General features: G+C 42.4%; 191 protein-coding genes, 2 tRNA genes, 3 rRNA genes and 1 pseudogene (2 of these 197 cut by a window edge). 52 read left to right on the forward strand and 145 right to left on the reverse strand.

Annotation, left to right across the window (positions count from 1 at the left end):
• The 3 genes and pseudogenes from C825_RS24605 to C825_RS24615 form a co-directional block, all read left to right on the forward strand.
• Positions 1-793: pseudogene (locus C825_RS24605) on the forward strand (glycoside hydrolase family 3 protein) (it extends 706 nt beyond the left edge of the window).
• A 104-nt stretch (positions 794-897) separates the two neighbouring features.
• Positions 898-2,091 carry a serine hydrolase domain-containing protein gene (locus tag C825_RS24610; RefSeq protein ID WP_250690619.1) on the forward strand — a complete coding sequence of 398 codons (1,194 nt, stop codon included), beginning with the start codon at positions 898-900 and terminating at the stop codon, positions 2,089-2,091.
• Positions 2,092-2,143: 52 nt separating this feature from the next.
• Complete coding sequence (locus tag C825_RS24615; RefSeq protein WP_009859514.1) at positions 2,144-3,172, forward strand: aminotransferase class I/II-fold pyridoxal phosphate-dependent enzyme; 1,029 nt, start codon at positions 2,144-2,146, stop codon at positions 3,170-3,172.
• Between the two features lie 422 nt (positions 3,173-3,594).
• Here C825_RS24615 and eno read toward each other — a convergent pair whose 3' ends face one another.
• Positions 3,595-4,881: a phosphopyruvate hydratase gene (gene eno, locus C825_RS24620; protein WP_010800546.1), complete on the reverse strand. Its 1,287-nt coding sequence runs from the start codon at positions 4,879-4,881 to the stop codon at positions 3,595-3,597.
• Between the two features lie 235 nt (positions 4,882-5,116).
• On the opposite strand from eno, the gene C825_RS24625 reads away from it, so the two are divergent.
• From C825_RS24625 to C825_RS24655, 7 genes are all read left to right on the forward strand, one after another.
• Positions 5,117-5,515: a hypothetical protein gene (locus C825_RS24625; RefSeq protein ID WP_010800547.1), complete on the forward strand. Its 399-nt coding sequence runs from the start codon at positions 5,117-5,119 to the stop codon at positions 5,513-5,515.
• A 128-nt stretch (positions 5,516-5,643) separates the two neighbouring features.
• Positions 5,644-6,453 (forward strand): MotA/TolQ/ExbB proton channel family protein, encoded by an 810-nt coding sequence (locus tag C825_RS24630; RefSeq protein WP_010800548.1) that lies wholly within the window; start codon positions 5,644-5,646, stop codon positions 6,451-6,453.
• 5 nt (positions 6,454-6,458) lie between these two features.
• Positions 6,459-7,067, forward strand: coding sequence for an ExbD/TolR family protein (locus C825_RS24635; RefSeq protein ID WP_009859518.1), 609 nt, complete (start codon positions 6,459-6,461; stop codon positions 7,065-7,067).
• A 12-nt stretch (positions 7,068-7,079) separates the two neighbouring features.
• Positions 7,080-7,754: an ExbD/TolR family protein gene (locus C825_RS24640; RefSeq protein WP_009859519.1), complete on the forward strand. Its 675-nt coding sequence runs from the start codon at positions 7,080-7,082 to the stop codon at positions 7,752-7,754.
• Between the two features lie 37 nt (positions 7,755-7,791).
• Complete coding sequence (locus tag C825_RS24645; RefSeq protein WP_044215307.1) at positions 7,792-8,607, forward strand: energy transducer TonB; 816 nt, start codon at positions 7,792-7,794, stop codon at positions 8,605-8,607.
• Positions 8,608-8,805: 198 nt separating this feature from the next.
• Positions 8,806-9,744, forward strand: coding sequence for a PstS family phosphate ABC transporter substrate-binding protein (locus C825_RS24650; protein ID WP_010800549.1), 939 nt, complete (start codon positions 8,806-8,808; stop codon positions 9,742-9,744).
• Between the two features lie 21 nt (positions 9,745-9,765).
• Complete coding sequence (locus C825_RS24655; protein ID WP_010800550.1) at positions 9,766-11,346, forward strand: tetratricopeptide repeat protein; 1,581 nt, start codon at positions 9,766-9,768, stop codon at positions 11,344-11,346.
• 87 nt (positions 11,347-11,433) lie between these two features.
• On the opposite strand, the gene rplQ is transcribed toward C825_RS24655, so the two are convergent.
• The 34 genes from rplQ to C825_RS24825 all read right to left on the reverse strand — a co-directional run bounded on the left by rplQ (position 11,434) and on the right by C825_RS24825 (position 31,256).
• Positions 11,434-11,931 carry a 50S ribosomal protein L17 gene (gene rplQ / locus C825_RS24660; RefSeq protein ID WP_010800551.1) on the reverse strand — a complete coding sequence of 166 codons (498 nt, stop codon included), beginning with the start codon at positions 11,929-11,931 and terminating at the stop codon, positions 11,434-11,436.
• Between the two features lie 8 nt (positions 11,932-11,939).
• Positions 11,940-12,932 carry a DNA-directed RNA polymerase subunit alpha gene (locus C825_RS24665; protein WP_009859525.1) on the reverse strand — a complete coding sequence of 331 codons (993 nt, stop codon included), beginning with the start codon at positions 12,930-12,932 and terminating at the stop codon, positions 11,940-11,942.
• A gap of 12 nt (positions 12,933-12,944) precedes the next feature.
• Positions 12,945-13,550, reverse strand: a complete 606-nt coding sequence (gene rpsD, locus C825_RS24670) for a 30S ribosomal protein S4 (RefSeq protein ID WP_009859526.1) — start codon at positions 13,548-13,550, stop codon at positions 12,945-12,947.
• A gap of 123 nt (positions 13,551-13,673) precedes the next feature.
• Positions 13,674-14,063, reverse strand: coding sequence for a 30S ribosomal protein S11 (gene rpsK, locus C825_RS24675; protein ID WP_005634781.1), 390 nt, complete (start codon positions 14,061-14,063; stop codon positions 13,674-13,676).
• 11 nt (positions 14,064-14,074) lie between these two features.
• Complete coding sequence (rpsM, locus tag C825_RS24680; RefSeq protein ID WP_009859527.1) at positions 14,075-14,455, reverse strand: 30S ribosomal protein S13; 381 nt, start codon at positions 14,453-14,455, stop codon at positions 14,075-14,077.
• A 34-nt stretch (positions 14,456-14,489) separates the two neighbouring features.
• Complete coding sequence (ykgO, locus tag C825_RS24685) at positions 14,490-14,606, reverse strand: type B 50S ribosomal protein L36 (protein ID WP_005645768.1); 117 nt, start codon at positions 14,604-14,606, stop codon at positions 14,490-14,492.
• 12 nt (positions 14,607-14,618) lie between these two features.
• Entirely contained in the window at positions 14,619-14,837 is a 219-nt protein-coding gene (gene infA, locus C825_RS24690) for a translation initiation factor IF-1 (protein WP_009318521.1), read from the reverse strand.
• Positions 14,838-14,847: 10 nt separating this feature from the next.
• On the reverse strand, positions 14,848-15,633 hold the full coding sequence (map, locus tag C825_RS24695) for a type I methionyl aminopeptidase (RefSeq protein ID WP_009859528.1): 786 nt from the start codon (positions 15,631-15,633) through the stop codon (positions 14,848-14,850).
• Between the two features lie 4 nt (positions 15,634-15,637).
• Positions 15,638-16,978, reverse strand: a complete 1,341-nt coding sequence (gene secY, locus C825_RS24700) for a preprotein translocase subunit SecY (protein WP_009859529.1) — start codon at positions 16,976-16,978, stop codon at positions 15,638-15,640.
• Positions 16,979-16,981: 3 nt separating this feature from the next.
• Positions 16,982-17,428 carry a 50S ribosomal protein L15 gene (gene rplO / locus C825_RS24705; RefSeq protein WP_009859530.1) on the reverse strand — a complete coding sequence of 149 codons (447 nt, stop codon included), beginning with the start codon at positions 17,426-17,428 and terminating at the stop codon, positions 16,982-16,984.
• Positions 17,429-17,457: 29 nt separating this feature from the next.
• Positions 17,458-17,634: a 50S ribosomal protein L30 gene (gene rpmD, locus C825_RS24710; RefSeq protein ID WP_009859531.1), complete on the reverse strand. Its 177-nt coding sequence runs from the start codon at positions 17,632-17,634 to the stop codon at positions 17,458-17,460.
• 16 nt (positions 17,635-17,650) lie between these two features.
• Positions 17,651-18,169, reverse strand: coding sequence for a 30S ribosomal protein S5 (gene rpsE, locus C825_RS24715; protein WP_009859532.1), 519 nt, complete (start codon positions 18,167-18,169; stop codon positions 17,651-17,653).
• Positions 18,170-18,174: 5 nt separating this feature from the next.
• Positions 18,175-18,519 carry a 50S ribosomal protein L18 gene (gene rplR, locus C825_RS24720; RefSeq protein ID WP_009859533.1) on the reverse strand — a complete coding sequence of 115 codons (345 nt, stop codon included), beginning with the start codon at positions 18,517-18,519 and terminating at the stop codon, positions 18,175-18,177.
• 21 nt (positions 18,520-18,540) lie between these two features.
• Positions 18,541-19,092 carry a 50S ribosomal protein L6 gene (gene rplF, locus C825_RS24725; RefSeq protein ID WP_009859534.1) on the reverse strand — a complete coding sequence of 184 codons (552 nt, stop codon included), beginning with the start codon at positions 19,090-19,092 and terminating at the stop codon, positions 18,541-18,543.
• 16 nt (positions 19,093-19,108) lie between these two features.
• A complete protein-coding gene (rpsH, locus tag C825_RS24730) occupies positions 19,109-19,504 on the reverse strand; it encodes a 30S ribosomal protein S8 (protein WP_009859535.1) in 396 nt (131 codons plus the stop codon).
• Positions 19,505-19,558: 54 nt separating this feature from the next.
• A complete protein-coding gene (rpsN, locus tag C825_RS24735; protein WP_009859536.1) occupies positions 19,559-19,828 on the reverse strand; it encodes a 30S ribosomal protein S14 in 270 nt (89 codons plus the stop codon).
• A 3-nt stretch (positions 19,829-19,831) separates the two neighbouring features.
• Entirely contained in the window at positions 19,832-20,389 is a 558-nt protein-coding gene (gene rplE / locus C825_RS24740; protein WP_010800552.1) for a 50S ribosomal protein L5, read from the reverse strand.
• Positions 20,389-20,709, reverse strand: coding sequence for a 50S ribosomal protein L24 (rplX, locus tag C825_RS24745; protein ID WP_009859538.1), 321 nt, complete (start codon positions 20,707-20,709; stop codon positions 20,389-20,391). The genes rplE and rplX overlap by 1 nt, the downstream gene beginning before the upstream one ends.
• Before the next feature lie 18 nt (positions 20,710-20,727).
• Positions 20,728-21,093, reverse strand: coding sequence for a 50S ribosomal protein L14 (gene rplN, locus C825_RS24750; RefSeq protein ID WP_010800553.1), 366 nt, complete (start codon positions 21,091-21,093; stop codon positions 20,728-20,730).
• Between the two features lies 1 nt (position 21,094).
• Positions 21,095-21,352: a 30S ribosomal protein S17 gene (gene rpsQ, locus C825_RS24755; RefSeq protein ID WP_009859539.1), complete on the reverse strand. Its 258-nt coding sequence runs from the start codon at positions 21,350-21,352 to the stop codon at positions 21,095-21,097.
• A gap of 9 nt (positions 21,353-21,361) precedes the next feature.
• On the reverse strand, positions 21,362-21,559 hold the full coding sequence (rpmC, locus tag C825_RS24760; protein ID WP_009859540.1) for a 50S ribosomal protein L29: 198 nt from the start codon (positions 21,557-21,559) through the stop codon (positions 21,362-21,364).
• A gap of 5 nt (positions 21,560-21,564) precedes the next feature.
• On the reverse strand, positions 21,565-21,999 hold the full coding sequence (rplP, locus tag C825_RS24765) for a 50S ribosomal protein L16 (protein ID WP_005634742.1): 435 nt from the start codon (positions 21,997-21,999) through the stop codon (positions 21,565-21,567).
• A gap of 19 nt (positions 22,000-22,018) precedes the next feature.
• Positions 22,019-22,756 (reverse strand): 30S ribosomal protein S3, encoded by a 738-nt coding sequence (gene rpsC, locus C825_RS24770; RefSeq protein ID WP_009859541.1) that lies wholly within the window; start codon positions 22,754-22,756, stop codon positions 22,019-22,021.
• A 6-nt stretch (positions 22,757-22,762) separates the two neighbouring features.
• The gene (rplV, locus tag C825_RS24775; RefSeq protein ID WP_009859542.1) at positions 22,763-23,173 is read right to left on the reverse strand and encodes a 50S ribosomal protein L22; all 411 of its coding nucleotides are present in this window, start codon (positions 23,171-23,173) and stop codon (positions 22,763-22,765) included.
• A gap of 53 nt (positions 23,174-23,226) precedes the next feature.
• Positions 23,227-23,496: a 30S ribosomal protein S19 gene (rpsS, locus tag C825_RS24780; protein WP_005634738.1), complete on the reverse strand. Its 270-nt coding sequence runs from the start codon at positions 23,494-23,496 to the stop codon at positions 23,227-23,229.
• Between the two features lie 20 nt (positions 23,497-23,516).
• Positions 23,517-24,341 carry a 50S ribosomal protein L2 gene (gene rplB / locus C825_RS24785; RefSeq protein WP_009859543.1) on the reverse strand — a complete coding sequence of 275 codons (825 nt, stop codon included), beginning with the start codon at positions 24,339-24,341 and terminating at the stop codon, positions 23,517-23,519.
• Between the two features lie 8 nt (positions 24,342-24,349).
• A complete protein-coding gene (gene rplW, locus C825_RS24790) occupies positions 24,350-24,643 on the reverse strand; it encodes a 50S ribosomal protein L23 (RefSeq protein WP_009859544.1) in 294 nt (97 codons plus the stop codon).
• An 11-nt stretch (positions 24,644-24,654) separates the two neighbouring features.
• A complete protein-coding gene (gene rplD, locus C825_RS24795) occupies positions 24,655-25,284 on the reverse strand; it encodes a 50S ribosomal protein L4 (protein WP_009859545.1) in 630 nt (209 codons plus the stop codon).
• Positions 25,284-25,901 carry a 50S ribosomal protein L3 gene (gene rplC, locus C825_RS24800; RefSeq protein WP_009859546.1) on the reverse strand — a complete coding sequence of 206 codons (618 nt, stop codon included), beginning with the start codon at positions 25,899-25,901 and terminating at the stop codon, positions 25,284-25,286. The genes rplD and rplC overlap by 1 nt, the downstream gene beginning before the upstream one ends.
• Before the next feature lie 21 nt (positions 25,902-25,922).
• The gene (gene rpsJ, locus C825_RS24805; protein WP_005634728.1) at positions 25,923-26,228 is read right to left on the reverse strand and encodes a 30S ribosomal protein S10; all 306 of its coding nucleotides are present in this window, start codon (positions 26,226-26,228) and stop codon (positions 25,923-25,925) included.
• A 21-nt stretch (positions 26,229-26,249) separates the two neighbouring features.
• Positions 26,250-28,379, reverse strand: coding sequence for an elongation factor G (gene fusA, locus C825_RS24810; RefSeq protein ID WP_009859547.1), 2,130 nt, complete (start codon positions 28,377-28,379; stop codon positions 26,250-26,252).
• A gap of 29 nt (positions 28,380-28,408) precedes the next feature.
• A complete protein-coding gene (rpsG, locus tag C825_RS24815; RefSeq protein WP_009859548.1) occupies positions 28,409-28,885 on the reverse strand; it encodes a 30S ribosomal protein S7 in 477 nt (158 codons plus the stop codon).
• Between the two features lie 154 nt (positions 28,886-29,039).
• Positions 29,040-29,441, reverse strand: coding sequence for a 30S ribosomal protein S12 (gene rpsL / locus C825_RS24820; protein ID WP_009859549.1), 402 nt, complete (start codon positions 29,439-29,441; stop codon positions 29,040-29,042).
• A gap of 456 nt (positions 29,442-29,897) precedes the next feature.
• Positions 29,898-31,256, reverse strand: a complete 1,359-nt coding sequence (locus C825_RS24825; RefSeq protein WP_010800554.1) for a VapE domain-containing protein — start codon at positions 31,254-31,256, stop codon at positions 29,898-29,900.
• A 296-nt stretch (positions 31,257-31,552) separates the two neighbouring features.
• Here C825_RS24825 and C825_RS24830 point away from each other — a divergent pair, with 296 nt between their 5' ends.
• Positions 31,553-32,164 (forward strand): HU family DNA-binding protein, encoded by a 612-nt coding sequence (locus C825_RS24830; protein ID WP_009859561.1) that lies wholly within the window; start codon positions 31,553-31,555, stop codon positions 32,162-32,164.
• An 86-nt stretch (positions 32,165-32,250) separates the two neighbouring features.
• On the opposite strand, the gene C825_RS24835 is transcribed toward C825_RS24830, so the two are convergent.
• From C825_RS24835 to tig, 16 genes are all read right to left on the reverse strand, one after another.
• Positions 32,251-34,356: a hypothetical protein gene (locus C825_RS24835; RefSeq protein ID WP_010800555.1), complete on the reverse strand. Its 2,106-nt coding sequence runs from the start codon at positions 34,354-34,356 to the stop codon at positions 32,251-32,253.
• Between the two features lie 17 nt (positions 34,357-34,373).
• On the reverse strand, positions 34,374-35,996 hold the full coding sequence (locus C825_RS24840) for a RagB/SusD family nutrient uptake outer membrane protein (protein WP_009859563.1): 1,623 nt from the start codon (positions 35,994-35,996) through the stop codon (positions 34,374-34,376).
• 12 nt (positions 35,997-36,008) lie between these two features.
• Positions 36,009-39,287: a SusC/RagA family TonB-linked outer membrane protein gene (locus C825_RS24845; RefSeq protein ID WP_010800556.1), complete on the reverse strand. Its 3,279-nt coding sequence runs from the start codon at positions 39,285-39,287 to the stop codon at positions 36,009-36,011.
• A 185-nt stretch (positions 39,288-39,472) separates the two neighbouring features.
• Complete coding sequence (locus tag C825_RS24850) at positions 39,473-40,480, reverse strand: FecR family protein (RefSeq protein ID WP_010800557.1); 1,008 nt, start codon at positions 40,478-40,480, stop codon at positions 39,473-39,475.
• Positions 40,481-40,563: 83 nt separating this feature from the next.
• On the reverse strand, positions 40,564-41,100 hold the full coding sequence (locus C825_RS24855; protein WP_009859567.1) for an RNA polymerase sigma-70 factor: 537 nt from the start codon (positions 41,098-41,100) through the stop codon (positions 40,564-40,566).
• A 41-nt stretch (positions 41,101-41,141) separates the two neighbouring features.
• The gene (gene mutL, locus C825_RS24860) at positions 41,142-43,040 is read right to left on the reverse strand and encodes a DNA mismatch repair endonuclease MutL (RefSeq protein WP_010800558.1); all 1,899 of its coding nucleotides are present in this window, start codon (positions 43,038-43,040) and stop codon (positions 41,142-41,144) included.
• The gene (locus tag C825_RS24865) at positions 43,037-43,342 is read right to left on the reverse strand and encodes a hypothetical protein (RefSeq protein WP_010800559.1); all 306 of its coding nucleotides are present in this window, start codon (positions 43,340-43,342) and stop codon (positions 43,037-43,039) included. The genes mutL and C825_RS24865 overlap by 4 nt, the downstream gene beginning before the upstream one ends.
• A gap of 25 nt (positions 43,343-43,367) precedes the next feature.
• The gene (locus C825_RS24870) at positions 43,368-44,990 is read right to left on the reverse strand and encodes an OstA-like protein (protein WP_009859570.1); all 1,623 of its coding nucleotides are present in this window, start codon (positions 44,988-44,990) and stop codon (positions 43,368-43,370) included.
• Positions 44,987-46,351 carry a peptidylprolyl isomerase gene (locus C825_RS24875; RefSeq protein ID WP_009859571.1) on the reverse strand — a complete coding sequence of 455 codons (1,365 nt, stop codon included), beginning with the start codon at positions 46,349-46,351 and terminating at the stop codon, positions 44,987-44,989. The genes C825_RS24870 and C825_RS24875 overlap by 4 nt, the downstream gene beginning before the upstream one ends.
• Positions 46,352-46,372: 21 nt before the next feature.
• On the reverse strand, positions 46,373-47,227 hold the full coding sequence (locus C825_RS24880; RefSeq protein WP_010800560.1) for a hypothetical protein: 855 nt from the start codon (positions 47,225-47,227) through the stop codon (positions 46,373-46,375).
• Positions 47,228-47,240: 13 nt separating this feature from the next.
• Positions 47,241-48,830: a peptidylprolyl isomerase gene (locus tag C825_RS24885; RefSeq protein WP_009859573.1), complete on the reverse strand. Its 1,590-nt coding sequence runs from the start codon at positions 48,828-48,830 to the stop codon at positions 47,241-47,243.
• 109 nt (positions 48,831-48,939) lie between these two features.
• Positions 48,940-50,415: an IMP dehydrogenase gene (guaB, locus tag C825_RS24890; RefSeq protein ID WP_009859574.1), complete on the reverse strand. Its 1,476-nt coding sequence runs from the start codon at positions 50,413-50,415 to the stop codon at positions 48,940-48,942.
• A 138-nt stretch (positions 50,416-50,553) separates the two neighbouring features.
• The gene (recQ, locus tag C825_RS24895) at positions 50,554-52,737 is read right to left on the reverse strand and encodes a DNA helicase RecQ (RefSeq protein ID WP_009859575.1); all 2,184 of its coding nucleotides are present in this window, start codon (positions 52,735-52,737) and stop codon (positions 50,554-50,556) included.
• 28 nt (positions 52,738-52,765) lie between these two features.
• A complete protein-coding gene (gene clpX / locus C825_RS24900; protein WP_009859576.1) occupies positions 52,766-53,995 on the reverse strand; it encodes an ATP-dependent Clp protease ATP-binding subunit ClpX in 1,230 nt (409 codons plus the stop codon).
• Between the two features lie 62 nt (positions 53,996-54,057).
• Positions 54,058-54,726, reverse strand: coding sequence for an ATP-dependent Clp endopeptidase proteolytic subunit ClpP (gene clpP, locus C825_RS24905; RefSeq protein WP_009859577.1), 669 nt, complete (start codon positions 54,724-54,726; stop codon positions 54,058-54,060).
• A 190-nt stretch (positions 54,727-54,916) separates the two neighbouring features.
• A complete protein-coding gene (gene tig, locus C825_RS24910; protein WP_009859578.1) occupies positions 54,917-56,269 on the reverse strand; it encodes a trigger factor in 1,353 nt (450 codons plus the stop codon).
• A 325-nt stretch (positions 56,270-56,594) separates the two neighbouring features.
• Between tig and rbp the strand changes: the two genes are divergently transcribed.
• Positions 56,595-56,840: an RNA-binding regulator gene (rbp, locus tag C825_RS24915; RefSeq protein ID WP_009859579.1), complete on the forward strand. Its 246-nt coding sequence runs from the start codon at positions 56,595-56,597 to the stop codon at positions 56,838-56,840.
• An 82-nt stretch (positions 56,841-56,922) separates the two neighbouring features.
• Entirely contained in the window at positions 56,923-57,813 is an 891-nt protein-coding gene (locus tag C825_RS24920) for a CPBP family intramembrane glutamic endopeptidase (protein WP_010800561.1), read from the forward strand.
• A 12-nt stretch (positions 57,814-57,825) separates the two neighbouring features.
• Here the strand turns inward: C825_RS24920 and lptB are convergent, their stop codons facing one another.
• The 23 genes from lptB to C825_RS25035 all read right to left on the reverse strand — a co-directional run bounded on the left by lptB (position 57,826) and on the right by C825_RS25035 (position 81,058).
• Positions 57,826-58,578, reverse strand: coding sequence for an LPS export ABC transporter ATP-binding protein (lptB, locus tag C825_RS24925; RefSeq protein ID WP_009859581.1), 753 nt, complete (start codon positions 58,576-58,578; stop codon positions 57,826-57,828).
• A 128-nt stretch (positions 58,579-58,706) separates the two neighbouring features.
• Positions 58,707-60,209 (reverse strand): leucine-rich repeat domain-containing protein, encoded by a 1,503-nt coding sequence (locus C825_RS24930; protein WP_228100068.1) that lies wholly within the window; start codon positions 60,207-60,209, stop codon positions 58,707-58,709.
• A gap of 232 nt (positions 60,210-60,441) precedes the next feature.
• On the reverse strand, positions 60,442-60,885 hold the full coding sequence (locus C825_RS24935; protein WP_010800563.1) for a hypothetical protein: 444 nt from the start codon (positions 60,883-60,885) through the stop codon (positions 60,442-60,444).
• Positions 60,882-61,367 carry a D-Ala-D-Ala carboxypeptidase family metallohydrolase gene (locus tag C825_RS24940; RefSeq protein WP_010800564.1) on the reverse strand — a complete coding sequence of 162 codons (486 nt, stop codon included), beginning with the start codon at positions 61,365-61,367 and terminating at the stop codon, positions 60,882-60,884. Before C825_RS24940 ends, C825_RS24935 begins: the two co-directional genes overlap by 4 nt.
• Positions 61,364-61,558: a hypothetical protein gene (locus C825_RS24945; protein ID WP_009859585.1), complete on the reverse strand. Its 195-nt coding sequence runs from the start codon at positions 61,556-61,558 to the stop codon at positions 61,364-61,366. The genes C825_RS24940 and C825_RS24945 overlap by 4 nt, the downstream gene beginning before the upstream one ends.
• Before the next feature lie 11 nt (positions 61,559-61,569).
• Positions 61,570-62,013: an HU family DNA-binding protein gene (locus C825_RS24950; protein ID WP_009859586.1), complete on the reverse strand. Its 444-nt coding sequence runs from the start codon at positions 62,011-62,013 to the stop codon at positions 61,570-61,572.
• A 211-nt stretch (positions 62,014-62,224) separates the two neighbouring features.
• Positions 62,225-62,692, reverse strand: coding sequence for a hypothetical protein (locus tag C825_RS24955; protein WP_224264352.1), 468 nt, complete (start codon positions 62,690-62,692; stop codon positions 62,225-62,227).
• 78 nt (positions 62,693-62,770) lie between these two features.
• Positions 62,771-63,712 (reverse strand): beta-barrel domain-containing protein, encoded by a 942-nt coding sequence (locus C825_RS24960; RefSeq protein WP_009859588.1) that lies wholly within the window; start codon positions 63,710-63,712, stop codon positions 62,771-62,773.
• Between the two features lie 15 nt (positions 63,713-63,727).
• Positions 63,728-65,617, reverse strand: a complete 1,890-nt coding sequence (locus tag C825_RS24965; protein WP_009859589.1) for a glycosyltransferase — start codon at positions 65,615-65,617, stop codon at positions 63,728-63,730.
• An 11-nt stretch (positions 65,618-65,628) separates the two neighbouring features.
• The gene (locus C825_RS24970) at positions 65,629-67,824 is read right to left on the reverse strand and encodes a peptidase domain-containing ABC transporter (RefSeq protein WP_009859590.1); all 2,196 of its coding nucleotides are present in this window, start codon (positions 67,822-67,824) and stop codon (positions 65,629-65,631) included.
• A gap of 6 nt (positions 67,825-67,830) precedes the next feature.
• Complete coding sequence (locus tag C825_RS24975) at positions 67,831-69,045, reverse strand: glycosyltransferase (protein WP_009859591.1); 1,215 nt, start codon at positions 69,043-69,045, stop codon at positions 67,831-67,833.
• Complete coding sequence (locus C825_RS24980) at positions 69,042-69,728, reverse strand: lanthionine synthetase LanC family protein (RefSeq protein WP_009859592.1); 687 nt, start codon at positions 69,726-69,728, stop codon at positions 69,042-69,044. The genes C825_RS24975 and C825_RS24980 overlap by 4 nt, the downstream gene beginning before the upstream one ends.
• An 8-nt stretch (positions 69,729-69,736) precedes the next feature.
• Entirely contained in the window at positions 69,737-70,963 is a 1,227-nt protein-coding gene (locus C825_RS24985) for a TIGR04150 pseudo-rSAM protein (protein ID WP_009859593.1), read from the reverse strand.
• A gap of 4 nt (positions 70,964-70,967) precedes the next feature.
• On the reverse strand, positions 70,968-72,218 hold the full coding sequence (locus C825_RS24990; protein WP_009859594.1) for a radical SAM peptide maturase: 1,251 nt from the start codon (positions 72,216-72,218) through the stop codon (positions 70,968-70,970).
• 25 nt (positions 72,219-72,243) lie between these two features.
• The gene (locus C825_RS24995) at positions 72,244-73,557 is read right to left on the reverse strand and encodes a DUF4934 domain-containing protein (RefSeq protein ID WP_009859595.1); all 1,314 of its coding nucleotides are present in this window, start codon (positions 73,555-73,557) and stop codon (positions 72,244-72,246) included.
• A 161-nt stretch (positions 73,558-73,718) separates the two neighbouring features.
• Positions 73,719-73,955, reverse strand: coding sequence for a TIGR04149 family rSAM-modified RiPP (locus tag C825_RS25000; protein ID WP_009859596.1), 237 nt, complete (start codon positions 73,953-73,955; stop codon positions 73,719-73,721).
• 247 nt (positions 73,956-74,202) lie between these two features.
• Positions 74,203-74,451, reverse strand: coding sequence for a hypothetical protein (locus C825_RS25005; RefSeq protein ID WP_010800567.1), 249 nt, complete (start codon positions 74,449-74,451; stop codon positions 74,203-74,205).
• A 25-nt stretch (positions 74,452-74,476) separates the two neighbouring features.
• Complete coding sequence (locus C825_RS25010) at positions 74,477-75,796, reverse strand: DUF4934 domain-containing protein (RefSeq protein WP_016213105.1); 1,320 nt, start codon at positions 75,794-75,796, stop codon at positions 74,477-74,479.
• Positions 75,797-75,923: 127 nt separating this feature from the next.
• Positions 75,924-76,160, reverse strand: coding sequence for a TIGR04149 family rSAM-modified RiPP (locus C825_RS25015; RefSeq protein WP_009859599.1), 237 nt, complete (start codon positions 76,158-76,160; stop codon positions 75,924-75,926).
• 163 nt (positions 76,161-76,323) lie between these two features.
• The gene (locus C825_RS25020; protein ID WP_009859600.1) at positions 76,324-76,674 is read right to left on the reverse strand and encodes a LytTR family DNA-binding domain-containing protein; all 351 of its coding nucleotides are present in this window, start codon (positions 76,672-76,674) and stop codon (positions 76,324-76,326) included.
• A 23-nt stretch (positions 76,675-76,697) separates the two neighbouring features.
• On the reverse strand, positions 76,698-78,740 hold the full coding sequence (locus C825_RS25025) for a glycosyltransferase (RefSeq protein ID WP_009859601.1): 2,043 nt from the start codon (positions 78,738-78,740) through the stop codon (positions 76,698-76,700).
• Between the two features lie 129 nt (positions 78,741-78,869).
• On the reverse strand, positions 78,870-79,226 hold the full coding sequence (locus tag C825_RS25030; RefSeq protein ID WP_009859602.1) for a DUF3244 domain-containing protein: 357 nt from the start codon (positions 79,224-79,226) through the stop codon (positions 78,870-78,872).
• Positions 79,227-79,345: 119 nt separating this feature from the next.
• Entirely contained in the window at positions 79,346-81,058 is a 1,713-nt protein-coding gene (locus C825_RS25035) for a tetratricopeptide repeat protein (RefSeq protein ID WP_009859603.1), read from the reverse strand.
• 85 nt (positions 81,059-81,143) lie between these two features.
• Between C825_RS25035 and C825_RS25040 the strand changes: the two genes are divergently transcribed.
• Together C825_RS25040 and C825_RS25045 are read left to right on the forward strand one after the other, a co-directional pair.
• Complete coding sequence (locus C825_RS25040) at positions 81,144-83,030, forward strand: glycosyltransferase family 10 domain-containing protein (RefSeq protein WP_010800570.1); 1,887 nt, start codon at positions 81,144-81,146, stop codon at positions 83,028-83,030.
• Between the two features lie 220 nt (positions 83,031-83,250).
• The gene (locus C825_RS25045) at positions 83,251-83,844 is read left to right on the forward strand and encodes an HU family DNA-binding protein (protein ID WP_009859605.1); all 594 of its coding nucleotides are present in this window, start codon (positions 83,251-83,253) and stop codon (positions 83,842-83,844) included.
• Positions 83,845-84,286: 442 nt separating this feature from the next.
• On the opposite strand, the gene C825_RS25050 is transcribed toward C825_RS25045, so the two are convergent.
• Positions 84,287-85,441, reverse strand: a complete 1,155-nt coding sequence (locus C825_RS25050; protein ID WP_009859606.1) for an AAA family ATPase — start codon at positions 85,439-85,441, stop codon at positions 84,287-84,289.
• Positions 85,442-85,613: 172 nt separating this feature from the next.
• Here C825_RS25050 and C825_RS25055 point away from each other — a divergent pair, with 172 nt between their 5' ends.
• The 4 genes from C825_RS25055 to C825_RS25070 all read left to right on the forward strand — a co-directional run bounded on the left by C825_RS25055 (position 85,614) and on the right by C825_RS25070 (position 90,612).
• A complete protein-coding gene (locus C825_RS25055) occupies positions 85,614-86,924 on the forward strand; it encodes an ATP-binding protein (protein WP_009859607.1) in 1,311 nt (436 codons plus the stop codon).
• A 12-nt stretch (positions 86,925-86,936) separates the two neighbouring features.
• Complete coding sequence (locus C825_RS25060; protein WP_010800571.1) at positions 86,937-89,006, forward strand: cation:proton antiporter; 2,070 nt, start codon at positions 86,937-86,939, stop codon at positions 89,004-89,006.
• An 82-nt stretch (positions 89,007-89,088) separates the two neighbouring features.
• Positions 89,089-89,835: an MlaE family ABC transporter permease gene (locus C825_RS25065; protein WP_044215279.1), complete on the forward strand. Its 747-nt coding sequence runs from the start codon at positions 89,089-89,091 to the stop codon at positions 89,833-89,835.
• Positions 89,836-89,838: 3 nt separating this feature from the next.
• The gene (locus C825_RS25070) at positions 89,839-90,612 is read left to right on the forward strand and encodes an ABC transporter ATP-binding protein (RefSeq protein WP_010800573.1); all 774 of its coding nucleotides are present in this window, start codon (positions 89,839-89,841) and stop codon (positions 90,610-90,612) included.
• A 91-nt stretch (positions 90,613-90,703) separates the two neighbouring features.
• Here C825_RS25070 and C825_RS25075 read toward each other — a convergent pair whose 3' ends face one another.
• Positions 90,704-93,616, reverse strand: a complete 2,913-nt coding sequence (locus C825_RS25075) for a M16 family metallopeptidase (RefSeq protein ID WP_010800574.1) — start codon at positions 93,614-93,616, stop codon at positions 90,704-90,706.
• 504 nt (positions 93,617-94,120) lie between these two features.
• Between C825_RS25075 and C825_RS25080 the strand changes: the two genes are divergently transcribed.
• The 3 genes from C825_RS25080 to C825_RS25090 are packed head-to-tail and all read left to right on the forward strand — an operon-like array spanning position 94,121 to position 99,124.
• On the forward strand, positions 94,121-95,056 hold the full coding sequence (locus C825_RS25080) for a carboxypeptidase-like regulatory domain-containing protein (protein ID WP_250690620.1): 936 nt from the start codon (positions 94,121-94,123) through the stop codon (positions 95,054-95,056).
• Positions 95,044-97,260: a SusC/RagA family TonB-linked outer membrane protein gene (locus C825_RS25085; protein ID WP_250690634.1), complete on the forward strand. Its 2,217-nt coding sequence runs from the start codon at positions 95,044-95,046 to the stop codon at positions 97,258-97,260. Before C825_RS25080 ends, C825_RS25085 begins: the two co-directional genes overlap by 13 nt.
• Positions 97,261-97,273: 13 nt before the next feature.
• Positions 97,274-99,124, forward strand: coding sequence for a RagB/SusD family nutrient uptake outer membrane protein (locus C825_RS25090; RefSeq protein WP_010800576.1), 1,851 nt, complete (start codon positions 97,274-97,276; stop codon positions 99,122-99,124).
• Between the two features lie 299 nt (positions 99,125-99,423).
• Here the strand turns inward: C825_RS25090 and metK are convergent, their stop codons facing one another.
• From metK to miaB, 22 genes are all read right to left on the reverse strand, one after another.
• A complete protein-coding gene (gene metK, locus C825_RS25095) occupies positions 99,424-100,710 on the reverse strand; it encodes a methionine adenosyltransferase (RefSeq protein WP_009859617.1) in 1,287 nt (428 codons plus the stop codon).
• Between the two features lie 247 nt (positions 100,711-100,957).
• Complete coding sequence (locus C825_RS25100) at positions 100,958-101,149, reverse strand: hypothetical protein (protein ID WP_009859618.1); 192 nt, start codon at positions 101,147-101,149, stop codon at positions 100,958-100,960.
• 55 nt (positions 101,150-101,204) lie between these two features.
• A complete protein-coding gene (folK, locus tag C825_RS25105) occupies positions 101,205-101,654 on the reverse strand; it encodes a 2-amino-4-hydroxy-6-hydroxymethyldihydropteridine diphosphokinase (RefSeq protein ID WP_010800577.1) in 450 nt (149 codons plus the stop codon).
• 10 nt (positions 101,655-101,664) lie between these two features.
• Positions 101,665-102,714, reverse strand: coding sequence for a tRNA preQ1(34) S-adenosylmethionine ribosyltransferase-isomerase QueA (queA, locus tag C825_RS25110; RefSeq protein WP_010800578.1), 1,050 nt, complete (start codon positions 102,712-102,714; stop codon positions 101,665-101,667).
• A gap of 114 nt (positions 102,715-102,828) precedes the next feature.
• On the reverse strand, positions 102,829-103,536 hold the full coding sequence (gene truB / locus C825_RS25115) for a tRNA pseudouridine(55) synthase TruB (protein WP_010800579.1): 708 nt from the start codon (positions 103,534-103,536) through the stop codon (positions 102,829-102,831).
• A 6-nt stretch (positions 103,537-103,542) separates the two neighbouring features.
• A complete protein-coding gene (locus tag C825_RS25120) occupies positions 103,543-104,343 on the reverse strand; it encodes an undecaprenyl-diphosphate phosphatase (protein WP_009859622.1) in 801 nt (266 codons plus the stop codon).
• Positions 104,340-104,582, reverse strand: coding sequence for a DUF3098 domain-containing protein (locus C825_RS25125; RefSeq protein WP_009859623.1), 243 nt, complete (start codon positions 104,580-104,582; stop codon positions 104,340-104,342). The genes C825_RS25120 and C825_RS25125 overlap by 4 nt, the downstream gene beginning before the upstream one ends.
• Before the next feature lie 13 nt (positions 104,583-104,595).
• Positions 104,596-105,474 (reverse strand): cell division protein FtsX, encoded by an 879-nt coding sequence (locus C825_RS25130; RefSeq protein WP_010800580.1) that lies wholly within the window; start codon positions 105,472-105,474, stop codon positions 104,596-104,598.
• A gap of 267 nt (positions 105,475-105,741) precedes the next feature.
• Positions 105,742-106,257, reverse strand: coding sequence for a hypothetical protein (locus C825_RS25135; RefSeq protein WP_010800581.1), 516 nt, complete (start codon positions 106,255-106,257; stop codon positions 105,742-105,744).
• Between the two features lie 55 nt (positions 106,258-106,312).
• Positions 106,313-106,765 carry a hypothetical protein gene (locus tag C825_RS25140; protein WP_135033538.1) on the reverse strand — a complete coding sequence of 151 codons (453 nt, stop codon included), beginning with the start codon at positions 106,763-106,765 and terminating at the stop codon, positions 106,313-106,315.
• Between the two features lie 105 nt (positions 106,766-106,870).
• Positions 106,871-107,365: a hypothetical protein gene (locus C825_RS25145; RefSeq protein ID WP_010800583.1), complete on the reverse strand. Its 495-nt coding sequence runs from the start codon at positions 107,363-107,365 to the stop codon at positions 106,871-106,873.
• 6 nt (positions 107,366-107,371) lie between these two features.
• Complete coding sequence (locus tag C825_RS25150; RefSeq protein ID WP_010800584.1) at positions 107,372-108,640, reverse strand: hypothetical protein; 1,269 nt, start codon at positions 108,638-108,640, stop codon at positions 107,372-107,374.
• Positions 108,641-108,874: 234 nt separating this feature from the next.
• A complete protein-coding gene (locus C825_RS25155; protein WP_010800585.1) occupies positions 108,875-110,389 on the reverse strand; it encodes a RagB/SusD family nutrient uptake outer membrane protein in 1,515 nt (504 codons plus the stop codon).
• 23 nt (positions 110,390-110,412) lie between these two features.
• Entirely contained in the window at positions 110,413-113,370 is a 2,958-nt protein-coding gene (locus C825_RS25160) for a SusC/RagA family TonB-linked outer membrane protein (protein WP_173012309.1), read from the reverse strand.
• Between the two features lie 657 nt (positions 113,371-114,027).
• Positions 114,028-116,289, reverse strand: a complete 2,262-nt coding sequence (locus tag C825_RS25165; RefSeq protein WP_010800587.1) for an alpha-N-acetylglucosaminidase — start codon at positions 116,287-116,289, stop codon at positions 114,028-114,030.
• 140 nt (positions 116,290-116,429) lie between these two features.
• Positions 116,430-117,137, reverse strand: coding sequence for a DUF4998 domain-containing protein (locus tag C825_RS25170; RefSeq protein WP_010800588.1), 708 nt, complete (start codon positions 117,135-117,137; stop codon positions 116,430-116,432).
• A 21-nt stretch (positions 117,138-117,158) separates the two neighbouring features.
• Entirely contained in the window at positions 117,159-118,340 is a 1,182-nt protein-coding gene (locus tag C825_RS25175; protein WP_010800589.1) for a DUF5000 domain-containing lipoprotein, read from the reverse strand.
• Positions 118,341-118,367: 27 nt separating this feature from the next.
• A complete protein-coding gene (locus C825_RS25180) occupies positions 118,368-120,260 on the reverse strand; it encodes a RagB/SusD family nutrient uptake outer membrane protein (RefSeq protein ID WP_010800590.1) in 1,893 nt (630 codons plus the stop codon).
• 11 nt (positions 120,261-120,271) lie between these two features.
• Positions 120,272-123,703, reverse strand: a complete 3,432-nt coding sequence (locus C825_RS25185; RefSeq protein WP_009859637.1) for a TonB-dependent receptor — start codon at positions 123,701-123,703, stop codon at positions 120,272-120,274.
• A 146-nt stretch (positions 123,704-123,849) separates the two neighbouring features.
• Positions 123,850-124,923: a FecR family protein gene (locus C825_RS25190; RefSeq protein WP_010800591.1), complete on the reverse strand. Its 1,074-nt coding sequence runs from the start codon at positions 124,921-124,923 to the stop codon at positions 123,850-123,852.
• 66 nt (positions 124,924-124,989) lie between these two features.
• Entirely contained in the window at positions 124,990-125,592 is a 603-nt protein-coding gene (locus C825_RS25195) for an RNA polymerase sigma factor (protein WP_010800592.1), read from the reverse strand.
• 269 nt (positions 125,593-125,861) lie between these two features.
• Positions 125,862-127,232, reverse strand: coding sequence for a tRNA (N6-isopentenyl adenosine(37)-C2)-methylthiotransferase MiaB (gene miaB, locus C825_RS25200; protein WP_010800593.1), 1,371 nt, complete (start codon positions 127,230-127,232; stop codon positions 125,862-125,864).
• Between the two features lie 251 nt (positions 127,233-127,483).
• On the opposite strand from miaB, the gene C825_RS25205 reads away from it, so the two are divergent.
• Together C825_RS25205 and C825_RS25210 are read left to right on the forward strand one after the other, a co-directional pair.
• On the forward strand, positions 127,484-127,909 hold the full coding sequence (locus C825_RS25205) for a hypothetical protein (RefSeq protein WP_010800594.1): 426 nt from the start codon (positions 127,484-127,486) through the stop codon (positions 127,907-127,909).
• 79 nt (positions 127,910-127,988) lie between these two features.
• A complete protein-coding gene (locus C825_RS25210) occupies positions 127,989-129,485 on the forward strand; it encodes a butyryl-CoA:acetate CoA transferase (RefSeq protein WP_009859642.1) in 1,497 nt (498 codons plus the stop codon).
• Positions 129,486-129,609: 124 nt separating this feature from the next.
• Here the strand turns inward: C825_RS25210 and C825_RS25215 are convergent, their stop codons facing one another.
• From C825_RS25215 to C825_RS25235, 5 genes are all read right to left on the reverse strand, one after another.
• The gene (locus tag C825_RS25215; RefSeq protein ID WP_044215275.1) at positions 129,610-130,737 is read right to left on the reverse strand and encodes an AAA family ATPase; all 1,128 of its coding nucleotides are present in this window, start codon (positions 130,735-130,737) and stop codon (positions 129,610-129,612) included.
• Positions 130,738-130,888: 151 nt separating this feature from the next.
• Complete coding sequence (locus tag C825_RS25220; RefSeq protein WP_010800596.1) at positions 130,889-131,680, reverse strand: gluconate 5-dehydrogenase; 792 nt, start codon at positions 131,678-131,680, stop codon at positions 130,889-130,891.
• Positions 131,681-131,804: 124 nt separating this feature from the next.
• Entirely contained in the window at positions 131,805-132,647 is an 843-nt protein-coding gene (kduI, locus tag C825_RS25225; protein WP_009859645.1) for a 5-dehydro-4-deoxy-D-glucuronate isomerase, read from the reverse strand.
• Positions 132,648-132,693: 46 nt separating this feature from the next.
• Complete coding sequence (locus C825_RS25230) at positions 132,694-133,914, reverse strand: DUF2264 domain-containing protein (RefSeq protein ID WP_010800597.1); 1,221 nt, start codon at positions 133,912-133,914, stop codon at positions 132,694-132,696.
• 7 nt (positions 133,915-133,921) lie between these two features.
• Positions 133,922-135,124, reverse strand: coding sequence for a glycoside hydrolase family 88 protein (locus C825_RS25235; RefSeq protein ID WP_010800598.1), 1,203 nt, complete (start codon positions 135,122-135,124; stop codon positions 133,922-133,924).
• A 335-nt stretch (positions 135,125-135,459) separates the two neighbouring features.
• On the opposite strand from C825_RS25235, the gene pstC reads away from it, so the two are divergent.
• The 9 genes from pstC to C825_RS25280 all read left to right on the forward strand — a co-directional run bounded on the left by pstC (position 135,460) and on the right by C825_RS25280 (position 147,497).
• The gene (pstC, locus tag C825_RS25240; protein WP_010800599.1) at positions 135,460-136,647 is read left to right on the forward strand and encodes a phosphate ABC transporter permease subunit PstC; all 1,188 of its coding nucleotides are present in this window, start codon (positions 135,460-135,462) and stop codon (positions 136,645-136,647) included.
• Positions 136,648-136,654: 7 nt separating this feature from the next.
• On the forward strand, positions 136,655-137,542 hold the full coding sequence (pstA, locus tag C825_RS25245) for a phosphate ABC transporter permease PstA (RefSeq protein ID WP_009859649.1): 888 nt from the start codon (positions 136,655-136,657) through the stop codon (positions 137,540-137,542).
• Between the two features lie 38 nt (positions 137,543-137,580).
• The gene (gene pstB / locus C825_RS25250) at positions 137,581-138,333 is read left to right on the forward strand and encodes a phosphate ABC transporter ATP-binding protein PstB (protein ID WP_010800600.1); all 753 of its coding nucleotides are present in this window, start codon (positions 137,581-137,583) and stop codon (positions 138,331-138,333) included.
• Positions 138,334-138,368: 35 nt separating this feature from the next.
• Entirely contained in the window at positions 138,369-139,043 is a 675-nt protein-coding gene (gene phoU, locus C825_RS25255) for a phosphate signaling complex protein PhoU (protein WP_010800601.1), read from the forward strand.
• An 84-nt stretch (positions 139,044-139,127) separates the two neighbouring features.
• Positions 139,128-139,709, forward strand: coding sequence for an RNA polymerase sigma-70 factor (locus tag C825_RS25260; RefSeq protein WP_044215285.1), 582 nt, complete (start codon positions 139,128-139,130; stop codon positions 139,707-139,709).
• Between the two features lie 95 nt (positions 139,710-139,804).
• Positions 139,805-140,809 carry a FecR family protein gene (locus C825_RS25265; protein WP_010800603.1) on the forward strand — a complete coding sequence of 335 codons (1,005 nt, stop codon included), beginning with the start codon at positions 139,805-139,807 and terminating at the stop codon, positions 140,807-140,809.
• 143 nt (positions 140,810-140,952) lie between these two features.
• Positions 140,953-144,240, forward strand: a complete 3,288-nt coding sequence (locus C825_RS25270; protein ID WP_010800604.1) for a TonB-dependent receptor — start codon at positions 140,953-140,955, stop codon at positions 144,238-144,240.
• Positions 144,241-144,260: 20 nt separating this feature from the next.
• Positions 144,261-145,874 carry a RagB/SusD family nutrient uptake outer membrane protein gene (locus tag C825_RS25275; protein ID WP_010800605.1) on the forward strand — a complete coding sequence of 538 codons (1,614 nt, stop codon included), beginning with the start codon at positions 144,261-144,263 and terminating at the stop codon, positions 145,872-145,874.
• A gap of 15 nt (positions 145,875-145,889) precedes the next feature.
• Positions 145,890-147,497, forward strand: a complete 1,608-nt coding sequence (locus C825_RS25280) for a LamG-like jellyroll fold domain-containing protein (protein WP_010800606.1) — start codon at positions 145,890-145,892, stop codon at positions 147,495-147,497.
• A 190-nt stretch (positions 147,498-147,687) separates the two neighbouring features.
• Here C825_RS25280 and C825_RS25285 read toward each other — a convergent pair whose 3' ends face one another.
• The 7 genes from C825_RS25285 to C825_RS25315 form a co-directional block, all read right to left on the reverse strand.
• Positions 147,688-151,761 carry a hybrid sensor histidine kinase/response regulator transcription factor gene (locus C825_RS25285; protein ID WP_010800607.1) on the reverse strand — a complete coding sequence of 1,358 codons (4,074 nt, stop codon included), beginning with the start codon at positions 151,759-151,761 and terminating at the stop codon, positions 147,688-147,690.
• A gap of 65 nt (positions 151,762-151,826) precedes the next feature.
• The gene (locus C825_RS25290) at positions 151,827-155,597 is read right to left on the reverse strand and encodes a heparinase II/III domain-containing protein (RefSeq protein ID WP_228100069.1); all 3,771 of its coding nucleotides are present in this window, start codon (positions 155,595-155,597) and stop codon (positions 151,827-151,829) included.
• Positions 155,598-155,675: 78 nt separating this feature from the next.
• Positions 155,676-156,275 carry a fasciclin domain-containing protein gene (locus C825_RS25295; RefSeq protein ID WP_009859660.1) on the reverse strand — a complete coding sequence of 200 codons (600 nt, stop codon included), beginning with the start codon at positions 156,273-156,275 and terminating at the stop codon, positions 155,676-155,678.
• A 12-nt stretch (positions 156,276-156,287) separates the two neighbouring features.
• Complete coding sequence (locus tag C825_RS25300) at positions 156,288-157,745, reverse strand: RagB/SusD family nutrient uptake outer membrane protein (RefSeq protein ID WP_010800609.1); 1,458 nt, start codon at positions 157,743-157,745, stop codon at positions 156,288-156,290.
• Positions 157,746-157,757: 12 nt separating this feature from the next.
• A complete protein-coding gene (locus C825_RS25305) occupies positions 157,758-160,835 on the reverse strand; it encodes a SusC/RagA family TonB-linked outer membrane protein (RefSeq protein ID WP_010800610.1) in 3,078 nt (1,025 codons plus the stop codon).
• A 21-nt stretch (positions 160,836-160,856) separates the two neighbouring features.
• Positions 160,857-161,546, reverse strand: coding sequence for an SGBP N-terminal domain-containing protein (locus tag C825_RS25310; RefSeq protein ID WP_228100070.1), 690 nt, complete (start codon positions 161,544-161,546; stop codon positions 160,857-160,859).
• Between the two features lie 38 nt (positions 161,547-161,584).
• The gene (locus tag C825_RS25315) at positions 161,585-162,682 is read right to left on the reverse strand and encodes a glycoside hydrolase family 88/105 protein (RefSeq protein ID WP_010800611.1); all 1,098 of its coding nucleotides are present in this window, start codon (positions 162,680-162,682) and stop codon (positions 161,585-161,587) included.
• A gap of 224 nt (positions 162,683-162,906) precedes the next feature.
• On the opposite strand from C825_RS25315, the gene C825_RS25320 reads away from it, so the two are divergent.
• On the forward strand, positions 162,907-164,004 hold the full coding sequence (locus tag C825_RS25320) for a porin (protein ID WP_010800612.1): 1,098 nt from the start codon (positions 162,907-162,909) through the stop codon (positions 164,002-164,004).
• Here the strand turns inward: C825_RS25320 and C825_RS25325 are convergent.
• Both C825_RS25325 and C825_RS25330 read right to left on the reverse strand, forming a co-directional pair.
• A complete protein-coding gene (locus C825_RS25325; RefSeq protein ID WP_173012310.1) occupies positions 164,001-166,379 on the reverse strand; it encodes a glycoside hydrolase family 95 protein in 2,379 nt (792 codons plus the stop codon). The two genes, C825_RS25320 and C825_RS25325, sit on opposite strands and share 4 nt — an antisense overlap.
• Before the next feature lie 120 nt (positions 166,380-166,499).
• On the reverse strand, positions 166,500-168,347 hold the full coding sequence (locus C825_RS25330) for an ABC transporter ATP-binding protein (RefSeq protein ID WP_010800614.1): 1,848 nt from the start codon (positions 168,345-168,347) through the stop codon (positions 166,500-166,502).
• Between the two features lie 121 nt (positions 168,348-168,468).
• On the opposite strand from C825_RS25330, the gene C825_RS25335 reads away from it, so the two are divergent.
• The 4 genes from C825_RS25335 to C825_RS25350 all read left to right on the forward strand — a co-directional run bounded on the left by C825_RS25335 (position 168,469) and on the right by C825_RS25350 (position 172,438).
• Positions 168,469-168,957, forward strand: a complete 489-nt coding sequence (locus C825_RS25335; protein WP_010800615.1) for a radical SAM-associated putative lipoprotein — start codon at positions 168,469-168,471, stop codon at positions 168,955-168,957.
• Positions 168,958-169,064: 107 nt separating this feature from the next.
• Complete coding sequence (locus tag C825_RS25340; protein WP_010800616.1) at positions 169,065-169,547, forward strand: radical SAM-associated putative lipoprotein; 483 nt, start codon at positions 169,065-169,067, stop codon at positions 169,545-169,547.
• On the forward strand, positions 169,547-170,617 hold the full coding sequence (locus C825_RS25345) for a TIGR04133 family radical SAM/SPASM protein (RefSeq protein ID WP_010800617.1): 1,071 nt from the start codon (positions 169,547-169,549) through the stop codon (positions 170,615-170,617). The genes C825_RS25340 and C825_RS25345 overlap by 1 nt, the downstream gene beginning before the upstream one ends.
• Positions 170,618-170,683: 66 nt before the next feature.
• A complete protein-coding gene (locus C825_RS25350; protein WP_010800618.1) occupies positions 170,684-172,438 on the forward strand; it encodes a DUF4091 domain-containing protein in 1,755 nt (584 codons plus the stop codon).
• 266 nt (positions 172,439-172,704) lie between these two features.
• On the opposite strand, the gene C825_RS25355 is transcribed toward C825_RS25350, so the two are convergent.
• Positions 172,705-173,004: a hypothetical protein gene (locus C825_RS25355; protein ID WP_010800619.1), complete on the reverse strand. Its 300-nt coding sequence runs from the start codon at positions 173,002-173,004 to the stop codon at positions 172,705-172,707.
• A 119-nt stretch (positions 173,005-173,123) separates the two neighbouring features.
• On the opposite strand from C825_RS25355, the gene C825_RS25360 reads away from it, so the two are divergent.
• Positions 173,124-173,951, forward strand: a complete 828-nt coding sequence (locus C825_RS25360) for a DUF6261 family protein (RefSeq protein WP_010800620.1) — start codon at positions 173,124-173,126, stop codon at positions 173,949-173,951.
• 33 nt (positions 173,952-173,984) lie between these two features.
• Here the strand turns inward: C825_RS25360 and C825_RS25365 are convergent, their stop codons facing one another.
• From C825_RS25365 to C825_RS25435, 15 genes are all read right to left on the reverse strand, one after another.
• Positions 173,985-174,908 (reverse strand): hypothetical protein, encoded by a 924-nt coding sequence (locus tag C825_RS25365; RefSeq protein WP_009859675.1) that lies wholly within the window; start codon positions 174,906-174,908, stop codon positions 173,985-173,987.
• A 214-nt stretch (positions 174,909-175,122) separates the two neighbouring features.
• A complete protein-coding gene (locus C825_RS25370) occupies positions 175,123-175,353 on the reverse strand; it encodes a hypothetical protein (protein WP_009859677.1) in 231 nt (76 codons plus the stop codon).
• A gap of 123 nt (positions 175,354-175,476) precedes the next feature.
• Positions 175,477-176,790 (reverse strand): ribosome biogenesis GTPase Der, encoded by a 1,314-nt coding sequence (der, locus tag C825_RS25375; RefSeq protein WP_009859678.1) that lies wholly within the window; start codon positions 176,788-176,790, stop codon positions 175,477-175,479.
• 24 nt (positions 176,791-176,814) lie between these two features.
• Entirely contained in the window at positions 176,815-177,705 is an 891-nt protein-coding gene (gene era / locus C825_RS25380) for a GTPase Era (protein ID WP_010800621.1), read from the reverse strand.
• Complete coding sequence (locus C825_RS25385) at positions 177,689-178,693, reverse strand: beta-ketoacyl-ACP synthase III (protein ID WP_010800622.1); 1,005 nt, start codon at positions 178,691-178,693, stop codon at positions 177,689-177,691. The genes era and C825_RS25385 overlap by 17 nt, the downstream gene beginning before the upstream one ends.
• A 106-nt stretch (positions 178,694-178,799) precedes the next feature.
• A complete protein-coding gene (gene rpmF / locus C825_RS25390) occupies positions 178,800-178,985 on the reverse strand; it encodes a 50S ribosomal protein L32 (RefSeq protein ID WP_009859681.1) in 186 nt (61 codons plus the stop codon).
• 12 nt (positions 178,986-178,997) lie between these two features.
• Positions 178,998-179,582: a YceD family protein gene (locus C825_RS25395; protein WP_009859682.1), complete on the reverse strand. Its 585-nt coding sequence runs from the start codon at positions 179,580-179,582 to the stop codon at positions 178,998-179,000.
• A gap of 88 nt (positions 179,583-179,670) precedes the next feature.
• Complete coding sequence (locus C825_RS25400) at positions 179,671-180,828, reverse strand: sensor histidine kinase (protein WP_010800623.1); 1,158 nt, start codon at positions 180,826-180,828, stop codon at positions 179,671-179,673.
• A 146-nt stretch (positions 180,829-180,974) separates the two neighbouring features.
• Positions 180,975-181,085, reverse strand: a 5S ribosomal RNA gene (gene rrf, locus C825_RS25405).
• A gap of 104 nt (positions 181,086-181,189) precedes the next feature.
• A 23S ribosomal RNA gene (locus tag C825_RS25410) occupies positions 181,190-184,068 on the reverse strand.
• 131 nt (positions 184,069-184,199) lie between these two features.
• Positions 184,200-184,273 (reverse strand) — tRNA-Ala (locus C825_RS25415).
• Between the two features lie 23 nt (positions 184,274-184,296).
• A tRNA-Ile gene (locus C825_RS25420) sits at positions 184,297-184,370 on the reverse strand.
• A 147-nt stretch (positions 184,371-184,517) separates the two neighbouring features.
• A 16S ribosomal RNA gene (locus C825_RS25425) occupies positions 184,518-186,044 on the reverse strand.
• Together the 16S, 23S and 5S rRNA genes with 2 tRNA genes alongside form the textbook arrangement of a ribosomal RNA operon.
• A 661-nt stretch (positions 186,045-186,705) precedes the next feature.
• The gene (locus C825_RS25430) at positions 186,706-187,851 is read right to left on the reverse strand and encodes a DUF4934 domain-containing protein (protein ID WP_044215100.1); all 1,146 of its coding nucleotides are present in this window, start codon (positions 187,849-187,851) and stop codon (positions 186,706-186,708) included.
• A gap of 150 nt (positions 187,852-188,001) precedes the next feature.
• A complete protein-coding gene (locus tag C825_RS25435) occupies positions 188,002-189,693 on the reverse strand; it encodes a hypothetical protein (protein WP_010800626.1) in 1,692 nt (563 codons plus the stop codon).
• 139 nt (positions 189,694-189,832) lie between these two features.
• On the opposite strand from C825_RS25435, the gene C825_RS25440 reads away from it, so the two are divergent.
• On the forward strand, positions 189,833-191,122 hold the full coding sequence (locus C825_RS25440; RefSeq protein ID WP_009859687.1) for a 3-keto-disaccharide hydrolase: 1,290 nt from the start codon (positions 189,833-189,835) through the stop codon (positions 191,120-191,122).
• Positions 191,123-191,182: 60 nt separating this feature from the next.
• Here C825_RS25440 and C825_RS25445 read toward each other — a convergent pair whose 3' ends face one another.
• The 6 genes from C825_RS25445 to C825_RS25470 all read right to left on the reverse strand — a co-directional run bounded on the left by C825_RS25445 (position 191,183) and on the right by C825_RS25470 (position 201,171).
• Complete coding sequence (locus C825_RS25445; protein WP_010800627.1) at positions 191,183-191,548, reverse strand: Spy/CpxP family protein refolding chaperone; 366 nt, start codon at positions 191,546-191,548, stop codon at positions 191,183-191,185.
• A 108-nt stretch (positions 191,549-191,656) separates the two neighbouring features.
• Positions 191,657-193,252, reverse strand: a complete 1,596-nt coding sequence (locus tag C825_RS25450) for a beta-N-acetylhexosaminidase (RefSeq protein WP_010800628.1) — start codon at positions 193,250-193,252, stop codon at positions 191,657-191,659.
• A gap of 165 nt (positions 193,253-193,417) precedes the next feature.
• Positions 193,418-194,848 (reverse strand): FAD-dependent oxidoreductase, encoded by a 1,431-nt coding sequence (locus tag C825_RS25455; RefSeq protein ID WP_010800629.1) that lies wholly within the window; start codon positions 194,846-194,848, stop codon positions 193,418-193,420.
• Positions 194,849-194,921: 73 nt separating this feature from the next.
• The gene (locus C825_RS25460; RefSeq protein WP_010800630.1) at positions 194,922-196,577 is read right to left on the reverse strand and encodes a RagB/SusD family nutrient uptake outer membrane protein; all 1,656 of its coding nucleotides are present in this window, start codon (positions 196,575-196,577) and stop codon (positions 194,922-194,924) included.
• An 11-nt stretch (positions 196,578-196,588) separates the two neighbouring features.
• A complete protein-coding gene (locus C825_RS25465; protein ID WP_160257427.1) occupies positions 196,589-199,780 on the reverse strand; it encodes a TonB-dependent receptor in 3,192 nt (1,063 codons plus the stop codon).
• 332 nt (positions 199,781-200,112) lie between these two features.
• Positions 200,113-201,171, reverse strand: coding sequence for a FecR family protein (locus C825_RS25470; RefSeq protein WP_010800632.1), 1,059 nt, complete (start codon positions 201,169-201,171; stop codon positions 200,113-200,115).
• Between the two features lie 164 nt (positions 201,172-201,335).
• Between C825_RS25470 and C825_RS25475 the strand changes: the two genes are divergently transcribed.
• Both C825_RS25475 and C825_RS25480 read left to right on the forward strand, forming a co-directional pair.
• Complete coding sequence (locus C825_RS25475) at positions 201,336-201,899, forward strand: RNA polymerase sigma-70 factor (protein WP_010800633.1); 564 nt, start codon at positions 201,336-201,338, stop codon at positions 201,897-201,899.
• Between the two features lie 731 nt (positions 201,900-202,630).
• On the forward strand, positions 202,631-205,432 hold the full coding sequence (locus C825_RS25480) for a TonB-dependent receptor (protein ID WP_044215152.1): 2,802 nt from the start codon (positions 202,631-202,633) through the stop codon (positions 205,430-205,432).
• A 90-nt stretch (positions 205,433-205,522) separates the two neighbouring features.
• Here the strand turns inward: C825_RS25480 and C825_RS25485 are convergent, their stop codons facing one another.
• The gene (locus tag C825_RS25485) at positions 205,523-206,809 is read right to left on the reverse strand and encodes a Gfo/Idh/MocA family protein (RefSeq protein WP_009859702.1); all 1,287 of its coding nucleotides are present in this window, start codon (positions 206,807-206,809) and stop codon (positions 205,523-205,525) included.
• Between the two features lie 107 nt (positions 206,810-206,916).
• Positions 206,917-207,510, reverse strand: a complete 594-nt coding sequence (locus tag C825_RS25490; RefSeq protein ID WP_010800635.1) for a rhomboid family intramembrane serine protease — start codon at positions 207,508-207,510, stop codon at positions 206,917-206,919.
• 96 nt (positions 207,511-207,606) lie between these two features.
• Here C825_RS25490 and cls point away from each other — a divergent pair, with 96 nt between their 5' ends.
• Complete coding sequence (gene cls / locus C825_RS25495) at positions 207,607-209,046, forward strand: cardiolipin synthase (protein WP_010800636.1); 1,440 nt, start codon at positions 207,607-207,609, stop codon at positions 209,044-209,046.
• Here cls and rsmD read toward each other — a convergent pair.
• From rsmD to C825_RS25510, 3 genes are read right to left on the reverse strand one after another with little or no spacing between them, the layout of a single operon-like run.
• A complete protein-coding gene (gene rsmD / locus C825_RS25500; protein WP_010800637.1) occupies positions 209,043-209,591 on the reverse strand; it encodes a 16S rRNA (guanine(966)-N(2))-methyltransferase RsmD in 549 nt (182 codons plus the stop codon). The two genes, cls and rsmD, sit on opposite strands and share 4 nt — an antisense overlap.
• A complete protein-coding gene (locus C825_RS25505) occupies positions 209,579-210,406 on the reverse strand; it encodes a DUF3822 family protein (protein ID WP_009859706.1) in 828 nt (275 codons plus the stop codon). Before C825_RS25505 ends, rsmD begins: the two co-directional genes overlap by 13 nt.
• A 10-nt stretch (positions 210,407-210,416) precedes the next feature.
• The gene (locus C825_RS25510) at positions 210,417-211,043 is read right to left on the reverse strand and encodes a hypothetical protein (protein ID WP_010800638.1); all 627 of its coding nucleotides are present in this window, start codon (positions 211,041-211,043) and stop codon (positions 210,417-210,419) included.
• Positions 211,044-211,137: 94 nt separating this feature from the next.
• Between C825_RS25510 and C825_RS25515 the strand changes: the two genes are divergently transcribed.
• From C825_RS25515 to C825_RS25535, 5 genes are all read left to right on the forward strand, one after another.
• Positions 211,138-212,553 carry an ATP-dependent DNA helicase gene (locus tag C825_RS25515; RefSeq protein WP_010800639.1) on the forward strand — a complete coding sequence of 472 codons (1,416 nt, stop codon included), beginning with the start codon at positions 211,138-211,140 and terminating at the stop codon, positions 212,551-212,553.
• Between the two features lie 129 nt (positions 212,554-212,682).
• The gene (locus C825_RS25520; RefSeq protein ID WP_010800640.1) at positions 212,683-213,369 is read left to right on the forward strand and encodes a DUF8457 domain-containing protein; all 687 of its coding nucleotides are present in this window, start codon (positions 212,683-212,685) and stop codon (positions 213,367-213,369) included.
• 13 nt (positions 213,370-213,382) lie between these two features.
• On the forward strand, positions 213,383-214,087 hold the full coding sequence (rsmI, locus tag C825_RS25525; protein ID WP_009859710.1) for a 16S rRNA (cytidine(1402)-2'-O)-methyltransferase: 705 nt from the start codon (positions 213,383-213,385) through the stop codon (positions 214,085-214,087).
• A 19-nt stretch (positions 214,088-214,106) separates the two neighbouring features.
• Positions 214,107-214,979 carry a Cbp1 family collagen-binding glycoprotein adhesin gene (locus tag C825_RS25530; RefSeq protein ID WP_010800641.1) on the forward strand — a complete coding sequence of 291 codons (873 nt, stop codon included), beginning with the start codon at positions 214,107-214,109 and terminating at the stop codon, positions 214,977-214,979.
• Positions 214,979-215,671, forward strand: a complete 693-nt coding sequence (locus C825_RS25535) for a YjjG family noncanonical pyrimidine nucleotidase (protein ID WP_173012325.1) — start codon at positions 214,979-214,981, stop codon at positions 215,669-215,671. The genes C825_RS25530 and C825_RS25535 overlap by 1 nt, the downstream gene beginning before the upstream one ends.
• 869 nt (positions 215,672-216,540) lie before the next feature.
• Here C825_RS25535 and C825_RS25540 read toward each other — a convergent pair.
• From C825_RS25540 to C825_RS25555, 4 genes are all read right to left on the reverse strand, one after another.
• On the reverse strand, positions 216,541-218,121 hold the full coding sequence (locus C825_RS25540; RefSeq protein ID WP_010800643.1) for a peptide chain release factor 3: 1,581 nt from the start codon (positions 218,119-218,121) through the stop codon (positions 216,541-216,543).
• 86 nt (positions 218,122-218,207) lie between these two features.
• On the reverse strand, positions 218,208-219,068 hold the full coding sequence (rfbD, locus tag C825_RS25545; protein WP_010800644.1) for a dTDP-4-dehydrorhamnose reductase: 861 nt from the start codon (positions 219,066-219,068) through the stop codon (positions 218,208-218,210).
• 4 nt (positions 219,069-219,072) lie between these two features.
• Positions 219,073-219,621 carry a DUF4924 family protein gene (locus tag C825_RS25550; protein ID WP_010800645.1) on the reverse strand — a complete coding sequence of 183 codons (549 nt, stop codon included), beginning with the start codon at positions 219,619-219,621 and terminating at the stop codon, positions 219,073-219,075.
• Positions 219,618-220,544, reverse strand: a complete 927-nt coding sequence (locus C825_RS25555) for a Mur ligase family protein (protein ID WP_044215151.1) — start codon at positions 220,542-220,544, stop codon at positions 219,618-219,620. The genes C825_RS25550 and C825_RS25555 overlap by 4 nt, the downstream gene beginning before the upstream one ends.
• Positions 220,545-220,639: 95 nt before the next feature.
• On the opposite strand from C825_RS25555, the gene C825_RS25560 reads away from it, so the two are divergent.
• The 4 genes from C825_RS25560 to C825_RS25575 all read left to right on the forward strand — a co-directional run bounded on the left by C825_RS25560 (position 220,640) and on the right by C825_RS25575 (position 228,463).
• Positions 220,640-221,470, forward strand: coding sequence for an MBL fold metallo-hydrolase (locus tag C825_RS25560; RefSeq protein WP_010800647.1), 831 nt, complete (start codon positions 220,640-220,642; stop codon positions 221,468-221,470).
• A 125-nt stretch (positions 221,471-221,595) separates the two neighbouring features.
• Complete coding sequence (locus tag C825_RS25565; RefSeq protein WP_010800648.1) at positions 221,596-223,917, forward strand: glycoside hydrolase family 20 protein; 2,322 nt, start codon at positions 221,596-221,598, stop codon at positions 223,915-223,917.
• Positions 223,918-224,012: 95 nt separating this feature from the next.
• Positions 224,013-225,872 (forward strand): sensor histidine kinase, encoded by a 1,860-nt coding sequence (locus C825_RS25570; RefSeq protein WP_010800649.1) that lies wholly within the window; start codon positions 224,013-224,015, stop codon positions 225,870-225,872.
• 104 nt (positions 225,873-225,976) lie between these two features.
• A complete protein-coding gene (locus C825_RS25575; RefSeq protein ID WP_010800650.1) occupies positions 225,977-228,463 on the forward strand; it encodes an alpha/beta hydrolase family protein in 2,487 nt (828 codons plus the stop codon).
• A 171-nt stretch (positions 228,464-228,634) separates the two neighbouring features.
• On the opposite strand, the gene C825_RS25580 is transcribed toward C825_RS25575, so the two are convergent.
• Both C825_RS25580 and ahpF read right to left on the reverse strand, forming a co-directional pair.
• Positions 228,635-229,993 (reverse strand): hypothetical protein, encoded by a 1,359-nt coding sequence (locus tag C825_RS25580; protein WP_010800651.1) that lies wholly within the window; start codon positions 229,991-229,993, stop codon positions 228,635-228,637.
• Positions 229,994-230,117: 124 nt separating this feature from the next.
• On the reverse strand, positions 230,118-230,686 hold the final stretch of the coding sequence (gene ahpF / locus C825_RS25585; protein WP_010800652.1) for an alkyl hydroperoxide reductase subunit F. The gene runs 982 nt beyond the window's last position; the window shows 569 of its 1,551 coding nt (coding positions 983-1,551); its start codon lies off the right edge, out of view — the gene reads right to left on this strand; the stop codon is at positions 230,118-230,120.

Here is a 230,686-nt window from a genome sequence, read left to right on the forward strand (position 1 = left end):
AGGTGCTACGACTAAAAAATCGGATAATCCGTCAGTAAAAGCATTACTGGCTGGGAATGATATATTGCTGGCCCCGGCTGCCCCGATTAACGATTTCACAGCAGTGAAAGAAGCGATCGACGAAGGTATTTTATCCATAGAGGATATCGAAGCCAAATGTATCAAGATACTCCAGTATAAATATATTACCGGACTGGATAAATACCGACCGATTGAAACGAAAGGATTAAGCAAACGGCTGAACTCACCGCATGCTGCCTGGCTGGCCGCCAAACTCAATGCAGAAGCAATTACATTATTAAAGAACGAATCCGACATGGTCCCGCTCAGACAGCTGGATAAAAAGAAGATTGCCGCCTTGTCAATCGGTTCGCCTGCCGGAAATGAATTTCAGGAAATGCTGGGACGTTACGACAGTATTGCCTGCTTCAGCATCAGCCGTAGTTCAACAGCTGCACAAATCCAACATGTTTACAGACAGTTGGAGAAATACGATGTAATCATCTGCGGCGTACACACAGTCCGCATCCCTGAAAGCCTGCAACTCCGCCAGCTGGCGACTAAGAAAGAGCTCGTTTATGCCTTCTTTACCCTGCCCTATTTCTGTAAGGAATATAAAAGTTCCATTATGAAAGCGAAGGCGGTAGTGATGGGATACGAAGGAACGCCTCTTGCTCAGGAATATGCCGCCCAGGTTATCTTCGGGGGATTCCAGCTAAAGGCAAACTACCGGTTACCATCCCAGGCGTATTCCATGCCGGAGCCGGTATCTTCACGGAAAAAACACGGTTAGGTTATCACGAACCGGAGGAAGTCGGAGCCAATCCCATACGCCTCGATGTAATCGGATCCATTGCAGAAGAAGGACTTGAAGAAAATGCCTATCCGGGTTGCCAGGTGCTGGTTGCCAAAGACGGTATGATTATTTACGACAAGGCCTTTGGTTACTTTGACTACGACCAAAGCCGGAAGGTACAGGAAAATTGCGTCTACGACCTGGCGTCTGCCTCCAAAGCGGCCGGGACTTTACTTGCCGTAATGAAAGCGTACGATGAAAAGAAATTCACCCTCAATAATAAAATAGCGGACTTTCTCCCCGAACTGAAAGGTTCCAACAAGAAAGACCTGAATATAAAAGAATTGCTTTACCATCAGTCAGGAGTTGTCTCCACAATCAATTTCTATCTGAATGCCATCGATAAGGATAGTTACAAAGGCAGCCTTTACAGCAGTGTAAAGAACGCTACCCATCCGGTACGCTTCGATGCCAAAACATACGTACGCAATGATTTCAACTATCTGCCCGACCTGGTTTCTACTGAGAAGAAACCGGGATTCACCACCGAGGTAGCCCGCAACTTCTACCTGCACGATTCCTTCAAAGACAGTATCATGCAGGAAATAAAAGACTCCCGCCTCGGAACACGCGGCAAATATGTGTATAGCTGCGTCAACTTCATCATGCTGAAAATGATGGTGGAAAACCAGATGAAGCAACCGATGGACCAGCTGTTGCATAACGACTTTTATAGCCGGCTGGGAGCCTGGCACACCACTTATAACCCGCTGAAAAGAATAGACAGCCTTCAGATTGTCCCGACCGAGAACGACCAGTTCGTGCGCCGCCAGTTACTTCGTGGCTATGTGCACGACGAAGCTGCCGCTTTCCAGGGGGGCGTCTCCGGCAATGCCGGCCTGTTTTCGAATGCCAATGACCTGGCGAAAGTATTACAGCTTTTCCTTAATCAGGGCACTTATGGCAACGAACAATACTTATCAACAGAAACCTGTCGTCTTTTCACCCAAAGTAAAAGCCCGACAAGCCGCCGCGGACTGGGTTTCGACAAGCCTGCCCCGGGAACACATAAAGGTTCTCCTTGCAGCAGCCTGACGCCACCTTCCGTCTATGGACACACCGGCTTCACCGGGACTTGTTTCTGGGTGGATCCGGACAACCAGTTACTTTATATCTTCCTTTGTAACAGGGTCAATCCGTCGCGTGCCAATAATAAACTCAGCCAGTTGGATATCCGCAAACGAATACAGGATGCAATCTATAAGGCAATTGATAGGAAAAGCCAAAAAGATTAGTATTTTTGCACCACCTTTTAGAACAACATTAATTACATAAAACAAATAAAGTATGCTATTCGGACACGGTGATGACTTTTACAATTCGCAGAACGAAGTAAAGATTAACTTCAGTTCTAACGTATGGCACGGTGCTAACCTCGATAAACTCAAGGAACATCTCAATGAGCATTTCAGTAAACTGACACGTTATCCGGAACCGGATGCTGCTTCACTTAAAAGGTTGCTTGCCCGCCGGTATGAGATAAAAGAAGAAAATGTAGTTGTAACCAATGGTTCGATTACCGCCTTCTATCTGTTGGCACAGGCTTGGAGAGGGGCTAAATCAACGATTGCCGTTCCTTCCTTCTCTGAGTATGAAGATGCCTGCCGCCTACACGAACACGAGATAAATTTCTTCCCAACCTCCGACGACCTTTCGGAGCTTTCTCTGGAAGGGCAGGATTTCTGCTGGATATGCAATCCTAACAATCCGGATGGTAAATTGATTCATCGTACGGAATTACTCCGGTTGATTGCAGCCAACCGCAATACAAAATTCATCATCGACCAGGCTTATGTTGCCTTTACCACCGAAGATATGCTAAAGCCTTCAGACGTTAAGAATCACCCAAACCTGATTCTTATCCAGTCTATCTCTAAGGCCTACAACATTCCGGGATTACGTATCGGTTACCTGGTGGCTTCTCCAGAAATAACAGCCGAAGTAAATAAGTATATCATCCCCTGGTCGGTAAACGCTATTGCGCTTGAAGCCAGTAAATATATCCTGATTCATCCGGCCCAGTTTACTTTGCCTATCCGTAAGTGGCAGCGTGAAACAGCCGAATTGATTTATCAGTTAAGCAAATTCGATAACCTGGAAGTCATTCCTACTTCAACAACCTTCTTCCTTGTCCGCCTAAAGAAAGGCACAGCGGCAGAACTAAAGAAATACTTGTGGGAGAAGAATGGAATCCTGATTCGTGATGCCTCCAACTTCCGCGGACTGGATGAAACATACATCCGCCTGTCCACCCAAACAAGTGCTGAAAATCAGATATTGATTGATGCTATCCGTGAATGGTTCGCTCAATTATAATAGTATAAAATAGAATAGCCGGAGTAAAGAGATTGTTTTTGCTCCGGCTATTTCATCTCTCACATGCATTAATTCGAATAAAAACCATTCACCTTTTATCTGCCTGTCATCTATCGCTCCCCCTACTGACTATTCCTGCATAGCATACTGTCTTTTACTATAAAAGATATGACTCATTCTCTTTTCCATCGCCGTCGCAAAGCTTACCGACGGACGTGGATAAGCTTGCTGACGTCCGTCGGTAAGCTTTGCGACGGTCGTGAAAAAGACAAGATATAATATGCTTTCGATTAGAAATAAATAACCTCCGGGATAGTTACTACTAGCCTTTCTGATAAAGGTAAGGGACATAAACACCAAAAGGCCACCTCTTTGGGAGGCAGCCCTTCAGTCTATTACATCTGATTCTGTAAGTGTCAGAATTATTTTTTGTACGTCTTATAGCCATAAACAGCCAGATCGCCCAATTCTTCCTCGATACGAAGCAACTGATTGTACTTAGCCATACGATCCGAACGGCTTAAGGAACCAGTTTTGATCTGTCCTGAATTAGTAGCTACAGCGATATCGGCAATCGTTGCATCTTCCGTTTCACCGGAACGGTGCGACGTCACTGAAGTATAGCCGTTACGGTGAGCCATTTCAATAGCATCCAGTGTTTCACTTAATGTTCCGATTTGATTTACTTTAATCAGGATAGAGTTGGCACAGCCTTCTTCGATACCTTTCTTCAAGAATTCAACATTAGTTACAAACAAGTCGTCACCAACCAACTGAACACGGTCACCTAAAGCTTTGGTAAGATGCTTCCATCCTTCCCAGTCGTTTTCGTCCATACCGTCTTCGATAGAGTCGATCGGATATTTGTTAACCAAATCCAACAGGTAAGCCACCTGTTCGGCAGCAGTCCGTTTGGCACCGTGGACACCTTCAAACTTCGAATAATCGTAGATACTCTTCTTATCGTAAAACTCGGAAGCAGCACAGTCCATAGCGATTGTCACATCTTTACCCGGTTCGTATCCGGCAGCTTTAATAGCGGCCATAATAGAACCCAAAGCATCTTCCGTACCGTTGAGAGCCGGAGCAAAACCACCTTCGTCACCAACTGCCGTACTCAGACCGCGGTCGTGCAACACCTTCTTCAAGGCATGGAATACTTCTGCTCCCATACGCAAGCCTTCACGGAAACTCTTTGCACCTACCGGGCGAATCATAAATTCCTGAAATGCTATCGGAGCATCACTATGCGAACCGCCATTGATAATATTCATCATCGGAACAGGCAATACATACGTATTTGTTCCGCCTATATAACGATATAACGGTAAATCGAGATAACTGGCAGCTGCTTTAGCTACGGCCAGCGAAACGCCTAACATGGCATTGGCACCGAGTTTCGACTTTGTCTTTGTTCCGTCCAACTGAAGCAGTTTATGGTCGATTGCACGTTGGTTTAATGCACTCATTCCGATGATAACCGGTGCAATTACATTGTTAACATTATCCACAGCTTTCAGTACACCTTTGCCTCCGTAGCGTTTTTTATCACCGTCACGCAGTTCTATTGCTTCATTTTCACCAGTAGAAGCACCGGATGGAACGGCAGCACGACCAAAAGCGCCGCATTCAAGAAGCACATCTACCTCTACTGTCGGGTTACCACGGGAATCAAGAATCTCTCTACCTATTACTTTTTCAATTTTCATAACCTAAATATTTAGTATTCTGTATTTTTTTCACTCAGTACAAATATAACAAACGGTTCACTAAGATTGTTGCCAAACCCTTATAAAGATTTTCAATGAATAAATAGAGGACTGCCTTTCTGAATACTATACTTTATCTATATTTATCCCCCGAATCAACAGGCATTTTTTCTTAAAAAGTTACAACCTTTTGCATTAACAAAATGTTTTAACATAAAAAGTTTATTGTCGAATCATGAAGAAAGTTCTGTCCATATTAACACTCCTTATCCTGATCTTTACAGGGCAGGAGATTGCGTTTAATATCGACAACGAAGAGATGATTCAACCATGTAACCTTAATGGCGAAGAAAAGAGCCTCTCCTACGATAATAAATTAAAACAGTTTGAATTAGGAAAAATCCCTCTTGAGTCTCTTGATATAACTGCACGTACCAAACCGGCTTTCGATAACTACGAACGGCTATTCAAATTATCGAACAGCAATAAGAGTCTTCTTCTCTTGAAGTTGAAAGAGCAGGCCTCACAATATAAAATATCGGAGACATTATCTATTATCCATACAATAAACTACCTCTCGCTTCGCAAATGCGGAAATCAATGGATCTACGTTTTGCGAAAACTCATTATTTGATATTATTATAAGACATTTATAATTGTTGATTATGCCTTCGAATACGGCATGATCCGGGTGTGCATTTCCTTTTTTGTACACTAAGACTATTATTTTCTGTTTTTTATCTCTTTAATAATATCAAAATTATGAAAACAAATCAATCTGTTATATCGAAAACATCTAATGGCGTTTCAGCCGGCATCGTCATTATCATTTGCTTTATCCTGGCAGTATGCTTCTTTCATTTCGTACTGGGCAATCCTTCCAACTTCATGGATAATAATCCGGATAATCATCCGCTTCCCGGCAACTATGCTGGTACGATTTATAAGGGAGGTTTCATTGTCCCCGTTGTTATCACTCTTTTACTTACTGTAATCACCTTGAGTGTAGAACGTTTTATTGCCATCAACCGGTCTAAAGGGAAAAAAGCCCTGCTAGGATTTGTACGTACTATAAAAAAAGACCTTGAAGACGGGAATCTGGACGCAGCTCAAAAGGCTTGTAAAGAACAGCAGGGTTCTGTGGCCAATGTGGTTAACGCCGCATTGACCCGTTACACTGATGTAGAAAACAGGGCGGATCAGACCAAAGAACAAAAGATGGTCATCATACAGAAAGAGATCGAAGAGAGCACGGCACTGGAATTACCGTCTATGGAACAGAACCTGCCGGTTATTGCTACAATCTCGACATTGGGAACTCTGTTCGGGTTGCTTGGAACCGTACTGGGTATGATCCGTTCGTTTGCCGCCCTGGCCAATGCCGGAGCTCCCGACTCGGTAGCATTGTCGACCGGTATTTCCGAAGCTCTGGTCAATACGGCCTTAGGTATCGCCACCGGTGCCATGGCTATTATCTCGTACAACTATTTCACCAGTAAAATAGATAATATCACCTATGCCATCGATGAAATAGGTTTCTCTATCGTACAAACATTTGCGGCTAAACACTGAAACATATGCCTAAGATTATAGTAAAACGAAAAAGCACATTCATCGACATGACGGCGATGAGTGATGTAACGGTGTTACTGCTTACTTTCTTTATGCTGACATCTACCTTCATCCAGAAAGAACCGGTCGTGGTTACTACTCCGGCTTCCGTTTCCGAAATAAAAATACCGGAAACGAATATTCTTTCCATCCTGGTAGATCCGGAAGGGAAAGTATTTATGAGCATGGACAAACAAGAGGATAAGGCAAACGTATTAAAGAAGCTGGGACAAGACTACGGTATTAACTTCAGCGACAAAGAAATATACGAATTTAGCCTTCTTCCTTCCTTCGGTGTTCCTATCCAGAATATGCAGGAATTTCTGAATCTTCCGTCTTCCGAACAAGACCGTCTGACGCAGAATTACGGAATCCCTGCCGATAGCACGAACAACCAATTCAAAGCCTGGGTACAACATGCCCGCGAAGTGAACCGCGACCTGGTGATCGCCATCAAAGCCGACCAACAGACGCCGTATCCTAAAATCAAAAATATAATGAACACATTGCAGGACCTGAGAGAAAACAGATATAATCTCATAACAACTCTCAAGAATGTGCCCGACAATGTTTAAACAACAAGCAGTATGGCAGAAGTAAATACAGATAAAGGAAAAGGCGACGGCAAGAAAGGCAAACAAAAGAAAGTCAATATCCGTGTCGACTTTACGCCGATGGTGGATATGAATATGTTGCTGATCACGTTCTTCATGCTTTGTACTTCGCTGAGTAAGCCGCAGACCATGGAGATCAGTATGCCGTCGAAAGACCATGTCACGGAAGCCGAACAGACAAAAGTGAAAGCCTCTAAAGCCATCACCCTTATATTGGGTGAAGACAGCAAGGTGTACTACTATTTCGGTGAACCGGATTATGAACATGTAGAATCACTGAAAACAACCGATTTTTCTCCTACCGGATTACGTAACATCCTACTGGAACGCAATTCCGACGCTGTACAACAAATATCGGAGTTGAAAGTGAAAAAGCTAAACAAAGAAATATCCGAAGATGAGTTTAAAAAGCAGGCTACAGAGATAAAAGGAGGCAAAGATGCCCCGGTCGTACTGATCAAGGCGACCGACGATGCTTCTTATAAAGACCTGGTAGATGCGCTCGACGAAATGCAGATATGCAATATTGGTAAATATGCAATCGTCGATATAACCGACGGAGATAAATTTCTGGTCGACAACCTGAAAAGCGGCGGAGAACTCGCTAAACAAATAGCAGAGGCTAATGCCGGCCCTAAAAGAAAATAATTCGTATCACCAATAAAAAAGAACGATCATGATTAATATGAACAATATAAATCTGAATTCACCGGAGTGGTGCGAATTGATCTTCAACGGGAAGAATAAAGACTACGGAGCATACGAGTTGCGTAAAAATTCTTCCGGCAGACATATCCGCGCATTGATCATTGTAGCTATCGGAGCTATTCTGGTCATGACAATCCCGGTTTTGATCAAATCGGTTATTCCCCAGCACGCCAAAGAGCAGGTACTGGAAGTAACGACACTTTCCAACCTGCAAATGGAAACGAAGGTACCGGAAGAAAATCAAATCCGTAATTTAGAGGCTCCACCTCCTCCCGTACTGAAAAGTACAATCAAATTTACCCCTCCTGTTATTAAGGCGGATAAAGATGTAAGGGAGGAAGAGGAAATCAAGACACAGGAAGAACTGACAACCTCAAAACTGGCTATCTCAGTGGCAGACGTAAAAGGTTCCGAAAGTGAAGATGCCATCGACATTGCAGACCTGAAAGACAACAAGGAAGTGATTGAAGAAGAAACCGAACCTTATGTTGCCGTTGAACAAATGCCGCAATTCCCCGGTGGAAACGAGGCTTTACTGAAGTTCATCAGTACACATTTGAGATACCCGGTAATCGCTGCCGAAAATGGTATTCAGGGAACAGTTACCCTCCGCTTCGTTGTAAGCCCAACGGGAGAGATCACGAAAGTGGAAGTTCTAAGACAATTGGATCCGGCTTGCGACAAAGAAGCATTACGCGTTATCAAGTCTCTGCCACAATGGGTTCCGGGGAAACAGAATGGTAAACCGGTACCGGTCTACTTTACAGTTCCGGTACGATTTAAATTGCAATAAGATGGAGGTAAAGTGTATAAATATGAAGTTTGTCTGGGGTATATTCATGGTCATGATATACCTCGGAATGACTTTCCTGCTGGTTTTCACTAACTTGTTTAATGAGAATATGTCATTCCCTATGCGAATAACAGTTGGTATTCTGTTCTTCTGCTACACTTTATTCAGAGGTTACAGGCTCATAAAAGACGGCAAACGATGAAAAGTTTATTCTATATAACAGTATGTATAGTTCTGTTGGTTTCTTGCGGAAACAAGAAAACAGAAACACCGGATGATACACCGACCAGTGGCGTTATCGCTATAGCTTCCGATGGCTGCTTTGCCCCTGTCGTAGAAGAAGAAATCGCCGTTTTCGAAAGTATTTATAAGGAAGCCGGGATTGTTCCTTACTTTTCCGGTGAAACAGAAACTATCAACAGGTTGCTGCGCGATAGCATCCGGCTGGCCATTACTTCACGCCCGCTAACCAAAGAAGAGACGGAATTTATGAACACTAAAAAATTATTCCCCAGAAACATTCAAATAGCAACAGATGCCATTGCATTGATTGTGAATAAACAAAATACAGATTCTCTGATTGGTATCCCTGCATTGAGAGACATACTGACGGGAAAAATAAAAGAATGGAAAGAACTCTGTTCCGATAACCAATCGGGAAGGATCGAAGTTGTATTCGATAACCCTAATTCCGGAACTGTACGCTATGCTATCGATTCAATCTGTAACGGAAAATCATTTTCCGGGGATTTACATGCAATGAAAGAAAACCGGCAAGTAATAAACTATGTATCCCAAAACCGTGGAGCGTTAGGTATCATCGGAGTAAACTGGATCAGTAATCCGTCCGATACAAGCAACATGAGTTTTTCTGAGAATATAAAAGTAATGGCAGTCAGTCCTTACAGACATGCCACTGCAACAAATAGTTTTAAACCGTATCAGGCCTACATCGCATTAAAAAAGTATCCGATGAGCAGGCCTGTCTATCTGATATTATCAGACCCCCGCATGGGCCTGGCTTCCGGTTTTACAACTTTCATAGCTAGCGACCGGGGACAGCGGATCATTCTTAAATCAGGTATTCTTCCGGCTACACAACCTGTAAGGTTGGTGAATGTCAGAAATCAGTTATAAACCTTATAAATATTTACAGTCATGAAAAAGGATTTATATATAATCATTTTAAGTTTTATCGCTATTGCCGTTTACGCAGATAACCGGCAAGGCATTGACTTTTACAAAGCCGGCGAACCAACCATAGCAAGCCGGCTTTTTGAGAAACAGCTGAACAGTTCTCCTGCCGAGCAGGCTGAAGCTTTATATTATCTGGGAGAAATTGCCTTTGATGAAAATAAAACTTCCGAAGCTCTGGCTAATTACCAGAAAGGATGGACGACATTTCCTGATTATGCCTATAATAAAGTAGGTGAAGGTAAAGTGCTACTCAAAACAGATAAATCTACTGCGCAAAAAGCATTTGATGCAGCAATCAAAATCAATAAAAAAGATGCTTCTGTTTATGTCGCTATTGCTAAAGCCTACTCAATGAACGGAATGGAGGCAGAAGCCCAGGCGGCTCTCGATAATGCAAAGAAATATAATGCTAACGACCCCGCCATTTATTTGTATGAAGGCGATTTACTTATCAGCAAAGATAAACCAGGAGATGCCGCCGGAAGATATGAACAGGCTATCCACTTCGATCCGGCCTGCAAGGAAGCTTATATCAAATATGCAAACGTATATCAGGGAGTCACTCCAACATTATCAATAGAAATGCTTCAGAAAGTAATTTCAAACTATCCGGATTACTTGCCGGCGTACTGCCATTTGGGAAACATCTATTCATTACAAGGGAATTATCCTAAAGCTGTAGCAGCTTATAAAACCTACATGGCAGGAGGTCTTTACTCAACAGACAATCTGGTTCATTATGCCTCTGCTTTGTTCTTCAATAAACAATACGCTGAATCCGGTAAAATAATCAGTGAAGGACAAGCTATTGACCCTGATAACTTTTTATTGAAACGTCTGGCCATCTATAATGATTACGAAAGCAAAGCCTACGAAAAAGGACTGGAAGAAATAGAGACTTTCTTCAATAATCCGGATGCTAAATATATCTGGCAGGACTATTTATATTACGGTCGCCTGCTGAATAAAGCAAAACAATATGATCAGGCAGCAGATGCATTACAGAAAGCTATAAAAGAAAGTTCTTCGCATACAGAAATCTATAAGGACCTTGCTGAAGTTTATAGTAACAGCGAAAATAATGCTGAGGCCATCAAGGCTTATACACAGTATATAGAGGCACTGGGAGAAGAATCGGAAGCTGCTGATTACTATCAATTAGGTAAATATTACTATACAGCAGCTGCAAAAGATAATATTGCAGCACAAAAGTACCTGTTCAAAGCTGATAGCTTATTTGCTATTGTAAAAGAACGTGTACCGGATAGCCACCTTGGTAGCCTATGGCAGGCACGTACACAATCTCAACTGGACCCCGAGACAGAACAGGGTTTAGCCAAACCCTATTACGAGTCTTGCATTCCCATTCTTGAAAAAAACAAAGAGAAATATAGCAATGAATTAACCGAATGTTACCGTTACCTGGGCTACTATTATTACTTGAAACAAGATATGGATAACTCCAAAATTTACTGGAACAAGATTTTATCAATCGATCCATCTAATGCTACAGCGCAGGAAGCTTTAAAAAATATCAAGTAAGTAAACAAATAAATTAATTTGTTTATATACAAAAACAGCCGGCATAAAAATGTCGGCTGTTTTTGTATCGTATATAAGTTACAGAAATTATTCTGCAGCTTTTTCTTCTGTTGCTTCTGCTGCAGGAGCTTCAGCAACCGGAGCAGCTGTTTCAGCAGCTGTAGATTTCTTACGAGAACGTCTTGTTTTCGTAGTTTTCTTAGCTGTAGTATCCTTCAACATGTTTTCGTTGTAATCAACTAATTCAATGAAGCACATAGCAGCGTTGTCACCTAAACGGTTACCAGTCTTAATAATTCTGGTATAACCACCCGGACGATCACCGATCTTCTGAGCTACTTCCTTAAAAAGTTCTGTTACAGCGTTCTTATCCTGTAAAGTACTAAATACCACACGTCTTGAGTGAGTTGTATCCTCTTTGCACTTTGTGATCAGAGGTTCAACAAACTTACGAAGCGCTTTAGCTTTTGCTGTTGTCGTAAAGATTCTCTTATGCTTGATCAAAGAAGAAGCCATATTAGACAGCATTGCTTCACGGTGAGTATTTGTACGACCTAAATGATTGAATTTCTTATTATGTCTCATCGCTTTACTTACTCTTTATCTAATTTATATTTCGTGATATCCATACCGAATGAAAGGTTCAGGCTTTCAAGCAGTTCATCAAGTTCAGTGAGCGACTTCTTACCGAAGTTACGGAATTTCAACAAATCATTCTTGTTGAATTTAACCAGTTCACCCAATGTTTCAACATCTGCAGCTTTCAAGCAATTCAAAGCACGAACGGAAAGGTCCATATCTGCTAGCTTGCTCTTAAGCAACTGGCGCATGTGAAGTACTTCTTCATCGAATTCTTCATTGCCGTCAGTATCTACTGTCTCGATCGCAATCTTTTCATCTGAGAACAACATGAAATGATGTATCAGAATCTTAGCAGCTTCTTTCAACGCTTCCTTCGGATGAATAGAACCATCTGTGGCTATTTCAAGAACCAACTTTTCGTAGTCCGTCTTTTGCTCAACACGGAAGTTCTCGATTGAATACTTAACATTACGTATAGGAGTATAAATAGAGTCGATGGCAATAACGTGAACGTCTGCATTCGGGTCTCTATTTTCATCAGCGGGAACATATCCGCGTCCTTTATTTATTGTTAATTCAATCTGGAAACCAGCGTTCGGATCCAAACGGCAAATAACCAAGTCTGGATTCAATACTTCGAATCCGGTCAGCTGTTTACCTATATCACCGGCTTTGAACACTTCCGAACCCGAAACAGTAATACTTACTTTCTCATTCTCTATGTCGTCTACAATATGCTTGAACCGTACCTGTTTCAGGTTCAAGATAATGTTTGTTACATCTTCAATAACACCGGGAATTGTACCAAATTCATGGTCAACACCTTCGATCTTAATGGATGTAATAGCAAAACCTTCAAGCGACGACAGGAGAATACGGCGCAGAGCATTACCTATAGTAATACCATAGCCGGGTTCCAACGGACGAAATTCAAACTTTCCGAAGAAATTGTCCGCTTCCAACATTAATACTTTATCGGGTTTTTGAAATGCTAATATCGCCATGGAAATCAATTATTATTTAGAATACAATTCTACGATCAACTGCTCTTTAATGTTTTCAGGAATGTCAGTTCTTTCGGGCAGATGCAGTAATTTTCCGCTTAAAGAAGACTGATCCCACTCAATCCAAGGATATTTACTGTGGTTGAATCCTGATAATGCATCAGCAATCACTTCCAAAGACTTGGATTTCTCTCTAACACCAACGATCTGACCGGCTTTCAAAGAGTAAGAAGGAATGTTTACAACCTTACCATCAACTGTAATGTGACGGTGAGAAACCAACTGACGTGCAGCAGCTCTCGTAGGAGCAATACCCAAACGATAAACTACATTGTCCAAACGACCTTCCAGTAACTGAAGCAGAACTTCACCGGTAATACCCTTTGAACGCTGCGCTTTGTCGAACAGGTTTCTAAATTGTTTTTCCAATACACCATAAGTGTATTTAGCTTTTTGCTTCTCGCGAAGCTGAATTCCGTATTCAGAAGTTTTTCTTTTTCTGGCGTTACCATGTTGTCCGGGAGGATAATTCTTTTTAGAAAGAACTTTATCCGGTCCGAATATAGCCTCACCAAACTTACGGGCAATTCTTGTTTTTGGTCCAGTATATCTTGCCATTTTTTTATTGTTTTAATTTTTCTGTCTGAATCTGGAACCGTGCAGCCGCGATTACAGAGAGGATAAGGTCTTTATGCAATCTATTCACAATTCCGGATTCAATGTTCAAGAAACTATAGTTAATTATACTCTTCTCTTTTTCGGAGGACGACAACCATTGTGAGGCAGCGGAGTAACGTCTACGATTTCAGTTACTTCGATTCCGGCACCGTGGATAGTTCTGATAGCAGACTCACGTCCGTTACCCGGTCCTTTTACGAATACTTTTACTTTTCTCAAACCAAGATCATAAGCTACCTTAGCACAATCTTGTGCTGCCATCTGAGCGGCATACGGAGTGTTCTTTTTAGAACTTCTGAATCCCATCTTACCTGCAGAAGACCAACTAATTACCTGACCTTCACTGTTGGCAAGAGACACAATAATGTTATTGAAAGAAGAATGAATATGAGCTTGACCGTAAGCGTCAACTTTTACGTTTCTCTTCTTTGCTGCGACTGTTTTTTTTGCCATATCAACTCTTATTATTTAGTAGCTTTTTTCTTATTTGCAACAGTTTTCTTCTTACCCTTACGAGTACGAGCATTGTTCTTTGTGCTCTGGCCTCTCAAAGGCAAACCAATACGGTGACGAACACCTCTGTAACATCCGATATCCATCAGACGCTTGATGTTTAGTTGAACTTCAGAACGAAGATCACCTTCTACCTTGTACTCAGCGCCAATGACTTCACGTACTTTTGCAGCTTGATCATCTGTCCAGTCTTTTACTTTGATATCACGATCAACGCCTGCTTTCTCTAAAATAGATTTTGAAGCACTCCGACCGATACCGTAGATATAAGTCAAAGCGATTTCTCCTCTTTTATTTTGTGGCAAGTCTACACCAACTATTCTTATAGCCATATTACTTACTTAATTATTTTGCAAAAATAATAAATTATCCCTGACGTTGTTTATACTTAGGGTTTTTCTTGTTAATTACGTATAAGCGACCCTTTCTTCTTACAATCTTACATTCAGGTGTACGCTTCTTTAAAGATGCTCTTACTTTCATATCTAGTTATTTTTATTTATATCTAAAAGCAATTCTACCTTTTGATAAATCATACGGAGACATTTCTACTCTAACCTTATCACCAGGAAGAATTTTAATATAATGCATACGCATCTTTCCTGATATGTGGGCAGTAATTTCATGTCCGTTCTCTAATTCCACACGAAACATTGCATTTGACAATGCTTCTACTATAACTCCATCTTGTTCAATAGCTGCTTGTTTAGCCATATAAATCAAATTAAATTGCGTTATTTCCTAGAACTTCTTCTACAAATTCAAATGAAGATAAAATCTGAGGACCATCGGGTCTTATCGCTATACAATGCTCAAAATGAGCAGAACATTTTCTGTCTTTTGTACGCACCGTCCAACCGTCCTTTTCAAAAACGACATTTTTGCTTCCCATATTGATCATAGGTTCAATGCAGATGCACATACCACTACGCAATAAAGCTCCGCAACCATATCTTCCATAATTGGGTACTTCAGGTTCTTCATGCATCTTGCGTCCGATACCATGTCCCACCAGTTCCCTTACAACAGAGTAACCTTTCGATTCACAGTATGTCTGCACCGCATGACTAACATCTCCTACTCGTTTTCCTTCTACAGCTTGTTGAATACCTTGATAAAGAGATTCTTTTGTCGTCTTCAACAAATTCTTCACTTCCGGTGCCACTTCACCTACACAAAAAGTATAAGCTGAATCGCCAACAAAGCCATTCAATATGGTACCACAGTCAACTGATATGACATCACCTTCTTTTAAAACTGCTTTTGAGGAAGGAATACCATGCACTACCTGCTCATTTACAGAAGCACATATTGAATTTGGAAAACCACCATACCCTAAAAAAGCTGGGACTGCTCCATTATCCCTAATGAATTCTTCAGCAATCTTATCGAGTTGAAGAGTTGTAACCCCGGGAGCAATATGCTTTGCCAATTCTCCCAGTGTCCGGCCTACCAATTGATTGGCCGAACGCATCAACTCGATTTCTTCATCTGTTTTTAAATAGATCATCCTATTAATAAGCGGCAACTGAGCCTGTACGACCTTTAATTCTTCCTGACTTCAACAAACCGTCATAATGACGCATCAACAAATGACTTTCTACTTGCTGCAATGTATCCAACACTACACCAACCAAAATCAACAAAGATGTTCCTCCAAAGAACTGAGAGAACTCCATACTCACACCAGCGATTCTTGCAAAAGCAGGCATAATAGCTACCAATGCCAAGAAGAATGCACCCGGAAGAGTAATACGATCCATGATTGTATCCAGATAGTCTTTGGTGCTTTTTCCAGGTTTAACACCCGGAATAAACCCATTGTTTCTCTTCAAATCATCAGCCATCTGGGTCGGATTGATCGTGATAGCTGTATAGAAATAAGTAAAGAGGATAATCAATACCGCAAATACAAAGTTATACCAGAAACCGGTATTATCCATAAATGCAGCCCAAAAACCACTTTGATCACCTGTACTGGAGAATCCTACAATAGAAATAGGAATAAACATAATTGCCTGAGCAAAGATGATAGGCATAACGTTTGCAGCATTTACCTTTAAAGGAATATACTGACGAGCGCCACCATATTGTTTGTTACCTATAATTCTCTTAGCGTACTGTACGGGCACTTTACGAGTTCCCTGAACCAATAAAATAGCACCGGCAATAACAAGTAAAAGAAACAGCATTTCAAACAAGAACATAACCAGACCACCTGTTTTTTCACTTGTTCTTGAAATAAATTCCTGGAACAATGAATGCGGTAGACGGGCTATGATACCAATCAAAATGATAAATGAAATACCATTTCCAACACCTTTATCTGTAATTCTTTCACCTAGCCATAAGATAAACATACTTCCTGCAGCCAGAATAATAGTAGAAGATATAGTAAACAGAATACCCGGAGGTAAAGCTGCACCAGCGGCCTTCAACTGAACACTTAAGTTCACCAGATACGTCGGTCCCTGGAATAACAGGATAGCTACTGTGAGGTAGCGAGTCCATTGATTGATCTTTCTACGACCACTCTCCCCTTCTCTCTGTAATTTCTGAAAAGAAGGAACTGCAATGGCTAACAACTGCATAACAATTGAAGCGGAAATATAAGGCATAATACCCAATGCAAAAATAGAAGCATTAGAGAATGCACCACCTGAAAACATATCCAACAGTGCAAGCAATCCGCCTCTTGTCTGCGCCTGTAAAGCGGTTAACGCTTGAGGATCAATACCAGGAAGTACTACATACGTTCCGAAGCGATATATAGCCACCAATAAAAGAGTGGTGAGGATCCGATTTCTCAGATCCTCAATCTTCCAGATATTTTTTATTGTTTCAACTGCTCTCATGACTTAGAGTTTAACAACAGTTCCACCTACGGCCTGGATAGCTGCTTCTGCACTTTTAGAGAAAGCATGAGCTTCAACATCTAATTTAACAGTCAGGCTACCATTACCAAGAATCTTAACCATTTGAGATGATGAAATAAAACCAGCTTCGATCAATTCGTTAACACCTATTTTAGTTAAGTTCTGAGATTCAGCCATTAACTGTAATGTAGCGATATTGATAGCTTTATATTCAACACGATTAATATTCTTGAAACCAAATTTAGGCAAACGTCTCTGAATAGGCATCTGACCGCCTTCAAATCCGATCTTTTTTGAATAACCAGATCTTGACTTTGCTCCTTTATGACCTCTTGTTGAAGTTCCTCCTAATCCTGAACCCGGACCACGGCCGATTCTTTTTCTGGTCTTAGTAGATCCTTCAGCAGGTTTTAAATTTGATAAGTTCATATCTTATAATTTATTTTTTCAACCAATTATTACTTTTCTACTGAAACCAAATGTTTCACTTTCTCAACCATGCCTAAGATAGCCGGAGTAGCTTCATGCTCTACTACACGGTTCAACTTTGTCAGGCCCAGTGCATCAAGTGTTCTTTTTTGGTCTTTCGGGCACTTAATTCTACTCTTAACTTGTTTAATTTTAATAGTCGCCATAATTTTTCCTCCCTAATTAACCTCTAAACACTTTTTCTACAGATACACCTCTGTTCTGAGCTACAATAAACGGACTTCTCAATTCACCCAGCGCAGCAATAGTAGCTTTTACCAAGTTGTGAGGGTTTGATGATCCTTTTGATTTAGCCAAAACGTCAGTAATACCAACACTCTCCAATACAGCACGCATAGCACCACCGGCTTTTACACCAGTACCATGAGATGCCGGTCTGATCAGCACCTGTGCACCACCGAATTTAGCAAGCTGTTCGTGAGGAATAGTACCTTTATGAACAGGAACCTTGATCAAATTCTTTTTAGCAGCTTCTACACCTTTAGCGATAGCTGTCGTTACTTCACCAGCTTTACCTAAGCCCCAACCGATGATACCGTCTTCGTTTCCTACTACGACAATAGCAGCAAAACTAAAAGTACGTCCACCTTTCGTTACTTTAGTTACGCGGTTGATTGCAACTAATCTGTCCTTCAACTCTAAGTCGTTGGTCGATTTAACTCTATTATTAACTCCTGCCATCTTCATTAAAATTTAAGGCCGCCGTTACGTGCAGCATCTGCTAATTCTTTAATTCTACCGTGATACAGATAACCATTACGATCGAAAACAACAGCCTGAATACCAGCTTCCTGAGCGCCTTTAGCGATCAATTCACCAACCTTGGCAGCGATTTCTTTTTTGGGAGCCTTAACATCTAATTTCAAAGATGAAGCAGCAGCCAAAGTTTTACCTGTAGTATCATCTATAACCTGTGCATAGATCTGCTTGTTGCTTCTAAACACAGTAAGGCGTGGACGTTCAGGTGTTCCTGCAACTTTTCCACGTATTCCTCGTTTTATTTTTAATCTTCTTTCTTCCTTCGTTGTCATGATAATTTCAGTTTACGTAGATTACTTACCTGCTGATTTACCAGACTTTCTGCGAATTTCCTCACCCACAAACTTAATACCCTTACCTTTATACGGTTCCGGCATTCTGAATGAACGAATCTTAGCACAAATCTGACCCAGTAATTGTTTATCAGCTGATTCAAGGATAATAAGAGGATTCTTATTTCTCTCAGTCTTCGTTTCAACCTTCACCTCTTTAGGTAACTGCAAATAGATGTTGTGAGTATAACCTAAAGAAAGATCCAACAGCTGTCCTGTGTTAGTAACACGGTAACCAACACCGACCAGTTCCAGTTCTTTTTTGTATCCTTCAGATACACCGATCACCATATTGTTGATCAGAGAACGATACAAACCATGTAATGCACGATGGTTCTTATCATCTGTCGGTCTTGCTAAATGAATAACTCCATCTTCCAGAGTTACATTAATATCAGGATTAACAGCCTGAGTCATTTCGCCCTTAGGACCTTTTACAGTCACCACGCTATCCTTAATCGTAACCGTTACACCGGCCGGCACATGAATTGGTAATTTTCCTATTCTTGACATTCTTCTTTCCTCCTAATTAATAAACATAACATAATACTTCACCACCGATCTTCAGATCGCGGGCTTCTTTGTCTGTCATCACACCCTTAGAAGTCGAAAGAACGGCAATACCTAAACCATTCAATACTCTCGGCATTTCTTTGTAACCAGTGTACTTACGCAAACCTGGAGTAGAAACTCTCTCAAGTTTCTTGATTGCATTCACTTTGTTTACCAGGTCATACTTCAAGGCAATCTTAATTGTTCCCTGAGGACCTTCTTCTACAAACTTAAAATTAAGAATGTAGCCCTTTTCGAAAAGGATCTTAGTGATCTCTTTCTTTAAATTTGACGCCGGCACTTCAACAACTCTGTGCTTCGCTTTAATTGCATTACGCAATCTTGTCAAATAATCTGCAATAGGATCTGTCATATATAAATGAATTAAATTGATCCGGCCACCCGGACAATATTTAAATAAAAAAACTTACCAACTTGCTTTCTTTACACCCGGGATTAAACCATTGGATGCCATTTCACGGAATTGAATACGTGAAATGCCGAACTGGCGTACATACCCTTTCGGACGACCTGTAATTTTGCAACGGTTGTGCAAACGTACAGGAGAAGCATTTTTAGGTAAAGCCTGCAAAGCTTCGTAGTCACCAGCAGCTTTCAGTTCAGCTCTTTTAGCGGCGTATTTAGCTACTAGTTTTGCTCTTTTAACCTCGCGGGCTTTCATTGATTCCTTAGCCATAACTTAGTCTTTTTTTGCATTTTTAAAAGGCAACCCAAATTCTCTCAACAGAGCATACCCTTCTTCATCTGTTTTCGCAGAGGTCACAAAGGTAATATTCATTCCTAATATTTTAGTAATATTATCGATATTTATTTCAGGAAAAATAATTTGTTCCTGAATACCCATGGTATAATTACCTCTACCATCTAACTTACTTTCAATACCTTTAAAGTCACGAATACGCGGAAGAGCGATACGAACTAATCTTTCCAAAAATTCGTACATCTGCTCACGACGCAATGTTACCATCACGCCGATAGGCATTTTTTTACGCAACTTAAAGTTTGAGATATCCTTTTTAGATACTGTCGCAACGGCCTTTTGACCAGTAATTGTAGACAATTCGCTGATTGCGATATCGATGATCTTCTTGTCGGCAGCAGCCATACCCAAACCTTGATTGATTACAATCTTCTTCAATACGGGTACCTGCATTACTGATTTATATCCGAACTCTTTTGTCAAAGCAGGAACAATTCTGTCCTGATATTCTTTTTTAAGACTGGCAGTATTGCTCATTACTTAATTTCCTCCCCTGATTTTTTAGAATAACGAACTAAAGCACCTTCAGCATTTTCTTTACGTCCGATACGTGTCGGTTTACCTGATTTCGGGTCAACCACGTTCAGGTTTGAAATATGAATAGGAGCTTCCTTCTTTTCAATTCCTCCTTGCGGATTCTTTGCATTAGGCTTGGTATGCTTTGATACCATATTAACGCCTTCAACAATAGCACGGTTCTCGTCTACGAGCACCTGTAAAACACGACCTGTTTTACCTTTGTCTTCGCCGGCATTAACAAAAACTATATCGCCTTTTTTGATATGTAATTTACTCATTACCTTAAATTTTACGAATTAAAGTACTTCAGGTGCAAGTGAAACAATTTTCATATTTGTTGCACGAAGTTCTCTGGCAACCGGACCGAAGATACGGCTTCCACGAATATCACCACCGGCATTCAACAATACGCAAGCGTTATCATCGAAACGGATGTATGAACCATCCGGGCGACGGATTTCCTTTTTAGTGCGAACAATGATAGCCTTAGAAACAGCACCCTTCTTCACATCACTTGACGGGATTACACTCTTAATTGCTACTACAATTACATCCCCAACAGAAGCATAACGTTTTCTGGTTCCGCCTAAAACACGGATACATAAACATTCTTTTGCGCCACTGTTATCTGCTACTACTAGTCTTGATTCTTGTTGTATCATGTTACTTAGCTCTTTCGATTATTTGAACTAATCTCCATCTCTTTGTTTTGCTCAAAGGACGAGTTTCCATAATTTTTACGGTATCACCGATATTGCACTCATTCTTTTCGTCGTGAGCATGATATTTCTTCGTTTTGTTAACGAACTTACCATAAATGGGGTGTTTTTCCTTCCATTTAATAGCAACAGTGATGCTTTTATCCATCTTGTTGCTAGTAACCACGCCCGTTCTTTCTTTTCTTAAATTTCTAGTTTCCATCAGGCTCAATTATTTGTTGTTAAGTTCTCTCTGGCGCAATTCTGTTCTCATGCGCGCAATCATCCTGCGTTGTTGTTTAATCTGTGCAGGGTTGTCTGTCGGAGAGATAGTGTGGTTAATAACCTTCTGATCGTAGGCAGCAACCTCAGCATCTACTCTTTCAAGCAATTCTTTTGTGCTTAATTCTCTAATTTCTGCAATCTTCATAACAATTACGCATTTTGATTAGCCATATCATAATCACGTCTCACAACAAATTTCGTTGTTACCGGAAGCTTCTGTGCTGCTAAGCGCAAAGCTTCTTTCGCAATATCAAAGGGAACACCTTCAATTTCGAAAATCAGACGACCTGGAGTAACAGGCGCAACAAAGCCTTCCGGGTTACCTTTACCTTTACCCATACGTACTTCGGCCGGTTTCTTTGTAATAGGTTTATCCGGGAAAATCCGAACCCAAACCTGACCCTGACGTTGCATATAACGAGTTACCGCGATACGGGCAGCTTCAATCTGGCGACCGGTAATCCATTTATTCTCTAACGCTTTTATACCGAACGAACCGAATGCCAGCTGGTTGCCACGTTGAGCTTCACCCTTCATGCGACCTTTCTGCTGTCTTCTGAACTTGGTTTTCTTTGGTTGTAACATCTCTTCTTAATTCTAACGTTTAACGATTAGCTTTTTTTCTCTTGAAGTTCTTATCTCCTCTGTTGCCACCGGCATTGTCATTTCTGCGGCCTGAATCTTTAGAGGCTGTGAATGAAGGAGCAAGATCTCTCTTACCATAAACTTCACCACGGCAGATCCATACCTTGATCCCCAGCAAGCCAACTTTCGTCAACGCTTCAGCCAAAGCGTAATCGATATCTGCTCTCAGAGTGTGTAACGGAGTTCTTCCTTCTTTGTACATTTCAGAACGAGCCATTTCAGCACCGTTCAAACGACCAGATACTTGCACTTTAATACCTTCTGCACCCATTCTCATGGTAGAGGCGATAGCCATCTTAATAGCACGACGGTAAGCAATTTTTCCTTCAAGTTGACGAGCAATATTGTTTGCAACAATGACTGCGTCTAATTCGGGTCTTTTTACCTCAAAGATGTTGATCTGAACTTCTTTGTCGGTAATTTTTTTCAACTCTTCTTTCAATTTATCAACTTCCTGACCACCTTTACCGATGATGATGCCCGGACGTGATGTGCAAACTGTTATTGTGATCAACTTAAGCGTACGTTCAATAACGATACGAGATACACTAGCTTTAGCAAGACGAGCATTCAAGTATTTACGGATTTTGCTATCTTCCAGCAAAGTATCTCCGTAATTTTTGCCGCCATACCAATTGGAATCCCAACCACGGATGATTCCTAAACGATTACTAACCGGATTAACTTTTTGTCCCATCTACAATTAATTTTGACTATCGTTTTTACTAAGTGTATCAACAAACAAGGTTACATGGTTCGAACGTTTACGAATTCTGTATCCTCTACCCTGGGGAGCCGGACGCATTCTCTTCAATGTAGTAGCGCAATCAACGCTGATTGAAGAAACAAACAACTCACCAGTTTCTGCTTTACGTTCATTTTTCTGCTCCCAATTGGCAATTGCTGAACGAAGCAATTTTTCTACTCTTGCTGCAGCTTCCTTGTTAGAAAACTTCAAAACACCAAGTGCACGGAATACTTCCATACCACGGATCATGTCTACAACGAGACGCATCTTACGCGGAGAAGTAGGTACGTTACGCAACTTTGCGAAGTACATGGTCTTTTGGGCTTCTTTTCTTGCTTCAGCTGATATTCTTTTTCTAGCACCCATTTTTATTGATTCTTTTTATTTTCAGATTCCTGAATTCCTGTTACTACCGATAATTATTTTTTCTTGTTACCGGCGTGACCACGGAACGTACGAGTTGGTGAAAATTCTCCCAACTTGTGACCTACCATATTTTCGGTTACAAAAACAGGAATAAATTTATTTCCATTATGAACTGCAATAGTATGGCCTACAAAGTCAGGCGAAATCATTGAAGCTCTTGCCCATGTCTTAACTACGGCTTTCTTTCCTGACTCATTCATAGCCAAGACTTTCTTTTCCAGCTTTACGTTAATATACGGGCCTTTTTTTAGTGAACGACTCATAGTTTACTTAATTAATCAGATTATTTCTTTCTTCTTTCAATAATATACTTTGAAGAATGCTTCTTCGGAGCTCTTGTCTTCAAGCCCTTAGCATACAAGCCTGTACGAGATCTTGGATGACCTCCGGAAGCACGACCTTCACCACCACCCATTGGGTGATCAACCGGGTTCATAACAACACCACGGTTGTGAGGACGACGACCTAACCATCTAGAGCGACCGGCTTTACCTGATTTTTCAAGACCATGGTCTGAATTACCTACACTACCAATTGTAGCCTTACATGCAGCAAGAATCTTTCTGGTTTCGCCAGAAGGCATCTTAATAATTGCATAAGCACCTTCTTTAGAAGTCAACTGCGCAAAAGCACCAGCAGAACGTACCATTTTGGCACCCTGTCCGGGACGAAGCTCAATATTATGAATAATAGTACCAACGGGAATATTTGCCATAGGCAAAGTATTACCTACCTCAGGAGCGGCATCGCTACCTGAAACCACTGTCTGGCCAACTTCCAAGCCGTTCGGAGCGATAATATAGCTCTTTGCTCCGTCAGCATAATACAATAAAGCGATGCGAGAAGTACGGTTTGGATCGTACTCAATAGACTTTACTGTTGCAGGAATGCCATCTTTATTTCTCTTGAAGTCGATAATTCTGTACTTTTGTTTGTGACCGCCACCAAGATAACGCATTGTCATCTTACCTGTGTTGTTACGACCACCAGTACTGCTCTTACCTACCACAAGAGACTTCTCTGGTGTACTTGCAGTGATTTTATCAAATGCACCAATAACTTTGTGTCTCTGCCCCGGTGTTGTGGGCTTTAATTTACGTATTCCCATTTCTTTTTTTAGATATTACTAAAGAAATCAATTGTTTCTCCTTCTTTCAACGTTACGATTGCCTTCTTAAAAGCTGCCTGTTTACCATTGATAATACCTGATTTTGTATAACGGCTTTTCTGCTTGCCGGAGTAGTTGATGGTGTTAACATCAACTACAGTTACATTATACATATCCTGTACAGCTTTTTTGATCTCCAACTTGTTGGCATCAGGAGAAACACGAAAACCATAGCGATTAGCCATTTTTTCAGTAATCGCTGTTTGCTTCTCTGTTACTATAGGTTTAATAATAATTCCCATTTCCTTACTCCTTATGCATTAAAAAGTTTTTCTATAACAGCAACAGAACTTTCAGTCAAAACCAAATTAGCTGCATCAAGCACTTTGTATGTGTTTAATTCAGAGGCTGTTATAACATTTGTCTTTTCTAAATTACGAGCCGACAAATATACAAAATTATTTTTCTCCGGTAAAACCATAAGTAACTTTTTATCAGCCACTTTCAGGTTTTTAGCAATTGTTACAAATTCTTTAGTCTTCGGAGCTTCCAGAGCGAAATCTTCTACAACTACAATTGCATTATTTTTAGCTTTATAAGCCAAAGCAGACTTACGAGCCAGACCCTTTACCTTCTTGTTCAATTTGAACTCATAATCTCTCGGTTTCGGACCGAAAACGCGAGCACCACCAACCAATACAGGAGAGTTGATATCACCACGACGGGCTCCACCACCACCTTTCTGACGGATCAGTTTGCGTGTACTACCAGAGATCTCACTTCTTTCTTTCGATTTGTGAGTACCCTGACGCTGGTTTGCCAAATACTGCTTTACATCCAGGTAAATGGCATGATCATTGGGTTCAATGCCGAAGATAGCATCGTTTAAAGTTACCTTTCTTCCGGTATCTTCACCTTTAATATTAAATACGCTCAGTTCCATTACTTTTCAATTAATACGATTGAACCTTTTGCTCCTGGAACAGATCCTTTAACCAATAAAAGATTATGTTCCGGCATTACCTTGATCACTTCCAGGTTCTGAACTGTTACACGTTCATTACCCATCTGTCCGGCCATACGCATGCCCTTGAATACCTTTGCAGGGTATGAACAAGCACCGATACCACCGGGAGCACGCAAACGGTTATGCTGACCGTGAGTAGTCTGACCTACACCACCGAAACCATGACGTTTTACTACACCCTGGAAACCTTTACCTTTTGATGTACCAACTACATCAACGAAACCTGCATTTTCCAGATAATCCACAGTGATCACATCACCCAGATTGTATGCAGTTTCAAAATTCTTGAACTCGGCCAAGTATCTCTTGGGAGTTACACCGGCTTTCTTGAAGTGGCCCATTTCCGGCTGAGTTGTATGTTTCTCTTTTTTGTCTTCGAAACCCAACTGTACAGCTTCATAGCCATCTTTTTCCAAAGTCTTAATCTGTGTAACAACACAAGGACCCACTTCGATAACAGTGCATGGAAGATTTTTTCCCTCGGCACTGAAAACGGATGTCATTCCGATTTTTTTTCCTAATAATCCTGGCATTTCACTTAATTTTTAAATAACTCACACTTTAATTTCTACTTCAACACCACTGGGTAATTCCAGCTTCATCAAGGCGTCAACTGTTTTTGCAGTTGAGCTGTAAATGTCTATCAATCTTTTGTAAGATGACAGTTCGAACTGCTCACGAGATTTCTTATTAACGAAAGTAGAGCGGTTCACAGTAAAGATACGTTTGTGTGTAGGCAGAGGAATCGGTCCGCTAACAACAGCACCTGTAGCCTTTACCGTCTTCACGATCTTCTCGGCAGACTTGTCTACCAAAGAATAATCGTAAGACTTTAATTTAATTCTGATCTTTTGGCTCATATTGTTATATATGTTTCTAAATTATTTGATCAAATCAGCACGACCCTGTACTTCTGTCAGTACCTGCTTAGCAATAGAAGAGGATACCTGAGCATAGTGAGAGAACTGCATTGAAGATGTTGCACGACCTGAAGTGATAGTACGCAGTGCAGTAACATAACCGAATGTTTCAGCCAAAGGCACTTTAGCTTTTACAACACGTGCACCAGTACGGCTTGTTTCCATACCTTCTACCTGTCCACGACGTTTGTTCAAGTCACCGATAACATCACCCATGCTTTCTTCCGGAGTAACAACTTCCATCTGCATGATTGGCTCCATCAAAGCAGGACCTGCCTTTTCTGATGCGCTCTTGAATGCCTGGATAGCACAGATTTCGAATGACAACTGGTCAGAGTCAACCGGATGGAATGAACCATCGATCAATGTAACTTTCAGCTTATCCAACGGATAACCGGCAAGAATACCGTTCTTCATTGCTTTTTCGAAACCTTTCTGTACTGAAGGAATAAATTCCTTAGGAATGTTACCACCCTTTACTTCATCAATAAACTGAAGTGTTCCTTCGAAACTTTCGTCAGCCGGTTCGATACGAACGATGATATCAGCAAACTTACCACGACCACCAGACTGTTTCTTATAAACTTCGCGAAGTTCAACAGATTTAGTGATAGCTTCTTTATAAGTAACCTGAGGTTTACCCTGATTACATTCAACCTTGAATTCACGACGCAGACGATCAACGATGATATCCAAGTGAAGCTCACCCATACCGCTAATTACAGTCTGACCTGTTTCTTCGTTAGTCTGAACACGGAAAGTAGGATCTTCTTCAGCCAGCTTAGCCAATCCCATACCCAGTTTATCCAGGTCTTTCTGAGTCTTAGGCTCTACTGCGATACCGATAACCGGGTCCGGGAATTCCATAGATTCCAGTGTAATCGGATGTGCTTCGTCACAAAGAGTATCACCAGTACGGATATCTTTGAAACCAACACCAGCACCGATATCACCACAACCGATAGCTTCCATCGGGTTCTGCTTGTTTGAATGCATCTGGAACAGACGAGAAATACGTTCTTTCTTGCCTGAACGAGTGTTGTATACATAAGAACCAGCCAATAAAGAACCTGAATATACACGGAAGAAACACAAGCGGCCTACATACGGGTCGGTTGCAATCTTAAATGCCAATGCTGTCAACGGCTCTTCGAACAACGGTTTACGCACGACTACAGTATCAGGATCACGTGGGTCTGTACCTTCGATAGCTTCTGCATCAGCAGGGCTAGGCAGGTAAGCACAAACAGCATTCAATAAAGTCTGAACACCTTTGTTCTTGAAAGAAGAACCACAGATCATCGGATTGATCTGCATAGCGATAGTACCTTTACGGATAGCAACTCTGATTTCATCTTCTGTAATAGTTGCAGGATCATCAAAGTATTTTTCCATCAAAGCATCGTCGCATTCAGCCAGAACTTCCAACATCTTATCTCTCCATTCTTCAGCTTCATCCTTCAGGTCTGCCGGAATTTCTTCAACAGAATATTCAGCACCCATAGTTTCGTCATGCCAAAGGATAGCCTTCATTGTTACCAGGTCGATTACACCTTTGAAAGTTTCTTCTGCACCGATAGGTATCTGAATAGGACAAGGATTAGCACCCAATACATCCTTCACCTGACGAACTACTTCAAAGAAGTTTGCGCCGGAACGGTCCATTTTATTTACATAACCAATTCTGGGTACATTATATTTATCAGCCTGACGCCATACTGTTTCAGACTGAGGTTCTACACCTCCAACCGCACAGAATGCAGCAACTGCACCATCCAGAATACGCAGTGAACGCTCTACTTCAACAGTAAAGTCCACGTGCCCCGGAGTGTCAATCAAGTTGATTTTATATTTGTCATTAGCGTAATTCCAGAAAGTAGTAGTCGCAGCAGAAGTGATAGTGATACCACGTTCCTGTTCCTGCTCCATCCAGTCCATTGTTGCAGCACCGTCATGAACCTCACCAATTTTGTGAGTCAGACCTGTGTAGAAAAGGATACGCTCTGAAGTCGTAGTCTTTCCTGCATCAATGTGCGCCATGATACCGATGTTTCTGGTATATTTTAATTGTTCGTCAGCTTTTGTTGCCATCTTTCTTTTATTCTCCTAAATTTGCTAAATTAAAATCTGAAGTGTGCAAATGCACGGTTAGCTTCAGCCATACGGTGCATATCTTCTTTTCTTTTGAATGCGCCACCCTGGTTGTTGTAAGCATCTACAATCTCTGCAGACAACTTATCAGACATAGTCTTACCACCTCTCTTGCGTGAGAAGATGATCAGGTTCTTCATAGAAATTGATTCTTTACGATCGGGGCGAATTTCAGTAGGTACCTGGAAAGTAGCACCACCAACACGGCGTGACTTCACTTCGACTTGGGGGGTAATATTGTCGAGTGCAGCTTTCCAAATTTCGAGAGCAGACTTTTCCTCGTTAGGCAATTTAGCCTTAACGTTTTCCAGAGCGGAATAGAAAATTTCGAAGGCAGTATTTTTCTTGCCATCATACATTAAATGGTTTACGAATCTCGTAACCTTTACATCACCGAAAACAGGATCCGGGAGGATCTGTCTTTTCTTTGGTTTTGCTTTTCTCATTTTGTTTTCAAAAATTTCGTTTTTGTCTTTGGTTGCCTTTTAATTTTGTCTTCAACGGTTCCGCTGAACCATTTACTCAACCTTGTAGCCTATCCAAATAACTCAAACCAGCTTTAATACTTAAATTTAAATTCTCAGTTTGAAAGGGTGATTTTTACTTCTTTCCTTTTGCTGGAGCAGCACCCGCTTTTGGACGTTTTGCACCGTATTTAGAACGACGCTGAGTACGACCATTAACGCCAGCTGTATCCAAGGTACCACGTACAATGTGATAACGTACACCAGGAAGGTCCTTCACACGACCACCACGTACTAATACGATTGAGTGTTCCTGCAAGTTGTGTCCTTCTCCCGGAATGTAAGAGTTTACTTCTTTACCATTTGTCAAACGAACTCTCGCTACTTTACGCATTGCAGAGTTAGGCTTTTTCGGGGTTGTAGTATAAACACGTACACAAACGCCACGTCTCTGAGGACAAGCATCCAATGCAGGTGATTTACCTTTTACCACCAAAGTTTCCCTTCCTTTTCTAACTAATTGCTGAATTGTAGGCATTTCTTTTCTTTTTTAAACTTTGAATGTGTTATAATTTTATTTATCTCTTTTTTCTATTTCAGGCTGCAAAGATACGCATTATTTCCGTATAACCAACGAGTTACATCTGTTTTTCTGCATAATCTGCGCTAAAAACGGTGCAAAGTTACATAATAGTTCCCGTTTGTTTCTGTTCTACAACATGTGAATTCAAACTATTTATTATTATTTAACACGAAGCCCCGCCGGCTTAAAACCAACAGGGCTTGTCTTGTGTCTGTTTTCTCTCTTCACAAAGGTACTGACATATATAATACAACAAATCACCTTTCAGGTTTCAGCCGATATATCACACTGATTATCAAGCCAAAACAATGAAAGATGATTTATCAAGAATCTTTCTCTTATCCAACCACATTTTCCCTATTTTTCAGAGTCAAATGTTAATTGGCCCTTTTTACACCTTAAAAGACCATTTTACACCAGTGCTACCACCCTATAATAATTACCGGATTCGGTATGTTTCCGTTCAATCCCCAGGGAAGAAAGGAACTTTCCGAAATTACCTGCCGATACCGAGCGCATAGCTGCCGGATTATGCTTTTTCAACCGCTGGAAAATCTCCGCAGCAGAAAGCATCAATGCCTTCTCTCCATATTCGGCCGGACGAAAACAACTCCTGAACACATCTTCTTCAACAGGATGCTTGTAATACGATTCGTTGGCCGCCATGATCTCCGCTTCCTCTTCAGAAGTGAACCAATACCGTTCGCCGGCCAGTAATTCGGCTTTCAGCTGAGCATAAAGCTGACGATAATCAAGCGGAGAACAATCTATTTTATTTTCTATTTCAACACACAGGAACCGACGACTTCCAGTGGGATCAGTCAGCAACTCCTTCTGATTAGACGTTGCGATGAAAGAAGCGACACGGGGTAACGGACGATAATTTTTCTGGTGTGCTTTGCGAACACATGGATTGACAACCTGCATCAGGTTCTTCAACAATGCCATCTTGCGAGGAGTAAACTTATCAAATTCATCCATATTGATCAAGCCGAATTCCGTTAGCTTACATTCTGCCGCCGATTGGGCGGACAGATCGTAGCTGTCCGTATAATACCGCTGCAACTCACGGGGAAGCAATAATTTACAAAACGTAGACTTCTGTTTTCCCTGTGTACGACTGACTAATACCGGTGATACACTGTTTGCATGCAGCCGGTCTGTCTCCAACCATTGTGCCGCCATCCCCAACAACCAGCGATGAAAACATTTTACCCACAACGGAACAGAAGAAACCCTGCGTGCCAGGCTATCGATCCGGTCGATCCCATCCCAGTCCGGTAACTCATCCATATAAAGGCTGAACGGATGATATTCAGGAATGCTATCGGAAAACACATAACGCGACACATCCCTGTCCCAACAATCTATCCCTTGCTTTCGCGCTTCTATACAGAAACTGTTCAACTCGCGCTGTCCCACAGGCTGGAAGCAGGCTCCGGAAAGATTCCGCTTCCTGAATTCCGTCTCCGATGTCAGCTTGTTGAAACGGAGATCGTACTGTTCACCCAGAAACTGCTCCATTGCCATCATCGCCCGGGTCGCTTTTTGCAAAGGGGTATCCGTTGCTGCAAGGGGCACAACATTACCTGCATTATTCACACCCGACACTTCCTGCATCATTGTCGAGTGTTTTTCCGGTAGCTCTTCTGTTGCCACTACCGACATCACCTCCGATACTGCATTTGCTATCACTTCCGTTTCATCCGAAAACCGTCCGTGCATCACCAGGTCACACAGCTTTTCAATAAGATTTTTAATCGCATTCATATTCGTTTTTTTTAGTTATTTTCAGCGAATATAATACCGTATATCAAGGTTTTACAAATTAACAGACTACTATTTTCCAACAATCTCATCTACCGGAAAAGTAGGCAAAAAGTATTGCTTAAGTCATATACATCTATTACCTTTGTAGTCATTCAATAATCACTCCACAGTTGTAGGGCGTAAGAACCACTGCTGTTAAGCAATAGCCTTACACTTGTGAGTCTTACGCCCTACAATTGTCAAGCGATGAATAGACAAGCATTTAAACAGGAGTTATTCATTAAACAAGTAAGAATATGTCAGCAGAATACGACTTCTATAAAAACCCCATACCGAAAGGGAGTAACCGCAAACCACGCCTGCATGCCCGGATTGTGCCGCGAGGAGTTATCACCACCGAAATGCTCTCAGAAGAGATACACGATGCCAGCAGCCTGACAACCGGTGATGTAGAAGCAACTATAACCATGCTAAGCAAAGCGATCATCCGTAATCTGAAACAAGGAAAAAGAATACATATCAAAGGATTGGGTTATTTGGAAATGACACTGCAATGTCCTCCTATAAAAGACCCGAAAGAGATACGGGCCGAATCCATCCAGTTCAAGTCGGTGGCGTTTCGTCCGGAAATAGCGTTAAAAAAGGAATTGAGTACCACCCGGTTTGTCAGGGCAGCACATAAAAATCATTCGAAAAGTCGCTCGGAAACAGAAATTGACAACTTATTAACCATCTATTTCTCAACCCATGAATATATCACCCGCCTGGAGTTCCAGCAAGTTTGCAGATTTACGAAAGGGACAGCCAATCGTCGTCTGACAGAAATGGTAAAAGCCGGGAAATTAAAGAAAGAAGGATTAGATAGATTCCCGATTTATGTACCTGTGCCCGGGAACTACAAAAAATAAGACAAATCAGCCACCCTTCATCCCTACATGTTGTTTTACAAGGCTGAAAGGTGGCTGAAAGCTGAAAGGATAAACACCGTATCTACTTACAGTGATTTATTAAAACCTTCATATTTTACAGTCCACGAACCATCTTTTGGAAAACCCGGAGCGTTAATAGCCGGACAACCGTCCCATCCCCCTGCCATCATGGCAACAGCCGTGAGTAATCCACCGTTACCGGGAAAATAAGGGAAAGGAGCCCTTCCTCCTCCAACAAGACCATGTTCGTCGAAGTCGAAGGCCGGATAATTTAACAAATAGTCGACAGCCTTATCCGGATGGGATAAACGGGCCGCACACATGGCAAGCATAGGAAAATCCCATCCCCATGTATCATTCAACTTCCAGGTATTATGAACTTTGGATAATGTTTTATCCATAACAGAGATATCGACTCCGTCTCCCGGTAACATGCCATAGGTTCCGATCAAAGCCGGATGTTCAAAAGCATACTTGGTCCACATATCCCGAATACCTTCATGAGTCACATATACACCGTCTTCAACCGGCAGCGGAGACAATTTTTCTTCAACAAGCTTCCAGTTTTCCTCTACCGGAAGTGAAAGACGTTTACGCCATTCGTTGGCTACCCGTAAACCGAATTTCCAATAACTCAGTTCAAAGGCCGGATTCATCGTTTCTTCCGGCTTTGTATTTTCAGAAACAATAAATACAGGAGGACCTAAGACATACTGATCCCTATCTTTCACATAGAAAGCATAATCGGTCATAAAATCAGCCGTACCGAAAATAACCTGTTTCCATTTCTCCAGGGTTTCCCGGGTAGGATGCAATCTATAATCCAACTCTGCAAAATAAATCGGATGGGGTTGTTGCCAGATCAGTGTCGCATGTATCAGGTTAGGCCATTCACGATCAAAATCAGCCGTACATTTCGGCCAACGGGCACCCTGGTACCCCTGTCTTTTAGCCCTCTCTATGGAAGTCGGCAAATAATCACGGTAAACGGAAAGCGATTTATCCAGCAAGTTCCAACGGTTCCATAACGCATAATGAACACCATGCCACCAGATCATTTCAAAATGAAAACGTCCGTACCAGCCATTATTGACCAGTCCGCTTTCCTGAGGAGGAAGCGAACCTGCCTCATTTATCTTCATTACGAATTGGGACAATACGATCCTTCTCTCCAATTCTTTCCAGCGAAGATCTTTACTGGCAGACAGGTCGATTGCCGCTCCCGATTCCCAGAAAGATTTCCAACCAGCGGAACTTTCCCTGAATATCTGGTCCGCAACCAACCCTCCATTGGTTTCCTCACGGGAATAAAGGCAGGAGAATTCAAGCCGATCGGTATTTTCAGGACAGAGTTCAAAATGATGGGGACTATCCCCGGCTGCCTGTTCAAGGCGTGCCGGAGATGTCCATCTCAATGCTGTATAGTAATGTATATCGTCCATGTTTCTGGCGATCAGTACCCGGTCTTTCTCTTGCTTTTTAAGAACGGACTGATGGGCACCTGGTTGGTCATAGGTTCCCAGACAGTCCTGAAACTGATCATCTTTAGGATAAGGAAAATCCAGAAATACCGATAATTGCCCTTTACGAATCAAAGGACTTTCCACGGAAACTGCAACTGCATCTGATGTAGGGTGACAAGCTGTTTTCACCGATACGGGGATACCATCCAGTTTAAACTGACTGTAAATAATGCCTGTCCACAAATCAACCTCCTGTCGGGTATCCGACAAATCGGTTTCAGTCACCGGAGTACCATCCGGCTTCGTCAACTTAAATCCGATACGTCCCAGGTTAAAACGGTGCGGATTTCCTGCCAGCCACGCCGAAAGTTCCGGTTGTTCGGGATTTGGAAGCTCATAAGGAACATCCCTTCCATGCGTATCCATCGTAAGTCTTTTAAAATCCTCCACCTTACAACCCTCCGGCAAAGGAAAACTATGCCAACTCCACTGTGACATCGTATTGAAAGGAACAAAAGTCTGTAACCCGGTAATATCCACAGAAAAGGCAAACTCTCCGTTACCTACCTGAGCCGGACTCCGGGGATTGGTCTTCGTTGTCACGATACGATGCCTGTCAACAACAGCTTTGCGGTCGATCTTCGCCTGACCGCTTATGCCTACACTTGCAAACAAAACACAAATAAGAACACTAATCAGTTTTTTCATTGAGAATCAATTTATTATTAATAACCTGGATTTTGCACCAGCGAACCTTCACTCTTATCTATCTCCGTACGAGGAATAGGAACCAGTTTATGTTGCTCTAAAAACGACCGCTTCAATAACATTGTAACTTCATATGTTTTAGTACCATCTGCCTGCTTTTGAATATTCATTGCCAATAGGTCCCTATTCTCTGTTTCATCAGCAATACACCATCTTCTTACATCAAAAAAGCGATGTCCTTCAAAAGCAAGCTCCACACGACGTTCATTCCGTATCTTATCTCTCAGCTTTTCGCCGGAAGCGGTAACAGGCGGCATATTCACACTTTGACGGGCACGTACCTTATTAACATATTCACGGGCTTGTTCCTCATTGCCCAACTCATACATGATCTCTGCATAATTCAGATAAAATTCTGCTAACCGGAAGAATATCCAGGGATTTTCAGGTTTTACGGATGACCCTGAGGGCGGAATGGATTCGACCATGAACTTTTTAAACGCATAAGCCGTCTTCGAGGCATTCCATGAACCGATGCTACTCTCCGGTGAATCAAGTCCGCCGTGCCAGGTTTCTGTCTCCCGTCCGGCCCACATAGAACCATCATGCAAGATCGAAGCATCCAGACGCGGATCACGTCCGGCATATGGATTCGACTCATCATAGCCGGAAGCCGGATTTATCTTCAACGGCAATTCCTCATTCAGATATGGTAATTCACCATTTGTCATCTCATAAGCATTCACCAGATTCTGCGTCGGGTTCTCTCCGGTCCATCCATTTGAACCATTCCGACCGTTAAACAGCATAAAGTCGGTAGAATTGGCCTGCGTAAAGTAACGCGCAAAGATTATTTCATCATTATCTTCCAGGAAGACAGACTGATAATCATTACCCAAACTATATCCGGCATCCAATACGGCCTTTGTCGCTTCTGCCGCTGCTTCCCATTTTTCTTTTGAATGGGAAGGATTATTCTGCTCGCTGGCAGCATATAATAGAACTCTCGCTTTTAAAGCCTTACAAGCATCCCCTGTAGCACGTCCCAACGTTTCACTGCTCGATTTTGCAGGTAACCAAGTCATCGCTTCATCCAGTTCTTTTGTAATGAAATCCACACAATCGCTATAAGAATCACGTTTCACCTTATAATCCTGATTCAACTCGAACAAGTCTGTGATCAGGGGAACATCGCCATAACGCCAAATCAGATTCGCATAGATCCAGGCACGGATAAATTTCATCTCGCCTTTCATTCTGTTTTTTAGATCTGTCTCAACCGGAGCATCATCAATCCGGTCAAAGAAAACATTGATCGTACGGATGTTACTATATGCAGACTTCCAATAATTAATCTTCTCTGAAATACCCGTTACGTTATCAGAAGTCATTTCTCCTTTTTGAATCACCCAGAAATTAGCCCAATTATGAATACAATAAGTTTCGTCACTCGCATCACTTAACATATGCTGACTAAATTCATGATTGATAGAATTATAAGAAGCATTCACATAAAGTTCTATCAATGCACTGTCTTCCCATACATCAGCATCCGAAACTTTATCCAGAGGTTTCATGTCCAGCACATCACATGAGTTCAAAGCTAAAATAGCCACTAATATATAAATTATCTTTTTCATATCAAATAGTATTTAGAATGTTACATTTACGCCAAAGTTATAGGTACGCTGTTGCGGGTAATACCAAAAGTCTGTTGTTTCCGGATCAAATCCCAATTCCTTCATATGATCGTAAATAATAAAGAGATTATTGGCACTAAAAGAAACGCGCAGATTCTTTACCCATAACTTCTCACAGATAGAAGCAGGTAGCGTATAACCGAATTCCAGATTTTTCAAACGAAGAAAACCGGCATTCAACAGCCATTGGGTCGAAGCTTCCGTATTATTATTCCACATACTCGAACTACCTCTCGGCATAGAAGCCTTTGTATTTTCTGGTGCCCACCTATCCTTGGCACGCCATTCCATAAAGTTTCCCAATGAATAACTCATTACCGGAAAATAACTTCCGAAATATTGTTTTGCATTCTCCTGTCCCTGGAACAGCAACGAGAGGTCGAATCCCTTATATTCGAAATTCGCATTAAAAGAATAAACTATTTCAGGAGTATTAGTCTGGTTCACACGGATACGGTCCCTTGAATCAATCTGACCATCTTTGTTGACATCTTCATAAATGATATCTCCCGGTTGTGTATTCAATAAATGAGGCAATGACTCTATCTGCTCTTCCGATTCAAAAATACCAATTGCATTATAGTACAATCCCGATCCGATCGGGCGACCGGTTGCATACTGATAGGGCTCAGCCGCAGGTTGCTCATCACTGAAAACAACTTTATTACGAGCAAAAGACACATTAGCAGACAACCGATATTTCAGAGGATTTGAATAGTTCTCATGGGAAACGATCATTTCAAAACCTTTATTATCTACTATACCGATATTCTCATCCGGCAACTTCAATCCTGTATAATCCGGAATAATAGCAGAACGCTTCGTCAATATATTGGAACGTCTGGTTTTAAAATAATCAAACTCAATTCCTAACAGACCATTCCATAAACGAGAATCAAAACCAATATTGGTTGTCTTGGCAACTTCCCAGGTGATATTAGGATTGGGTACACCGTTTTGAACTAACCCGGTTACATCATTCTTCCCTATTACATAGTTGCTACCATAACTATAAGTCGTCAGATACTGATAAGCCCCAACCTGATCGTTCCCCATTTTGCCATAAGAGCCGCGTATCTTCAGGTTATCCAGGAAAAGCAAATTCTTCATAAACGGTTCTTCCGAGATTCTCCACCCTAAAGAAAAGCCAGGGAAGAATCCATATCGTTTGTTTTCCGGAAAATTAGGAGATCCATCCCGACGGAAAGTGAACTGGGCCAAATATTTCCCAGCGTAATCATAAGACAAACGTCCGAAAATATTTTGCCTCGCCGTTTGTGACGAACTCCCATCATTACTTTGTTTGTTTTTATCACTGCTTCCGGCAAAGATCTCCGGTATTGAAATGGAAACATAATCCCCTCTATAGGCCTGAAGATAATTTCCTTTTGTTTCACTTTGTTCATAACCGACCATGGCACCAACATGATGAACACCAAAGGTATGATCATAGTTCAACTTTGCAGTCATGTACAAATTAGTCGGATTCTCATACTTCTCAGAAAGATTGGCCTTATCGCTTCCCATACCGGAACGTCCTTTATACAGTTCACCTGTCTTTTCATCCTTATAATAAACATAATCAGGTGTCTGAAAATCTTTGGTAAAGACATAACCTGCATCATAACTGGCACTACCGTCCAGCCACAAACCTTTCACCCAAGGGATATCCAGTTTAAAAGAAACCGTACTCTGAAGAGCTGTAGTCTTTATATCCCGTGTTCCACCAGCGTCGCTTACCATATTCATGATATTTTCACTTCCCCGGTTTGGCATTAACTTGTCCGTCCCGGGCCAATAAGGCTGCCAACTGGGCAAATATAAAAAGATATGACTATATGTCTCATTCGTCGAGAAATACGGATAATGATTATCATCGACCTTTCCTGCCAGGTTCATTCCTACCTGAAGATATTTAGTAACCTGAACATCAATATTGGAACGTAAATTATATAATCTGACATCTGTTGTCCCATTTTTATAATGTCCGCTCTGATGTGACTCACCCAACGATAAATAATATTTCAAACGTTCATTACCACCTGATACTGACAAATTTACACGATGTTGCGGAGTTAACTTCTTGGTGATAAAGCCATACCAGTCCGTGTTCGGATAATCTGGATCCGAACCGTTTCTGTATTTTTCCAGTTCTTCTGCAGTATATCTCGGAGCACGTCCTTCTCCTTCCTCTATTTCATTATATACTTTAGCATAAGTATAAGAGTCTGCCATCTTTGGTGTACGCGTCGATTCCGAAAATCCCTGATTATAAGAGAAACTTACAGAGGGTTTCATGGTGTTCCCACGTTTCGTAGTCACCAGTAAAACACCATTGGCAGCTCTTGCTCCATAAATCGCTGCAGAGGCATCTTTCAACACTGAAATATTTTCGATATCATTGGGATTTATTTCGCCTAAACCTCCACGTTCCACACCATCGATCAGGACTAAAGGAGAAGAGTCGCCCGTCGTACTTTTACCACGGATAAAAATGGACGGATCGTCTCTGCCAGGCTCTCCTGAACGGTTATTTATAATAACACCAGGTAAACGTCCGATCAAAGAATTGGCTACATTAATCGACGGACTTTTCATTACCTCGTCCCCCTTCAATGAAACAACAGATCCGGTAACAGATATCTTTTTCTGTGTACCATATCCTATAACGACAATCTCTTCTATTTGTTTTGAATCTTCTTCTAATTGAATAGCTACCGGCTGCCGGGAACTTGCAGAAACTTCTTTCGGGTTATAACCAATATATGTAACCTGTAAAACAGCATCAGCAGCAACTGAGAATTCAAAATATCCGTTCATATCCGTAACCGTACCATTGGTTGTTCCTTTCTCAACTACATTCGCACCAATAATACCTTCTCCACTATCGTCTTTGACAAATCCACTCACTTTTTTCAGAGTCCGTTCCATTGCTTTTTTCAGGATCAAATGATTCCCTGAAACTTCAAAAGAGATTTCAAGCGGAGGTAGAACTTTATCCAATACAGATTTCAGAGCCTCATTATTAGATGTAACAGAGACAGGTAAATCCGAATTGATCTCATTATAAAAAACAAATGTATAGTTTGTTTGTTTTTCAACGGAAGAGACAAGCTCTTTCAAGGTACTATTCTTTAGCGACAACGTCACTTTCACGGATTGGGCAAATCCTACATTGGTAAAAATTATTGATAATAACGTAACAATTAACGTTTTTCTTATCTTAAACATCTTCTTAAAATTTAAGGTTATAATAAAAATCGTATCTTTGCCCTTGAATATAAGCTCCCTATTCTATTCATTACGATGAATAGAATCTTCGAACAAGAGTTATATTGAAGGTCGCAGGCATTATGAATAGCGGTTCATAATGCCTCTTCTTTACTACACCAATAGAAAAGTAAAGGGGGAATCTGTTATTTATATCTTATGGTCACCTCCTCTCCGTTTATTTTATAGTCTATAGGAGTTATCTGGTTGATCAGATTCAACATCTCAGTCAATGATTCCGTTTTCAAAGTAAACCAATAAGAATAAGACGGATTTTCATTTTCCAACCTGATCTTAACCCCATACCAACGCTCTATTTTTCTAAAGACATCGTAAAGGGATTCTCCTTTAAACTGTAATTTATTCAACATCCAGATATTATAAGCCTCTGCATCAAAAGCGGAAACATTCCAGCTAATATCCGATTTAGCGATCTGCACTTTCTGCCCCGGCACCAATCTGGTCAGTAAATCACGCTCCCGACTGGTTTCTACCGAGACACTCCCCTTATCCAGAGCCACTGAAATAAAGGAATCGGCAGGATAATCAGTCACTGAAAAACTTGTACCGTGCACCAGTACATTGACCGTACTGGTATTCACTATAAATTTTTTATTCTCATCATGTACGACATCAAAATAAGCTTCACCCTCCAATTTTACCAATCGGCGTTTTTTAGAAAAGTCTACCGGGTAAGTCAATTTTGAATCGGAATTCATCCAAACTTTCGTTCCATCAGGCAATATAAGCTGGGATTTTTGTCCGGAAGGAACAATAAATACAGCCTCCGCAGCCAAATAATTTCCATCCGAACGGTAATAAGCAGAAAGCCAGACAGAAAAAGAAAGTCCAACCAATAAAGCAATTGAAGCTGCAACAGCAATGGCTTTATAAAGTTTCTTCTTAGTATATAATATTGTTTTAACAGGTTCATTGATCCGGGACAATATGTTTCCCCACATCTTATCACTATCTGGTAGCACGAACCGGGAAAAATCAGCATGTGCAATTTCCCATTCATGTAGATATTCCTGGTACAATTTTTCATTCTCAGGTGATTGGGCACGCCACCTCCTCACTTCCTTTGATTCTTCTACGGAAGTTTGGTTTACGAAGTGTTTCGCCAATAATGTATGAGGTATTTTCTGATCCATCTTTTTATATTTCTATATAATAGACACATCCCATCAAAGAATACCCTTAAAACAAAATAATATTTTTTCTGATTTTCGAATAATTATAGCAGAGTTAGCAAAAAAACGAAGATATCCCCTCCTTCTTTATAAGATGAAAGCATCTTTTCTCTTATTCTTTTTAATGCGATACCCATCTGGGCTTCAACAGTTTTGACTGAAATACCTTTCTCTTCCGCAATTTCTTTATAAGTTTTTCGCTCATCGCGGCTCATCAAAAAAATTTCCCGACATTTTGGAGGTAGAGCTTCGATCGTATCCTGTAATAATAAAAAAAACTCCGCCCGGTCAATGCAATCCTGCGCTTGTCTTTCCTCCAATTCCATTTGAGCCCATCGCTCCAATATGATCGTCCGCGTATGTTCATTCCGTAGATAATTCAACATCCTATTCCGGGCACTGCTATACAGATAGGTTTTGAGATAAGTTATATTCAAATTGTCAGATTCTTTCCAGAGGTATACAAAAACATCTTGTACAACTTCCTCAATAGCTTGCTCATCGTGAGTATAGTAATTGAGAAAATAGCATAGTTTTTTATGATACTGCTTGTATATGCTGCGGAACTCCTGCTCACTCATCTCCTTAGTTATTAGACGAGCAAATATACTATATTATTTACTTATCTGAACCGTTTCTCCAGTTCTTCGTCAGTCAGCATGGAAATGATCGTCTTTCCGTCGGGAGTCAGGTTGGAATCCGGGCAGGAGAACAAGGTTGCGATCAGGTGATCCATCTCGTCGGCAGACAATGTTTTACCCGGACGGATGGCTGCTGCTTTTGCCAGAGACAAAGCGATTGCTTCACAGATCTCTTCATGTACTTCACATCCTGTCTCGATAGCACGGTTGACAATATCCTTTATCAGAACCAGCTGGTCTACATTCTCAAGTCCGGCAGGCAGGCCGTTGATCGCATAACTGTTATTTCCCAGATTCGACAAGTCGAAACCGATAAAACGCATATCTTCCAACAGAACAGGCAAGACAGCAGCTTCTGCTGCCGTGAACTCAATGATTTCGGGGAAAAGAACCTGCTGCGATGCACCTTTCTGCTGTCGCATATTATTCAGATACTGGTCGAACAAGATACGTACATGAGCTCTGTACTGGTCGATCAGGGCCAGGCCGGACTTCAGTGAAGTAACGATATAACGACCTTTGTACTGATAGCATGGAGTAGTCGTTTCGGCAAACAAGGCTTCGCCTCCAACAACAGAAGCTATCGGTTCCGGCTTCTCATCAGCATCCGTCTCAATCACCTCTCCCATCATTTCCAAATCTTTACGCACGGCATCGCGGTCGCTTTCAAACCCCTGATAGAGTTGTGACCAGTCGAACTCCGACTTCCCGGAAGACGAAGGAGATGGCGAAGACGGAGAATAAGAAGACGGGGTAGAAGATGCCTTGAAGGGATTATAACCCGAATCAAGCTGCACGGTCGGTGCTCTAAATCCGTCCGGTTCTTTGACCGGGTTGTAAACCGGGATGTCTATCGCATCTTCCACATCAAAATCAATGGTAGGGATAGCACTCGACTTTGCCAACGCCTCACGGGTTGCCGCCATCAGTATCTGCCAGATAGGCTGCTCGTTCTCAAACTTAATCTCGGTCTTAGTCGGGTGGATATTTACATCGATCGTAGAAGGATCAAGCGTGAAATAGATAAAATAATTGGGTTGTTCGCCGGGAGGGATCAACTGTTCATAAGCCTGCATAACGGCCTTATGAAAATAGGGATGCTTCATGAAACGTCCGTTCACGAAGAAATATTGCAGTGCACCACGCTTCTTGGCAGAGTCGGGGCGACCTACAAAACCGGAAATAGTGACCAGCGAGCTTTGTGCATCCACAGAAAGCAACTTCTGGTTCAGGTTCTTGCCATATACATTTATAATACGCTGGCGGAGACCTGACTCCGGTAAATTAAATATCTCGGTATCATTGTGGTTCAACACCAGGGCTACCTGCGGGTTGACCAGGGCGATACGTTCAAATTCATTGATTATATTACGGAACTCCGTTTCATTCGATTTCAGGAATTTACGGCGCGCGGGTACATTAAAGAATAGGTTCTTGATCGAAAAAATACTTCCCTCTGTACAAGCATCGGGGCTAATATCTTCCAATGTGGAACCGGCGATGGATAGCTTCGTACCCAACTCAGTTCCTCTCAAACGGGTACGCAGTTCCACATGGGCTACCGCAGCGATAGAAGCCAGCGCCTCTCCGCGAAATCCCATCGTATGGAGGGAAAACAGATCTTCAGCCGAAGATATCTTGGAAGTAGCATGCCGTTCAAATGCCATACGGGCATCTGTCTCAGACATACCTTTCCCGTCATCGACTACCTGGATCAATGTACGGCCGGCATCCTTAATGTTCACCTGGATATGTGCGGCTCCGGCATCGATCGCATTTTCAACCAGTTCCTTTACAACGGAAGCAGGCCGTTGAATGACTTCACCGGCCGCTATCTGATTGGCTATACTATCGGGTAATAAATGAATTATATCGCTCATGACCAAAACAAAAACCAGAGTAAAGCACCCAGGACTGCGATCCCCACGATCAGTTTTGCGCTCTTATATTTACGGCTACGCGCATCGTCGCCTCTGTCAAGGCTTTTCTTCAGATGCGAAGTACCCTCAATAAAAGTTCCTTTGATCTGCGGCTTGTAATCTTCCAGCGATTCTTCCATGCCCATCTCGCGTTTCATTTTACGCACACGTTCTTCCATCGCCTCTTTATGGGGATCCCAATAAATAGGTTTATGATTGAACTGCCGGGGTTTACGTACATTATAAAATGAGAAAAGTGCCATAACTCAACAAATTTAATAATAAATGCTATTGCTCGTGCTTAAACTTATTGCTTCGAACCGGTGCGTCTTCGACTCTCCTCTTCACTACCTGATAAATATCATCTTTATTTTTCGGACGCAAGTAATCAAACCAATAAAAATCTTTCAGTGTTTTCTGTTCCGGCTTCAGATCGGGTATAGGGGTAAGACTTCCCTGCGGACTGGGCCATATCTTCAGCCGTTCCAACGCATTGTCTTTCACCCAAATTGTCAGGAATCCGCTCTTGGTTTCATTTAAACCGATCATCGCACCGTTATCCAACGGATAAAAGATGGATTCCGCATTCCCTTCGACATCGATCTGCCGGACAGCCTGACCTTCAAAATATGCTTTCAGGTCATTCCCTTTCAATTGATTATAATAAGTCGAATCGAGATGCTGCACTGCAAATGCATATTGTATCACATGTGCATAATCGATCGTACTGTCATTCATATAGATAACTATCGTATCACCGGATATCTGGTACTGCTCATTCCACAGAATCGGATCCCTATACATATATAATATGGAATCACGCGTATTAAACTGCATGGAATCACAAACACCCTGCATATCGGTGCGATAGAAACGCACACCATAAAATGCCTTTATTTCGCGGGCCGTCGAATCGATCGACATCATTTCCAGCGTATCGGCATGCAGATATAACGTGTCGCCCTGCGAATATTCAAGGAAACGGGCACTGTCGGTTGCAAACGCATATTCCGTCCGCTCATTATAGAAACCGTACTGTCCCTCCAGCATTACTTTCTGAGCCGTATCCTGCAAGCACATATTCCCGAAGGCTTCACCGAAACCGGCATTCTGGTCATATGATATAGAATCGCCGATCAGGACCCTGTTGCCCGAATAAACTTCGGAACGGTCTAGCAACAGCGAAGTGTTAGCTTCCGTATTGTACCATCCGCGGGAAGAATGGATCGTCCCGCTGTCTGAAACAATGATGGAAGGTCCCAGTATTGTTGCAATCTTCGATTCGGTATCGTAATGAAGCGTATCCGAATAGAGTGTAAAATTCGGATTCTCCAGACGCACACTATCATTAAATATAGCCAGTTTCGTGCCCGGAGAATATTGACCGTAGAAAGAGGACAACTGATTCAGCGAGTCAACGATCAAACCGCCGTCAAAATAATAACCGATATCGGGAATACGCTCATAGTTCAAACTATCGGTAAAAAGCGTTACCTGCCCGTTCTCCATACGGACATTTTCACGCAGGTAAGCAATCTGGGTATCCCCGTCATAAAACAAGTAATTGCCGTATACAAACAAAGTATCTCCTTGTTCCATACGGACATTACTGAAAGCCTCCAGCGAATTAGTCGCCTCAAAAAAGTATGCACTGTCGCAATACATATACGAACTATCGTGCCGGAAACTGACATTTCCCTCCAGAAACTGTGCATCAGCCTTCATCACTTCCTTATCATAGGATACAGTATCGGCATGCAGCAGATAAACCAGTGTCTTTTTAGTTGTGACCGTATCGGCTGTAGGAGTCTCTCCCTGCTTGACGGATATGGAATCCTGCGTTTGTGCAAAAACACAAACAGCCAGCAGACAAAGCAGTCCTGTAAGAAAAAACTTTTTTACAATCTTCATTCTTTAACCCAACCCGGATATTTGAAATCGCAGTTACGCCATCCTTCGGCAATACGGACATACGTAGTTTTTTGCTTTTTCTTGATCCACTCATCCAACAATTCTTCTCTTTTCTGTTGTTCCACCATATTCTTCATTGCCTGGAAGTCATCAGAAAGATTTGCCTTATGCTGTTCCGTACGGGATTTCAATTTAACGATGGCAACCACTTCCTTCTGTTTGTTGGAAATCATAGTAAACGGTTTGGAGATTTCACCCACCTGCATGTTGTATACCACTTTACCGACTTCCTGGGGAAGTTCCTGCATTTCAAACTTCGGAGTACCGAAATTGTTTCCTTCATGATTCTGGTTAACCATCAACCCTTTGTTGTTACGGGTATCCTTATCGTATGAAACGAATGTTGCAGCTTCCTCAAACGAGAATTTGTTTGCCTGCAAGTCCGCATATAATGAGTCCATGCGGGCAGTCGCTTCCGTCAATTCCTTTTCTGACACTTTCGGTCTTAACAGGATATGACGGCAGTTGATACGGTTACCGCGTTTCTCGATCAGCTGGATGATATGATATCCGTATTCTGTCTGTACAACCTGAGATACACGCTTCGGATCAGAAAGGTTGAATGCCACATTGGCAAACTCCGGCACCAGGTCAGTCTTGCTCATAAATCCCATCTCACCGCCACGGGCTGCAGAAGCTGGATCTTCGGAATACAGGCGGGCCAACGTAGAGAACTCCATCTTACCGCTGTTGATCTGTTCCGTAAAATCACGCAGACGTGCTTTGATAGCATCTGTCACATCAAACGGAATCTTCGGTTCGAAAGTAATGATCTGGACTTCCACTGTTGTCGGGATAGTCGGCAAACTGTCTTTCGACAACTGATTATAAAACTTACGAATTTCAGAAGGAGTCATCTTGATCTCCCCGATCAGCTTGCGTTGCATTTCTGAAACGATCTGCTGTTCACGGAACTTTTCCTTCTGTTCATCCCTGATCTGTGAGATTTTCTTTCCGAAATATTCCTCTACTTTTTCCCTCGATCCGATCTGGTTGATTGCCCAAGTTATCCACTGGTCAGCCTGCTGTATCACCTGGCTTTCGCTGGCCTCGATACTGTCTATCTTCGCCTGGTTCAGGTACAGTTTCTGTATCGCTATCCGTTCCGGAATCACACAATAAGGATCACCATCCAGACGTTCGCCTTCGTTTTGCATATACAAACGCTGCGTTTCTACGTCCGAACGTAAAATAGCATCATCTCCTACCACCCACACAATCTCATCAATCACATTATCCTGTGCCATTGCCGCACAAGATAAGCAGGCAAGAAAGAATACAGTTAAAATCTTTTTCATCATTTCTACTTTATAAATTACAAATTACGGTTCAGTAAAAAACTTTACATCACCTCCTCTGATTCCATCTTTATATAATTCTTCTTCAAACGTCTTCAAAAAATCTACTTTCCGCTGATTGATCAGCATCTCCGTGATTTGCGAACTCGCATAATCATAAGGCGCCACGCTTCCCTCCGGTAGATACTCTTTGATATTCAGCAGATAGCAATAACTACTATCGGCTACTTCCACAAACTTATTCGCCTTCAGATAAGCTGTTGAGTTGGATACATGGACAGGTATATTATCCATCACCTCGTCAAAATCCACCCATTTGTCGTAAAAGTAGTCATAAATAGTGGCATTTTGCACACTATACTTCTCAATTTTTTCTAAAGAGGCTTCAGAAGTCGATTTGTACCACCCTTTTACCTCCGACAAACCGGGGGCATCCACCGGTATTTTCAGGAAAAGTCCCTTGATCAGGGCTTTATCAAGTGTAAACTTTTTCTGATTCTCCTCATAATAGTTCAGCTTATCGCTTTCGCGGATATCAGCCGACAATTTCTCTTTGATCAGGCGCTCCTGATAACGGTAACGAATCAGCGAGTGGCGGTATTCTTCTACCAGCTTGTCGACCTCTTCTTTTTCGTCCCCCAGGTTTCGCTGGGCAACTTCGTAAACCAGGGCATCCTTTACCCATTTCTTTACAAAGCTTTCGGCTAACAACAAACTATCCGCAGAGGACGTCCCCCGCGGAATCAGACTAACCACTTCCGAACGTTTCAACGTCCGGTCCTTCACTCTTACCAGCACATCCGCATCGTCGGTTTGCTGGGTTCGCTTACAAGAACACAGCAAAGATACGAATGCTATAAAAATGAAGCAATACTTCATAACCTTCTCTTTCTTATTTCTTTAGTTTTTTCAACAATTTCCAGTTAATCGTAACAGGATATTCCTTATTCAGCTCCTGCAACCAGGCTTTTTCCAACTCCGGCTGTTCAGCAGCTGGCTTGCTCCACACTTTCTGATTACTGATATTGAACAACAGGATACCATCCCGATATTCCTGCATCAGATGTGTAAATTCAGGATGCTTAGTTTCCAAATTCTTGCGCTCGGTTGTTGTCACAATATCACGAATGAACAGATCGAACACTTCCTGCATAAAATCACCGGCATACGTTTTTGTCGAGAACGGACAACGCTGGATATAATAAGCGAATTCGCTCTGTGGGAAATCCGTATCCACCAGATGGATCAATGTCTTATTCATATCCTTGGCCTTTTCGTAGAAGTCCTTGTCGGAAGGAAAATGATCATTGCACAAAGCGACCAGTTCGGCATAAGCCTCCGGATAGAACACATACCCATACTCTTTTTTCAGACGTTCATCGAACGCCTTATAATATTCGAAATTACGTTCACCCTGTGCCATCACACGGGACCATGATTTCTTCTTTTCTTCAAAAGATGGGATGCCTCCCTTGTCGAGCAATTTAATAATATGATAACCGAACCGTGTTTTAACAGGTTTAGACACTTCTCCCGGAGTATTTAAAGCAAATGCACCTTTTTCAAAAGGTTCCACCATTTCTCCGACACCGAACCAGGGAAGCACTCCCCCTTTGCGTGCCGAAGCGGCATCCGAAGAATTTTCTTCTGCTAACTGTCCGAAGTCTGCTCCGCCTTGTATTTTCTGATAAACCTCTTCAGCCAAAGCCAACGTTTCACTATCACTGCGAGTTACCGAATCTTTCTGGAAAGGGATCAGAATATGGGCAACACGGCGCATCCCCGGATTGGGTTTGCGGCTATGTAGTTTAATAATATGATATCCCAGCGTAGTACGTACCGGCATGGATAATTCACCCGGTTTCATAGAATAAGCATAATTCTCGAACGCTTTGATCGTCTGCATAGGCAACAGACAACGTGCATATTCATATCCGGTCTGTTTGGTAGAGTCCTGCTTTGCCAGCTCCTGACCAACGGTTGCCATGTCTTCCCCGTTTTTTATACGTTCATAGACTTTCATCGCCTTTTCATAAACAGCGAGCGTATCCCTTGAAAGAGTCTTTCCCGGCAGACGGAATAAAATATGACTCAATTCCAGCACTTCGCCCAAACGGTCATATTCCACACGGAGAGCTGCTTCTTCCCCGTCTCTGTCAGATAAGTAACTTGATGTCAGCTGAGCGCGGTATCCTTCCAGTTCATCGGTAAAATCTTTTGTCTTGTCGAGACCGGCGGTTTCTGCATCGACAACTTTCAACTTAAAGTTTTTATACAGTTCCACATAATTTTCCAATGACTTACGATCAGATAAATTAACTTCACCATTCTTTCTGGCCATAAAAACAAATTCATCCAGAGATACCTGTTTTCCGGCCACAGTCATCACTACAGAATCAGCCTTATTAGCGGCTTCTCCGGTTAAACAAGCGAATACTAAAGATAATACAAGCAACTTTTTCATCAAAATTCCGTTTATCATACTACGTACACATTACAAAAATAACACTAATCTAACGGATAGCATCCCCAAAAAGTATGCTATCCGATTAAATTAGTGTTTTTTATATAACGGGATTTATGCACATTTATTATTCGCCACGGCTATAATTGGGCGCTTCCTGTGTAATTGCCACGTCATGCGGATGACTTTCCTGTACACCGGCATTGGTAATGCGGGTGAATTTAGCCTGATGCAGTTCTTCAATATTATGCGCTCCGCAATATCCCATACCGGCACGCAACCCGCCAACCATCTGGTAGATCACTTCGAATAAAGAACCTTTATAAGGAACACGCGCGGCAATACCTTCCGGCACAAGTTTCTTCACATCGTCTTCCACATCCTGGAAATAACGGTCTTTCGATCCTTTCTGCATCGCTTCCAGCGATCCCATACCACGATAGGATTTAAACTTACGTCCGTTGAAAATGATCGTTTCACCCGGTGATTCTTCCACTCCGGCCAGCAAGGAACCCATCATCACGGATGATCCGCCGGCAGCAATCGCCTTCACGATATCACCGGAATAACGCAATCCGCCATCGGCAATCAGAGGAATACCTGTACCCTTCAATGCTTTTGCAACATCATAGATTGCAGACAACTGGGGAACACCGACTCCGGCAATAACACGGGTCGTACAGATAGACCCCGGTCCGATTCCTACCTTAACGGCATCTGCTCCGGCATCTGCCAGATATCTGGCAGCATCGCCCGTAGCAATATTACCAACCACGCAATCGATACCCGGATACTGTGCTTTAATTTGTTTCAACACATCGACCACACCTTTGGAATGTCCGTGAGCCGTGTCGATAACCAAGGCATCGGCACCAGCCTCTACCAATGCAGCCACACGTTCAAATGTATTGAATGTCACACCCACACCGGCAGCCACACGTAAGCGGCCTTTGGCATCTTTGCAGGCTGAAGGTTTATCTTTTGCTTTAGTGATATCTTTATAGGTAACAAGTCCGATCAGCTTATTATGGCTGTCCACCACCGGCAGCTTTTCAATCTTGTGTTGCTGAAGGATCTGGGCTGCTGCTTCCAGGTCTGTAGACTGATCTGTCACGACCAGGTTTTCCTTCGTCATCACCTCGTCGATCGAACGGTTCATGTCTCTTTCAAAACGAAGGTCACGGTTGGTAACGATTCCGACCAGATAACCGCCTTCATCCACAACAGGTATACCGCCGATCTTATATTCTGCCATCATAGCCAACGCATCGGCCACACGTTTTCCCTTCGTGATTGTTACGGGATCATAGATCATTCCGTTTTCAGCACGCTTAACGCTTTGAACCTGCTTAGCCTGTTCTGCGATCGTCATGTTCTTATGAATAACACCGATACCACCTTCGCGGGCAATAGCGATTGCCATCTTTGCCTCGGTAACCGTATCCATAGCGGCCGATACCATCGGGATATTCAATGTAATGTTTCGTGAAAACTTTGTCGTAAGGTCGACATTTCGGGGAAGAACTTCTGAGTAAGCGGGGATCAACAATACATCATCGAATGTTAATCCGTCCATAACTAACCTGTCTGCAATAAATGACATAAAACGTATGCTTTAAAAATTATTGCGCGCAAATATACGAATAATATGCCAATAAAACAATATGCCAATGTGCCAATAAAAAACAACGATATATTATCTCTATTGGCATATTGGCATATTAACCCTATCGGCATATTATTAATTTGCCATTTCCGATAAGAATTTTATGCGTACCAGACGGATCTCTTCTTCTGTATAATCACCGCCCAACTCTTCGATCGCATCTTCCAGATCATCCGTTTCGGAATCTTTGAAATATTCATAGATATCTTCCACATGATCTTCGTCCATCACATCGTTTACAAAGTAATCGATATTGATACGTGTTCCCGAATAAACGATCGCTTCGATCTCATCCAGCAGTTCGTTGAATTCAAGACCGTTTGTCAACGCTATCTCATCCAGAGCGACTTTGCGATCAATACGCTGGATAATGGAGACTTTCAGTTTCGACTTGTTTGCAACCGTACGAACACGCAAGTCTTCCGGACGTTCGATCTCATTTTCTTCTACGTGTTTTTTGATCAGTGTAATGAATTCCTGTCCGTAACGTTTTGCCTTACCGGCACCGACACCGGGAATATTCTGCAACTCATCCAGAGTCACCGGATAAGTGGTAGCCATCGCCTCAAGCGACGGATCCTGGAAAATCACAAAAGGAGGAACTTCCAATCGCTTGGACAGCTTCTTACGCAAATCCTTCATCATAGAATAAAGGACCGGGTCAACCGCACAGGTTGCTCCGCCACGTACCGGCACTTCAGATTCTTCCTCTTCCTCAAACTCGTTATCCTTTGTTATTTTGAAAGACACCGGCTTCTTCATGAAATCTTTTCCCTTCGGAGAGATTTTCAGCAGGCCATAGTTTTCGATATCCTTTGTCAGATAACCGGCAATCAGCGCCTGACGGATCACTGCGTTCCAGGTCTTGTCGTCTTCGTCCGTTCCCGAACCGAAGACTTCCAGTTCATTGTGTTTGTAAGATTGAATTTCGGAGGTCTCGTTACCGACCAACATGTTGACAATATAATCTGCCTTAAATTTTTCTTTCAAAGTACTTATCACTTCAAGTACCGCACTCAATAATTCTTTCGCTTCCACTTGCTTTTTGGGGTTCAAACAATTATCACAATTTCCACAATTTTCTTCCAGGTATTCCTCACCGAAATAATGCAACAAGACTTTGCGACGGCATACGGAAGTTTCGGCATAAGCCGCTGTTTCAAGCAACAGTTGCTTACCGATTTCCTGTTCCGCTACAGGCTTTCCCTGCATGAATTTCTCCAGCTTCTGCAAATCTTTGTATGCATAAAAGGCAATACACTGGCCTTCGCCACCATCACGGCCGGCACGACCTGTTTCCTGGTAATAACCTTCGAGGCTCTTCGGGATATCATAATGAATGACATAACGTACGTCCGGCTTATCGATACCCATACCGAATGCGATAGTAGCCACGATAACGTCGGCTTTTTCCAACAGGAATGCATCCTGATTGGCCGACCGTTGCCCTGAATCCATTCCGGCATGATACGCAAGCGCTTTGATACCGTTCGCTTTCAGAATATCGGCAAACTCTTCCACCTTCTTGCGGCTCAGACAATAGACAATACCCGATTTACCTTCGTTGGCCTTAATATATTTAATGATCTCGCGGTCTACATTTTCATCCTTCGGACGAACTTCGTAATATAAATTAGAACGGTTAAAGGAGGATTTGAAAACTGAGGCATCAATCATACCCAGGTTTTTCTGGATATCGTGCTGAACTTTCGGAGTGGCCGTTGCCGTCAGCGCAATCAGCGGACGCTTGCCTATTTCATTGATGATAGGACGTATCCGGCGATATTCCGGACGGAAATCATGTCCCCATTCTGAAATACAATGCGCCTCATCTACTGCATAAAACGAAATATTCACATTACGCAAAAATTCGACATTCTCCTCTTTAGTCAGCGACTCGGGAGCAACATACAATAATTTTGTGCGGCCAGCCATTATATCAGCCTTCACCTGGTCGATCGCCGACTTATTCAGTGAAGAGTTAATAAAATGAGCGACTCCGTCTTCTTCACTAAAATTACGCATGGCATCCACCTGGTTCTTCATCAAAGCAATCAGGGGAGATATAACGATCGCAGTACCTTCCATCATTATAGAAGGCAACTGGTAACAGAGGGACTTGCCCCCGCCGGTGGGCATCAACACAAAGGTATCATTCCCGGCCAGCACATTTTCAATGATTGCTTTCTGATTCCCTTTAAAGGTATCAAAACCAAAATGAGTCTTTAAATGCTCAGTTAAACTATCCTTCTTCGCCATACTTATTATATTTTACAAACCGCAGGCATTACGCTATCTGCAAACGGTTTACATCTGATTTTTCAAACTTCTCCTTCGCATACTCCAATGTTACATGGAGTTTCTTCTTCTTCTCAGACGGCATGCTGAACATAGCATCCATCATGATAGCCTCTACGATCGAACGCAGGCCACGGGCTCCCAGCTTAAATTCCAAAGCTTTATCTACAATATATTCGTAAACGTCTTCATCAAACGTCAGTTTAATGGAATCCATCTCAAACAATTTGACATACTGCTTGATGATCGAATTCTTCGGCTCTGTCAGAATGCTGCGAAGCGTGCTCCGGTCAAGCGGGTTCAGATAAGTCAGAATAGGCAGACGGCCGATGATCTCCGGAATCAGCCCGAACGACTTCAGGTCGGTTGGCGTAATGTATTTCAGGAAGTTATTCCTGTCCACCTGAGCAGTATCCTTGCTGGCAGAATATCCCACAACACGAGTGTTCAGACGTTGTGCAATTTTCTTCTCGATACCGTCAAATGCTCCGCCACAGACAAAAAGAATATTTTTAGTATCTACCGCTATCATTTTCTGTTCCGGATGCTTTCTTCCGCCCTGGGGAGGTACGTTCACGATCGAACCTTCCAGTAGCTTCAGCAAACCCTGCTGTACTCCTTCTCCACTTACATCACGGGTTATAGACGGATTGTCACTTTTACGCGCGATCTTATCTATCTCATCAATAAATACAATTCCCCGTTGGGCTGCATCCACGTCATAATCGGCAGCCTGCAACAGACGGGTCAGAATACTTTCAATATCTTCTCCCACATAACCGGCTTCGGTCAGTACCGTAGCATCCACGATAGCAAACGGCACATGCAGTAATTTTGCGATCGTACGAGCCAGCAGGGTTTTTCCCGTACCGGTTGCGCCGACCATAATAATATTAGATTTCTCGATCTCCACGTCATCCGAAGTGACTTTCTGGAGTAATCGTTTGTAATGGTTATACACCGAAACAGAAAGGTAACGCTTGGCGTCATCCTGTCCGATCACATATTGATCCAGAAAGTTTTTTATATCCTCCGGTTTCGGCAGTTCCGCCTGGTCAAGTCCCAGAGAACTTTTCCTGGCAGGCTGTTGTTCTTTTACAATTTCATACGCTTGCTGTGCGCATTCATCACAGATGGCACCGGATATCCCATTTATCAGCATATTAACGTCCCGACTGCTTCTCCCACAAAACGTACAAACGTCGCCTGTTTTGGCCATAGATATTTTGTTTATTTATTTGTCGAAAAAGACAAGGCGCAAAGGCCTTGTCTCTATGTTTGTTATTTACTATTACGGACCAGGATCTCGTCTACCATTCCATAAGCTTTCGCTTCTTCGGCAGTCATCCAGTAGTCGCGATCGCTATCGCGTTCTACCTCTTCATAAGGTTTTCCTGAGTGAGTTGAAATAATAGTATACAGTTCTTTCTTTACCTTCAGGATTTCACGAGCAGTAATCTCGATATCCGAAGCTTGTCCCTGTACACCGCCCAGAGGTTGGTGGATCATCACGCGAGAATGCGGCAAAGCCATACGTTTGCCCTTCGTTCCGGCTACCAGCAATACGGCGGCAAAAGAAGCGGCCATACCTGTACAGATAGTAGAAACATCACATCCGATAAACTGCATGGTATCATAAATACCATAACCTGCATATACCGAACCGCCCGGCGAATTAATATAAATAGATATATCTTTGCCGGGATCGCTGGAATCCAGATATAATAATTGCGCCTGAATCACATTGGCCGAATAATCGTCGACCTGTGTTCCCAGGAAGATAATACGATCCATCATCAAACGGGAAAACACGTCCATCTGCGCAACATTCAGCTGGCGCTCTTCAATAATTGTCGGAGAAATATAACTGCTGGTGATATTCATATAACTATCCAGTGCGTTACTGTTCATCCGCAAATGCTTTGTTGCATACTTTCTAAAATCGTCCATAGTTTACTGTTTATTGTATAACCGAAAGTCATAAAAAAAGGGATTTCCCTCTGACTTATCGGAATAACAAAGTTATAAATAAATTTCTGAAAGAAACAACTTATTTGCTATCCGCTAAGATATTTTTTAGAGAGGAACCCCTTTTTCTTGCTGAAACCTTAGTAAATACTACGATTTCTGAAGAATAATATTATTCAAAGAGTTTGTTGAACTCTTCTGCTGAAACTTCTTTTACGTCCAGTTCTACCTGTTCTTTCAACCAGGCAGCCAGTTTTTCTTCTACTGCACGGTCGATAACATTCTGTAAAGTCTGTTTGTTTTTCAACATATCTTTTGCATAGTTGGCCAATACATCTTCAGGAACAGAAAGCATACCGTACTGTGCAAACTGAGCTTTTGCCACACGTTTTGCAAAGTTTTCAATATCTGCATCTTCTACCTTCAGGTTATTGCCTTTCACCAGGTTTTCTTTGATCAACTGATATTTCAGGTCTTCGATAATCTTCGGATACTCTTCATCCAGTTTTTCAGCCGTATTCTTTTCATTTGCAGCCAGCAACCAACGTTTCAACAGGTCGTCGGCAAACTTCAGTTCGCCTGCTTTCTGTACCAATACTTCACGGGCATCCAACAGGAACTTGAAGTCGCTCTGAGGAGTGAACTGTTCTGCCAATGCATCCTTAATCTTATTCTTGAATTCTTCTTCGCTGGAAACAACGCCTTCACCGAATACTTTGTCGAACAATTCCTGGTTCAGTTCTGCCTTTTTGTGACGTGTGATTTCTTTAATCTCGAAGCTGAAATCTCCGGTAAGACCGGCAACAGCTTCTTTGTCAACCTTCAGCAAAGAAGCGATCTCTGCTTCAGCGCCTTCGTAAGCCTTATTCGGGTTGAACACGATTACAGTGTTAGCTTTTGCACCGATGAATTTAGCTTTTTCAGCTTCATCCTTCATATAAGAAGGCATCAGTACTGCATCTTCCACAACGATACCACCTTCTTTCGGAGAACCGTTTTCAAGTTCTGCAATAGTACCTTTAACCAGGTCTTTTTCTTCTACTTCTTCAGCAGTGTCATAAGATCCGAAGTTTGCAGTATAAGCGTCAACCTGCTGGTTCAACATCTCTTCGTCGATAGCAACCTGATAATAAGGAAGCTTGTCGCCCTTACTCAGTTCGATTTTGATTTCCGGAGCCAAAGCTACGTCAAAACAAAATTCAAAATCTTCCTGTGTATCGAAATTAATAGGCTGTTGTTCTGTTTCGTTAGGCATCGGTTCGCCTAAAACGTTCAACTTATTCTCGTTGATATATTTGAACAGATTTTCGGAAACCAACTTGTTGACTTCTTCAACCAGTACATGTTTTCCATACATCTTCTTCACCATACCCATCGGTACCATTCCCTTACGGAAACCCGGTACATTTGCTTTCTGACGGAAGTTGCGCAGGCTCTTTTCAACCTGTTCAGCATAGTCAGCCTTCACTATTTCTAATTTCACAATACCGCTAACGGCATCAATGTTCTTAAGCGAAACGTTCATTCTGAATGATTTATTTAATTAATAGTCGTATCGAATTTTAGGCTGCAAAATTAGAGTTATTCTTTTAATCTCGCAAATTGTTTACTTAATTTGTTATAAGTAAGCCAAAATTAGACACATATTAATTTTTTCAATCCAAAATCTTGTATTTCTAAAATAAATGTATTCCTTTGTAATGTGAAAGGGGATTTACCTTGAACGTAAATAACATTGTTTTTTATTTCTTCATTTACTTGTTACTTGTCGATTTATCTATCACTGTTACGAAATTCCGGTTTATTACTTTCATCAGTAACAATTTTATTTTTTAATTATTTCTATTTTTATGAACATTTACATTGGCAACCTGAACTATCGTGTTCGGGAAGAAGATCTGAAACAAGTAATGGAAGAATACGGAGTGGTAGATTCTGTAAAGATCATCAAAGACCGTGAAACAGGTAAATCAAAAGGCTTTGCTTTTGTTGAAATGCCTGATGATGCAGCAGCTAAAAAAGCTATTGGAGAATTGAACGAGGCTGAATTCGAAGGTCGTCAGATGGTTGTAAAAGAAGCCAGACCAAAAATGTAATTCATTCTTTCCTGAAGAAATAAAAACTTCTACCTATATTTGGGCAGAAGTTTTTTTATGTCCGTACATTAATATTATAGATATGGTATTAAAAGGTATATATGCCGGTAAACCGGCCATGTTCCAGTTATGGCTCCTGCTGGTCAGTCTTTTGTTCGGAGCAGTCCTGTCATCCCTGATCGGAACGGGAATCTTTGTTTTGTCACACGGTGTATCCGTCAATATAACGCAATACCCCGATATGATGCGAATGATGCAGTTGTTGTCAGCCATCGGGACTTTCCTGTTCCCGGCACTGGCGGTAGCCTGGCTGTGCAGTGCGGACCCGGCCGCCTACCTTTGTATAAAGCGTAAAGTGGATACCAAAATCCTGCTGCTAGCACTGGTCAGCATGTTCCTGATGTCCCCTGCGATCACACTGACAGCTTTGCTGAACAAACAAATGATACTGCCGGAGTTCATGGCCCCGGTCGAAAGCTGGATGAAAGCGCAGGAAGCCCTTGCCGAACAAATTACCAATACGCTTTTAGCCGGCGACGGTATGCTTACATTCCTGTCGAATCTGTTTGTCATCGCTATAATGGCCGGTATTACAGAAGAATTTCTGTTCCGTGGTGCCCTGCAACGGATTATAGGTCAATGGACATCCAATCATCATATAGTCATCTGGTCTGCCGCTATTCTATTCAGCGCATTCCATTTGCAGTTCTACGGGTTCCTTCCCCGTATGTTATTGGGAGCATATTTCGGTTATTTGTTATATTGGAGCAGAAACATCTGGATTCCGGTCTTCGCCCATTTCGTCAATAACGCTTTTGCCGTTATCAGCATGTCGGATATCCATCTGCGGGAGAATGAATTTATCACCGGAGATATATCCAACGCGAACCTGTTGCCTTACTCTGCATTAGCAGTAGTGACATTAGTCCTGTTCTTCTTATGCACCCGGCACATCAGGAGACTTTTGCAATAAAATAAGTTGAATTTATAAATCTTTTTTCCGCAGCACGAAGTCTTTCCCCAAATATTTTTCGCGTACGATCTCGTTTTCTGCCAATTGCTCTGCTGTTCCCTGGAAAAGCACTTTTCCTTCGAACAGCAAATAAGCACGGTCGCAAATGCTCAATGTTTCGTACACATTATGGTCGGTAATCAGGATACCGATATTCTTATGCTTTAACTTGGCTACAATCGTCTGAATATCCTGCACGGCAATCGGGTCGACACCGGCAAACGGTTCATCCAGCATAATAAACTTAGGGTCGATCGCCAGACAGCGGGCAATCTCGGCACGACGGCGTTCACCACCAGACAACTGGTCTCCCAGGTTCTTTCTAACCTTGTTCAATCCAAACTCAGCGATCAGGCTTTCCAGTTTTTCTTTCTGATATTCGGGAGTGGTTTCCGTCATTTCCAAAACAGAACGGATATTATCCTCAACCGTCATTTTACGGAAGATAGAAGCCTCCTGCGCCAGATAACCGATCCCGTTACGGGCACGTTTGTAAACCGGGAATTTCGTAATTTCCATATCATTCAGGAATATCTTCCCCTCATTAGGAGTCACCAACCCCACAGTCATATAGAATGTCGTCGTCTTTCCCGCCCCATTCGGTCCGAGCAATCCAACAATCTCCCCTTGTTTCACATTAATAGAAACATGGTTCACCACCGTTCGCGTTCTATATTTTTTCACCAGGTCCTCCGTCCGGAGCACCATCTGTTGTTCGTCTGCCATATCCTAATAATTTACGGGTACAAAGAAACGCAATTAATTAGTTTTCCACAAGACTATTATCATTTCTTACAATTCCATTACCACCAACTACCCAACCAACCGCTTTCATGACCACTTCTCCTATTTTATTAACCTAAAAATATTTTTTTCAACACACTGATTATAGCAAACAAACCGAAGATCAGAGGATTAAAGACACCCCAGCCACCCATTTCGCCAAAAGAAAACAGATTATATAAAGCCGTTAACGAACCGGAAGAAACGAACATGATTTTACGCTTTATCAGATCTTCATATTTAACCCAATTTTCTCCCGAATAACCGGAACTTCCTTCCGGGACATAAATAGCTTCCAATGAAAAACAATTCTCAAATACATTCTCTCCAAAACGGGCAGGTGCCTTTGATGAGAGAAAAGTAACATCAGTCAATTCGGAACAACATTGAAACACCTCTTTCCCAATCGCTTTCACAGAAGATGGGATTATAACTGAGGTAAGATATGTTTGGGAAAAAGCAGCACGTTCAATATCCGTGACAGATGCCGGAATTACAACAGATTTAAGAGCGGAATGGGAAAAAGAACCTGCACCAATCGTTTTCACGGAAAATGGAAGTTCTACGGAGGACAAAGCCGTTCCGTAAAAACCACCTGCTCCGATCTTCTCTAATTCCGATTTTTCGGCAAACGTCACTGACGATAATTTTCTACAATCAGTAAAGGCAGCCCCTCCGATTGCCGTTACGGAAGATGGAACCATTACCGACTCAAGAGGTGTTTTAGCAAAGGCACCCGCTCCAATCGTAGTAACCGAAGAAGGTATTGAGAATGAAGCCAGTGCTGTTTCTGAAAAAGCCCACTCACCGATCGCTTTTAAATTATCGCCACCAAACGTCACCAACGTCAATCTCCTGCAATACCTGAAAGCCCCCTCCCCAATCGTTGCAACAGAAGATGGAATCATAACTGAATGAAGCCTCGTCCCGGAAAAAGCCCCAGCACCAATCGTCCTCAAATTCATGTCTCCCGTAAAAGTTACAGACGAAAGTCTCTTACACTCCGTAAAGGCAGCCTTTCCTATAGTAGTTACGGAAGCCGGGATTACAACCGATTCCAGAGACGTCTCACAAAAAGCCCATTCACCAATTTCCTTTAGCTTCTGGTTTCCGGCAAATATAACCGACGACAGATTATAGCAATATCTGAAAGCAGCCTTTCTGATCGCGGTAACAGACGCCGGTATTACAACAGACTTCAGGGCTGTTTCATAAAAAGCATACTTACCGAGCGTTCTCAACTCCGAATCTTTAGCAAACACTACAGATGACAAATTGCTACATCCCGCAAAGGCTGCCCCACCTATCATCGTCACCGAAGCAGGAATCGTTACCGACCCGACACGCGGCAAATCTTTAAATATCAAACTCGGAATAACGGGAACACCCTCTTCTATATAAATTTCAGTCACTGCCCTTTTATCATTTTCACTGGCATTCTTCTTCCAATCGGCATAACCGCCATACATCAGAATAGTCAGCTTCCCATCCTGCAACTCATAACCGAAATCTTCCGCTGACAGGCTCCCCATCGAAAGCAACAACAAAGCAAATATCCAGATACAGTGTCTCATAATCATTTCTTTTCTGGTTAACAATTTATCATTTTTGCAAGATACACACTTATACGAACAATCCGTGATCCAAAGGATTAAAGTTATTTAAATCCGTTAGGATTTCCGTAACAGGCAAACAGAACATTTCCCATGCTAATTACTAATAACTCATTCCAAGAAGTTATAACATCATAATTTACCCTCGTCTGATTAAAAATGCACTCTCATAGTGCAATACAAACAAAAGTATCTATTTTATCCGTCGCAATTTTCGTAGCAGACAGATTAAAATGATCAAACCAGGAATTAATATCCACCAGACAATCCGGCTCGTTTTTCTTCTGGTCACTTCCTGCTCGACGGAGACGGATGAAGTAACACCCTGCTCATTAACCGTATTGGCAGACACAGACACCAACTCTGTCGAATCTGCCATTCCCCATTCTTCAGTAGCATATACAATACGTTCTACATACTGTTTACCGGCACTGTCGGGTACGGAAAGAGAGACTTCCTTCAAACGAGACCACCCCCGCAACTGCATCCCCCGATTATAATGCAGGCAAGAAGTGTCCAACCGTGTATACGATATCGAATCCCTGAACGAACGAAGTTCTCTCCTGCTTCCGGGATTACGCGATGCACAGCCGGACAATCCTGCTATAAGTAATAAAAAACAAATACCACCTCTCATTTGATAATCACCTGGCGACGGTTCTTCCCCGTCAATTTCAATGACAAATGAATAAAACCACGGCGACGGTAATAAATCGCCTGATCAAAATTCAACCGGCTTTGCTGTAAAGCCTCCAGCAAACGACAACTGCCGAACGTATAAATATCCGCCGCCTCCCCTTTCAGATGCAGGGAATCGGCGACACCACCCACCAGATGATTCAATTCTTCACAACGATACCCACTGGAGATATGCATCCCCATAGGACAATCCGCATACTCCCGAAGCGGCTCCAATAATTTTCTAACCAGATTTCTGATTGCACGCTGCGCTTCCAGTGGCGGCGTATTGTCCAGGCCCTTCTCCACAGCAACCGCACTGTAGATAAACTCCCCCATGTAAAAATGATCACTGATCCAATCCGGATGATTTCTTCTCCACTTCATTTGTTCCGACGTCAAAGGTTCCTCTATTGCATATTGACAAAATTTCGTTTTCATTCTTTTCTTATTTTATATGAATAATCCACTCCAAACAAGGCTCCGGCAAACGTACTGATCTCCCCGAAAGCGACTAAAACGCTATTATGTATTTCCCCTGTCGGAGCCACCCAAAAACCGGAAAAGATCAGGATAAGACCGGCTGCACAAAGCAGCACGGCCATTACCAATTGAACATTCATTCTTTTCATCCATCATCGAATTACTCGATTTCCGGACGATCCTCACCACCTCCGGGATTCTCCGTTTTTTCAACTTCCGGAGTAATCAAAGAATAACCCATCGTTTTCTTAGTCTCACGCAAATCAAACCCGGGAGTGAAAACAATCTTCGGAGCACGAATCATACTTGCAGAGAACTTCTTTTTATCCTCCACGCCCTCGCTTCCGACCGTAATACGGAAATTACCGAATTCCCCCAACTGAACAATACGACCATCCTGCAATTCCAGATCCAGAATATAATTCAGATTATCCAGTACCGCTTTCACATCCGCACTCGATACCGTACTTCTAGCAGCAACCAACTTGCATAAACGTCTGATATCCGTAAATCCCGTACTTTTAGATACCGCATAATACAACTTCTTGGAACCTTTGACTCCCGGTTCCGACGGGCGCAGAACCAACTTGTAACCTTGTGCCATAATTAAAAATGTTTTTAAGTGAATAATTAAGTACAACACAAAGATACGGCGGTAAAAAAGAGGCAATAAGCAATAAGAAGAGGAAGCTAAAACAATATAATCACATAAGAATCAAGTTGTTGATCTTTTAAACGATCAAGAAAGAGATTATAATCCCGGTTCTTACTGCTTTTCTGAAACGCCCATATTTTATATTCTTTAAATATAAACTTCAGCTTAACTTTACTTTCTCAATCAACTCAAACAACTCAACCAGATCATCCGTATCCACCTTGGCGTACCTGATTTTGTCAGATAATCCCTTGACTTCCAAGTCCATCTTAAACCCTAGCAAAAAAGAAAAAGCCAACTTGGAATAAGAAATCTTATGCTTTTTAGACGGTCGCTCAAACAGATTTAATATTTTCACAAACAACTCTTTATCTTTCAGATCGTACAGGAATTCCCCCAGAACCGTATCCTTGCGAACAAACTCCACAAACTGCTGTCGTTTACTCTTTATCAATGCGACCAAAAACTCACGATAAGCAACATTCAGGTTTCCCCACTCAGAGAAAGCCAACCCGAAAGTACCTTTCACAAAACCGGCTTTTTCATTCTCCGGAAGATTTATCACTATTTCATTAAAATGCTGGACGGTAGGCTCGGCACCCAGCTGTGCCATCAGTAACTTTTTCATACGAATCCGGGAAGGGGATTGTTCATCCTTCCCGGCTCGAAAGCCACTAAACGAGACAAAAGAGACAACAAAAAAACTTCAGAACCCTTCTTTCAGTATCTTTTTCAGTGGCTGGAAGAAACGTTCTATCAAACGTACATCATCAGTTACAATTTCGGCTGTGGCTTTCATTTCATAAGAAACAGGCAGATTCTTCCTATAATTGGTGGTCAGTCCGTCCGGGAAGGCAATCTCCACCATATAATTGTCTTCCGAAGGCACCAGCGAAACTGACGACAAACGCCCGTTCACGATACCGAATTCCTGATCCGGGAAATTCGTAAACCGCACAATCACTCGCTGTCCGGCCTTCACCTTTCCGGACCGCTGAATCGGCAGTAAGGCCCGCCCGATCCAGGTCTCCCCGCCCTCAGGCACCATACGGGCAAAAATATCTCCCGCCGACAAATACAGGTTCGGAGCCCCTTGCACAAGCAACTGAACCTTTCCATCCGACGGCGCCACCAGGCAGTAAGACATCTCCCAGACACGGATCGCCGCCAGTAACTGTCCGACCGAAGCCCGGTAATCGCGGGCAGAAATATCTTTCGATGCCAGACTCATATAAGCCGGCTGAATATCCCCCAGCAGCCACACATCCTGCAACAGATAATAGCTCAGACGTTCCGGCTGCTCCTGATAACGTGCCAACAACTTCTTCAGCCGGAACACATCCTCCGTCCTGGCCGGGTTCTCAACCACCGCCAACGGAGCACCCATCTTTACCTCCTGTCCGTTAAACACATAAAGCTCATTTATCTTTCCCGACGAGCGGGCCACCACCTCCGCCACCGGATGCCGGCTTGTCAATGTCATCTCCGTCGTGATCACATCCGGATATCTAAAGAAATAGCTACCCACCAAAAGCGCCAGCACCACGATAAACAAGATCGTAATCCCCCACCGCACAATCCAGGCCGGGATCTGCCCCATCACCTCCTGAACCTCTTCGCTGCGTAATTCTATTTCTTTTCCTTCCATTGTTTCGATTATTAATTACCCAAGAACAGTATAAATCTGATCCATTATTGTAGATTCATTAAACAATTCAGCCCTTTCCAATGCCTTGTTTCGTAAATCATCCCTTAATGCCACATTTTCTATTACAGCTTTTAAAGCCTTATACAACAGAAACTCATCTTGTTCTGTTAGCAAACCATATTTTCCCTTGCCTAATATTTCTTCCGAGCCAGCATTCTTCGTTGCAACAACCGGTAACCCCAGACATAAAGCCTCACAAATTACAAGGGGAAAACCTTCAGACAAAGAAGAGGAAACAAAAACATCTGCTTCTTTCAAAAAAGGTATCGGATTTTTATGATACCCTCGCAAGAAAACAATATCATCTAATGAAAACTCTTTGATCAGTTCTTCCAACTTTACCCTTTGTTCACCTTCTCCAACAATCCATAAATCAAAATCTAATCCATCCTCAACTAAACGTCGAACAGCTTGTATCAATAACAAATACCCCTTTACCGGAGTCAATCTTCCAATACTACATAATGTAAATTTCCTTTTCGTTATACCCACACAATCCCATTTGCTCAAGAGTTCCGACCGATCAATAAGATTATAAATTACTAATAATTCAGATTTAGCATCTCCAAACAACTTAATATACTGCTCCTTTACATTATCACTCACAAAAACGATTTTATCCATTCTTTGAAAAATGCTATATTCATGTTCATCATTTTCATAATATCGCTTTGTCCAATGATAATTACACAAATCTGCATGAACCCAAGCTACCTTAACAGCAACGCTACCCCTTTCTGCAATATATTTTACCGCCAGTCCTTCCAAAAAAGCAATCTCTATGTCATAAAATCGGTTTTTAACTTTTTCACTGCCCGGAAAGAACCACGAAACCTCCTCCGGTATATCTGCAAAATAAATTCCTTCTTCAAATAGGACTAAAAGGTCAACGGCATATTTCTCATAATCAAATCTTTTCAATATATCGATCAATAATTTTTCAGCACCGCCACCTCCTAATGTATCGATACAAAACAATATCCTGATTTTACCATCCTTCAAATGTATCTCTTCTTTTTCTCTAATATGACTATATACATTTCGAACAAGTCCTTTACACTCCTCAAAAGTCAATTTATTACTATTCTGTAATTCAACTGCACTATTCAAAAAATCAAAATAAGCAGGATCAAGCTCAATGATCTTATTCATTAAATAATCCAGATAACAACACTGGACATATCTTAGATCTACCCGCCGTAAACTCGGATCAGCAAATAAAGACACATTTTCCCCTGTTCGAATATCCAACAACACCTCCGGAATATTGGCAAAAAGATATCCCTTCATTATTAAATCAGTCCATATCTCATAATATTCCACACATTCATGTCTCTGTATTTTCCCTAAACACGTTTTTAGAAACTCTCCAAAAACAGACTTGCGCATTATCACCGACTGAGTATATATAGCTTTAGAAAACAACATCTCAATGACAATATCATTATGCCGTACCTGATAAAAATAATTTACTCCGGAATTTCCATTTTCCGTAACCCAGGTACCACAAACATCAACATCTCTATGGTCCTCCATAAAAGAAAATTGGGTATGAAGTTTCCTGGGAACCATTAAATGACCAGCATCCATTAAAACAACATATTTCCCCTTTATGCTTTCCATTACCTGCCCCCATACTCCCGGTTCTTCAAATGATACAACATTCAAAATTCTCAAACGCATATCGATTGTATCCATACCATCCAGAGTATCCTCGTAATTAGCCCCTTCCTTCAACACAAGAAGTTCAAAATCTGAAAACGATTGCATAAAGACATTATTCACAGCTTCCTGCAAATACCTATTTCCATCATCTACTTTCAGAATAATACTAATCTCCGGCATATCAATACATTTTACGAACCCAATTCCAATTGATTCTTTACCAACTTATAATATACACCCCGTCGTGCCGTCAGTTCCTCATGCGTCCCTTCCTCCACGACCTGTCCTTTATCCAGTACCACTATATTATCCGCATCCCGCACCGTACTCAGCCGGTGAGCCACAACAACCACCGTCCTTCCTTTATAGAACTGATGCAGATGTTCCATAATCTCACGCTCATTATTGGCGTCTAATGCATTCGTTGCTTCATCCAAAAAGATAAATTCAGGATTCTTATATACAGCACGTGCAATCAGGATACGTTGCCGCTGTCCCTGGCTTACACCATTTCCTTCCATACCTATTTTTGTGTTATAGCCCAATGGTAGCGAATCAATAAAATCCCGGATATTAGCTACAGTCACAGCATGCAACAACCGTTCTTTATCGATCACTTCCGCACCTATAGCGATATTCTTCGCTATCGAATCCGAAAAAATAAACCCATCCTGCATCACACATCCCGTACGGGCACGCCATACATGCGGATTCATATTCTTCAATGACAGATCACCTATTTTGATATTTCCCTTGTTCGGCTCGTAAAACCCAAGCAACAACTTTATTAATGTCGTCTTTCCGCTTCCGCTGGCCCCGACAATAGCCGTCACCTTATGCTGTGGGATCGTCAGATTAATATGTTCCAACACATAATCCCGGTCTGCCCCGTCATAACTAAAACTCACATCCTCGATCTGCAAAGCCTTGTTATCCGGTAAAGCATTTACTTTCAATGCTAAGGTCTGTTCTTCATCTTCCCGCTGATGGATCTCTCCTAAACGTTCCAAACTAATCTTTGCATCCTGAAACGAACGGGCAAAACCAATAAACTGTTCGATCGGAGCAGTCAACTGCCCCACAATATAGGTGAGCGACATCATCATACCAAGAGTCATCTCACCGGAAACAACAGCCCGGGCTGCGGTGAAGGAGATCAGGATATTGGTGGTTTGGTTAAAAAACACCGACCCGAGCTGTTGATATTGCCCTAAAGCTAACCCTTTAATACTTATTTTAAATAATTTCACTTGAATACGTTCCCATTCCCAGCGCTTTTCAGTCTCACAGTTATTCAGCTTGATTTCCTGCATGCCGGTTACCAATTGAAACAAATTACTCTGCTCACCGGCTGCTTGTGCAAAACGTTTGATATCCAATTCTCGCCTATATCTCATAAAAGCTAATACCCAAGCAACATACAAGCCATTCCCAAACAAGAACAATCCTAATATAGTAAGATCATAATATGCCAGCACAAAGCCGAATACAATAAAATTGACAAAAGAGAATAATGCACTAATAGACGAACCCGTCATAAACGATTCTATTCTGTTATGGTCTCCGATACGCTGCATAATATCCCCCACCATCTTCGTATCGAAGAAATGAAGGGGTAAGCGCATGAGTTTTGCCAAAAAATCAGAAATTAAAGCGATATTAATCCGGGTATTCATATGCAATAAAATCCAACTACGGATAAAGCCAACTGATAATTGCGCAACAAAAATTACTACCTGCGCAATCAGTATCAGGGTAATAAAACTTAGATTACTATCCCGTATTCCTGTATCCACCAGGCTTTGAGTAAGAAAAGGCATGATAAGCTGTAAGATACTACCTGTTAGCATTCCCAATATTAATTGGAAAAGCTCCCTCTTATAGGGAGTGAGATAACGAAAAAAGAAGGATAACTCTCTTTTCTTATCTTTTACATCTTCCTCTCGATCGTAAAATTCTGGTCCAGGCTCTAGTAATAGAGCCGTACCCGTATCTTTTCCCTCTACTTGTGTACTAAACCAACAATGCTCAAATTCTTCCTTCTCATAAACTAACCGTTTACTGGCTGGATCAGCAATATAATATTTACCGTTCTTTATTTTGTAGCAAACAACGAAATGACGTTGATTCCAATGAAGAATACAAGGTAAAGGTAATTCCGTATTCAATTGTTCCAACGTAACCCGAACTCCCATTGTACGAAATCCTATTTGTTCAGCCGCATCACTGATCCCCAACATCGATACCCCTTCTCTTGTTATGAATGCATGCTCACGCAGATATTGTAAAGAATAACTACGACCATAAAACTTTGTAATCATACGGAGACAAGTAGGACCACAATCCATAGAGTCCAGCTGAATATAATGAGGAAATTGACTTAGCATAAACAATTACAATTTTCTATAAACTTCGAGCATTTTTTGTTTGAATAATCCGATTTGAAAATTATTTATATACCGTTCATAAGCATTAATAGAATAAAATCTCCGTTTTTCATCATCTGTCAATAACTCAGTTATAGCAGCTCTCAACAAGTCTATCGACTTTTCACTGTCATTCTCAAAATATAAATCCAATAATATACCAGAAATACCATTTTCTATTATTTCGGCCATCCCGGTTGTATTATTTGCGATGACAGGTAAACCATGCATCATCATTTCAACCAACACATAGCCGAATTCTTCATAAATAGATGGAATTACTCCTATATCTGCAATTTCATATAAAGAATTAAGTTCCTCCTGATCTATAAATCCGGTAAATATAATATTTCGATTATTGGGATATGCATAATAAAGAGGCAGATCATAATTTCCTTTTCCTACAACCATCAAACAGACTTTCTCATTATTCTGAAATACTTTATTAAAAGCTCTTACAAGTAAAGACAAATTTTTATTATCGTCTAATCTCCCAACAAAGAGAATAATTTTTTCATCAGAGGAGATATGCATTCTTTGCTTTATGGATAACTTGTCAAGTTTTCGTATGCAGTGATCTGGTAGTGCATTATAGACTAGAGAAATCCTATCCGATGAGAAATTGAGATATTTACATAAAAAGGTTGAAGCATGATTAGCTACCACTACTAAATGATCACAATACTTACTCAATATTTCTATTTCTTCTTTCAATATATCGGAATAGACAAGTTCCTTTTCCGATAAGGAAATATTATTAGTAATATTATCCATTACCCTCTCTATTTCTTCCGGAGAGAAATAATCAATCCAACTGGCATAATGCCATGTCAATATAAATTTAAAATGAAAATATTCTTTTAACATCAAAAATAATTCAGTCCCTTTGCGATAATTCATATGAAGAATATTTTCATCATTGGGATCAATATAAGGATAAAGTATATAAAACACATTCCGATAATAATAATTAGATTTCTGATTTGCGCGAACAGCTGGTATATGAATATAACGAATATTGTTTTCAGAAACAATCTCAACACTCTCTTTCCGATTAAATAATGTAACCATTGTCACCAATATTGGTTCATCCTTCAATATACGAATAAGATTCTTCAAATAAGTACCAACACCAAAAACCGTACCATTAAAATTATTATCAAGTATATAAATGTGTTTCATATATTCATCAAATTTAAGCCATATCCGGCAAGCCCATTTTTTAACCCCAAAGACATACGATAAATACTATCAGTTATCTTAATTTCTTTTCCTTTTAGAAAATCAGGCAATGAACATATGCAATCTTTCATAGGTTTATCCGAAAGAAAATCAATATATTGGAAGAATACATCTTTTACAGAAAGATTATGCCAGGCATTGTAATTATTTTTTATCACATATAATAAATCTGATAAGAACAAAGAATCAAATGGTCTCTGATCACCTTGTTGTATCATTAATCGTGAATTTACATAATACACAAGTCCGCCCAAACCTCTATCGAAATCAAAGTCATTTATCCTACGGACATCATATCTCATTAAGTTTTGATCCAAATCGAATAATACGTCATTTACGTCACCGGATAAAAAATGGTGACACAACAAATAATTCACTCCCCAGCCAATTCCGCTTAATCCAATTTCGAAATTAGAAGAAAAAGAATTATCCAAATCTTCAAAAATCTCTTTTATCAAAGAATGTACTAAATCCAAATATACATCTTGATTACTATAACGAGCATAATGCGCAAGAAAAATAGAGACACCCATTTTCCCTCCGTATAAACCCACATCAGACAAACTGCTTGTATTTAGAATCAGCACATTTCTTATTTCTTCTAATCCCTGTTCTTTCTGCATCTCGGGAACTATTCTTTATAACACAAATTTTGCTTATTCAATACCAACTCGTAATTTGAAGGAGATGGGCATAACCACTGATACTTACAATCAGAGCAAGGTTGTTCCGAACGGGTTCTGAACCATAGATCACCGTTTACCAATTCGTATCGAATCAATGAATGGATAGAATCCGTAGCTATTTTTCCGCAAGAAGGGAAATTTATATTCACAAAAACAGATCCTTGAGGAGAAACAGTAAACTTTCCAAAATCATTTGCATTTATAAGTTGATTTGCAAATATCTGACGTTTATTCAGACTAGTATTTCTAATATCTTCCTCTGTCAGAAAAACAAATTCAGAAAAGAAATCTAAATTATCTCCTGTAAAAACAGGCTTCACACTATATTTGTCCAAATGATACCGTTCTATTTGTTCCTGAACTATATAATATTCATCTTTTGAAGCAACATAAAAATTCCATTTAACATGTAATTGCTTTTCAAGCACATTAGTTACAACCGATTCCTTTAACGGATGTTCCCGATCTACTATAATTACATATTCAAATTGTTCTGCTAAAGCAACTCTATATCTATCCTGAAAATCTTCCAGCTGGGAGCAAGAGACATAAAGACTTTTCATTGCATGAATTCGATCTAATGCATCCAACAGTTTATTCCATTGGGGATATTGAAAAATATTATATCCGCATATATGTATATTAGAAATGGAAGAATTAGCAATATACTTTAAAAAAACACTTAATGTCGTATAGTCTAATTCCTCACCTTTATCCAAAAAATAAGGAAATTGTTTAGCATACAGATTATCACATAAACCTGTTCCATTCACATAAATAGTCAGTTCATGTAAATAAACCATATAATTTTCAAAAGCAACCATTTCCGGTCTTTTCCTGAACTTTTCTTTTGAGCGTTGAACTCCAGGAAAAGGACAAAAAGAAACAGGAGGCTCTGAATTTTCATTTTGAGATATCAAATCAACGCATTCGGCTTCTAGCAAAATATTTACAACACTACATAAATTATTGCTATTCATATCCTCCTCTGTCAATTCAACCACATACAAATTTTCCGGATTCACCAATAATTCATATAGTTTATCAAACTGCTCAAAAGTCTCAAACTCCCTGATTTCAAAATTATCAGAATTATAAACGAAGACAGAAGTTCCTTTTTTCCATATAAAGACATCAGGATTAACAACTAGCCAATATTTTTTCATTTCCATATCCTTAATAAATTGATAATTCTTCCATAATTCGCCGATACAATTGAGGATTTTTTCGCAAATATCTCTTTTGACTCAATACAAATTGATCAAACTCTTCCTTATTCATAAATCCATGACAAACTCCCCCTTCTTCCAGATCAGAGATATAGAACATACACTGTTGACAAAATTTATTTCTATAACATTTATTACATTGCTTCTCTATCTTTTCAAAGACAGTATTGTAGAATAATGCAATCTTATCAAAATCTAATACCACTTTTTCTTCATCAACCATTCCTAACACATACTTCTGATCAATACGTTCACACGGTAATATTTTACCATTAACAGTCAAAAATATTTTTTTAGAAAATGGCAAACAAGTACCGGTAGGTATATAAGGAATTTGCGATTTATCCACTAACAAATCCGTGTAATATTTATAAAGATTACCACTAAACTGTTCCAAATATAAATAAAGCATCTTTGTATCAGCTACATCATAAAACATTTCATTAATAAGCTGTGGATAATTAGACAATGCGCGATAAAAGTCAAACTGTTTACTTTGAAACACTTTCGAGAATTCATTTCGTTTATCCTCCCTTATTCCACTCGTATTTAATTCTGACAACATGCTGATTTTTCCAAACTCATGCTTCATAAACCGATAAATATCAGTAGTATTATTGCGATCGTGGAGTACTGAGTTAAAATTCACATTCGTTTCAAAGTAGTCCGGATATTTTTCTTGTAACAGTTTCACATTTTTGAATACCCGATCAAATGAATTTGTTCCATGATGATCTACACGATACCCTTGTGACTCCCTATCCCCATCCAAACTAATTAATAAAGAGAACTTATGCTCTACCAAATAATCCATATATCGATCCAAAAGGATCGCATTGGTTGTCATGGAATATTTAATATCCAAATAATCAATATAAGTAGTTTCCAGATATTCTTGAATCTGCTTAATAAAAGAAATATTCAACAAAGGTTCTCCACCATAAAAACTGACAGTCAAAACACGATTATAAAAATCTACATTAGAATCTTTCCACAATGAGAAAAGATAATCAATCAGCAACTTTGCTTTTTCAAACGGCAAATTTTGCTCTTCTCTTTTATCATAGCTGCCATAGAACTCTCCATAACCACAATATTTACATTTCAAGTTACAGCTATCTGTCACTTCAAAAACGATTTGCCGCAAATTTAATAACTGCTGCTTTATCGTATCAGATGTTAGTTTAACAAATTCCATATTTCTAACTATTTTGACTTTGCTTTTATAGTACACTTTTCTTTAATTTCATCAATATCAGTACTTGATCACCATCCTCCTTCATTTCCGGAAGCATCTTTTTCAATTCTTCCTGCTGTTCCAAATTGTGAACATTCTTACGTTTCTCAAAATGCTCTTTACTCAAAAGTTCTTTCATCTGATACGATTCAATATAACTTACCCAATAGTTCCCTTCCGAACTCATTATCATCGGATAAGCATCAACCCCACCATCCAGATCATTGTAAAAACCTAAATTGTTTATTGGAATATTAGGATCTCTATTTTCATCTGCTACATAATCATAAATAACAGAACACGAATTATTTAAATATTTATCATGTATAACTATATACTCAACTCCTTTTTTACGTAATTTTATAATAAAATATCGCAATGTCTCATAAGCAGGATTCATTATGAATATAGAATGATACATTACATACTCACGCTCTTCTCCATATGACCATAGTTTTGATAAATCCGGTTTATCATCTCCATAATCCAACAAATATCTAGGCTTCACCTTATTATCAATCTCAGTAAATATTGTATCCGCCAAGCCACTAGGCACTAAAAGATTACTACCTTTAAACCGAGTCATCTGATAATTAAACATCAGTCCAGCATATTTATCCTTTTTCGTGTCCAGTTGAGTATGTTGAGAAGGCGTATGATCAAGCATCCTCCCTAGCGTATCTAAAACACCATAGCCGTATAAACGATCTTTTAGAGGCTCCATTTTATAGGTATACGTTTCTGATATAGATACAAAATCATCATTATTATAAAACATATATGCTGCCCTATATTTATCTGTATCGGTTAAAATACTAAACATTTTTTTTAAGAATTTTCCCTCATAATCAAAACGGAACATAGCTCCCATTTGAGCAGAATACAAATAAACATATTTATTTTTTTTATCTATTGATACATTCGAAATATTTGCCAGTTCTCCAGGACCTCCTCCAATTCTTCCTATAGTACGTAAAAACTCGCCTTTTTTATTAATTACAAGCACCCTGTTATAATCACCTATAAAAAACAAACCACTTTCTTCATCATAATCATAAATTTGAAAAAATTTAATACCGTATTTATTCGGAAGTTTCAAAGGTATATATTCTATACTATCAACAAATGAACTTAAAGTAATTGTATTATCTACATTTTTAATTGCCTCTTGCAATGAAACTTTTACAGGATAACTAACGTTTCTGTTCAAAGAGTCAACCTTTACTTCTTCTTGAGGTGAGCTTGTTTTAGAAGTACAACCTATTAAAACAACTAATAAGATTATTACAGATTTCTTCATTTTGAATTATTATAAACAATTTAAATTCAAGCTAAAGCCAAAGCAAAAATATACATATTTTTACTTTGGCTTCAAATAAGGACTAATTCAGTTCATAGTAAGAAAAATCTTACTACTTTTAGAAGCAAATTACAAGGATAATACATTATAAAAACAATTTACTAATGTGTTGGCTTAGTAGCAGGAACACCATCACCACATGCTACATTCCCCCCACCAGATTCAGTATAACCATTTGACACATTAGCATTATAATTCTCGCCTATACTTGATCCTTGTGCGTCTACGTAATTACATCCGCATCCACATTTGTACCCACCTCGCAAAGCATTCATTTGCCTTTGCTCCAACTCCCCAGCATTTAGCTGATTCAATTTTAAACGACTCAGTGTTTTCATTTTACTTAAATCTATATGTTAAACAATTCAGAAAGAAGACCTTTTGAATAAGCCTAAAAAGCATCTCAAGTCAACATTACAATATTAACCATTCCCATCCAATCTATCAAACAAATTTCAGTTCAAGTTCCCGAACGCATGATTTATGGTGCTGAACGCATTCTTTATACCGCAGACAAAAAAACGCAGCTCGAACAGCCTTTTCTCGACGTACACTAACTTTATATTCCGAACCTTTTGTCGACAGTCAAAGCACGGCACGATTATAAAAATCCACTTTAGAATCTTTCCACAATGAGAAAAGATAATCAATCAGCAACTTTGCTTTTTCAAACGGCAAATTTTGCTCTTCTCTTTTATCATAGCTGCCATAGAACTCTCCATAACCACAATATTTACATTTCAAGTTACAGCTATCTGTCACTTCAAAAACAATTTGCCGCAAATTTAATAGCTGCTGCTTTATCGTATCAGATGTTAGTTTAACAAATTCCATATTTCTAACTATTTTGACTTTGCTTTTATAGTACACTTTTCTTTAATTTCATCAATATCAGTACTTGATCACCATCCTCCTTCATTTCCGGAAGCATCTTTTTCAATTCTTCCTGCTGTTCCAAATTGTGAACATTTTTACGTTTCTCAAAATGCTCTTTACTCAAAAGTTCTTTCATCTGATACGATTCAACATAACTTACCCAATAGTTCCCTTCCGAACTCATTATCATCGGATAAGCATCAACCCCACCATCCAAATCATTATAAAAACCTAAATTCTTTATTGAAAGAGCAGAATTATATCCTTCACCTAACATGCTATAATCATAAAGAACAGAATATGATTTATTTAAATATTTATCATGTATAGCAATGTATTCAATCCCTGATTTACGAAATTTTGTAATAAAGTATCGTGCTGTCTCGTATGCCGGATTCATTATAAATATTGAATTATAAATAGCAGACTGACGCAACTGTTCATCAGATGACCATATTTCCGATAAATCTGGTTTTTCATCTCCGTAATCCAACAAATACCTAGGTTTCACTTTATTTTCAACCACTGTAAATATTGTGTCCGACAAACCACTAGATACCAAAAGATTACCACCTATAAAACGAGTCATCTGACCATTAAACATCAGTCCAATATATCTCTCTTTCTCCACATCCAGTTGAGTATATTGAGGAGGCGTACAATCGAGCATCTTCCCTAGCGTATCTAAAACACCATAGCCGTATAAACGATCTTTTATAGACTCTAATCCATAATGATAAATTTCCGATATAGAAACAAAGTTATCATTATTATAAAAAGTATGTGCTGTAAAATATTTTTCATTATCAGCTAAAGCACTAAACATTTTTTTCAAAAAATTCCCTTCATAGTCAAAACGAAACATAGATCTCATCGTAGATGAATACAGGTAAACATATTTATTTCTTTTATCTATTGATACATCCGTAATACATGCTAGTTCTCCAGGACCTCCTCCAATTCTTCCTATAGTATGTAAAAATTCACCTTTTTTATTAACAACAAGTACCCTGTTATAATCACCTATAAAAAACAAACCAATGTCCTCATCATAATCATACATTTGAAATCTACTTATGGCATATTTATTCGGAAGTTTCAAAGGTATATATTCTATGCTATCAACAAATGAACTTAAAGTAATTGTATTATTTACATTTTTCATTGCCTCTTGCAATGAAATTTTTACAGGATAACTAACGTTCTTGTTCAAAGAGTCAACCTTTACTTCTTCTTGAGGTGAGCTTGTTTTGGTTGTACAGCCTATTAAAACGACTAATAATATTATTACGGATTCCTTCATTTTAATCTATTATTAACAATTCAAGTTATAACCCAAATCCAAAACAAAAATATAATACATCTCTGCTTTGGCTTTAAATAAGGATTAATTCAACCCTTGGGAAAATAAACTTTACAGTTACCCGTTCTTAATGCGTTGAAGCAGTTGTGGGAACAGCATCACCACATGCCTTATTTCCCCCATAGGATTGACTATAACCATGTGACACATTAGAATTATAATTTTGTTCTACTGTAATCCCATTGGTTTCCCAATAATTGCATCCACATCCGCAATTATACCCACCCCGCAAGGCATTCATTTGCCTTTGTTCCAATTCATCAGCATTCAACTGATTCAATTTTAAACGACTTAATGTTTTCATTTCACTTAAACTTATATGTTAAACAACTCAGAAAGCCTCCCGCTGAATAAGACTTAAAAGCATTTCAAGCCAACATTACAATGTTAAGCATTCCCATTCAATCCATCAAACAAATTTCAATTCAAGTTCCCGAACGCATGATTTATGGCGCTGAACGCATTCTTTATACTGTATACAAAAAAAATGCAGCTCGAACAGCCTTTTCTCGACGTTCACTAACTTTATATTCCGCACCTTTTGTCAAGAGTAACCAATATGAACCATTTTTAAAAAGAAGTTCAGACACATGATGCATATTGACAATAACTTGTCGACTTACTCTTATAAAGTAATTTTGCAACTGAGTTTCTACTGCGGTCAGACTTGCACGAACTAATACTTTTTCATTATTAAAAACTAACCAAATAAACGGTTTATCACATTCAATCGCAACCAAATCACGACAAAAGGCTGTTTTTAACCCTCCTTTATAAGAATAAACGAATGAATTATCTTTAATTTTTATCGTATCCATATAATTTAATTCTTTTATTTCCTTTATGACACAGGTTTACCAACTGAAGTTTCAAACATCCTCCAAGTCCGCACATACTGCATTAATGGTTCTTTATACATGCCACAGATTTTGAGAAATTCTTTACGGTTCTCTTCTTCCTGCTTAAAACTATTAAAACGGGAATTTTCATAGCGATAATGAAACAAGTGATATAAAGCTCCGACTGCACGCGAAACCGGTAATCCCACTATTTCCATTCGCTTGACACGCTCCATATCTTCCATTCCCCAACCGCAAAAATGTTCATTTTCTCCTCCTGCCTCCAAATAATAATCCTTATGTACAAGAAATGCACCACCGACAGAATGAATAAAACAATTTAAATGTTCTTTTTCTTTCAGAAATTCAATCAAACGGTTGTCACGAAAAACACAACTATCCTCCATTGAACAAAAATTGAAACGTCCGTCATAAGGAAAACTCATTACTGATTTCCCATTCCGAATATCGGCTATAGAAGAATCAATTTGATCGTCCGGCACTATCACATCAGTATCCCATATACCGACAATCGAAGTATCTGTTTCGTACAACAACTCATTCAGATATTTCGTCCGATAAAAAATGGGGTTATCATCTTTCACAAAGCGGTATGTCACATTCAGACAATTTCCAGGCACTCTATATTTGGAATCGTTATCAGCTTCCAATACTATTATTTTGCTCCGCTTACGTTTCGATAACTGATCTAAAACGACATCCAGGTTTTCCCGTCGTTCAGACGAATCGATACGGACCGGGATTACAAACGTAACAATATCATCTAACGGTTTATCTACATTATATATATGGACAATCTCTTTCTCACCCAATAAGCGCTTTGTCCTCTTCGGGAAGATTCCTAAAGCATCTATTTTTCGGATATCCTTCAATAAATAGTCATCGACTATTTCAATATCTCCCAGGCGATCCAGGAATTGGATCAGGTTTTGTTTATTAATAAGAGTAGCCGTGCCCTCTTCCGGAACATCTATCCGAAGTGTCAAATAATGTATCCAACCATATAAAGACTCTTTTTGCTCTTTATTCCAATTTATACTGAGAGCAGACAAACGCGTATCCAACTCCATCAGTATTTCATTTTCTTCACCTTCAGCAAATCCGTTACGCAAAATGTATATAAACCCGCATCCCAAACTACAAAAACTAGATTCCTGCCCTAAAGACGGAACAATTTCTATATCATTTCCCAATAATTGCTCTAATAACTCATCCGCTTGTTTTTCATAAATTACATCTCCGGTATAACTCGCATAAGTATACAATGCTATAATTCGTCCAATCTCCGGAATACCGACAGTCCATTCGTCCGGCGTTTGCTGATTGGCGTTCCTATAACGGTTTATAAATTCAATCTGATATTTTCGGCGTATATCATACGCATATGTTTTCTGTTCATCTCGATGTAATTGGGATATCTGAGACGCATGCCAACGATACATCATTAATACCTCTGGTAAGTTTTCTACTTTTCCTGCTAAAGAAAACCGTGACATCAAATCGTAATCAGAAGAATACACATATTTTTCATCATATCCTCCATACTTCCTCATCACATCAGTTCGAATCATCAGAGACGAATGCAAAGATACATTATCCTGTAGTAAGCCTATCATCAACTGCTCATGCGAAGATGGCAAAGTCCATTTCATTCCCGGAATAGAAAAATCAAGTCTTGTACCTAATATCCAAAGATCCGGACAAGCTTCCAAATATTGATATTGAAGTTCCAATCTTTGAGGATAAGCGACATCATCTGCATCCATGACACAAATATATTTCCCAACAGCAATTTCCAGTCCTTTATTCCGGGAAGGATAGTTCCCGACATTATATTCATTACAAATCAGAACAATACGTTCATCTGCATATGATTGAATAATAGCCAATGAATTATCTGTAGAGGCATCATCTATAATAATAAACTCAAAACGGTCAAAGGTCTGATGTAGTATACTATCTATCGCTTCATGAAGATATTTCTCTTCATTAAAAACAGGCATTATGACGGATATGTCGATCATGGTATTCTTTAGATTAGGCAGTTATTTTTAATATCCGATAATAAATCTGTTAAATCATGAGGGTGTGTTATAGTGAGACTTTTGCAACACCCTCATCAGAACAGGACTCGTTCATAAATTACGTGTTCACTACAGAATAAAATCACCCTGCAAATAACCGTATTTGTGACTCAAACGAACCTGATACATCCCGGTTATCTCACCCAACGTAAAATGAACTGTTTCTCCGGAAGATATGGTTATACATTCTTCAAGGATAACTTTCCCCTCGGCGTCTACCACTGTAATCGTTAAATCAGATAAGGAATCTGCACTATATATAGATAAAACAGATCCGTCTATGGATACCTCCGGTACTTTGGGAAAGATTGTTCGGATTCTATCATCCCCCCATTTTCCTTTTACATGAACATTGTCGCTAAAGGCTGTTTGCGGGAAGACTCCCGTTACCAAAATAGCCAAAATTAAAATCCAATAGTTTTTCATGGTAATAACTTTTTTAAATGTTACACAAAAGTAGAAGTGGCCAAAGATATTACCTAGTATTTTTGGTAACAAAGACGTAACAGCCTACAAAAAAGTCCTCATGAGCAACAATAAAGTAATCAAAATGACAAAATGAGAGTATCAAAATCCTGGGCCGTCCCCTGTTTGCCTGTCATTTTTTTATACAAGCGTTTTCTTCCGAGAGATATTGCCTGACTGGTCTTCGCCAATAATACAGCCATACGACTTACCGGAATTTCCAACTTAGTCAAACAGCATATCTGCAAATCCTGTTCTGAAATTTGGGGATACATCATTTTTATCTTATAGGTAAAATTCAAATACAATATGTGATCAATCCACTTAACCACTTCCAACCACTGTTCAGAATCCAACTTATCCCATTTTGAACGCAACCCTCTATACAAATCGGAAGTAAGAAAGATTTTATATTGTTCCTCCTTTGTAATCGGGAAATCAGTCTGATCAACGGTCTGTTCATTCTTTATACCTTTCATTATATCCAATTCCATTTTCAACCCATTCGCCAGTCTCGTTTTTTGTTCCAACTCTAAAATTGTGGCATTCCGTTCAGCTTGATATTGCTTGCTTTCTCGGGCCTGCTGTTCCTGAAGGCGTAAATATTGTTTTTTTTGTTCTTTCTTTTTCTCCTTTATACTAAAAACTAGAATAACCGCTACCAATAGAAATAAAATTGTTCCTCCTAAAAACGAATACATATAAATCGTTTTACGGTCTGCCTCCTTTCTGTAATATTCTTTTTCTCTTTCAACAAGCAGGTAATCATACATACTTTGCAGTCGGGTTAAAGTTTCCTTATAGGTCAATCTGTCTGTCGAATCACGAAACGCCTCATATTGTTCCTGAAAAACGACATAAGCGTCCAGATTTCTTCTGGCTTTTTCCAACTGTGATAACCAATAGTAAGTATCCTTCAATGTATAAATATCAGTACTTTTCCGACAAAAAGACAAATAATGGTAAGCAGAGTCCATCTTCCCTGATTTCAAATACAAATCACCTAAAGTTAAATTTACCAGACAGGAATCATCGGCTATCTCTATTTGCGAATAAGCTTTCCAGGCATAAGTCAAACCGGTCTCAGTATCTCCAACTCGCCCATACGCATCTGCCAATTCATTAAGCATATAAAATTCATGTGAACCTGAAGTATACAACAAGGCTTTCGAATAATAGACTATCGCACTATCCAATCGGCTCTCGCACACATGAATACGAGCAATATTCCGGAAAGTCACAGATAAGCTGACCGTGTCTTCATCTCTTAAAAAACAATCAACAGCCTCTTTTTGAAAAGCCATCGCTGGTTGATAAAGCTCCTGATAAGTATATAAAGTTCCTAGATTGGCACACAATCTTCCTAACAAATAAGGATTATTCAATTTCTTTCCTACTTCATAGGCTTTCAAGTAATATTCCTGTGCTTGAAGAGCATCATTCAAATCATAGAATACATTTCCACAATAATAATAAGCCTGCATCTTCCGAGCCTTGAAGTTTGTCTTTTCATAATATTTGACTGCAATTTGTATCAAAGAGTCGGATGTATGTTCTATTCGTTTTTTATCTTGTGCTTGCGTATACAACAAACACCAAAGCGCATTTTGCGCCTCTGACATATCTTCCCGATATGTTGTTATACTATCTAAAAGTAATAACGCGCTATCCGGCTTTTCATTCATATATTCCTCTGCCTTTTTCAATAAAGGAGAGACATTGGTACTTCTACTACAAGCTACCAGACAGAAAAGTAGCAAAAGATTTAGTATTAGCTTAAGTCCTTTTGACATATGCAACTGTTTTATAGGACGCAATATAGAACTTTATTTTCAAAAGATCACAAAAAAATCAATACATTTACAAAAAAATTATACAATGAGTACTTCATGTCCTTTTTTATCTATAATAGTTCCGATATATAATGTCGAAACGTATCTGGAAGAGTGTTTGAACTCCTTGATCAACATACGGATAATTTCAAAGGAGATTATTTTGATCAATGATGGCTCTACTGATCGGTCCGGTGAAATTGCAGAGAAGTTCGCTTCTTCTCATTCCTGTATTAAGCTCTTTCATCAACCGAATCAGGGATTGTCGGCAGCACGTAATAAAGGATTGTCTGAAGTGCAAGGGGAATATATAATGTTTATCGACAGCGACGATTGGATAATAGAAGGACAGACCGAAAAAATGTTCTCGGAAGCTATCGGTTTTCACCCCGACATAATAATGGGAAATTCCGTTTGCTATTATCCTGACGGACAAACCGGGACCTTATTTAATCCAATCCCATCCCATTTATGCCATACCTGCCTGACAGGAAAAGAGTGTTTTTCAGAATTAATGAAACACGGGGCTTTTCCTCCGATGGTTTCTAATTACCTATACAAAAAGGACTGGCTAAACAAGCAAACATTGTATTTTGAGAATGTTGTCCACGAAGACGAACTCTGGACTCCTCAAGCTCTTTGCCTTGCAAAAAGCATTTACATCACCAACATTGATTTTTACGGATACCGGCAACGGGAAGGTTCTATCATGAGGACATTAGTCACGTCCAAACGCGTACGAGACCTTATCTATATAGCTAATCGTTTGATTCGTTTTGCATCGGGATACCGTTTCAATGGCCCGGACCGGGAAATGAAAAGCGAACTATACGCAAAAGCTTATATGTTATATAATTTAGCTTTCTTATCACTGGCCAAAATCAAAAATGGTAATTTCACTTTACCGTCACATGCATTGTATACCATTTTTAAAATATACCACCATCTCTCACCACTCTCAAAAAAGAGGATTTACCGTTATTACAAAAATGCCCAGAATAATTTGAAGAGTTATTTAAAATGGAAGATATCTTACTGGGCGGAGAAATTATCTCCTGAAATAATAAAAAACAAACATATTATATTGATATATAATACGATGTGGGATACTCCTCTAAACATTCCCGTTGAGCAGATACCGGAAGACTATAGATTCACGACTGACAGGCAGTATTATTCTCAGGCACAAACAGTTATTTTCCACTTACCGACATTAATCAATGAATTAGAAAACGACCTGGAAAAACCTGAAGGACAAATATGGGTTGCCTGGACATTGGAATGCGAAGAAAACTACCCGTTCTTCAAAGATCCGGAATTCACGGAGCTTTTTGACTACCGGATTTCTTATCATCAAACGGCAGACGTCATACAATCGTATTTGCATGACAATTTTATTCCTTTGATGAAACAACCAGTCGACACAAAGGAGAGAGCCAACAATATCTGTATGCTTATATCCAGCCCGATCAACCAAAGTTCGAGACAGGAATACCTGAAAGAACTTATGCGGGAAATACCTATAGATTCCTATGGAAAACTATTCAATAATAAGAAAATGGATCAGGATAACGGAAGGGAGTCCAAAATCAATTTATATAAACAGTACAAATTTGTTATTGCTTTTGAAAATGCCTGTGCAACCGATTATGTAACGGAGAAATTCTTTGATCCGTTGATCGCCGGAGCGGTTCCCATCTATTTAGGCGCCCCTAACATCAACGAGTTCGCACCTGGAGAGCATTGTTTTATCCATGCAAATGACTTTAAATCCCCTAAAGAGTTAGCCGATTATATAGAAGAATGTTACAATAATGAACAGGAATATCAATCTTTTTTCCAATGGAAACAAAAAGACCTCCGTCCTCAATTCATAGAGAAAGCCCAATTACAAAAAACAGCTCCCTTCATCCGCTTATGTGAACTTATTTGAAAGAATATCATTAATATATGCTATCTCCGGTACAATTCCTTCCATTCCGTATTATATTTGTATTCGTACGTTTTTACGTTTGATATATATCAAACGAATAAAACACATATATGCTTCTTTCGTTTGATGATTGATTTCCTTTCGTTCAATGATTATTGAATGAATGGTTGTACGGGATGAAAATTTGTTTTGGCTGGTATTAATTTAAAACAAGATAGTAATGAGTTTAAAATTCGGATGGTACAAGACACCGGTCCCGGGAGACAGGGAAGACAAAAAGATTCCGCATGCACGGATCATTTCACAAGGTACGCTCGACACGAAGTATATGTGCAAGATGATCTCGATGTCGAGCACGATCTCATCGGCAGACGTAAAAGGGGTATTGGAAGCACTTAACTTCTGGATGGGGTTTCACCTGGCGGAAGGGAATAGCATCGAGCTGGACGGACTGGGGTATTTCACACCCACGCTGAAAAGCCGGACAGTAACGGATGAAAACGGTAAAGCCAAAGTCATCGCAGAAGCCGACACCGTCAGTTTCCGCTGCGCAACCTCCCTGAAAGAACAGGTCAGAGAAGCCGGACTGGAACAGGTGAAAAAGGCGAAAACAGAAAAACTCACACAGGAACAACGGCTGGAGAATATTATGAAAGAGGTGAATAAAAACAGATGTATCAACACCGGCACCTGCGTGCAGATAAATCATTACAGCCGATTCATGGCCCTGAACGACCTGAAGTTACTGATAGACAGCAATAAGCTGGTTCAGATCGGCAGAGGGAAACAAACAATGTATATACGGTCATTTTAGCAGGGGTGAAATTTGTCATTCTGCGTTCTATCTTTTATCTTTGTTCGAAATTTCGCGGTGGCGAAAATAACCGCCGCGAAATTTCAGATTAATTCCGATAATATGAAATTTTACCGATCCTTTCTAAAGAAGCAACGCAAACTGTCGGGTATGACATTGGAGATGTATTTCAGGGAAAAGCTGAAAGAACAGTAACTAACAACCTCAACATAACTCTGCAATATTGCGTCATAAACGATAAAATAAGGTCATTATGAATAATAGAAGAATTGCTTCTGGGCTAGAGTTACCCAGTACAAATATACGGCATTTATCTCTAAGTGCCGTATATTTGTACATATTTTCTTTCCCTACCTCGCTTAAAAAATATGTTTTATAACTATTTGATTTTTTAGTATGGTCGCGTTGTTTTTGTGCACCTTTTTGAAATACTAAGTTTCGCCTATAAAAAAATGGATTTATTACCGTAAATTTGATTTATCCACATGGAAAACAGCTTATCGGTCACGGAAAACACTTTATTGATTTCAGTAATAATGTCTTTTTCCAGCAGTTTTTTTACGGCTGACTGTACTGAACTTGCAGATGTCAGGCTATGTCGTTTTATAAACGATCCGGATGTAATACGCTCTGCTTCGCCGTCTTTGGCAATAGCATAGAGTAATTCTTTCTGTTTTTCAGGGATATTTGATAATATTTCACGGAAAATCGTATCATTCGCCGCAATCATGTTGTTGATAGCTGCCCGTATCATTTCCAGTGTACATATTTCCCCTTCCGGGGTATCGGCAAAAGCTTCGTTAAAAGTTTTCTGAATGTAGAACGTATGCCCTTTAAACAGGGTATAAACCCGTTCTACATCTGCAACCTCAATTTGGCGGTTCCGCTTCAGGAAATGTCCGACAATGAACGGGATATATATATCCGGAGCAATTGCGGTCAACTCAAGCATATCCGCACTATGATAAAAAGGGCGGGCGGCAGACAGGAACATCTCTTGCATCATATGCCGTTCGCTACCGGCAAAAATGAAATGGCTATTCCTTATTTTCTGAATGTGAGTACGCAACAAGGCTTCAATATTCTTTTCCGGATATTTGGCGATCTGCTGAAACTCGTCGATCGCCACGATACAGGGTTTGTCAGCCGCTTCCAGATAACGAAAAATCTCATCCAACGTATACTCGGGACGATCTATATCACCTAACTCTATATTAAATGTCGGTGTACCGGAAAGCGGATCAAATCCAAATTTTCCACTGATGGATTTCAGGGTTTGAATGAAAAGGTTTGTCATTTTCCGGCTGCGGGGCAACAATGTTTCGTAAATCTCACGCCCTAACAAATAAGTAAATTCACGCAGCCCCGATGTATGCAGAATATCAATGAAAAAAGTGTAATATTCCTCCCTGATCTCCGGCTTCTCATAACAGAATTGAATCAGTCCCGTTTTACCCATACGGCGGGGAGATATAATAACCATATTGTTTCCGTTCGTGACAGACTTTATCAGGCGAGCCGATTCCTGTATACGATCACAAAAATATTCCGGTTCAATTTTACCGGTTACGATAAAGGGATTTACAACTTTTGCCATATACTCGATCTTTTCAGCAAATATAATTATTTAATTCGAATTATTCAAATCGAATAATTTTATTAGCCTCTAATAATGGTTTTCATTTGCATTATAAAAGAACAATAGTTACCTTTGTAATAGTCATTAATGTAACAGCCATTAAATTAATGACCATTAAAACAGTAAAGTCATGAAGTTTTACGATCGTACACAAGAGTTGGATTTACTCCGGGATATCAATAAACAATCACGAAACACTGCTTGTTTCACGGTGATGGTGGGACGCAGGCGCATCGGTAAAACCTCTTTATTGCTCGAGAGCATGAAAGGTGAAAAGTTTCTCTATCTCTTTGTTTCACGTAAAAGCGAAGTCCTTCTGTGTGAACAATTCCAGCAGGAAATAAAAGACAGTCTGGAACTGGAGATTTTCGGAAACGTAACTGAGTTTCGTATTTTATTCGAACAACTGATGATATACGCCACTCAAACACATTTCACACTGATCATCGATGAATTTCAGGAGTTTGACAATATTAACAGTTCCATTTTCAGTGATATTCAAAATATCTGGGATAGATACAAGGAGCAGGCAAAAATAAATTTCATCGCTTGCGGTTCGATATATTCCATGATGAAAAAAATTTTTGAAAATAACAAAGAACCTCTATTCGGGCGCCTTACTTCAAAAATCATTTTAAAGCCTTTCAGCGTTTCAACAATTAAAGAAATTTTGAAAGACTATAACCCGAAATATACCCCGGAAGATCTTCTGGCCTTTTATCTTATCACAGGCGGTGTTGCTAAATATGTAGCTTTACTAATGGAAGCCGGAGCTGTCACTTTCAATCAAATGATCCGCTATACCATTCGACCGGATTCTCCTTTTTTATCGGAAGGACGTGATTTGCTGATATCAGAGTTCGGACGCGAATATGCTACTTATTTTTCCATTTTACAATTAATAGCTTCCGGAAAGACCAGCCAAAGTGAAATAGATTCGATCATTGGAAAAAATACGGGCGCCTATCTGGCTAATCTCGAAAAAGAATATTCCCTGATCAACAGAAACAAACCGATGTTTTCAAAACCGGAAAGCCGCAACAGTCGCTGGTGCCTGAATGATAATTACCTGATGTTCTGGTTCCGTTTCATATTCCCGAATCTGTCAATGATTGAACTGGGAAAAAACAATATGCTGGAACAATTCATCTTAAAAAATTACGAACAATACAGCGGGCGCATCCTGGAACGCTATTTCAGGGATATGATAGCTGAAAGTGAAGACATCACGGATATCGGAAATTACTGGGACAACAAAGGTGAGAATGAAATAGACCTTATCGCCCTCAACCGATTCGAGAACAAGGCGTTAATAGCAGAAGTCAAACGAAATTTTCACAAGGTAAATATAGCCCGCCTATACGAAAAGGTTGCAACAATAAAAAAACAGTTGGCACATTATACGCTGGATATAAAAGGATTATCAATGCAAGATATGTAAATATTTATAGATATGATATTACTCTCAAACATAGATTTCACCCTCCCGCTGGCTGATCCGGTATTGAAGTTCTTACTGATACTGCTGATCATCCTGGCCGCCCCGCTCCTGTTGAATAAACTCAGGGTTCCGCACCTGCTGGGACTGATCATTGCCGGAGCCATTATCGGGCCGAACGGTTTTAACCTTGTCCTGCGCGACAGCAGTATCATTCTTTCGGGGACGGCAGGGTTACTTTATATCATGTTCCTGGCCGGGCTGGAAATAGACATGGGGGATTTTAAGAAGAATAGCGGGAAAAGTCTTGTATTCGGGATGTATACGTTCCTGATCCCTATGATACTGGGGACGGTCGTTGGATTATGGGTGCTTGATTTCAGCATGGAGACGTCCGTACTGCTCGCCAGTATGTTCGCATCCCATACACTGATCGCTTATCCGATCATCAGCAAGCTAGGGATCAGCAAAAACAATGCTGTCAGCATAACCGTCGGCGGGACCATGATCACGGATACGCTGGCTTTACTGGTGCTGACAATTATTGTCGGGATGGCAACAGGAAATGCCGACAACGCTTTCTGGATACGCCTGGGCGTTTCCATCGTTATTTTTGCCTTGATTGTGTTACTGGTGTTTCCCTTTATCGGACGATGGTTCTTCAAACGGGTACACGATAATATTTCGCAATATATATTCGTGCTGTCGATGGTGTTCTTCGGTGCATTCCTTGCCCAGTTAGCGGGGATGGAAGCGATCATCGGCTCTTTCCTTGCCGGACTGGCCCTGAACAGGCTGATCCCGCAGAGTTCGCCGCTGATGAACCGTGTAGAGTTTGTCGGGAACGCGATCTTTATCCCCTTCTTCCTGCTGAGTGTGGGGATGCTGATCGATTACCGGGCTTTCTTTACCAGCTTCGAAACGATCAAGGTCGGTATGGTTATGATCATCGTGGCTACGGCGGCAAAATATGCGGCAGCCTGGCTGACACAAAAGACCTTCCGCCTGTCGGTCGACCAGCGGAGTGTTATTTTCGGACTGAGCAACGCCCAGGCGGCAGCTACACTGGCAGCCGTCATGGTCGGGTATAACGTGATCTTGGGAACCGACGCCAACGGTGCTCCCATACGGCTCCTGAATGAAAGCGTACTGAACGGTACGATCCTGATGATCCTGGTGACCTGCGCCATCGCCTCCTTCTCCGCCCAGAAAGGAGCGCATAATATAGCGATGAAGGAATCCGGTGAGGAGACAGAAGACAAAGATACGAAGGACGAACATATCCTGATCCCCGTCAGCAATGAGGAGACGGTTGAAGAACTGGTCAACCTCAGCCTTGCCATAAAATCAAAAACGAATACCAGCGGATTATATGCCCTCAAAGTGATAGACAACCAGAATTCGGACGACAAGACGCTGAAGTCCTCCAAACGGGTATTACAGACCGCCGTCGATACCGCCGCGGCCACCGACACCCGGCTGAAAGGTTTACTCCGCTACGACCTGAGCATCTCCAACGCCATTACCAGCGTCGTGAAAGAACGGGAGATAACCGACCTGGTCCTCGGATTGCATAAGGAAAAGGACATACCGGCAGCATTCCTGGGAAATATTGTTGAAAACGTATTACAGCACAGCAGCGTAACGACCTTCATCTACAAACCGGTACAGCCGCTGGCCACTATCAAACGCCACCTGATTATCCTGCCGGACCGGGCGGAAAAAGAAATCGGCTTCATACCGGTCATGAACCGGGTATGGAACGTGTTGCAGAATACCGGGGCAAAAGTCGTGTTCTACGGTTCGGAGGATACGCTGAAAGCCATCAAAAAACTCTTCGCCAAAAGAGCGGGAGAAATATCATATGTAAACTTCAGCGACTGGGATGATTTCCTGATCGTGTTCCGGGATGTGAAAGCGGACGACAGCATGTGGGTGATCTTCAGCCGGAAAGAAGGCTATTCCTACGACCCCGTAATGCCACGTATCCCCGGCTATCTGAACAAGTATTTCCAGAGTAACAGCTTCATCCTCTCCTATCCGATCCAGGCTAGTATGGACGAAGGGACACGGTACCTGACGTGAAAACAAATCATAAACAGTGAACAGTAGTTGACATATTTCAGTTATATTTGCAGACTGGAACAGATAAGTAATCAAGAAAATAATGAATAAAGCGTTACATAGAATGGGAGAATATGTCATGTTGATGGGGAAATCCATATCAATACCTGACAGATGGAGCATGTTCTTCAAACAATTGATAAAAGAGATATATAAGCTGGGTGTCGACTCTCTCTGGATCGTGGTTATCATTTCGGTATTTATCGGTACGGTTATCGCCATCCAGATATCATTGAATATCAGTTCACCGCTGATCCCTAAATTTACGATCGGGTATACGACCCGCGAAATTATCCTGCTGGAGTTTTCATCCTCCATCATGGCACTGATCCTTGCTGGTAAAGTAGGTAGCAACATTGCCTCCGAAATAGGAACCATGCGTGTAACGGAGCAGATCGATGCGATGGAAATTATGGGAGTCAATTCGGCAAACTTCCTGATTATGCCGAAAATTGCCGGACTGATGATCTTTATTCCGGTACTGGTTATTTTCAGTATGTTTACAGGAATTATGGGAGGTATAGCCGCCAGCCATTCGACAGGAACAGGTATGACGCCGGCCTCTTTCGAATACGGGTTGCAATTTTATTTCAATGAATTCTATATCTGGTATTCTATTATAAAATCTGTCGTTTACGCCTTTATAATCTCATCGATAGCCGCTTATTTCGGTTATTATGTGAAAGGAGGGGCACTCGAAGTCGGTAAAGCGAGTACGAATGCTGTTGTAATGAGCAGTATCATGATCCTGCTGGCAGACGTAATAATGACCCATTTAATGCTTACGTAAGAAATGATAGAAGTAAAAAACATAACGAAATCATTTGAAGGCCGCACAGTGCTGAATGATATCAGCGCCGTTTTTGAAACAGGGAAGACCAATCTGATCATCGGACGAAGCGGTTCCGGAAAAACGGTCCTGATCAAAAATATTATCGGCCTGATGAAACCGGATTCGGGTGAGATCCTGTATGACGGGCGCGACCTTACCTCCATGGATAAACTGGAATTGAACATGCTTCGCAGGGAAATGGGCATGCTGTTCCAGGGGTCTGCCTTGTTCGACAGCATGACGGTTCTTGAAAATGTGATGTTCCCGCTCAATATGTTCTCTAATGATTCTTATAAAGAAAGAGAAAAAAGAGCCATGTTCTGCCTGGAACGCGTGAATCTTTCGGAAGCGGAACATCTGTATCCGTCAGAGATCAGCGGTGGTATGATGAAACGTGCCGCTATTGCCCGTGCGATCGCATTGAACCCTAAATATCTTTTTTGCGACGAACCCAACTCCGGACTGGACCCTAAAACGTCCCTGCTGATAGACGACCTGATCCACGATATTACAGCGGAATATAAGATGACCACGGTTATCAACACCCATGACATGAACTCCGTAATGAATATCGGGGAAAACATCATCTTCATCAAAGAAGGCGTTAAAGAATGGCAGGGAACAAAAGACCAGGTCATCACCTCCAACAACAAAGCCCTCAACGACTTCATCTTCGCATCCGACCTGTTCCGGAAAGTCAAGGAGGTGGAGATGCATCAGGATGATGGAATTTGAGAATTGAAAATTATTCGATAGGAAAAGAAAGACGGTTGTTAAATACTCATTTGATTTAACAACCGTCTTTTTAATTTCTAATTTTCAATTCTCAATATCCAAATATCTCTTCTTTACTCAGTTTCGTTACCGGTCCGTACTGTTCCAAAGACTTCAGATCCAGATCCTTTTCATCTCCCAGTACACAATAGGTATAGGTACGTCCTTTCACCCATTTCTCCTGGAAGGCTTTGATATCGGCAAGGGTCATGGAAGGTACTTTTTCAAACAGTTCCTTCCTGCTGTCGGTATTCAGTCCCAAATCCTGTGCATTCAGATACGACCATAAGACTCCGGATTTTGTGATACGTTCCGTACGCATACGGGTTATCAAAGCTTCTTTTGCCAGATTGAACGCTTTTTCCGACTCCGGCATATTGTTGATAATATCATCAAAGGCTTTCATTGCGTCGATCATTTTATCATTTTGTGTAGCAATAAACGTACGGTATACATACGGATATTTCAATTTCGAAGGAGTGATAAGATATGCCCCTGCAGAATAAGCCAGTCCGCGGGCTTCACGCATTTCCTGAAATACGATCGCATTCATTCCGCCACCGAAATATTCATTGTACATGTTCAATGTCGGCTCGATCGACGAATCGAATTTCTCGCCACGGTTGGATACGGCTGAGAAATAAATCTGTTTGGCATCATATTGTGCCAGCAAAACTTTATTTTTCGGTGTTTCCTGTTGCTTGAACTCTGTTGCGGCCGGAACAGGAACAAGTTTTTCCGGAACATTATGATACTGTTTAACGATATCCAGTAAAGCCTGCGGTTTTTCAGGCCCGTAATACAGTATCTTATGTTCATAGGTATTTATCTTATGGATACGGTCGACCAATTCCTGAGGATCCATCTGTTGTAATTCAGCTGTAGAAAGGACATGTGTAGCCGGAGATTGCGGTCCCCAGATAGCATATTGAATCAGTTTATTGAAATTCTGTCCCTGGTTCAATTTAGCATCCGTCCGTTTTTTCAGAATATCGTCAGCCAGATTACCGTAAGTATCCTTGTCCACTTGGGCATCAGCCAGAATCTCCTCAAAGAGAGCCATTGCTTTCGGCATATTTTCCTTCAGGCCTTCCAGCATGACATACGTGCGATCCGCTCCCGGGAAAACATTGAAGTAGCATGCCAAACGATAAAATTCTTCATTGATCTCTTTCAGGCTTTTCTTTGAAGTACCGAGATATTTCATATATTCGAAAGCCGTACCCATCGCCTTATCGTTGTTCGTTCCCATCTCAAAGACATACATCAGAGAGAAAACATCGTTCGTCATATTCTGTTTGTAAAGAACAGGAATATCCGACTTTGCTGTCAGTTTCTGCAAATCCTTGTCATAATCGAGAAATACAGGTTCTATCGGAGCAACCTCTACTGCCTGTATTTCCTTAAGGAACACGCTTGAGCTGTCGCGGTTCATTACGATAGGAGTAATTTTAGGTTTGTCGATTTTCTTCTCATTCGGATCCTTGCCCTCTCTTTTGTAGATCAAAGCATAATTATCTCCGAAATACTTATTGGCAAAGTCGACGATCTGTTGTTTGGTCACTTTACTTAAACGCTCCAACTGAGCTACCTCGTCTTTCCAGTCAACACCATTTATAAAAGCAGAAACAAACATATCTGCCCGGCTGCTGTTATTATCCAGGCGATACATTTGCATCAGTTTATAATTATTGATCGCAGCCTCCAGCAAACCTTCATCGAAATCTCCCTTTTTCAGTTTTTCTATCTCTGCAAGGAAAAGATTTTTCACATCGTCCAGCGTTTGCCCTTGTTTCGGACGGCCACTCATTACAAATGCATTATAATCGGCCATACCATAAGTGCCTGCATAACAACTCAGTACTTTCTGCTGTTGAACCAGATCCACATCCAGCAAACCGGCTTTGCCGTTATTTACTATTTCGCCGGTGAGGTTCAGCAAATCTTCTTCCGGAGACGATGCGCCCGGGAAACGCCATCCCAAAGTCACATTTTCCGCATCCACGCCTAATACCTCTTTCACAACCGGAGCCTTGACGGGTGATTCATGGGTTACCGGCAACTTCGGTAAATTCGGGTTCGGTTGCAGATGACCGAAATATTTATTGATAACCTCAATTGTTTTATCCGGGTCAAAGTCGCCCGACATACAAATTGCCATATTATTCGGCACATACCAGGTATTATGATAGTTCTTTATATTGGTAATCGAAGGATTCTTGAGGTTTTCCTGAGTACCCAGTACTGTCTGGGTTCCATAAGGATGATCCGGGAAAAGAGCGCTCAAAACGGCCTCATATACTTTACGACCATCGCTGGTTAAAGACATGTTCTTTTCTTCATAAACGGTTTCCAGTTCCGTATGGAAACCACGGATTACATTGTTTTCAAAGCGGTCCGCCTGGATTTTAGCCCAGTTGTCGACCTGATTGGAAGGAATATCTTCTGTATAGACAGTCATATCAAATCCCGTATAAGCATTGGTGCCATTGGCTCCGATAGCAGCCATCAGCTTATCGTACTCATTGGGGATGGCATATTTGGACGCTTCATACGAAATACTGTCGATCTGATGATAGATTTCTTTCCTTTCGGCCTCATCGGTAGTCTTCCGGTAAACTTCAAACAGTTGTTCGATTCGATCGAGCAGCGGCTTTTCCATTTCATAATTCTGAGTACCAAACTTTTGTGTACCCTTAAACATCAGATGTTCAAAGTAATGCGCTAACCCGGTTGTTTCAGCCGGGTCGTTTTTTCCACCAACTTTGACTGCGATATAAGTCTGGATACGCGGTGTCTCTTTGTTCACTGTCAAATAGACTTTCAAGCCGTTGTCCAACGTGTAGATACGTGCTTTCATAGGATCATTAGGGACTGACTCGTACTTAAACGGGGAGGTCTCCTTACATGCTGCCGCCAGTAATATAATCACGGCCAGCGAAAGAAACGAAATAATTTTACGCATAAGATTTAGATTTAGGAATATTAATGCGTCAAATATAAGAAAATAACCAACTAATTAATAAAATATCTTATTATTTCTTTGATTCAGTCTGTTTATGAATAACAAAGGGTCTATAAGAATAGATATAAAACCATAGTTCTCTTGGAACTAAAGAAAAGATGAGAAACAAAAACATTTCTTTCTATTATTTCACATAAAAACGACGCAAATATAAAAAAACAGTTAATTCAGAACTTATTTTATTGGCATGTTTCAAAACATATTATGTGAATATTTCATAATCTAAAGAGAATAAAACGATTCTTTTTCAAAAATAGTCATTTGGTTGAGCGAAAGAAGACAGATTTCTTAAAACAAGAATATTAAATAGATCTATAATGAGAAAATAAGATAAATCTTATAAAAGAGCAAGCATTAGTTCCAAGAGAACTATGGTGATAAACTAAAAAAGCCATTTCATTATCTCTCAAAAAACAAATTAATAACTTAAATATAATATTTACCATGCAAAGAACAAGGTACATCAGTTCATTTCTACTAATGTGCACCTTCACTCTTGGAGGAAACATTCTGTTGGCAAGTACCCCTCTCCCAACAGAGACAACCGTTTACCAACAACAAAAACAGTTTACGGTGACCGGAATCATTAAAGACAAAACCGGAGAACCGATCCCAGGTGCAAATGTGGTCGTCAAAGGGACAACCAATGGAGTCGTAAGCGATATGGACGGCAATTTCAGTATCAATATCAGTGAATCACCATCCACTATCCAATTTTCGTTCATGGGCTTTAAAACGGTGGAAAAGGCAGTCAGAGCGGAAGAAAAAGGATTGATCATCGTATTAGAAGAAGATGCTGAGACATTGGATGAGGTTGTAGTTGTAGGTTTCGGTACACAAAAAAAGGCTAGTGTAGTAGGTTCTATCCAAACAGTCAAACCGGAAACATTGAAAGTTCCTTCCTCATCATTAAGTAACTCGTTTGCCGGGCGTATCGCCGGTGTGGTTGCCGTACAAAGAAGCGGTGAACCGGGTGCCGACGGTGCTAATTTCTGGATTCGAGGCGTATCGACGTTTGCAGGTCCGACCTCTCCTCTGATTTTTATCGATGGAGTCGAAGCATCTACAGGCGATTTGAATGCCCTTTCTTCGGAAGTAATAGAAAATTTCTCTGTTTTGAAAGATGCAACAGCCACCGCTTTGTATGGTGCACGTGGTGCAAACGGAGTCATGTTGGTTACAACCCGAAGCGGCCGTGAAAACGAACGAGCCAAGATAAACATTCGTGTACAAAATTCATTTACATCACCCACTGAAGTGATCAAATTGGCAGACGGTGTAGATTATATGAATGTGTATAACTTCGCACAGTCGACACGCACGCCGGAAGCTACCCCCGCTTCAGTCAGGAAAAGATCGATGCCACCATACAAGGGTTAGATCCATATGTATATCCGAATGTTGACTGGCAAGATTATCTGTTCAAAGGATTGTCTACCACTCAAAGCGCTAACCTGAATGTAAGCGGCGGTATGAAAAAAGTAACCTACTTTTTGAGTGCAAGCCTGAATAATGATAATGGTATGCTGAAAAGTGACCCGCTGAATAAGTTTGATAACAATATCAACCAGTTCAGAATATCTTTCAACGGTAATATCGGAGCACAACTAACCAATACAACGAAAGTATCTTTGCGTATCAACTCACAGATATTGAGCTATTCGGGAACTGCCACCAAGACAACAGATATTTACAGTGCCATTTTCTACGCACCACCGGTCTTATTTGCCCCCTCTATTCCCGGACTGAAAGGAGAAGATCATATTTTGTTCGGTAACATGGACGGAGGTCCGAATCCGGTATCAGGAGCCAATATCTACAGAAACCCATACGCCGAGATGGTATCCGGATATTCCAACAAGGATGAATCAACTGTAACAACCAGCTTTGAAATCGATCAGGATTTGAAATTCATTACTCCAGGTCTACGGTTCAAAGGACTGGTCTCTTACAAGAACTGGTCGACAACAACTGTTACACGTAGCTTTACCCCTTATTATTATGCAGTCGACGGAACCGGAACAACAGGTGAAGAACCCTATACATACCGTTCGTTAACCAAAGGGACAACAGCTTTAAACACAGGCACTAGTAATGGTGGGGATCGTTATCTGAACATACAAGCATCCTTTGACTATGCTCGTAATTTTAATGACCTGCATGATGTAGGAGCCATGTTCGTTTATTTGCAACGAGATTATAACTCAAATGCTCCGGGAGATTATTATGCCGCGTTGGCGACTCGCAATCAAGGTATTGCCGGACGTGTCACGTATGCTTATGACAATCGTTACATGATTGAAGCAAATTTCGGTTACAACGGAAGTGAAAACTTCCAAGACGGACACCGCTTCGGTTTCTTCCCTTCCGTAGCTGTCGGTTACAATATTTCCAATGAAAAGTTCTTCGAACCGTTTACGAACGCTTTCTCCAATTTGAAGATAAGAGGTTCTATCGGTTTGGTAGGTAATTCATTTACAGACCCACGTTTCCCGTATCTTACTTTCGTAAACCTATCCGGCAAAGGATATACGTTCGGTAATAACTGGCAAACATCTGCTAGTGGTGCCGTCATCACAAAATATGGAGCTGAAGGTGCACAATGGGAAAAAGGCGTGAAAACAAATGTCGGATTCGACATGAACCTATTCAATTCTTTGAATATTACAGCCGATTATTTTCAGGAGAAACGTAGCGATATTTTCATGCAACGTCGTATCATCCCGGCAGAATCAGGCGTAATCGGCAGTTTGAATCCCTATGCCAATTTAGGTAAAGTAAAAAACAAAGGTGTTGACTTTTCGATCGACTTCAACAAAGCCATCAACAAAGACCTGATAGTTAGCGCAAAGGCCAATTTCACGTATGCAACAAACAAATTACTGGATAGAGATGAACCGACCTATCCGGAAAATGAACAGTACCGCTCAGAAATCGGGAAACCGTTAAATTGCTACACAGGATTGGTTGCAATCGGCCTTTTCAAAGATGAAGAAGACATTGCCAATAGTCCGGAGCAAACATTCTCTCCGTATACAGTCGGCGATATCAAATACAAAGATTTGAATGGCGATAACAAAATCGACGGCAACGACAGGCAGATTATCGGTAAACCTACCGTACCGGAAATCGTTTATGGATTTGGAGGCTCCGTTCAATACAAGGGGTGGGATTTCTCCGTATTCTTCCAAGGTGTAGCAAACACAAGTATGCTGATGAGCGGTATCCATCCGTTTAACTCAGATCAGTCGTCCTTATTCAAATTCATCGCAGACGACCATTGGACTCCGGAAAATCCGGATGCAGCATATCCACGCCTCATTACGAATATCAATAGCCATAATAACTTCGAAAGTTCGACCTATTGGTTACGAAACGGAGCTTTCTTGCGTCTGAAGAGTGCAGAAGTCGGATATACTTACAAGTTCCTGCGTGTATTCGTCTCCGGAGAAAACTTACTCACGTTCTCTCCATTTAAACACTGGGATCCCGAATTAGGAGGCCAGTCATCCGAACACATGGGTAATGGTCTGAGATATCCGAACCTGCGTGTAGGAACAGTTGGTTTACAAATGAATTTTTAATACCTAAGATAAAATGAAAAAATACATATTGAATATTTTCACTGCGTTAATGTCGATAGCCGGTTTATCCGGATGTAGCTATCTGGATGTCGTACCGGATGATACAGCAACGCTGGCTGATGCTTTTAAAAATGAAAATACAGCAGAAAACTTCGTCTATAGCTGTTACGGTTATATTCCCAATTATATGGATTACCGAACCGGAAACTATTCATGGATGGTATCCAATGAGTTCGCTTGTTCTTACCATTGGGGCACACAATGGTTTCCAAACTTACAAATACAACAAGGATTATATAGTTCAACAAATCCGGTAATCGATATTTGGAGAAACACATACCAAGGAATCCGACAATGCTATACATTCTTAAACAACATTGATGTTGTAACTCCAATCACATTACCTCAGAGTGAGTTTGAGGCTAAAAAGAAAGTATGGAAAGCCGAAGTTAAATTCCTGATTGCCTATTATCACTATTTATTATTACAAAACTATGGACCTGTATGTATCGTTAAAGAAGAGATTCCACTGACAGGAAGCGGAGACAACATCTTCCTGAAACGTAGTCCTTATGATACATGCGTACAAGAAATTGCCGCCATGTTTGATGAAGCCATCCAAGACTTGCCAACAACAGTCGGTTCTGCCGATTACGGACGAGCAACGAAAGTGGCTGCTCAAGCATTAAAATCACGCATGTATCTATTCGCTGCCAGTCCACTGTTTAACGGTAATAGCGAATATTACTCTACTTTCAAAAATAAAGATGGTGAATTACTTATCAGCCAGGCTTATGACAAAGAAAAATGGAAAAAAGCGATGGATGAAACTCAAAAAGCAATCGATATGGCCGAAAGTGCCGGTTATGCCCTTTATGAGTACAAAAGTGACAAACCATTGAATGATTTTGAACAAGCGGTAGCCAATACACGCTATACAATGATTGACAAATGGAATAAAGAATTAATTTGGGGATATACCGGAACTAAAGAAACAGCTGGCAACGGGAACAACTACCAAACTTCCGTTATTCAAAATGGATTTAGAAACAGAGCGACTCCACCGTTTGGTGGTATCGGTCCGACATTGACGGCTGTTGAAATGTTTTATTCAAAAAATGGCATACCGGCAGAAGAAGATCCTACTTTTGACTGGGAGAATCGTTTTACAATAGCAGAAGGAGATTCCACCATCAAGTTACATAGAAATCGTGAACCGCGTTTCTATGCATGTGTCGGCTATGACCGTGGCGACTATGAAATCAATGAAGAGACAGTCACCCTATATATGAAATTCGGAGAGAAAAACGGATGTATGGATTTGAATACAGACCACTTATATACCGGATATGCCGTAAAAAAAGGAGTTCATCCGGCAGCTAAAGTAACCAACACCACATTCAGCATCGAAATATATCCTTTCCCGATCATCCGTTTGGGAGAACTTTATATCAACTATGCCGAAGCATGCGCAGAATATACAGGTAGTCTTGACAATAAAGCTTTAGGATATATCAATGCAATCCGCCGTAAAGCCGGCATACCTGATTTCCAAACAGCTTTCGGTAACCTGAGCGGAAATAAATTGATAAATGCCATCCATAGAGAAAAGATGATCGAGTTTATCTTCGAAGGTCACTGGTTATATGATTTGAAACGTTGGAAAAAAGCTGAAGAGTTTTTTGCTCCTGATGCAGAAGGTATGAGAGGTCTTGTTTCTGTAGGCAAAACAAACGAAGAATTTTATAAAGATACCCGATTAATCGGACGCCCGTTTGTATTTACCCGCAAACAACATTTACATCCGATTAACAATGTCGATATTACCGTCAATCACAACTTGGTTCAAAACCCAGGATGGTAAATTCAATCCAATAAAAATATAGTAGAAAAAGAGTTGGTCTTAGTGACACAACCAGGGTAACCGCACCAAAAACAGTTCCCGGCCGAAAGAAAACGGGCCGGGGCTTTTTTTCGGTCAAGTGCCATTTTAGCCGACACAAAACACAGTTTTGCGAGACGGTAAACCCTCACTCTTCCCTCACAATAATCCACTGTATTACAGCACAATATAACCAATGAAAGATGAAAGCAAATATAAAAAAACTCCCGCTCCGAGATATTTCAGAACAGGAGTCTACTCCAGAACTTATAAGTTAGTTATTAAATTCCGAATGCTTCTTTCACTTTATCTACATAATCCAACTTTTCCCAGGTAAACAACTCTACTTCGCAGACTGTCGGCTGTGGGTTATAGCGGGATATAAACGTTTTGGTAACCGTTTCCGGCTTACGTCCCATATGACCGTAAGAGGCTGTTTCCAGATAGATCGGGTTACGCAGTTTCAGGCGTTCTTCAATGGCTTTCGGGCGCATATCGAAAAGATCCCAGATCTTTTCAGCGATTTCGCCGTCTGTCATTTTTACATTTGCACGGCCGAAGGTATTCACGAAGATGTTCATCGGTTTGGCGACACCGATTGCATAAGATACCTGTACCAGCATTTCATCAGCCACACCGGCAGCCACCAGGTTTTTGGCGATATGACGGGCAGCATAAGCGGCAGAACGGTCAACCTTCGAAGGGTCTTTACCGGAGAATGCTCCACCACCGTGAGCACCTTTTCCACCGTATGTATCCACAATGATCTTACGTCCGGTCAATCCGGTATCACCATGAGGGCCACCGATCACGAACTTGCCGGTCGGATTCACATGGTAAATGATATCATCATTGAACAAAGCCTGTACATGAGCCGGATACTGGGCTTTTACGCGCGGTACCAGGATACTCTTTACATCGGCTGCAATCTTCTTCTGCATAGCGATATCGGCTTCTTCCTGGCTAATGCCTTTCGGACCGATAAACTCGTCATGCTGAGTCGATACAACGATCGTATCGATGCGCAACGGCTTGCCGTTGTCATCATATTCAATAGTGACCTGGCTCTTTGCATCCGGACGGAGATAAGGCATCAGGTCGTTTTCGTTCTTGCGGATCTTAGCCAGTTCCCATAACAGGCTGTGTGAGAGATCGAGAGCCAGAGGCATATAATTCTCTGTTTCATTGGTAGCATAACCGAACATCATACCCTGGTCGCCGGCACCCTGGTTATAAGGGTCTTCGCGTTCCACACCACGATTGATATCGCCACTCTGTTCATGGATAGAAGAGAATACGCCACATGATTTTGCTTCAAACTGGTATTCACTCTTGGTGTAACCAATTTTTTCGATCACGCTGCGTGCAACATCCTGCACATCTACATAAGCACTTGATTTAACTTCTCCAGCCAAGACAACCTGTCCGGTTGTAACAAGGGTTTCGCAAGCAACTTTCGAGCTCTTGTCATACGCAAGAAACTCATCCAGCAAAGCATCCGATATCTGATCGGCTACTTTATCGGGGTGCCCTTCGGACACCGATTCGGAGGTGAATAAATAACTCATTACTTTTTAATTGAAAATTGAAAATTGAAAATTGAAAATTAGTAGGGACTAAAGAACGATGTTCAATTAACAACGGGTTATTAATTAATAATGAATTGATAACGGAAGGACCATATATGCCGAACGGCTAAGAAAAGTATCTTGTTTTTAGCATTTTTTCCTGTGGTTGCAAGCAATACAAATCTATCCACATCAATTCGGATGCAAAGATAAGAATAATTGACAATTCAAAATTGAAAATTGAAAATTATTTTTTCTTTTTGGTATTCCGAAGTGCTTTCTTATACTTATACTCGGCTTTCATTTTGGCAGAGCCTGATTTATGGGTACCTCTCAGAAAGTCAGAATATTTGATTTTCTTGTCGCCGGTATTTTCGTCGCTGGCTTTTTTCTTGAAAACCATTCCTCCACCGGTCAGGATTTTTTCTATATCGTTCATTGCTTTATCTTTTATATTTATGTGAAAACAGTGCGAAGTTACAAAATGTTGCCTTTTATAACAGAGATATAACAGGCTTTTTAAATACGGGATGAATTACATTCGGGGCAATTTCGGCCAAAGGTTCCATCACGAACAGACGCTCATGCATCAGCGGATGCGGCAAAGTCAGCTCCGGAGTTTGCAGGACCAGGTTGTCATACAGCAGAATATCGATATCGATGATACGGTCATGATAGGCACCGTTACTTTTCTGCGTACGCCCCATCTCTATCTCGATCTCCTGGGTCGCTTTTAAAAGTTCAAGCGGAGACAGGGATGTATCAAGCTGTAAAGCTGCATTCAGGAACGTATTTTCGGACTGAAACCCCCAGGGTTCGGTTTCATAAAAACCGGAAAGGGCGAGAACGTCTCCCACCCTTTCAGCTAACAGCGCTGCGGCCGTTATCATATTCCGTCTTTTATTCCCTATGTTCGTACCTAAAGCCAGGTATGCGATAGCCATAAACCTTGTCTTAGATAATCAACATTGCGTCACCATAGGCACCGAAACGGTATCCTTCTTTCAGGGCTACCTCATAGGCATCCATAATCAGATCGTATCCTCCGAATGAAGCAGTCATCATCAGAAGAGTCGACAGCGGCATATGGAAGTTGGTGATCATGCTGGTAGCCACACTGAAATCGTAAGGAGGGAAAATGAACTTATTGGTCCATCCTTCGAATTCTTTCAGATGTCCGTCGGTACTTACTGCCGTTTCAATCGCACGCATCACGGAAGTTCCGACAGCACAAATCTGACGACCGTCGTCCTTACCCTCGTTCACAATACTCACAACATCTCCGTTCACGACCATCTGTTCGGAATCCATCTTATGCTTTGTCAAATCTTCCACGTCGATTTCACGGAAGTTTCCTAATCCGGAATGAACGGTCAGGAAAGCAAAACGGCAATCCTTAATCTCCAGACGTTTCATCAATTCGCGGCTGAAATGCAGACCGGCTGCCGGAGCAACCACCGCACCTTCTTCCGTAGCGAAAATGTTCTGGTAGCGGTCTTCATCATCGGCTTCCACCGGACGGTCGATATATTTAGGTAGCGGGGTTTCACCCAACGCATACAATGCTTTTTTAAATTCATCATGATTACCGTCATACAAGAAACGCAGAGTACGGCCACGGGAGGTTGTATTGTCAATCACTTCGGCAACCATCGAATCGTCTTCTCCGAAATAAAGTTTATTACCGATACGGATCTTACGGGCCGGATCGACCAACACGTCCCAAAGACGAAGATCTTCGTTCAGTTCACGCAACAAAAACACTTCAATACGTGCACCGGTCTTTTCTTTGTTACCATATAAACGGGCTGGGAAAACTTTTGTGTTGTTGAAGATAAATACATCTTTTTCTCCAAAATATTCCAACAGGTCTTTAAATACTTTGTGTTCGATCTCCCCGGTGTTGCGGTGTACAACCATCAAACGGGACTCATCCCTGTTCTTTGCGGGATGAAGAGCGATCAGTTCCTGCGGCAAGTTAAATTTGAATTTAGATAGCTTCATAATGTTACTTTATTTATTTTCTTTTTATTCTTATCATTTATCAGACTAATTCCCGTGCCCGACACGGGATCGCATTGGAACAGACCATATCGCTTGTTCCTTTGCGGCCTCGCATCAAGTGCGGGGACAAGCCTCTTCTACCGCTTCATCCAGAAAAGCATCGATATCTTCCGGATTCATGCACTTATCCAATGTTATATCTCCGATCCGGGTACGTTCCAATCCGATCAGATGGGCACCCGAATTCAGGGCTACACCGATATCGCGCGCCAAAGCACGGATATAAGTACCTTTACTACACACCACACGGATCTTAATGACCGGCAGGTTGCATTCCAGCAACTCCATCTCATCGATCACCAGTGTCTTCGACTTCAACTCCACTTCTTCACCTTTACGCGCCAGTTCATAGGCACGTTTCCCATCCACTTTGCAGGCCGAAAAGACCGGCGGAATCTGCTGTATCGTTCCTACAAACGAATTCAGTACCTCTTCCACCCTCTCCCGGGTTATATGTTCCGTCGGATATACGGCGTCTATCTCCTTTTCCAGGTCAAAAGAAGGGGTCGTTTCTCCCAGCTTCAGGGTAGCGACATATTCTTTCGTCTGATACTGGAATTCGTCGATCCTTTTGGTTGCCCTGCCGGTACAAACGATCATCACTCCGGTAGCCAGCGGATCAAGTGTTCCGGCATGTCCGACTTTTATTTTTTTTACTTTCAGCTTCCGCGATAATTTATAGCGGAACTTGTTCACCAGATCGAACGAAGTCCACGTCAGCGGCTTGTTAAAATATAATACCTCTCCTGCAATAAAATCCATTCTAATTTACTTCATCAATGTGCATGCAATAGTAACCAGACCGGCTATTGCACAATAAATAGCAAAGTAGATCAACTTTCCTTTCTTCACGATATTGATCATCCACTTACAAGCCAGACAACCGGACAGGAAAGCCGCTACAAAACCGACAACCAGCGAAAGCGTCGGGATATCCCCGGCGATATCTTCACCTTTTACCAGCTTCAATACATCCAGCAGGGCTTCTCCCAAAATCGGAGGAATCACCATCAGGAAGGAGAACTGAGCCAGTTTCGCCTTATTATTACCCAGTAACAAACCTGTGGCAATCGTTGTTCCGGAACGTGAAAGTCCGGGCAAGACGGCACAAGCCTGAGACAAGCCGATAATAAAAGCATCTTTCATCGAAATACTTTCTTTCTGCCGGGGTTTTGCATAATAAGAAAAGGCCAGCAACGCCGCTGTCACCAACAACATGCAACCGACTATCAGCAAACCCGATCCGAAAATAGATTCGACCGTATCTTTGAAAAACACTCCGACAATACCGATCGGTATCATGGAGATCAGGATATTGATCGCATAACGTGTCTCACTGTTCATCTGAAACTTAAACAAACCACGGAATATCCATTCGATCTCTTTCCAGAGTATAACTAATGTACTAAATACCGTAGCCACATGGACTACGATTGTAAATGCCAGATTCTCTTCTCCTTCAATTCCGAACAGCGCCGATCCGATAGCCAGATGTCCGCTGCTGCTTACGGGAAGATACTCCGTCAGTCCCTGTACAATCCCCAGCACCAAGGCTTCCAACCAACTCATTCTGCGATTTCTTTACCTTTGCTGTTTTTCAGGATTCCTACAATCATCAGGCCGAACCCGATCACAGTTACTACCGGAGCAACAACGATACGACGTGTACTGAATATCTCCGGGTTAAAACTGGTCGTATCACCAGAACCGCCGCCACTCATCAACATAAAACCCACAATGATCACCGCCACTGCAACCGCGATCAGAATAAAATTTTCTTTTCCGAAAGCAAAATCTCTCTTAGCCATCTCTCTTTGTTTATTATATATAATACAACTTATCAACACCCATACGGAGGTACTTGTTTACAGCAAATACGGTAGCCGTTACCGACAACAGGATTCCCAGCAGGAACACCGCCGCATATACAACCAGTAAAGCCTTCACATCCAATAGCTGGATAAAACCGTCCAATTCGTGTTGTAAATAATATAACGAACCGGTCAGCATTAATATTGCCAGGATGGATGCAAAAATACCGCTTACCACATTATAGCGCACAAAAGGGCGCCGGATAAACCCGGAAGTAGCTCCCACCAATTTCATTGTATGGATCAAAAAACGTTTGGAATAAATCAGCAAACGGATCGTATTGCTGATCAGGACAAACGATATAGCCATCAGCATAACAGCCAATGTGAGCAGGATAATGCTCAAGCGTTTCATATTATCGTTCACCATCTGCATCATATCCTTCCGGTAAAGCAGGTCGGATACAGAGGTATATGTTTTGATTTTCTTTTCGATATGCTGCAGGCTGTCCGGGTTTGCATATTCGGAATGCAGCTTCACTTCGATAGATGCCTGCAACGGATTAAAGCCGAGGAAAGTTTCCGGATTCTCACCCAATTCTTCTTCCAGTTCCTTCGCTGCCTGTTCTTTCGATATATATTCGGTAGATTTGATAAAAGGAAGCGCGTCCAGGCTCTTCTGCATCCTCTTGATATCAGCTTCTTTCTGATTGTCTTTCAATACAATAGAAAATGATATATTTTCCCTGACATAAACCGACAACTGGTTTCCAAGCAACCCCATCAACAAAATCAACCCGAGCAGGAAAAGCACCAGGGCGATACTTATGATGGAAGTAAGACGAGAATTAAAGAAAGAAACCGAGTTAACCTTATTATTTTCAGCCATCAGACGTAACCTTATTATTATTCAATAAATTGGGGAGATACGCACAGGGTGCATACCTCCCAATTTTTCTGCAAAGAAAAAAAGAATTTATGGAACAGCCTCTGGTTTATAATTATTTAACCAATTAAAGACAATTACCAAAAGAATTCCAAATGATTCTAGGCATGCAAACCTACCGATTAAAAGCATATAGAAACTTGAAAAAACGGGAAATGGCGAGATTCACATCTGACCATTCCCTTATCAGTGTGTTTATAAAAATGTATGTCACTTTCTTTCCCTGTATCGTATAGCAACCCAGACATGCACTGCTCCCCAGGTAAAAGTCTCCTTATCTTTTTCCTCTATTTCAAAATAAGGGCGAAGATCCATTTTCATCAATTCCTCCCCAAAACCTTTAAGATACTCTTCAGACATTTGCGTAAATACCTCCGGCTTTAACATAATGCTATACGCAAATATCTTCATGTTCTTATCGAAATAAATTGAATAAGATGGTCCATATTTCTTTAACCAATCTCTTTTATCACTCCAATCCCGATCCGTGAAATAAGATTCCAGCATTAAATGCATTTTCTTGCCAAACAACCCATGAATGTCAGATTCAGGTGTGCTACGAAAACTTCCGGAATTACCTTCCGGTTTTGGAAAAGACGGAACGCGTAGAACAATACGTTTTTCAAACTTCTTAGATACCTCAAAATATCTCAAATCAGGAATATTCTGAGCATTCATACTACATATTCCGATCAAACAAATTAATATAAGATTAAGTCTCTTCATATTTATATGTTTTTAAAATTGTACATAATGGATGACGTAAATTTATTATGCAACACTAATAATCAAACCTTTTTTCATCGATTACATGAGCATAAACAACCAATATCTTACCTTGTTTATCTTCTATGGCATAAAGAAATCTGCCCCAAAGGTATATCTGCCTAGTTGTTGGTTTTAGGTATTTTTCACAATAATAATTTATAATCAAACTACTGTCAGGATTTACCCAAACAAAACGTGCTGTATCAGATAAGCCTAAAGAATATGGATAGGTTTCTTCTTTTCCTTCTTCTGTAATATAATTCAACAAAAAAAGAGGTGAAGAATATGGATTACTAAGCATTATCTTATAATTAAACTCATTTTTGATTTCGAGAGTCAAAAGCTTATTTTTTTTATCGAAGAACTGATTCACCGTTAAAGAACCTTTTATCTCTAGATCTTTATTTCCCATTACTATAGTATCTTGTGCATTAACTATATGTAGCCAAAACAAACCTGCTACCATAATAAATATTGTACATATAAGTTTTCTTTTCATTTCACTAAAACCAAAAAAATGTAAATATAAAATATGAGAATAATGAGAATTGAAAAAACTAATAACGTTCATTTACCGATAATCAAAATACTTTTCTTCTATATATTGAAGAAAAATGCCTTGTGAGTGATCATTTTCGTCAAATACAGAATAAACTAATTTTCCCCAAAGAGATATTTGTTTTGTATTTGACTTCAAATAATGATCCCATTTATAATTAACAACCCAAGAACTATCTGACTTTAACCAAATAACACGTGCTGTATCAGATAAGCCTAAAGGGTGTGGGAAGGATTCTTTTTTTCCTTCCTCTGTAATATAATTCAATAAAAAAGGCAGAGATGTATGAGGATTACTAAGCATTACTTTATTATCAAATCCATTTTTGATTTCGAGAGTCAGAACCTTCCTTTCTCGGTCAAAGGATTGATTTACTATTAACGAGTCTTTCACTTCAAAACCTTTTTCTTTTCTCACGACAGACACTTGTGCATAAAGGGTAGCCGTATGTATCATAAATAATACTGCTAGTATAAACAGTAAAGTATGTATAAATTTCTTTTTCATATTACTTTATTTTTGATGATTATACATTGTTGATGATTTATTTCCAAGAATACTATTCTTCCAAAACATATATTCTCTTTCCTGATTATATTTAGCCGAAACATTCGGCATAGTAATTCTCTCTGATTTATAAGCATTTATTTCATTTTCATAATATTCTGGACAATTTAAATATTCTATTTTTTTATCCCAAGAATCAATATATCCTTGCTTTTCATTAGGAAGGATAAGATCGTATACATAATCTCTCAAATAATTCATGTGTACCTCTGGTATTTCAATTATAAGAGGAGGATCTAAAGACATTCGTTCCTTATTAGACCAAGGTCTATCATGAGTACAATGATAAGCTTCATGGTAGAGGATAGAAATCTGATCTTTATATTCATAATCGAAAAATTTGTTACATATTTCTATCGTTTTTGCCCCGTTTTTTTCATCCACACTAACTCGTGCATTGGAACCACACTCTATTCCCAATTCTATTGTTACATCATCAATATCACATCCCAACTCTTTCATCATCTTCTTTATTTCTGCGACCGATGTCATCAGATTATTTGATGTCAGTTTTTTCTCTTCATCCGGGGAAGGGGAAGGTGTACCTCCACCGCCACCTATTGGTGTTTCACCGCCGATAATCGGGTTGTTATCAGTAACACCTGTGACTGTTTCCTGTTTCCATACGAATCGTTCCTTACAATACAACTCTTTATGCACCTCGACTTCTCCCCATTGAATAATTCCATAATGGCAATCGTAATACTCTTTCACCCAACTACGGGTCTGAGGAGATGCCTCAAATTTTATCTTTGCCGTAGATTCATCCCCGAATATATTACAACTTAACTCATCAAATACAAAATCTTGCTGATAATAGCAAATAGAGTCATTATCGCGGGTGATTGTTTTGTAACGAAGAGTATCTCCTACCAAATCGAAAAACCAGATAGTATTGATGATCCTTTTCGTATTATCCTTATATATCGGGACAAAGAAAGAGATATCCCTCTCGTCTTCTTCCCCCATTGGAATAGCATACTGCCATAATGGATTACCATACAACTCCTTAAACCGATTGAAAAAAGGAATGGCACTATCCACTTTTTGCACAGTAGCCTGGATTTGTAATATATTCTCGTCTAGCGTAATCGAAGATTTTGTCGATAAGGACATAAACTCATTCTCCTCCGGGAAAAGTGGAATATCGTCTTCGCAAGAGCATAACACCAGAAAGAACAACATTAATGCGTAATATAATTGTGTTTGTTTCATACTATATTTCTTAAGGTTAGGAAATTATATATTCCGAGCATTCAGAAACGACCTCCGCCGGGTCTGTTGAGAAGATTGATCGTTTTGGTAAACTATCAATTAGGTTCAATAATTCTTTTAAAATCGGGAATGGCACAATTCCCATTGGACCATTCCCTCTATTTTTTTAAGTGTGTTATGTAAGGTTTGGAATTATATTAAAATTTCATTTCGTGTAAAATATTGCCAGGGTTATCAATACCCAGCATTCTGCTGCCCTTTGATCTGCGGATTCGCATCGATCTCATCTTTAGGGATCGGCCATACCCACATATGATCGTCGGCAGACTTTACCATATCCGTACCTAAAGCAGGCAGGTAAGAAATATCCTGAGCTTCGCTTGAAGAACGGTTCAGCCCTTTCTTCCAACGTTTCAAGTCAAATAAATAAGGCTGTTCACCGAATAATTCGCGTACATACTCATCCTGAATTTCTTTTATCAAAGCATCCCCTTTATAAGATTTATCGCTCCATCCTTTCACACGGGCAGTCTTCAGTTTATTCAACATCGCGGAAGCATTCGTTTCATCTCCCGACATCGCATAAGCCTCAGCCGCAATCAGATACATTTCAGAAATACGGAAAGCCTTGGTCTTATTTATGTTATTGCTCTTTCCTTCATATAATTCAGGGTTACCCGGCCATTTCTTACAATAAGTAATCATAAAATCCGGAACAGTCTGGGCATCGATTGAATCATACGTAAAATAAGCGTTATAACGAATATCATTGTCTTTATCATACAAATTCAATACTGTGTTAGTCGGCAAATAAGAAGGGCGGGGTAATTTATCGATAATACCGCTGAATGCGCTACCCAGGGCGTTCGGTCCTGTTTCCTTGGCTTTCACCATGGCAAACTGCCAGATGGCTTCCGTTCCGTTGTCATGCAACCACATATCGGCATAAGCATCTCCATCCGTCATCAATGGATAGGTACCACTGTTTACCAGCGCGGTAGCTGTAGATATAGCAGTTTGGTAGTCCTCTTTTTCCAAAGCAATTCTGGCTTTCAATGCTTTTACCACATCAGCCGTGATATAAGCGGAGTTTATCTCTCCTGCTGTCGTTACATATTCTTCTGCTTTTGCCAGATCGCTGTCGATCTGTTTATAAGTCTCCTCCAACGTGCTACGCCCCGGATATGTTCCGGCAATAGATGGTGTCGAATTATATTCTTCAACAAGAGGAATACCATATTCGTTAGCAGCGGAGGACGGATCATAGTTCTTACAGAAATGGAGAGCCAACTCAAAATAAGCATATGCTCTTGTAAAATAAGCATGCCCCATATAAAGCCGGATTTCTTTCCGATCGTCATCCGATAACGAATTATCAGCTAATAAAGCTTCTGCCCCCTTCAACAGGACGTTAGCGTTTGCTATAAAATTATAATTATCGCTCCAGCAACCGGAAAAAGCTCCGTCTGTAATGGTATAGTCCCAGCGGTAAAAAGCACCATACGTATTTCCGTAATCAGCCGTAGCCGTAATCAGTCCGGACTGTACCAACGCATCCATAGTATAGCTATTTTGCACATAGCCACGCCATTCCGCATGAAACAAATTACTATATTTTCCACAGTCCTGGACAGACTGAACAGACTGATTGGTAGGTATGCTTGTTTCCGAAGCCAAATCCATATCGCAAGCTGTAAAAGCAGCAAAACAACAGGTAGCAACTGACAATATAATAGATTTTTTCTTCATGATTTTCTTCTTTTTACAAATTATTAGAACGTAAATTCAGCACCAAATGAGAACTGACGAGTATTCGGATATTTACCCAACTGCAAGTTAGAATCCACTTCCGGGTCTGCTCCCTGATATTTTGTAACAGTCAATAAGTTACGACCTACAGCAAATACCCTGACACCACGGATAAAACCTGTTTTTCTCAACAAATTATCCGGCAAGTTATAGCCGATCGTCAAATTCTTCAAACGCATAAACGACGCATTCTCAATCAGATGAGTATCAAATTGAATGGCAGAATTCGCAGCCGGAATATCCGTTATCTGCCCTGGTGTTGTCCACATATTTTCCATTACGACAGCCTGGTTTAACTGTCCGACGAAATTCGGATTTTCAACGAAGTACCGGTTATTGTCGATCATATATTTACCCAACATGAAAGAAAAGTCCGCATTCAGCGTGAAGCCCTTCCAGGAAAACTGAGTATTGAAACCACCTACCCAGGGAGCAAACTGATTTTTACCGGTAAATACGGCATTATCCTCGGAGTAGGTTTTTGTTTCATTCCCGTCTTTGTCCAGCCATATTTGCTGTCCGTCCTGCGGATCAACGCCTTTCCATCTCACATAATAGAAATCGCCATACGTTTTGCCCACTTCATATTTAACACCGGTATTGGCTACAACATATTCATCACGTCCGCCAAACAATTCTGTAATCTGGTTCTTGTTATAGTTTATATTGGCCGAAACACTCCAGAAGAGATCCTTATTGGAGATTATATCATAAGATGCGGTAAGTTCAATACCACGGTTGAACATACTGCCAATATTTCCCCATCCTGAGCCATGTCCGGTTGTATAAGAGAACGGGATCGTCATCAACATATCCGTCGTCACCTTATTATAGAAGTCAAAGTCGACGCTCAGGCGATTAAAGAAACGCGAATTGAAACCGATATTCAGTGTTTTTTGTTTTTCCCAAGTCAGATCGTCATTTTGCACGGAAGAAACTCCGAAACTCTGGTTTCCGTTGTAAAGACCTGTACCGATCAATCCTAAAGACGGGTAATACGGGTCACCATCAAATGCAGAGTTACCGGTTGTACCATAACTGGCTTTCACTCGCAATTCGTCCAGCCATTCTACATCCGCCAGGAACTGTTCTTCCTTCATATTCCACATAGCCCCTACAGAAAAGAAGGAAGCCCAACGTTTGTTTACTCCAAATAAAGAAGAACCATCCGTACGGTAAGAGGCATCCAGATAATATTTTTCATTGAAATTATATTCTGCGCGTGCAAAGAAAGAGTTCATCGTTTTCTTTTTCAGACTGGCACTCGGCGCTTTGTAAGTGGTACCATGACTTACCATCGACAAACGAGAATCCGTTATACCGTCTACACTGGTTCCGAAAGAACTGCCATCGTATATGATCGATTCCTGTCCGACCAAAGCTGTAATATTATGCAACTTATTGATATCGAACTTATATTCAGCCGTATTAGTCAACGTAAAAGAAGAATACCGCTGGAAAGTTTCGGCAGCGCTACCCGAATAATTATTATATCTGGCCGGCAAACTTTTATAGCGATACCTGTAATCAAACGCATCCATAGCTTGAGCGGCACGAATTGTCAAACCCTTAACCGGAGTCAGTTCTTCGAACATATTTCCATAAAGACGAATTTTATTCTTTTCGGTCGGTTGATTTTCCAATAAATAATAGGGATTCCAGAGTCCCAGCACATCCAGTAAATCTTTTCGTTTGCCATAAGAAATGCTGCCATCGGCATTTTCAATAATTTCATAAGGAGTTTCATAAGGGACAGCCCAACGGCTCAAAGTACCCACATTATACCAGCTATTACCGGTACTGGCAAATCCGTTTGTTTCAAAATCTTCATAAGACAAACCTAAATTCAGCCCTACCCGCAGCCAGCTGAACACTTTTGAGTCGATATTACTACGCAAAGTTTCACGGCGCATACCGGAAGCTGGTTCCACACCGTCCGCATCATAATGACTAGCTGAAATAAAATAATTTGTATTATTTGCTACCCCTGTGATACTTGCATCCAATTGCCATGTCGGGGCATTATCATTCAGGAAATAATCAGCCCAATCGGTAGAAATCCCCATATTCATGTATTTTTCAACCGTAGAAAGATTTGCTCCGGGTTTAATTGTTTTCCATAAATTATAATACTGTGTCGTATTCATCATTTCCGTAGTAGGCAATGCCGGCTGTGAAAAGCCATACTGTCCTTTAACACTAACGGTAGGTTTTGAACCTTTACCACGCTTTGTTGTAATTATCACGACACCGTTTGCCGCACGTGACCCGTAAATGGATGTTGACGATGCATCCTTCAAAACAGTGACATTTTCGATATCACTCGGGTTCAAAGCAGTAAAAACACCGCTGGAAATCGGGGAACCGTCCAAAACGAATAAAGGCTCCGTAGAAGAATTGATAGAACCGACACCACGCAAACGCATTGAAACATTTTCGCTCGGTTCGCCGGAAGAGGTATATACCTGTAAACCGGCAACCTGTCCTTGCAAAGCGTCAGCAAAGTTCGCACTCGGACGGTTAGAAATCTTTTCTGATTTAACAGCTGCAACAGAGCCGACCATTGAACCTAATTTCTTTGCCGAACCATAGGTTCCTGTAACCAGCACTTCATCCAGCATCTCTGAAGAGTTTTTCATCCGGATTGTCAGATTCGGAGCGATTTTAACGGTCATCGTTTCCATTCCGACGAACGAGATTTCCAGAACCTTAGCCGAATTCGGGACATTACTCAAATTGAAAAAACCATCAGCATCAGTTACAGTACCGATAGTTGTCCCTTTCACCATCACAGTCGCTCCAATAATCGCTTCTCCATCCTCGTCGGAAAGAACTTTACCGGTTACCTTAGACGACTGAGCCATCACCAAACCTACACCCATTATACAACAGGTAAGCAATAACATCATTCTTCTTCTCATAATTTTACATTTAGATTGTAGTATTAAGTCTATAATACTAAGTTCTCGTAGGACTTATGTAAATCATCAGGATGGTTTACTTTGCGGATGGCACATAATGCAATATAAAACAACATGTTAGGTTTCTTGATTTAAAGTAAGGAAAATAAACACCGACCAAGCTATTTAATATATTTTATTCAACAAATCACAATTACAAAGAATAGGGAAGGAATGATGAATATGCATAAATCAGGAACAGAACCGTATATCAAGTAAATGCCAAATCAATAAAATCATCTAAAGCAAAATTTTCACAACAATATAACCAGTAGAAAAGGAATATATGTTATACGGCAGTTTTGCTATATTTTTCCATGCTATTTAATTCATATAAATAAATATATGTATAAATTTGCATTTACTAAGAACGTAGTCCTACGAGAACTCTGTTAATTTATCCTTCTCTCATTGAATATCATTTGACTCGGGTTAATCGTCTCATTTAAAAACCCAGACATTATTCTACTCTGTAAATCAATACAATAACATATAAAAAAAGATATAAACAAAAATTCTTACTTCCAGATGATTTTCCATAATAAACAATTCGGGTGTCAGTTAGAAACAAACCGACACCCGAATAAATAATAGAAAGAACAAATTATAATAATCAGATCATTCGCCCAGATTCTCAAAAATGTCACCTTCCTGAATATTATCAGCTTTCATTTCATCCTGATAATATTCCCTGGCCAGGGTTACATATTTTTTATACATCTTCAGAGCCGTCTCTATTTCGTCACCCTGCGTGATCGGAGTACGGACTTTATTGGTCCGGGAGACGAACTCCAATTCCCAGTCGCCAAGCTCGCTATAGAAGTCATTCGCGCGAAAGGCTTCACGACCATGAGTCATAGGAAGACCTTTTTCCGAATACTCTTTTCCTTCATCCAAATGTTCCTGCAACATGGCATAAAACTTTTCCCAACGTTTCAGGTAATAGCTATCGATCAGGCCGGTCCACTTACGCCAGGAGTAATCGAAGATCAGCGGATCGCCATCAGCTCCCCAGACAGTCACTAATGCCGTGGCATCTTTTTCGAACAAGTCTTTTTCCTCATTCGTAGTGCCCCAGCTACGGGCATCGGTCAGCCATTTATCGAAATTGAATTCCGGACGTGTACGCAGCAAAACATCTACGTCACGAAGCATTTCCAGAAAACGGTTACTATGTAAAGTGAAAGCCGCTTTGTCTTTCTTTACAAATGCTTCTGCCACTTTTTTGTGGATGGCCTGTCCCAGGTTCGACATTAATTGCCGCTGAATATCGACCACATCGAAACGATATGGAGTAGAAGCATTCAGCTTATCGGCATCTTTCAAAAGTAAGCCCTGTGCCTGGATTACCAGTAAAGGAGAGTACGGAATGCCTAATCCGGCATTCGGACCTGATTTTTTTACATTCAATGCCGGACGGGCTGCAATAATAGAACTACGTTCCGTACCATTCGTACCGGGACGATACGGACCTTCAAGCAGATGCAACCAAGCTTTATGCGCATTTTCAGAAACTGCACCATAACGACGCTCCACATAATTACCCAGCCATTCTTCGATATCCACTTCATCGGCATGAAGCGGCATTTCAAAAGCCAGGTCATAATAAACCGGATTTTGTTCAATCGATTCCATAAACAAACCGGAACCGCAAACATTAGGTGATTTCTGTTTGGCAACAGCATATTGATTAGATGCCAGCAAACGTAAATCGCCATGCAGGTTGATACGGCCTCCGAAGTTATGCAGGTTACCTGCAACTACAGGATACCCCCAACAAGTATTTTCCTGTCTGCTTCTCCCCCCGTTCAGGTCGAGTATCAGAAGATGTTCTTTGGGAACAGCTTTTACGATCGGCTCGCGAAGGCTCCAGGCCTGCATCGCCCAGGAAGCAGAAGGATCGAAATCCTGAAATAATTTATAGATGGAATTTCCAACGGCACTCAGGTATTCCGGGGTATCGATCGGCGGCCGGCTTTCATGAAACGGATCGGCAGCATACACGCCATGCGCACCAAACAGTTTCTTTTCTTCTTCCAGGAAATCACGACCGAAAGCACTGAACAACGAATCGGTCGGATCCAGTTGCGCAGTACCGGTAAAACCACACCAGGAAGGTTGCAACTGTATTTTTGCATCAGGATATTTATTTTTCAGTTCACGCGGTACATAACCGGAAAATCCTTGCTGTATAGGCTGCATTCCCAATTCCAATTGACGGTTGATGACCTTTTTTCCCAGTTCCACATGGCTGTCTATCCAGGATTTAGGTAACGGACCGCCATAGCTTTGCAGATTTTGCATCCATTGCCAGGCAAAATGTCCGGGACCAGCCAGGAAGGCACGTGCTTCTTCATCTGTAAAATTGTATTTCAGCAATGTATTATACCAGACCGCTTCAAGTCCGACAACCGAGAGCGGCATATTAATGGAGTTCATCGCCATATAATCCAGCTCCTTCTGCCAACGCTCCCAGTCCCACCAGGAGGCGGTATAACTGCCGGTACAATAATTCATATACACTCTATACTTGCCATTAATCGTATTTTTTATTCCCTTTTCCGGAAGCGGCAATTGTTCCGGTAAATCAAGCTGGTTGCCAAACCAAGAAACATGTGCATTGCAAGTATATTTCAGATATTGATTGTAAGCCGTTGCCAGGGAAACGGTGTTGTTACCCCGAAGAAGTATTTTTCCATCAGTGGATGCGATCTCGTAAGCGTCTTCCCCGTTGACAGGTTCTATCAATTCCAGTTTAAACAGTTGGCCGTAGCCGGCCGTAACACGCTCGATCAAATCATAAGCGGCCTGAATCTGCGGATCTTTTGTACATCCAATACAGAGTAATGTAAGAATAAAGAATGCTATTTTCTGTTTCATTTCGAATATCTTGTTTGTTATCTCATTTATACATTCTACTATTTAGAATAAACGATCTCCGAACATACTAATGGTATGCAAAATAACACCTCTCGAACGTATTATCTGCATACCATCAGTTCATAATCATCTTTCAGTTACTATTCCGCAATCGAGACATGATAAACCGTTGCACTCGCTTCAAAGGTATCCAGAGAGCCAAATGGTTGATAAACAGACACCACGGTAAATTCATCTCCTGCTTTCAAGTTTGAGAGAACAGTCTCCGATGTATCATTCTCCACTTTCTCCTCAACTATTTTAGGATTAGACGGATCAGTATTATCTGTATAAATGATCATGGTATACAATAAAGTCTCGCTCTCTATTGAACTCCAGGTCAACTTAACGCTATTACCTTCCTGAGCTACTACTGTTCGTATTTCCCTGTTTCGCAAAGTCGAAACATATTTGGAACCGTAAATATCTGCTGTTTTTTCTACATTTAACGATTTATGCCCTTCGTCATCTTTTGTCACAAATTTAAAAATATAGCTATTCTCAGGCAGATTCAAATTTGTTTCCATCCGCATAACACCTGGTTGAGTACGATTCACTTCTACAACAGCAGAATCTCCCCCGTCATTCCAGTAAATTACTGTTTTAGTAATACGAGGATCCGCATTGATCATCCAAGTAAATTTAATACGCTCATTTCCAGGATAGGCCTCCAATGAATCTACAACGCCAGTATAGATTTCTTCTCCCCTTTTCAGATACTCCTCATGTACATCATTGATATTTTCACAACTGTTTAATCCTATGATAACACAAATAAACCCTGCAATGTTTTTTATTATACTTTTCATTCTGATTCTCATTTTAATAGTTTATTGATCATTACCCCAGAAAGTCAATTCAGCAATATGCAAATAAGCAGCTCCCGACCATGTACTTTTCACAACAAAACGCAGATAACGTACTTTTTTCAAATCTAAAGGTGCGGAAAATTCAAAGCCTTTAGATGCATATTCCGCATCCTCATTGGTTACATCGCCTTCACCCGAAGGCTTCAAAGTGAGAAAATCACCAACTTGTACCCAGTCCTTTTTCCACTCTTCCGTCCAATACTCATCATCCATTCCTTCTTTATAAGTATCGGTAGCCCATACTTCGAATGTTTTAGGGTTGTAATGTTTATAGAACCAGGACGTGCCGTCACGATGATACAGCTTAAAACGACTCAATTTTGCATCGACACCTAAATCCACTGTGAAATAGATTGGTATAGTTCCATCTTTCTCTGTCGTATGCCACATACTCGAAAGACTATTATCAAACATTTTTTCGAATGTCATACCTGCACTATAATTGGTGTTACGATCTTTCGGTAAAAGAAGTCGTTTATGCTTACTCTTATCCAACTGCATTTCATAATACGGAGAAACCTCCTGTTTAATGGTATCAGAAACATTTCCCCACTTATCAGTCAGATATAAGGCAAACACTCGTTTGATATCATCATAACCTCTAAAGGAATAATCACCTTCTTTCATATTCGAATAATATGTTTCCCCATCTTCCAATTCACCTTTACTGTTTGTCGCCATTATAGTTAAACCTATCTCAGAGCCTAATTCATTGTCCCAGGTAGCATTGACACCTCCAAAGTCTGCCTGCAATTTTACAGAGCTCAATATAAGATCGACTATCGGCGTTGACGGGTTGATGGTCACCACGAACGGTTCAGAAACATTCTCACTATGATCAACGACATATAATGTGACATCTAATGGGTCCGTCGTTCCCAAACCTTCAATTTCCAAACTGTTTTTATAAATCGAAGACCTCACCACATGTTCCCGGTTATTAACATAATAAACACCCTTCACATATGAGATATCGGTTTCTTTAGGTATTGTATACGATATCTTAGCCCCACCGGGTGTACTTTCTACCTCCACTGCCGTGATCGTTGATGGGGCTGTACCATCCGTTGGAGTTTGTCCGATATGATCTTCTGCACATGAGATCAATACCAACAAGAAAAATGAATATATTAACTGTTTCATAACGTTCTCTTTTATTATTTCTAGATATTACTCCCAGCCAGGATTCTGTACCAGATTCGAATTAATTGTTATAGAATTTGTTTTAATTGGCCATAGATAATCTTTAGTCTTAAATATACGGTTAGCATAAGTAACCACCGTATAATAAGAGTCGACTGTTTCTCCTTGATAATTCCAGCCTCTGACCGGTTGATTCAAATAATCCATGGCTTCTTTCCAACGGCGCAAATCACCGGCTCGAACCCCTTCACAAGCCAGTTCATTCAGACGTTCCTGATGAATGATCTCTCTCATTCCTTCCTGTGTATTCGGTTTATTAGCCAGTTTAGATTTCTTCCAGGATTCAACAACACCTTTTAATCCGGCACGCTCCCGAACTTTATCAATATATCCATAAACGTCCGCCACAGGAGTAGAGTTTGCTTCATTCAAAGCCTCGGCATATAAAAGATAGAGATCGGACATACGAACTAGCGGAAATGAATAACGAACTCCGTTATAAGTATTGGAAGCCGTCCCTGCAGTTGTTTCATAATTGATCAACTTCTTAATAAAATAGCCGGTCGGAATATGTTCACCCGTACTTCTGAACCCGGATATTTCACTCTTACGAGCATGCAGATACCATTTATCATTATCCGTAATTTTACCGGCACCTTCAAAAACAGATCTGTCAAATCCCAGGGTCGCATAAAAACGAGGTTCTCGGTTAAAATGAAGCTTGGCTGTCACCTCACCCGGTTCCAGATAAAACTTATCCTTATCCGTAACCTTTTGCGTATCGTATCTGTTTTCGTAGTCCCATGAAGGATCCTCATCGATAGGAATACCGTTTTCAGTATAAAACTGTTCTGCAATCTTCAGAGTAGCACATATTTCATTTGTTCCGTTCCCCAGATTGTTTACGACCAGGTGAGGCATACAATATTTTTGTAAAGCTCCCACATCATGTGTCGATCCCCAAACAACCTCTTTATTCCATTTTTCAGAAAATGCAGAACGAAGTGTCAACTTTAATGCAGTTGTATCAGATATAGAAGTGGTCGGTCTAAAAGTATACAATTGATGTCCTGCCAGCTCACAGGTATCTATCGCATTTTTTAGTGCTGTCGCCGCACGTTGCCATTTCTCCACTTTAAATTCAGTGTCTATCAGTTTCCGTCCCTGATTATCTACAAAATGTATATAATCCGCATTACCGTTAAATAACGGGCTGGCAGCCCAGACTAAAGCTTTTGCTTTAATAGCAACGGCTATAGGCTGCGTGATACGTCCAGCTTCATTTGTCTTATCTGCGATTTCAAGCGGAAGGTCGGGGATAGCCTCATTTATCAAATTTACAATATATTCCACAACATCATCCACCGGCTCCCGGTATACACGAACATCTTCCGGAGAAGCCGAAACCGGTAAGTTCTCATCAATGATTGGAACAGGTCCGTATAAAGTCATTAAATAGTAATGATAATAGGCTTTCAAAAATTTGACTTCCGAAATCCAACGGTTTCTTTCATAATCCTCCATATCATGTACCCGGTCAATATTTTCCAGAAAAATATTGCAGTCGCGTATTGCCACAAACAATTTCTTTCCACTTTGTTCGCCGTCCCAATAATTCAGGTACGGGTTATTGGCATTCTGACTTCCTTTGGCAATATAAGTCACCGGATTAGTGACCCAGTTAGGCTGATCAATATCCCACCATATCTCATCTCCGGTCATCAACTCCGTACTACTCCAAATATCCGTCGGATTCGGAAGATAACTGTAACAAGTAAAGAAGAAACGTTCTGCTGCCGCCCTATTATTAAACGATTTCTCTATCGTTGCAATATCATCCGGCACAATATCCAGATAATCTGCACATGAGGTAGAGAAAAAAGTCAATGCAATTATGATCAATCTCGAAAAGCATTTCATAATATTCTGATTTATAAGTTAATATTGACTCCAAAATTAAACACACGCTGTAACGGGTAATTAAAAGCATTACCAGCCAGCTCAGGATCCCACATTTTAAATTTCGACCAGACACAAAGGTTGTTGCCGGTCACATAAAGCCTCACATTAGCTAGATTTATTGCTTTTACCCATTTCTGAGGCAAAGAATAGCCTACTTCTACCGTTTTTAAACGAATGAATGCACCATCCCGCATAAACCAGGTACTGGTTTGCTCATTATTTTTGACCTGACTAGCCGATAGCCTGGGCCACAAAGCGTAAATATTTTTATTATCTTCAGACCAATGGTCATCTGCATAATATTGTAACAAGGCCCTCGGAGCTGTATTTCCTACAAATGGAGCAGTTTTTGCAGGATCAATCCAGAAAGAAGAACGAGCCGAACCCTGGAAGAAACAAGAGAAATCAAAACTTTTATAACCCGCGGAAAGACCGAAACCATAATTTATCTCCGGAGTTTTCGGGAAGCCGATAGGCACCATATCACGGTCATCAATAATCTGGTCACCATTAATATCCTTATACTTGATATCACCGGCACCATAATCACCAAAAGTTTGTCTTGGTGAATTTTTGACCTCTTCTTCATCCAGAAATAAACGTTCAGCAACCAATCCCCATGTCTGGGATATTTTCTTTCCTTTACGTGACAACCAGGGAGTATCACTGTAATCGGGTTCTTCATATTCCACATATTCACTACTTGCATAAGTGAAATTACCACGCATAGATGCCCATAAATCTTTTGAGAAAGAATGATTATAGTCAAGAGAAATATCTATACCTCCTCCTTTTGCCTTACCGACATTAGCCTGAGGAGTAGCCTGCAATCCCATTGTAGTCGGAATATATGCACGTTCCTGTAGAATATTCGAACGATGTTCTGTAAAGTAATCTACCTGCAACTCCAAACTATTCCACAAATTCAACTCAAGTCCCAAATTCATTTTCTTTCCTATTTCCCAGGTAATAAAAGGGTCTTCATAACGGGATATAGAAACACCATTTCTGGTATAATTAAAATATTCACCGAAAGTAAATCCTTTCCCCGAATCATTTGCATTTACTTGGGAAAGATAAAAGAAACGGTCTTTATCCTCGCCAATCTGGTCGTTACCGACTAATCCATATGTAGCCTTCAATTTCAATTTGCTCAACCACCCGGAATAAGGTTTCATAAAAGACTCATTGGATACTATCCAACCTAAACCGATAGAAGGGAAAAAACCGAAACGTTCATTTTTAGCAAACCTTTCGGAACCATTATAACCAAAGTTACCCTCCACAAAATAACGGCTATCGTATCCATAAGTAAAACGTCCGGCTAATCCTATATTACGATGCGGAAGAGCCAACTGCAATGTCTCCGCATTACTATCTACATAATCGCGCATTGTATAAACTAACATACCGGACACATTATGCTTATCATTAAATTCTCTCTGATAAGCAAGCGCACCTTCAAAATACAAGGTACTGGTTACCTCCCGGGCCCCGGTTGCAAACTCCAGATATTCCGTACCGCCATCCGGATTCAACGCTGTCAATTTATATAAGTCCGGACTATCCGGATTGGCAGAATATGAATAATAAAACGGTTTATATGAATTTGAATTACCCAGTTTAGAATATCGGTTCACATTAAACAATGCTCTTGCAGATAATCCTTCTGTAATAAAATCCAGTTTCTGTTTTGCCTCAAATTGAGCTAACATGGTCGAACGGCTATATTCCTGATAGCCTTTAACCATATCGGCATAAGGATTCGAATAATTACCTTCCCCATAATTACCGAAAAGAATATGGGAAGTATATTTATTTGATTCGTCAGCCGGATAATAAGGTTGGAACAATACAGGACTGGCATTTACGGCCTTACTATATAAAGACGATCCACCGTCTAACGGACCGGAATAATCATCAAAGGCCCCATGCAGACGGACAACGATTTCAGTCGATTTTGTCAGGTCTATATTAATATTCGAACGCAATATATACTTATTAATACTGATATTATTATTAAAATTATTACGTTTATCCATCTTAATGATACCATTGTCCTTATTATAAGCTGCTGCTACATAATAACGGGCTATTTTACCACCGCCGCTAATACTCATGTTGTAACGTTGATTGAACGTATGATTGTTGAATAACATATCACGCCAATCGATAGCCGGATATTGGAGAGGATTTAATCCTTTTTCCGTATTTACTATTTTTGATGTAGAATAAGGTAAGGCAGCCAACGGGTCACGTGTACGCACAGCTTCATTGTGCATACGCATATAAGTGACCGGATCAGCAATCCCCACTTGTTCAGTCGGAGAAGAGAACGAACCTTCCGCACGAACGGAAATGCTGACCTTTCCCTCTTTACCTTCTTTGGTACTGACAAGAATAACACCATTCGCACCACGAGCCCCGTAAAGAGCGGTTGCATTTGCATCTTTCATAATAGAAAAACTGGCTATATCATCTGTTGTCAAACGGGCCAGATCCTCTGTAGTCATCTCTACTCCATCAATTAAGATCAATGGATTGGACTTTCCGGTACCAAAAGTCGTCACACCACGAATAAAGAAATCCGAATTATCTTCTCCAGGTTCCCCCGTACGCTGATAAGAGATCATACCTGCAATACGCCCGGAAAAAGCATTCGTCAAGTTACTGGAAGGGACCTTCAGGTCAGAAGGTTTAATCGTTGAAACGGAGGCAATCACACTTTCTTTTTTCTGTTTGGCAAAAGCAACAACCGTTACCTCTTCCAATTCATCCACCTTTGCTTTCAAAGTTACGATCAATTCTTTCTTGCTTGCTACCGGAATTGTCTGAGGTTCCATTCCCAAATAAGAGAATGTCAGCTTATCGGTATTCTTCACTTCTATACTAAAAGTTCCGTCGATATCCGTTGTTACCCCACGTGGAGAACCTTCAACTACAATAGCGACCCCCGGTAACGGTTCCCCTGTCTCATCCATGACCTTTCCCGTCACATTCTTTTGCTGCTGCGGAGTCGATGTAGAAACAGGCAAAGGCCTCTCTTCTTTCTTTTTTAATACAACCTGACGATCTTTAATCTCATATGTCACCGGAGTATCCTTCAATAACTTATTCAACACCGATTCTATGGATTCATCTTTTACGGAAACATTCACTTTACGATTCGTGTCCAACACTTTTTCGTAAAAAAGGAATACAAACTCACTGTTTTGCTCTATATAATTAAAAACGTCTTGTATTCTACTTTTCTCAAAATGGAATGTAAATTGTTTTACTTGAGCATAATTCGATATCGAAGCAGCATCAAGATTTAACGAAATTGTCAAAAAAAGATTAACAAAGAAGAGGATTTTGATTTTTTTTATCATCCACTTCATTTTAAATGTATTATAATTCATATCTTTGTGATTTAAGGATTTAACCTTTATGCTATTGGTTCAATCTGAGATTCCGGATAGTACCGCTAATACTATCCGGATTTTTTATTTTCTGTGTTCTTATATCATAGGCTTATCATTTTATTTAAGGTTAAACAATATATCATCTATCTCTCTTTTTTATGAATGAAATACCCCGTATCTGTCTTCGTCCACACAATCGGGGCTGTAGAAGAAATCAGGATGATCAAATCGTCCAACGACTGTTTCAAATCGACTTTACCGCGCATTTTCAACTGGCTGGCCTCAGGAGATACGTCGATCGTTACTCCATAGAAACGTTCCAACTTTTTAAACACATTGGATAAAGGTTCGGATTGGAGGATCAGCAATCCATCTGTCCAGGCAATATAATCTACCGCTTCGACTTTTTTTACCGCTCCTATTTTCCCATTATTAATAGCAGCTAACTGATCCGGCTTCAATTCTATCTTATTTTTATTCCGGTCGGATAAACGGACAGAACCATTAACCAGCACGACTTCATTATTCCGGTCATTCTTATATGCACTCACATTAAATGTTGTGCCCAATACCTCTACATCAAAGGAAGTCGTTTTAACAACAAACGGGAGTTTCTCATTTTTTGTCACATTCAGACAAACTTCTCCCTCCACATATATTTCCCGGTGATTACCGGAAAACACACGAGGATAAACCACACGCGTCCCGGAATTAATATGCACGGTTGAACCATCGGATAGAGTCAGGTGGGTATATTTTCCCTTCGGTACCACAATCTGGTTATACTCTTGTTCTACTTTCTCCAAAGAGTCGGTTTCTTGTTTTTCTTCATTAATTAATACACTTCCTTTAGAAGAATATGTAACCGAAGCAGTCTTTTCTTCAACAGTTATTTTATCCTGAGAAGATAAATAGACTTGAATCTGGGAGCTATCCAAAACAGGCTCCTCCAGTAATGCTACATATTTGTCCAGAGAATCAGAGTTGCCGAGTTGCTTATATTCAATAAAGAAAAATAAAAATATAACCACAGCAGCTACAGCTGTTATCCCCATATAAATACGCCGTTTCAAAGAAAAGACTTTCTTTGAAACAAGTCCCTTCTCTATTTTTTCCCATACTTCATCTTCACCCTGCTTGCGTTCATTATCACGAAAGCGGAGATAAGTAATTAATCGGTCTGTAACTCTTTGAAATTGTTTATAATTCTCTTCCATGTTATTATCTTGACAATAGTATAACTGGAAAAGAGATTTTTACTCCTCACTTTTTCAGAAAAAAATTTATTTTTTTTTCTCTCCTGCCACCATCCTTTGCAATTTGGCAACAGCACGGGCTACCAGATTCATACACGAATGTGGATTAATATCTAAAGACACAGCCATTTCATCCCACGAAAACTCTTTGATAAAATAAAGATATATTGCATTCCTTTGGTTCGCCGATAACTGGTTATAGGCATTCATCAACAATCTACTTTTCTCTAGATAGTCATCTTCCTTTTCAAACAATCGTACCAATTCTACATCTTCCACCAGAAAATCAGCAACCATATTTTCTTCTAAACTAACACTACCAACCACCCTACTCGATTTGTCGAGTAAAAGATTTCTAAGTGATTTATACAAATAGGCCCTAATATATTCAATCGAAGATAATGTTTCTGAAACAAACAACTTTACAAATAAATCCTGAATGCAATCTTTTGCCATATCTTCATCATTACAGAAAGAAAGAGCATATGCCAATAATGGAGAATAATAACGCCGGTAAAGTTGTTCAAACGCAACTTTATCCTTTTCAATTATCAATTTCCACAATTGAGCATCAGACAATTCTACATACCTCATTTCACTCTTCATTCCATCAGAAACTATATATTTCATGTATCTACAGACAATACAGAATGCATTAGTTCTGATAGAACTGAGGTATTTATATCTTTTTAGAGACTGATTAATAAGGACTTATAAAACAGAGTCAAATATCGTTTTTCTTTAATAATAGAGCTAACTTGTTTAAAATAAACTATATTTGCGTGTCATAAATGGGTTAGTTCTATCAGAACTAATTACTTATGAATAAAAAAAGACACAGCTTTTATCAGAATCTGACATAAAGCCGTGTCTTATTATCTACTTGATATACAATTCAATTAGTCTATCGTTTCACCAAATAACGTTGCTGAAGACGCACGATTGATCCGTACTTTCACAAACTGACCGACTTTATAATTCTTCTTATCAAAAATAACCACCTTGTTCTGGCTGGTACGGCCAAATAACTGTTCACGCGAACGCTTGGAAAATCCTTCGATCAGCACTTCAAACTCTTTACCGATATCACGCAGGTTGCTTTCCTCGGATAACTGATTCTGCAAATCGATCATCCCCTGTAAACGGCGTACTTTCTCTTCTTCCGAAACGGTATCCGGGAGATGTTTGGCGGCATAGGTTCCGGGACGTTCCGAATATTTGAACAGGAAAGCGGCATCATACCTCACTTCACGCATCAGCGAAAGTGTTTCCTGATAGTCTTCTTCCGTCTCCGAATGGAAACCACAGAACAGGTCGGTAGCAATAGATGCTTCCGGCACGATGCGACGGATAGCAGCGATACGGTCCAGATACCATTCACGAGTATATTTACGGTTCATCACTTTCAAAATCTTCGAACTGCCAGATTGGGCAGGAAGATGGATATACTTACATATATTATTATGGGCGGCAATCACACGAAGCGTATCGTCGCTCATATCTTTCGGATGGGAGGTCACAAAACGGATACGCATATTCGGAGCTTCCAGCGCAACCCGCTCCAGTAACATCGGGAATGTTACAGTTTCACCATCTTTTTCAAAAGCATATGAGTTGACATTCTGCCCCAGCAGGGTAGCTTCTTTAAAACCTTTATCGCGCATATCCCGGATCTCATTCAGGATACTTTCCACATCCCGGCTACGTTCCCGGCCACGGGTATAGGGCACGATGCAATAGGTACAGAAATTATTACATCCGCGCATGATCGACACAAAACCGGAGATATGCGCGCCACCCAGCTTCAGCGGCATCACATCTTTGTAGGTCTCCTGTGTAGAAAGTTCCACATTGATCGCCTTTTCCCCATGCTCGACAGCCCCGACCAGATTCGGCAAATCCATATAAGAATCCGGCCCGACCACGAGGTCTGCATGATGCACATTGATCAACTCTTCTTTCACCCGTTCGGCCATACATCCCAGTACGCCGACGATCAGCGATTTCTTTTTGCGTTTCAGCGACTGGAAATACTGTAGTCGCCCGTAAACCTTCTGTTCCGCATTATCACGCACAGAACAGGTATTTACGAAGACAGCATCAGCGTCTTCAATCTTGTCAGTCAGAGTGTATCCGTCCATTTTCATAATGGAGGCGACCACCTCACTGTCCGCTACATTCATCTGGCACCCGTAGGTCTCGATGAACAATTTTTTTTCCTCATTTGCGGCTGTAGATTTTAAGTCTACGCCATTTTCCTGATTCGTCATTCCGTTTTCGTTAATAAAATTTAAAATCCTGTATTCTATAAAAATAAACCTCCAAAGGTTTGCACAGTTCAATTCCGAGCACTATATTTGCATACGAAAAACGTAAATTTTTTCATAGTTAAGGTTTTGGTTAAATCGAATAAGGGTGGCTGTGAAGTTACCCTTATTTACTTTTATACCCTTTATAATTCTTACCTCTTTCACTATTCAATAATTCTTCGTACATTTGGAGTGCAAAAATAATCAAAGTTATGGATAACGTAGGCGATTGGATCTATATTGTTTTTCTGATAGTTGCAGCAATAAGCGGTTTATTCAGTTCAAAAAACAAAAAAAAGCGCCCGACACAAGTCCTCGGACAGCCCGGTCACGACTCATACCCGGAGGAAAATACCTCTTCGGGAAAAGGTTTTTGGGAAATTCTGGAGGAGGCAACTACCCCTCAAAAGCCGGAAGCACCAACTGCACCGATCCATAAAAAGAAAAAAAAGACACCTGCCTCAAAACCATTTTTATCCACCGAGCAGGAAATCCAAAAGTCAAAAGTCAGTTCATCCCAACCTATGAACTTCCCTGCCGAAGAGGAACACTCCATGCTGGAAGATATTGAGTTTAATAATGCCGAAGAGTTAAGAAAAGCAGTTATTTATTCAGAAATACTCAACCGCAAGTATTAATCTACATTCTTTTTTAATACCTTTGCAGCCGTTTAGCTGACTAACAAGTATTTATCTAATATAAAAACAGTATAATATCATGGCTTTAAAATTCATTACAGCTGAAGAAGCTGCTTCGTTCGTACATCACGACGATAACGTAGGATTCAGTGGTTTTACCCCTGCCGGATGTCCGAAAGTTGTTCCGGGAGCCATTGCTAAAAAAGCAATGGAGGAACATGAAAAAGGCAATCCTTTCCAGATCGGTATGTTTACCGGTGCTTCTACCGGAGACAAGCTGGACGGTGAACTGGCTCGTGCCAATGCAATCAAATTCCGTACTCCATACCAGTCAAATAAGGATCTGCGCGCTTTACTGAATTCTCACGGGGCACAATATTTCGATATGCACCTGTCTGAACTTGCACAAGACCTGCGTTACGGTTTCCTGGGAAAAATCGACGTTGCCATCGTTGAAGCTGCTGATGTAACCGAAGACGGTGAAATCGTTCCGACGAGCGGTGTCGGTATCCTTCCGACTATCTGCCGGATGGCTGACCGCATCATCATTGAATTGAACAGCCGCCACCCGAAAGAAATACGCGGTATGCATGATATTTATGAACCGGCTGATCCTCCTTACCGTCGTGAAATTCCTGTTTATACTCCTTCCGACCGTATCGGTACTCCTTATGTGAAGGTTGATCCGGCTAAGATCGTCGGTATCGTTAAGACAGAAGAGCCAAACGAAGGTGGTAAATTCTCTCCGCTGGACGATGTCACAATGGCAATCGGTAAAAATGTTGCCGACTTCCTGGTAAGTGAAATCGAAGCCGGCCGTCTGCCGAAAGAATTCGTTCCGTTACAGAGTGGTGTAGGTAATGTTGCCAACGCTGTTTTGGGCTGTATGGGAGCCAACAAGAATATTCCTGCGTTCAATGTATATACTGAAGTTATCCAGGATGCGGTAATCAGTCTGATGAAAGAAGGCCGCGTTAAATTTGCCAGCGGTTGCTCATTATCTGTAAGTAATGAAGTAATTCGCGAAATCTATGCAAATCTTGATTTCTTCAAGGACAAGATCCTTCTTCGTCCGCAGGAAATTTCCAACAATCCGGAAGTTGCCCGCCGCTTAGGCCTGATCGCTATCAACACAGCATTGGAAGCTGACATCTTCGGAAATATCAATTCTACTCATGTATCAGGAACAAGAATGATGAACGGTATTGGTGGTTCGGGCGACTTTACCCGTTCAGCGATGTTGTCTATCTTCACTACTCCTTCTACAGCGAAAGAGGGAAAGATCAGCGCTTTCGTTCCGATGGTATCTCACCTGGATCACAGCGAACACTCAGTGAAGATCATCATCACCGAATACGGTGTAGCCGACCTGCGCGGTAAATCTCCGATCGAACGTGCCAACTGTATCATCGACAATTGCGTTCACCCGGATTACAAACCTCTGTTAAGAGAATATCTGGCAATGGGCGTAAAGGGCCATACCCCGCAAAACCTGAAATGTTGCTTCGCATTCCACGAAGAACTGGCTGCCAGCGGCGATATGCACAATGTAGACTGGAGCAAGTATAATAAGTAATTGCGACTTTTTATATCATATGAAGTCCCGAAGTGCCAAAACACTTCGGGACTTTTTTGTTCAAATCGATGAGAGACTCAAATCTCGTTTAAAACGAGTTTTTAAGGATTGTAACTGCAATATATTACATACGTCTCAGCCACAAAGAGAAGAAACGGTCATAAACCATATAAAAAGCCCCTTCTTTGGTTACAAAATCCTTTTCCAACAGGCCTTTTAAAGCAGATTGAACCGAACTGCTCGATGGTAAACTGTATTTATGGATAAATTTCCCGGAAGTCAATGCGGTCGCTTTTCCCTCCTTACAGATTGCAATCAGTAATTCTTTTTGCTTTTCCGGTAACTGATAGAGCAATTCCGAATAGGTAAACGAATAAGAATCCAGGATAAAATGTATGGCTTGTTCAATCATCTCCTTATTACAAACCTCACCGGGAGGAGTTACAGCAAAAAGGATATTCAATATTTTCTGAAGATACCAGGTAATTCCTTCAAAACGATCATACAAAGAAGCTACAACCTCCTCATCTATATCCTTTTGAGCCATTCTGAAATGATGCCGGGCAAATTCGATATATTTTTGCCTATCAATAGCTGCCAAATGAAGAATCGACACACTCTGATAAAAAGGACGGGGCGGGCTGACAAACATCTCTCCCATCAGATGACGCTGAGAACCGGCAAACACAAAGCGGGCATTAGGACAATGCTGAATATAGGTACGGAGCAATGCTTCCGTATTTTTTTCCGGATATTGAGCGACTTGCTGAAACTCATCAATTGCAACAATACAAGGTTTGTCTGATAAGGAAAAATAATGAAATATCTCATCCAGCGTCGTCTCCGGTGATTTGACATCTCCCAACTCTATATTCCATTGAGGCATACCAGACATATCAAAGGTGAATCCAGCCTTCAACGATGTCAGACTATTGATGAACAATTCCCACGTCTTCCGTCCCTTAGGCTTTAAAGCAGTAAGAATAGCTTTTCCCAATTGAAAAACAAACTCGCGAAGCGTCTTCGTTGCATAGATGTCGATAAGAAAAGTATAATAATGATCTTTCACCTCTGCCAATTGAAAACAATGCTGAATCAATCCGGTCTTTCCCATACGGCGGGTAGAAATGATAGCCACATTATTCTCGTTCAACAGCCAGCGAAGCAACTCTTCCGTTTCCTTTTCACGGTCACAGAAATATTCGGGAGCAATATAGCCGCTTGTTACAAATGGATTATTCATCAGAAGCATACAATTATCTTATAATAATCATACTTACGTAATCAGTAATTCTTTTTACTCCATCCGAGAGAAAATAAAAATCCTTCCGAAAGAAAACCGAATTTCTCTCGGAAGGAATCTTTTATATCAGTAAGACAAACGAGTCTTTATCCGGTATTTATCAGGGTTGTTTTCCGATATAAGCCAGGATACCGCCGTCTACATATAATACATGTCCGTTTACGAAATCGGAAGCATCGGAAGCCAGGAACACAGCCGGTCCCATTAAATCTTCCGGAGTTCCCCAACGGGCTGCCGGAGTCTTCGCGATAATGAAAGAATCGAACGGATGACGTGAGCCGTCCGGCTGAGTTTCACGAAGCGGGGCCGTTTGCGGAGTTGCGATATAACCCGGGCCGATACCGTTACACTGGATATTATATTGACCATATTCGGATGCGATATTACGTGTCAGCATCTTCAAACCGCCTTTTGCAGCCGCATAAGCAGAAACTGTTTCACGTCCCAGTTCGCTCATCATCGAACAGATGTTGATGATTTTTCCGTGACCTTTCTTTATCATAGAAGGGATAACGGCTTTAGAAACGATAAACGGAGCGTTCAGGTCCACATCGATTACCTGACGGAATTCGGCAGCACTCATTTCGTGCATCGGAATACGTTTGATGATACCGGCATTGTTTACCAGGATGTCGATAACGCCTACTTCTTTTTCGATCTGGGCAACCATTGCATTTACCTGCTCTTCGCTAGTCACGTCGCAAACATACCCTTTTGCTTCGATTCCTTCCGCCTTGTAAGCAGCTATACCTTTATCCACCAGTTCCTGTTTGATATCGTTGAAAACGACCTTTGCACCAGCCTGAGCAAAAGCACTAGCCAACGCAAAACCAATTCCGTAAGAAGCACCTGTTACAAGGGCTACTTTACCTTCTAATGAAAAATTTACCATAATAAATAATGTGTTAATGTGCCAATATGCCAATGTGCCAATAAACGCACAAGCAGTTAACACTGATTTTTTTATTTATAGCAACGGGGAATTGGCACATAGGCACATTTTCCCCATTGGCATATTATTTTAAGTCCGTAATTTTAGAGAAATCCTGATCGCCATAGTCCAGATTTTCGCCACCCATACCCCAGATAAAGGTATAGTTGTGCGTAGCTGCTGCACTGTGGATAGACCATTCGGGAGACAAAACAGCCTGGTCGCCCTTCATCCAGATATGGCGGGTTTCATCCACCTCACCCATAAAATGACAGATGGCCTGGTCTTCCGGAATATCGAAATAGAAATAGGCTTCCATACGACGGCTGTGAACATGCGCCGGCATTGTATTCCATACGCTACCCGGTTTCAATTCGGTCATACCCATCTGCAACTGACAGGTAGGCAATACCTGATTCACGATCATCTTATTGATGTTACGGTCGTTCGACATTTCCAGCGAACCCATAGCTGCAACAACGGCATCCGCTTTCGTCACTTTCTTATCCGGATAATTACGATGAGCCGTAGTCGAGTTGAAATAGAACTTAGCCGGGTTCTTTGCATCCTTGCTTTCAAAAGTCACTTCACGATCTCCTGAACCCAGGTAAAGAGCTTCCTTAAAATCGAGCTCGAAAGTGGCATCGCCGGCTTTTACAATACCGGGACCACCCACATTGAAAATACCCATTTCACGGCGTGTCAGGAAATAGGGAGCTTTCAACGGATCAATCGCTTCCAGTTGCAACACTTCGCCGGCAGGCATGGCGCCGCCAACAATCATACGGTCGTACATGGAATAAACCATGTTCACTTCATTCGGCGCGAAAACTGTTTCGATCAGGAAATCCCGACGAATACGTTTCGTATCATATTGCTTGGCATCTTCCGGATGCGCAGCATAGCGCAATTCATAATTTGTTTTCATATTCTTATCTGTATTTAATTCTCAATTTTCAATTCTTCATTTTCAATTACTTAAGCGCATGATCTGCCTTTACATCGCTTTCACCCTTCCAGGCACGCAAATTCGTCCATTCGGTGTAAGGGGCCGACCAATATTCGTCGGTAGCCGGCAATCCTAAAGACAGCAAACCTACGGCACACAAATAAACACTCCCTGTGTTAATATAAGACTCTGACATATCGATTTGTTCACCGGTGAAACCAACACGCAACCAACCGTTTGCATCAAAGTTCTTCGGCGATTTCATCTGGTTACGGATAACAGCCGTCATAGCACAGCGTACCTGGGCCGGTTTCACTCTTTCCGGAAGCACGTGCATCAAACTGGCTTGTGCCAATGCATGAAACGCGCCAAAACGATACACGATAGAACGGCCTACTACAGGGAAGGTTCCTTCCGGCGAGATAAAACGTTCCAACTGTTCGGCATAACGGGTTAAACGCGGCAACTGCACATCGAGAAAGTCCGCCCCTTCCAGGTTATGCTTTTTCATCGTCAGCAAAACATCTGTCAGCATCGGATGGATAACAAAACTGTTATAATAATCCATGTGGAAAGCAGGACCGTCACCATACAGCGCATCTCCTTTATACCACTCGTCACGGAACTTTTTGACACCATACGTCAGGCGGTCCATATCGCATTCGCCGGTAAATTCCAGCAAAGCCGCCTCGACCATAGAAGCAAACAACAGCCAGTTGTTTTCCCAAGGCTTGATGGCACGGCTACGTTTAAATTCCGTAATCATCCATTCCTTAGCCTGCGGGTCCAGGTTATCCCACAGCTGGGTTCTGGCACGCAACAATCCCTGAGCCAGGAAAGCGGCATCCACCAACGGCTGATACGGTTTTCCAAAGACCAGATAATCGGGAGAATCCGGGTTTACGGCATTCTTCAGGCCTTTCACTGTCAGTTTGATATATTTATCACGCAGTTGTCCTTCGGGCGTATTGTCCGGACCCAGTTCCAGCCAAGGGGCAATACCGCATACCAGACGACCTACCGCTTCCAGATGCGAGAAGTCACTTCTGTCTTTCGATAAAGACTCGTAAGGCATATTCTTTTTCAACGTATTGTTGCTCAGGTTTGTCAATACCGGGTCAGCGATACGGGTCAATGTTTCTACCCAGAAAGCACGGTCCTGGGTACCGTTTTGCTGCGCTTTTCCTGCGAAAGAAATGCAGAGGCAGCAAACCAAAATAGCGGTTGTTTTCAGAAGATTTGTCATAATAGCATTATTTTTCAGTCAGTTTCTTTAAACGCATCAATGCTTCCACATAATAATAGTCAGCATAACTCAACGGAACATCCACTTCGCTGTTTCCGGGGAAATGGCCGGTGGAATGCATCAAAGCAAAATTACAGTTCGTTCCTTTCGCTGCCAGATATTCGGGAGTTGTCAGAGAACGAACCTGCTGTTCTGCAAAATCGAGGTAGCTTTTTGCTTCTTCGCTCTTATCCAGTTGGCTCAGTTCAATCAGTGCAGAAGCCATAATAGCCGCGGCAGAAGCATCTCTCGGCACATTCGGGATACCCGGAGCATCAAAATCCCAATACGGCACCTTATCAGCCGGCATATTCGGATTGTTCATGATAAATGCCGCAATATGTTTAGCCTGATTCAGATATTCAGGTTTGCCGGTTTCGCGATACATCATGGTGAAACCATACAACGCCCAGGCCTGTCCACGTGCCCATGCTGATTCGTCGGCAGCTCCCTGGTGAGTTTGTTTCTTATGAGGAACACCGGTTATCGTATCGTACGAAACCACATGATAACAGCTATAATCGTCACGGAAATGATTATTCATTGTCTTGTCGGCATGAGAAACAGCCATTTTATAAAAACGGTCGTCACCGGATGCTTTGGAAGTCCAACTGAAAAACTCCAGATTCATCATATTATCAATAATAACCGGGAACTGCCAGATTTTTTTATTGAAGTCCCAGGAACGGATAGCTCCCACCCGCTCGTCAAAACGAGTCGCCAGCGAATTGGCACCGGTCAGCATCACCTCTTTATATTCCGGTTTGCCGGTCAGGCGATAACCGTTTCCATAACTGCAATATAGCATGAAACCGACATCGTGGCTGTAAGTGATATTCTTCACTTCTTCCACACGGTCCGTAAACATTTCGGCATATTTCTTTAATTCCGGAGTCGGATTGTTTTCGTACAGATACCATAATTCGCCGGGGAAGAAACCGCTGCACCACCAACTATAGTCGCTTGTTTCCAGTTTTCCGTCCTTTCCGATTGCTTTGGGAAGACGGCCTTCCTGGCTTTCCAGGTCTTTAGCCATCAAAAGGGCCTGTTCGGTCGATGCTTTCAAACCACGGTCAATCACATCAGCAAGGGGTTCTTGTTTGGGTTGCGAATCACACGAAGACAACAACACTGTGAACGCAAACACACCATACGAAAGAAATTTGTTCATGATAAAAATAGGTTATTAAGTTATTAAGTTTTTAAGTTTGTGGCAAATATACATGTTTATATTCTAAAAAACGACAACATCCATCGAAAAAGCATCTACTTACCGAACTGTTCCCTCTCTACTTACCAACCGGATGCCTTCTTTACTTACTAAGTAAGCCTTCGTCTACTCGATAAGTAGAGTACCCCACTGCTTAATAAGTAGCCGAATGTCTACTTATTAAGCAGGTTTTGTAATACTTTCGAAACATCAATGTAATATTTACTTCAAAGCGTCTTAACCCGTTCTTAACACATGTTACCTTACTTTGCACTCAGAACAAAGAGGTTAATGACGTGAGAAAGTTTTTTGAAAAAATTGTAGAAGGAGGATTATTAATCAGCGGAGGTGTAACCAGTTTCACGATTCTGCTGATTGTCTTTTTTCTTTTTAAAGAAGCATCCGGCCTTTTCAACAGTCCGGTAGTCGAAGAGGGATACGTGCTTGCCGTGAATAAGAGCAACGATGTGAGTCATCTGTCACCGGAAACAATCATGGATATTTTCGATGCCAAAATAACCAACTGGAAAGAGGTTAACGGCAAGGATGAAGAAATCCTGGTCTTTCGTTTTTCCGACCTGACGCAATATTACAGTGAAGAAGAATTGGGAGATGAGTTTCAGTACGTTCCCGACAAAATCAGCGAACTCGTCAGCAAAGAGCCGGGAATCATCGCATTCTTTCCTCAGCAATATCTGGCGAAAAACTTCAGGGGAACCGTCCTTCCCGAAGAGAAAATATCGCTTTCCGACTTCTTCGCCGGCACCAAATGGTACCCGACCTCTGCGCCTGCCCCTATCTTCGGATTGATCCCCCTGTTGCTCGGAACATTACTGGTCAGTATCGGCGCCATTGTTCTTTCGCTCCCTTTCGGTATTGCCGTTGCCATCTACCTGGCAGAAATCGCAAATAAACGGACCCGGGAGATACTGAAGCCGGTTATTGAATTGCTGGCAGGGATTCCTTCGGTCGTATACGGTTTCTTCGGATTGGTTGTAATCGTTCCGCTCATACAGAAAGGGCTGAACCTTCCGGTTGGAGAAACAGCCTTTGCCGGCAGTGTCGTTCTGGCCATCATGGCGTTGCCGACCATTATCACGGTTGCCGAAGATGCCATGCGCACCACGCCGCGTGCCATGAAAGAAGCGAGTCTGGCCCTGGGAGCAACCCAATGGCAAACAATCTATAAGGTAATCATCCCCTATTCCATATCCGGTATCACATCGGCAATTGTCCTGGGTATCGGGCGGGCAATCGGAGAAACAATGGCCGTCCTGATGGTAACAGGAAATGCGGCCGTTATCCCGACCTCCTTCTTTGAACCCGTACGGACCATTCCGGCAACCATCGCGGCAGAACTGGGAGAAGCACCCGCCGGAGGAGCTCATTACCAGGCATTGTTCCTGTTAGGGGCAGTATTATTTATCATTACACTACTGTTAAGCATTACGGTAGAATACATTTCATCCAAAAGAAAAATGTGATTAAGCTATGGCACCTGTTCAAAAGTTAGGCAATGTTGACACAAAGAAACGGACTTCACAGAAAGTTGCGTTCGGTATATTCACACTTCTCAGTTATCTGGTTGTTGTCATTCTTTTCCTTATTCTCGGTTTTATCATTATCCAGGGAGGAAAAGTAATCAGCTGGGATTTCCTGACGGAAGCGCCGGCCGACGGGATGACTGCCGGAGGTATTTTCCCGGCGATTGTCGGAACACTTTATCTGGTATTGGGCAGCAGCCTGATTAGTTTCCCAATCGGAATCATGAGCGGTATCTATATGAACGAATATGCGACAAACGGAAAAATAATCCGTTTCATCCGGATTATGACCAATAACCTGAGCGGTGTACCGTCGGTTGTATTCGGACTATTCGGAATGTCCCTGTTCGTCGTCACCCTGGGTTGGGGAGACTCCATCATCGCCGGTTCGTTTACCCTGGCACTGATGTCTTTACCACTGATTATCCGTACAACGGAAGAAGCCCTCAAAAGCATCGACGATTCTTTCCGCCACGGCAGTCTGGCACTGGGAGCTACCAAGTTACAGACCATTCGCAGGGTTGTATTACCGATGGCTTTTCCGAATATCATTACCGGATTAATCCTGTCTATCGGACGTGTATCCGGCGAGACGGCTCCTATCCTGTTTACCGTTGCCGCTTACTTCCTGCCCCAGCTGCCGGGAAGCATCTTCGACCAGTGTATGGCCCTGCCCTATCATCTGTATGTTATTTCCACCAGCGGAACAGACATCGAAGCCTCGCGTGGAATGGCCTACGGAACGGCTCTGGTACTGATTGCAATCGTATTAATCGTAAACTTACTGGCCAATGCGCTGAGAGGCTATTTCGCCAGAAAAGTAAAAATGAACTAATCGCATACACCCAATACAAAGAATAAAACAACAATATTATGATAAAGATTGATGCTCAGAATGTAGATTTCTATTATGGCGATTTTCATGCCTTAAAGAATATATCTATGCAAATTGAAGCAAACACGTCGGTCGCCTTTATCGGACCGTCCGGTTGTGGTAAATCCACCTTCCTGCGCTTATTCAACCGGATGAACGACCTGATACCCGACACGCACATGGACGGAAAAATCGGGATCGACGGAAGAGATATTTACGGTAAAGGAGAAAAGGTCGACCTGCTCCGGAAAAATGTAGGCATGGTATTCCAGAAACCGAATCCTTTCCCGAAAACAATCTTTGAAAACGTTGCCTACGGGCTCCGGGTAAACGGGATAAAGGACAATGCTTATATCGAAGAAACTGTTGTCAAAACCCTCAAACAGGTTGTTCTTTGGGATGAAGTAAAGGATAAACTGAAAGAATCGGCTTTCGCCCTGTCCGGCGGCCAGCAACAACGTCTGTGTATCGCCCGTGCATTAGCCATATCTCCTTCCATTCTTTTAATGGACGAACCGACTTCAGCACTGGACCCTATATCGACCGGTAAGATAGAAGACCTGATACATGAACTAAAAAGCGAATATACTATCGTAATCGTTACCCATAATATGCAACAGGCTGCCCGTGTCAGCGACAAGACCGGGTACTTTTATCTGGGGGAACTGATAGAGTTCGATAATACACGTAAGATATTTACCAATCCGGAAAAGGAATCGACTCAGAATTATATTACGGGACGGTTCGGGTGATTGAAAATTAAGAATTAAAAATTGAACGATTATATATGAAAGTCATAGATCAGGAGATTGCCTCCTTAAAAAACAGCATCAGCGAGATGTGGGCATTGGTCCACCAACAGTTATATAATGCCGGCGAAGCCATGCTAACCGGAGACAAGGAACTGGCCTACAAAGTAATCAGCCGCGAACGCCGGGTAAATGCGTTCGAACTGAAGATAGACAGCGACTGCGAAGATATCATCGCTTTATATGCTCCCGTTGCCGTCGACCTGCGCTTCGTTCTTGCCATGTACAAAATCAACACGAATCTGGAACGCTTGGGAGACTTTGCCGAAAGCATCGCCCGCTTTGCCGGAAACCTGCCGGAAGGTGTTCCCGTCGACCCACAACTGATAAAGGATACCCGGGTGGAAGAAATGTTGCAGGAATTGCTGAGTATGCTTACACTCAGCCAGGAAGCATTCGAAAAAGAAAGTTCTGAAATTGCATCACGCATCTTCCTGAAAGACAACCTGATCGACGAGATCAACCATAACTCGACCAGGATCATTGCCGATTACATAGAAAAGCATCCGGGAAGTGCCCTGGTCGGCCTTTACATGGCCGGAGTCATCCGCAAAATGGAACGCTTCGGCGACCACTGTACCAACATCGCCGAAGAACTGATATTCTATCTGGATGCCAAGGTAATGAAGCATATCGGAAAGACAGAAAATTAAAATAGGCATAAATAAGATTTGTGTTTTACGTTTCTATCTTGTAATATTGTATCCGTTAAAGGGAGCAATATCTACAATACTATCGTGGAGATTCATGAAACAGAATTAATAGCCGGTTTGAAAAGTGGGGAAAGCAGAGCCTACCGCACTTTATTTGACAACTATTATCATCTTCTATTCCGTATTGCCTGTCAATATGTAAGGGATGATACAGTAGCCGATACCATCGTCGGTGATGTATTATCCCATATATGGGAAACACGCGAATCACTCCATATCACCTCTTCACTGCAAGCCTATCTGGTCTGTTGCATACGTAATTATGCAATCAATTATCAAAAGAAATTATTTGCAGACCGGGAAATCAGTATCGACGATTACGAAGAATACCCGGAAGCAATTCTTCAGGGACTGTTCCTCTCCGATGAATATCCGTTGGGACAATTGCTAGAAAAAGAACTCAACGAGCAAATACTCCTCGAAATCAATAAACTTCCCCGCGAAACCCGGCAAGTTTTCATCTTTAGCCGGATCGAAGAGTTGGCTTACGACGAGATCGCAGATAAAGTCGGCATCTCGGTTAACACAGTCAAATACCATATTAAACAGGCCCTGTCTACCCTCCGTACCCGTATGAAAGGCTATTTATCTTCCATTTTGTTCTGATACATTTCAATCCAAAATCATTTTTTTGAAAAATATTTCATTTTTCACTACCCTCGCTCTACCCGTATGTTGTCTTTAGGGTAAGAAGCATAAAAATGGATCAAAATAAACAACAAGAATACTACGACGAGCTGATCACCGGTTATCTGAACCGGTCACTTATTCCTGAGCAGGAGAAAGAACTCAGCCGTTGGGTCGCAGCAAACGAGTCTCATAAAAAACATTATTATGAAATGACCGAGCTGTGGCTATCTTCGTATGACAAGCAACATAAAAACGGAAGAAAGAACGAAGCCGTATACCGACGTTTTGCCGAACAGGCCGGATTCAGAAAACAAAAATATCTGTTCCTACGGGAATATACCCGGATCGCAGCGGCTCTGCTGGTCGGAGTTTTCCTGGGTACTACCGGATTATATCTGTTCAACCAGTCTAACAAGCAGGACGAGCAGGCAATGATACGAACCATTGAAGTGCCGCTCGGTTCACGAAGCCGCCTCCAACTGGAAGACGGAACCATAGTATGGCTGAATGCCGGTAGTAAATTCAGCTGTCAACCCGGATTCTCACAGAAGAACCGACAGGTCACACTGGAAGGAGAAGGTTATTTTGAAGTGGCCCGTAATGAAAAGCTGCCGTTCATCGTCAATGCAAAAGAAATCGATGTGAAGGTACTGGGTACAAAATTCAATGTCAAAGCCTATTCCGACGATCAGGAAATAGCCGTTACCCTGGCTGAAGGTTCTGTGAACATGGTAGACAAAGCAGCCCCAGCCAATTCTGTTATTATGGTACCTCAACAGCAAGCCGTTTATAACAAACTGACCGGAAAGACAGAAGTCAGAAAAGTTTCGACGGACGCAATCTGCCAATGGACAACAGGGGCCCACTTCTTTAATGAAGTCAGTTTTGAAGAAATCGCCGGACAGTTGGAAAAAGCCTTCGACGTAACCTTCATTTTCCGGAATCCGGAACGTCGGAAACTTCGTTTCTACGGAGAGTTCCGCAGCACGGATACGCTTAACGACATTCTGACGATTATGTCTTCCAGTGAGAAATTTACTTACAGACGAAATAACAATATCATTGAGATATATTAAAATAGTTGATAATTAAAAAAGAAAGGAGAATCACGAAAAGAAAAAAAGAAAGCACAAAAAAGAGCCGGAAAATGTTCGCACCATTTCCCGACTCACGAGTTCATTAAAACTTAATAATTAAATTCTAATCACATTACAAAAGTATGGAAAACATTCTTTATAAAGAAAGAAAAATCACGCTAATTGTTCGCAACCGGTTCTATGTATCCTGGTTATGTATGATACTTTTCGCAACAAGTATGCAACAGGCGTTCGCAGCATTACCACAAAATCAAAAGATCACACTGGATCTTCAAAATGCCACGATAAAAGAGGCTTTTGAAACAATCAGAAAACAGAGCGATTACATTTTCTTCTTTGAAACCGGCGACGTGGATACCCGGCAGAAAATCAGTCTGCAAATAAGCAGCGAATCCATTAACGATATTCTGAATCAGGTACTGAAAGGAAAAGGCCTGAAATATGAAATCAAAAACAAACACATTATCATCAAACCGGACAAGACACCGCAACCGGCTCAATCCTCCCGACAGTCGGGAACGATCAACGGCGTTGTTACCGACGAAAAAGGGGAACCGATCATCGGAGCCAACATCATGGTCAAAGGGACTACGAACGGTACAGTCACAGACCTAGACGGTAAGTTTGTCATTCAGGCTTCTCCCGGCGATATCCTGGAGATCAGCTATATAGGCTACAACCCTTTGCAGATAAAAGCCGGCACACAAACTTCCCTCTCCATCAAAATGACGGAAGACACACAGAACCTGGAGGAAATAGTTGTCGTTGGGTATGGTACACAAAAGAAGTCAGACCTGATCAGTGCAATCACTTCAGTACGCGGAAAAGAGCTGGCCGAACAACCGGTTCCCCGCGTCGACCAGCTATTGCGCGGACGTGTAGCCGGGATGCAGGTCGTTCAGTCAAACGGAACACCGGGAGCCTCATCGAGTATCCGTATCCGTGGCGGCAACTCACTTTCCGCTAGCAACGAACCGCTTTATGTAATCGACGGTTTTATCGATGCCGGAGACCTGAATTCCCTGAATCCGAATGATATCGAATCCATCGAAGTACTGAAAGATGCTACATCCACTGCCATTTACGGAGCCCGCGGTTCAAATGGTGTTATCCTGATTACGACCAAAAGAGGAAAAGAAGGTAAAGCACAGTTTGACGTGGAAGCATCCTACGGCTGGCAAAAGTTACCTAAAAAGATAGACTTGCTCTCTACCGGAGAATATGCTTCTTATCTCAATAAAATTGCCCGAATGAACGGGACCACGGTTCCTTATGACGACCCGTCCAAAGTTACAGGCGTAGACTGGCAGGACGAACTATTCCGCACAGCTCCTGTATATAATGTAAACCTGTCAAGCAGCGGTGGTACGGAAAAGATCAAATACCTGATCTCGCTGAACCATTTCGATCAGGATGGCATCATGGTCGGTTCCGGTTTTAACCGTACGACTTTACGTACGAATGTAGATGCGGAAGTCAATCCCTGGTTCAGTCTTGGCACAACAGTCAGCCTGTCACGCGAATTCAGCGATATATCCACACTCCCGAGCGATTATTCACTAGCCGTTTACGGAATAGGCATGTCACCTATCGGAACAGCATTCAATCCGGACGGTTCGTATAATTATACCGAACCCAGCCGCCCGCTCGGCCGTAATCCCCTCGCAGAAGCCTTGCTGCCTACGGATGAAAAGAATACCTATTACGTACTGAACAACTCTTACCTGCAATTCAAGATAGGAGAACATTTCACCTGGCGTTCTACATTAGGTATCAAATGGAACTACTGGCGTGAAGATTATTTCTCTCCGCGTAAAGGCTCTTATCAGGAAAAAACCAACAGTGCCAAGGCCACTACCTTGCAAACACAGGACTTGCTGACAGAGCATACATTGACCTACACACTGAAAAAAGAAGTACACTCATTTTCTGCCCTGGGAGGTTTCACCGCGCAAAAAGGCTACGATAAAGGGTTATCTACCGAAGTCTCGAACTTTGCCAATGATATCACCGGATTCTATGACCTGAACTCCGCCCAACTGAAAAACTCGGTCAAATCAGGTTACCACAACTGGGGATATATGTCCTGGCTTGGACGTATCAACTATTCTTATGACAATCGTTATCTGCTGACAGCCGTAGCCCGTTACGACGGATCATCCCGTTTTTCTCCGGGAAACAAATGGGCATTTTTCCCTTCCGTTTCCGTCGGCTGGAGAATTACGGAAGAAGATTTCATGAAAAGCCAACAGGTTGTGAACGATCTGAAACTCCGCCTCAGCTATGGCCGTGTCGGAAACCAAGCTATCGATATCTATTCAACCCAGTCGCTCTTCTCATCCGGCAGCACGATCCTCGGAGGCCAGGAAGTCGTAACTTACACTCCGAGCAAAGTCCCCAGCAAAGATCTTACCTGGGAAAAAACAGACCAGTTCGATGCCGGAATCGATTTTTCTTTTTTCAACTCCGTCCTGACCGGTTCGCTCGACTATTATCATAAAAAGACCAGCGACCTGTTATGGGAGATATCCGTTCCTTCCTACATCGGACAATCCACCCAGTTGCAGAATCTGGGATCGCTCTCCAACCAGGGAGTTGAATTATCATTGAATGCTTCCCTTATAAACAAGAAGGATTTTCAGTGGGATATGAACTTCAATATCTCGACCAACCGCAGCAAGGTACTGAGCCTTGGCCCGGACCAGGAAAAACCGGTAGGAGAACATTGGGGCGGTTATTACAGCAGTATCCTGAAAGTAGGATCACCCGTCGGACTGTTTTACGGTCAGGTATACGAAGGTGTACTGACCCAGCAGGATATCGACGCTGGAAATCTATCCGCCCGTCCGGGAGATCCGAAATTTAAAAATATTCCCGATGATCCGAACAACTCTACCGTTATCGGTAATGCCAATCCGGATTTCTTCGGAGGATTAGGCACAACAGTAGCCTATAAAGGAATATCCCTGAACGCCTTCTTCCAGTATTCGGTAGGCAACGATGTGATGAACCTGAACAGTGCCTATTTCCTGCCGGGTAATGCCAACGTAAACTGCTATCGCGAACTGGCAGAGAAGATGTGGACTCCTGAAAATCCGGATACAGACGTTGCACGTCCTGGAAACAGTTACATCTACTCCGTCGATTCACGTTTCGTAGAGAACGGTAGTTTCCTTCGTCTCTCTTCGCTGACCCTGGCGTATGATTTACCCCGCAACCTGCTGCAATATATCGGCCTAGCCTCAGCCAGAGTATATGCAACCGGCAACAACCTGTTCAATATCTGCAACTACCGCGGATACGACCCGGAAGTCAGCCTCTACTCCACCAGCCCGATCCTGAAAGGATACGACTGGGGACAATATCCGATGAACCGTTCATTCTCCATCGGACTTAAATTCACTTTGTAAACCTATAAAATGATTGAAAGATGAAAAAGTATAATATCCTTCTGATTTTATTTATCCTGTTCACTACAGCCTCCTGCTCCGGATTACTGGATGAAGATCCGAGAGGAGACGTTGCTGGTAGCAACTTCTTTACAGATGAAGAGAATGCTTTATCAAACATAAATGATCTCTACAATGCCTTCGGGGATGCGAACGTATATAGTCGCCAGGCAATGATGGTCATGGAATTCGGGACAGACCTGGGAACACGTTCCCCTAGCGATAACTGGCCGACACTCGACCCGATAGCGACCTATACACACGATGCTTCCGCCCAACGTATCTGGTGGGTATGGCGGGATAGCTACAAGTATATCCGGAATGCCAACCTCTCGATCGCCAGTATAGAAAACATGGATGCTTCCCTGTTCAAACATGCCGGAAAAGAACGGCTGCTGGCTGAAGCACGTTTCATCAGGGGATTCCTTTATTTCCACCTGACAAACTTTTTCGGCGATCTGCCGGTCATCACCGAACCTGCCGAGGATTTGAATTCACTGTTGCATCTTTCACGCACACCCGCCAGCCAGATCAGAAAAGAGATCGTACTGGCAGATATGCAATATGCCGCCGACCATTTACCTGAATTCGACGAGTACAGCAGCAATGATGCCGGACGTATCAGCCGCAGTACAGCAATCGGTATGATGGCAAAGGTCTACCTGTTTGAAAAAGATTACGCCAAATGCGCCGAACTCTGTAAAACTCTTTATTCGGAAGGTAAGCGGGGTTTACTGAACCAGTATGCCGATGTTTTCGATTCAAAATACAACAACAGTAAAGAAAGCCTTTTGGCTATCCAGTCACTGATAGAGAAAAAAGAATCGCCGGCACAGACCACTTGTTACGGTGATTTCACAGAAGATGACGACAGTCCGTATAACAATGGCAGTGCCATTGCCCCGTTACTGCCTTTTGCCTCCTACTACGTACCGAAAGAAGACCAATGGTATGATACGGAGAATGACAACCGGTGGGGTTTCAATTTCCGCCTGGCTTCCGAATCCAAATATAAGGAGTTGATAGACGGTACAGGCACATCAGCCAAACATCTCGGTGCCGGTATCAAATACAAGGGAGAGATTGTCCGTATGCCATATATCGTCAAATTCTGCGATGTAAACAACCGCCGTCCAGACCGTTCGGGTACATCGCTAAACTTCCCGATCCTGCGCTGGTCGGATGTACTGCTGATGTATGCCGAAGCGCTGAATGAACAGGGAAATACAGGCGAAGCATTCACTTACATCAATGAAGTCAGAAAACGCGCCTATACAAACAAAGACAATACCCTCAATCCGGGCTGGGAGCTCAAAGGACTTTCACAAAGCGAACTGAGAACGGCAATCCTGAAAGAACGTGCATTAGAGCTTTGCTTTGAGGGACACCGTAAATTCGATCTTTCCCGTACCGGAACACTTGAGGCGGCAATCAAGGGTGTCACCCATCTGGATGATATCGAATTTCTATTCTCCGAGGCGTATTATCCCAAAGAAGCAGCCCGCAACGTGCATAGCTGGCATCGCCTGTTCGGAGTACCGACAAGTGAGATAACATTAAACAGTAACCTTCTTCCCCAGAATGAAGGTTATTAAACACCATTCTTATTTATGCTTAACAAACTAATTTCGGGTATATCTCTGATAACCCTCTGTTCTAACATAGTAGCGCAAAGCCCCGGACAGGGGCTGGCCTACTATCAGTCATTCGATGACCCGCAACCGGAAGCGATCCGGATGGCAGAAATTGCGACGCGGGATTCATCTTCCCTTTTTCTGGTACATACATCGTCTTACAGTGAAGGACTGAAAGGGAAAGCCCTCGACCTGACAGATGAAGTCGCTTACCGTATTCCCCTTTCCCTGACGGCAAAAGATTGTCCGTCTTTCGACGACGGCCGTTCTTTTTCCTTGCAGGTCTGGGTTAAAACCAAGCCGGACGCTCCTTTAGGTACACCGATCATGACAAATGCCACCACCAAGGAACCTACCGGCTGGTGTATCGGCACACAGGAAAACGGAGCCTGGTACCTGAGCCTGAATGACGGAAAAAACAGTTACACCTACCAACCGACAGCACAGCGCCAGGCGATCAATGACGGAAAGTGGCACCAACTGACAGTCTCTGTAGACAAGACAAAGGGAGAAGTATGGATGTATCTGGACGGACGCAATGTCGCCATTTATCAGATCGAAGGATTGAAATCACTTGAAAGTAAATTCCGGACGATTATAGGAGGAAGCGACGAAGAGCAAGACTGGGAATGCCGGGGCGAATGGATGGCTTTCAACGGAAAAATCGATGAAGTGAAAATGTGGGATCGCCCGGTCAGCAGCGCGGAAGTACGAGAGAGTTACAAGCAGTTCTTTCCTTTATCCCCTCTTTATCCGTCATACAAACCCGACCGGTTAAAAGTACAGGTCTGGAATATATGGCACGGAGGACGCCGCTTTGGTAAACAGGTCGGTGTAAACCGCGTCATCGAAGTATTAAAAAAGGAAAATGCAGATGTGATCGGTCTGATCGAGACATACGGTTCCGGAGCAATCATTGCTGATTCCCTGGGGTATTATTTCTATCTGATCAGTTCCAATCTCAGCATCATGAGCCGTTATCCGATAGATGAAACGATCCAACTGTTCCGCTCATTCAATTCAGGAGGGGCACTCATCCGCATAAGTGAAGAACAACAGATTGCTTTCTACGATATCTGGCTCCATTATCTGCCCGATGTTTCGGACCTGAACAAAGGAGAAGCAGCCGTAAAGAAATATGAAGAAGATGAAGCACAAACCCGCATCCCGGAGATCAGGGAGATTCTGAAACAAATGACTCCCCACACTGCCCAATCGGCAGAAACCCCGGTCATATTGGTCGGTGACTTCAACTGCGATTCGCATCTGGACTGGAACGAACAGGCACGTCCCGCCCACCTGGGCGCTTTTGCCAAACTGGAAGTATCCAGGCAAGTCCTCAACGAAGGTTTTACGGATAGTTTCCGCCACCTCTATCCGGACGTTCTGCTGAATCAAGGGGCGACCTGGTCTCCCCTCATCAACCTGGGATCCAAAAAACTAAGCTGTCTGCCCCAACGTATCGACTATATCTATTATAAAGGAGACAAACTTATCCCGTATCGTTCGGAAGCCCTCTCCCATCATCCCGTAGGCTGGCCGTCAGACCATGGAAGTGTAGTGACATCATTCTACTTAAAATAAAAGGCAAACTGCAAGTATTGCATATCACTACTGTCTTCTTTTCATATCACAGTTGGATTCCGTTTGTTTCACAGATGGATTTCTTTTGTATCACAGCTGTGATATGAATAGAAGATCAAGGGAAAATCACTCTACCCCAGAACAAAGTCATTGTATGTCCCAGGCAGCCGGCTAGACCCCAAGGGTAATTTTACTTTCCGGCCTTGTTCTTTTGAATAAATGCAGTAGGGATCATTCCGAACTCATTCTTGAAGACACGGGTGAAGTATGACTGGCTCTCGATACCAATCCGCTCCATCGTTTCACGGATAGACAAGTTTTCCTCTATCAGTAATGTTGCGGCCTTTCGCAGACGGTAACTTCTGATGAACTCGACGATCGATTTATCCGTTAACGATTTGACTTTCGCATAGAGTTTACTCCGGCTCATCGATAACTCGGAGGCAATGTAGCTGACATCCATGTCCGGCTGGTCGATACGGCTCTCGATAATCTCGATCAGACGGCTGATAAATTTATTATCCTGCTGGTTAGCCGCCAGTTCCCGGCTGTCAACGAAATAATTCCGGGCATAATGTTCCTTCAGGTTTTGCTGTTGCCTGAATATATTCTGCACAGTCAATTTCAGAAGTCCGAAATCGACCGGCTTTTCAAAATAAGCATCCGCACCGGAATCCAACCCTTCCATCTGATTCTCTAATCCTCCTCTGGCTGTCAGCATAATGAACGGTATATGGGAATAGTTCATGTTTTCCTTTATCTCCCTGCATAAAGTGATTCCGTTTTTTACCGGCATCATAATATCACTGATGATAAGGTCGATTTCCATTTCTTCCACTATACCGGATGCTTCCGCCCCATTCCCGGCCTCGACAATTTCAAAAGAAGCACGAAGATGCCCTGCCATCAAACCGCGCAAATCCTCATTATCTTCCACCAAAAGGATTCGTTTCCTGTCTCTCAACAAGAAAGATTCCTGTTTATCTGATTCCGGTTCGATAAAATATGACAATGTCATATTTTTCGCTGATGCTTCATTTTCCAACAGTTCCGCAGCATCATACATTTCTTTATCCAGAGGAAACTGCACAAGCATTTCCGTTCCTTTATTCCGTTCACTATAAATAGAAATGGCTCCTTTATGAAACAATACCAGGCTTTTTACCAATGCAAGCCCGATTCCGGAACCGATATGAGCCTCCGTATCATCCGAATCGACTTTATAGAAACGTTCAAACACCTGGGCTATAGATTCGGCAGAGATACCGACGCCTGTATCCTTGACCAGAATACTGAAAGTCCGAACCAACTCCGGATTAGATTGTATTTTATAGCTGTTTTTAAAACCGGACCGGAAAGGTTCCTTATCCAGCCGGGTCTCGACGACAATATGCCCTCCGTTGCCTGTGTACTTGAAAGCATTGTTCAATAAGTTCATGATTACTTTCTCCATGATCTGTTCATCGAAGTAAACAGACGCAGATAAAGCCGGATCGCACTGAATCGTGTAGTCGATCTCCTTTTGCAAAGCATACTCCTGAAAATCAGAAGCAACCTCCTGAACAAAACGGTTGATGTTGGACAAATGGACCTTCAGCTTCATTTTTCCGTTCTCCACCGTCCTGAAATCCATCAGTTCATTAACCAGATTCAGCAGGCGGCGGGTATTACTGTTCAACAACCGGATATAATGATTGTTCCCGTACTGCTGTTGCATATGCTCGACAGAAGCCATGATAAGAGACAACGGAGTTCGGAAATCATGGGAAATATTTGTAAAGAAGCGCAGTTGAGCCTGATGGTTCTCTTCCTTCTTCTTCATTTCCAGAGAATCCATATAAAGTTCCAGTTTCAGTTTTTTCTGATGATTGTAGTAATATAAAACAGTTCCTCCCAAAGTAAAAAACAGGAAACCGTAAATCGTATACGCCCACCAGCTAAACCAGGGAGCCGGCAACCTTCTGATCCGGATCGTTGTCGGAACATCATTCCATACCCCATCATTATTGGATGCCATCACTTCAAAAGTATAACTACCCGAAGGCACTTTGGCATAAGACACGATCCGGCTTGTGGCATCGATCTCTATCCAACGCTGATCGTATCCCACCAACCTGTATTTAAACCGGTTCTTCTCCGGTATCAGGTAATTATCGGAAGACAACTTAAAACCAAAATTTATCTGGTTATAATCCAAAACGATCTCTCTGGTGGTAGAAATCGACTGGTGCAACGGCGAACCGGTTGAATCAGGTTTTACAATCGCATTGTCTATATAAAAATCGGTAATAATAGCAGTCGGTTTAAATTCACTGAGCAACACTTCTTTCGGATTGATAATTGTAAAGCCGTTAGTCCCGCCAAAATACAATTCACCGTTTTTCCCTTTCATACAGGCCTTCGGATAAAATACGATCCCCTGTATCCCGTCTTTTTTATCAAAACGGAAAAAAGTATTTTTCTCTATATTATATTTAAACAGGCCGTTATCCGTACCCATCCAGAGATCGTTATCATCATCCGTACAAAGACTGTAAATAGTGGATACGTCATAGCGTAAAATATCGTTGACGGAATAAAACCGGTTATTCTTCACATCATATCTAACCAACCCGCTCCCAACCGTTCCAATCCAGACATTCCCTGTTTCATCCAGACATAACGCCTGTGCCCTGAGGCTGTAGGCCGAATCCGGAGCAATTTTCCTGTACTCTTTAGTTCTGACGTTCATATAGTAGAGTTCCTCGTTATTGACTACCCATAAATCATCACCTTTCCCCCGGCAAAGATCCGAGATGGAACTATTGTTGTTGTCCCTTTTCGACATATAATGAGTAAAACGGTCCGTAGCAAACGAATAGAAAGAAATACCGGTCGACTGATAGCTGATCCATAGGCCGGAATCAGCTTCCAGTATTATCTTTCTCAAATCGTTGGTCAACATTCCGTTGTCCGAGCGATAATCTTTATTGAATCGTTTAAAAGTCGAGGTTTTGTGAGAAAAGCAATCCAGTCCTCCCCGGTACATGGCAACCCACAGGTTCTGCGACGAGTCGATGACCAGCGATTTGACATTATCGTAAGTTAAACTGTTTCGCGACGGATTATGGGTATAATACCTGAACTCCCCCGTTTTCTTATTCATCCGGTTGACACCGCCTCCTTCCGTAGCAATCCACAGGGATTCATCATCCTCAGCAAAACCACTTACCACTTTATGGTTCAAACCGTTTTCACGGGGACTGAATGTACGGAAACGGGATGTTTCCTGAAAATTGAGATAACATAATCCACCCGAGTAAGTACCTATCCAGACATTTTTCTGGGCATCTTCTTCTATCGTCCATACCGAGTTGCTGGGCAAAGTAAAAATATCCGATTTTGAATTTGTGAAATGGGAATATTCCTCCGTTTCCGGATTCATGATATATAATCCTCTCTGAGTACCAACCCAGACATAACCGTTTTTATCGACATATAAGGTTTTCGACGGAACATATTCGTTATTCAGCGTACAAAAAAAGCTGTAGTGGTTAATAATGGACAAAGTCTGATAATCCAGCTTATACAGCCCATAGCTTTCGGTCAGCACCCACAACTCAATTCCATGTTTTTTTATTTCGATAATTGCCTGATTATCCGGAAGCGCACAAATTTGCTCAAAAAGCATTTTATCATAGTCAAACCGGTATATCTCACCATTGGACGTTCCGGTAATAAGTTCATCCTCATCAGCACACAGGATTACGGCATTATACAATAAACCTTTTTCCGACTCCATTCCGAAAAAGGTCTTTTTCTCCACATCGAAAATGCCCAGGCTGGCACTTATCAGCCAGAGGTTCCCCCGGGAATCCGTTTTAATGTTCATCGTATTCGGCTTGAACATTCTTTTAAAAGAATCGGTAATCTTATCGTAAACGAAAAGCCCTTTATTGGTTGAAACGAACAAATGTCCGCGGGCATCCAGTTCCACATCCCGGAAGTACCATTTATCCGAGGTATCCAGCATCCTGAAATAAGAATAATATCTTTTAAACTGGTAACCGTCAAAACGAAAAAGATCGTTCTCCATGACGATCCAGATAAAGCCGTCACTATCCTGCTGAATAGACTTTACCCCATCATAATAAAAGCCACCCTCAGGCGACAAGGTGTGGAATTTGTAGTTTTTTATATTCCCCGCCAGAGCTGGCAAACTGAAAGACAGGCAAATAAATAGTATCAGCTTGTATAAAGTATGATTTTTTCTGAATCTAAACATCGTAATCCCTCATTTTGTATAGAAATAAAACTCCCCCAAATATAGGATATTCAGGGGAGAGTTCTTTATTCAGCTTCGAAAAATATACGGATGTAGCCTTTTTTTGACTTTTCATTCAGACGGATTCCGATACGGGAAAACTCAGGACCGTTTTCCTGTATTTTTTCCGGGATAATGGTATATCCTTTCGGAGATGATACTTCTATTTTTACATTGACTGTATGTTGCTTACCTGACAGTTTTATTGTATTGTCTCCCTTTTCCTGCCAGTCGACCAGTGTCGTAACAGCAGATTCAAAAGAGCCGGCCTGATCCAATTCGAAACGATCTTCTATCAGCAAACTACCTTTTCCGCTACGGTCAAACACAAATTTACGGGTATATGATTTCAGATTCGGACAATCGTAAGCACTCGTTAAGTCCAAGACATATTCATCACGGGCAGCCGTAAAATCCGTTCCGATGATTTCTGCCCGGTATTCTTTTCCGGCTCCCTGTAACGCCTGGTCTATCACTGCGACAGGATGGCCGAAAGAGGAAATCGACTTGAATGTATACCGTTTATCCGTCCACATCGCACCGGCATAATGATAAGGACCTCCCGGATCACCCGCCAGTGTCTCATCTCCTATGATAAGAGAATAACTTCCCACATCATTATGATTGTGATGTTCGGCATTATTTCCGCCCTTCAGGGCAACTCCCATCGAATGTGCTGTTGGATTTTCCGGACGACAAATCAACACACCAGCTTTGTCAAAGAACATTCTGATCGGTTGTTTTCCGGCTGTCTTTGCTGCACTTTCAGCATGGCTGGATGTCTGTAAGGCTGTATTCGGGAAAAGTAACATCGCAGTAAAAACCGAAGGCCGGAGCTCCCGGGTATCGATCTGATCATAAGCAGACAACCCCAATCCCAGATTATGGTTACAATACCATAAAATCAGCGGAGAGACAGTCGTTCCGATCCGGCAATCGGCAAAAGCCGGATAAGCACCGTTGATAATTTCGAAATTGATGCCATACATCGCTATCTTTTTCATCTTTTCACTCTTGAACAAGTCTATAGTGCCTTTGGTGCGCTGATACAACTGTTCCCGTAAAATGATGTAATGCTGGAACCCGTAATTAAAATATCCCAACCCTTCCGTACAATATCCGTCGTCCGTATATCCCAGCACACTGTTCTGTGAATAATATTCGGCTGCGGCAACAAACAGGGCACGTTCCTTCCTATCTTTTATAACCCCGACAGCAGCACTGGTAACCCCTGCCAGACAAACGGCATTCCAGTTATTCGTATTATTGAACCAGTTAAAAGTATATCCTTTCCCCGTTTGTAAAGCATCTTTAACCGGATTGAAAACACGGACATACATGGAGTCTATCACTGCCTGCCTGACCGGTTCACTGATCTTATCATCCAAGAAATAAAGAGTCTCTGCCAACTCATGGACAAAAGCTGCCGCAGCCAGGTCCACTTCATGTTTTTTCCCGTAAAACACGTTCAGATACGTATCGTGGGCCGGAAGTATCCAGGAACGATGAGAGATCAGGTCTTTTAGGGTCGATTCTATTTTAGGGACAAAACGCCCTTTATTCTCCATACATTCAGCCCAGACCAACGGTGCCAGACGTGATTTCCGGGCATTCAGCATTTTCTCGCCGGGAGGCCTGACCCCATTCTTCGAAAATTCCAGGTAAAGTTCATCATCCCACGCCGGCATTTCCGTATTCAAGACCTCCTCAGCCTTTTTCAATACAGAAGGATAGTCAATTTTATCTTTAATCTTTTCCCACTCCGCACGGTTGTGATAGGATACGCCAAAACCAGCAGGTTCTTCCTCCAGGTAACCGGCAATTTCATTGATCCGCTGCCGGTTATTCTCTTCAAAAGGAACACTTTTCGGTACTTGCGCAGCCAAAGCAAAAGGCTTCTTTTCTCCGGGTATCAGGCAAACATCTACACACTGCCGGGTATTTGCCGGAACTTCAAATTCGAATCCAACAAAGATAGTTCCTTTATTGGAAGCATCATACTCATGGGGAGATTCCGTACTCCAGGTCCTGCTCTTTATCGCAACCGTCCCTTCTGCTTGTATTGTCAGTTTCTTTCCGTCCATGACAAGTACAATGGTATGGTCATCAATGATCTGAGGGGTAGCGGCTGTCAGCAGATTCCACCGGATCGAAGCCGCCTTGTCATTCGTCCGGATTTCATCACGGATCAGGACATATTCGTTATTGATAATCCCGGCACCTCTTTTCAGGCTACTGACTTCCGTTTGGTATAAAGACGTAAGATCCATTGAAACAGACATCAGTCGGTCCTTCTCTGTAATATTTTCCACCGGGGCATGTCCTGCTATGATCTGTTTCTTTCCATTTACAGTCAATGTATTATGAGCCATATTGTTATAGCGGAACACATCCCAGCGGGGAGATTCCTGCGTCATATTCCACAGGTCAATACCTTTCGATTCCAGCGAATGATAATCCTGTGCCCCGAAATCCATTGCCCACCGGATGCCATCCGACTCCATCACAAAAGAGCCTATATCCATATGTCCATGGCTTTCTTTCGGGGTTCCTCCCTTCACACCCAGGTAAATAGCGTTATCCGATTCCCAGGAAGTCCGCATAATAGCAAGAGCACTTTTACCTTGTCCCGTATACATCCGTTCGACAGGAGTCGTGACGTCTTTAAACGAGAGATCCTTACCCCATATAAGCAACATGGGGAGATAACGGTCTTTAGTCAGACTGGGATCTTTTCTGACTTCAAGCGTTTTCAACTTATCCTGTTCTCTCCAGATAAGCGAAGGGGTATTCGTCTTTCCGGCAAACCAATACATAACCGGATTCACGACTGTGGAACTCCCGTTATCGGCAAAGTTAAAACATTGTAGACTGACATGTTTTGATTCTGCAACACGTTCCAGCGATTTTGTGACAGCCAGTTTATTTACTGCTTTGGCAGTACCTTCCATATGTTGCATAAAAGAGGCTGTATTTAAAAATCCGGGGGCCTCGCAAAGGCCAAAATCCTTTTTCCAGATTGTTTCCAGCAGATCAATGAACAACACATTATAGGTCGTCCCATAAATCCAGTAACCGTATCCTTCGGGATAAGCCCCGTTATTCACATAGACGGTCATCGGTTTGCGTATCGACTCCAGGGCACGGTTTATCAGAGCTGCAGACTCCTCCGGTTGTAATTCATACAAGGCGAGTGCCCCAAAAGTAATGCCTCCATTACAAACCTGGTTCCAATTGTTATTGCCACCCAGCCAGCCATTATATTGTTTTTCCAGCGATGGCTTCAGACCCTTCTCCCTGATTGCTGCGGCAATCTGTTTCCTCGATTTTTCAGACAACCGGGGATATAGCCAATCATATCCGATCGACACGGCAGAAGTCATCTCCGCCACATCCAAAAAATGACTGGGATTCCAGTCTGACAGACCGGCCATTGCCAGCAACTCTTTTTCCGCCCGCAGAAAATAGGTATCCTCCTGCGTCAGACGAAAAGCATACGACAGGTAAAGAATCCTCCGGATAGCTTCACGCGAAGTATGTAAGATTCTGCGCCCTTTCTGGTTACGGGTAAGGACCGGTAGCGGAAGCATCCGGTCGCATTCCTGTATAATCTCGTTGTGCAAGGTTTGCAACAGAGGCTCGGAAGATATCTTATCCTTCAACAGTGTTTCTTCTCCCTTGGTTAAAAGAAGACGGGGGTGCTCCGGAACAACCTCATGCGAAGAGATCCCGGATAATGACTGTGCATGCAAGACTACCGGCAAAAGCAAGGCGATCAATAAGATATACTGTTTCATTTTTTCTCTATTTGGGTAACTGAATAAAAAGAAAGTGTACCGGTCTCGTAGGACATACGGAACACTTTCCATAATTTATTATTTCAACTTATACTCCGGATAAGCGTCGACCACATGCATAATGCCATTGGTCGGCTGCAAATTGGAAGTCACTACCGAAACGACCTTTCCCGAATTTACCACGTCATTGATCCGGACTTCAAACTTATTTTGTGCATCATTATTCTGAGGTCTCAGGCTCAGATACATGATTGCATCCGGATTCATGGTTTCAACTTTTACCGGTGTAGTTGTCAGATCCAGAGAATGATAACGTCCCTTTACAATATATGAATTCAGTAATGTCTTAATATCTTCTACTTTCATTGCCTGCAAACCGGAATAACGATTATCCTTTAGATAACTGGTGAACGCTACGTCATTCAGAATAATAAAAGTACGGTCGTCGATCTCATATTCCTGCTGGTAACCGGCCAGTGTAATTGCGTCATACAGCAAAGACATATCCATATTTTTACGGCTTTCAATAAAAGCATAGGCCGACATATCCATTGTCAGTTCAACCGGACTGTATTCATATTCAAAATCCTTTTGCAGATCAAGTCCGAACAGGTTGCATGAACTGAATATTGAAGCCATGAAACAACCTGCAATTAGTTGGAATAGTATTTTTTTCATATCTGTATCTTTTTAATAATTACCATTTTGAATCAAATTCGCATTTTCCAGAATATTATTATAATATACCGGCCAGTAAAGCTGCCATTCATCTGTAAAGCGGGGGCATACGTCACCTGTTTGCGCTTCAATGTAATTTTCAAAATAATCGTTCATCACTTTCATCGCCCGGCCTGTACGGATCAGGTCAAACCAACGGCGTCCCTCACCCAACAGTTCCAGCTGCCTTTCCTGAAGGATAGCATCCTCCATAGCCAGAGTCCGGTCCGAAGCATTTGTAAAATCGTCCATCGTCTTCAGTGACAGTCCCGCCCGCTCGCGGATCATATTCAGTAATTCCAGTGCTTCTTCCTGTCTCTGCTGCTTATTCAGCGCTTCCGCTCTCAGCAATAGAATATCAGCATAACGGTAAAAAGGAACATACTTTTCATTTGCTTCAATCACACGTTCACCCGGTTGCCATTTCCAGATGGATGCATCGCCATTCGGACTGGATATGTGGTTGGATGCATAGACAATCGTAGTATCGATCGTCTGATAACGGCGAAGGTCCACACGATATTCCTCCGTATTCCACAAGTTCTTCACTCCTTCCGAAGGTATCATCTGCGGAGCAGCTGTCCGGCACATCATATAGATAATCCAGTTCTGTTTATTATTCTGGTAAGACCATTTCATTGTCCAGATGTTTTCGCTGGTAGTACCGTCTGCACAAACCTGGGCAAATTCAGTCCCTTTGAGAAGCGAATAGCGTTTCAAATCCATCAGTTTCCCGGAGTAAAGAATTGCTTTGTCATAGTCACGCATCCACATGGCGTAATCGGTATAAAGGGCATACAAGGCACCGGGATTGAAACGGAACACATCATTCTGGCCTTCGTCCACTAATTTCACAGCTTCTTCCAGGTCTTTTCCCACCAGGTCCAACACTTGCGACTGAGGAGACTGAGTCGGTTTTTCAACATCAGCCAAAGATAAAGTCGGCTTTTCTACCAACGGGACATTTCCCCATATTCTCGCCAGATTGAAATAACAGAAAGCACGTAAGAAATAAGCCTCAGCCAAATAATTATCCTTCTTAATCGCAGTCAGTCCCTGCACATCAGGTATATAATGCAAAGCATAATTAACAGTAGAGATAGATTTATACCACACATTCCAATCAGCAGAGACATGCGATGAATTCAGTTTATTGGTATTGGCGGCATAGGTAGGCATACTGCTGGAAACCGTTGTTCCCACAAAGTTATCGGAGCGCATCTCAAACCAGGTCATATAATTACCGGCACTGTTCTTATTATAGTTTGTCTGGAAATCCGCATAAACAGAATTCAATGCGGCACGGACATCATTATCAGTCTGCCAGAAAGTGGAAGTTGCAATATCACTCACGGGGTCCACATCCAGAAAATCATTCAGGCAAGAGGTGAACAAAAGAGTCGACAAGAAAACTGCATATATCTTTTTCATCTTCATATACATTTAAAAGTTAACATTTACTCCGAACAGAATATCTTTTGCCTTCGGATAGGAGTTATTATCATAACCTACGGCAAATCCGCTGCTTGGTAATTCAGGGTCGAAACCGGAATAGTTCGACCAGGTAAAGAAGTTTTGCATCATAGCTGATACGCTCAATGATTCAACACCGATCTTTTTCACGATATTTTTAGGCAATTCATAAGCCAGACGGATATTCTTCAAACGGATATACGAACCATCCTCGATCCAGAGACTGCTGGCAAAGCGGGTATTATCCATGACTGCCGCACCATTTGGTTTCGGGAACTTGGCTATATCGCCGGGAGCTTTCCATGAATTAGCGATATTAGCTGGGTTACCGCGGGTGATAGCCGACCATTTATGTTCCGAACGGCTCTGCTCGTAAGCATTGAATACATCTCCGCCTATGGCAAAGGAGAAGAACAAAGAAAGTGTGAATCCTTTATACGTAAAGTCGTTATTGAAACCTCCGATCACGTCCGGCTGTCCGCAACCCAGTACCTGACGGTCTTTGGCATCGATGATACCGTCCTTATTGACATCGTCCCACATAACATCACCGCCTTTGAAAACATCACCGGCTGCCGTATTATAACGATACTGTTTGATCTCGCCGTCATAAGCCTTGCCATCCAGTTCATAGCCGGTAAAGCGGTCTTTTTCATCAAATATCGGAGTAAGCTGTTTCCAGTCGGGGGTAAAGGCATTCGATTCATCATACGGGAAAATAGCATTAGCTTTCCATCCATACATAGTTCCTACCGCATATCCCTTATCCAGGATATATACCGTATTGATAAACTGTTGTCCGCCCTCCGGAATGGAAACGATCGTATTCTTATTGAACGAAAGGTTCAATGAGGTATTCCACTGGAAATCTTTCGTTTTAATATTGGTTGAATTCACCGTTATTTCCCATCCTGTATTTTTTACATCGCCAATATTCTGATAAGAACTGCTGAAACCGGATGTTTGCGGCAATTTAACCTGATAAAGAACATCTGAAGTCTTTTTGTTATAATAATCTGCTATCAATCCGATTCTTCCGTCCAGGACAGAGACATCGAGACCGATATTGTACTGCTGCGTCTGTTCCCATCCCAGATTCCTGTTCTCTAACTGGTTCGGGTAAATACCCGGCATATCCGCATAGAAATTTGTTGTGTACAATCCCAAAGAAGAGAAATTTCCGGCAACCTGGTTACCCGTTACACCATAACTCAGTCGTAATTTGGAATCGCTGACTACCGGTTTCATCCATTTCATAAAAACTTCATCCGAAAATCTCCATCCCAATGAGGCTGACGGGAAAAAGCCCCAGCGTTTATCCGTACCGAAACGGGAAGAACCGTCGTAACGCAAGTTTGAATTAAACAGGTACTTACCTTTATAACTGTACGAGATACGTCCGAAGAAAGAAGCCAGCCGGTTCGCAGTCCAGGTCGCTTTCGTATTGGTCATATCCACACCACCATAGGCATTTGAAATTTCAATGGCGTCACTGATATTATCGACAACGGCCAGTTTCGTCATTTCCGTTTTAAATTCCTGAAGACTGAAACCTCCCAACACGGTTAACGCATGGTCTTTATTGAACGTTTTATTATAAGTCAGCACATCTTCATGTGTCCAACTGGTTTTCGTATCGTCCTGGTTGGTCGATTTACGACGTCCGTTCACATCCAGGATAGCCGGACGGAAGCTCTGGTATTTCTGTAAATTGATACTACCGGCAATACTGGCTTTAAACTTCAGTTCGTCCAAAATCTTGTATTCCAGAAACTCGTACAGGTCCAGATTGTATATCTTATAATTATTCTTTCCGACCATACTTTCAGCCAAAGGATTACTACGGCTTGCCAGAATCGGGGTATAACTGCCGTCGGGTTCTATCACATTATAGTTGGCAGGACGCTGAAGGAGACGCGACCGGGATTCACTGGTCGACCTGCGCTGGTTGGAAATAGTCAATGCCAGACGATTACCGATAGTCAGACGCGGAGTCGCGTTGTAATCGGCATTGATACGAGTTGTCAAACGTTTATTAAAGGTGTTGACCTGAATACCCTGCTCTCCCAGATAACCTGCACTGACAAAATATTTCAATTTCTTTTCTGCACCGGAAACGCTGACATCCACCTGGTTTGTCCACGCATGTCTGAACAACAAATCCTGATAGAAATTGTCAGCAGTCATGGACGGGTTCAAAGAGTCGCGGTTGGCGATCGTCGTATAATTGCCGTTCAGGAAATTACGTAAAGTTTCATATTGGATACCTTGCAAGCGGCTCATCTGGGCCAGTTTTTTACCTATCCGTGACTGTTTCAATGAATAATTGGCAGAAACTTTTGCTTTTCCTTCCTGTCCCTGTTTGGTAGAAATAATGACAACACCATTGGCAGAGCGGGAACCGTAGATGGCAGCAGAGGCGGCATCCTTCAAGACCTCGACGGATGCTATGTCACGCGGATTGATATTATCGATATTCGAAACTTCCATTCCGTCAACAATAAACAACGGATTGGAGCCGCCGTCACTCAAAGTGGAGGTACCACGAATACGGAATGTAGCGGCAGTACCCGGTTCGGAAGTACTCATAATATCCAGACCTGAGACTTTCCCCTGTAGGGCAGACGCAATGTTTACAGGTTCATTGGACTGTATATCCTTATCACTTACAGAAACGATAGAACCGGTAATATCCCTTTTCTTCATCGAACCGTAACCGACAACGACAACTTCATCCAAAGCCTGGGAAGATTCTTCCATACTTACATGGATAATTTTCCGGCTATTGACATTGACCGTTTGTGTATTATATCCCAGGAACGTAAATTCCAAAACACCGGTAGCCGGCACCTGGATCGAATACTTACCGTCCATATCGGTCATAGTACCGGTTTGTGTTCCCTTCAATACGATATTGACGCCGGCCATCGGACCCAGTTTGTCGGTGACTGTACCGGTGACTTGTATATTCTGAGCAGAAAGGACAGTCCCAATGCTAACAAAGAGCAACAGGAGCAAAAACTGTCTGTATTTATTAATGTGGTTCATTGTATACTGAATTTAAAGTGATTATTCTTGTTTCGTTGTTACAGAGACCGTATAAGTGGCAGTCTTCTTGCCATCTTCCGAAGTGACTGTGAATTGAACAGGTTCTGTAAAATCATAGGCCTTTCCATCCGGTTTGTCAAACGAGGCATTAAAAGACTCCGGAGAAAGTTCAAATTTCGGAACCAGTTTTGTCAGATCTGTGTTTGCGGGCACCACAAGAGTCGCAGTTTTGTTATTCTCATTACAAACCGCTTTCACCGGTTCTCCCGTTTCCGGGTCTGCAACAGCAGGGATAGCAACAGAATACAATTGACAGGCCGCATACTTGTACGTCATATCCAGAACCACTTCATAAACGGCTTTTTTCCCGCTTTCCGCTACAACCGTATATTCAATGAGACCAGCGGAAAAATCGACAGCCTCCAGGCTTTTGGGAGTGACACTCGTCCAGGGAGCCGCCACAATCTCCGGACGAATCTCTTTCAGGTCCAGATGTGAAGGCAGCTTCAACGTAATTGTTTTTTTACTCTGGTCGATAGTAGCAATGTGCTGTACAAAAACATTGCCTCCGTTCTGGGCAGGGTTCAATGTAAAGCGAACAATACTACGCATGTTGGATGGCGGATAATCACTAAGATCTTCACTGCCACAACCAAAACCGATAAAGATAAGGCACAGAAACGTGCTTAAATAAATACTTAGTTTTTTCATGTGTCGAATACAACTAAAAAGGTTAAACATCTATTATTTTATTTTTCTCTCTCTGCGAATTTATACATCTCGGATGCGACCATCAGAAAAGCACCGCTGCCATATTCCTGGTTATCCGCTGCCTTTACATTTTCAGGACTAGCGCCGATAGCCTGTACATATCCCAATTTCCCGTTTTCATCTATACACTCCAGCAAGGCAGTCCATGCCCGGCGTACTTTAGGCATATAAATATCCCGAGACAATAATCCGTTATTAATTCCCCAGATCATGGCATAAGTGAAAAATGTGCTGCTGCTGGTTTCTTTTACGGGCACTTCTTCCGGATCCAGAAGACTCGCACGCCAGAGTCCGTCCGGTTGCTGAACAGATGCTATTTTTGTTATCATTTGCATATACAGTTCCTCATAATCCTTATAAATCGGACTCTTTTCCGGAATCAGCGATAAGAGTTGGGCCAACCCGCCTACCACCCAGGCATTTCCCCGTCCCCAGAATACTTTCTTTCCATTGGTTCTCAATGCATTGAAATAACGCTTGTCCCTAAAGAAAAGACTATCATCTTTACTATACAGAAAATCAGTTGAATCCCAATACATTTCTTGCAGATAGTCGTAATATTTACCATCACCTGTTATAGTAGCCAGACGGGCCAGCACCGGCGGTTCCATATATAAGGCATCGCACCACCACCAATCGACACGACCGGGTTGAGGGTCAGCGATCAGACTATCTATTGCTTCCTGTATCCCGTGAAGCATCTTCGGTTCCTTCTCTGCTTTATAGGCATCCAGATAAGCCTGCCCACAGGCCAGATCGTCTGCATGGCGGTACCGGCGTCCTCTTTTCCAGTTCCATCCATCCGCCCATTTCTTTGTCTGTTCCAGATAGGCCGGATCAGCAGTTGTCTGATACGCATACATTATACCGGAATAAAAGACAGAACGGGCCCACTGTTCCTGTTCCGCATTTATATCTACCGGATGGTTAACCTGCCATCGGAAAACATCGAGCATTTTCTCTTTAATAAATGCTTTTGAATAAATATCTTCTTCAGCCGATTTCTTTTCTCCAGAAAAAGAGCAGGAACAAAGCTGGATTGTTAATACACTGACAAAAACAAATTTCAATTTCATGATTTGCGATTTAGGTGATTTTTAGTCCAAAAGTACAGGGATAAGGAAAAGGTCTTTTGTCCGAATAAGCATCCTTTTGTCTCTATTTGCCTTTTACACAGGAAAAAGCAGAAAAAAAACGATTTGCACTAAATTTGAAGACAAATGAGCAAAAACTCTCTTATTGCCATATTACCCGTTTATATATATCTTTGCACCCCAAATCAACAAACAGAAAAAGATTCATGAAACGACTGACTGTATTTTGCCTGTCGGCCTTGCTGACGGGAACTACTTTTACCGCTACTTCGCAGAAGACGTTAATTCCTAACAATACGGAAGTATTCAAACTGTCGCTCGAAACTCATGGTTCTTATAACGAAGCGCTTTCCGGGGAAACCGAACGCGACCGTTTTCTGTTGAATGATTTCAAGCTGGAAGCGACCGGCACCGTCCTCCCCTGGCTTTCCTATGCCTACCGCCAGGTGCTCTGTTACCGGAATGAATGGGTGCGTGCCAACGGATTCGGTTCTTATATCGAGAATGCGTGGGTGAACTTCCAACTCTCCGAAAAATTCTCCGTCACTGCCGGAAAGCAGGATGCTGCCTGGGGTGGTTTCGAATACGACGAATATCCTTACCGGATTTACGATTACAGTGATATGAATGACTGGATGGAATGCTATTTTACAGGAGTCGCCGTCAGCTATGAACCTACCGGAACACAGGAGATCTGTGTACAAGTGACGAACGGCAACGATAACCGCAGCAAATCTCCTTCTTTCTATAACCTGGGATGGAACAGCAGCTATCTGGATGAGATGTTATCTCTTCGTTATTCCGTTACAGCCGGACAACAGGCCAAAGGGAACTGGATGTGGATGGTATGGGGCGGACAGCAGGTGGAAGCCGGAAAATTCCTGGGATATTTCGATGTGATGTACACCCGGGGCAAGATGGACCCGATGGGATTGCTGGCCGAGCAGTTCGAACCCGAAGACGAAGAGAACGGGGCTTCAATAGGAAATACGAGTTATCTATCGCTGGTCGCCCGTTTGAATTATCAGATCCATCCGAAGTGGAACCTGTTTGTAAAAGGGATGTACGAAACTGCATCCGTATACAAGGCTAACGGTCCTTACGAGTCGGGTAAATACCGTACCGCCTGGGGATATCAGGGAGGGGTCGAGTTCTACCCGATGGGAGACGACAACCTGCATCTTTTCATGACAGGTACCGGACGGGCTTACAGCCTGACAGAAAAAGCAAAGGCGTTCGATGTCTTTGCAGAGAACACCGGACGCCTTTCCGTAGGGTTTGTTTATAAGATTCCTTTATTCTAAAACTGTAGCAACAACGAATCTCCTGCCTCCATCTCTACTGTCAGCATACCGTCAATAACCGGTAAGGAGGCTGGTTTCTGATTCATTTTAATACTCATATTAGAAGATTCGGCAGGCAGTTTGATGCGGAATGTTCCCGGAACAACGGCTTTAAGTCCGGCTTCCGTCATTTTTCCTTCTGCCCATTTAGCTGATACTTCGCCACCACCCTGAACTTTGAGTCCTTTGAAACTACCGGTCTTCCAGGCTGTAGGCAGGGCCGGGAGCAACTCGATATTTCCGGTCTGGCTCTGTACAAGCATTTCGGCAATACCGGCACAACCTCCATAATTGCCATCGATCTGGAACGGCGGATGCGCACAGAACAGATTCGGATAAGAACCGCCTCCATTCACCATATTCGTCGTTTTTTCCACACAGGGACGCAGCAGGTCGACCAACAGTTTATAAGCATGGTCGCCATCATGCAAACGTGCCCAGAAATTGATCTTCCAGGCCATCGACCAACCGGTACTCTTATCACCTCGTGCTTCGAGTGTCTTACGGGCAGCTTCCGCCAGTTCGGGGGTATGCTCCATAGAGATTTCATTTCCCGGATAAAGTCCATACAGGTGGGAAACATGACGATGATGCGGTTCGACTTCTTCATAGGGTTCAAGCCATTCCAGGATACGGCCATCCTTACCGATCGTGGTTGGCATCAGACGGGAACGCTTATCCGCCAGTTCCTGACAAAAAGCAGAATCAATTCCGAGGATATTGGCTGCCGCAATCGTATTGGTAAACAGCTCACGGACAATCTGATTATCCATAGTCGAACCGGCACAGATATGTATAGCTTTGCCGTTCGGCATACGGTAAGCATTTTCAGGCGAAGTGGTAGGAGCCGTTACCAAATAATTATTTCGCGGGTCACGAACCAACATATCCGTAAAAAATAAAGCAGCACCTTTCATCACCGGATAGACCTCTTTCAGATATTCTTTATCCAGTGTATATTGATAGTGGGTAAACAGATGTTCGCATAACCAGGCGGCAGACGTATTGGTCGCTCCCCAGGAAGGATGTTCGCCCGGAGCAGTAAATTCCCATACATTACCCAGGATATGTGTCACCCAGCCACGTGCATTATAAAAGACTTTGGCTGTACGTTCTCCACTTTCTACCTGCTGTTTCGTCCACTCGATCATCGGGAGATGCAATTCGGAAAGGTTCGTTACTTCTGCGGGCCAGTGATTCATCTGAAAATTGATATTCAGATGATAGTCGCCATTCCAGGGAGTATTGATCGTATTACACCATAATCCCTGAAGATTAGGAGGCAATGAACCGGTACGGGTTGACGAGATCAGCAGATAACGTCCGAACTGGAAATAAAGGGCCCCCAGCGACGGATCGTTCTGATCCTCCTGGAAAGCATGCAAACGTTCATTGATCGGCATCTCATCCCTTGCGGAACGACCCAGGTCCAGATCGACCCGGTCGAACAGGGAACGATAGGCATTGACATGCTCCTTTCTCAAGGTGGAATAATCTTTTCTTTCCGACTCGGCCAGCAAAGAGAACAGTTGGTCTTCAAATCCTTCGTTCTTATAATTAGTCGCCATACTCACCAGCAGGATGGCTTCGGAGGCATTCTGAACGGTCAATGAACTGTCCCCGGGGATCAGAGAACCGCCTTTAGGCAGGAGAACCCGTACACGGGCGCCATATTTAACACCTTTCATTTCCAGCGTATCCACGCCGTCCGGCAATTGTCCTTTCATCAGCAAGTCCTTTCCGTCGACCGACAAGGCATAATGTTCGGGACGGTTCATCCCCACCGTAAAGTTAAGCGCCTTATCGGCATCTGCCATCAAATGAACCACACCCAGATCACCGGAGAAAGAGGTAAACGACTCACGGCTGTAATTCACTTTTCCCTTGCGGAAAGAAGTAGAGGCTATCGCATCGTTCAGATTCAACTCACGACGGTAAGCGGCTACGGAATCGGAACCGTCTACATATACATAATCCAGCACCAGATTTCCCAGCAACTGGTAACTGCCATAGGGAACATTGGCACCCTGTCCTTGACCGCTACCAGCCCCTTTACAAACAAAGGTGCGATACATCAGGTCCTGTGCTTCGTCGTTTTTCCCTTCAAAAAGCAGACGGCGTATATTTGCCAGCGACCAGACGGCCTGCGGGTTATCCGTATCCTGTTTGCTTCCGGACCACATGGAAATTTCATTCAACAGGATGTTTTCCTTATTGATTCCACCGTCGGGCATCATTCCCAGACGACCGTTTCCCAATGGCAGAGTTTCCTCCCAGATGCGGGCAGGTTCATCAAAGTGATAAGCGATCTTATTGGCTGTTTTCACTTCTGCCATATCACAGGAAGCCAGCAATACCAATAAAGCAACAATAGAAGGATGAATTATTTTCCGTCCTATTTCCTTTAATCGAATCGAGTTCATAGTATTATTAATAAAATTATAATTCAAGCGGTATCAGAAACTTTGCATGTCACACAGCCTCTTATAATAGCCTTTCAAATCCAGCAGTTCTTCATGACGGCCACGTTCAACGATCTCGCCTTCATGCATCACACAGATCTCGTCTGCATTACGAATCGTGGAAAGACGGTGGGCAATAACGATCGTAGTACGGTTACGCATCAGGTTTTCCAATGCTTCCTGCACCAGGCGTTCCGATTCCGTATCCAATGCGGAGGTTGCCTCGTCGAGGATCAGGATCGGCGGGTTTTTCAGGATGGCACGGGCGATACTGATACGCTGACGCTGTCCGCCGGAAAGTTTGCCGCCCCGGTCACCGATATTGGTATTATAACCGTCTTCGCTCGCCATGATAAACTCATGCGCATTTGCGATACGCGCGGCTTCCTTCACCTGTTCCAATGTCGCTCCTTCCACTCCGAAAGAGATATTATTGAAGAAGGTATCATTGAAGAGGATGGCTTCCTGATTCACATTACCCATCAGGCCGCGCAAATCGTAGAGGGAGGCATCGCGGATATCCGTTCCGTCAATCGTAATGCTCCCCTTATCCACGTCATAAAAACGGGGCAGCAGATCCACCAGCGTACTTTTACCGGAACCGGACTGGCCAACCAATGCGACGGTCTTTCCCTTAGGGATTACCAGGTCAACACCTTTCAACACCCAGTCATGCTGGTATTTAAACCAAATATTGTTATATCGTATTTCCTTATTCAATTCTATCTTCTTAGGATCAGCCGGATCATTGATATTACTTTCGGCTTTCAAGATCTTATCGATACGATCCATAGAGGCCAGTCCTTTCTGGATGGCATAAACAGACTTACTTAAATCTTTCGCCGGATTAATAATACTGTAAAAGATAACCAGGTAATAAATAAATGTAGAGGCATCGATCGTGCTATGGTTACTCAGGATAAGCGTACCTCCATACCAAAGAACGATGGCGATAGTAGCCGTTCCCAGAAACTCACTCATCGGGTGCGCCATCTGCTGCCGGCGATAGATACGGATGGTGGTCCGACGGAACCGGTCATTACTGTTCTCGAAACGAGCCTGTATTTTCTTCTCGGCATTGAATGCTTTGATAATGCGCAAGCCGCCTAAAGTCTCTTCGATCTGGCTCATCAAGCCGCCCCATTGTTGCTGGCCTTCCAGCGATTTACGTTTCAGTTTCTTCCCTACCTGTCCCATCACATAGCCCGCCAAAGGCAACAGTACAAGGACGAAAACAGTCAGCTGCCAACTGATAACGATCATACCGATCAGATAAATAATGATCAGGATCGGATTCTTGAACAACATATCAAGGGAACTCATGATGGAGGTCTCCACCTCGTTCACATCGCCGGAGACACGGGCAATGATGTCCCCCTTGCGCTCTTCCGAGAAAAATCCCAGGGGCAGTTCGGTTATTTTCCTGTTGATCTGGTTACGGATATCACGTACAACCCCTGTACGGATAGGGATCATCGTAAAAAAAGCCATGTACATCGTACCCACTTTCAGGAACGTAGAGATAATAAGGAAAGCACCTAAAACGATCAGTGTAAATGAGCCTCCTTCTTTTTCAATCAGGTCGCTGACAAACCAGAAGAAATTGTTCTTTATCAGTTCGGGAGTACCTTTCCAGCTTTCCCAGGTCCAGGGATCAAACACCCAGGCTTTATAAGAATAAACATCATCATTCAGTTTGAACAATATATTCAATATCGGAATAATCAGGGCAAAAGAGAACAGATTCAGTATGGCGGATAAAATATTGAACACAATGTTCGACACCATATACTTCTTATAAGGAGGCACAAAACGCCGTAATATGCGTATGAAATCTTTCATGTTTATTTAGTTCGATTGGATTTGGCGCGCAAGTTACTCATAAAAAACAGGCGGTGCAACGTTTCGACTTATGTTTGCATCAATTAGATATGGATGTAAATACAATTAAAACCATATGAATATGAACAGAACAAACCATTTCTTCCTGACCTTTACAAATAAAATATTGGCAGGATTATTAAGCCTGTTAGGCTTTTCACTGGCTGCATGCGACAAAATAGGGGCAGACGAATACGGATGTCCCTATGCCGATTATGAAATCAAAGGGAAAGTAGTCGATGAGAACGGGAAAGCCATCAACGGCATACAAGTTATTATTCCCGACCCTTTTGGTAATGAAGAATATACGCATCGGGATACGCTGATCACGAACAGTGCCGGAGAGTTCGTCGCACGACCGGTTGTCACCACTTTTGGCACGGATATCACTTTCAAAATCACAACAAAAGATATCGATGGCACCGATAACGGAGGAGCATTTGAAGAAACAATCACGGAAGTAGCTTTCAAAAAAGAAGACCTGACAGGAGGAAACGGCGAATGGAATTATGGTAATGCACAAAAGAACGTAACTATCAAAATGAAGCAGGCTGTGGAAAACAAAGAATAAGTAAAAACAAATATCCAGACTTATACAACCGCCGATGCAGTATTTTTCGTACTTTTGTATTTAATCATATGTAATCTATCAGTTAATAACAAAACAACGCAAGTTATATGAAAAGGTTCTATCCTCATTTTTTGAACAGTATGAACTGGGTATTAGCCGGTTTACTCACCTTACTAGGTTTCTCTTGTTCCGATTCGGATGATGATGGGGGAGGTCAGGTAGAAGAATACGGCTGCCCACATGCTAATTACGAGATCAAAGGGAAAGTGGTAAACAGACAGAACAACCCGATCCCCAATATACAAATCGCCATCAGCGATTCGGTTCCCGACCGTCAAATGCCCAGCGATACCATCTACACCGACGCAAAGGGAGAATTCCTTTGGGAAACCGGAGAATTCCCCGGGGCAACATTCAAACTTATCACGACAGATATTGACAAAGATAAAAACGGCGGTCAGTTTGCAGCCGATACCTCTTTTGTTTCCTTTAAAAACGCCGTCTATGAAAATGGCAGCGGTTGGTACGAGGGAAAAGCCAAACAAGAGATTACAATCACTATGAACGAACAGATTAACACGGAAGAATAATGGATAAACGCCCCGGATTTCGTAAACGCATCGCTCTGGAACTCTTCCGCAGTATCCGAAGAAACAGGGCCAAGCTACACGAACTACGCACACTCTTTTGGGAATGTACGCTTCGTTGCAATGCATCCTGCCGTCATTGCGGCAGCGACTGCCATGTATCGGCTGGCATGAAGGATATGCCGGTGGAAGATTTTCTGAAAGTTATAGACGATATTACTCCCCATGTCAATCCTAATAAAGTATTGGTAATTTTTACCGGAGGAGAGGCTTTGGTGCGCAAAGACATCGAAACCTGCGGAATGGAACTTTACCGCCGGGGATATCCCTGGGGAATCGTTTCCAACGGATTGCTGATGACACGCGAACGGCTGGACGCGCTGCTGGCCTCCGGCATGCATTCGGCAACCATCAGTCTCGACGGCTTCGAAGAAGCACATAACTGGTTGCGCCGTCATCCGAAAAGTTTCGAGAATGCAGTCAACGCCATCTGCATGCTGGCGGAAGAGAAAGAGATTGTCTGGGATGTGGTGACTTGCGTAAACCAAAAGAATTTCAAAGACCTGAAACTCTTCAAGGAATTCCTGACGGAAATGGGAGTAAAACGGTGGCGTCTGTTCACCATCTTCCCCGTCGGACGGGCCGCCGAAGAAACCGACCTGCAACTGACCAACGAACAGTTCACCTGGATGCTCAACTTCATCCGCTACTGCCGGCAGGAAGGAAAGATACACACCAGCTACGGTTGCGAAGGGTTCCTCGGAAACTACGAAGCCGAAGTGCGCGACTCCATTTTCCAGTGCAATGCCGGAATCAGTACGGCTTCGGTGCTGGCAGACGGTTCCATTTCCGGTTGTCCGAGCATTCGTGCCAATTTCCATCAGGGGAATATCTACAAAGATAAATTCATCGACATCTGGAACAACGAATTCAAACCGTACCGCAACCGTGAATGGACACGCAAAGGGCAATGTGCCGACTGTAAAATGTTCCGCTATTGCGAAGGCAACGGCATGCATCTGTACGACGATAACGGCAATCTGTTGTTCTGTCATTATAATCGGATAAAGTAATTGCGTACAATATCCCATCTTTTTCCTATCTTTATCCCCCGAATAAACTTCTAAAAGAATTTATACATGAAAAACTCTCTTATTCTCTGTGCCCTGCTAACGCTAGGCCCGGTTTGTTACGCACAGCAATCGAACATCACCGATTACACCGAACTGACCGACACCAAGCCACACGATAGTGAGGCTGTATGGAATAAAATAACAACGCCTACCCAACTCAGCTGGGCGAGCACGGACGTTCGTTATCCGAAACTCAGTATCCCAACCGTTACAAAAACTTCCCGCTGGCAGACGAAAGCCTGGAAAGGAGAACGCGTAAACGCCCAGGCCGTACTGTGGACAACCAACGACCTATCGGACGCAACCATTACCGTCAGCGAATTGAAAAACGGTTCATCCGTTATCCCGGCTTCCAACGTCACCACCAATTTCGTGCGTTACGTAATGACCGACGAATTGAACAAAGAACGTACAGGCGGTTGCGGTGTACGTGAAAACAAGGCGGAATGGGATTCTTCCGTTGTTGCCGACGTGTTGGATATCGTAAAGATGCGCGACGTCGCCGCCCGTACGACACAACCTATCTGGATGAATGTATGGGTACCGTCCGACGCACGTCCCGGAAAATATAAAGGAACACTGACCGTTTCAGGCGAAAACTTCCAACCGATGAAGTTACAGGTGGAAATAGACGTACTGAACCGTACCTTGCCGGAACCGAAAGACTGGAAATTCCATCTGGACTTGTGGCAGAACCCGTACTCCGTGGCCCGTTACTATAATGTGCCTCTTTGGAGCAAAGAGCATTTCGATGCCATGCGCCCGATCATGAAGATGCTGGCCAACGCCGGACAGCGTGCCATCACCACCAGCATCATGCACAAACCCTGGGCGGGACAGACCGAAGATCATTTCGACAGCATGGTGTTCCGCATGAAGAAACTCGACGGCAGTTGGGAATATGACTACACTGTTTTCGACAAATGGGTAGATTTCATGATGAACGATATTGGCATCAACGACCTGATCAGCTGCTACACCATGATCCCGTGGGCATTGAGTTTCGACTATTACGACCAGGCCACCAACCGCATCCAGTTCATCGAAGCCAAACCGGGCGATGCAGCTTATGCAGACTACTGGGGCAGTTTCCTGAAAGATTTCTCCCGCCACCTGCGTGCAAAAGGTTGGTTCGAAAAGACTGCTATCTCTATGGACGAACGTCCGTTGGAAGCCATGCAAGAGGCTATCAAAGTAATCAAGCAGGCTGACCCGGAATTTAAGATCACGCTGGCCGGTAACTATCATAAAGAGATACAAGGCGACCTGTATTACCTGAGTATTCCGTACGGCCACAAATTTCCGGAAGATGTGAAAGCCGAACGCGACCGCAAAGGCCAGATCAGCACGGTTTATACCTGTTGTTCGGAAGCATTCCCGAACACCTTCACCTTCTCCAACCCGGCAGAAGCTCCCTGGACGATCCTGCACGCCGTTGCCGGTGGTTACGACGGTTACCTGCGTTGGGCAGTCAACAGCTGGACAAAAGATCCGTTGCGCGACTCCCGTTTCCGCACCTGGGCAGCCGGCGATACATACAGTATCTACCCGGGTCCCCGCAGCAGTATCCGTTTCGAACGCCTGGTAGAAGGCCTCCAGGACGCTGAAAAAATCCGCATCCTCTGCGAAGAACTGAAGGGCAGCAAACTGGATAAGCTGAATAAAACGGTTGCCATGTTTACTCCGGAAGGACTGGCTGAGACACAGAAGTCGGCAACGGAGATGGTGAATGAGTTGAATAAAGTGCTGAATTCGTTCTGATAAAGCACTAACATATACAGAAAAGAAGGTGTCTGAAAAGGATACCTTCTTTTTTTGTTATATTTCAGTAAGATTTTTCTCAATACACAAGAATCAAGAACATAGGTAAACAATTGAAAAGAAACCTCGGACTATTATACAAATATACCCAACATGCGTGGGACGAAGGTATACTGGAAATACAAATGGCTTGCGGAGTCTATTCCGTACAGGATTCCATCCAAAAGAAAGAACGGTTAGAGATGAATGCTTCCTTGGGAAAACATTTACAATTCCTTGCCCAAATGGCATCCGCCAGTTCGGTTGTAAGAAAGATGCACGCGGAATATACCCGCCATTTTATCAATGTGGAATATCTTTTGAAGCAATTTTCTAAAGACAAAAAAAGCTCCGACAAGTGAAAGTGACCTTCCGAGGCCTAAAAGACGAACTTTAAATAGTGAAAAGCCTCCTTTTAGGCCTAAAAGACCTATTTCAAACAGTGAAAAACGGTTTCTTAGGCCTAAAAAGGCAACTTTAAACGGTGAAAACACACCTTTTAGGCCTAAAAAGTCTACTTTCACCATTTGAACGGTATTTTTTAGACCTAAAAGACTTTTTATGTGAAATAAAAGCCATATTCCCACTATCTTTGAAAATTAATGCTTACATTGCCATTCATTTAACAACCTTTAAAATCGAAATCATGGGAACATACACAAAAATTAAGACTATTCCGCTTTCCATTTTCAACAACGCCGAATACCTGGCCTTCCTCAACTCCGTGTTGAACCTCGTCCCCGCTCCGACCGGCGGCGGCGACCGTCCCGAAATCGAGTCGCTCGACACCGACGTACGGACAAACGGCTCGCCCGATATCGGACTGTCGGCACAGTTTGTGCAAAAAATGGAAAACGACGTCATGCTCCTGGCCGACACGGTCGACGAAAGCCGCATCGCACAGGAAACGGAGCAGGCCGCCGTTCACGAAGCCAACCGCGACAACCTGGTCATCTACATCACCACCCGCATTTCGCGCGCCGGTACCCTGCCGCTCGAAGCCGAACGTGATGCCGGAAAGTTTCTCTATAAGGTGATCAAACCGTACATCGGCATCGCCCGCCTGCCGGTAGCACAGGAAACAGCCAAAATACAAGGCCTGCTGATCGACCTGCGGAAGGACGAAAACGCGACCTACGTCACCACCCTCGGACTGGAAGCCTACCTGGCCGAACTCGAAAAGGAAAACAACGCCTACATCGCACTCACCTCGGCGAGAACACAGAGCCGCGCCGCCAATAAAAAGGACAACAGCGCAACAATCCGTCAGCGTCTCGACAGCCAGTACGACGACCTGGTGATGCTGGCACAGTCGTTCAGCGTAGCCCAGCCGTCGGCCGCAGCAACGACATTTGTCAGCAACCTGAACCAGCTGATCTCAGAAACCGTCACCGCTTTCAACCAACGAAAGAAAGGTTCCGGCCCGGCAGGTGAAGGCGGAGGCGGAAGTAGCGACCGCCCGGAAATCGAATAAGTCAATCGGAGAAAAAACGAAAAAGGGAGGTGATTACTTCCCTTTTTTCATTTGATCCAAATAGAGTTTGATATCCGGCATCTGGAGCCGCCTTGTTTCGGCCTTCTCCTGCTTCAGGAGTTGCTCGATATCCAACGTTTCTTCTATGACGTCATCAAATCTTGCCAACAAATCTTCCCGTTGCTCTTCCGTGAGATTCGTCCCGCAGATACGCAGCAGATACCTTCGCAAGATTGCTTTTGTCTTCTCCGGATTACGACAATGCTTCATATACAGCGCCTGTTTCAATTCAAATGAAAGCTCCGGGTTCTCGGTATTTGCCAGGTCTTTCCATAAAGCTTCTTCTTCGTATACCATCGCTTTATAACGGCTCAGGTTCTCCTGGTCGAGGAAAGTGATATAGGTAATCAGTTTTTTGTCGAACCGAACCAACGACAAACCCTGTTTGGAGATCATGAAGCCTTTCTCTTCCATTTCCTTTTCAGTCCACTTTTCAGGCAGGTAATAGGTCAGCGTTTTGTCCTGATTATATATCATATAATATATAGCCGGATGTATGCCACGCAGGTTGATCCCGTTGTATTCGAGATACCGCTCTTTGTAACGTGTCAGGAAATGGGCCGAAAGCCTCTCCAGCACAAAGTCTTCCATATTATTAATGAATAGATAATCGACCGCGTTGTCCCGGTACAAAGGGATATAAACGATACAGCCGGCTATAAACTCATCTGCAGCGGTATAGCTGGTATTAATAAAAACGACATGCCAGGTATTTTTCGATTTGGTCAATACGTTTTTTTCTTCAATCAGCGAATGGAGGACTCTCTTCTCCCCTCTGCGCAAACGAAGGCGGTTTATAAACTGTTCGAAAGCGATCTTCACTTTCATGCGTATCTCCAGAAAGTCGCGGTAGGCAACGGCCTGCAGTTCGTCCTCAGTCATATGTGATGTAAACATAGCAGTAAAGTTTAATATTAACGATGGGTAAAAGTACGAATATAAATTCACTAAAGATGTAAATCCTCAATCATTCAACGGCATGGAGCCTTTACTTCTCCGAAACATATAAATGACACGCAGACGAAACGGATTGAAGCTAATTTATAATATCCAAATAAGTCAAGGCCTTGTTCGTATACAGAATTATAACTTTCCCAAAAGCGGTCACTAACTACAACCGGCTTTTTAGGAGCGCCGCTTTCCATTGTTCAAATTTTTGGAATCCTTCATCTAAAGAAGTAAACATTCCCTGCTCAATTTCATGGATATGTTTCCAAAATTCTTCCTGAGAAACTTGAAGCGGTACATTCGGATTCCATTTATCGGAATTCCGGCATACACAAGACTTATCTTTCTGAGTTGATAAATCACGATCTGATGAAAAATGATTAATTTTTGTCATAGTCAAAACTGTTTATTATATTAGAATGCGATAAAGATAGATATTCTTCCCCGAATAAAAGACATTTGATAAAAGGAATAACCATAAAAAAAGAGATACCGTTATAGCATCTCTTTTTTTATCTTATTTCTCGCGAATAAATACATTAATCGGTGTCCCTGTAAAATCCCAGTTCTCCCTGATCTTATTTTCCAGGAAACGTTTGTAAGGATCTTTGATCCACTGCGGCAGGTTGGCAAAGAAAACGAAGGAAGGAACAGAGCCTGCGGGCAGCTGGGTGATGTATTTGATCTTGATATACTTTCCTTTCCATGCGGGAGGCGGATAGTTCTCGATGATCGGCAACATGATCTCGTTCAGCTTGGCTGTCGGGATGCGTTTCTTACGGTTGTCGTATACTTCTTTGGCTGTTTCGAGCACTTTCAGGATACGCTGCTTGGTCAATGCCGAAATGAACAGGATAGGGAAATCTGTAAACGGCGCCAGACGTTCGCGGATCGCATTCGTATAGCTGTCGATCACCTTCTGGCCTTTATCTTCTACCAAATCCCATTTGTTCACACAAACGACCAGCCCCTTCTTATTCTTCTGCACCAAAGAGAAAATATTCAAATCCTGGCTTTCGATACCGCGGGTAGCATCTACCATCAGTACACAGACATCGGAATTCTCAATTGCACGAATCGAACGGATCACCGAATAATATTCCAGGTCTTCGTTCACCTTTCCCTTCTTACGGATACCGGCTGTATCCACCAGATAGAAATTCAGGCCGAATTTATTGTATTTGGTATAGATAGAATCGCGGGTAGTTCCGGCAATATCCGTTACGATATGACGGTCTTCACCGATAAACGCATTGATCAAAGACGATTTTCCGGCATTCGGACGACCGATAACGGCAATACGGGGCAACTCTTCTTCCAATTCTTCATTTTTTTCTTCCGGAAGGATCTCGATGATCTTATCCAGCAAGTCGCCGGAATTGGAACCGTTGATAGCCGACACACAGAAAGGATCGCCCAAACCGAACGAATAGAATTCGGCAGCCTCGGCATGCATCTCAAAGTTATCCGCTTTGTTTGCCACCACGATAACCGGCTTTTTATTACGGCGCAGTATCTTGGCCACTTCGATGTCCAGGTCCGTGATACCATTCAATACATCCACCACAAACAAGATCACGTCTGCTTCATCCAAAGCGACCTGTACCTGCTTATTTATCTCTTCTTCGAAAACATCATCCGAATTAATTACCCATCCGCCGGTGTCGACCAGCGAAAACTCTTTACCGGTCCAGTCCACTTTACCGTACTGACGGTCGCGGGTAGTCCCTGCTTCCTCGTTCACGATGGCCTGACGCGATTGGGTCAGACGGTTGAACAGGGTGGACTTTCCTACGTTGGGCCTACCAACAATTGCTACAATATTTCCCATAAATTTCTTTTCTGTGCGCTGTTTTTAATCCAGCTGATAACCAAAATTCTTCAACAGGTTATCCCGGTTACGCCAGTCTTTTTCAACCTTGACGAACATTTCCAGGAATACCTTCTTCTCAAAGAAGCGTTCAATATCCTTACGGGCCATCGCACCGACTTTCTTCAGTGCCTGTCCCCTATGCCCGATGATAATCCCTTTCTGGGAATCCCGTTCCACAATAATGAGCGCCTTGATGTGAATCATTTCTTCTTCTTCCTTAAACAGCTCAACAACGACTTCCACCGCATACGGTATCTCCTTCTGATAATACAGGAGTATCTTCTCACGAATAATCTCCGTAACGAAGAAGCGGGCCGGCTTATCGGTAAGCGCGTCTTTTTCAAAATAAGGGGGAGACTCGGGCATCAAATCCTCCACCCTATGCTTCACATAATCAATATTAAAGTTCGAAAGTGCGGAAATCGGAATGATCTCAGCCTTCGGAAGAACCTCTTTCCAATGGGCTACCATCTTTTCCAGTTCGGCCTGGTTGCTCGTGTCGATCTTGTTGATCAGCAGCAGCACCGGACATTCCACCGTTTTCACCCGTTGAAGGAACTCTTCATTTTTATCGATTGTCTCAACGACATCGGTCACATAGAGCAACACGTCGGCATCTCCTAAAGCCGACTCCGAAAAATTCAGCATAGACTCCTGCAACTTGTAATTCGGATGCAGGACTCCCGGCGTGTCTGAATACACGATCTGCATATCGTCGGTATTCACAATCCCCATGATACGATGACGGGTAGTCTGCGCTTTCGACGTGATGATGGAGATACGTTCCCCCACCAGACGGTTCATCAGCGTGGACTTCCCCACATTAGGATTACCGACAATATTAACAAAGCCGGACTTATGCTTGTTTTCCATTATAACCCCATTTAAGATAAATTGCACCCCAGGTAAAGCCTGCACCGAATGCTGCCAGAATCAGGTTATCCCCTTTCTTCAGCTTGTCTTCCCACTCCCAAAGACAGATAGGAATAGTACCGGCACTGGTATTACCATATTTCTGGATATTGATCATTACCTTCTCCATATCCACACCCAGACGTTTAGCCGTCGCATCGATAATACGCAGATTAGCCTGGTGAGGCACGATCCATGTAATATCGTCGTGGGTCAGTTTATTTCGTTCCGCTATTTCGGCAGCCACATCGGCCATATACGAAACAGCATACTTAAAGACATATTTGCCATCCTGCAAAACAAAATGTTCCCGTTTATCCACGGTCTCATGACTGGAAGGATAAGCCGAACCACCTGACTTCATAATCAGATGAGAATAGCCTACACCGTCAGTACGCAGAATCGTGTCGAGAACGCCGACTTCTTCCGTAGTCGGTTCCAGTAAAACCGCACCGCAGGCATCCCCGAACAAAGGACAGGTAGAACGATCCTGATAATCGGTAATCGAGGTCATCTTATCACCGGCAACAACAATCACTTTCTTATAGCGTCCCGAACGAATATAATTCGCACCTGTTTCCAACCCATATAAGAATCCGGCACAAGCTCCCTGCAAATCGAAAGTCATTGCATTCTTACAGCCGGTATGATAGGCGATGATTGAAGACATGGTAGGAAAGTGATGGTCTGCCGTTGTTGTAGCTGACAGAATCACTTCGATCTCTTCCGGATTTACTTGTGTTTTTTCGAGTAACTGCTTCACAGCACGTATACCCATGTAAGAGGTACCTACCCCTTCACCTTTCAAAATTCTGCGTTCTTTGATGCCAACACGTGTCATGATCCATTCGTCAGTCGTATCGACCAATTTGGAGATGTCCTCATTTGTCAACACGTCTTCCGGAACGTATCCGCCTACACCTGTTATAACCGCATTTAATTTATCCATAATTAAAAAAATAAAGAGACTCTATATCCCAATTAAAAAATTAGCCCTAAAAATATTTTTAGGGCTATTTCTTTCGTTTATCAGACTCAATATGATCGTGACAAACTTACACAGCTGCTTCTTTTACGATAGCTAATTTACCTCTGTAGTAGCCGCATTCGCCGCATACAGTGTGATAAATATGCCATGCGCCGCAGTTCGGGCAAATAGCCATTGTTGGAGCGACAGCCTTGTCATGAGTTCTTCTCTTGGCTGTTCTTGTCTTACCTTGTCTTCTTTTAGGATGTGCCATGTTTTAATTTATTTAATTGTTATCATTCTCTATTAAACCTTTCAGGGCATCCCAGCGAGGATCAGAATTACCGCTTACGTCATCATCCATGGATATATCTTCCACTTCGTCTTCTTCGTAATCATCATCTCCGTCATCTGTACTTTTAGCAGTGTGCTTCTTCAGCTTCGTCGACATCGCTTTATTACATTTTCCCGGAGCATGTACATGCTTCATCGGTACTGCCAATGCAATAAACTCATAAAGGAACCATGCCAAATTAATCGCACCTTCCTCTTCTGGTATTACTACCACCTCGTCGCTCTCTTCGGCATATTCTTTACCGAATTTCACTACCAAGCGATTATGTGTATCAACCGGAATCTCCATATCGTCCAGACATCTGTCACACGGAACGATCGCTACACCTTCAATCTGAAAGTTCATTTCAAAAGCCACTGACGTACGCTTCACTGTCAGGTGAACCTTGACTTTGCCCTTCTGGACTTCGTCTCCGTCAATGTCCACAAAAAACTTGTTCTCCAGTAAATACTCGAATTCGTGCACTCCTGGAGCGAGATTTTTCAAATCTACGTTATATAATTTAAATTTTCCCAAAGCCTTTTAGTGTAAAAACCTTGCAAAGGTACGAAAAAACTAAACACAAATGCAATACCTATGCAGTTATTTTTTATTATTGAATTATTTAGCCTCTATATTTACGAAGCTCTATACGAAATGTCGTGCCTTTTCCGACCTCCGAGTTCTTTACGAATATCTTGCCGCCATGGTAGGACTCTATGATACGTTTGACCAGAGATAGCCCGAGTCCCCATCCGCGCTTCTTAGTCGTATAGCCGGGATTGAAGACAGTCTTATATTTTGATTTGGGAATCCCCTTTCCTGAATCCGTAATATCTATCCGCACAGTCTTGTCACGTTCTTCCACCTGGAACGTTATTTCACCCTGGCCTTCCATAGCATCCACAGCATTTTTTGTCAGGTTTTCAATAACCCAGGCAAACAGTGAATCATTCATTAAAACCAATACGGGATTATCCGGAAGATGAGTATATATCTTCACCTTGGCAGAAATGCGTGTTTCCATATAATTTAAGGCCGTACGAATCGAATTGCTGATATTTACCGGTGTCGGATCGGGATTTGATCCAATCTTCGAGAAACGTTCCGCAATCATCTCCAAACGCTTCACATCTTTTTCCATTTCACCCAGGAGGGACGGATCGATTTCTTTTGTACGAAGATATTCCACCCAGGCGATTAAGGAAGAGATAGGAGTTCCTAGCTGATGGGCTGTCTCCTTCGATAATCCGACCCATACTTTATTCTGTTCTGCCTTCTTCGTACTGGCAAGAGCCAGGAAGGCGATCAGGATAAATATGAAAACGACTGTCAACTGGGCATAAGGATAGATAAGCAGCCTTTTCAGGATAATAGAATCGTCGTAGTATAAATACTGGAAGGTTCCATCCTGCATATCGATCAGGATAGGAGGGTTCTTGCTTTTTAATTCCCGTACTTTATTTTTCAGAAACAAGTCTGAATCCTTTTCCGGAAGGTCGATATTCTTCTCTGCAATTACACTATCCTTCTCATTACACCATAAAACGGGTATTGTGGTGTTACTCTCCAGAATCTTCAGAATAAGAGCCATATTTGAACCATTGGTTTCGGTAGCAATCATACGTTGCGCTTCCGCCCAAATCTCGACCTTCTGGCGTTCTTCCTGCGCTAAACTCTTTACAAGCTTATCAGAGACAAACACTGAAACGATCGCGATCAATGTGGCTATTAAAATGAAAAGATATTTCAGCCGTTGCCGGGAATCATATATACTGCTCATAATCTAAAATTCATACTCAATGTATATTAGAACGGGAAATAAGATACATTATTATAAGAGAGATGTTAAATCAGGAAGAATAAAAACGAAAAGAAGCTATAAACGCAAAAAGGAGTCCACTCTATCGAATGAACTCCTTTTATCTAAAACGGCGGCTATCTACTCTCCCACTTTTACGCAGTACCATCGACGTGGTTGGGCTTAACTTCTCTGTTCGGAATGGGAAGAGGTGGATCCCCAACGCTATAACCACCTTAATACCTTTTAAGATGTTTGACCTAGACAACGCTACTCTTTCAGTAACCTTCGCTTTGTTAGTATCTCTACTAACCCTGCTGATATATCAATCCTTCCTTCCGGAAATAGAAAGTCTCGGGCTATTAGTACTACTCGGCTTCGACATTACTGCCCTTACACCTGTAGCCTATCAACGTCGTAGTCTACAACGACCCTCAGGGAGATCTTATCTTGAGGCTGGCTTCGTACTTAGATGCTTTCAGCACTTATCCAATCCAGACTTAGATACCCGGCGGTGCACCTGGCGGTACAACCGGTAAACCAGAGGTCTGTCCAACACGGTCCTCTCGTACTAGTGTCAGAGCCACTCAAATCTCCTACGCCCACGATAGATAGAGACCGAACTGTCTCACGACGTTCTGAACCCAGCTCGCGTGCCACTTTAATGGGCGAACAGCCCAACCCTTGGGACCTTCTCCAGCCCCAGGATGTGACGAGCCGACATCGAGGTGCCAAACCGCTCCGTCGATATGAGCTCTTGGGAGCGATCAGCCTGTTATCCCCGGAGTACCTTTTATCCTTTGAGCGATGGCCCTTCCATGCGGAACCACCGGATCACTATGCTCTAGTTTCCTACCTGATCGAGTTGTATCTCTCCCAGTCAAGCACCCTTATGCCATTACACTCTACGACCGGTTACCAATCGGTCTGAGGGTACCTTTAGAAGCCTCCGTTACTCTTTTGGAGGCGACCACCCCAGTCAAACTACCCACCATACAGTGTCCTCGTTTCCACGAGTTAGAACTCAAACAACCAAAGGGCCGTATTTCAACGGCGACTCCACCGACACTGGCGTGCCTGCTTCGCAGTCTCCGGCCTATCCTACACATTAGTTGCCCAAATTCAATGTAAAGCTATAGTAAAGGTTCACGGGGTCTTTTCGTCCCATCGCGGGTAATCGGCATCTTCACCGATACTACAATTTCACCGAGCTCACGGTTGAGACAGTGTCCAGATCATTACACCATTCGTGCAGGTCGGAACTTACCCGACAAGGAATTTCGCTACCTTAGGACCGTTATAGTTACGGCCGCCGTTTACTGGGGCTTCAATTCAAACCTTCTCTTGCGATGAGCTCTCCTCTTAACCTTCCAGCACCGGGCAGGTGTCAGGCTGTATACTTCATATTTCTATTTCGCACAGCCATGTGTTTTTGTTAAACAGTTGCCTGGACCTATTCTCTGCGCCCCGCCATCGCTGACAGGGACCCTTTATCCCGAAGTTACAGGGTCAATTTGCCTAGTTCCTTAACCGTGAATCACTCGAGCGCCTCAGTATTCTCAACCCAACTACGTGTGTCCGTTTACGGTACGGGTACTCTATAGATATGCTTAGCGGATTTTCTAGGGAGCCTGTTTACATCCATATTGCCTTGTACAAGTACTCGGCATACTCTCAGGTTCGACTCTCACGGCGGATTTGCCTACCGCGATCAACGTCTACACCCTTTAACCAACTATTCCGTCAGTTGGCAGGACTGTCACTTCTCCGTCTCCACATCGCTCTATAAAGTAGTATGGGAATATTAAACCATTCTTCCATCGGAATCGCCGTTCGGCTTATCCTTAGGTCCCGACTTACCCTGATCCGATTAACGTTGATCAGGAAACCTTAGTCTTTCGGCGAGGAAGTTTCTCACTTCCTTTATCGTTACTTATACCTACATTTGCTTTTCCAGCTACTCCAGCAAGGGTTATCCCTCACCTTCAACGCCACTGGAATGCTCCCCTACCATCCATTACTCTGGATCCATAGCTTCGGTAAACAGTTTATGCCCGAGTATTATCCACGCCAAACTCCTCGACTAGTGAGCTGTTACGCACTCTTTAAATGAATGGCTGCTTCCAAGCCAACATCCTAGCTGTCTCTGCAGTCTGACTTCGTTAGTTCAACTTAACTGTTATTTGGGGACCTTAGCTGATGGTCTGGATTCTTCTCCTCTCGGACGCGGACCTTAGCACCCGCGCCCTCACTCCTTATCAATATATAGCACGCATTCGGAGTTTATCTGGACTTGATAGGCGGTGAAGCCCTCGCATCCAATCAGTCGCTCTACCTCATGCTATACTAAATAAAGGCTGCACCTAAATGCATTTCGGGGAGTACGAGCTATCTCCAAGTTTGATTAGCCTTTCACCCCTACCCACAGTTCATCCGAAAGCTTTTCAACGCTTACCGGTTCGGTCCTCCAGTTAGTGTTACCTAACCTTCAACCTGACCATGGGTAGATCACTTGGTTTCGCGTCTACTCCCTCCGACTATGTCGCCCTGTTCAGACTCGCTTTCGCTTCGGCTCCGTATCTGAAATACTTAACCTTGCCGGAGAAAGTAACTCGTAGGTTCATTATGCAAAAGGCACGCCGTCACAACTTACGTTGCTCCGACCGCTTGTAGGCAGACGGGTTCAGGGTCTATTTCACTCCTCTGTTCGAGGTTCTTTTCACCTTTCCCTCACGGTACTGGTTCGCTATCGGTCTCTCGGGAGTATTTAGCCTTACGGGATGGGCCCCGCTAATTCACACAGAATTTCTCGTGCTCCGCGCTACTCAGGATACCACTAGGCTTCGTTAGAAAGTCGTGTACGGGATTTTCACCCTCTACGATCACTTTTTCCAAAGTGTTCCACTTTCCTAAGTTCTTGCCACAGCGTGGTCCTACAACCCCGGTATTGCCTAAACAATACCGGTTTGGGCTCTTCCGCGTTCGCTCGCCACTACTTGCGGAATCATTCTTATTTTCTCCTCCTATGGGTACTTAGATGTTTCAGTTCCCCACGTTCGCCTCCCTTACGGGATGACAGGCCTTCAACCTGCCGGGTTGCCCCATTCGGAAATCTGAGGATCAAAGATTATTTGCATCTCCCCCCAGCTTATCGCAGCTTATCACGTCCTTCGTCGCCTCCGAGAGCCAAGGCATCCACCGTCTGCCCTTGCTTACTTTCTTATTTCCGGTTACCACAGGGGTAAATCGGATTGATATATCTTCAGCTTGCTCTTGTTACTTTATTTTACGTTGTCCATCATGTCAAAGATCTTGTCGTTACTTTACGTTTCTGATGTCTCGGTAACTTTTTGTGGAGAATAACGGATTCGAACCGTTGACCCTCTGCGTGCAAGGCAGATGCTCTAGCCAGCTGAGCTAATCCCCCAAAATTCTCTCTCAGAGATTCTGTAGTCCCAGGCAGAGTTGAACTGCCGACCTCTACATTATCAGTGTAGCGCTCTAACCAACTGAGCTATAGGACTGTCAACTTTGCCTTGGTTTCCCTCAGCATCATTTTTCTCTCTTGCCGACACTTTATTGCCGGTAGATCTATATTTTATACATATTCAACCGTAGTACAAGTTAACTAATACCTCTGAGTCAACTTGATAACGAACTCTGCGCTCCAGAAAGGAGGTGTTCCAGCCGCACCTTCCGGTACGGCTACCTTGTTACGACTTAGCCCCAGTCATCGGTTTTACCCTAGGCCGATCCTTGCGGTTACGGACTTTAGGTACCCCCAACTCCCATGGCTTGACGGGCGGTGTGTACAAGGCCCGGGAACGTATTCACCGCGCCATGGCTGATGCGCGATTACTAGCGAATCCAGCTTCACGAAGTCGGGTTGCAGACTTCGATCCGAACTGAGATGGGGTTTGGAGATTAGCATCCGCTCACACGGTAGCTGCCCTTTGTCCCCACCATTGTAACACGTGTGTCGCCCCGGATGTAAGGGCCGTGCTGATTTGACGTCATCCCCACCTTCCTCACAGCTTACGCTGGCAGTCTCACTAGAGTCCTCAGCATGACCTGTTAGTAACTAGTGATAAGGGTTGCGCTCGTTATGGCACTTAAGCCGACACCTCACGGCACGAGCTGACGACAACCATGCAGCACCTCGCAAATTGCTATTACTAGAGACTCTGTTTCCAGAGCTGTCAATATGCGTTCAAACCCGGGTAAGGTTCCTCGCGTATCATCGAATTAAACCACATGTTCCTCCGCTTGTGCGGGCCCCCGTCAATTCCTTTGAGTTTCACCGTTGCCGGCGTACTCCCCAGGTGGATTACTTAACGCTTTCGCTGTGCCGCTTACTGTGTATCGCAAACAGCTAGTAATCATCGTTTACTGCGTGGACTACCAGGGTATCTAATCCTGTTTGATCCCCACGCTTTCGTGCTTCAGTGTCAGTTATAGTTTAGTAAGCTGCCTTCGCAATCGGAGTTCTGCGTGATATCTATGCATTTCACCGCTACACCACGCATTCCGCCTACCTCAAATATACTCAAGTCAACCAGTTTCAACGGCAATTTTATGGTTGAGCCACAAACTTTCACCGCTGACTTAATTAACCACCTACGCACCCTTTAAACCCAATAAATCCGGATAACGCTCGCATCCTCCGTATTACCGCGGCTGCTGGCACGGAGTTAGCCGATGCTTATTCATATGGTACATACAAAAAGGAACACGTTCCTCACTTTATTCCCATATAAAAGAAGTTTACAAACCATAGATCCTTCATCCTTCACGCGACTTGGCTGGTTCAGGCTCTCGCCCATTGACCAATATTCCTCACTGCTGCCTCCCGTAGGAGTCTGGTCCGTGTCTCAGTACCAGTGTGGGGGACCTTCCTCTCAGAACCCCTATCCATCGTGGACTTGGTGAGCCGTTACCTCACCAACTATCTAATGGAACGCATGCCCATCTATCAGCGATAATTCTTTAACAAATATTTCCATGTGGAACCCCTGTTTTATGCGGTATTAGTCCGACTTTCGCCGGGTTATTCCCCTCTGATAGGTAGGTTGCATACGCGTTACTCACCCGTGCGCCGGTCGCCACCAATGTATTGCTACATCGTGCTGCCCCTCGACTTGCATGTGTTAAGCCTGTCGCTAGCGTTCATCCTGAGCCAGGATCAAACTCTTCGTTGTTTAAATTGTTATATCTCTATGCTCAGAATTCGTATTTATTTCAAGTTTATTGACGGTATTAATTTTTAATACTTGTACTACTTGTTGATATGTAAATCTTTCAAAGAACTTTCGCTTTCTTTTCGATTGCGGCTGCAAAGGTAAGGACTTTTTTTTAACTACCAAATTTTTTAGAAGAAAATTTGAAAAGTTTTTTTTTGAGTCGCTGTGGCGGTTGGAATTTTGCTTAGAACCTCTAACCTCATCCCCTTTCCTCAGGTTACCTCTTTCATCATGTTCGTGCGCCGCTCTCTCTCGAATGCGGGTGCAAAAGTAGTAGATTACTACATACACTCCAAACTTTTTACCGATTATTTTTCATTTATTTTTTAACCGGAGACGCTGTAATATAATGTACGCACAAAGAAGACTGAAAAAATATTCCTCGCTAACCGGTACAACCCGCATCTTTCGATTCGACCATACGGTTACTTTAGGTTTTTGTCTACTTATTTCAGGACACGACTTCCCTTTCTTTTATTCGTTCAATATATATTGAATGAATAATACACTATTATCAAATGAATAAAGCATATATGTCTTCTTTGCGTTTGATATATATCAAACGAATCACTTATACTGTAACCGGGCTGAGTTATATACAAGTCTTAATGATTTTGAATCAGAAGTTTTTTATCTTAGCCAGCATAACCACAGGATTATCCTCTTCCCCTAAATGAGCTGCTATTTCTTTTAACTGACCTTTCAATTTACCTTTCCCTTCAATAAGTGACAAAGCATCCAAAGATACGGCGAAAGCAACCTCTTCGTTTAAAGCACATACCGACAAATCCTCCTCACGATTATCAAAGTCAGCATTATGAACTATAGAATGATAAATCTTTTTTTCCTGCCTGTCATATATTAAATCAACAGTTGGCATTTTGTCATTCTTTTCGAAATCGCATTCCTTTTTCACCGTCTGCATAAAATAATAACGATCCGTCAAGACTCCCGGAAAAAGAAAAACTTCCGGCGTCATTGTCTGTACAGAAGGAGTCCTGACCATAAACGGACGAAGATCTCCGTTCGGCCGATGGGCATAGATAGTATCGGCTGAAGGTTCACTCAAAATCCAATCGCCCTGATAAGAAGATATAAAACTATTACCGGGAACACTTGCGTAAATCCCATCCGCTGCACGCTTTACGATTACCGGAGAGATTCTCTTCCCGTATGGAAGCTCAATATCCGTCCAGCTTCCATCTTGTGTAGACAAAAGAAAGAACGTAGACGAAGAAGACTCGTTTTCAGGCGAATAAACATTCTGAGAAAGAAAATGATTTTCATCATAATCGTACAAGTTCGTGACAAGTGCACCCTGTTTATAAGGGATTGTCCTTTTATAATTTCCATCCAAATCATATACCTGGATTTTACTTGAAGGACCGTCATTCACAAACATCTCATCCTCTTCTTTATTTAAATGAACATTAAAAGGCAATATATACTCTTCCGGACCTTGACCTCTACGATTAATCTTCTTCAATCCTTTGCCAGTCGACCGGTCAAATATCAAAATTTCTCCCTGACGAACATTCGTCAATACCAAGATATCTTTACCGACATCCGTGATCTTGCCTTTGACAACAAATTCATCCGTCGTCTCCAACGGAATATATTCCACATCCATAAAATCCTGCAAAACCAGTTCTTTCTTTGGATAATTTACCGTAACATCTACTGTGATAAGACTGTCTGATTTATCAACTCCGCATCCCATTAATATGAATAGAATAGCTCCCAACATAAGATTTCTACTTTTCATGTTTTCAGTTATATTAGTTATTAAACATAGACTATTTTATTTGGATTCGTAAAAGTAGAAACCACCCCAAAGACCACCAAGGATTTGATGTCACAAAAATGTCACATTTTTAAGCATCTAATAAACAACATCATAGAGGGAATAAAAGTGTCAAAAGGTTTTGATGAACTTATCGAAATCCTGTGCGGATCCCTTCTCTTGAGTCAATTTTTCATACAAACGCTTACGTTTATTGGATATCGCCTGACTATTCACTGACAATAAAACAGCAATACGCCCTACCGGAATCTCCAATTTTACCAAATAACACACATTCAAATCCAACTCAGATATACGGGGATACAACATTCTTATCTTACCTGTAAAATCTTTATACAATATATGATCTATCATTTTAATGACCTCCGCCCATTGTACTTCATCCAGTTTTTTCCATTCTGCGTACACTCCCCGATATAATTCAGAGGTGAAGAACGGATGCGATGAATTTATCTTCTCCTGAACAGACGTTGTAAACCGGGAAGATTGTTCGGATAATTGGGCCACAACCGCTTCATACTGTTGTTCCAACTGCGCCATAACTGCATTTCGCTCTTCTAAATATTGCTGACTGTTCAAGTATTGCTGTTCCTTACGACGCAAAGACTGGTTAAGCTGCTCCTCCTTCTTTTTCCTTTCTTTCCACAGATAAAAAATGATACAGACGACGAACAGCAGACAGCCAACGCCCCCCAAAGAGAGTTTATACAACTTGCCTGTCTTACGATCCGATTCTTGCCGATAATATTCCTTTTTCTTTTCAATCTCACGATAGTCATACAGTCGTTGCAACCTGGCAAGGGTCTCCATTTTGGTCAGGTTATCAATCGAATCACGAAATACGTTATATTGCTCCTGATAAAAAGCATAAGTCGGCCAATTATGCCGGGACTTTTCGAATTGCGCCAAATATAGATAGAGATCTTTTAAGGTATACGGATCTGTACTTTGACGACAGAAAGACAGATAATGATATGCCGAATCTTTCTTTCCCATTCTTAAATAAAGACTCCCCAACGCCAGGCTGACTAAACAGGAATCTTCAACAGTCTCTGCCCGATCATAAGCCATATGAGCGCAAGACACCCCTTTTTCATAATCTCCCATCCGTGCATACGCACCAGTCAATTCATTAAACATACAAAATTTATGTACATCCGAAGTATACTTCAATGCTTTTGTATAATTAGCGACCGCACTATCCAAACGATGCTCATTCAGATGAATCCGGGCCATATCCCTGAACACCAGCGATAAACGAACCGTATCCCGGTTTTTCTCAAAATAGCCGACAGCCTTTTGCTGGAAATATGAAGCCTGGCTATACAAATCCTGATAAGTATACAATGTACCCAAATTAGCGCATATACGTCCTAAAAACACGTATCTTTCCAATTCAATTCCTAATTTATAAGCTCTCAAATAGTAGTCCTGCGCCTGAATTGCATCGTTTAAATCTTGAAGAGCAATTCCATAATAATAATATGCCTGCATCTTACGCTCGGGCAAATCATTCTTCTCATAATAACTCACTGCAATCTGTATCAAAGAATCTGAAGTATGTTTTATCTGCTTTCTATCTAGCACCGACGTATACAACAGACACCAAAGAGCTTGTTGTTGCTCTGATAATTCTTCCATCTGTTGAATACTATCCAACAATATCAACGCCTTGTCCGGTTCTTTCTCAATAGATTTTTCTGCCACTCTCAACAAGGCAGTCACTTCACCCTTTTTGCTACCAAAAAACACAAAGCCGAGCAGAACCAATAGAAGGGAAAAATGTAGTATCCACTTATCCATAGGTATGATTTAAGGCATGCAAGATAAAACTTTATTTTCAGAAAGACAGTTACCCTCTTCGTGTATTTTTGCAGAATCTTTTAAATAACTTTTTTATCTTTGCAATTTATCATTATCATTAATTTAAACTTAATCTAAAATGGAATCAGTAGTGAAAAGAGTAACAGCCACAAGCTTATTGGCCTCTTGTGCAGTATCATTGGCCTTGTTTACCTCTTGTGCAGGTGTTGAGCAAAACACGCTTACTCCCGAAGAAGTCGCTGACGGATGGCAACTTCTTTTCGACGGAAAAACACTCAACGGGTGGAAAGACTATAACGGAACCACCCTGACACAACCCTGGCACGTAGTAGACGGATGTATCCAGGCAAAAGGTGACGGCAGCGATGCCAGCGGTTATATCGTAACCGACAAACAGTATGAAAACTTCGAATTGTCATGGGACTGGAAACTGTCTAAAGGCGGCAACAGCGGTATGCTTTATCATGTTGTTGAACGTCCGCAATTTGCCGTACCCTATGTAACAGGTCCGGAATATCAGTTGATCGACGAGCCTAACTTCCCGGAACCTCTGGAAGAATGGCAGAAACTAGGTGTCGATTATGCCATGCATTTGCCTGACAAATCCAAAATGAAGGTTAATCCGCAAGGCGAATGGAACAACTCCAAGATTGTATTCGACAATGGCCATGTAGAACATTGGCTGAATGGTCAGAAAATCCTAGAATTCGAAGCTTGGACAGACGATTGGTATGAAAAGAAAAACAGCGGAAAATGGGCAAACGCTCCTGAATACGGTTTAGCTAAAAAAGGTGTCCTCTGTTTACAGGATCATGGTTATCCAGCTTCTTTCCGTAACATAAAGATCAAAGAACTTCCCCGTAAGTCCAAAGAAGTCAACCTCTTCAACGGTGTTGACCTGAAAGGCTGGGAAGCATACGGTACAGAATTATGGTATGTAAAAGACGGTTTACTGATTTGCGAAAGCGGTCCGGACAAAAAATATGGTTATCTGGCAACACGTGATTACTATGATGATTTCGACCTGACAGTAGAATTCAAACAGGAAGCCGACGGTAACTCTGGCGTATTTATCCGTTCTTTCATTGAAGAAGACGTAAAAGTAAACGGATGGCAGGTTGAAGTTGCTCCTAAAGGACACGATACCGGCGGTATCTACGAATCATACGGACGCGGATGGTTGATCCAGATCCCGGATGAAAAAGAAACAATCCTGAAAGAAGGCGACTGGAACACCATGCGTATCAAAGTGCAGGGTGATAATGTACAGACCTGGTTGAATGGCGAAGAAATGGTTAACATCAATGATGAAAAAATCGGTGCCGGTCAGGGCCGCATTGCTTTACAGATCCACGACGGTGGTGGCATCAAAGTATTATGGCGTAATCTGAAACTGAAAACGTTATAATCAACTAATAACACATAAAAATCCCCGGCGGAATGCTCTGCCGGGGATTTTTTATTTCTATCATCTACGTCCATGTCCTTTTTTACGAGGAGCTTTTTTTTGTTTTTCCTGATACTGCTTATATTGTTCGTCCGTCAGAATCTTCTTAATTTGAGCCTCTTTTTCAGTACGCATGGCTGTCATTTTTTCCCGCATCTTTTCGCGGTCATCTTTTACAGCCTCACGTTCCTTATTCATTTGTTCCCGGAAATCAGCCTCAACCTTACGAAACTCCGCAGCTTGCTTATCGTCGAGTTTCAATTCCTCGATCATTTTTTCACTACGTTGAGAGGGATCTCCCTTCTTTCCCTGACGATTACCACTTTGTGCAAAAACTGTTGCCGAACTAATCAGGATAACCAAAAACAATCCTATTACCTTCTTCATAAACTAATACTTATTACTAAATTAATATTTTCCTGTTTGTGAAGCGCTTCGATATAATAGACTTTGTTACATGGAAATAGTTTAATCGTTCTGCAAAAAAAATATTTTTTATTCAGTCGGTCCTATCACTATTCCTTCAGCAGCCCATTTATTTTTAAAGTAATCAAGAGATTTCAGGAAACGATTGTAATCTTTTTTATCCGAACCGCTCCATCCTGTTTCTGCATAAGCAGCAATACGCGGATAAGTCAACCGGTTCATGCTTTCAACCGTAGGAATAAATTCACCCCACATCTGACAACCAAGTCCTAACACTCTGCTTTGTTCTTCAGGAGACAACCCTTCAGGAACCGGATTGAAAGCATAAGCCTTGGATAAAGGTATCGATTCATAATTGTAATCCACATAAGTATACTCATGGTAAGAATTTACCACATCATATCCTTTATCGATCGTTTTCTTGATAAGAGCCGGATCGCCCTTCCAAAAATGAACGATCGTACCTTTTGCCAACTGCTGTTCTGCTTCTTTCGTATCCTCTTCCGACTGATATTCATGCAGTTTATCTCCGGTAATTTCATTCCACCCCATCATTCGCTTTCCTTTTACCGCCAGCATATTGGAGATTTCATTTGTGAAATAGATCTGAAGTTCAGCCGGAGTCTTCAAACCTTTCTTTGCCATATAACTACGTATTGCCGGAGATGCTTTCCACTGATCGTATTTCACTTCATCACCTCCGATATGGAATACCGGGCTTGGGAATAACGCTATCACTTCATTGGTTACATCATCCAGAAATTGCAACACTTTAGGATCGGAAACATTCAGCACTTCATAATGTACTCCGAATTTTCCGGGAACTTTGATCTGCTTTCCGCTTGTGCCCAACCAGGGATAAGAAGCGATAGCCGCACTGGCATGTCCCGGCATACTTACTTCCGGAACAATGGTAATATGGCGTTTAGAGGCATAATCAACAATTTCTTTTATATCTTCCTGTGTATAAAATCCTCCATGCCGTTTCCCGTCATACACGTCACTACCAAAATGGTTGATTTCCGAAGAATCGCGGAAAGCACCGATTTCAGTCAGTTTCGGATATTTTTTAATTTCAATCCTCCAACCCTGGTCATTAGTAAGATGCCAATGGAACGTGTTCATTTTCAGTTGTGACATTTCATCCAAAAGTTTCAGGACAACATCTTTTCCTTTAAAGTAACGTCCTTCATCCAGCATAAAAGCACGCCAGGAAAAAGCCGGATAGTCAGAAACTGAAGCTCTCTGTATCATATATTTTCCATCTTTCTCCTTGATGATCTGCCGCAACGTCTGCACACCATTCAAAATACCGGCAGGAGTTCCGGCTTTTATCTCCACTTTTCCGGAAGATACTTCCAGTTGATATCCTTCCGGCTTATCCGGTAAAACTGCCGGATCAAGTACCAGGTTAATATCACCTTTACCTGTATCCTTTACAGTAGCACTAAGTGAAAAATCAGAAGAAAGAGCCTTTTGCAACAACCCTGCCTCATTATTCAAATCCCCGGAATAAGAAATAACCGGATGATTCCCCATTTTGAAAAAACCAGGTGTATAGGAAATTTCCTGAGGCTGCGGGATGATTGCATACTCTTCGACTGGTGGAGCCTGGCAGGCACAAAGGAAGACAAAACACAAAAAAGTCAGAATGTTTGTTTTCATGTACTTTAGATTTATTAGATATAAGATATTGTAAAAAAACACTCTACAAAGTAATAAGATAAAAACAGAATACACAAACTTAAACTAAAAAAACAACAAAAATGAAATTAACCGGACTCAGGCATAGTATCCCGAGTCCGGTTTCCAATAAAAATAAATTCTAACCTAGATAATTATAGATCCCCCTTTTCTCAACTCGTTCCTAACTTCGTTACTTGAAACATCCCTAATTCTTTTTTGCTGTTGTAGTGCCAGATATGAAGTAACACCGGCAGCCTCACCAACCTGATTCATATTCACCATAACCCTTATGCCGGAATAAGCAATAATCGCAGCATCCAGCATTCTTCCGGCAACCATCAGATTATCATGTTTTTCTGGTATGATCGAACGAAGCGGTATTTGATAGAAAGTTGGATCTACATCCATTTCTTTTCTCCACCGCCCTTTCTGATCTGCAAAACCCGGCCTTACATATACCTCAGAACCATCAAGATATCTAAAAGTCAAACCAGGTTTATCCTGATGATGAATATCTAAACGATAGCTTCCATTCGCTATCGCATCATCAAAATGTTTTCCATACATCGCGTCTTCATCACTAATCTGATAAAGACATTTTATATGCCTTGTTTCCCGTATTCCAATGTATGACGGCAAAGCAACCAGACCGGGGAGATTTTCCTTCTTCCCATATTTCCTCAACATATCCATAATTGCACGAATTTGTCTTCTGCCTTCTATTTCCGCTCTCGTTAAATCATCTGCAACAGCGCAGTCCGCTTTATATACCCGTGTTCCCGCAAGCATATAAACATTTGTCTCAGGCAGCGTTGCTCCCCAAACAAATCCATCCGGAATATTAAATTCTGCTCCATGCTTTTTTAATAGTTCGTCGAATTCTCCGGAATTCCAACCTTCAAAATGTGCACAAGTCGTGGGAGGTTGCAGTAATTCAAAAGCATAAGATTTTAGACCTAAACGATAACAAAGGTCTCCATCCCCCGTAGCATCTATAAAATATTTCGCTTTTATGATGCCTCTGCCTGACTTATTATCTACAATTACACCCATCAGTTTACCATCTTCCCCCAAATATGGCTCAGAAAACAATGTATGTAAATAAGGATGAATACCTGCTTCCAATACAAGTTCGTCCAATTCTATTTTAAGTTCCTGAGAATTAAAAGTGTATGCCGAACTTGGATTAGAACTGACATTTACTGCATCACGAACTGCCAGCCTGTCTATCACTTCTTTTGTCAGGCCTGCTATTATTTGCTGCTTCCCTTCCGTATCATACAAAGAATGCCAAATATTCACCAAAGAGCTTGTTGCGACTCCTCCAAATGCATTTTGTTTTTCTACAACAGCAACGGAAGCGCCCAAACGAGCAGCACGTACCCCGGCAAACACACCGGTACAACTTCCACCTAATATACATATATCAACCTCATCAATTATCGGTAAATTAACAGATGACGCTTTTGTATTCGTTCCATACTCCACGCAAGAAGAGATAGATCCCAGCATCCCGAGACCGACACTTCCTACACAAATATTATTTAGAAATCTTCTTCTGGAATGTAGTTTCATATCAACATATTATTTATTATTTTTCTATTCATATCCATAAGTTATTACCGGACATTTTCCATATTCGTCAAAATCAATAACCGCTGTTCTGAGTCAGATTTTTATTTACATCCCGCTCTGCCTGAGGAATTGGCCATAAATAATCGACATTTTCTCTAAAAAAAGTTTCCTCACAAAAATAATAGCCATCTGCATTGACTGGAACTTTCGTATATCCCGGAGCTTTCTCTTTAGAACAGATCTTCATGCCATGAAAACGCCCTTTAAGTAATATATGAGCTGTACGCCACCGAAACAAATCAAACAATCTTAAACCTTCCCAAGCCAATTCCACACGCCTTTCACGTCTCAGAATAGTAGTCAACTTATCCGGATTTGTTTCCGTAACAGGAGGCATCTTTATTTCTTCGCGACCTCTGACACGGTTTATTGTCTCATCCAGTAAGTTCTGCGTTATAGGAGTTCCGGACTCTATATTCGCTTCCAGATAGCTCAACAAAACCTCTGCATAACGAATCATTGGAAAATCGCATCCATATACATTCAGATTTCCATTGTAATCTTCATCGCAAAATTTACGAACCATATAACCACTCCACTGACGTCTTGTCAATTGATCCTGATAAACTGTCGGAGACGAATCCGGATGGGCGATATATAATATATTCTTAAAGACGGATATATTATCTACAAATATTGTTTTCAGCAATCTCGGATCACGATTTTCATAAGGTTTCTCCGGATCGAACAATGGAGATTCTTTAACAGGCAGACCATCTATACATTCAAAATCTTCCACTAATTCATTGTATGGACTGTAATGATGATATCCTCCCCAGGTAAATCCAAGGCAACTCAACAAAATGGAATTTCCATATATATCGGGCATTCTTTTACTTACCAACAAGAATTCTTTGCTGTTCTCACCTTTTTCAATAAAAAGATCACTAAAACGTGCATCTATACTATAGACACCCAGATCCATAATCTGTTTATAAACATTTTTCGCATCTTCCCATCTTTTTTCTGCCAAAAAGACTCTTCCCAAAATAGCTAAAGCCGCCCCTTTCGTTATTCTACCATAATCTTTATCCGGGCGCGTTACCGGTAAATTAGGAATTGCCGCCTGCAACTCCTCTATTACAAATTTGATCACATTTTCACGGCTATCACGAAACACACTATTAGCTTCATCCACCGTCAAGACTTTAGTAACCAAAGGAACATCACTCCATAAAAACGCCAGCCAGAAATAATCGTAAGCTCTTATTGTTTTGACTTCAGCTTTCATTTCTTCCAGCTTACTTACATCCATTTCAACATTATCAATATTTTCAAGAAAATTGTTACACTTCGTTATTTTGATATAAGTTGTTGTCCACAAATCCATTACTGGCTGATAAGAGGCAGCTAAGTCACCATTATTAAAATCAGTTACGCCATTGTCCTTTTCGAAACCATTATCAGTGGTAGCCTCAAACAATCTTAAATAAGCATCCTGATTCCATAAATCAAACGATTGTTTTGCATTGGTTCCTGTCAGTTTATTTTGTTGATATACTCCTGTTAAGGCCAATAAGGCATCTCCCTCTGTTTGCCAAAAAGTACTATTAGACAAACTATCCAGCGGATATTTATTTAATAAACTATCACACCCTGTTAGTACAACAATTGAAAAGCTTAAAAAAGCTCCTACAAATATATATTTACTTACACAACTCTTTTTCATATTGCTTCAAATTAGAATGTTACACTAATACCTGCCATAAAATCCCTAACAGCCGGATACATAGAAGTTCTTTCCGGATCCCATCCTTCCAAAAAATTATGGAAAGTGGCCAGATTTTTTACACTTGCATAAACTCTCAGATTTGACATACCTAAAGATTGAATCATTGCAGAAGGGAATGTATATCCGATTTGTATATCATTAATCCTAAAGAAAGACGCATTAATAACTCTGTATGTAGATTTATAAAATTGTTGTTCTCCTCCTCCAACAACCAATAACCTAGGATAAGTCGCATCATGATTATCTTCAGTCCATCGTCCTTTTATCATCCATTCCTGCGGATTTGAGCCTCGATAAAAAGCATTTCCCTGATAACTTTCTTCTCCTCCGACAAAACGGTCCATTCCTCCTACTCCGTTCATATTAAGTAAGAAATCGACATTTTTATACTGAGCATTGATATTAAAACCGAAATTAAACTTTGGAAACTGGGTTCCTATTATCTGCCGGTCATAATCAGCATTAACAATACCATCCGGTACACCGTCAGGACCGCTTATATCGACTAACTTTAAGTCCCCGGGTTTAGCAGTTCTGGGTTGTTTGGCATAATTATCAATCTCTTCCTGGCTATTGAAAAAACCATCAACAACATAGCCATAAATCGAATTTAAAGAATGACCGACAAAAAGTCCTCCGGCAATATCCTTTTCCACATTAGCCAGTTTATCCACACGATTTTTTACATAAGACACATTTGCTGCAACTCCATAAGAAAAATCTCCTATAACATTTCTATGCTGAACTGAAAAATCGAGACCTTTATTGATTACAGTTCCTGCATTCTGCACAGACGGAGTCATTCCTAATACTTTTGAAGCTGTTACATTATATAAAATATCAGACGTTTCTTTTACATAGTAATCTGCAGTAAATGTCAATTTATTACTAAACAAACCGATATCGAGTCCGACATTCATTACCTCTGTGGACTCCCAAGTGATATCCGTACTTGGAACATCTACAGCAGCAGCCCCGGGCCATAATTCTTCCGAGACACCAAACGGAGCATTAATACCCAAAGCAATTACTTGTTGATAAGGATAATCCCCAATATTCTGGTTACCTAATTTACCCCAGGAAGCTCTCAGTTTCAAATTGTTTATAACCGGTACATTGAAGAAATTTTCCTGTGATATAATCCACCCACCGGAAACTGACGGAAAAAAGCCCCATCTGTTCTTTTTGGGGAACCTTGAAGATGCATCATACCTGGCACTTACTTCCAAAAGGTATCTATCCAGAAATGAATAATTCAATCTTCCGAAAAAAGAGGCCAAAGCCCACTCTGATGCAGAACCGGCATTTTGCTGGTTAGAAGCCGAACCGGCATTCAGTTCATACAAAGTATTACTGGGGAAATTATCACGAAAGGCTTCAACCCAATCGTTTTTATTACTTTCCTGAGAATATCCTAAAAGAACATGGAACAAATGAGAATTTACAGACCAGTCATAATCCAGATATGCCTGCAACGTTAAAAGAGTATTCCGAGCTTTACGTATCCGGAGATCGGAAGGTGATGCAGTCAGATATTGATCTATTACCAACGTCGGCCTGAATCTTTTGTAGTCAGAAGCTGAATAATCATATCCTGCTACTCCTGTCAGTTTTAAATCCTTCAATATATTCCATTCAAAATTAGCACTTGCAATAACATCTACATCATCATTCTTAATGAAAGACTCACTGTCCATCCAACCTTCAATTGTAAATCCCGTCTGATTACCATAATAACCATCCGAACGTTTGCCGGCTATTGTATTCGGAACTTTTATTGCATAGCTTATTAAACCTTCTACTCCTTCAGGAGCACTGCTGTCAACAGCTGTTGGCTGATTACTATCCCCTTTTTGTCCGGAAAATTTCACATTTACTTTAAAATTATCTCTTAGCTTGCTGCTTGCATTAAACATTACATTATAACGTTGATAGTTTGTTTCCGCAACAATACCTTTTTGATTAAGATAACTCAGAGAAAACATATAAGAATTCTTTTCTGTACCTCCTGTCAAACCTAAATAATGATTGGTCTGAAAACCACTTCCGGAATTTATCAGGTCATCATAATGCCTTTTATTAGGATAATTATCCGGATCTTCCCCTGATTTAAATTTAGCAATTTCATCTGCCGTATATTGCGGACTTCCTCCTCCATTTATCAATGCTTCATTATACATTTCTGCATAGACCCAGGAGTCCACTATTTTAGGAGTCTCTGACGGACGGGAAAAACCAAAGTTACCCTGATAAGTAATTCGTGCTTTTCCTTCTTTTCCCTTTTTCGTTTCAATCAATATGACACCATTTGCAGCTCTGGTTCCATATATAGAAGCTGATGCTGCATCCTTTAAAACAGAAATACTCTCTATATCATTCGCATTCACATTATCCAACGAAGAAGACAATCCGTCAACCAATACTAATGGAGAGTTTCCCGCACTACTGAAAGTCCCCAATCCACGGATCGTTACAGAAGACTGATCTGCCCCTGGTTGTCCGGAACCTTGTGTAACATTGATACCGCTAACCATTCCCGATAACAATTGAGAGGTTTGTGTCACTTTCAATTTCCCAATATCTTTCGTGCTTAATGCCGATACAGATCCTGTCAAATTGACTTTTTTCTGCGTACCGAATCCCACAACTACAACTTCATCCAAACTAGTCGAATCTTCCTGTAAATCAACATCGATCACTTCTTTATTACTTACTGTAATTTCTTGTGACATATAGCCGATATAAGAAACAGACAATATATCAGACGATGAAACCTCCAGAGAGAACCTGCCATCTATATCAGTAATCGTTCCGTTTGTTGAGCCTTTCACTAAGACATTCACTCCGATAACAGGTTCACCTGTACTTTTATCTTTAACTACCCCTGTTATCCTTCGCCTATTCTGTAAAATTCCAGATGCTTCATTTGCCGAAAGAATAATATCCTTATCTACGACCTTATAAGCAACATTTGAATTTTTAAATATTTGATCCAGGATTGTAAAAACAGATTTATCTTTTACGTTTACCGAAACTGTTCTATGGATATCGATAATCTTGCTGTTATAAAAGAAATGAAAATCAGTTCGCGTTTCAATCTCTTCCAATACATCAAAAACCGTCCGATTAGTCATGTTCATCGAAAGTATAGCCTTTTGTGCATATGAATTCGATGCCCAAGCTAATCCGATTGACAAAAAAAGCAATAGACTGGTTAACTTCATGATTCTTGTGATTTTAGATTGTAATATAAAGGCACTAATATTCCCTTTATATTGGAAATAATAAATCTTTACCATACTTTTGCAGTGATTTAAGATTAAAAAAAATGTTTGATTTGTCTCCAAAGACCTTTCGAATTTTCATACGGGAATATGTTACCAGCATATTTCCGTATGTTTTCAATAAGGCTTACAATAATCCTGTATTACTTCATAGGCATATATTTTAAGTTAAACATTCAGATTTAACACTATCTCATTTTCTTCAGAGTGACAGTCTCATTTTGAATCCCCGAACTATCATCCGATGTCATTTGCTTAATTGTATAATCTATTTGCGAAGAAATTTTCAAGTAGTCCAAGATTTGCGACAATTGTTTATTTTCAAATGTTCCGGTAAAACGATAAGTATTGATCACAGAATCCTTTACATCAAACCTCACATTATAAAAATAAGACAACTTCTTCAAAACCTGTGGTATCGGCACGTCTTTAAACATTAAACGCCCCTCTTTCCAGGCCGTATCGTACTCCGTATTTACAGTAGCTATAGAAACAGAACCGGAAGAAATATCATAGACAGCCCTTTCCGAAGGCTTTAGTTTAATATTAGACACTATATCACCATTTTTTACAGCTTCTATATGTACAGCCCCACTAACCAATGTCGTTTGTACTATACTTTCATTGTTATAAGACTGCAAGTTAAATTCCGTCCCCAACACTTTAACACGCATCCGGTCATTAGCCACACTCACTATAAACGGTTGCTCCGGATTATGCGTAACTTTAAAATAAGCCTCACCTGTAAGCGTTACCCGCCTTTCTTTTTTATCATAATGCAACGGATATGAAAGTACACTTCCTGAATTCAAATAAGCGACGGTCCCATCCGGCAGGTTAAAATGCGTACGCATACCTGCATTCGCCTGAACTGTTACTATCTGTGCCTCATCCCCAGTTCCTTTTTGCCTCCAATAAGATATTGTAGTGGATAAGATCAAGATACCCAAAAAGCAGGCTGCTGCCAGATAAGTGCGATTTATCCAGTTTTTTCTCTGCAAACGTTTAATACGCCTTTCCACTTTACAAAAAGCCTCCAGCGAATTACGGGATGCTATTCTCTTTTTCGTGCGAAAGGCATGATCTATTGTAGCCAACTGCAATAAAACGTTCTCCCTGGCTTCATCATCCCTTAACCAACCGTCAACCCAGATTTTTTCCTCTTCCGAAGCGGTTTCCGATATATATCTCAAAAGGACGGCTTCATCCGGCTCATTACTGATAATATGTCTATTTTCTTTTTCCATTCTATATATACGACAAAACTACAGGTACAGTACCCTAAACTCATATTCTACTTTTTTCAAAAAAAGTAATTAGTAAATCGTATAAAATATTTTGTATGTATAAAGAAACAATTTACATTTGCTTATAGATTCGAGATACCACAACAGACAAACAATACAACTCCATGAATGATGATCAGATTCTGAATTTGTTACAAAATAGTGATAAGAACGCTTATAAACAGCTTTTTCTAAAATACTATTCCCCACTATGCGAATATGCCTCCCAGTATATTTCCGACGAAGATTCTGAAGAGTTAGTGCAGGATCTGATGCTGTTCATTTGGGAAACAAGGAAAAGCCTTATAATAGAAACCTCCCTGAAATCCTATCTTTTCATCTCAACCAAACACCGTTGCCTGAATGCTATTAATAAACAACTATATCACGAACGAATACACAACCATATATATGACAAACTTAAAGATCAGTTTGAAGATCCTGATTACTATTTTATAAATGAACTGACTGAACACATTAACAAAGCTATTAAAGAACTTCCTGACACCTACCGCGACACCTTCGCTTTAAGCCGTTTCGGGGAACTCACGAATACTCAGATAGCTACTAAACTCGGCGTATCCGTCAAAACCGTTGAATACAGAATCAGCCAAGCGTTGAAAATACTTCGTGTCAGACTAAAGGATTATTTGCCACTGCTTTCTTTTTTATTCGGATTTCCTTCCTGAAAAAGAGAAAAGAGATTTGACAAAAGAAGTCAAAACACAACCATATTACGTCAATATGTTACAGAAATAGATTTTATCATAACACGTGAATTTTTCAAATCTCATCTCCCAGAAAATTCATTTTCACAATAATTAACAACAATCATTCTTACCATCCAGTTCCCAGTTCATTTTAAAGGAATTTCCATCTCGTTTAAAACGAGATTTTTTTCATTTTAAACGAAATGAAGATTTATTATAGGCAAAAAACAATGCAAATAGATGTTAATTAACAATCTCAAAAGGACTTTTCAAGCCCCGAATTGTATGTTTACGAACAGTTTTTTTCTCCAGAACGATTCAAAAACAGTGCGCAGTTAAAATATCGTTATATCAAACAATCATCATTTATTTCAGAAAAAGGATTCATATATCCTTTTTAATTTCCTATTATGGCAGAATTACTTCACCATCAAGAGCATTATAACATCTTCACCCCCTCCGAGGTTTGTATAAAAAGCAGCATCTCCTCCATCAGTCTTATACAGCTCCTTCACCAGCCACTTGATATAGCATTTTGATATTCCGGCAGTTTGGGATTTTCATCTGTCAATTTGCTGACAAATGTTTTCGTTAATAAATCAAAATCATCACATATATTTTTAAACTTAATAACCTTCGTCGTGTCTATCTTCTCGTACCCGGAAACCAGTCCGGGAAAATGTTTGTTAGATACAGATAATACATTAGTTATGAAATTGGGAAGGTACTTATTATGGTTATTTTTTATCCTCTTTTCTTTGCCGGCATTTGCGCAGCAGGGTGGAGTTGACATCACCGGAACGGTGGTAGAAGATGGAAGCAATGAGCCAATCGAACAGGCAACAGTACGCTTGTTGAATGTAAAAGACAGCACGATGGTTGGCGGTGTAGCCAGTTCGCGTAATGGTAATTTTACACTGAAAGGTATTAAAGCCGGCAGTTATTTATTGCATGTCAGCTTTGTGGGATTCGATCCTTTATATCAACCCATCCGTATCACCGGAAAAACAAATCCTGTCAAATTAGGTAAATTAGCACTCAGCGACGGAGCTATCCAGCTGGGTGAAGCCGTCGTGATCGGCAAGGCTCCGGAAGTGGTCGTTCGCAACGACACGGTCGAATACAACGCTGACTCTTACAAGACAACCGAAGGGGCTGTCTTGGAAGACCTGCTGAAAAAGATGCCCGGCGTGGAAGTTGACAGCGAAGGAAAGATTACCGTCAATGGAAAAGAAGTCAAGAAAGTATTGATAGACGGAAAAGAATTTTTCTCCGACGACCCCAAAGTAGCTTCCAAAAACCTGCCCTCTAAAATGGTGGAAAAAGTACAAGTGCTGGACCGCCTGAGCGATATGGCACGGATGACCGGATTCGATGACGGGGATGAAGAAACCGTGATCAACCTGACTGTCAAGCCGGGAATGAAGCAGGGATGGTTCGGTAATGCCTTTGCTGGCTATGGAAGCGAGGATCGGTATGAAGGTAATTTCATGGTGAACCGGTTTATCAACAACGACCAGTTCACACTTATGGGAGGTATCAATAACACGAACAATATGGGATTCTCCGATATTGCCTCCAACATGTTCTCCGGTATGGGAGGACGACGGGGCGGACGGTCGGGAGGAGCCGGCAACGGTATCACCACCTCCGGAAACGTAGGTCTGAACTTCAGCAAAGAATTCAACTCTAAAATGACCCTGGGAGGTAATGTCCGTTATTCACATTCCGACAATGAAGCGAACAGTAAAATCAACCGGACAAATATTTTGCCGAATGACAGTTCTACTATTTACAATGAAATAAATAATAAAAACACGAAAAGCGATAACGTCGGTGCCGATTTCCGCATGGAATGGAAGCCTGACTCGGCAACCCAGATCATTTTCCAGCCTAGTTTCAGTTATAGCAACAGTCATAACCGGGAGTTCGGTTCGTTCAACACACTGACAAACCGAGGCGATACGGTCAACCTCGGAGAATCCGATTACGTATCCGATGGTGAAGGTTACAACCTGAATGCACGACTGGAGTTCAGCCGTAAGCTGAATGACGAAGGGCGTGTCTTCAGCGGTTCTTTAACCGGAGGGCTCAGCGATTCCTACAACAAAGGACTGAATTATTCGAACACAGAATATTTCATGGGAAATAACCAGGATGAACTGATCGACCAGCAATTCAGATATGATAACAAAGGGTTTAACTACCGCGTTTATTTATCATGGGTCGAGCCGATCGGGCATAATAACTTCATCCAGGCAACCTACAGTATCAGCCAGAATAAACAGGAATCCCTGAAAAACTCTTATGTAAGAGGAGAAGACAGCGAAGATTATAATGTACTGGACACTGCATACAGCAAAAGTTACCGCAATAACTTCATCAACCAGCAGGCAAGCCTGGCCTTTAAGGCTGTCCGGGAAAAATATGATTATACCATCGGTATGAACCTGGAGCCTTCGCACAGTGTAAGTGAGAATTTTGTAGGCGATACGACCCTTTCAAAGCTGACGCGCAACGTTGTCAACCTGTCGCCGATGGTTCGGTTCAACTACCGGTTCGATAAACGAACTAACCTGCGCATTAACTATCGCGGTCGTACCAGCCAGCCGTCGATGACTCAACTGCAACCAGTAGCCGACATCTCCGACCCGCTGAACACCATCACCGGTAATCCGGATTTGAAACCGACTTATTCAAATAACTTCTCTGCCCGTTACCAGAAATTTGTTCCGGAAAAGCAGACAGCTCTCATGTTGATGTTGAATGCCAACTATGTTGTCAACGCCATCGTTACCAAATCTATATATGTTGGGGAATCGGGAAAGAAAATGACGACTTATGATAATGTCAACGGGAACTATAACGGCAATTTCCGCGTCATGTTCAACACGCCGCTGAAGAACAGAAAGTTCTCCGTTAACTCGATGACAATGGCTTCATTCGCCAATTCAAACGGTTTCATTAACGAAAAGAAAAATACGAACAAGAATTATTCGGCCATGGAACGTGCCGGTATCGATTTTCGTTCGGATTATATCGACCTGGGAGTAAACGGAAACTTCCGTTATAGTGGGACTAAGAACTCTTTGCAAAACCAGAACGACCAGAATATTTACAATTATGGCGTGGGAGGAACTACTACCATTTATCTTCCACTCGATTTCAAGATTGAAAGTGACATAACCTGGTCGGCCAACTCCGGTTACGCAGCCGGATACCAACAGAAGGAAGTTTTATGGAATGCATCCGCATCCAAATCTTTCCTGAAAGGAAAACAGGCGACATTGCGTTTCAAAATTTATGATATCCTGCAACAACGCAGTAATATCTCTCAGAGCGTAACAGCTGACTATACACAATATTCGGAATATAATACGCTGAGTAGTTACTTCATGGTTCACTTCATTTACCGGTTCAGCATCTTTAAAGGGGGAGCATCTGCAAGCGATATGCGCGGACCGGGTGGCAGAGGCCATGGCGGACCGGGCGGTCCTCCTCCACGGTTCTAAACAAGGGCTGAATAAAAGAGATAGCGGCAGTAAAAGTCTTCATAAACTTTTATCGCCGCTACCGTTTTTCCTATACATTATTATATATAGCTACACTTTCAGGCTATACGGTTCGCGTATCGGATTTCCTCTTCGTCTGTTAGCTTCGTCGTCAAAGAAAAATTCTTCTTTTTCCGGATTCCACACCAGTTTGCGGTCAAACTCGTAACAAAGATTTACGATATGGCAAAGCGAAGCCGTACGATGTCCGATCTCAACGGTACTAAGCGGCTGTTTGCGAGTCTTCATTGCTGTGAGGAAATCATTGTAATGATCGTCGCTCTTATACAATTTGATCTTGTCATCACCGATCACTTCATCCTGTAGTTTGGCAGGTATCGTATCCAGAAAACTACGGCTGATATCGATCACACCGTCCGAACCGATAAAGCGGACTGCATTTCCATCCGCCTTACGGAAAGGCTCATGTGTCATTACTGTTCCGTTGGCATAACGCATGCTAAGCGGTTTCAGTTCTCCTTCCTCAGGAGGAGTAAACTCAATCGGACCGGAATCGTCCATGCCCAAAGCCCATTGGGCTATGTCAAACATGTGGGCACCCCAGTCACAGATCATACCACCACCGTATTCCCGGTAATTACGCCAGTTCGGGAACATATTCCGCTCCATAGGCGGAGCCAGTTCCTCATTATATACATTCATGGGAGCCGGCCCGATCCACATTTCCCAGTCCAGCGTCTTGGGAACCGGTTGCGCAGGAAGATCATATTTAACAGGAGGAGGTCCGATGGAAACTTTTACTTCTTTTATCTCACCGATATACCCATTACGGACCAGTTCACAGGCATGGCGGAAGTTTCGCCATGAACGTTGCATGTTGCCGACCTGCAATACCCGGTTATATTTCTTAACGGCATCGGCCATGGCACGTCCTTCCTCGATACTGTGCGACATGGGCTTCTCCACATATACATCTTTTCCGGCACGGCAGGCTTCAATAGTCTGTACCGCATGCCAGTGATCCGGTGTGGCAATAATCACACCGTCGATATCGCTGCGGTTCAGTAGTTCATGATAGTCGGCATACAATTTAAAACCTTTATAGGCCTGTCCTTTTGCCTTTTCGGTTTCTTTTTCGACAATTGCCTGCATGGCATTCAACTGGCGGGATTCACAGTCGGATGCTGCAATCAGATTCGCACGGCGGGCAAACTCGGGAGCTAACGTCCAGCGTCCCTGTGCCCCGCAGCCGATAATCCCGAGATTTATCTGATCGCTGGGAGCGACAAAATTCGTTCCACCTAAAATGTGACGGGGTAAAATAGTGAAGCCGGCAAGGGCCAGTGCCCCACTCCTGATGAAGTTTCTTCTTTTCATTATGTCTGCATTATGGTATTAGAGAAATTGAGATATTTCCACAAATCTATAAATAATACCTTAAAATACAAACACTTGAACACGAATATATATAGAAAATATTCCGTTTAAAAGTGAGACAGGAAGGCTTTTATCAATGAAGGATTAAGTAAAGCCGGGAACAGAAAACCATATACCGCCCCGTAAAAATGGGCATTGTGGTTGATATTGTCTCCCGCACGTTTAGCCATATATTGACAATAAGCCAGGTAAACTACTCCAAAGATAATTCCCGGTACAGGAATGATCGCAAACAGTAATATTTTACTCCAGGGGTCGAACAATATATAGGAAAACAGAATCGCCGATACGGCTCCCGATGCTCCAATGGAGACATAATAAGGATCATTATGATGTTTTACCAGGTCATAAATGGAAGCAAAGATCATCCCTCCGAAATAAAGTCCCAGAAATCCCCAGGTTCCGAAACCCAAGTAACCAAAAACCTTTTCTATATAGGTTCCGAACGACCAGAACGTAAACATATTGACTAACAGGTGCGTCATATCCGCATGAACGAAACCATGCGTTATCAATCGGTACCATTCATTATTCTTTACCGTGCGGTAGGGGATCAACGCCAGCTTACGGAACAATTCCGCATTATTGAAACAGAGATAAGACACTAAAACGGTTATACCTATAATAATATATGTAATCATCTTCTTTTATTTGATATATCCGGCAAATGTAGTAAAGATTTGTTATTTACAAATTACCTTACTACCTTTATCAACCTGTAACAAAATATAAAAAGAATGCTGGCAGCCATACACATACAATGGGTCGTTGGGGTAATATTCATTATATTATACTCCGTCACCATCCTGGGACTAGTTCTGGTTATTATAGCGGAAAACAGAAATCCGTTAAAAACCATTCCCTGGGTCATCGTATTGTTGCTGGCTCCGGGTATCGGCCTGCTGTTCTATTTCTTCTTCGGACAGGACAACCGAAAACAGCGTATCATCTCCCGAAGAACCTACAAACGTATTATGAAACGACCGCAGGAAGGCAAACTTCCGCAGGACGCCTGTACTGTCCCCGGTCCGTACCAACCGTTAGTCACATTGCTGAGTAACAACAATCAGTCTTCCCTGCTCTATGGCAGCGAGATTAAAATATATACGAACGGAGCTGACAAATTCAAGGATCTACTGGACGATATACAAAAGGCAAAACATCATATCCACTTTCAATATTATATCTTTTGTGACGATGAAGTCGGGACACGGTTCAAAGACGCCCTGATTGCAAAGGCAAAAGAGGGGGTCCAGGTGCGGGTTTTATACGATGACGTAGGCTGCTGGAACGTAAAAAACAGTTTCTTCGACGAAATGCAGGAAGCCGGAATTGAGGTATATGCCTTCCTGAAAGTAGCATTCCCGGTCTTCACCAGCAAAGTGAACTACCGGAAGCACCGGAAGATTGTCGTTATAGACGGGCAGATCGGCTATATGGGCGGTATGAATATTGCCGATCGCTATGAGAAAGGTACGGAATGGGGTATCTGGCGCGATACTCATTTCAGGATAATAGGAAAAGGAGTACACGGCCTCCAGTCCGCTTTCCTGATCGACTGGTATGTCATCAGTAAGAAATTGCTGAATGACAAAATATATTATCCCCTGACTCCGATATACCATGACGACAATATTATGCAGATAGCAACCAGTGGTCCGGTCGGGCAATGGCGCACACTGTTGCAGGCCTATATCTTTGCCATCGCTAATGCCAAAAAGTACATTTATATACAAACCCCTTATTTCCTTCCGACCGAAGGATTGAACCAGGCACTGCTGATCGCAGCGTTGGGAGGTATCGATGTACGCCTTATGTTACCCAAACGCTCGGATACCCGCAGCGCCAATATGGCGACACACTCTTTTATCGATGAGATGGTGAAGGCTGGTGTGAAAGTATATTTCTATGAGCCTGGATTCCTCCATTCCAAACTGATGATAATCGACGATGCGCTTGCCTGCATCGGATCGGCCAATATGGACTTCCGGAGCTTCGAACACAATTTCGAGATAAATGCATTCGTCTATCAACCATCTTTCGCCATACAGATGAAGCGGGTGTTCATGCACGATATGCACAGCTGCGAACGACTGATTCCTTCACGCTGGCTAAAACGGCCAATCAAACAGCGCCTCGCCGAATCGTTCATGCGCCTGTTCTCGCCGCTCCTTTAAGCCTTTTCTTCTTTTATGAAAATACTGAAATTCACCGAACCGTATACACGTTGCTGGTCAAAATACGGTAGGTGGGAGAAATCATTCGTTTTCGGATGCTCCATCACGAAGATACCGCCGTCACGCAATAAGTCACGCTCAAAAACCAAGGCAGGGACCTCCGGCAGTTCCTTCAGCGCATAAGGGGGATCGGCAAAGATAAAATCAAAGCCCTGTTTCGGTGCCGAATGAAGATAACGGAACACATCGCCACGGATCAGATGAAGCGAATCTGTCTTTAACTCTTTCGCTACCTTTGCAATGAAAGAGGCATGTGCATTGTTCTTCTCGACAGCCGTCACGCTTTTGCATTCTCTCGACAGCAGTTCGAAAGAGATACTCCCCGTTCCGGCAAACAAGTCCAGCGCATCGGCACTTTCCAGGTCGGTCAGGTTGTTGATCACATTAAAGAGATTCTCTTTCGCAAAGTCAGTAGTCGGCCGTGCACTGAAAGATGACGGTACGTCAAAACGCCTCCGGCCATATATTCCGCTTATAATTCGCATACAGATAAAGCTATTAAATCCAACGGGGCCTGAACAACCTCGGCACCCAACAAATAAGCATCCGACGGTATCTCGGCCGGACTGATATATTGTATATAATTACGTAACGTAGTTGTTATGCTGTTACGCAGGGAGACACCTCCATAGATATGAAGCTGGTCCCTCTCCTGATCCATGCCGACCTGTTTCCATACATATAATATATAGTACAGGATATCATCCGGCTTATCATACTCAAACGTATTGACAAAAAGTAGTTTCCCCTGCGCAAAACAAACCACGTCCATCATCTTCCGATGCAGCACTACATACAATTGCCGGGGGATCAACATACGGCTCTGCTGTTTCCATAAAGCCAGCTGGGGAGTCATATGGTGGATAAACGACGGATTGATCAGCGAGCGGGAACAAAACTCATACACCTCTTCATCCATGCCGAACACGACCTCCGCCGCCTCACGTGTCAGCAAATTATGCAGACATTTATTCTCCGGGGCAGAAAACGTAAACGACAGCAGATCCGTTTTCTGCTTGTCCGTAAAGACTTCCTCCGGCACCACCGTATACTGCGGCGTAACACAAACCAGGTTCGTCCGCCTATACGAATAAGTCATAAACTCGTGCTCAAAGAAAAACTCTTTCAGGGAAGAGACATAAGGCTTCGTCCGGTCGAACTCCACGTTTCTGTAAAAGAAAGTCTCGCTCTCCGAAGGGCTGTATCCTGAAAAAGAAAGTCCATCCGACCTAAGCCGGATGGACATTATGTATTTTCCAGAATTATCAGCAGTCAACGTATCAGGAATACTGATAGTCATAAGCAATTGATTATTCCCAGTTACCTGCGTTGTTATTAATTTCAGTCAGTGAACCAACACGTAAACCCGGATATTTTTCCAGCTTTTCAGCCTTGTCCTTCAGGTTTACAACCAACTGTTTGTCCAGGTCACCCAGATAATCGTCATACTTAACGCCTGCTTCAAATACTTTTACAGTATAACCGGAACCGGAAGTCAGTGTAGCTGTATCCATAGAGAACTTAACGCTTGTTCCCGGAACATTGGCCAGATCATCAGCATTGTAGCTGGCACCGAACAATGTATCTTTTGCCAGGACCCAGATAGTATCACGTCGGATCAAACCTTTCTTCACAGCTTCTTTCTCTGTCATACCTTTTTCCAGCTGCTCGTCAGTCAAAACACCTTCCTTGATCAAGAACGGAAGCTTATCTTCCTTCAGGAACTTAACCAAGTCATTGAAACTACCAGCATGAGTCTTATACACATTCTTGTACTCGATCTGAGCTTTACGAATATCGATCAGACGAGCTTTAATAAGACTTTCACGCGCATCTTTTGCTTCATTGAATTCGATCGGCGTCATGATGCTTCTGTAGCAAATGTAAACTAGCAGGAGAACTGCAGCAGCTAATAAAATCTTTAATGTAACTTTCATGGTTTGTATTGTTTTTTTGAATTTATTTCGTTCGGCAAATTTAAAAAAGAATATTTAATACACTACCTTTATCACCAAAATTATTGCAATCAAAATGATAAATAGTTATTTAAGCCGCCAAATTACGCAAAATTTCCCACATAATCCGACAGAAGACCAGTTTTCTGCATTAAAAACGCTCACGGATTTTCTGCTTTCGGTGGAATCGGACACACTCCTGTTGCTGAAAGGATACGCAGGAACCGGAAAAACGTCGTTGGTCGGTGCCCTGGTCAAAACTCTGAACGAACTGCAACAAAAAACATTTCTGTTGGCTCCAACCGGCAGGGCAGCTAAGGTTTTTTCGAACTATTCGGGGCAAAAGGCTTATACGATCCATAAAAAGATTTACCGCCAGAAGGCATTCTCCAACGAGCCGACCGGGTTCATGCCTGCTGATAATTTACATAAAGATACGTTATTTATTGTTGATGAAGCATCCATGATTTCCAATGACGGAATCGACTCGATTTCTTTCGGGACGGGACGGCTGCTCGACGACCTGATACAATACGTCTATTCGGGGGAAAACTGCCGCCTGATCCTGATGGGCGACGTGGCCCAGTTGCCGCCTGTCATGCAGACCGAAAGCCCGGCACTCAACCCGGAAATACTCAGAGGATACAACCTGCAAGTACAGGAAATCACCCTGACACAGGTCGTAAGGCAAAGCGGCGATTCGGGTATTCTGCTCAATGCAACCCGTTTGCGGGATGCGCTGCGGAATAACACCGTAGAAATCTATCCTAAACTTCAGTTGAAAGGTTTCGCCGACTTCAGAAAGGTCAACGGGGATGAACTGATCGAGGAAATATCATCGGCCTACAGCCATGACGGGATCGAAGAAACAATGATCATCACGCGCTCCAACAAACGAGCCACCATCTACAATAACGGCATCCGCAACCGGATACTGTACCGGGAAGAGGAATTATCGGCCGGCGACCGCTTAATGGTTGCCAAAAACAATTATTACTGGACCAGCGACTGCAAGGAAATGGACTTCATCGCCAACGGCGAAATCGTACAGATACTCCGCGTCAGACGGACGACCGAGCTTTACGGCTTCCGTTTTGCCGATGTAACCGTCCGCTTTCAGGATTACGACCTGGAACTGGATATAAAGATACTGCTCGACACCCTACAGACCGACACCCCTGCCCTGCCGAAAGAGCTAAACGACAAGCTGTTCTTCACCATTCTGGAAGATTATGACGATGTCCCCACCAAGGCCGGAAAAATGAAGAAGATGAAAGCCGATCCGCATTACAATGTAGTGCAGGTAAAATATGCCTATGCCATCACCTGCCACAAGGCACAGGGCGGACAATGGATGAACGTCTTCCTCGATATCGGATATATGACGGAAGAAATGCTGGGAGAAGATTTCTACCGGTGGCTCTATACCGCTTTCACCCGTGCCACCCATCGGCTGTATCTGGTTAATTTACCGGATGAATTTGTTGAGTGACAGCACACTTTTTCACATATTAAGTACGTTACATAAATAGAAATAGTTATTTTTGCTGCAATATAAGACAGAGAGGTCGCAAATAGTGCCTTTTGGGACACAACGCCTCTTGCAAATTAAAATAAAGGAATGGCAAATAAAGAAAAAATAGATTATCTGTTACTTGATATCAAGGAACTGGAGACGTTGATAGCCGGTATGCGCGACGCAGAAGTATATCCGGTATCCTTCTTTAGCCAGACATTCAATCTGACACATAAAATACTGAATGACCTTCATTCGCTGGAGACTGCACAGATTGAAATGTTACGTAAACAAATGGAAGCCCATCAGGCATTGATACAGTCACTTCCGAACCCGGTTGCCACCGCGGCACCCGCTCCCGAAGAATACAAACCGGAAGTAAAAGAACCGGAAGTAAAAGAAGAGCCGGTCGCAGAACCCGTGATCGTCCCGGAGCCAAAGATGGAACCCGTGCAGGAAGTCATCATCGAAAAGACGGAAATCGTCACCGAGCAGTCCGAACCTCCCCATAAATCCGTCACTTCGGAAAAGCAAAGTGTTTTCCTGAGTGACATTCTGGAGAAGAAAAACCTGTCCGACTTCCGCAAGGCATTCAGCCTGAACGACCGCTTCCGTTTCCGTCGCGAACTGTTCGGTGGCAATGAAGAGAAAATGAACAAGGCGATTACCGACCTCAACGATATCCATTCGTATGAAGAATCGGTAACCTACCTGAATAACGAACTGAAATGGAACATAGAAGATGAAGCCGTAGCCGACTTCATCAAGCTATTGGAAAAACGATTCCTCTGAAGAATTGAAAATTATGGCAAAGTTAACAGTTGTACCGACTCCCGTAGGAAACCTGGAAGACATGACCTTCCGGGCCATCCGTGTGCTGAAGGAAGCCGACCTGATCCTGGCCGAAGACACCCGCACGACCGGTATTCTGCTGAAACATTTTGAGATACAGAACAAGATGCAGTCGCACCACAAGTTCAACGAACATAAGACTGTGGAGCAGATCGCTTCCCGCATCAAAGGCGGCGAAAACATCGCACTCGTATCCGACGCCGGGACACCGGCCATCTCCGACCCGGGCTTTATGCTCGTCAGGGAATGTGTGCGGCAGGGTGTCGACGTGGAATGTCTGCCGGGAGCAACCGCATTTGTTCCGGCCCTCGTGGCCTCCGGGCTACCGAACGAAAAGTTTTGTTTCGAAGGATTCCTTCCCCAGAAGAAAGGTCGTCAGACCCGCCTGAAGGAGTTGGCCGTCGAATACAGGACGATCATTTTTTACGAATCACCTTTCCGACTGGTAAAGACGCTAACCCAACTAGCCGAATTCTTCGGAACCGACCGACAAGTATCCGTGTCGCGCGAAATATCCAAGCTGCACGAAGAGACCGTCCGCGGAACCCTGGAAGAGGTTATAGCACATTTTACCGTGAACGATCCGAGAGGTGAGATTGTTATTGTATTAGCAGGCTTAAAAGATAAAAAGGAAAAAGAGACAGAAAAAGATGTTTAACTCAAAAAACAAAAAGAACATGAAGAAGTTATTATTAGCTTGTACCTGCGCGACATTGCTGGTTTCCTGCGGACAGAACTCAGCCGAATACAAAAAGCTGAAAGCCGAAAACGATTCTCTGAAGATCGAGAATACGAAAGCGACCAGCGAAATGAATGAGATCCTTTCTACATTAAATGATGTAGAGGCAGACATACAGTCTATCCGCGATGCGGAAAACTATCTGAACCTTCAGCAGCAGACTGGCGGTGAATTCAGCAAAAGCAACCGCGAACAGATCAAGCAGAACATGCAACTGATCAGCGAAACATTGAAAAAGAACAAGGAAACGATCAGCCAGCTGGAAGACAAGCTGAAAAAGAGCGGCATCCAATCGGCTGCCCTGCGGAAGACAATCAGCCGCCTTTCTTCCGAACTGGACCAGAAAGCTACGATGATCGTCGCTTTGCAGGAAGACCTCGCAAAGAAAAATGTACGTATCCAGGAACTGGACGAAATGGTCTCTTCGTTGAACGAAGATGTGGAAAACCTGGCTACAACAGCTGCCGCCCAATCTGAAAAACTAAACGAACAGGACAAGGCGCTCAACACGGCTTACTACTGCTTCGGTACGGCTAAAGAGCTGAAAGACCAGAAAATCCTTTCCGGCGGCGGTCTTTTCTCCAAATCAAAAGTATTGCAGAGCGGTTTCAACAAGGACTACTTCATCTCTGTCGACGTTCGTGAAGTAAAGGAAATTCCGTTGTTTGCTGCAAAGGCTAAACTGAAATCCAACCATCCGGAAGGTTCTTACGAATTCGTGAAAGACGAAGACGGCAACCTGACACTGAATATCACAGACCCGAAAACATTCTGGAGCCTGGGCAAATACCTGGTGATCGAAGTAGGATGATGAAATACAAAAACCTCTTTATAGATCTGGACGATACCCTTTGGGATACGTACCATAATAATAAAGAATGCCTCGAAGAGCTTTATACCGATCACCACTTTGACCGGTATTATGCCTCCTTCGAGGCTTTCTTTGCTATCTATTGGCCGCACAACGAGCTGCTTTGGAAGCAATACCGTGCGGGAGAGATCGACAGGCAGACGCTTATCATCGACCGCTTCCGTTATATGCTGCGCCCGATGGGCATCGAAGATACCCAGGCGGTACTGGCCGTCAACAATGATTTCCTCAGGCGCACGACCACCAAGACACGGCTGGTTCCCGGAGCAATCGAACTGCTGGAATATCTTCGCCCTTCCTACCGCCTGTATATCCTGTCGAACGGCTTCCGCGAAGTGCAGGACAAGAAACTGCGCAACTCCGGCCTGGCGCCTTATTTCAAGCGGATGATCCTGTCGGAAGACGCTGGTATCCAGAAACCGCACAAGGGCATCTTCGACTTTGCCCTGATCAATACCAACTCCCGCCGCAACGAGACGCTGATGATCGGCGACTGCTTCGAGGCCGACATATTCGGTGCCCGCCAATCGCGGATCGACCAACTCTGGTTCAACCCGCAGGGACTGCCGCCCCAGGAGTTTACCCCGACCTATACGGTCAGCAGACTGGAAGAGATAAAAACACTTTTGTAAATAGAATACCTAAAGGGGAGGAAGAGCAGATAATCCAATTGTATTATCAAAATGAACTATCATACTATCATATTATCTTTTAACGCACATGCAATCAACACATTACACCATGACAGTTAGCATTTTCAACTATCATTTAACTGTCATAAACCGTCATAACCTTGTCTTGAAACCTGATACATAACAGTCTTTCTCTGCTAAGTATATTGCTTATTTTCAACAGTATAGTTATTTATGTTGCCTGACACCCGGGTCTCGATAACCTTTACACCCGGGTCTGAGCATCGTCGACATCCGGGTGTAAAACAGGTCGAAACGGGCGTCTTAAAAACAAAAAGCAAGTATTCCCGGAAAATTAGTCTATTGTTTTTGAGAAATTATTAAGCAGGGAAGAGCAATATGAGATGCAGAATACTCTTCTTTACAGTGATTTTTCGGGAGGTAAAAGAGCGATGATTTTGTTAAATATGTATCATATGCCTGGATAAAATGAGGGTATGATAGATGATATGATAGTTATGGCTTTCAACCATCACACACTAATAGATTAATAATAAACACATTACATCCATTTATGACAGTATGATAGTTGATTCGCTGAAAAACCTTATTGAAAAAGGTTCAAATATAGAAAAATATGAACTATCTGCTTAATAGTGCCGGGAGTAACCAATTCCCCTCTTGAGAGGGGATAAGGGGTGTGTTAAAGCTAGTTATAGGGCGAAACTATAACACACCCCCTTCCCCCTCTCAAGAGGGGAGCCAGTTACAACCAGTCAATAATTAGATAGTTCAATTCTGATAAATTTTGAATGAATCCCAATCCCCCAATTTATGGTGGAAAGCGGCAAAACCGGACACGTTCCTTATCAGAATTCCGACGTAAAATGGAACCTGATATCCGGGAAATCCTGCTGTGCCATGGTCAGCACATAGCCGGAATCGGCCAGATAAACGTCGCGCCCTTCTTTGTCGAGCGCCATATACTGGGATTTACGTTTCTTGAAATTCTCTAAAGCAACAGGATTGTCACTCTCGATCCAACAGGCTTTGTACAGGCTGATCGGTTCCCATTTACATTGTGCGCCGTATTCATGCAGCAGGCGGTACTGGATAACCTCAAACTGCAACTGCCCTACCGTACCGATAATCTTGCGGCCGTTGAACTGATTGGTGAAAAGCTGTGCCACACCTTCGTCCATCAACTGCTCGATACCTTTGTTCAATTGCTTGGCCTTCATCGGGTCGGCATTTTCAATGTATTTGAACATTTCCGGAGAGAAGCTGGGCAATCCCTTGAAATGAAGCTCCTCGCCCGAAGTCAGCGTATCGCCGATCTTGAAATTCCCGGTATCCGGCAAACCGATAATATCGCCGGCAAAAGCCTCGTCCACCGTCTCCTTCTTCTGCGCCATAAAAGCAGTCGGGCTACTGAAACGCAATTGTTTGCCGAAACGGACATGTTTATAAGGAGCGTTACGCTCGAAACGACCGGAACAGATCTTTACGAAAGCGATACAACTACGATGGTTCGGGTCCATATTGGCATGTATCTTAAAGATAAAGCCGGTGAAGCTATCCTCTTCCGGTTCAACCACACGTTCCACCGCCTGAATAGGACGGGGAGACGGGGCAATCTTGATAAAGCAATCCAGCAACTCCTTCACACCGAAGTTGTTCAGGGCAGAGCCGAAAAAGACAGGTGCGATATCCCCTTTCAGATACGTATCCACATCGAACTCCGGATAAACGCCTTCGATCAACTCGATGTCCGCACGCAACTTTTCTGCCAGCGTATCGCCGATATGGTTTTCCAGCTCCGGACTGTTGATATCGTTGAACTCGATCTTTTCCGTCACATACTGTTTGCTCGGCGTATAGAGGTCGAGTTTCTGTTCATATATATTATATACCCCTTTGAAACGCTGTCCCATATCGATCGGCCAGCTCAGAGGGCGTACCTTTATCTGCAATTCTTCTTCTATCTCATCCAGAAGGTCGAAAGGATCTTTACCGTCACGGTCCATTTTGTTGACAAACACGATCACCGGTGTCTTGCGCATACGGCAGACTTCCATCAACTTACGGGTCTGGGCTTCCACACCTTTGGCAATGTCGATTACAATAATTACACTGTCTACGGCTGTTAACGTACGGAAAGTATCTTCGGCGAAGTCCTGGTGGCCCGGGGTATCGAGGATATTTACTTTATGGTCGTCATAGTCGAAAGCCATCACAGAGGTTGCAACGGAGATTCCACGTTGTTTTTCTATTTCCATCCAGTCGGAGGTCGCCGTCTTCTTGATCTTGTTGGACTTAACAGCTCCTGCCACATGGATCGCGCCACCGAACAACAGTAGTTTTTCCGTCAATGTGGTCTTACCGGCATCCGGGTGGCTGACAATAGCAAACGTTCTTCTTCTTTTAATCTCTTCTGAATACTGACTCATTTTTATATCGTTTATTTTATTTCAAACAGGGTTATGAACAGGGTTTTCAACATACTTATCAACATATCAACAGGGTTATCAACAACCTACAGTTTCTCCATGCAAACGCGGAGACTCTCTTCCCAATGTGGGATAACAATGCCGTATGTTTCTTTTATCTTCTTCTTATTCAACACACTATAAGGAGGACGGACCGCCTTTGTCGGGTAATCTTTCGTTTCGATCGGACGGACGCGGCATTCTATTCCGGCCACCTCAAGGATTTTCACCGTAAAATCATACCAGCTGCAAACACCTTCGTCGGAAAAATGATAAATCCCCGGCACAAAGGCATCCCGCTCGCCAGAGTCAACCACCGTGAGAATGGCTGCTGCCAGGTCGCCTGCATAAGTCGGTGTCCCGATCTGGTCGAATACGAAACCGAGCTCATCCCGTTCTTTTCCCAGACGAAGCACGGTCTTCACGAAATTATTCCCGAACTCCGAATATAACCAGGCGGTACGGATAATCACCGCATCGGGACAAACTTCCTGTAAAATCTCCTCACCGGCCAATTTAGTCCGGCCGTAAGCCGAAACAGGCCGGGTGACATCGGTCTCCACATAAGGACGACAGTTTGTTCCACTAAATACATAATCGGTAGAGACGTGAATCATCTTAGCTCCCGCCTCATGTGCCGCTTTACCCAACACACCGACAGCAAAAGTATTGATGCGGCGGCACAGGGCCTCGTCGTCTTCCGCCTTATCGACGGCCGTATAGGCGGCACAGTTCAATATATAGTTCACTCCGTTGTCCTTTACCACCGCCCGCACAGCAGCAGGATCGGTAATGTCCAACGTGTCGACATCTGTAAACAGGAAATTATATCCGGAATATTTGCCGGCTAACAAACGAATCGAATTACCCAGTTGCCCATTGGCACCGGTTACCAGAATTGTTTTCATGTCATTAATCTTCTAATTTCAATTCTCCGTTCATATCTTCACGATACTTTTCGGCAAGGAGGGCCAGAAAAGAACTGATCTGTTTGATCGCTTCCTGCGTTTCCGGACTGACGGTTTTTCCCTGCATACGGAGAAGCAGATAGCCATAGATTGCATTAAAACAGGTCTCCAGTTCAGGTAAGTCCTCTCCCCCGGATTTTGCGCGGAGTTGCACTATATAAGGGAGCGTTTTATAGTAGGCCGCCCCGTAAACCATTTCTTTCGTAGATTTAAGCAGCCGCAGATGCAGGTCGGTCAAGGCTATGATGACATTCTTGTTCAACTGGATATGTCCTTTTTCCTTGACACCTTCGCTACGCATCATCTCAATCAGTTCCTCATACCATCCGGCTATTTCTTCCTTCACATCGTCCGGCTGGTCGTATTGGGCGATCACCGTACGACGGATCGAATCGATGTCAAACTGGTTGGCACGTATCAGGTCTTCCACCTGCCACATGTATAACAGATACTCGGCTATATTTTCTTTTCTTTTTTGCTTCGCTACAATCATGGTTGCAAAGATACACTATATTCGGATATCGCCCGATAGAAATCAGCATCTTTAACACCTAACTGACGGCATGCCAGACGTGCAGCATTGAGGTTTGTCAGGAAATAACTGTCCGGGACATGTATCGGGAAATCCCCGTAACGGGTCTGGAGGAACGTCGCCCCGTCTTTCTCGATCACAGAATGTTCGCCGTAAGAGATAGCTGTAATATCCTCGCGCACTTCCTCTGCCAGCTGCTTCACAGCCGGGTCGCCTTCAAAATAGATCAGTTTGCCTTCACGTTCGATCAGGGTCGTGAAGTTCCTGAACGTATCATAATAAGCATCCGGAGTGGGATGGTCGGTATCCGGCGTCCATGACAGATTGGTCAATATCGCGATATGGGGACGGAAAAACTCCAGCTGGAAACGTTTCTCCAAAGCAGACGTAACATGTTCATCACCTTCGATCAGGGCGATGCGTGCTTCATAACTCATATGTACACGATTCGGCAACAAAGGAATCTCGCTGGTCAATGCATAGTCGAAAGCCAGCTTCTGCCGTTGAAGGGCACGAATGATCATCGAGATAATTGTTTTCTTTCCGCGGCTTCCCGCAACAACTACCCGTGTCTTCTCTTTGGTCCGCTGAAAAATAAATTCAGGTATAGAGAGAATTAATAACCCTAATTCCTTAGCTCTTATCAGTTCCGGATTATCCTGTTTGACAGTGGCACCCAGAACGACAAAATTATTATCCTTTGTTAATCTCTCCGGAAACCAACCGTTTCCATGGCAAGTACAACCGGCAGCGTGCAGCTTTGCTATCACATCTTCTGTTATACCATTGCCGGAAACACTCACATCATATCCCTTCTCATGAATAGCCAAAGCCAGGTCAAGCACAAGAGGTTCGGTTACGGAGATTAAATGAACTTTTCGCATCACTTTGAATTTGTCGCAAATGTACACATTTTCATCAAGCATCAACATATAAGGAATAGAAAAAACATGCTTATCTTTGACACAAAAAAAGTGAAATGGATATACAGATAATCGATACGGGCTACTTTTATGCAGACGGCGGCGCCATGTTCGGAGCGATTCCGAAAACTGCCTGGAGCCGGCGTTACCCCAGCAACGAAACCAACGGCTGCGTCCTGGCAATGAGGAGCCTGCTTGTATCAAACGTTCCCGAAAAAGTGATCCTTATCGACAACGGAGCAGGCACGAAACATCTCCGGCAACTGAGCTATTATAATTTCTTCGACCTGGTCGATCTGGGGGAAGAATTACATAAGCGCGGCATCTCACCCGGACTAGTGACGGACGTTGTCCTCACCCACCTGCATTTTGACCATTGCGGTTATTCAACCTTAAAAAATGAAGAGACGGGAGAAATCTATCCGGCCTTTCCCAACGCGACATACTGGGTCAGCCGCAAGCAATGGGATAATTTCCTGCATCCGAACACACTGGAAAAAGATTCTTACTTCATAGAAAACATGAAGGCGATAGCCGACAACGGACAACTGCGCCTCATCGATACCGACACGGAACTTTGTCCGGACATCGACCTGCGCCTCTTCGACGGACATACGCCGGGGCAGATCGTTCCATATATCCATACTCCCGGACAGACTTTCGTCTTTGCCGGAGACGTGATTCCCCTGGCAGCCAGTGTTTCACCGGAGTGGATTTCGGCTTACGATACCTTCCCGGTCACTTCTTATCAGGAAAAAGTCCGCATGCTGGAAGAAGCCGCCAGGGAAGGTCAAGTCCTTATTTACTGTCATGATGCTTATACCAGATGCAGTACGGTAAAGAAAGTCAACGACTTTTTCAAGAAAGATAAAACGATAGAAATATAGTAAGTTTACCGATTACCATCCGGATTCATTTCAGAAATAAAATAAATCACTATCTTTGGAAACAATCTGTTACAGATCATAAGATATATGAAAAAGACATTATCATTTATAACTTTTAATAACGCATGAATAAACTAAGCAAACTAACGCTGTTGTGTGCAGCTTTTGCCGGAATGATGGCATGTTCCGATGGTAAAATCGCGAAAGGCGATTACGGCATCATCCCTCTTCCGCAGGAAGTTTCCATGGTCAATGGAAGCTCTTTTGTGTTAACGCCTTCTACTTCCATCATTTACCCGGAAGGAAATGACTTACTGAAACAGGCTGGCGAGTTCCTGGCTTCTTATATTAAGGAAGCAACCGGCTATGCTCCGAAAGTGGGGACCGACAAGAGTTCCAAGCCGATCCATCTGTCGGTCGACAAAAGTATCTCCAACCCTGAGGGTTACCGGCTGACCGTTACTCCGGAAGGTATCGAGATTGCAGGTGCGAGCGAAGCCGGCGTATTCTACGGCGTACAGACTTTACGCAAATCGATTCCCGCAGTGGCCGAAGGGATGAATATCGAACTCCCGGCCGTAACGATCAACGACTATCCCCGTTTCGCTTATCGCGGAATGCATCTGGATGTGTCGCGCCACTTCTTCCCGGCTGATTCTATTAAGAAATACATCGACATATTGGCATTGCACAATATGAACACGTTACATTGGCATCTGACAGACGACCAGGGATGGCGTATCGAGATCAAGAAATATCCGGAACTGACAACAATCGGTTCCCAACGCAAAGAAACAGTGATCGGACGTAACTCCGGCGAATATGACGGCAAGCCTTACGGCGGTTTCTATACTCAGGACGAAATCCGCGACGTCATTGCCTACGCCAAAGAACGTTTCGTCACAATCATCCCCGAGATCGACCTGCCCGGACACCAGCAAGCTGCGTTGGCGGCTTATCCGGACCTAGGGTGTACTGGCGGCCCGTATGAAGTATGGACACAATGGGGCATTTCCGACGATGTGATCTGTGCCGGCAACGACAAGGCGATGCAGTTCCTGGAAGATGTGTTGTCAGAGGTGATCGACCTGTTCCCGTCCGAATATATCCATATCGGAGGCGATGAATGTCCGAAAGTACGCTGGAAAACCTGTCCGAAATGCCAGGCACGCATCAAAGCGGAAGGCATCAAGGGAGACCAGAAACACAGCGCCGAAGAATATCTGCAAAGCTACGTGATCTCACGCATGGAAAAATTTGTGGAAAGCAAAGGACGCCATATCATCGGCTGGGATGAAATCCTGGAAGGCGGACTGGCTCCGAATGCGACGGTAATGAGCTGGCGTGGTGTAGACGGCGGTATCGAGGCAGCCAAACAACATCACAATGTGATCATGACACCGAATACCTATCTTTATTTCGACTATTACCAATCTACCGACACAGAAAACGAACCGTTGGCTATCGGTGGTTACCTGCCGCTGGAACGGGTTTATTCACTGGAACCGACTGCCGGTATTCCTGACGAATATAAGAAATATGTAATCGGCGTACAAGCTAACCTTTGGACAGAATATATCCCGACATTCTCACAGGTTGAATACATGGTTATGCCGCGTATGGCAGCCCTTGCCGAAGTGCAGTGGACCGACCCGAGCAAGAAAGAATACCAGAGTTTCCTACCCCGCCTGGTCCGTATGACAAAACTGTATGACCGCCTGGGTTACAACTATGCCAAGAATATCTTTGACATTCACGCAGAATTCACCACCGATACGGAGAACAGCGAAGTCGTCGTAACTCTCTCTACCCTGGGTGACGGTGATATCTACTACACACTCGACGGCAGCGAACCGACAAGCGCAAGCAATAAATATGAAGCTCCCGTAAAGATCAAGGAAAACGCAACCATAAAAGCCGTTGTCGTTCGTCCGACAGGCAACAGCCGCGTATTCTCTGAAAAAATCAATTTCAGCAAATCGACGGCAAAACCCGTTACTTTGCGTGTTGCTCCGAGTAAAGGATACGATTTCAAAGGTGGTCCTGAAATGACGGACGGCCTGACCGGTGATACAAATTACAAAACCGGCCGTTGGCTGGGCTTCCAGGGAAAAGACCTGGATGCGGCGATCGACCTGAAACAGCCGGTCGAAATCAGCAAGGTGGCTTTCAATACCAATGTGGTTAAAGGCGACTGGATCATGGGGGCTGCCGGAGTTACCGTAAAGGTATCCGAAGACGGTAAGAACTTCAGGGAAGTGGTATCCAAAACAATCCCGTCCCTGAAACAAACCGATAAGGATGGCATCTATCCGCAGGAAATTACCTTCGATCCGGTAAAAGCCCGTTACGTGGAAGTGATAATCAAAAGTGACAAACTGCCGGCATGGCATGGCGGCGCAGGTAATCCGGCCTATCTGTTCGTAGACGAAATTATTATTCAATAGGGTAAAACATCAACATTAAAGCCGTCTAAAAGACTTACCTCTTTCCGACAGTAAGTCTTTCAGACGGCTTTTTTACTTCAAATTATACAGGCTTTATGCGAAAAGCAATCATCATGCTAAGCCTTTTCCTCTGCCATTTCACACTAGTATACGGTAATAATCAAGGCAAGCAGGAATACATCCTTGTTCTGAACTCCGTTAATTACGACGAAGTCTGGACGAACGGAGTCTATCAATCTATCTACAACACCTTTAATGGCTCGCAATATGCAATCCGCACAGAAGAACTGATGGTTCCTACCATCGCGAACGCGGATGAAGCCGAAGCCAAAAGAAACTCCTTACTGGAAAAATATCCCATACGCCCCAAAGTAGTTGTCTTTATAGGCGATCCCGGATGGATAGTATACCGTTCCTTATTCGACAGCGAATGGAAAGAGGTCCCTGTCTTAATCTGCTATTCACGCAAAACCATGCCAGGTTGCATCGAAAATCTTCTTTCCCGGAATATATCGGACAAAGAACTTGTCCCTGCCAGCCAGATGTTGAAAGGCTATAATATAACAACCTTATATCAACCTTTCTATATGAAAGAGACGATTGAACTCATGCAACGTATTCAACCGGAGATAAAAAATATTGCTTTCATATCCGATAATCGCTATATCAGCCTGTGTGCACAAAAAGAAGTGGAACAAGCAATGGCTGACTATTATCCGTCCCTGAAGTTAGATATTCTCACTACAACCCGGCTTTCAACTGAACAGTTGCTGGACACAATATCACGTTACAATAAAGAAACCGGAATATTGTATTACTCCTGGTTCTCTAAACAGGTTCAAGAAAATAATTACCTGAATGACAACATACAACGAATCGTTTACGGCTTTGCCCATAATCCGGTATTTACCGTTGCCGACCTACAAGCGGAAAACGGGAACTTTGCTGGAGGTCATTATATCTCGCTACCCGACTTTAGCGAGGAGGTTATTCATACTTTACAGCAAATAGTAGACGGCACTCCGGCTCGTGATATCCAGCCGCACAACGGAGGTGAACCACAAACCTACCTGAACTACCGGCATTTGAAACTACATAATACCGACAGCAATCTCTATCCTCGCAATGCGGTCTATTATCAGCGTCCTCCGAGTTTCTATGAACAGAACAAACTGGCTATTATCTGTATCATCGCACTTGCTTGTGCCATAGTCATAATCCTGGTGATGAGACTCCGGTTTTACTGGCAAGTACAACAGGAAATACGCGAACGCGAAAAAGCCGAAGAAGCCAACCGCCTTAAATCAGCCTTCCTGGCAAACATGAGCCATGAGATACGCACCCCGCTGAATGCGATCATCGGCTTCTCCACCCTGTTAGCCAATGAAGAAAATCTGGAAGAAAGGCAAGAATTCATCAAGATCATCGAGAACAACAATGAGTTATTGCTCCAACTGATCAACGACATACTGGACCTCTCCAAAATTGAGGCAGGAACCCTGGAGTTCATCTACTCGGACGTAGACGTGAATTCTTTACTGACGGAGATAGAACAAAGCAGCCGCATCCGTAACCGGCATCCGGAAATCCAAATCTCTTTCGAAGAACGTCTGCCACAATGCATCATCCATACGGAACGAAACCGCCTGACCCAGGTCATAAACAACCTGCTGACCAACTCTATGAAGTTTACAACCCTGGGAAGTATCCGCTTCGGTTATCGACAGGAAGGCAACAGGCTGCGTTTCTATGTAAAAGACACCGGATGCGGCATCCCTGCGGATAAGATAGATTCAGTCTTCGGACGTTTCGTCAAACTGAACAACTTCCAGCAAGGGACCGGCCTCGGCCTCTCCATCTGCAAAACCATCGTAGAAAAGCTCGGCGGAGAGATAGGTGTCGAGTCGAAAGAAGGGGTAGGGACTTTATTCTGGTTTACTATTAAGGTTGAATAAAGTTCTTCTTTCATTTCTTACAATACATTTCAGGATTTCAAAAGTATAGGTCTCCCTGTCAAAAAAATAAATACCTTTGCAGGAAACATCAAATTTTATTCGCCATGAAAAGAAACCTATTGCTTCTGGCAGCTATCTGTTCCTGCTATAACCTTTTCGCTGAGGAGGTCATAGTCAAGCAATTCAGATATGCCGGCCCGTATGAAGTGAAAAAGCCGTTCCTGAAAGACAGCCTCGACGTAAACAGTAAGAAATTCACCGAAAAAGAATTATTGAAAACAGCCGTTCCGTTTAGCAATGTACGTCAAAGTACACAATTGCTGGAAGCAAATGCCGACGGAGAAAGTACACTTCCGGCCGGCAACCAGTCTTCTTATATCGGACTGGCCTCTTTCTATCTGAACAGCGACCGGTATGTAAAAGGGACTTTGCAGGTTAAAGGCCCGGAAACATACGAGGTCTATGTAAATAACGAAAAACAAACAGCCCCCGACGGAAAGGTTTCCCTGTCACTGGAACCTCATCGTTACGAAATCGTTATCAAATATTTAGCCGAAAGCGATAAAGCCGAAACCCTGAAAGTTTCGTTCGATACGGAAAAAGAGGCTGTTATCACGGCTACCACCGATCCGGAAAAAAGATATACGATCAGCGACGTGTTCGACGGAACACGTTTCCGCTCCGTCAGCCTCTCCCCCAACGGAAAATATCTGCTTACCTCCTATCAGACTACTTATCCCGGCGGACAGACCGCATATTTTCAGCAGATTACCGATAATACCAACGGACAGGTGCTGATAGAAAGCAGTACGAACAATTTCAACTGGATGCCCCAAAGCAACCGTCTTTATTATACCCGTAAAGGATTACAGGGAAAAGAACTGGTGACCGTCGATCCGGTGACAAAAGCCGAAACAATCCTCTCCCAAAATTTACCCGATGGCTGGTTCAGCATCGCCCCGACAGAAGATTTCCTAATCTTCACGATCTCCGAGAAAGGGCCGGAAAAAGACAAAGACATGGAAGAAATCCTCGTGCCCGACGACCGTCAGCCGGGATGGCGTAACCGTTCCTTCCTCCACAAATATGACCTGGCAACGGGTGTTCTCGAACGCCTCACTTACGGCCACAATTCCACTTCGCTTAACGACATTTCGAAAGATGGCCGTTATCTGCTGTTCACCAGCAGCCGGCGCGAACTGACGAAGCGTCCGTTCAGCACAAAAATCCTTTACCGGATGGATTTGCAGAACAGGCAGGTTGATACACTCCTGGAAGATCCGTTCATCAACTATGCCAGTTTTTCACCGGACGGAAAGCAACTGGCTGTTTCCGGTTCGGGAGAAGCATTTAACAAGATTGGCTTGAATATTGCTCCGGGACAAACATCCAACCTGGCTGACGGACAGTTGTTCATCTACGACCTCTCCAATAAGCAGGCGACAGCCGTAAGCAAGGATTTTAATCCGTCTATCCAATCATTTACATGGAATACCGGAGATAAACAAATCTACCTGCAAGGAGAAGACAAAGACTGTGTCCGCCTGTATACGCTCAACCCAGCAAACGGAAAGATCAGTCCGGTTCCACTGAAAGAAGATATATTATCGGATTTCACAATTGCTGAAAATACCCCCGAACTTGTTTATTTCGGCGAAAGTGCCTCCAACTCACAACGACTCTACTCCATGAATCTGAAAAAGAAAGAGAAAGAGTCTGTTTGCCTGAAAGACTTGTCCAAAGACATTCTGAAAGATATTACCCTGGGCGAAGTACACGACTGGAATTTCCAGGCGGCTGCCGGAGATACCATCTACGGACGTTACTATCTGCCGCCGCATTTCGACCCAAGCAAGAAATATCCGCTGATCGTTAATTATTACGGCGGGACAAGTCCGACGGAACGCTCACTCGAAAACCGTTATCCGTCGCATACCTATGCTGCACTGGGATATGTGGTTTATATCATACAACCCAGCGGTGCCACCGGTTTCGGACAGGAATTTTCCGCACGCCACGTCAATGCCTGGGGAAAACGTACGGGAGACGAGATCATCGAAGGAACAAAAAAGTTTTGTGAAGAACACAGTTTCGTGGATGCCAAAAAGATCGGCTGCATCGGCGCCTCTTACGGCGGCTTTATGACACAGTACCTGCAAACTAAAACCGATATCTTCGCCGCCGCCATCTCACATGCCGGTATCAGCGATATTACCAGTTATTGGGGAGAAGGTTACTGGGGATATTCTTACAGTGCACTGGCTACCGCCAACAGTTACCCCTGGAATGCACGGGATATCTATGTAGAACAAAGCCCCTTGTTCCATGCCGACAAGATCAACACGCCGATCCTGTTCCTGCACGGCTCCGTCGATACAAACGTACCTGTAGGAGAAAGTATCCAGATGTTCACTGCCCTGAAACTACTCGGCAAGCCGACAGCCTTCATACAGGTAAACGGACAAAATCATCAGATACTGGATTATAAGAAACGGGCGGAATGGAACAAAACCATCTATGCCTGGTTCGCCAAATATCTGAAAGAGCAGCCGGAATGGTGGGAAGCTCTCTATCCGCCAAAAAGTCTGTAAAAGAATTGCGTCGGGATGCGACGCAACGTTACATCGACATGCAGTGCAACGTTACATCGACAGCTGATGTAACGTTACATTGACAGCTGATGCAACGTTACATTGACAGCTGATGCAACGTTACATCGAACCCCGATGCAAATAACACATATTTCATCAGCACTAACGATTTCAGAATCCATACTTTTTTATCAGCTCATCACAAAAAGAGAAGGCCTGTTGCCATGCATAGGCATGTTCGGATTTTTCAATAAGCAATAAACTGAGTATTTCCCGGGATTTGCGAAGATCAGAACCGTTCAATGCTTTATGAGCCATCAGTTCCTTTTTCCCAGGAAAACTATCGGGTATAGACATTTCCAGCATCCGATAATAGACTACCACTAACACAGCACGTTGCGATTGCCCCAGTAGTTCTTTCGATTTTTGACCACACTCATCGAGTGCCTTAAAATATACGGCATTCAAATACTCAACCGATTCGGCATATTCACCCTGTAAAGCAAGGATTCTGAAAATACCCAGTCGGGCACACTGCACATTATCAGATGATACCGACAAGTCTGCTACACGTTCAAAACCTTCTTTTGCCTCTTCCTGAGAGAGAACACTTTCTATAATCGGGATTTTTATTCCTTGTATTTTCACCCATTCATAGTAAGACATGCCAACCAAACAACGATGGAAAAGCCGGTTAAGTTCTGGTCCTTCTTCCATAGCGGACGCATAGCGATCGGCCTCAACAAACTTTCTCTTCAAAATAGAATCGTGGACCATCGATTTGCAAAACTCCAGGGATAAATCCCCTGTATTGTTCTTGTTCTTCCATTCATTATACGGAGCGCTCCAACCGGAGAGAAAAGGCATTTCTTCTTCTTCAAAGTCATCCAACTCCTTGCCAATCTCATCAGTCGCAAGTACTTCAAATGATTCGGGAACAGCCAGCATTTCAAGTAACGCCCGGATTCGCTCCGGTTCCGGCGCATCCTCCTCGTCCATCCCCGCCATCTGACAGAATAAGGGGAAAAAGGCATACCAAAATCCCAGCGTATCAGCGGCATTAGCATAATTATCATCTTCTTTATCTCCCCCGGCGAGCACCTTTGAAGCCAGTGGGATGATAAGTTCGGCCAGTTCCAAAGGATCGAGTTCACGAAGTTCGGTCTTTGCCGATTCCGGAAGGATGCCGAGATCGATCAGTTTCGTCCACAGCAACGATCCTGCGGTGACACAGCAACGACCCGAACGGTGGTCGAAATAAGTTCCGTCACTCAAAAAGCCACCTTTTTCGTTGAGTTTCAGGGCTGCACTACGTTCCGGCTCGGGTAATTGCTCCGGAGGCAGAAGGAAGAGATAACCGAGTTTTTCCAGTTCTTCCCGTACCCGCAGGACAGTATATCCACAATCCAGTTGATTCTGGAGCTGGTAAAGATTGAAACAAATGTTTCGGGCTAAAGGAGGGATAGGAGAAGCGGTGGCAACTGTTATCACAGAACTTTCCACCAGACTTTCAATTTCATGCATCGACATAATTGTATAGATTAGAATGAATCTTGCAAAGATAGCAATACCCGGATATAAACCGACATAGAAACGCTTCTGAATCGATTTATACCCGGGTATTATTTTTATGCCTTCCGGAAAGTTCTGCGGCTTATAACATTCCCCGCATCCGGTCTTCGAAAGCTGTCAGGGCTGCTTTGGCCCCTTCGCCCATCGAAATAATGATCTGCTTATAAGGGACAGTCGATACGTCGCCGGCCGCATAGATACCTGGAACGCTTGTACGACAATGGCTATCGATCACGATCTCACCCTGACGGTTCGTATCTACCACCTCACGGAACGGACCGCTGTTGGCTGCCAGGCCGATCTGGACAAAGATGCCATCCAGTTCGATGTTGCGGACTTCTTCTGTCTTACGGTCCTTTATACGGATACCGGTCACTTTTTCACCGTTACCCAGTACCTCCATCGTCTGGGAATGCATAAAGATCTCCACGTTCGGAAGGCTTCTTGCCTTATCCTGCAAGACCTGATCCGCTTTCAACTCATCGGCAAATTCGAGAAGCGTCACTTTTGAACAGATACCAGCCAGGTCGATAGCCGCCTCAACGCCTGAATTTCCTCCGCCAACAACAGCCACATGCTTGCCTTTATAGAACGGACCGTCGCAATGCGGACAGAAAGCGACACCGCGTCCGATATATTCGGATTCTCCGG

Origin of the sequence: Parabacteroides sp. ASF519, from assembly GCF_000364265.2 — a bacterium.
GTDB lineage: Bacteria > Bacteroidota > Bacteroidia > Bacteroidales > Tannerellaceae > Parabacteroides > Parabacteroides goldsteinii.

Excerpts from the sequence above, each read along its gene's own strand:
- C825_RS25135 (WP_010800581.1), bottom strand. The coding sequence starts at position 106,257 with ATGAAGAGACTTAATCTTATATTAATTTGTTTGATCGGAATATGTAGT.
- C825_RS25010 (WP_016213105.1), bottom strand. The coding sequence starts at position 75,796 with ATGAAGGAATCCGTAATAATATTATTAGTCGTTTTAATAGGCTGTACA.
- C825_RS25140 (WP_135033538.1), bottom strand. The coding sequence starts at position 106,765 with ATGGTAGCAGGTTTGTTTTGGCTACATATAGTTAATGCACAAGATACT.
- miaB (WP_010800593.1), bottom strand. The coding sequence starts at position 127,232 with ATGACGAATCAGGAAAATGGCGTAGACTTAAAATCTACAGCCGCAAAT.
- C825_RS25340 (WP_010800616.1), top strand. The coding sequence starts at position 169,065 with ATGAAAAGGTTCTATCCTCATTTTTTGAACAGTATGAACTGGGTATTA.
- tig (WP_009859578.1), bottom strand. The coding sequence starts at position 56,269 with ATGAACGTTTCGCTTAAGAACATTGATGCCGTTAGCGGTATTGTGAAA.
- C825_RS25180 (WP_010800590.1), bottom strand. The coding sequence starts at position 120,260 with ATGAAATGCTTTTCGAGATTGATCATAATTGCATTGACTTTTTTCTCT.
- guaB (WP_009859574.1), bottom strand. The coding sequence starts at position 50,415 with ATGTCATTTATTGCAGACAGGTTAGTTATGGACGGATTAACATTCGAT.
- C825_RS25165 (WP_010800587.1), bottom strand. The coding sequence starts at position 116,289 with ATGAAACAGAAAATAGCATTCTTTATTCTTACATTACTCTGTATTGGA.
- C825_RS24640 (WP_009859519.1), top strand. The coding sequence starts at position 7,080 with ATGGCAGAAGTAAATACAGATAAAGGAAAAGGCGACGGCAAGAAAGGC.
- rplW (WP_009859544.1), bottom strand. The coding sequence starts at position 24,643 with ATGGGAATTATTATTAAACCTATAGTAACAGAGAAGCAAACAGCGATT.
- rpsK (WP_005634781.1), bottom strand. The coding sequence starts at position 14,063 with ATGGCAAAAAAAACAGTCGCAGCAAAGAAGAGAAACGTAAAAGTTGAC.
- C825_RS24940 (WP_010800564.1), bottom strand. The coding sequence starts at position 61,367 with ATGAAAACGAAATTTTGTCAATATGCAATAGAGGAACCTTTGACGTCG.
- rpsL (WP_009859549.1), bottom strand. The coding sequence starts at position 29,441 with ATGCCTACAATTCAGCAATTAGTTAGAAAAGGAAGGGAAACTTTGGTG.
- C825_RS24875 (WP_009859571.1), bottom strand. The coding sequence starts at position 46,351 with ATGATGAAAAAGATTTTAACTGTATTCTTTCTTGCCTGCTTATCTTGT.
- C825_RS25370 (WP_009859677.1), bottom strand. The coding sequence starts at position 175,353 with ATGACAAAAATTAATCATTTTTCATCAGATCGTGATTTATCAACTCAG.
- C825_RS25020 (WP_009859600.1), bottom strand. The coding sequence starts at position 76,674 with ATGGATACGATAAAAATTAAAGATAATTCATTCGTTTATTCTTATAAA.
- metK (WP_009859617.1), bottom strand. The coding sequence starts at position 100,710 with ATGAGTTATTTATTCACCTCCGAATCGGTGTCCGAAGGGCACCCCGAT.
- C825_RS25295 (WP_009859660.1), bottom strand. The coding sequence starts at position 156,275 with ATGAAAAAAATACTATTCCAACTAATTGCAGGTTGTTTCATGGCTTCA.
- C825_RS24885 (WP_009859573.1), bottom strand. The coding sequence starts at position 48,830 with ATGATAAACGGAATTTTGATGAAAAAGTTGCTTGTATTATCTTTAGTA.
- C825_RS25080 (WP_250690620.1), top strand. The coding sequence starts at position 94,121 with ATGCAAAGAACAAGGTACATCAGTTCATTTCTACTAATGTGCACCTTC.
- rplE (WP_010800552.1), bottom strand. The coding sequence starts at position 20,389 with ATGAGCAATACTGCCAGTCTTAAAAAAGAATATCAGGACAGAATTGTT.
- truB (WP_010800579.1), bottom strand. The coding sequence starts at position 103,536 with ATGGATTTTATTGCAGGAGAGGTATTATATTTTAACAAGCCGCTGACG.
- rsmI (WP_009859710.1), top strand. The coding sequence starts at position 213,383 with ATGGCAAAGTTAACAGTTGTACCGACTCCCGTAGGAAACCTGGAAGAC.
- era (WP_010800621.1), bottom strand. The coding sequence starts at position 177,705 with ATGGAAAACAAGCATAAGTCCGGCTTTGTTAATATTGTCGGTAATCCT.
- C825_RS25465 (WP_160257427.1), bottom strand. The coding sequence starts at position 199,780 with ATGAACATGACTAATCGGACGGTTTTTGATGTATTGGAAGAGATTGAA.
- C825_RS24870 (WP_009859570.1), bottom strand. The coding sequence starts at position 44,990 with ATGAAGATTGTAAAAAAGTTTTTTCTTACAGGACTGCTTTGTCTGCTG.
- C825_RS24630 (WP_010800548.1), top strand. The coding sequence starts at position 5,644 with ATGAAAACAAATCAATCTGTTATATCGAAAACATCTAATGGCGTTTCA.
- clpX (WP_009859576.1), bottom strand. The coding sequence starts at position 53,995 with ATGGCCAAAACAGGCGACGTTTGTACGTTTTGTGGGAGAAGCAGTCGG.
- C825_RS24835 (WP_010800555.1), bottom strand. The coding sequence starts at position 34,356 with ATGAAAAAACTGATTAGTGTTCTTATTTGTGTTTTGTTTGCAAGTGTA.
- C825_RS25480 (WP_044215152.1), top strand. The coding sequence starts at position 202,631 with ATGAAATTGGGAAGGTACTTATTATGGTTATTTTTTATCCTCTTTTCT.
- rplR (WP_009859533.1), bottom strand. The coding sequence starts at position 18,519 with ATGACAACGAAGGAAGAAAGAAGATTAAAAATAAAACGAGGAATACGT.
- C825_RS25280 (WP_010800606.1), top strand. The coding sequence starts at position 145,890 with ATGCTTAACAAACTAATTTCGGGTATATCTCTGATAACCCTCTGTTCT.
- C825_RS25475 (WP_010800633.1), top strand. The coding sequence starts at position 201,336 with ATGAATGATGATCAGATTCTGAATTTGTTACAAAATAGTGATAAGAAC.
- C825_RS25060 (WP_010800571.1), top strand. The coding sequence starts at position 86,937 with ATGATATTACTCTCAAACATAGATTTCACCCTCCCGCTGGCTGATCCG.
- rplN (WP_010800553.1), bottom strand. The coding sequence starts at position 21,093 with ATGATACAACAAGAATCAAGACTAGTAGTAGCAGATAACAGTGGCGCA.
- folK (WP_010800577.1), bottom strand. The coding sequence starts at position 101,654 with ATGGCTATCGCATACCTGGCTTTAGGTACGAACATAGGGAATAAAAGA.
- eno (WP_010800546.1), bottom strand. The coding sequence starts at position 4,881 with ATGAAAATTGAAAAAGTAATAGGTAGAGAGATTCTTGATTCCCGTGGT.
- C825_RS25125 (WP_009859623.1), bottom strand. The coding sequence starts at position 104,582 with ATGGCTAAGAGAGATTTTGCTTTCGGAAAAGAAAATTTTATTCTGATC.
- C825_RS24865 (WP_010800559.1), bottom strand. The coding sequence starts at position 43,342 with ATGGCACTTTTCTCATTTTATAATGTACGTAAACCCCGGCAGTTCAAT.
- fusA (WP_009859547.1), bottom strand. The coding sequence starts at position 28,379 with ATGGCAACAAAAGCTGACGAACAATTAAAATATACCAGAAACATCGGT.
- C825_RS25025 (WP_009859601.1), bottom strand. The coding sequence starts at position 78,740 with ATGATCGACATATCCGTCATAATGCCTGTTTTTAATGAAGAGAAATAT.
- C825_RS24930 (WP_228100068.1), bottom strand. The coding sequence starts at position 60,209 with ATGAGACACTGTATCTGGATATTTGCTTTGTTGTTGCTTTCGATGGGG.
- pstA (WP_009859649.1), top strand. The coding sequence starts at position 136,655 with ATGGCACCTGTTCAAAAGTTAGGCAATGTTGACACAAAGAAACGGACT.
- C825_RS25325 (WP_173012310.1), bottom strand. The coding sequence starts at position 166,379 with ATGGCAGAAGTGAAAACAGCCAATAAGATCGCTTATCACTTTGATGAA.
- C825_RS25470 (WP_010800632.1), bottom strand. The coding sequence starts at position 201,171 with ATGGAAAAAGAAAATAGACATATTATCAGTAATGAGCCGGATGAAGCC.
- C825_RS24845 (WP_010800556.1), bottom strand. The coding sequence starts at position 39,287 with ATGTTTAAGATAAGAAAAACGTTAATTGTTACGTTATTATCAATAATT.
- C825_RS24645 (WP_044215307.1), top strand. The coding sequence starts at position 7,792 with ATGAACAATATAAATCTGAATTCACCGGAGTGGTGCGAATTGATCTTC.
- C825_RS25450 (WP_010800628.1), bottom strand. The coding sequence starts at position 193,252 with ATGAAAACAAACATTCTGACTTTTTTGTGTTTTGTCTTCCTTTGTGCC.
- C825_RS24945 (WP_009859585.1), bottom strand. The coding sequence starts at position 61,558 with ATGAAAAGAATGAATGTTCAATTGGTAATGGCCGTGCTGCTTTGTGCA.
- C825_RS25510 (WP_010800638.1), bottom strand. The coding sequence starts at position 211,043 with ATGAAAGTTACATTAAAGATTTTATTAGCTGCTGCAGTTCTCCTGCTA.
- C825_RS25570 (WP_010800649.1), top strand. The coding sequence starts at position 224,013 with ATGCGAAAAGCAATCATCATGCTAAGCCTTTTCCTCTGCCATTTCACA.
- rplB (WP_009859543.1), bottom strand. The coding sequence starts at position 24,341 with ATGGGAATACGTAAATTAAAGCCCACAACACCGGGGCAGAGACACAAA.
- C825_RS25520 (WP_010800640.1), top strand. The coding sequence starts at position 212,683 with ATGGCAAATAAAGAAAAAATAGATTATCTGTTACTTGATATCAAGGAA.
- der (WP_009859678.1), bottom strand. The coding sequence starts at position 176,790 with ATGGGAAATATTGTAGCAATTGTTGGTAGGCCCAACGTAGGAAAGTCC.
- rpsD (WP_009859526.1), bottom strand. The coding sequence starts at position 13,550 with ATGGCAAGATATACTGGACCAAAAACAAGAATTGCCCGTAAGTTTGGT.
- C825_RS25385 (WP_010800622.1), bottom strand. The coding sequence starts at position 178,693 with ATGGATAAATTAAATGCGGTTATAACAGGTGTAGGCGGATACGTTCCG.
- rpsQ (WP_009859539.1), bottom strand. The coding sequence starts at position 21,352 with ATGGAAACTAGAAATTTAAGAAAAGAAAGAACGGGCGTGGTTACTAGC.
- C825_RS25535 (WP_173012325.1), top strand. The coding sequence starts at position 214,979 with ATGAAATACAAAAACCTCTTTATAGATCTGGACGATACCCTTTGGGAT.
- C825_RS24965 (WP_009859589.1), bottom strand. The coding sequence starts at position 65,617 with ATGCCGGAGATTAGTATTATTCTGAAAGTAGATGATGGAAATAGGTAT.
- C825_RS25100 (WP_009859618.1), bottom strand. The coding sequence starts at position 101,149 with ATGAACGATATAGAAAAAATCCTGACCGGTGGAGGAATGGTTTTCAAG.
- C825_RS25235 (WP_010800598.1), bottom strand. The coding sequence starts at position 135,124 with ATGAACAAATTTCTTTCGTATGGTGTGTTTGCGTTCACAGTGTTGTTG.
- rplO (WP_009859530.1), bottom strand. The coding sequence starts at position 17,428 with ATGAACTTATCAAATTTAAAACCTGCTGAAGGATCTACTAAGACCAGA.
- C825_RS25285 (WP_010800607.1), bottom strand. The coding sequence starts at position 151,761 with ATGTTTAGATTCAGAAAAAATCATACTTTATACAAGCTGATACTATTT.
- C825_RS25050 (WP_009859606.1), bottom strand. The coding sequence starts at position 85,441 with ATGGCAAAAGTTGTAAATCCCTTTATCGTAACCGGTAAAATTGAACCG.
- rpsJ (WP_005634728.1), bottom strand. The coding sequence starts at position 26,228 with ATGAGCCAAAAGATCAGAATTAAATTAAAGTCTTACGATTATTCTTTG.
- rplD (WP_009859545.1), bottom strand. The coding sequence starts at position 25,284 with ATGGAACTGAGCGTATTTAATATTAAAGGTGAAGATACCGGAAGAAAG.
- C825_RS25310 (WP_228100070.1), bottom strand. The coding sequence starts at position 161,546 with ATGAAAAAACTAAGTATTTATTTAAGCACGTTTCTGTGCCTTATCTTT.
- C825_RS24950 (WP_009859586.1), bottom strand. The coding sequence starts at position 62,013 with ATGGCACAAGGTTACAAGTTGGTTCTGCGCCCGTCGGAACCGGGAGTC.
- cls (WP_010800636.1), top strand. The coding sequence starts at position 207,607 with ATGCTGGCAGCCATACACATACAATGGGTCGTTGGGGTAATATTCATT.
- C825_RS25505 (WP_009859706.1), bottom strand. The coding sequence starts at position 210,406 with ATGACTATCAGTATTCCTGATACGTTGACTGCTGATAATTCTGGAAAA.
- C825_RS25550 (WP_010800645.1), bottom strand. The coding sequence starts at position 219,621 with ATGATTGTAGCGAAGCAAAAAAGAAAAGAAAATATAGCCGAGTATCTG.
- C825_RS25175 (WP_010800589.1), bottom strand. The coding sequence starts at position 118,340 with ATGAAACAGTTAATATATTCATTTTTCTTGTTGGTATTGATCTCATGT.
- mutL (WP_010800558.1), bottom strand. The coding sequence starts at position 43,040 with ATGAGCGATATAATTCATTTATTACCCGATAGTATAGCCAATCAGATA.
- C825_RS25560 (WP_010800647.1), top strand. The coding sequence starts at position 220,640 with ATGGATATACAGATAATCGATACGGGCTACTTTTATGCAGACGGCGGC.
- C825_RS25300 (WP_010800609.1), bottom strand. The coding sequence starts at position 157,745 with ATGAAAAAGATATATGCAGTTTTCTTGTCGACTCTTTTGTTCACCTCT.
- lptB (WP_009859581.1), bottom strand. The coding sequence starts at position 58,578 with ATGGCAGACGAACAACAGATGGTGCTCCGGACGGAGGACCTGGTGAAA.
- C825_RS24990 (WP_009859594.1), bottom strand. The coding sequence starts at position 72,218 with ATGGAATTTGTTAAACTAACATCTGATACGATAAAGCAGCAGTTATTA.
- C825_RS25455 (WP_010800629.1), bottom strand. The coding sequence starts at position 194,848 with ATGAAACTACATTCCAGAAGAAGATTTCTAAATAATATTTGTGTAGGA.
- C825_RS25365 (WP_009859675.1), bottom strand. The coding sequence starts at position 174,908 with ATGTTTACATCACATATGACTGAGGACGAACTGCAGGCCGTTGCCTAC.
- C825_RS24995 (WP_009859595.1), bottom strand. The coding sequence starts at position 73,557 with ATGAAGAAATCTGTAATAATCTTATTAGTTGTTTTAATAGGTTGTACT.
- C825_RS25320 (WP_010800612.1), top strand. The coding sequence starts at position 162,907 with ATGAAACGACTGACTGTATTTTGCCTGTCGGCCTTGCTGACGGGAACT.
- rpmC (WP_009859540.1), bottom strand. The coding sequence starts at position 21,559 with ATGAAGATTGCAGAAATTAGAGAATTAAGCACAAAAGAATTGCTTGAA.
- C825_RS25355 (WP_010800619.1), bottom strand. The coding sequence starts at position 173,004 with ATGGTGAAAGTAGACTTTTTAGGCCTAAAAGGTGTGTTTTCACCGTTT.
- C825_RS24665 (WP_009859525.1), bottom strand. The coding sequence starts at position 12,932 with ATGGCGATATTAGCATTTCAAAAACCCGATAAAGTATTAATGTTGGAA.
- C825_RS25290 (WP_228100069.1), bottom strand. The coding sequence starts at position 155,597 with ATGAAACAGTATATCTTATTGATCGCCTTGCTTTTGCCGGTAGTCTTG.
- C825_RS25210 (WP_009859642.1), top strand. The coding sequence starts at position 127,989 with ATGGCTTTAAAATTCATTACAGCTGAAGAAGCTGCTTCGTTCGTACAT.
- C825_RS25580 (WP_010800651.1), bottom strand. The coding sequence starts at position 229,993 with ATGTCGATGCATGAAATTGAAAGTCTGGTGGAAAGTTCTGTGATAACA.
- C825_RS25090 (WP_010800576.1), top strand. The coding sequence starts at position 97,274 with ATGAAAAAATACATATTGAATATTTTCACTGCGTTAATGTCGATAGCC.
- recQ (WP_009859575.1), bottom strand. The coding sequence starts at position 52,737 with ATGGCGAAGAAGGATAGTTTAACTGAGCATTTAAAGACTCATTTTGGT.
- C825_RS24980 (WP_009859592.1), bottom strand. The coding sequence starts at position 69,728 with ATGCAGAAAGAACAGGGATTAGAAGAAATAAGAAATGTGCTGATTCTA.
- C825_RS25360 (WP_010800620.1), top strand. The coding sequence starts at position 173,124 with ATGGGAACATACACAAAAATTAAGACTATTCCGCTTTCCATTTTCAAC.
- C825_RS25070 (WP_010800573.1), top strand. The coding sequence starts at position 89,839 with ATGATAGAAGTAAAAAACATAACGAAATCATTTGAAGGCCGCACAGTG.
- rpsH (WP_009859535.1), bottom strand. The coding sequence starts at position 19,504 with ATGACAGATCCTATTGCAGATTATTTGACAAGATTGCGTAATGCAATT.
- C825_RS25005 (WP_010800567.1), bottom strand. The coding sequence starts at position 74,451 with ATGGAATTTGTTAAACTAACATCTGATACGATAAAGCAGCAGCTATTA.
- C825_RS25185 (WP_009859637.1), bottom strand. The coding sequence starts at position 123,703 with ATGAATTATAATACATTTAAAATGAAGTGGATGATAAAAAAAATCAAA.
- rsmD (WP_010800637.1), bottom strand. The coding sequence starts at position 209,591 with ATGCGAATTATAAGCGGAATATATGGCCGGAGGCGTTTTGACGTACCG.
- phoU (WP_010800601.1), top strand. The coding sequence starts at position 138,369 with ATGAAAGTCATAGATCAGGAGATTGCCTCCTTAAAAAACAGCATCAGC.
- C825_RS24880 (WP_010800560.1), bottom strand. The coding sequence starts at position 47,227 with ATGAAGTATTGCTTCATTTTTATAGCATTCGTATCTTTGCTGTGTTCT.
- C825_RS25275 (WP_010800605.1), top strand. The coding sequence starts at position 144,261 with ATGAAAAAGTATAATATCCTTCTGATTTTATTTATCCTGTTCACTACA.
- C825_RS25555 (WP_044215151.1), bottom strand. The coding sequence starts at position 220,544 with ATGCGAAAAGTTCATTTAATCTCCGTAACCGAACCTCTTGTGCTTGAC.
- map (WP_009859528.1), bottom strand. The coding sequence starts at position 15,633 with ATGATCTATTTAAAAACAGATGAAGAAATCGAGTTGATGCGTTCGGCC.
- C825_RS25435 (WP_010800626.1), bottom strand. The coding sequence starts at position 189,693 with ATGGATAAGTGGATACTACATTTTTCCCTTCTATTGGTTCTGCTCGGC.
- C825_RS25000 (WP_009859596.1), bottom strand. The coding sequence starts at position 73,955 with ATGAAAACACTGAGTCGTTTAAAATTGAATCAGCTAAATGCTGGGGAG.
- C825_RS25460 (WP_010800630.1), bottom strand. The coding sequence starts at position 196,577 with ATGAAAAAGAGTTGTGTAAGTAAATATATATTTGTAGGAGCTTTTTTA.
- C825_RS25350 (WP_010800618.1), top strand. The coding sequence starts at position 170,684 with ATGAAAAACTCTCTTATTCTCTGTGCCCTGCTAACGCTAGGCCCGGTT.
- C825_RS24855 (WP_009859567.1), bottom strand. The coding sequence starts at position 41,100 with ATGAGTGAGCAGGAGTTCCGCAGCATATACAAGCAGTATCATAAAAAA.
- C825_RS25530 (WP_010800641.1), top strand. The coding sequence starts at position 214,107 with ATGAAGAAGTTATTATTAGCTTGTACCTGCGCGACATTGCTGGTTTCC.
- C825_RS24825 (WP_010800554.1), bottom strand. The coding sequence starts at position 31,256 with ATGAATGCGATTAAAAATCTTATTGAAAAGCTGTGTGACCTGGTGATG.
- C825_RS24625 (WP_010800547.1), top strand. The coding sequence starts at position 5,117 with ATGAAGAAAGTTCTGTCCATATTAACACTCCTTATCCTGATCTTTACA.
- C825_RS25170 (WP_010800588.1), bottom strand. The coding sequence starts at position 117,137 with ATGAAAAGTATAATAAAAAACATTGCAGGGTTTATTTGTGTTATCATA.
- C825_RS25515 (WP_010800639.1), top strand. The coding sequence starts at position 211,138 with ATGATAAATAGTTATTTAAGCCGCCAAATTACGCAAAATTTCCCACAT.
- C825_RS25015 (WP_009859599.1), bottom strand. The coding sequence starts at position 76,160 with ATGAAAACATTAAGTCGTTTAAAATTGAATCAGTTGAATGCTGATGAA.
- C825_RS25430 (WP_044215100.1), bottom strand. The coding sequence starts at position 187,851 with ATGAAAAGTAGAAATCTTATGTTGGGAGCTATTCTATTCATATTAATG.
- C825_RS25160 (WP_173012309.1), bottom strand. The coding sequence starts at position 113,370 with ATGAGAAGAAGAATGATGTTATTGCTTACCTGTTGTATAATGGGTGTA.
- C825_RS24840 (WP_009859563.1), bottom strand. The coding sequence starts at position 35,996 with ATGAAAAAGATAATTTATATATTAGTGGCTATTTTAGCTTTGAACTCA.
- rpsM (WP_009859527.1), bottom strand. The coding sequence starts at position 14,455 with ATGGCTATAAGAATAGTTGGTGTAGACTTGCCACAAAATAAAAGAGGA.
- C825_RS24960 (WP_009859588.1), bottom strand. The coding sequence starts at position 63,712 with ATGGAAGGAAAAGAAATAGAATTACGCAGCGAAGAGGTTCAGGAGGTG.
- C825_RS25230 (WP_010800597.1), bottom strand. The coding sequence starts at position 133,914 with ATGACAAATCTTCTGAAAACAACCGCTATTTTGGTTTGCTGCCTCTGC.
- C825_RS25575 (WP_010800650.1), top strand. The coding sequence starts at position 225,977 with ATGAAAAGAAACCTATTGCTTCTGGCAGCTATCTGTTCCTGCTATAAC.
- rpsG (WP_009859548.1), bottom strand. The coding sequence starts at position 28,885 with ATGAGAAAAGCAAAACCAAAGAAAAGACAGATCCTCCCGGATCCTGTT.
- rplC (WP_009859546.1), bottom strand. The coding sequence starts at position 25,901 with ATGCCAGGATTATTAGGAAAAAAAATCGGAATGACATCCGTTTTCAGT.
- C825_RS25565 (WP_010800648.1), top strand. The coding sequence starts at position 221,596 with ATGAATAAACTAAGCAAACTAACGCTGTTGTGTGCAGCTTTTGCCGGA.
- C825_RS25220 (WP_010800596.1), bottom strand. The coding sequence starts at position 131,680 with ATGGTAAATTTTTCATTAGAAGGTAAAGTAGCCCTTGTAACAGGTGCT.
- queA (WP_010800578.1), bottom strand. The coding sequence starts at position 102,714 with ATGAAGCTATCTAAATTCAAATTTAACTTGCCGCAGGAACTGATCGCT.
- C825_RS25035 (WP_009859603.1), bottom strand. The coding sequence starts at position 81,058 with ATGTCAAAAGGACTTAAGCTAATACTAAATCTTTTGCTACTTTTCTGT.
- C825_RS24635 (WP_009859518.1), top strand. The coding sequence starts at position 6,459 with ATGCCTAAGATTATAGTAAAACGAAAAAGCACATTCATCGACATGACG.
- C825_RS25030 (WP_009859602.1), bottom strand. The coding sequence starts at position 79,226 with ATGAAAAACTATTGGATTTTAATTTTGGCTATTTTGGTAACGGGAGTC.
- rplX (WP_009859538.1), bottom strand. The coding sequence starts at position 20,709 with ATGAGTAAATTACATATCAAAAAAGGCGATATAGTTTTTGTTAATGCC.
- C825_RS25540 (WP_010800643.1), bottom strand. The coding sequence starts at position 218,121 with ATGAGTCAGTATTCAGAAGAGATTAAAAGAAGAAGAACGTTTGCTATT.
- C825_RS24850 (WP_010800557.1), bottom strand. The coding sequence starts at position 40,480 with ATGGATCAGAAAATACCTCATACATTATTGGCGAAACACTTCGTAAAC.
- C825_RS25265 (WP_010800603.1), top strand. The coding sequence starts at position 139,805 with ATGGATCAAAATAAACAACAAGAATACTACGACGAGCTGATCACCGGT.
- C825_RS25205 (WP_010800594.1), top strand. The coding sequence starts at position 127,484 with ATGGATAACGTAGGCGATTGGATCTATATTGTTTTTCTGATAGTTGCA.
- C825_RS25215 (WP_044215275.1), bottom strand. The coding sequence starts at position 130,737 with ATGCTTCTGATGAATAATCCATTTGTAACAAGCGGCTATATTGCTCCC.
- C825_RS25305 (WP_010800610.1), bottom strand. The coding sequence starts at position 160,835 with ATGAACCACATTAATAAATACAGACAGTTTTTGCTCCTGTTGCTCTTT.
- C825_RS25120 (WP_009859622.1), bottom strand. The coding sequence starts at position 104,343 with ATGAGTTGGTTGGAAGCCTTGGTGCTGGGGATTGTACAGGGACTGACG.
- rpmD (WP_009859531.1), bottom strand. The coding sequence starts at position 17,634 with ATGGCGACTATTAAAATTAAACAAGTTAAGAGTAGAATTAAGTGCCCG.
- infA (WP_009318521.1), bottom strand. The coding sequence starts at position 14,837 with ATGGCTAAACAAGCAGCTATTGAACAAGATGGAGTTATAGTAGAAGCA.
- C825_RS25315 (WP_010800611.1), bottom strand. The coding sequence starts at position 162,682 with ATGAAATTGAAATTTGTTTTTGTCAGTGTATTAACAATCCAGCTTTGT.
- rpmF (WP_009859681.1), bottom strand. The coding sequence starts at position 178,985 with ATGGCACATCCTAAAAGAAGACAAGGTAAGACAAGAACAGCCAAGAGA.
- rplV (WP_009859542.1), bottom strand. The coding sequence starts at position 23,173 with ATGGGTGCTAGAAAAAGAATATCAGCTGAAGCAAGAAAAGAAGCCCAA.
- C825_RS25335 (WP_010800615.1), top strand. The coding sequence starts at position 168,469 with ATGAACAGAACAAACCATTTCTTCCTGACCTTTACAAATAAAATATTG.
- C825_RS25485 (WP_009859702.1), bottom strand. The coding sequence starts at position 206,809 with ATGAAAAGAAGAAACTTCATCAGGAGTGGGGCACTGGCCCTTGCCGGC.
- C825_RS25065 (WP_044215279.1), top strand. The coding sequence starts at position 89,089 with ATGAATAAAGCGTTACATAGAATGGGAGAATATGTCATGTTGATGGGG.
- C825_RS25440 (WP_009859687.1), top strand. The coding sequence starts at position 189,833 with ATGGAATCAGTAGTGAAAAGAGTAACAGCCACAAGCTTATTGGCCTCT.
- C825_RS24920 (WP_010800561.1), top strand. The coding sequence starts at position 56,923 with ATGGTATTAAAAGGTATATATGCCGGTAAACCGGCCATGTTCCAGTTA.
- C825_RS24655 (WP_010800550.1), top strand. The coding sequence starts at position 9,766 with ATGAAAAAGGATTTATATATAATCATTTTAAGTTTTATCGCTATTGCC.
- rplP (WP_005634742.1), bottom strand. The coding sequence starts at position 21,999 with ATGTTACAACCAAAGAAAACCAAGTTCAGAAGACAGCAGAAAGGTCGC.
- rpsN (WP_009859536.1), bottom strand. The coding sequence starts at position 19,828 with ATGGCTAAGGAATCAATGAAAGCCCGCGAGGTTAAAAGAGCAAAACTA.
- C825_RS25045 (WP_009859605.1), top strand. The coding sequence starts at position 83,251 with ATGAGTTTAAAATTCGGATGGTACAAGACACCGGTCCCGGGAGACAGG.
- C825_RS25330 (WP_010800614.1), bottom strand. The coding sequence starts at position 168,347 with ATGAAAGATTTCATACGCATATTACGGCGTTTTGTGCCTCCTTATAAG.
- C825_RS25130 (WP_010800580.1), bottom strand. The coding sequence starts at position 105,474 with ATGGCTGAAAATAATAAGGTTAACTCGGTTTCTTTCTTTAATTCTCGT.
- rpsE (WP_009859532.1), bottom strand. The coding sequence starts at position 18,169 with ATGGCAGGAGTTAATAATAGAGTTAAATCGACCAACGACTTAGAGTTG.
- pstB (WP_010800600.1), top strand. The coding sequence starts at position 137,581 with ATGATAAAGATTGATGCTCAGAATGTAGATTTCTATTATGGCGATTTT.
- C825_RS25400 (WP_010800623.1), bottom strand. The coding sequence starts at position 180,828 with ATGAGCAGTATATATGATTCCCGGCAACGGCTGAAATATCTTTTCATT.
- C825_RS25075 (WP_010800574.1), bottom strand. The coding sequence starts at position 93,616 with ATGCGTAAAATTATTTCGTTTCTTTCGCTGGCCGTGATTATATTACTG.
- C825_RS24975 (WP_009859591.1), bottom strand. The coding sequence starts at position 69,045 with ATGAAACACATTTATATACTTGATAATAATTTTAATGGTACGGTTTTT.
- C825_RS25445 (WP_010800627.1), bottom strand. The coding sequence starts at position 191,548 with ATGAAGAAGGTAATAGGATTGTTTTTGGTTATCCTGATTAGTTCGGCA.
- rfbD (WP_010800644.1), bottom strand. The coding sequence starts at position 219,068 with ATGAAAACAATTCTGGTAACCGGTGCCAATGGGCAACTGGGTAATTCG.
- clpP (WP_009859577.1), bottom strand. The coding sequence starts at position 54,726 with ATGGACGATTTTAGAAAGTATGCAACAAAGCATTTGCGGATGAACAGT.
- C825_RS25190 (WP_010800591.1), bottom strand. The coding sequence starts at position 124,923 with ATGGAAGAGAATTATAAACAATTTCAAAGAGTTACAGACCGATTAATT.
- C825_RS24935 (WP_010800563.1), bottom strand. The coding sequence starts at position 60,885 with ATGAGAGGTGGTATTTGTTTTTTATTACTTATAGCAGGATTGTCCGGC.
- C825_RS24650 (WP_010800549.1), top strand. The coding sequence starts at position 8,806 with ATGAAAAGTTTATTCTATATAACAGTATGTATAGTTCTGTTGGTTTCT.
- rplF (WP_009859534.1), bottom strand. The coding sequence starts at position 19,092 with ATGTCAAGAATAGGAAAATTACCAATTCATGTGCCGGCCGGTGTAACG.
- C825_RS25155 (WP_010800585.1), bottom strand. The coding sequence starts at position 110,389 with ATGAAGAAAAAATCTATTATATTGTCAGTTGCTACCTGTTGTTTTGCT.
- C825_RS25345 (WP_010800617.1), top strand. The coding sequence starts at position 169,547 with ATGGATAAACGCCCCGGATTTCGTAAACGCATCGCTCTGGAACTCTTC.
- C825_RS25150 (WP_010800584.1), bottom strand. The coding sequence starts at position 108,640 with ATGAAACAAACACAATTATATTACGCATTAATGTTGTTCTTTCTGGTG.
- C825_RS24830 (WP_009859561.1), top strand. The coding sequence starts at position 31,553 with ATGTCAGCAGAATACGACTTCTATAAAAACCCCATACCGAAAGGGAGT.
- C825_RS25270 (WP_010800604.1), top strand. The coding sequence starts at position 140,953 with ATGGAAAACATTCTTTATAAAGAAAGAAAAATCACGCTAATTGTTCGC.
- C825_RS25040 (WP_010800570.1), top strand. The coding sequence starts at position 81,144 with ATGAGTACTTCATGTCCTTTTTTATCTATAATAGTTCCGATATATAAT.
- C825_RS24985 (WP_009859593.1), bottom strand. The coding sequence starts at position 70,963 with ATGGAAATGAAAAAATATTGGCTAGTTGTTAATCCTGATGTCTTTATA.
- secY (WP_009859529.1), bottom strand. The coding sequence starts at position 16,978 with ATGAGAGCAGTTGAAACAATAAAAAATATCTGGAAGATTGAGGATCTG.
- kduI (WP_009859645.1), bottom strand. The coding sequence starts at position 132,647 with ATGAAAACAAATTATGAATTGCGCTATGCTGCGCATCCGGAAGATGCC.
- rbp (WP_009859579.1), top strand. The coding sequence starts at position 56,595 with ATGAACATTTACATTGGCAACCTGAACTATCGTGTTCGGGAAGAAGAT.
- C825_RS25195 (WP_010800592.1), bottom strand. The coding sequence starts at position 125,592 with ATGAAATATATAGTTTCTGATGGAATGAAGAGTGAAATGAGGTATGTA.
- C825_RS24970 (WP_009859590.1), bottom strand. The coding sequence starts at position 67,824 with ATGCTAAGTCAATTTCCTCATTATATTCAGCTGGACTCTATGGATTGT.
- C825_RS25490 (WP_010800635.1), bottom strand. The coding sequence starts at position 207,510 with ATGATTACATATATTATTATAGGTATAACCGTTTTAGTGTCTTATCTC.
- C825_RS25145 (WP_010800583.1), bottom strand. The coding sequence starts at position 107,365 with ATGAAAAAGAAATTTATACATACTTTACTGTTTATACTAGCAGTATTA.
- C825_RS24955 (WP_224264352.1), bottom strand. The coding sequence starts at position 62,692 with ATGAAAAAGTTACTGATGGCACAGCTGGGTGCCGAGCCTACCGTCCAG.
- rpsC (WP_009859541.1), bottom strand. The coding sequence starts at position 22,756 with ATGGGACAAAAAGTTAATCCGGTTAGTAATCGTTTAGGAATCATCCGT.
- ykgO (WP_005645768.1), bottom strand. The coding sequence starts at position 14,606 with ATGAAAGTAAGAGCATCTTTAAAGAAGCGTACACCTGAATGTAAGATT.
- rpsS (WP_005634738.1), bottom strand. The coding sequence starts at position 23,496 with ATGAGTCGTTCACTAAAAAAAGGCCCGTATATTAACGTAAAGCTGGAA.
- C825_RS25055 (WP_009859607.1), top strand. The coding sequence starts at position 85,614 with ATGAAGTTTTACGATCGTACACAAGAGTTGGATTTACTCCGGGATATC.
- C825_RS24615 (WP_009859514.1), top strand. The coding sequence starts at position 2,144 with ATGCTATTCGGACACGGTGATGACTTTTACAATTCGCAGAACGAAGTA.
- rplQ (WP_010800551.1), bottom strand. The coding sequence starts at position 11,931 with ATGAGACATAATAAGAAATTCAATCATTTAGGTCGTACAAATACTCAC.